The organism is Bacillus sp. FSL R7-0646 (assembly GCF_037969865.1).
GTDB classification, from domain to species: Bacteria; Bacillota; Bacilli; order Bacillales; family Bacillaceae; genus Bacillus; species Bacillus licheniformis.
In genome coordinates this window covers 1,366,068-1,592,657 of the sequence record NZ_CP150217.1, presented here as the reverse complement: position 1 = coordinate 1,592,657, position 226,590 = coordinate 1,366,068, and the positions used below count along the sequence as shown (strand labels likewise).

The following is a 226,590-nucleotide window of genomic DNA, read 5'->3' as shown; positions in this document are numbered from 1 at the left end:
TGAAGGCTTAATATCGTCAAGCGTAATTTTTTCAAGCAGTTTTTTTCTCGATGTCGCCTGCTTCGATTTTGAGGCGTTGGCGCTGAATCTGGCGACGAACTCTTGGAGCTGTTTGATCTGCTCCTCTTTTTTCTTATTGGCTTCCTGAGCCATTTTAAGCGCAAGCTGGCTTGATTCATACCAGAAATCATAGTTTCCGACATAAATTTGAATCTTGTTAAAATCCAGGTCGGCAATATGCGTACATACTTTATTTAAAAAGTGGCGGTCATGCGATACGACGATAACCGTATTCTCAAAATTGATTAAAAACTCTTCTAGCCATTGGATCGCCTGAATATCCAAGTGGTTGGTCGGCTCATCGAGAAGAAGGACGTCGGGTTTTCCGAACAGGGCCTGTGCAAGAAGGACCTTCACCTTTTCAGAGCCGCCCAAATCTGCCATTTTCTTCGTATGAAGTTCTTCAGGAATGCCGAGTCCTTTTAATAAGATCGCGGCTTCCCCTTCGGCTTCCCAGCCGTTCAGCTCGGCGAATTCGCCTTCAAGCTCCGCGGCGCGGATTCCGTCTTCATCTGAAAAATCAGGTTTCATGTAAATCGCGTCTTTTTCCTGCATGACTTCATAAAGTCGTCTATGTCCCATGATCACGACTTTCAACACTTCATGCTCTTCATACTCAAAGTGGTTCTGCTTCAGGACGGCAAGACGTTCGCCAGGACTCATATGGACTTCGCCTGTCTGAGGCTCAATTTCGCCAGACAATATTTTTAAAAAAGTGGACTTTCCGGCGCCGTTTGCTCCGATCAATCCGTAGCAGTTTCCGGGCGCAAACTTAATATTTACATCTTCAAACAGCTTCCGGTCTGCAAACCGCAAGCTGACATTTTGAACAGCTATCATTTAATATCCTCCATCTATACTTCATTAAAATGAGTATAACACGAAAATTCCGCAAGAGAAATGCTTTGCTTTTTTACGATAAAGTTTGAAAGAAAAATATATCAAAAAAACGCTTATTTCCACTTTCTTTGTGACAATATGTTACAATTAATGAAGAATGGGGGAAGGAATAATGAAATTGAAAGATGACCCTGATATCATCAGATGGATTAATTCGAGGCCGCGCCAAGCGCTTTTCGCGTCAGTGGCCATGGTGATTTCTACGATGTCTATCGGGCTTTTCAAAGGGTTTGATATGTGGACCGCTGACTTTTTTATATTTTCCTGTCTGCTGATCGGCTTCGGCCTCCTTGTGGGATGGCTCCAAAAGATATATTATAAAAAGGTGATATTTGAAGAAAACTCGGATCGTTAGACGGAGGAAACCATGAAGCTTATCACTTTGACGGAATACTGCATGTTTATTTTTTTTGCAGGGGTCTATCTTGCCATAACCGGCTTTACAGCACGGGATCTGGGGCTTTACATCGGGATTGCCATGATTTACGTGTTCGTTCATATCGCGGCGAAACGAATGCTGTCAAAACGGGGAAAAGAAGCCGCGGAAATCAGAATCTTGTACAGCGTTCTTCTGATTATGGCCTCTGTGTTCGTTACCGTACTGTTTATCGCAGTGCTGGCATCATTATCCGCATAAATCAAGCAAAAATGCCTGATTGTCCAAATGGACATCAGGCATTTTTCAGTCTGTTTTTCGGATTTCGTTAAACGGGAAAAACACAAATTGCGAAGTTCCGGCCACTCGTTTTTTATCAATCAGTCCGAGGCCGTTCCGGCTGTCCATTGACCTCTGGCGATTGTCTCCCATCACGAAATACTTGCCTTCGGGAACCTTCACAGGGCCAAAGTCGCCCGTCAGCTTGACGCCGACTGCTTCCGCCTCTTTTCTGTTTTCCGAAAGATACGGCTCCGACACCTTCTTCCCGTTTATGTACAGCGTGTCATCTTTCATTTGCACGGTATCTCCCGGCAGGCCGATCAAGCGCTTTACATAATGGACATTCTTTTCGTCGCCGTCGATAATGACGATATCTCCCCGCTTAAATTCGCCTACGTATCTAACCGTTTTATAGACGAACAGCCGCTCTCCGTCGTGCAGCGTCGGGTCCATCGACGTACCTTCCACTAAATACGGTTCGAATAAAAATGCCCTGATCAATAACGCCAGAACGACTGCAATAATAATGGCTTTTACCCATTCAAAGAGAGAGTTTTTCTTATTGGTGGATTTTTCTTCAGTCAAAACGCTTCCTCCTAAAAACAGTCTGTCACAGCATACATGCCAAAATAAAAGCTTTCCTATACTTTATCACAAGTTCCCGCTGAATACATAATCCCCGCGCTCACTTCCGGCAAAAACAGTAAAAAAGAAAGTGCCACGAGAGGGATTACTGTGGCACTTTCAGCACTTATTTTTCAGTTGGAACCGGCTTTTTCAAAACGCCGAGAATCAAAGCTGTCACAACCGCACCGATCAAGATGCTGAGGAGATACAGCAGCGCATGATTCGTCGTAAAGAAGAGAACGAATATTCCGCCATGCGGCGCTTGCAGTGTGACATGGAAAAATTGAGACAGACCGCCGGCAACTGCTGACCCGATGATACAAGCAGGAATGACGCGTGCCGGATCTGCTGCCGCAAAAGGAATCGCACCTTCAGTAATAAATGACAAGCCCATCACGTAGTTGGTAATTCCGGCTTCGCGATCCCGTTTTGAGAATTTATTTTTAAAGAAAGTCGTTGCAAGGGCAATTCCAAGCGGAGGCACCATACCGCCTGCCATGATGGCTGCGTGAGGTCCAAAGTTTCCAGCTTCAATCATTGCGATACCGAATGTAAAGGCCGCTTTGTTGATCGGACCGCCCATATCAATCGCCATCATACCGCCTAAAACAATACCCATTACGACAAGGTTTCCTGTTCCAAGACCTTCAAGCCAATGTGTCATGCCGTCCATAATGTACTTGACAGGCGTATTGACAACATATTGCATAATGATTCCGGTCAAGAATATTCCAAACAGCGGGTAGAGCAGCACAGGTTTTAAACCGTCAAGCACTTGCGGCAGACCAGCGAACACTTTTTTCAACAGGACAACAATATAACCAGCTAAGAAACCGGCAATCAGGCCGCCTAAGAAACCTGCGCCAGCTTGTGTCGCCATGAAACCGCCGACCATACCAGGCGCAAATCCCGGACGATCTGCAATGCTCATCGCGATAAATCCGGCCAATACAGCGACAATTAATCCAAGTGCATTCGTTCCGCCAATATTATTTAATACAGCAGCGAACTCATTATAAGTCGGATCTCCCGGCTTGGTCGCGTTAATTCCCCAGAAGAACGAAATCGCAACTAAGATCCCGCCCCCGACGACGAACGGCAGCATGTTGCTGACACCGCTCATCAAGTGTTTGTAGAAACCGCCGCCTTTTCCTTTGGCAGCTCCGTTTTCAGAAGCGGTTGCACCGCCGCCTTTACCCTGATAGATAGGCGCGTCTTGTTTCAGCGCCTGCTCAATCAGCTCTTGCGGACGTCTGATACCTGCTGTTACAGGTACTTCAATGACATGCTTGCCTTGAAAGCGTTCCATTTCAACCTGCTTGTCGGCGGCGACAATGATCGCAACGGCATCTTCGATTTCCTGGGCCGTCAGACCATTTTTAATACCGCTTGAACCGTTCGTTTCAACTTTGATATCAACCCCAAGCTCTTTCGCTTTTTCTTTCAAAGCATCCGCAGCCATGAACGTGTGGGCGATCCCTGTCGGGCATGCTGTAACCGCAAGGATTTTTCCTTTTGCTGATGGTGCAGGAGCCTCTTCGGCCTGCTCTTCTTCTTCATCATCATCTTTATCATGCTGATTGATGATGTCGATGATTTCGTCTTCAGATGAAGCTTCAAGCAGCTGTTTGCGAATCTCCTCCCTCATAAGCAAAGTCGACAGTCTTGACAATGCTTCGAGGTGAGTGTTATTTGCACCGTCTGTAGCGGCGATCATGAAAACGAGATGGCTTGGCTGGCCGTCAAGGGATTCATAATCGACGCCGCCTTTTGAACGGCCGAACGCGATCGCAGGCTCTTTGACGCTTGCCGTTTTCGCATGCGGGATGGCGATGCCTTCGCCGATACCGGTAGAGCTTTGTTTCTCGCGGTTGATCACAGCTTCTTTGTAGCCTTCTTTATCATTCAACTTGCCAGCCTGATCCAAAACGCTGACGAGTTCTTCGATAACGTTTTCTTTCTGGCTGCTCTCAAGGTTTAACTTGATCGTATGCTTTGTTAGTAGCTCAGTTATTTTCATAACCTTTCCTCCTTTATATCGCTTTGACTTGAACTTCCGGAAGCAGCTTGTGAACGAGCTCTTCCGTTCCCAGCTCCTCTGAAAAGGCAGTTGCGCTTCCTGAAGCGACTCCTAAGCGAAAAGCTTCTTTGATGCCAAGCTGTTTTTCAATGCCTGCGAGAAAGCCTGCAACCACTGAATCCCCCGCACCGACTGAGTTTACGAGCTTTCCTTTAGGTACGTTGGCATGGTAGACACCGTCTTTTGTACATAAAAGTGCGCCTTCTCCAGCCATGGAAACGATCGCGTTTTCAGCCCCGCGTTCAACGAGTTTCTTTCCGTAAGGCACCGCTTCTTCGGCCGAGGTGATAGTTGTTCCAAACATTTCTCCGAGCTCGTGATGGTTCGGTTTCATTAAAAGCGGCTTCATTTCTGCTGCTTTTAAAAGGGCCTCACCCGAAATATCAACGACAACCCGGACATTTTGCTCTTTGCATTTTTCCGCAATCTTTTCATATGTGTCCTGCGGCAATGATGAAGGAATGCTGCCCGCCAGTACAACAATGTCCCCTTCTTTCATCGCTGAAAACTGGTCTAAAAAGGCCGCGAAATCTTCTTCGCTGATGACCGGCCCCTGCCCGTTGATTTCCGTCTCATCCCCGGTCTTCAATTTGACATTGATGCGCGTGTCGCCATTCACCTCATGAAAAGCCGTTTCAAGCTTCTCTTCTTCGAGAAATGATTTGATATATCCCCCGGTAAAACCGCCGATAAAACCGAGAACTTTTGAAGGTACATGGTGTCTGTTCAGTACGCGTGAGACATTGATTCCTTTGCCTCCGGGATATTTCGTGTCATAGACTGAACGATTCAGCCCGCCTACAGAAAATTCTTCAACGTGAACAATATAGTCGACCGATGGGTTGAGAGTTACAGTGTATATCATGTTTTCACTACCTTTACGACAGTTTTTTCTTGATAGTTATCAAATGAATGTTTTGCAGATCCTGCTGTAATGATAGTTGCTTCGTCTAAACCGGCAAAGGCAGAAAATGAAATTTCCCCAAACTTGGAAACGTCAGCTAAAATAAATGCTTTTTTCGCCTGGTTGACAGCTTTTGTTTTCAAAAGCGCTTCTTCAGGATCCGGAGTCGTGAACCCCGCTTCCTTATGAATGCCGTTGACGCCGATGAAGCTTTTGTCAAACCGGTATTGGCTGATGGCTGATAAAGCCGAACCGCCTACGATCGCTCCGGTTTTATACTTCACATACCCGCCTAATAAATAAAAAGTAATGCCTTTTTTACCTAGTGCCTCAATGTGCATGACTCCATTTGTAACCACGATAATATCCATCTCTGGATTGATAAAATCGATCATTTGCAATGTGGTCGTTCCGGCATCAAGGTAAATACAATCGCCTTCTTCAAGAAGTGAGGCCGCTTCTTGAGCGATTTTTCGCTTTTCATGAAGGTTTTTGGATGATTTCTCTAGCATGTCAGGCTCCGTACGAATATCGGAAAGCCTTGATGCCCCTCCATGAACACGCTTTAAATATCCGCGGGCTTCCAGCGTCGACAAATCTCTTCTGATCGTTGACTCAGATGCGTTCGTTAAATTCATTAAGTACTGGATTTTCACGACATCATGCTTTTCAATCTCGTCAATAATCAGCTGATGCCGTTCGGGAGTCAACACATTATCACCCCTTTTGGAAACGCCTTCATTAAGCTTACAATTTCATTGTAAACGCTTTTTCGACATAACTCAACAAAAATCTTTCAAATTCATTCAATAACCATCAAAATCTTTCACATTTTAAAATATTAACGTGATATGTACCGTTTGTAAACTGTATAAACTATAAAAATCCGCAAAAATATGTGACATTATTATTATCTATTCCTTCAAACATCATTCAGGTCACAGGATAAAACCCCATGCTCACCGCATGAGGTTTTACAGCAAATCTGTATCCTGTTTCCGATTACTGAATATTTTCTATAAATTGATATAGTAAGACAGGCCGCAACATGGATATAAATATAATTGAAATGCCGATCCATCGTTCTCCGGCTGCTGATGCATATTCCAAGTAGATTTAATAGAGGCTTCTCGGCCGGAATGTAGCCACCAAGCACCAAGCATCCCTTTATATAGGCATGTTTAACCGGAACATCCATACACCATATGCCTGATCAAATTTGCTTTTCCATAAAAAAACCGCCTGCTCAGGCGGTTTCAATATTGTCGATAGTCTGACGTACTGGCATGGACCATTCGTGCATTTGGGTTTTTCCTGCAACTGCTTCAAGTTTCTCAACCATCTTACTCATACCTCAATGCATCAATCGGATGAAGGCGGGCCGCTTTATTGGCCGGGATGAGTCCAAAGATAATCCCGATCGCCATGCTGAACAGGACGCCTCCGAGGACCACCTGCCAGGAAACGAGCGGCGGCCACCCGGCAAAAAACGATACGAGGGCTGCACCGCCGTATCCAAGGCCGATGCCAAACACCCCGCCGATCAGTGTAATTAAAGACGATTCTATTAAAAATTGCATCAGAATCTGGCCTCTTGTTGCACCAAGCGATTTTCGAATCCCGATTTCCCTCGTCCGTTCAGTGACCGACACCAGCATAATATTCATGACGCCGATCCCCCCAACGAGTAAAGAAATGCCTGCAATTGAACCGATGAACATCGTCATAATTGTTGTAATCTGGCTGATTCCGGCCGCTATGGCCTCCATGTTCATCACTTCGTACGAGTCCGAAGTGCCGTGATTCTTGTTGACGGCCGCTGCAGCCCGCTTCCCGACGGCCTGCAGATCGTCGGCAGACTCAGCTTGAACGGAGACAGAGTCATAGTCGCTGATGCCGAAGGACGATTTTAACATTGAAAATGGAACATACATCTCATTCATCCCCAATGCAAGCAGCCCGGTTTCTTCTTTCAATACGCCGATGATTTCAACAGGCTGGCTATTTATCCATACGACACGGCCGAGAGGCGACTGCTGAGAAAACAGTTCTTCCGCAAGCTTCGGCGAAATAATGGCGACCCTGCTTCCAGCAAGGTAATCCTCTTCTGAAAATTCTCTTCCCTTTTCGATTTCCATCGAATTGATGCTGATATATCCGTCATTAATGCCGTTTACAGCGGCATCCGTATTTTCATCCCGGAAGCGGGCATTCATGGACTCGGTTGTTTTCGCAACGACATGTTTCACGCCTTCGAGTGACTTTAAGCTTCTGATGTCTTCTTCGGTGAAGCCGGCGTCTAAGTAGGCGTTCGGATTGGCGGTTAATTCTTCATTGCTGGGCTGATAATAGATTTCGACCGTGTTGCCGGGTCCGCTGATCGTCTGCTTGAGCATCTGCTCTCCTCCTTGCCCCGCTGCAACAACGACAATAACGGAGCCTACACCAATAATGATTCCAAGCATTGTTAAAATCGATCGCAGTTTATGGGAAAGGATGGAACTTAAAGCCATTCTCAAGTTTTCGATGAGATTCATTGCACCGTCCCCCTCCGCTCTGTTTCCGGCGAGACGATCACACCGTCCCTCACCATGATGGTCCGGCTTGTATAGTCCGCAATTTCAGGTTCGTGTGTGACGAGCACCACCGTCGTTCCTTCCTCATTCAATTCGGTGAATTGCTCCATGATGTCCCGGCTTGTTTTCGTATCGAGCGCTCCGGTCGGTTCATCAGCCAATATCAGTTTAGGTTCATTGACGATCGCTCTAGCGATGGCTACACGCTGTTTTTGCCCGCCGGAAAGCTCGTTCGGCATATGGCGCATTCTGTCCTTGAGCCCGACTTTTTCGAGCGCCCGTTCAGCCCGCTCCCGCCGCTCCTTTCTTGGAACGCCGCCGTAAATCATCGGAAGCTCCACATTTTTTATGGCATTCAAGCGCGGCAGAAGCTGAAACTGCTGAAAAACAAAACCGATTAAACGGTTTCTGACACCGGCAAGCTCCCTTTCGCCGTATGATGAAATATCCTCGCCGTCCAGCCTGTAAATACCCGATGTCGGGCGGTCAAGGCAGCCGATAATGTTCATGATCGTCGATTTTCCCGAACCGGACGGCCCCATGATGGACAGATATTCTCCCGGCTCGATTTTCATATCGATCTCCCTGAGAACATCAATGGTTTCTCCTCCGATTTGGTAGCTTTTTTTCACTTTGGAAAGCTCAATCATTGAAGCTTCACTTCCGTTCCGCTTTTCATATCCTCGGCCGGGTTTGCGATAACCGGGTCCTTGTTTGTCAGACCGCCGGTAATTTCAACGAGGCCGTCTGCTTTCTCACCGGTTTTGACATTGATCCGTTTTGCCTTGCCGTCTCTTACGGCAAACACGTATGATTGATCACCATCCTGCTTGACGGCATCTTCAGGAAGAGCCTGAACGATTCTTTTGTCCGTCTGGATTTTGAGAATCATGTTAAAGCCGGACTTTGCTTTAGGACGCTCCCCTTTTATTTTGACTTCAAACGGATATTGAACAGCTTGCTCCTTTGTTCCCGCAGCACCTGCAGACGCCTCTTCTTTGGGAACCAATCCGACTTGTGATACCCTTCCACGCCACTCTTTATTTTGGATGACATCCGACGTGATGGTCACGTTCTGTCCCTTTTTCACTTTCAATGTGTCATACTCTGAGAGCACGCCTTTAACGACAAGCTTGTCCTCGTTACCTATATGTATAACCGGCTTTTGAATATCCGATTGCTTTGCAGCGGCTTGTTTGTCAACGGTAATAACCGTCCCGTCAATGCCGCTTTTCACTTGCAGCGCTGCCGATTTCTTCTCGAGCGTTTCCTTTTGCAAGTCGGCTTGTTTCAGTTCAAGCTGGAGCGATTTTTCTTCCATTTCAAGCTGTGACCGTTCTTCATCAATTTGCCTCTTGGCTTTTTCCGCTCCGAGCTCAGCCTTCAGCTCGTCTTCCTTGCTTTTTAGGCTGCTGATTTTTCGCTTAACCTGTTCAAGCTGGAGATCCTTCGATTGAATGGATAAAGCGTTTTGCTCCTTTTCCAGGCGAATTTCTTCATTTGTATAGGTGAAAAGCACATCTCCTTTTTTCACCTTATCGCCTTCTTTTACTTTGATGTCGGCAATTTCTCCTTTTTCAGGTTCAAAATATTCGTATTGTTCGTTTGCAAACTGAAGGGTCCCCGGAACCATGACTTCAGAAGAAATCTCTTTTTCTTCCAATTTCACGGTTTGAACCGCTTCTTCAGCCCCTCCGCTCGTTTGAACCGAGCGGTAGAGGTTGAGTCCGATAAAAAGCGCAGCAGCCCCAACAATGACGATGCCGATCCATATTTTTTTCATTTACATTGCTCCTTCAAATGAATCGAAGAAATTGATCGCCATACCGCCTATTAAAGCGAGCAGAATGGAGATCACAAATAAAATGATCACACCGGTCCAAGCCGCTTTTTTGGAGATGCCCCCAACCTTTTGGAGACCCAGGGCAACCAATGAGAGCGACCAGATCGTGAAAATATCAAATACACCCAATACCGATTTGAGCGGCTCGTCTGCCGGGATGATGCCGTTTAAAGACGTGACGACGATCGTGGGATCGATATTTGAATAATAGATCACTAGTCCGCCTATGAATTGTCCGATAGCCGCAATAAAATATGTAAAAACAGACAGCGAAAACATGTGAACAAAATTGGTTGTTCCTCTTCCGATTTTGACAATCAGCCAATAAATTAAAGCGCTGATCAGCAAGGCAATCACAAAGCCGAAGATCCCGCCGATGATGCCGATTCCCTTCATAGCAGCTTGAAATGCTTCAGCATCCGGCATTTCCGACAAATCGGTAGACAACGCCGTTTTTTCGCTGAGCATATACGCTCCCGCAACCGACAAGATTAAAACAATGACAAGCGGAAACCAGAAAGCCGGCTTTTCTCTCATTCTCTCGAACTGTTTACCGGGCCGGGTAATCAATCCGAGCAATGACGGATTCTTTACTTTTTCAGTTTCTAAATTCGTTTCCATATGTATCCCCCTTAAAAAATGAATTACCAGTTTATACGCAGAATGTCCTAAAATGTTTCACAACTGTTCTCAAAAAAACGCCCCGGCCGCATTCTTAGAAGGTGCGGCCGCGGACGGTTTTAGTTTCGCTGAAACATTTGATACTGCAATTTAACCAGCTCATAATACATTCCACGTTTCCCGATCAATTCCTGGTGATTTCCTTCTTCTATTTTCCGGCCGTGGTCAAGAACCAGGATTTTATCCGCATCCCTTATCGTTGAAAGCCTGTGAGCGATCATAATAGCCGTTCTGCCATGGAGCAGTGTTTTCAAGGCAGCCTGGATTTTGACTTCCGTTTCTGTGTCAATGCTTACGGTTGCTTCATCAAGGATTAGAATACGAGGATCTGCCAGAAGCGCCCTCGCAAATGAAATGAGCTGCCGCTCACCTGCCGATAATACATTGCCGCGTTCTTCCACTTCTGTGGCGTATCCATTCGGAAGCGCTGAAATAAACGAATCGGCTCCGACAGCTTTTGCTGCTTCGATCACTTCTTCATCGGCGGCGTTCGGACGGCCAAAACGAATATTTTCCATAATCGTTCCGGAAAAAATAAACGTGTCCTGCAGCACGATGCTGATTTGCGAACGAAGATCGGAAAGCGAGATATCGGTAATCGGTATACCGTCCACTTTGACAGCCCCGCCTGTTGCATCGTAAAACCTGCTGATCAGATTTGCGATCGTCGTCTTCCCTGATCCTGTATGTCCGACAAGCGCAAGCGATGATCCCGCAGGTATCTCAAATGAAATGCTGTGCAGCGCCTTGCGGTTCCCGTCATAAGAAAATTCCACCTGTTCAAATTCGATCCGGCCTTTTAATTCTTTTATTTTGACCGCATCTTCCTTGTCTGCAACGCTCGGCTTTTCATCCAGAAATTCAAAGATCCGCTCTGACGAAGCCATCCCCATCAACAGCTGGTTGTAGACTTGGCCGAGCCTTGAAATCGGCTCCCAGAACATTCCGAGATAGAAGGCGAACGATACAAATACACCGATCGTGATCGTTTCATTGATGATCAAGCTTGAGCCGTACCAGATTAAAATGGCCGTCCCGACAGCGTTTGTCATTTCTACAAGCGGACGGAAAATCGCATTTTTTTTCGTCGCTTCCCGCCAGGCTTCAAAGTTCTCACTGTTGACGCCTTCAAAATACATCATATTCTCTTTTTCCTGAGTAAATGCCTGAGTGACCCGGATGCCTTGAATGCTTTCGTTCAAATGGGAATTCAGCTTGGACTGCTTTAAGCGCACCTTTTGCCAGGATCGCCGGATTTTCCTTCTGAGATTAGTAGAAATGAAGAACATCACAGGCAGCGTCACCATAATGGCGATGGTCAGCTCAGGACTGAGCGAGAACAGAATGACGACAATTCCAAAAAGAAGCAAAATATCCATCAATAAATTGATGACTCCGCTCGTAAACAGTTCCTGCAAAGAATTGATGTCATTCATGATCCGGACAAGGATTGAACCTGCCGAACGCTCGTCGAAAAAGCGGTGCGACAGCCGCTGAACATGCGTAAACAAATGCTGTCTGAGATCATATATGACATGCTGGCCAAGCTTGTTCATCCAGCGGATTCTCAGCACATTGCTAACATAATTGACAAGATACAACCCACTGATGACGGAGATCAGAATCACAAGAAGATTCATATCCCGGCCTGCGATCGCTTGGTCGAGCGCATAGACGCCGATCAAAATCGGCACCGCCAGCCGGATCGCCGCCGAGATCATGACCGTTAAAAACGACAGCGGCAGCAAATTTTTTCGGTAGGGCTTTAAATATTTAAGCAGCCTCCACATCTGCGCCCAGTTAAAAGGCTTTTCAATGATTTGGTCTGAAGTATAAAAAAACCGGTTCATCAACGTTTGTTTTTTCGCCTGGTTTTCCATAGCAAGAGCCTCCTATCCTGCAAAATGCGGCTCATTCAACACATTTTGATCTTTATACTGCAAATCAAAAATCCGTTTGTATAAACCGTTTGCTTCCATTAATTGTTCGTGTGTTCCCCTTTCCTTGACTACGCCTTTATCGAGAACAAGGATTTCGTCGGCATGCTTTAAGGATGAGATTCTGTGAGCGATGATGAAAGTCGTCCGATCCCGCATCACTTCCCGCAATGCAAGTTGAATGCGGTGCTCCGTTTCCATGTCAACGGCACTCGTCGAATCATCCAGGATGAGAATGCCCGGGTTCATACAAATCGCTCTCGCAATCGCAATCCGCTGTTTTTGGCCACCGGACAGCCCGAGCCCCCTCTCGCCGAGCATCGTATCATATTGATTCGGAAGCTCCATGATAAAATCGTGAGCCTGGGCTCTTTTCGCGCTTTCGATAATCTCATCCATCGATGCATCAGGCTTTCCATACGATATATTTGACCTGATCGTTGAGGAAAATAAAAACGATTCCTGCGGAACGACGCCGATATTGGAGCGCAGCATCTTTAATGAGTAGTGTTCAAGCGGTTTGCCGTCGATCGTGATCCGGCCGGATGTCGGTTCATAAAAGCGGCTCAGCAGTTGAATGATGCTGCTCTTGCCTGACCCCGTCGCGCCGATTAACCCAATCGTTTTGCCGCGCTCAGCCTGAAAAGACACCCCATGCAATGCTTCCGCATTTTCTTTTGTATATTGAAGGGAAACATCGCTGAATACGACATCGCCGTTCAGTCTGCCGCTTTTCACCGCCTGTTCGGTATCGGTGATTTCCTCCTCGGCATCAAGAATTTCCAGCAGCCGCTCTCCCGATGCTTTCGCTTGTGAAAACAGGTTGATGACATAACCGAGGTTCATGATCGGCCACATCAAGTAATTGACGAGACTGAAAAAAGCGACAAGCTCACCCGGTTTTAAGCTGTTCTGCATCACGAGCCAGCCGCCGAACGACAGCAGAGCCACGAGGCAGATATTGCCGATAAACTCCATCAGCGGAAAGAACTTCGACATGATAAACGATGCGTTTAAATTTTTAGTTCGAAAATGGTCATTTGAATGAGTAAAGTTTTGAATCTCAAAATCTTCTTTTGATAAAGATTTAACGGTGTTCATGCCGCTGATATTTTCCTGAACCTTCGTATTTAAACGGGCGAATGATTTTCTTATGTTCCGAAAAGCGGGATGCACTTTTTTATCAAACCGGTAGACGGCCGCTCCTAAAAACGGCAGAGAAGCAATCGTAACCAGAGTCAGCGGCACAGAATAAGAAAACATGACAGACAGACTGAAAGTGACAAGCAGGATAAATCGAATCGCCTCAGCAAAGCCGAAAGATAAAAAGAATCTGATGCCTTCGACGTCCGCCGTAAGCCTTGACATTAAATCTCCCGTTTTAGCGCTGTCGTAATATTTGAACGGCAGACGCTGCAATTTCGCATACAGCTCTTTTCTTAACCGGTAGACAGAGCGAATTCCGAACATATCTCCGAGATACTGATGAAAAAAAGTGGCTGCGCCCTTCGCCGCCATGACAGCGATGAACCCGAGGCTGATCCATATGACCAAACCGTATTTTCCGCCGAGAATTACTTCATCAATTGTCATTTGCAGAATAATCGGATAAACAACGGTAATCGCCGTCATTAGAAGCATCGACGCAATCGACCATAAAAACATTTTTTTATAAGGCCAATAAAAATCTTTTAGTTTTTTAAGGGACTCCATTAGCACCAGCACCTTTCCAATTCATGTAAAACAAGGACACATCATCTAATATATCGGTTTACGAAATAAAATTCCACCGTTTTTAAAAAATTCAGTCTTATTATGGAGTTTTCCCCCTTCTTCGGTTTGAAATAAAGCCTGTTTAAAATGTGACAGCCGATAAAAAATAGTTTCTCGATGTCAAAGGAAATTTTTTGATGAATGAAGGAAGATGATGTAAAATAATAGAAAAAGTTATCAAATTATGAATGACGGAGTTGATTGCAATGTCGAAAAGAGAGGCTTTAAAAAAACGGCTTCTCCTCTTAGGTGAATTGGAACAAAAAATCTGGAAGGACTTCCGGAAAGAACGCGAAGGGATTTATGCAAGGTTGGGAGAACTTGACAGACAAATCCAGCGACATAGACGTTCCAATAAAGAGTATTATGCAGCACATTGCGTAGACATTATTAAACAGCAAAAAGGAGAAATTGTAACGACAAAAGAACTGAAAATGAAACTGAAGGAAAGAACCAATTTTAACGTTCACCGTATTAGTGAGCTTTATGACCTGATTCAAAAATTAGAACCAAACATTTCGAAAGAACGGCGCGGCTGTTTTCTTTATATAGAGAACGGTTCTAAAAAAAACGTCGGTCGGTGACAGGCTTATGCCTGAACCGACCGACGTTCTCATCCTCCGCTGACCGGGGGAATAAAAGCAACCGTATCTCCCGACTCGACCTCACTGTTTCCTCTTCTGTACACTTCGTTCACAGCGATCATCGCCCGGTCCGTCCCCTGAAGATTGTACGTTTCTTTTAAAAACTGTCTAATCTCGTCTGTTGTCGTCTTTTCTTCATCTATATCGATACTCTGCGCACCCGCTTGTTCCGCAAGCTGGGCAAACAGCAAAATTTTAATCAATGGTCAGCACCTCTTTCTCTGCCGGAAGCCGCCTCTTCAATATCCGGTTTCCCTTCCGGGTATTCAGTTGTCTCAAGCTGGTCGCCGATCCAAGTCTCGCCGTCCTCCCAATGTTCTTTTTTCCAAATCGGGACGATTTGCTTTATTCTTTCGATCGCATATTCGTTCGCTTCATACGCCGCTTTCCGGTGAGGCGACGACACGGCGATGACAACGGCCGCGTCAGAAATGTCCAGCCTGCCGATGCGATGGGTAATGGCTGCAGCTGTGCCGGGCCATTTTTCATTGATTTCTTTGCCGATCTGAGCGAGCATGCTGACCGCCATTGGAACATAAGCTTCATATTCGAGATAGAGGGTCTTTTTTCCGTTGGTCCATTCTCTCACTGTTCCGATAAACGTCGTGACGGCACCGGCTTCCCTTCTTTCAACTTTTTTGACGACATCTTCGATGACAATCGGGTCTTTTGTTATGATAAATCGTTCAGACAAACGCCTTCCTCCTTTAGATGATTCAGAATAAAAGCCAGGGCACCCGGGTCTTCAATATGAAAGGATGGAACATCTGTTTTCGGCTCGCTCTGCTGGTAAATGACGGCGATGATGCCGTCCAATTCCTTCAGGAGCCGGCAGTCCGCTTCGTTTCTGACCATGACAACTTTTTGATATGGCGCATGTTTAAATCCTTCGATGAGGAGACACTCAACTGCTAAAACGCCGTAAGCGGCAATCAGTTGATCAAGCGTCCACTCGCCGCGCGCCGTAAGCTGAAAAACGCCCGCACCTTCTACGCCGGACGCAGCCGCTCCAGCCCGAAAAAAGCGGTCGGAATCCTTCCCTTCGGCAAAAGCGTCCGGTTCTCCTCCATGTCCGTGGTGTTTCAGACAGCCAACATTGACTCCTAGCTGATCGAGCTTTCCCGCCAATTTTTCAACGAACGTCGTTTTGCCGCTGTTTTGGTACCCTACGATCTGGAGGATTGGAAAATGTGCGGCCACAGCTGTTCACTTCCGTTCTCATCCCGGTATAAAAGAACATGCACTCTTGCCCCGGCTTCAAAGCCTCTCGTTCCGCCCGGCAAAACCATCAGCGCATTGGCATCTGCAAGAGACGTTACGGCGCTCGATTTATCCAGACCGACAGGCTCCGCCTGAAGCGCGCCGTCTTGAATGGATACAAACGAGCGGACAAACCTCGTAAACGGGTTAGGTTTTGGAAAATCCTTGGCTAAAACCGCTTCTGCACATAAAGAATACGGCTTCGGATGATGCAGCCAGGTGCGCAGGGACGGCTTGACGAAAAGCTCAAATCCAACGAAGCAGGCTGACGGGTTCCCGGACAGCCCAAACAGCAATTTGCCGTTTAATTGAGCGACCGTCGTTACACTTCCGGGACGCATCGCCACTTTATTAAACAGGACCTCGGCACCGAGCTTTTCGTAAATTGCCGGCAGAAAATCAAAGTCCCCTACGGATACCCCTCCGGTCGTAATCAGAAAATCCACCTTGTCCAAAGCTTTTTCCACCGCTGCAAAGCTTTCGTCAAATTGATCAGAAATCTTTCCTAAATAAAGGGGTTTTCCGCCTGATTCTTCAACCTGAGCGGCCGCCATGCCTGCATTGCTGTTGCGGATTTTTCCGGGAACAAGAGGATCGCTGACATTCAGAAGCTCCGTCCCGGTGGCAATGATGCCTACCACAGGCTTTTTGACTGCAGGAACCGCTGCATATCCGAATGTTGCAAGCAAAGCGACAACACCCGGCGTTATCCGGGTTCCTTTTTTCACAAGAACTGATCCTTTTCTCGCATCTTCTCCGGTTTTTGATATATTTTCTCCCGGCTGTAGTGAGCGCTTCAACACCATATAGTTTTTGCCGTCTTCCGAGAAGGTTTTTGTCAGCTCAAGCATGACTACCGCATCAGCGCCCTCCGGAATCTGCGCTCCCGTCATAATTCTGACGGCTTGAAAAGAACCCAGCTTTTTATCCGATACGGCCCCGGCTCCAATGTGATCAACCACCTCGAATTGCAGCGGATTTTCCCCCGAAGCACCGGCTGTATCGCATGCTCGGACAGCAAAGCCGTCGTATGGCGAACGGTCAAAAGCGGGTACATCGTGATCAGCCTTGACATCTTCGGCTAAAAATCTATGGAGACTCTCCTCAAGGTGAATCCACTCTGCATCTCCCAGCTTCTGGTGCTGAGAGACACGCGCAGCGGCTTCAAAAACTGGAATGGGCGTTCTTTTTTCAATCATTTAAAAAAACCTCCTGTTGTTACATTCCGATGACTCTCGCCAATATGGAGTTGGCTTCTTTTATATCATTTGTGCCGTGAACAAGGGCTCTTCCATCGTTGAAAATAACGATTCTGAACGCCTCATATTGTACATGCAGCAAATAATCATTCGCATCCACTTTTCCGATGACCGAAAGCTTTTTCATGAGCTCCTCTTTAGGCAGCCGTTTTAACATTTCGCTGCGAATTTGGACGGTCTCTCTTCCGCACAGCACGTCGGCTTTCTTTTGGCTCATGTTGCTGAGGAAAGGATAAACCGGCGTTTCTCCGCACGAAGGACATTTCTCATTGCGGCCGATCTGCATGCGATAATGGGTGTTCGCCCATAAATCAAACGTGACAAAAGCAGTTTGAAGCGCTTCTTGCTGTCCAGTTAAGATTTTTAAAATTTCAGCTTGCTGATAAGCCGACACCATTTGAACGGCCGGCGAAATAATCCCCGACGTATCGCATGTAGCCCCGCCAATCGGAACATCTTCAAACAGGCAGGCAAGGCATGGCGTTTTTTGGGGAATAATCGTCATATACATGCCCTGACTGCTGACACAAGCGCCGTAAACCCACGGAGTACCCGTCTCCTGCGCAAGGTCATTGATGATCATGCGGGTCTCAAAGTTATCCGTTGCATCAATGACGGCATCCGCCTCTTCGATCAGCGGTCTGAGTGTTTCAACTGTGCCGTCTGCAACATATGTACGAAGCTCAACACCGCTGTTGATCTCGGAAAGACGTTCTTTTGCAGCCGCCGCTTTCGGAAGCCTTTCCTCCGCGTCTTTCTCTGTGTAGAGCTGCTGCCTTTGCAAGTTGCTCCATTCCACATAATCGCGGTCTATAATAGACAGTGCGCCGATGCCTGCGCGCACAAGCCCTTCAGCGGCTGACGTGCCAAGCGCCCCGGCCCCGACGATCAAAACATGGCTCTGCCTGATTCTGTCCTGACCCGCCTGTCCGATGTTTTGATATCTGATTTGTCTTGAATACCGTTCATGCATCAGGATGATCCCCTTTACTTCCTTTTCTATATCATACCATTTTTCCGTCTGCTGTTCTTTGAAAAACACCTTCCGAAAAACCCTTGCAATCTATGATAAAATATTTCATCCCGGAAAGAACGGCTCTATTTCTTCTAAATCCGACTTTTTATTGACATTTATAAATTCCCACGGCTCTGCACCAACCGCATCTGCTTCAATGTACTTGACGCGAATGCGGTCGAGAAAACTGCTGATCTTCAGTTCGTTCTGCTGAAGCTGTTCATGGAGGACGGATTTTACCCTTCTGTGGTAGACGGCAACAAGCGGCTGCGCCCTTCCGTCTGCGACAGGCACGACGGCGTCATCCGCCGGGGTCAACTGCCGTTTTAAAGCCGATATGGTCTCCTGCCGGACAAGCGGGGTGTCACAGGCCGAAAAAATATAGCATTCCCCTTCCGCCCGCTCCATGGCTGTGTACATACCGGCAAGCGGCCCTTTCCCTCTGTACGGTTCGATATCTTCCAGCACCGCTTTTTCCCCGAGTTCTATAAACCGCTCCGTCAAGCCCGGACGGCTCAATATCAGGACGTCGTCTCCCAGCGCCTGTTTGCACCATTGATAAAGCGGCTTGCCTTTCCAGCGGGCAAACGCCTTCGGTTCCCCAAAACGGCGCGAAAGCCCCCCTGATAATATGACATGTATTTCTTTCATACGGCTCAACCTTCCTTCGCGTGTTCCTGCCTGCGAACATCATAGCAAAACTTTAGAAATCCGAACAAGTCTGTAAAATCTCTTTTTCAAAAGGCATGGCGGGTTTCATTTATGCATATTGTAGTTGTAACATTTATAGGGGGCTGGTCACCATGAAAAAAACATCGGGTTCGCTGCCTTATTTTCAAGATTTATCACAGGAAAACCTTTTTTTAAAAGCTGAGCTGGCAAGATCACATCAATTGATACACGAGCTTGAAGCAAGCTATTTTCACCAGAAAAATCATAAGCTCAGCCGGGAAAACGCAGCAATGAAACAGCAGCTTCAGCAGCTGTCATTCGAACTGGAGCGGATTTCGGCAAACAAGGAAGACAAGTCGGCCGAAACGCTCAACCGGATAAAAAGCGAATTGCTGAGTAAAATCGTCGTTCTTCAGGAGCTTCTTCAAAAAGAAACCTATGCAAGAAAACAAGAGATAGAAGAAAAGCACCGCCTTCATTTAACAAATGTAAAAGCCGAAGAAGAGAAAAAAAGCTTACATAGCCAAATAGAATACGAAAAGCTTCATGCAGAAAGAGAAAAAACGCTGAGGGAAAAAAAGGAACAGGAGCTCAAAAACGCTGCATACGAAAATGCCCGCCTGAAAGATGAACTTCACGCTAAAAGTCTTCAGCTCAAACAAATCGAAACTGATGTTGCGGTATTAAAAGAGCGGGTGACGGAAACGAAAAGCCGGCTTTTGGAGGCTGAAAAAACAAAAGAAGCGCTGTTTTATGAAGCGATTCTCTCTTATAAAAGGCAACTCGATGAAAGTGATAAGTGGATCGCTTCTCATTTTGCCGATATTGATGCATTTCAGCAGACGGAGAAGGCGCTTGAACAAAACGAGGAGGTTTTTGAACGGTCAGAACAGATCGAGGCGGTGCTTCAAACTGTTACAGAGCAAGTTGATCAGCTCCAACAACAATTGAGCGCCATTCAACAAAATGATACGAAAATGGATCAAAAAATAACAGAGTGGAAAAAACAGGCGAAAGAAGAAACACCCCCGCAAAAATGGGTCTATCAAATTAAACGCAAAGACAAAGAAACAAAACCTTTAAATTAAATACCACTTTAAGGAATAATTTGGTTTTTACAAAAAACCGCTTGAGTAGATTGTCTCAAGCAGTTGATTGGGCGGCGGCGTATAAAGCGGCCGCCTTTATGTTCCCTCAAAATGGAAACGCTATCTGGAAAAGCAAGGGTTTGACCTATTGCTGCTCTGTCTCAGTAGAAATCTCACCCTCTAATATATATTGACCGCGGTATGGTTTTTTGACTTCCGGGTACATTTTAATCAGGCTTTGCATAAAGGTTGTCATATTAGGGATCTCAAGTCCGCTCTCTTTTTCGATTTCTTTTTGAAGTTCGGAGCTTTTGATGGCCGCATTATGGCGTTTTAATGTTTTAATCGCCGCTTCACGCAATTTTGCAGCTTTTGAGCCTGGACGTGCTGTACCCCTTCTGCGCCTTGTCGTTCCATCTGGAATTCCGGCAGGCAGTGAGGAGGTTTGCGGAGAAGTCTGCTGCTGGTTCTTTTGAGATGCTTGCGGCTGCTGTTGCTGCTGTTGCTGGTAGCTCTTCATCTCCTGTGCAGCCAATTCAGCTAAAACAGGGAGAGATTCAGTTTTACGCTCCGGGCGAAAATCTTTTTTTGTATCATTAAAGCTGGATGGACGATCCAATTCACGCAGCTTTGCATATATGTTATCCCGCTCAATTTGATACTCCCTAATCACCTTAACTTCAGCCTCGTTCAGCTGCTCTAATCTTAAACGCAATGCTTCCCTCTCGTTAAACATACCGTTTATACCCTCCTATCAGAATAAATAAACCTTCCAATAAAAATATTAGATTACCAAACTAATTTTATCAACTATTTTTTCGTTTTTCTACTGTTGCTCTCCGTTAAGAAAATAGAACTAAATTTCCGGAAAACTTGAGGCCTGAGGAGTTTTTGAAGCATTTCGGCCTACTCTAAACCCATTGTCGAAAAATGGTAAATAATGAAGGAACCTAGAAAATTACTTTTCAATGAAACATAATTTAGGAATAGAATCCACTGTTTAATTATGATGGAAAGTGTGAGGTATCAATGATTATTCCGGCTTATAAATCCAGAATATTCAAAATTTCCAGATTTCACTTGTCGAATCCACAGTCTTTTATGCACGGGGAAAGTAAGAACTGCTCCCGAACCAAAAATAGGCCAACAGACTCATCAAATGAAATAAACAGTGTCAAATGGCCTATTTGTCGAAAGGGGCGGCTAGAGGAAATTTTTTTTGTTTTTTTGTAATTGGGGAGCCAAATAAATAAAAAACCCCATGAAAACGGGGTTTTTCATCTTTATTCAGCAGACTGTTCTGTTTCGGCAAGAACGCGGTTCACACGTTTTTCGAGCATTTTCATTCCGCTGCCTCCAGCTTGAAAATGGCGAAGCTGGCCTGTTTTGTCAAACACGTAATAAGCAGGGACATATTCATTCTCAAAAGCGTCAGTCAGCTTATGGTCGCTGTCAACAAAAATAGGCTGAGTGATATCATGTTCAGCGGCAACTTCTTTGATTTTATTCAAGTCTAAATCGTCTTCTGAACGCGGCATATGCACGGCCACCACGTTTAGTTTATCGCTGTAGCGGTCGCGGAATTCATTGACCTGGGGCATCGCCTCTTTGCACAAGTGGCAGCTGATGGACCAAAAATGAATTAATGTCGGCTTTTCTCCTATAAGCTGCTCTTTTGTCACTTCTCCGTTTAACCACTCTTTTGCGCCGGTCAGTTCCGGCATCGGCTGACGTAATTTCATGATTTTTCCTCCAATGTCATTTTTGTCGTTTAAAAAGGTCTAACAAATGTTAGACCTTTCCAATCAGATTTCTTATCGAAATTAAAGGGTTGCTTGTCCCGGTTTCCAGTTTGCAGGGCAAAGACCGCCTGTTTGCAGCGCTTGAAGCACGCGCAATGTTTCGTCTACATCACGGCCGATATTGTTATGGAACACTGTTTGATATTGAAGTTCGCCTTCTGGATTAATGATGAACAATCCGCGAAGCGCTACACCTTCTTCTTCAATCAGTACGCCGTATTCACGAGATACTTCATGGTTTGTGTCGGCAGCAAGCGGATATTTCAGCTGGCCGAGACCGTTATCTTTGCGGTCCGTGTTAATCCATGCCAAGTGAGTGTGGATGGTGTCAGTTGATACGCCGATAACTTCTGCATCAAGGTCTTCAAACTCGTCATAGCGGTCAGACATTGCTGTAATTTCTGTCGGACACACGAAAGTGAAGTCCATTGGATAGAAGAATAGAACCGTCCACTTATCATTTTTCATGTTTTCTTCAAGGCTTACTTTTCCGAATTCTTTGTTTGCAAGAACCGCTTCCATTTCAAAGCGCGGCGCTTGTTTACCTACCATGCGTTCTGCCATTTTATGTATCCCTCCAATTGTGATTTTTGGGTTATGCTACCCGTATCTAAATGAGAATTCAAATATTAAATTCTCATTTAGTTAATAATATCACATACATAGTTCATTATAATGCTTACCATATTTTAAGTCAATATTAATTGATAATAAATTTAAATTAGCGGTTGTTCTATTTAAATCCTTTAAAAAAATTGTAACATGCCGCCGGATGAGGAAACAACCGTTTAACACGCAGCAGCTGTTTTTTTTGGAAAACAAGTTAAAACCGAAGCTGGAACTTCGGTTTTATGTCTATTACTGAAGTTTTTGCTCAACCTGCTGACAGATTTCATCGGCAGTTAAACCCGTCGCCTGTATGACAGATGCTCCGGTCATCGTATCTGAAATCCCGAGCATATCAGTGTCCAGACCAGTGACGACGCAGCAGTCGCAGCCTTTTGCATCGTCTTCGGTTTTCATCGTTACAACCTCATACCCTTTTTCCTTCAAAGCAGCCTCGACATCAGAAAGAGATTGTTCGATTCCGATTTTTTTCGACATGAAGAAACACCTCCACCAATTAAGATGCCACGTTTGCCGATTTTTTATACCAGCCGCTTTATCTAATTGGCTTTGGAAGAGAAATAAGCCGTCATGACGCGGACTGCCGTTTCAAGCGCTTCCTCTTTCGGCTGCAGCTTGGCGTGGTGAAGCCCGTAAGGTGAATCGACGCCGAGCCAAAACATGAAGCCCGGATACTTTTTCAGCATATAGCCGAAGTCCTCCCCTGTCATCGCTTCTTTTGAACGGACGACCTCTGCAAGGCCGTTTTCAGAAACGAACTGCATAAAGTCTTCGACTAAATCGCTTGAATTGCAGACCTGATAATATGCTGCAGGATAGCTGACTTTACCGCTGCATTGATAAGCCGTTTCCAGGCCCCGAACCATGGCCTCGATCCTTTTCTTCACCTGTTCCATTGACGCTGGGGACAGCGTCCTGATCGTCCCTTCAAGCCTTGCTTCCTGAGCGATGATGTTTTGTGCCGATCCGCCTGTAATCGTCCCGATGGTAATGACAGCACTGTCCAGCGGATCGACATTCCTGGCTACGATCGACTGCATTTGCGTAACGAGCGAACTGGCCGCGACCACCATATCTTCTGCAAGGTGGGGATATGCGGCATGCCCGCCCTTTCCTTCAAGTTCGATTACGAGCTCCGACGTATTGGCAAAGAGCAGCCCGCTTTTCGTTCCGATCGTTCCGACCGGGAGTTCAGGCGCGATGTGCAGCGCTGTGATCATGCTCGGCTCCCACTTTTTAAACAAGTCGCTTTCAAGCATCGGCTCAGCGCCGCCCGGTCCTTCCTCAGCCGGCTGGAACAAAAACAGCAGATCTTGTTTAACCGGGTGGCGGACGAAATGATCGATGATGCCGAGGGCAATCGTCATGTGGAAATCATGCCCGCACGCATGCATCCTGTCCTGATGAACGGAAGAAAAAGAATATCCGGTATCTTCCCGAATAGAGAGCCCGTCCATATCCGCCCTGTACGCCAAAATCTTTTCAGGGGCCGTCCCTTTAACCTTTACAAACAGTCCGGTTCTCCACTTTTCAATTTCAATCCGTCCTTCCGGATGCTTTGCTAAGTGGTTCAAAAGATAAGCCTGTGTCTTATATTCCTGAAAACCGAGTTCAGGAATTTGGTGCAGATCTCTGCGAATCGCTGCTAATTCGTCCAATTTCATCTTTCTAACCTCCCCGGCGATGCGAAAATGCGTGGATTGTCACATCCACGCACTTTTCGCTGCCGCTTCTAAAGCTGGCGCAATTCCTGTTTGATTTCTGTTTTGCCTTTAGTTTTTTCATCGATGTCTTTGATTTTTTTCGCAGGTGTTCCGGCGACTACTGTGTAAGGCTCAACATCTTCCACAACGATCGCGCCGGCAGCAACAACGGCTCCTTTTCCAACAGTCACGCCTTCAAGTACGACGGCGTTTGCACCGATGACGACATCGTCTTCAATAACGACAGGTTTTGCTGAAGGAGGCTCAATGACACCCGCAAGCACGGATCCCGCTCCGATGTGGCAGTTTTTGCCGACGGTAGCTCGTCCGCCCAGCACGACATTCATATCGATCATCGTTCCTTCTCCGATCACAGAGCCGATGTTGATGGAAGCCCCCATCATGATGACGGCATTATCGCCGATTTCCACTTGATCGCGGATGATCGCACCCGGCTCGATGCGCGCTTTAATATTTTTTAAATCGAGCGTTGGAATCGCCGAATTGCGGCGGTCGTTTTCGATGACATAGTCTTCAATTTTGCCTTTGTTGGCTTCGAGCGCAGCTTGAATCTCCGCCCATTCTCCGAATACAACCCCTGTATTGCCTGTAATAAAAGGCTTGGCTGAAGCGCCGAAGTCAATTCCTTCAAGGTCGCCTTTCACATACACTTTAACAGGTGTCGATTTCTTACTATTTTGAATAAATGAGATAATCTCATTTGCATCCATCATTTTCATTATGTAAGTCCTCCTTCTCTTTTTCTCCTCATTACTGTATCAAAGGAAAGATTTAAAAACAAGAAAAAAAGGAAAGGGATGTCCCGTTTCCTTTTTTATCAAAAGCTATGCCGGCACTTCACATTTCTTTGCAAAATCCCTGCCGAATTGGAGCAGCATGCCTTCTTCTTCATCCTCCGGATTCATTTCGATTTTGACGGACGGAAGCACCACGTTCCCGCCGAGCTCCTTGATTTTATCTTCAAGAATGTCGACGGCACCGCAAAAATGCTCGTAAGAAGTATCTCCGGATCCGAAAACGGCAAACGTCTTGCCTGTGAAATCCATCCCTTCCATATCGTCGTAAATATCCAAAAACTCATCCGGAAGTTCTCCGTCGCCCCAAGTATAGGCGCCAAATATCATGTGCTGATAATCGTTAAAGAGCGCCGCATCTACATCCATCGCTTCATGACGGTCCACTTCGGCCCCGCCCTCAAGAAGGCCCTTCTCGATTAAATCGGCCATCGCCTCTGTATTTCCAGACATGCTTGCATAAACCAGCAAAACTTTCCCCATCATTATTCCTCCTATAAAACGCTATAAAATCAGTGGGCTGCAGCAGGCTGTTCATAAGGCCTGACAAATTTGCATTCATAAAGACCTGCGCAAAAGAAGTTCTCCTTTTGGTTGGCCACCCTGAACCCATGCCCTTTTATCGTGTCAAACCATTTCAGCTCCCTCTCAAAGAAATCAAGCTGATAGATTCTTGAAAAGCCGTCTCGGTCCTGAGCCGATGTGACATAGATGATTCCGTTGTCTTCGGACACATCCAGGAATGATTCTTCATTCTCAACAAGGCCCCGCCTGATTTGTATTTCATCATTTGTGTGAATGTTGACCAAATCGACGGCACCGTGATTCCCTTTTTTGGATCCCATCGCACATACCAGCCATTCGCCTTCAAATGCGATCATCGAGGCGGTCATGCGGCCGGTTTCTTTTTTGATCATAAAAGCCGATTCTGATGCCAAATCGTATGCCCAAACACCGCCGTGCACTTCATGAATCTGCGTCCCGATGTAAAGGCGCTCTTCATGGAGGCACAGAGAGCGGATAACGGGCGGATGACTCAAACCGGAAAACGGCTTGACGACTTTCCATGAGACGCCGAAATCGTCGGATATGTAAATGCAATGCTTCCCATGCGCACACACAAAGCCGTCCGTTCTCCCCGTGATCGACCAAATCGTGGCGTTTGTCGGAAAGCTTGAGATTGACCAGGTTGCCCCTTGGTCAGACGATCTGATAATCGTTCCTCTCTCCCCTGCGCCGAATAAATAATCGCCGATATAGGTGATGGAACAAATTTTGCTTTTTAATTGAAAGAGCCTTTTCCAGCCTTGCTCAAGTGAATAGTGAAAAATGCCTTCCCGCTTGACGGCGACAAAGTAACCGGAATGCTTTGCCGAAGCGACGGCCGTCGCACCTTTATGAAACATGGATCTCAGCCCGCCGTTTTTGCTGTTCTGCCCATCTTATAAAGCCTTCGGCAAATTCCTTGCAGCACTCGGCATCTTCATCTGTTTCAGGAGCAAGCTCTATTTTCAGTGTCTCTTGATAAAGGTCGGCGCCGGTTCGTTCAAGCATGGTGTAAAACGTGTTGACCGCTTCGCAAAATCGGGGGTATGCATAATCGCCGGATCCGAAGCATGCCGCTTTCTTTCCTTTAAGGTCAAGCGAAGAGACCTCTTCGTAAAACGATTCCGCTTCATAAGGAAGATCCCCGTCCCCCCATGTGTAGGTGCCGATTAAAAGAAGATCATATTCAGCCAATGAGTCGGTATCGACATCATCCATTTCCTGAATGGTGACATCAAAACCGTACTCTCGCAATGTATCTTTAATGATCATAGCGATATCCTCCGTGTTGCCGGACATGCTGGCATATGCAATCAATGCTTTAGACAACAGAATCACCTCTATAATTGATAATGATTTTCATTATTGTATAGATACACTTTAAATGATAATGATTATCAATGTCAATAAATCGTACAAAAAAAAGCAGTCCCCTTTTTGGAGTCCTGCCTTTCTAGTGTTTATTCCATTGCCGTACATTCTTTCACAACTTCTACAAACGCCTGTACTTGCTTCAGCTGGAAAGCCGGCTCATAACCGAGCAGCCACGTATCTCTGCCGATTGCTTTTCCTTTAGCATCAAGCAAAGGGATTTGGTGAACATGGCTCCCGCTTCCGTGAAGCGTCACCGATGGAAGGATCGCATAACCGATTCCGTGGAAAGCCATCTGTTTGCATGTTTCAATTTGGTCGACAATAATGGTTTGTTTCGGCGATGTTTTGAACTTTTGGTGCCACCAGTGCTGAATTTCCTGATAGTACGTGCTGTCGCTTTTGAACTGGATGAACGGCCGTTCCGTTTTGGCAATGTCCTCAATGTTTCGGATCTCTGTATCGACGAGGTACAATTCGTCCCGCATCAAGTAGTGCTTAGGGCCTTTCCATTCCGGGTTTCCCCTGATAATGCCAATATGAACATGGTCTTCGTAGAGGCTTTTCAGCATTTCGCTGCTCCAGCCGGTGACGAGGGAGATTTTGACGTTCGGATATTGTTTAACGTAGGTTTTCAGAACGTTCGGAAGCCAATGCTGCCCGATAATCGAAGCGGCCGCCAATTTGAGCGTACCGTGTATCTCGCCCTCCAGCTCATCTATATTCTCTCTCACTTTTTCCTGTTCCAATGTTACATCTTTTGCAAACTGGATAATTTTTTCTCCGGCAGACGTGACAGTCAGCCCTTTTTGCGATCTTAAAAAAATTTTCGTTCCCCATGATTTCTCGATGGTCTGCAGCCGCTGGGATAATGCCGGCTGGGAAACAAACAGACGTTCAGCCGCTTTCCGCATATTTAATTCTTCCGCCAGAACGACAAGCATGTGAAGCTCTTGAAGCTGCATGGACATTCCTCATTCCAATAAGTTTTTCTTATCATACATTTAATCAAACGGCTGTTTTTTAATCAAGCGGGAAGTCGGGCATCGGGGAATGTGCGGAGGATTGGATGGAGCGCTGCAAATAAAAAATAGGCCGCTGCCGCGCCTATTTATTCAACGTCCTCAAATGCTTATTCAGCTGTTTTAATACGACACGCCTTGTAAAAATGCCTTCGAAAACCTGCTCTTCATTTTCGACACATACAAACGCGTTGTTGATGACGAGTCCGAATCCTTTTAAAATCGGATCATCAATTTTTAAGCGGGGGATGTCCGTCAGCATGACTTCTTCAACATGAATCTTATCAAGCTTCTCAAATTCGATTCGTTCCAAGCCGAAGATTTTATCCATGATCATATTCGTTCCGATTAATCCGTGCAAACGGAAAGAAGCATCAAGTACAGGGATCGCGGTATATCCGGTTTTCGTCAAAACGAGAAGGGCATGTTCCAGATTGTTTCCGACTTGAACATGGGCTACTTTATCAGCATCGATCATAAACTGACCTACTGTCGTTTCAAGAAGTTCATCTGATTGCAAACTAATCATGATTTTTCGACTCCTTTTCAGCTTTAATCCATCAACGCATAATTTCCCTATACTACAATAATATAAACAATATCAATATTTGTCGAAAACTTTCCTTTCTCCCAAGGTCAGTTTATCATTCAATATCCTTTTAGGAAACAAAAAAGATACTCTAATGAGTATCAATTGATATAATCTGACCTAATTTTCAGACCGGACACGGTCATATAAGGTAACCAGTTTCTTATATGTCAGGCTATCCACATTTTTTGTACCAGTTTCTATATCATTGATCTCACTGCTTAGTAGCTCTACGGCATACTCATGGTCCAAAAGTACGTTCAGCAACAGTTTTCTCTCTTCTTCTGAAAAGCGTTCCATTCTTAACCAGCCCCCTAATTGATTTAGCTAGAGTCAGAAACAATATGTTCTCTCTAGTTTCTATAGGGCTAGAATATGAAATTGAAAATCAAACGTCAACCGCACATTTCGACATCTGTTCGATTTTCTTTCAAACAATTATTTTGTGTACCGGTTTGCATAGCTTGAAGCTGTATAGGAGTCAGGTTTAATTTTGGCGCAGATCCCCATCGAAATGATTCGTCCTGTCATTTCCTGAATTAAATCCTTTGTCATTCCTTTTTTTCCGATATCCAAATGAACTTCAAGGGTTAAATCTGCTCCCTCGTCTGTAAACGGAAGAAGCAGATCCATGATTTCATTAAAATAATCATTTAAAAGATATGCGGCAATCTCTTGGCTGTAAGCTGTTTCAAGCGATATTTTCTCCCTGAGGCTATGTATCGGTCTGTTGACAACCGTGTTTTTCAGACAGCCCCACGCTCCTTTGCCTTTGCGGTGCAAATGGATAGCTGTGATAAATTTTGTGCAATTCTGATGGATCTGCGAGTCTGTTCCGACGGACAGCAGATAGCTTGCCCTCGGATCTTGGCGTATGAACGACTTTAGTCTCCCGATCACTTCAGGAAATGTCATTTGATCTTCAGAAAGATTGTAAAAAAGAAAAGAATCAGCCATTGGAATGCCCCTTTTCATTTTTGATCTGCACCGAAGATGGAACGATTCGTCTGTCTGCTATCCTTTTTTGGTCGGTATATTTTTCAAGCTGAACCCGCAGCTCTCACATCTGTAAATCACATTCTGATTGGACTGGGCCGTCAGAACTTGATCCATATGCTCGGTTGTTTTGCAATGCGGACAAATAACGCTTGGAAAAGCTTTCATGCCATATCCTCCTATTGCTGAAGCAGTTCAAAGATTTCGATTGAAATCATATCGATGTTGTCAAACGGAAATGTGGTAGGCTTATCTCCTTTTTGATAAACTGTCAGCTCAAACGTTTGGTTTTTTTCAAAATATTTTACGCTGCAAATTTTTTCTCCGTTCACTTCAAAATTGCGCTGCGTCGGTTCTCCGGCAGCCTCCGCAGTCTCTTGCAGGCTCTGCAGTCTCGTGATGATACCCATTAATTGTGACATTCTAAAAAAGACTCCTTTCAAAAAAACAACTTCAGGATCAACAAGTATTAATTATAATACAAGTTCTACAAAGCATCATACCACAAAGTATCAGCCGATGACATTTTTCCTTTTTGATCATGAAAAAGAAAAACCGCTTTTTCATAGTTTGAGTTTTCTTTTTTCATGTCATACATGAAAAATATTTTTTTGACTGCAGAGGAGTCTATTTGAACCACCAATTTAGATTTATGGAGCAAAGGATTGTCTTATTCCTGCGCGCGCCTAATGCCCAAAAATCCCGCAGCTATTTGAAGTGCGGGATTCCATGCAAATAAAAAACTTGGCGGGGGCAGCGCCAAGTTTTTTAAATCTTGATCTGATAGAGGGGTTGGGGAACAGAGAGGTTCATCTCTCTATAATTAAATGATAATGATTATCAGTATCATTGTCAATGATTTTCTTTAAATTCTTTTGCTAGCTGAAAATTCCGGCCAATGTCCAGTTAACATCGGTGGCAAAAAGCGGAGATGCAGCCTGGTCTCCTTCCCCTTTATCCGCAAAATTCGAGCTTGTTTCTTTTTCATCCGGTTGTTTGGACATTATTTCTTCTCCAGCCGGTTTTGTATCAGATTGGCCGATATCCGTTACTTTGAAGCTGCCGCCGGTATTCTTCAGCGTCACCGTCTGATAATTTTTTTGATATGAAACAGGGCCGTCGTTTTGATCTCCAACAAATTCATATACGGTATAGCTTCCGTCTTTCTCAGCCACTTTTGTGTCTTCGTCATAGCTGAAGAAAGGGATTGCAACTTCAGGCGCGTCTGTCCCGTAAAAAATCCACCCCGCTTGTTCAGGAAAGGCGTTCGCCTCTACATACTTCACTGCCATGGCGTGCTCCATATAAGGTTCCAAGAGGGATATCATGTCTGTTTTCGTTCTTTCCTTTTCGGTCAGCTGAAAATGGACGTCCGATACGGATTGAAGGGTCTCAAATAACGATGCTCTTGTCGGTTTTTCTCCGGCTTTGGCAAAATCCGCGCAGAAGAATACAAGAGCCGCAGCCAGAAGCGCGCACAGTAAGGATGACCAAACGTTCTTCATATGATCCACCCCTTTTTAGCATTTATATTTTCACATTTTCCTTTATATACGCGAAACAAACCTCTCGGGATTCATTTTTTCAAAAAGAAAAAGCGGCGAAAGGCCGCCGCTTAAATTAATCCGTCTTGTTCGTATAAATATGAGTAGGACAGGTCAATGAACAGATACAATTCTTCATCCATCGGATAGGAAAACGTTCTGATCATTTCCCCCGTTTCGATATCGCTGTACAAATCGCTGAAAAACCCTTTTCTCATCGTTCTCATCCTCATGATATTCTCGAGAAAATAAGGGCGCCAGCTCCAATTTTTGCCGATGTACTCAGGCTGAAATATCCATGCTCCGTCATGCTTAAACACGTTTTTCGTCAGCTGAATACCGTCTTCATCGCACATGTAAATTCTAAAGCTGCAATCTGTCAGTTCTTTTCCGAGATTGAAGAGAAATTCATCGTCTGACTGAGCCGTTTTCTTTAGCGATGTGACAAGCTGATGAACCCGTTTGTAAAACTGCTCGGAGTGATCGTACAGAATGGTTAGCTTCTTCTTCTCATGCGTGATGAATTGATGAAACTCGGCCTGCAGCCGGTCCTTTAATACATCCCGTTCGATAAATTTATCCTTCGGCAGCTCAAGATACTGCCCCTGGAAATATCGGCCCCCGTTTCTCCATGCGTATTGCAGCTGAAAGCTCGCTTCAATATCTTCATAAAGCAATGCGGCTCCGATTTTTCTGGCAAGGAGAGATATGCTGTAAAGCACATATTCATAGGAAGGCGAAGGAGAAGACAGCTTGAGCGGCTGAAGGTCGATCTTTAACAGATCCGGAGAAAGAAGAGCGATTCTGTCGAGATTGCTGCTTTCCTTACCGATATTATCAACAGCGACTTTAATTCCGTATGTACGGTAATAGGTCAGCAAATGATGAAGCTGTTCAATATCCCCTTCAAACTTTTGCTCCGTGATTTCGATAACGAAACGGCTGAGCTCGAGCCCTTTATCCTGATATTCCATCAACAGGTCGAGGAACGATTCGCCGTGATCCATCATCAGCACATTTGCATCTTGATTGACGAAGATGAGCAGGTCGCGCCCGCTGTCCAGAAAATGATCGAGCGCCTGGCGGATCACCTTGAGATCAACCTCTTTCTTGTATTCTTCCGGAATTGTCGGATCAGAAAAAAACGGCCCGAGGCTCTTCACTTCAGTTTCTACCTTGATGCGCCCCAGCACTTCATAGCCGATCACCTTTTGTTCTTCAGCACTGAAGATCGGCTGATAGTATGGAATGACATCTTCAATGTTCGTTAAAATATCGAGTGGATCCAACATGGCATATCACCTGCTTCTAATCTTTGTCTGATTATACCATACCGGCTCGCACCTTTGAATTTGAAATCTAAAACGGACGGGGATTCAGCCATTGACCTCCGTCCATCGTCACACACTCCCCGTTGACATATCCCGCCTGCTCAGAAAGCAAAAATGCGGCGAGTCCCGCGATTTCTTCAGGGGTGCCCAGCCTTTTGAGCGGAACGCTTTTGATTGTCGCGTGCGCGGCTTCTTCCGATTCAAATAATTTTTCGGCTCCGCCCGTCCTCTCGATCGGACCGGGCGCAATGGCGTTGCACCTAATCCCGTATGCACTTCCCCACTCGACGGCAAGCGTCCTTGTCAGCGACAGAACGCCTGCTTTTGCCGCCGCGGAGTGAACGACACCGGCACCGGCGCCCCATGCATACGTCGCGACCATATTTAAAATCTGGCCGCGTTTCTTTTCCTTGATCCAGTAGCGGCCGGCTGCTTGGCTGCAATAAAATGTGCCGTTCAGCACGATATCGATGACCGCCTTCCAGCCGTTGACCGATAGTTTTTCAGCCGGGCAGATAAAGTTGCCTGCGGCATTGTTAACCAAAGCGTCGATCGTGCCAAACCGTCCTGCCGCCTCTGTGATCATCTGTTCCACATCTTCAACAGACCGGACATCCATCCGGCATACGGCCACCTGCCCGGCAAAAGTTTCAATTTCTTCTTTGGCCGCTTCGAGCGTTTCTTGTGTTCTGCCCGTAATCATCACATTCCATCCTTCTTCAGCCTGCTTTTTGGCGATCGCTTTTCCCATTCCGCTCGACCCGCCGGTCACGATTACAACTTTTCTGTCCATATCCATCCCCCTTGTTATGAATGAGTATTCATTCAATTGATAGTTTATCATATAAATTAAAAAAAATTAACAAAACATGCGGACTGTCCTAAAATGGCTTTTCTGGATGATATAATGTAGAGAATCTATTAAAGGTTGGTTGATTATGAAAAATCCGTCCAGAAGACAATTTTTAAAAGGCTTCTTAGGCCTTGCCGCAGCAGGGCTCTTTACCGCTGCCGGCGGCTTGGGCTATGCGCGCTATCTCGAACCGCACATGCTTGAAACAAACTTTATTCCCATTCGGCATCGGCTCATTCCTAAAGGGTTTGATCAGTTTCGGATCGTTCAGTTCAGCGATACCCACTTAAGCGAATACTTTACAGCAGACGAGCTTTCAAATGTTGTCAGCCAAGTGAACGCCCTCTCCCCGGATCTTATCGTATTCAGCGGGGATTTAATAGATAAACCGCATCGCTACCGGGAACACGAGCGTGCTGTAAGCGCCTTAAAAAAGCTTTCAGCCCCCTATGGAAAGCTTGCTATATTCGGGAACCATGATCACGGAGGCTATGGAACAAAAGTCTATCAGACGCTCATGGCATCGGCCGGTTTTCGGGTGCTGCGAAACGATTTGCTGAAGCTTGAATTGATAGACGGAAGCGTAATTGAGATCGCTTCACTCGATGATTTGATGCTCGGCAGACCTGACTACGAAGGCATCCTGTCAAAGCTGAGCAAAAAAGCCTTTTCGATTTTGCTCGTCCATGAGCCTGATGCCGCTTTAACGGCAAATCAATACCCCGTCAATCTGCAAATATCCGGACACACCCACGGCGGACAAATTCAGATTCCCGTATTCGGTCCTTTGATTACGCCTCCGTACGGAGAAATTTATACGGAAGGAATGTATGAAACAGCCGGAATGAAAATCTATGTCAATCGAGGAATCGGCACGACCAGGCTGCCGCTCCGCTTTCTGTCAAAGCCTGAAATCACCGTGTTCCAGCTTGAATCCATTTAAATCTTGCCCGGTCTTTTGGCTCAAAACAAAAGGCATCTGCATACATTAAGTAAAAACATTCCCGCTCCATTTCATCCAATCCCCATCAAAAAAACGAAACTTCCTCAGCCTCTTTCCGTCTATATATTAGCAGCGGAAAAGGCTCTCTTTTCGTTTTTGAAAAGGAGATGTGCTGATTATTGCTGATGTACCAAGTCAAACCCGGAGAAACCCTGGAAAGCATCGCCGCCGATTTCAGAACGACCCGGCAGGCGTTGCTGCAGGCGAATCCTGGCTTAAACGGCGGCCAAGTGTCCGCGGGCCAGTCGATTATCATTCCCGGCATCAGAAATCCGGACACAATTCCATACCGGATTGCCGTGTCTCTCAACGGAAGAACGCTCAGATTGTATGAGCGAGACAGACTTGTAAAAACATATCCGATTGCCGTCGGAAAAATCCTCACACAGACGCCGAGAGGCGAATTTGTCATCGTCAACCGGCAGCCAAATCCGGGCGGCCCGTTCGGCGCCTACTGGCTGAGCCTGTCAAAACAGCACTACGGCATCCATGGAACGAATAACCCTTCGTCAATTGGCAAAGCTGTTTCAAGGGGATGTATCCGCATGCACAATCGGGATGTTCTGGAACTTGCTTCTATCGTACCCAACGGAACCCGAGTGTCCATTACACCTTAGACGAGTACATTTCCAGACAAATGCAATTTGAACAATACAACATCTTGTATTAAGATATAATGGGACCTTTAGGGTAAGGAGCGTATATATGGATCTTTTTAAAAATCGTAATTTCGTCCGACTTTTTTTCGCAGCTTTCGCTTCTCAAATGGGAACGACAGTCGGAAATATGGCTTTCGCCTTTTTCTTGCTCGACCGGTTCAGCAGCCAGCCGGCCTATACGACAATCGCCGAGCTGATGTATTCCTTGCCGACGGTTTTCGTATTCTTTATCGTCGGGGTGGTCGCTGACCGTTTTGACCGCAAGAAAGTCGCGGAAAACTGTGATTGGATCAGAGCGGGACTGACTGTCGTTCTTTTCTTTGTATTGTATCTTCAAATTATACCGCTTGTGTTTTTAGTCCTATTTATCAGAAGCGCGGTTACAAAATTTTTCTACCCGGCCGAAGCAAGTTTGGTCCAGGCCATTTTAAGAAAGGACCAGTATGCAAAGGCTGCAGGACTGAACCAGATGCTTTTCAGCCTGTTTCTATTGTTCGGCGTAGGAATTGGAGCATTTATGTACAAGACGATCGGCTTGCATGGAGCAATCGCTCTTGATTTTGTGAGCTTTATCGTCTCCGGCTTTTTAATCCGTTCCTGCGATATACCGCTTGCAGCGCGGAAGCCGAACGGAAATAAAGGCTGGAAAAACATGACCGTCAAAGATTCGATGCGCGATTTTAAGGAAGGCATCGTTTATATATTAAAAAATAAATTGCTTGCCTCTCTTGTATTCGGATATTTTATTTTCGGGCTTGTAAGCGGCGGACTTTCGGTTCTGCCGATGTTTAAAATGAAGTATGAGCTGTCCCCTGACAGTTATGAGTGGCATACTTCCCTCTTCACAATCGTACTGGGCATCGGACTTTTGACTGGGATTGCCGTCGCCGCCCTGCTCGAAAAAAAAGTGAAGCCGGCATACATGATGTCAGTCCCGATTTTTATCGCGGGTGCCTTTATCATCCTGCTTGGCTTTACAGATCAATTGCCCGTATACTACTCGGCTGCATTTCTTGCCGGGATATGCATCGGGCCGATCAACACAGCTCTTGGCGGCTGGATTCCCAAAATCGTCCATCCAAGGCTGATGGGAAGGGTCAGCGGGTGGACCGATCCGCTGACAATGCTGGCGCAATCCTCAGCGCTTGGCATGATCGCTGTCCTATTCCCGGGAATCATCGCCGATGTGGATTATATATATTACGGCTTGGCGGGAATTATTCTGCTGGCGGCGCTGTACTACTTTATCGCCCTGCCTAAATTAAGCGCCGAGAGTGCGGAAATCGACGTTCAAGCGGCGCTGAAGAGACAAAAAAATACAAAAGCGAAAATGAACTCTGTTTTATAAAGATGAAAACGCGCGATTCCATAAAAAATCGCGCGTTTTTTCTATGGGATATTTGCATTTTCTGTTCTATTTCGTATAATTTAGACATAAGCCTTGCATCTTTAGGAGGTGATCTAGAAACGAATGGATAGGAGAGAAAAAATGGACGACCATAATCATACGAAAGAATTAAAACCGACAGTTGAAAACCTTTCAAAAGCGATTTATACAGTTAACCGCCATGCGAAAACCGCGACTAATCCCAAATACCTGTATCTTCTGAAAAAGAAAGCTTTGCAAAAGCTGCTTAATGAAGGAAAAGGTAAAAAGGTAGGCCTGCATTTTTCGAAAAATCCAAGATTCAGCCAGCAGCAGTCAGATGTGCTGATATCTCTCGGAGACTACTTTTTTCACATGCCTCCAACAAAAGAAGACTTCGCAAACCTTCCACACTTAGGTACATTAAATCATTCGTATCGGAACCCTAAAGCTCATATGTCCTTGAATATAGCGAAACAGCTTCTTCAAAACTACACGGGAATCAAAGAAAAACCGCTCGTCACAAACCGGAAGCGTCCAGCCTCAAAACCCGTCTTCAAGAAGCTTGGCGAAAGCTATTTTTAATAAAAAAAAAAGCCTCCTTTCGAGGCTTTTTTTAGTTCTTGAAAATATATTTATCAAGCTTTTCGATCAGTTCATTGAGCTCTGGCTTGCTGATTTGTTCATCGGCTCCGACTTGTTCCCCTTTATGGCGAAGATCGTCTGTAATCAAAGAAGAGAAAATCAAGATCGGCAGCTCCGTACTCAGCGGGTTATCTTTTAGCAGCTTTGTGAGCCGGTGTCCATCCATCTGCGGCATTTCAATATCCGTGATCATCAGATCGACTTTTTCGTGAAGAGCTGTGCCGTCTTCCATCAATTGAAGCGCGTGCTCGTAAGCGTCTTTTCCGTTTTCAAAAGACACGATGTTGTTGTATCCCGCTTCATTCAGCTTTTCCACCAATAGCCGCAAGAGGAGCGGAGAGTCCTCGACAATGATCAGCTTTTTGTCAGTCCGTCTCTGATCGAATTTTTCATTTTTCATTTGATAAGGGTCCATACCTGACTCAGACTCAAGATCAAAAATGATTTTTTCGTAATCTGGCAGGAAAATCATGGTGCCGTCGAGCTTAATGATGCCGGTAAGGTGACGGTCCATCCCTTGATTCAAAGCAGTCGGCTTCTCAATTTCTTCCCATGACACCCGGTGAATCTGTGAAACCGCTCCAGTGTGAAAGACGATTTTCCGCTTGTTAAATTCCGTCACAATGTATTTTTCTTGATGCTCGTCATCACCGTGCTCAACGCCAAAGAAAGAGAATAAATCAATGACGGGAAGAATTTCCCCGCGCAATGTAATCATGCCCTCCATATGCTTATGCGAATGAGGCACTTTCGTAATTTCAACCGGCTGAATGATTTCTCTGACTTTCATGACATTTATGCCGAAAATGTTGAGACCAACCTCGAACTTCACGATTTCTAATTCATTGGTTCCCGAACTTAATAAAATTTCCTGTTGGTTTGAAGACACTGATATCCCTCTCTATCCTACTTTGTGTTTACTTTTTATATCGGCGTCTTTTGTTAAAAGTTGATGCTCCGGCTCAAGCTTTTGCCTTAACATTTTGATGAATGATCAGGCCGATCGCCGCCAATAACACTAAAGATCCGAAAGCCATTCGGCTGGCCATGTTCCCGAGATCCCTGAACAGCAAAGTAATCGATCCGTAGAGGACCGGACCGAAAATGGAAGAGATTTTCCCCGACAAAGCAAACAATCCGAAAAATTCGCCTCTTTTATGTTCTGGCGTCAGCTCGATAATCAGTGTCCTTGATGCGACCCATGTGCCTCCAAGCGAAATGCCGAACAAGCTCCCCGCAATCCAAAACAAGAGCGTTGACGTCGTGCATGCTCCAATCGTCAAAGCGGTGATCATAATGGCGGCGACAAGGCTGACCGCGTGCTTGGCGCCGATTCTTTTCGTCACAAAGCCGAGCAGAAATGAACCGATGATGCTTGATACAGTAGAAACAAGGTAAAGCAAAACGAATTGTCCGGTCGTAAAACCGATGACCGTTTTTGAATAAACCGCCATCATGGCTATTGCTGTAGCAAGCGCATCATTCAGGAAAAAGTAGGCGATCATGAATAAGAAGACCGGCTTATATAGACGAATGTCTTTGAATGTCTGCACAATTTCCCAGTATCCGCTGAAAAACGATTTCTTTTCTTTCGGTTCCGGTTTTCTTTTCTCTTTCGTGAAGAGCAGATACGGAAGTGAAAAAAACAGAAACAAGAGAGCCGACGGGATGAATGCGCGGTGAAAATCCTGGTTGCCGACAAGAAGGTATACCGTTAACCCGGCTAAAGTGCCGATATACCCGATTGCAATTCCGAAACCTGATAAGAGCGGGATTTCTTCTTTTGTCCCCAAGTCAGCCAAAATCGTATCATAGAACACCAAGCTTGAATGATAGAAAAACTTTGCGGTCACAAACATGATGACGACAAGGATCAAGGATAGCGGAAGCCCGTATATGTCCTTCTGAAACGAAGCCCCGGCAAAAACCCCCATTAAAATGGTGCATGAAACACAAATCATCGTAAACAGGCCGATGTATTTTTTCTTTCTGCCCGTTCGGTCGATCAGCACTCCGAATAAAGGCGTGAAAATGACAAGCAGAAAGCTTGCGGCTGCGTTCGAATAGGAGATAAAAGTGCTTGCCACCTGATTCATGCTGGCATTTTCGCCGACTGCCTCCTGCAAATAAAAAGGAAAAAAGATCGTCACAATATTTGATGAAAAAATGGTATTTGCAAAATCGTATAACGCCCAAGAAAGAATCGGCAGCGTCAAAAAGAGCTTGATTCCCGTTCTTTGCGCCCGCTTTACAGCTTGTTCACGTTCCGGCTGAGTATCCATCTGGATTGATGCCTCCTTATTTTTATTCCTGCCGTGAAACATTTTCCTGAACAAGACAGCACGCATTCAAGCTGAAAGCGTGCTGTCTTTTGCCCGTTATTTTTTTACGACAATGGTTCCTGCCAACATATCATGAAGCGCCTGGCGCCTTTCTGTAAAAAAGGCCATAATGTAGCCGATCATCAAAATCGGAGATAGAAAGCTTTTGGCCAGAAACCTTCCGGCTGCACGGCCGAATGAGATTCTTCCGCCTTCTGCCTTCGCCACCTGAACGTTCATGATTTTCTTGCCTAGCGTCCCTTGCCATTTGGATGATTCCATCAGCGTGTAATAAAGAAAATACACAATAAAAGTAATACTTCCAACGATCGCTACGGTTTTGAACATACTGATGATAAACGTAAAGACTTCCTGATCGCTCAAATACTCGGGATCAGTCTCCATCATGAGCATGATATCCGAATTTCCCAACATCAACGTCGCTGTTAAAACGTACGTGAAAATATATGCGGGAATCCCGAGAATTAATCCGTCGAGCAGGGAAGCTACAAAACGCGCGCCGATTCCGGCATACTCGCTCCTTTCAGGAGCAGTTTCGTGTTTGTCTAATTCCAATTCCAATGTGCTTTTCCTCCTAACATCTTGACTTCTATATACTACTAAGACTGGCTGAACATTATCAATACGTATCGCATTTTTTTAAAGTTAAATTAATGTACGGATCACAAGTTTTTCATTGACTTTGACATTTATCGTGTTACAATGGTCAAGGATTTTTCAGGAAAGGTGTTTATGATGGGAACAATTGTAGCGATTAAAAATCATGAAATGACCATTTTAGAAGAGGTCAGCCGGGCCGTTTACACAGAAATGCTCAAGGAAGCTTCAGACAGTGAAGAACAAATATATATTTCGTGGAAAGAAGATTTTGACTCCGATTACGGCTACTAAACGGAACATAACGTAAGGCAATCGTTTGATTGTCTTATTTTTCTATCTGCCGCCGTCCGCATGTCCGCATACCTTGCATCGTTTCGCATATACTTGTTACGAGTTTTTATAAAATTGATTGATTAAAAGATGACAATTGGTCTGATGATGGTAAAATAAGATAAACCATAACATTTTTAAGGTGATGCTAAATGGAACATTTGCTTAATCCAAATGTAAAAGAAATCGAAATCTCAGGGATCCGCAAGTTCTCAAACCTTGTATCCCAGTACGAAAACGTAATCTCTTTAACAATCGGCCAGCCTGATTTCTTCACCCCCCACCATGTCAAACAGGCCGCCAAAAAAGCGATAGATGAGAATCAAACATCCTACACTCACAACGCCGGATATCCTGAGCTGAGGCAGGCTGTACAGCTTTATATGAAGAAAAAAGCCGATTTAAATTATGAAGCGGAAAGCGAGATTATTGTGACAACAGGCGCCAGCCAGGCTATCGATTCGGCATTCCGCACGATTTTATCTCCGGGCGATGAAGTCATTCTTCCGGGGCCGGTATACCCCGGCTATGAGCCGATCATCAAAATGTGCGGAGCGTCTCCATTGATCATTGACACCACGTCCCACGGCTTTAAGCTGACAGCAAAATTGATCGAGGAAGCGCTGACGCCGAAGACAAAATGTGTTGTTCTTCCATATCCGTCGAATCCGACGGGAATGACGCTGTCCGAAGAAGAGCTGAAGGACATCGCCTCCCTTTTAAAAGGCCGAAACGTCTTTGTGCTCTCAGATGAAATATACAGCGAACTCACTTTTGACAGACCGCACCACTCGATCGCAACTGTGCTAAGGGACCAGACGATCGTCATCGGCGGGCTTTCCAAATCCCACAGCATGACGGGCTGGAGAATCGGGTTTTTGTTCGCACCGAAGGAAATCGCAAAGCATATTTTAAAAGTCCATCAATACAACGTATCTTGCGCTTCATCGATTTCTCAAAAAGCTGCTCTGGAAGCCGTCACCAACGGGTTTGATGACGCTCTGATCATGCGCGAGCAGTATAAAAAACGGCTGGACTACGTGTACGACAGACTTGTGACGATGGGCCTCGATGTGATTAAACCGTCGGGAGCATTCTACATTTTCCCGTCCATCAAATCGTTTGGAATGTCTTCCTTTGACTTCTGCATGTCGCTTCTTGAAGAAGAGGGGCTTGCGATCGTGCCGGGCAGCTCGTTTTCTGAATACGGGGAAGGCTATGTGAGGATCTCTTACGCATATTCTCCTGATACGCTAAGGGAAGGTCTTGACCGGCTGGAGTCCTTTGTTTTCAATAAGAGGCAATCGATACAGACTACGTAAACAACGGCTTTTACGCCGTTGTTTTTTTATTTTATTTTGGAAATAGAATCTTAAATGTCGTGCCTTTTTCTGCTTTGCTGTCGACTTCGATGGTTCCGTTGTGATTTTCGATGATATTGAAGGTGACCATCAAACCGAGGCCTGTTCCTTTTTCCTTCGTCGTCAAAAACGGCTCGCCGATCCGCTTCAGGACATGTTCAGGTATCCCTTCTCCTTCGTCCTCCACCTCGACGACGACCGAATCGTCGGTTTCTCTGACCGTCAAATGAACCGTCCCGCCGTTTGGCATGGATTCGACGGCGTTTTTGATTAGGTTGATAAACACTTGCTTTAATTGATTTTGATCCCCTTTAATGTAAATTTTGTCGTCTGTGAGGATCGTATTGATCAAAATGCCGTTTAAGTTGGCCTGCGTTTCTAAAAGCGCCGTCACTTCGCGGATCAGCCTGATCAGATCAAGCTTTTCTTTCAATGCGTTTTGCTGCGGCTTTGCCAGCATGAGAAGCTCGCTCAAGATCAATTCGATTCTGCTTAACTCGGAAAAGATAATATTAAAATAATGTTCATTTTCTTCCATTGTCGGCTTCATCAGCTGCAAAAACCCTTTGATCGCGGTGAGCGGATTGCGGATTTCATGGGCGATCCCGGCTGCAAGCTGTCCGGCAATCGACAGCTTTTCCGAACGGACCATCAGCTCTTCGGTCTGCTTGCGTTCAGAAATGTCCCTTAAAATCACCTGAACCGCCGTTTCCCCGAAAAATGTCGTAGGGATGCAAACCATTTCTGTATAGATGAGCCTTTTTTCAAATGTATACCACGTCTGTTTTATGATTTCAGATTCGGATTGGCGGTCTGTGATCCGTTTCAGCCTCGCTTTGACATCTTCGTGATCGCATGGGTGCAGGTGTTCGTAAATATCTTTGCCGATTAAATCCTCATACGTCTTTGCTTCAAACAGACGAATGCCCGATTCATTCATAAAGACCCATCTTCCTTTATGAATCACGGCTATCGTATCGATTGAGTTTTGAATCAAGAGCTGATATCGCTCCCTGCTTTTTTGCAAAATGGTCTGAAATTTTTTTCTCGATGAAATGTCAATGAGAAGAAGCAGCTCCGCTTTCTGGTTTTGATAAATGGTCGGCGCCGCCTTGACTTCGAGGTGAATCTGCGTGCCGTCGAGCTTATGCCACGTTTGCTCGATCATTCCGACATCAAGTCCCTGCTGCATCCGCTTAATGCGGTTTTTGACGATGTCATGGTACTCTTTCTCGATAAAATCGTAGGAATACTTTCCGATAATTTGCCGTTTATGCTCGGCTCCGAGCAGGTTGACCATGGCGTCATTTACGTAGACTATTTCCCCTTGAACGCTGATGCACAGAGGGTTTGGCAAGCCTTCGATCATGGCTTCGAATTCCTCTTTTGCCGGCAGCCTGGAGGCTTCTTCCGGAGCGTCTTCCTCTTTTATGGAGCTGCTTTTCTTAGAGGGACGGTCTTCAAACACTTTCATTTTGAGTACAATTTCGCGTTCTTTTTCTCCAACATGGGTCGTCACGAAATCGATCGATGCTTCGATCCAGATCATCGTGTAGTCTTTTTTCACAAATCTGAAGGTGCAGGGCAGCAAATGATGCTCATTGTAAAAATAGCTTTCTACCAGAAAAAGATCGTCTTCGTGTAAATAGTCCTTCAAATACGTACCGATCAGTTCATTCTGCTCGTAGCTTAAGAGCTCTTTGCAATTTGCAGATATGTATATAAAACGGCCGTTAGCTGACAGGACTGCCTGTAAATTCATATGAGGCTTATATTGCTCAAAACGTTTTGTTTTTTGTTCCATCATATCCCTCCTTTATACCCTATTCATGACCAGCATTCATTAAAACTATTTTGCTTAAAAGGATTCGCTAAAATGCGAGAAATCTCCTTCAAAACTTCTAGCATTCGTCAAATTTTGATAACAAAAAAAGAACCCGGAAAAAATCCGTGTTCTTTTTTGTCTAATCTTTGCTGTATTTTTTTTGCAGATCGACATAGGCTTTGACGATTTTGGCGGCGATGTTTTTGTTCATCTTCGTTTTGTCGTCGACATTCGGGACGACAACGCTGAAGGCGACCTGCGGATTTTCCGACGGGTAATAGCCGGCAAAGGTGATATTGTAAGTCCTAGTCCCCCACCAGTTTCGGTTTGTGCCGTAGTATTGCGTCTGCGCCGTTCCGGTTTTGCCTGATACGTCAAGCGAACCGAATGCGCCGGCTGCAGTTCCCGTCTGGGTTACTCGTTTAAATCCTTGCTTGACGATGGCGATGTCGCTTTGAGAATTGTTGATACGATTCAGCACATTGGCAGAGCGCTCTTCAATGACCGGACCGAGTTTTTCGCTTTCTGGCTGGTGAATGCTTTTCACGACTCTCGGCTGCAACCTGTATCCGCCGTTGGCGATCGTTGAAACATATTGGGCGAGCTGCAAAGGCGTGTACGTGTCAAACTGGCCGATCGCTTCATCGAGGAGGAGACCCCCGACTATTTTTGGGTTTGTCTGCATCCCGGCCGACTCCTGCGGCAAGTCGATGCCTGTTTTTACCCCAAGGCCAAATTGATTGAAGTAATACCTCATTTTCTTTAAGTCCTCTAGGTTCGCCGGAAGCGGGCCGTTCGGTACATACGTAATTCCTGCCATTCTCATTGCCACATAGAACATATAAACGTTTGAACTTTTTTCCAGCGCTCTAACTTCATTAGCCCAACCGATAGTGTTTCCTCTGTAGGAACCTTTTTTAACTCCCCCTGCGAAGCTCAGCTCTTGGTCTAAATAACTCTGCCCATGCGGCATGCCGTCCTGATAGCCGGCCAGCACGGTCGCGCCTTTGACCGCCGATCCCATTTCGTACTGGGTTGTAAACGCGCCGATTGCATAGTCGGTGATTTTGCCGTCGACGATCCGCTTTCCGGCCATGGACAGAATGTCTCCGTTATTCGGGTCCATCATGACGACGAACGCTCTGTCCAGCATGTAGTTTGAGCCGCGGAATTTATTAAGCTCCTCTTCGATAGCCTCTTCGACTTTCTTTTGGAGCTCCATGTCGAACGTCAGCTGCAGATCGTAGCCGCGTCTTCCTTCATCAACCGTTTCCTGGCTGATAACCTTTCCTGAACGGTTTTCGGTATATTGGACTTTCGCTTTTTTCGGATTTAAATATTCTTCATATTGATACTCGAGATAGCTTTTTCCCACTCTGTCATTCCGGGCATATCCCCTTGTCAGGTAAAAGTCTTCCCGGTCCTTGATAAGCCCTTGTTCAGGCGTTGTGACGCCTCCGAAAATGGAGTAGAGCGTTTTTTCATAAGGATATTTCCTGGTCCAGTCCATGATGACGTCGACGCCGGGCAGTTCCTCAAGATGCTCGGAAACGCGTGAGACTTCCTCATACGTCAAATCGTTGGCCGGCATCTGTTTAGAAGCCTTCTCATCAAGGAGCTGCGCATCGTTTTTCCCCGCGGTTTTCGGGCTCATCGCCTTGACGATTTGCGGCTCATACGCATAGCCGCCAGAAAATCTTCTGAAAATCGCTGCGACTTTAAGCTCATCTTTGTCCTTTTCCAGCGCTTTGATCTCTTCCGCCGGAACGCGGTCCACCTGAAGCTTGTATGTTTGATCAGACTTGAGGGTTTTCTCGCTGTCTTTCAGAAGTGCAGCAGCTTTTTTCGGGTGTCTGGCAAGCCAGTAATCTTTCAGATCTCTCTCTTTCAGAAACGAAGTATCGATATCGATCAATTCTGCGAGTTTTTTGGCTGTGCTGATTTTTTCCTCCGTTTTTGTGCTAGTCATCATCGTATATGTGATCGCGGGAACGCTTTGGTTGTCGACAACCACCCGCCCGTATCTGTCATACATTTTACCCCGCGGTGCCGGGTATGACGCAATTTTCGCCTCGGTTTTCGAAGCTTCCTGCTCATACGCCTCTCCATTGACGATTTGCACGAGGCCCAGCTTGACAATCAGCGCAGCGAACAAAGTGAACACCGCAAAGAAGTACAGGTTGATCCGCCATAAACGCGAACGCCTGCTCTTTTTGATTTCAGCCGGATCATGTTGAGATTCTGTCACTGAAACTCTCTCTCCTCTCACAATATTCAATTTTACATTAATTAACTGAGATATATTGTAACACTTTTGTAATGGTTGTTACAATCTAAAGTTTTCAAAAAAGCTGTCAATCTCTTTTTATATTAAAATTTAACTAACAAATTTAAATTTTACCACGTTTATGACAAGACGTGTAAAAGAACGATCTGGTTGCATATTGGCAGCAAAGGGTTTTTCTTTTTTTATGTCAAAATTAACAATAATACCTTGTCAAAGGGAATATATGGATCTATTATTTCAAAAAAGCCATGTTATGATTCTAGTGTACGAAACAACAACTACTACAACATTTAGGAGGATTACTGTTTATGAAAAAAGCTTTTCTTTTATCAGCAGCAGCTGCAGCAACGCTCTTCACATTCAGCGGCGTTCAGCACGCAGACGCTAAAGAGCAGCAGCAAGTACAAGTCAAAACCGTTCATTCCATAAATGTAACTGATCTCGCGGGCAAACTGAATATCCAAAACATGAACCAGCTTTCTAAAGCTGACCAAGAAAAAATTCAGTCCCTGCTTCATTCTTATATGAAACAAGCAACTCAACAGCCTAAAGCTTCTGCACCGAAGGCTTCTGCTCCTAAAGCTTCAAAGCCTGAAAGCACGCAGACTCAAAAACAGGAAGCTTCAAAGCCTGCGGCTTCAAAAGAGCAGACTTCACAGCAAAAGCAAAATACAGCGCCTGCATCTTCTTCTGTAAGCGCGTATGAAAAAGAAGTTGTTGAACTGACGAATGCAGAAAGAAAGAAACAAGGGCTAAAACCTCTTACATTGGATGAAAAGCTGAGCAAGGTTGCCCGCACGAAATCTCAAGATATGAAAGATAACAACTATTTTGATCACAACAGCCCGACTTACGGTTCTCCATTTGACATGATGAAGAAATTCGGCATCACATACCGCACTGCCGGAGAAAACATCGCAAAAGGCCAAAAAACGCCTCAAGAAGTCGTCAAAGCTTGGATGAACAGTGAAGGCCACAGAAAAAACATTATGAATCCTAACTTCACGCATATCGGTGTCGGATATGTGAAGGACGGCAACTACTGGACTCAGCAGTTCATCGGAAAATAAGAACCAGCAAAAAACCACTTGCATGCAGCAAGTGGTTTTTTTCGTTATTTGTATTCTGTCCAAAGCTTGTACAGACTTTGGGTGCCGCTGTTTTCTTCGCCTTTTTCAACAAGGGTGTCGTAAAGGCTTTTCGCAAGCTCGAGCCCCGGCATTTTCTCGCCCATCAGCTCCGCCTCTTCAAGCGCGATGCCCATGTCTTTAACAAAGTGTTTGACGTAAAAACCCGGTTCAAAGTCGCCTTTCAGCATTCTAGGCGCTAGATTTGAGAGCGACCAGCTTCCCGCAGCGCCGGTCGTAATGCTTTTCAGCACGTTGTCGGGATCGAGTCCGGATTTTTCGGCGTAGGCCATCGCTTCTGCGACGCCGATCATCCCTGCGGCAATCGCAATCTGGTTGCACATTTTCGTATGCTGGCCGCTTCCGGCCGGCCCCTGATACTGGATGTTTTCACCCATGATCGAAAAGAGCGGGTAGCATTCATCATAAGCTTTCCGTTCTCCTCCGACCATGATAGCGAGCGTGCCGTTCCTCGCGCCGACGTCCCCGCCTGAAACCGGAGCATCCAAAGCGTAAAGTCCTTTCTCTTTTGCGGCAGTCTCGATTTGTTTGGCAAGCGAAGGTTTGGAAGTCGTCATATCGATAAGGTAGGAACCTTTTTTGGCATTTTCAATAATGCCTTCGCTTCCAAAGTAAACCTCTTCAACGTCTTTTGGGTAGCCGACCATTGTGATGATCACATCAGACGACTGCGCCAGTGCTTTGACGGATGATTTCCATTCCGCCCCTTTTTCCACGAGGCTGTCCGCTTTGTGTTTCGTTCTCGTATAGGCGCTGACGGGATAGCCCGCGGCTAAAATGTGCGAGGCCATGCTGTTTCCCATTACACCGAGTCCGATAAATCCGACCGTTTTTTTCATGGTCTCATCCCCCTTAAATTGCTTTTACCATTCCGCCGTCGATCAGCAGCGTTTGTCCAGTCATATATGTATTGCACTCTGATAAAAGAAAGCTTGCATACTGTGCAAAGTCGTCAGGTTTTCCGTAGGAGCCGAGCGGAATTTCTTTCTCATAGCTTTCTTTCACCTGCTGCTCGGAAAGGCCTGTTTTCTCGGCTTTCAGCCGATCAAGCTCTGCCACGCGGTCCGTCGCGATTCTTCCGGGGGCGAGCGTGTTGATCAAAATGCGGTGTTCGGCCAACTCTTCGGCAATCGATTTTGTCAGACCGACGATTCCCATTCGAAACGTGTTGGAAAGCAGCAAGCCCGGAATCGGCTGTTTGACTGATGATGAAGCGATATTAACGATGCGTCCCCCATCCTTTTTGAGATATGGAAAAGCTTCGCGGATTAAACGGACATAGCTGAGCAGATGCAATTCAAATGATGAGGTCCAGTCATCGTCTGTCAGATCAAGCAGGCTGCCGCCCTTCGGTCCTCCGACATTGTTGACAAGCATATCGATCGTTCCAAATGTGTCAGCGGTCTTTTGAACGAGCGCTTTGATCCCGTCGGCGTCTGCAAGATCGCATACTTGATAAGAGACGGTGCCGCCGCCGAGTCCGTTCAGCTCTTCCGCGGCTTTTTTCAAGTCCGCTTCGTGTCTCCCGGACAGCATGACATTTGCCCCTTCTTTCGCAATGGCTTTGGCGATCGCATTGCCAAGTCCTTTGCTGCTTGCAGCCACAAGCGCTGTTTTGCCATTCATCTTTAAGTCCACAATGATCACTCCCTTCCTTCTTATAGTGTAACACGTATATTCTGAAAATTGGGATTGTGAATGTTGAAAAAGGAGAAGTCCCTCTTTCAACAAGAGGGACCTCTTTATTACACGTTAAACTTATTGATCGCATTTAATAATTCTTGGTTGGCCTCGCTCAGCGCTTCAGCCGATTTTGCGATGCTTTCCAGCGCTGTCAGCTGCTCGTTGGCCGAAGCGCTGACCTCTTCCGCAGCCGCGGCAGACTGCTGGGAAATGGCTGAAATGCTCTGAATCGAATCGGACATTTTTTGCTGCTCTCCGCTCATATCCGAGATTTCAGAATAAATGTGGTCAATTGAGTTGACGAGCGCCTGCATTTCAGCAGTAATTTTGCTGAGCGCTTCACCTGTTTCGTGAATCATTCCATTTTGCACTTCATTCATCTTGCTTGCTTCTGTCATCGCTGAAACGGCTTCTTTCGTTTCCATCTGAATCTGTTTGACCGTTTCACTGATGTGCTGTGAAGAAACCGCCGATTGTTCAGCAAGCTTTCTCACCTCTTCTGCAACTACCGCAAAACCGCGTCCGCTTTCTCCGGCACGGGCCGCTTCAATGCTGGCGTTCAGAGCAAGCAGGTTTGTCTGATCAGAGATCGCCGAGATGGCTGTAACAACGTCTTCAATGTTTTTCGTTTTTTCTTCAAGCTGGAATAGCATATGTTCCACTTTCTTTGTCTCCGAGTTTGCTTCATTTGACTTTGCAAGCAGCTGCCCGAGGGCATCGATTCCTGTATAGCTTGCTTCTTCTGATGTTCTCGAAAGTTTCTTGATGCTGTCGGCATGATGTTCGATTTCTTTAATTTTGACAGACAGCCGTTCGGATTGTTCATTGACATTTTCGACCTCAGCCGCCTGTTCAGTCGCGCCTGTCGCCACTTCTTCGATTGCTTTGGCGATTTCATCGCTCGCAGAAACCGTCTCTTCTGAAACAGCGCTTAATTGATCGGTCGTATCCGATACTTTTCCGGACGATGATCTGACTTGCACAATCATTTCTTTCATATGTTCGACCATCTTGTTAAAGTCTTTTGTCAATATACCGATTTCATCTTTTGAGGCAGCTGCTGTTTGGACCGTCAAATCGCCGCCAGCGACTGCTTTTGTTTTGGCAATCAGCTGCTTAATCGGGCCTGTGATCGTTTTGGCAAGGAAATAGCTTAAAATGATCGCCGCTGCCAGAGCAATGATTGAAACGATAATGACCATTTTGTTCATTTCCTGCGCGACCCACATCAGCTTCGCCGTGTCGAACTGCGTACCGACTTTCCAGCCCGTACCGCCGACAGTCTGATAAGCGATCACAGTATCTTTGCCTACTTTGATTCCGTCTTTTGATGACGGGATGTCCCGATATGTTTTATCATTCGATATATCGTCGCCCTGTTTTGACGGGTGGGCGAGCATTGTCCCGTTTTGGTCCAAAATAAATGCGTAGCCGTCATAAGGCATCTTTTGATTTTCGATAATTTTGTTCAATGAATTCAATGACAAGTCTATACTGACAACGCCTTCAACTTTATTATTGACGACGATGGCTTTTGCCGCAGTAACTGTCATATCTCCGGAAACCGCATCTTTGTAAGGTTCCGTCCAAACGACTTTGTCGGGTGTTTTTGCAGCTGACGTATACCATGGCCTTTCAGCCGGATTATAATCATCATCAAAGGTCGTTTTCGGAAATGTAAACATTTCCTTCTTTTTTGTGCCGATATAAGCTAAATTGACATACTCATTTTTTTCTTTTAATTGTTTTAATTCATCATTGACGATTTTTATAATTTTATTATCCCCGTCTTTTAAGAATGAGTGAGCCATTTCTCCATCACTTATACGATTCAAAGAAATCTCGTAGTGTTCTAATTGAAGCTCAATATTTCTTTTAATTGAACCGAGGAGGCTGGACGTTGATTCTTTTGCCTCATCTTCAAGCATCGATTTCAACAAATGTGTTGTCGAGAACTGTAGGACGATAACCGTCAAAACCAGCAGGACGGCAACAAATCCGGCAATTTTGACATGCAGTTTTTTAAACAAATGAAACCCTCCTTTACATGCACCTTCATATTCTTTTTATCGGCAAAAATTTCGCAAAATTAAGATAGCCTGTTAAAATAACGGTATAATGGAGGAAATAGCAAAAGGAGTGATTGGCGATCTATAAACAGTTTTACGTCGATAACGGCACTTCTTATCAGCAGGTGGACATCCGCAATTACAGCAAAAAAGATATTCCCGGTTTGATTGCTCTCCAAAGAGAATGCTTTCCGCCTCCGTTTCCGGAAGACCTTCTGTGGAATGAAGAGCAGCTCCATTCCCATATTGAACGATTTCCCGATGGAGCGCTTTGCGCAGTTTCCGAAGGCCGCATCATCGGTTCGATGACAGCGCTCATGGCTGATTTTGATCCGCATCATCCGCACCACAGCTGGGATGAAGTGACGGACAACGGGTATATCGGCACACATCAAAACGATGGAAACTCCCTTTATGTCGTCGATATTTCCGTGTCCCCCGACTATCGAAAACTCGGCATCGGAATGCGGCTGATGCAATCCATGTATGAACTGACGGTCTTTAAAGGGCTCAAGCGTCTCATTGGCGGCGGACGGATTCCCCATTATCACAAGTCGGCTGAAGAAATGACGCCCGAACAGTATGTTCAAGCTGTATTGGACGGGGAAAAGCGCGATCCAGTGCTCTCGTTCCTGCTTCATTGCGGACGCTCTCCAGTTTGTGTGATTCCCGGCTACATTGAAGATGAGGAATCGCTTGATTATGCGGTGTTAATGGAGTGGAAAAATCCTTTTTTAACATAATGTTTTCAAAACAAAAAACAGAGCTTTATCAACTAAAGCTCTGTTATGTGAAATATTCGATTTTTGCTTCGGGAAAATAGTTGTCGATATACGATTCAAGGGCGCTGCGAAGCTCTGCTTCTTCATCCTTCTGATAAATGTATTTGCCAATCCCGTATCTGCCCCATTTATAGCGCCGTTTTTCTTCATCCAGTTCGAGCTTTGTCTTTGGATAGTTTTTTTCAATGACTCTCTTTGCCGGCTTCGTGAATCTATGCTGGATCATTTCAAAGGTGATGTCGCGCCTCGCATGCTGCGGCAGCGCACGATCGAGCTTTTCCAGCAGAACTCTGTAGCCTTCCTGCCAGCCGTCATGAATATAAATCGGAGCGATGATAAAACCGAGCGGATAGCCCGCTTCCGCTACTTTCACGGCGGCTTCGATCCGTTTATCCAACGGGGATGTGCCGGGTTCAAAGCTTTTAATGACATATTCGGCATTCACGCTGAAGCGGAAGCGCGTTTTTCCGTTGTGCTTGGCATCGAGCAAATGGTCGACATGATGAAATTTTGTCACGAAACGCAGCTTACCATGGTCGGTTTGACCGAAATGCTCAATGGCGCGTTTTAACGTATGTGTCAAATGGTCAATTCCGACGATATCGGATGTGCAGGAAGCTTCAAACCGCGTATCTTCGGGAGCCCTTTCTTTTATATATTGATCCGCCTGCTCAAGTATTTCCTCCACATTGACGTACGTTCTGATATACGGCTTGCTGCCCATTGTCGTTTGCAGGTAGCAGTAATGACAGTGACCCATACACCCTGTTGCAAACGGGATCGCGTATTCTGCGGACGGTTTTGACGAATCGAACTTCAATGTTTTTCTGACGCCGATCACCAAAGTGGATTTCGCATTTCTGTATTTTTGCAGGTGGCCTTCCCCCGGGATATTCCTCACCTGGTTGTGTGAAGTTGTTTCCCTGATCTCAAGTCCCATGTTTGAAAATTTATCCCTCAGCTCTTTTCCAAGCGGATATTCCAGGGCTCTCGGTTCAATATAGACGAGTTGGGGAACAAACGGTTTTACCATTGGAAACAGACACATCCTTTGCATATTTCCATTACTTTTTGCATTTAGAGGATGTGATATACCGGTAATGTCTTCATATCCCGTCAAATAATTCACGGTAAAGCCGTTCCGCCTCTTCATATGAAGAAAAAACGGCATCATCTTCGGCAAAGGCGTGATATGTATCATACATAAACAATGCCAGTTCGCCTTCGTGAAGCGGATGATCAACGACTTCAGCTTCCTTTATATGCGCCACATTCGCTGCATGCGGATTCCGGTAAATGACATACACCTCATCTCCCAGTTTGAATGGCTGCCTAGGCATATCAGAATCCCCCTTTCTAACAATTGGTCACATGTATTATCTCCGCCGCAGCCGGGATCATTCAGATAAACAAAAAACCCGGACGGGCATTGGTGATGCCGGTCCGGATTTTCAATTGCTTATGCCAGGTTGAAGGTTTCTTTTACGAATTGTACAACCTCTTCTGTTGTGCTCATAGACAGAATTTGCTCTTTGAACGATTCTGTCTCTTTTTTAGAAAGCTTGCTGATTTGCGTTCTTGCCGGCAGGATTGACGTCGCACTCATTGAGAACTCGTCCAATCCAAGACCCAGCAGGATCGGGATCGCAATTTCATCTCCCGCCATTTCGCCGCACATGCCGACCCATTTTCCTTCTTTATGAGCCGCTTCAATGACAAGCGTGATCAGGCGGAGAATCGCAGGATTGTATGGCTGGTAAAGATAAGATACCCGCTCATTCATCCGGTCAGCAGCCATCGTGTATTGAATCAGGTCATTCGTTCCGATGCTGAAGAAATCGACTTCTTTAGCAAATTGATCAGCGATGACCGCTGTTGAAGGGATTTCAACCATCATACCGACTTCAATGTCGTCGGAAACTTGTTGGCCTTCAGCTTTCAGCTTTTCTTTTTCTTCTAAAAGAATCGCTTTCGCTGCTTTAAATTCGTTTACAGTCGCGATCATAGGGAACATAATTTTTAAGTTTCCATATGTACTTGCCCGAAGCAGCGCACGAAGCTGCGTTCTGAAAATCTCTTGCTCATCAAGGCAAAGACGGATCGCTCTGTATCCTAAGAAAGGATTCATTTCTTTTGGCAGTTCTAAATATGGAAGCTCTTTGTCTCCGCCGATATCAAGAGTACGAACGACAACGGATTTGCCTTCCATACGCTCAAGAACGGTTTTATAGGCATCAAATTGCTCCTCTTCTGTCGGAAGCTGGTCTCTGCCCATGTAAAGGAACTCAGTTCGGTAAAGGCCGACTGCTTCTCCTCCATTTTCCAAAACGCCTTTTACATCATCAGGTGTACCGATATTAGCGGCAAGTTCCACGTGATGGCCGTCGCTCGTTACAGTCGGTTCGTTGACAAGCTTTGCCCATTCGGCTTTTTGCGCCAGGAAGGCTTGATGCTTTTCTTCGTATTCGCTGATTGTTTCCTGGGAAGGATCAACGATGACATCGCCATTGATGCCGTCAACGATAACTGTTACGCCGTTTTGGATGCCTTTCGTTGCCGCTTTTGTGCCGACAACGGCCGGAATTTCAAGCGAGCGCGCCATGATGGCAGAGTGGGACGTCCGTCCGCCGATATCTGTTGTAAACCCTTTTACAAAGTTGCGGTTTAATTGCGCTGTATCAGACGGTGTCAAGTCTTCGGCCACGATGATGACTTCTTCGGAAATCAGGCTCGGATTCGGAATCTCAACGCCGAGAAGATGCCCTGTGACACGCTTGGTGACATCGCGGATGTCCGCGGCGCGTTCTTTCATATATTCATTGTCCATCGACTCGAACATGGTGACGAACATGTCGGCCGTTTCTTTTAAAGCGAATTCCGCATTGACAGAATCAGATTTGATTTTGTCTTTAATCGGGTTTAACAGTTCAGGATCGCTTAATACTAACAAATGTGCAGAAAAGATTTCCGCTTTATCTTCGCCAAGCTCTTTCAAAGCATGGTTTTTAATGGTTTCAAGCTCTTTCTTAGAACGCTCGATGGCGTCTTCAAAACGATTTACTTCCGCATCAGAATCAGAGATGTTTTTCTTTTCAACCGTTAGATCAGGCTCCTCAAGCCGATATGCTTTTGCAATCGCAATACCGGCTGAAGCGCCTATTCCTTTTAATTCAAGCATTATTCGCCTAAACCTTCGCTTTTCATTGTTTCTTCAAGTGCGGAAAGAGCATCATTTTCATCAGCGCCGGAAGCAGAAATCGTGATTTCAGCACCTTTGGCAATACCTAGTGACATAACGCCCATAATAGATTTAAGGTTTACTGTTTTTCCGTTATATTCCAAATTAATATCTGCATCATATTTGCTTGCTGTTTGTACAAGAACAGTCGCTGGACGAGCGTGGATTCCAGAATCTGCAGTTACTTTAAACGTTTTTTGTGCCATTTTTTATCAATCTCCTTTTAATTTAAAGCTTTGAGTACATTCACAATATTATATCATACAGCCGTACATGTCATCTGACAAGTACGGCCATTTTGTGAATTTATTTTTCGATGCGGACGATGTCGTCCTGTGTCAGGCTGACATTGCCTTCTGCCTGCAAGCTCACGCTTTCTCCTTCTTGAAGGTTCGTGAACACGATCGGCGTCATCAGGGAAGGTACATTGTCCTTCACTTTTTCAATGTCGACTTCAAGCAGTTTCTGGCCAGGCTCAACCCTGTCACCTTCAGAAACAAATGAAGTGAAGCCTTCTCCTTTCAGACTGACTGTGTCGATTCCAAAGTGGATCAGAATTTCTCTGCCGCCGTCAGACTGCAGACCGATCGCATGCTTTGTCGGGAACACGTTCAGCACTTTCCCTCTTACAGGTGACACAACTGTGCCTTCTGCAGGAAGAATCGCAAATCCGTCACCCATCATTTTTCCGGAGAATACTTGGTCCGGAACATCTGCAATCGGATGAAGTTCACCCGCAAGCGGTGAAACGAATACTTCTTCACCTGATTCGTTTTGAAGAGGCTCAACCATAGCTTCTTCGATTTGCTGCTCCACTTCCTCGGCAGCGTTCGGCGCTTTTTCAGGACGAGGCGTCCGGCCTGACATAATGTCTTGCATTTGTGATTTTAAATTGTCGGATCTTGGTCCGAATATCGCTTGGATGTTATTGCCGACTTCCAGCACGCCGGAAGCGCCGAGTTTTTTCAAGCGCTCTTTGTCAACTTTCTTCTGATCGTTGACTGTTACGCGAAGTCTTGTGATACAAGCGTCAAGGTGCTTGATATTTTCCTGGTCACCCATCGCTTCAAGAATTTGATAAGGAAGATCTCCTGCTGCTTCTTTGCCTTCATCAGCGGGTTCTGCAGCTGCATCTTCGCGTCCAGGCGTTTTCAAGTTGAACTTGCGGATGGCAAATCTGAATCCGAAGTAGTAGATGACAGCCAGGACTAAACCGACAGGAATGACAAGCCACCAAGCTGTACGGTTCGGCAGAATTCCGAACAGGAAGTAGTCGATCAAACCGCCGGAGAACGTCATCCCGATCTTAACATTCAAGATGTCCATCATCATGAATGACAGGCCGGCAAACACACAGTGAATCGCAAACAGAATCGGTGCGACGAACAGGAATGAGAATTCGATCGGCTCAGTGATCCCTGTTAAGAATGATGTTAAGGCTGCTGACCCCATAATACCGGCAACAAGCTTTTTGTTCTGCGGTTTTGCTTCATGATAAATGGCAAGCGCTGCCGCAGGAAGACCGAACATCATGAACGGATACTTACCGGTCATAAATGTACCCGCTGTCAATTCGACGCCGTCTTTGATTTGCGCCATGAAAATTCTTTGGTCACCGCGGACAATTTCTCCCGCCTGGTTCGTATAGCTGAAGAACTCATACCAGAACGGCGAGTAGAAAATATGGTGCAGACCGAACGGAATCAGAGCCCGCTCAATCATTCCGAAGATGAGAGCTGCGACCGCTTCATTGGCTGCAAGCAGGTTCGTTGAAAAGCTGTTCAGTGCGCCTTGAATTGGCGGCCAGATAAACAGCATAACAAGTCCCAGCAGCAATGCACAAATAGATGTAATAATCGGAACAAAGCGCTTTCCGGCAAAGAATCCTAAATATTGCGGAAGCTCGATTGTGTAGAATCGATTGTACATGGCTGCGGCCAGGACACCGACAATAATACCCCCGAATACTCCCGTTGCCAATGTCGGTATCCCGAGCATTGTCGTGTATTCCGGATGGTTTTGAGTAAAGAACTGTGCTCTTTCAACTGCATCGCTTGGAATTGAACCGTTTTGAAGGAGCACTGCACTCATCGTGACATTCATAACAAGATATCCGATAATAGCAGCGATTCCGGCAACGCCGTCGCCGTTAGCCAAACCGATGGCAACCCCGACAGCGAAAAGGAGCGCCAAGTTGGTGAACACAACGTCACCTGAACTTTCCATCACTTTCGCAACAAGCTGAACGGTGCTGTTCGTTAAGAATGGTGCGACTTTTGTCATCTGCGGATTTTGCATGGCATTACCAAGCGCGAGCAGAATCCCTGCAGCCGGCAGGATGGCAACAGGGAGCATCAGCGCTCGTCCAATTTTTTGCAGAACGCCAAATAGCGATTTAAACATTTTTTAACCCCCTCTAAGAATAGTTTGACCTTACAGCAAAAATTCATGACAACTTCGTTCAAAAGACTGCTTTTTCATCTGAATAAACCGTTTACATTTCGCCTTTAGAACGACAAAAAAGGCATGGTGAAAGCGGGTACACTAAGAAACAAAAGACAGCGTCTTCATTTCTCCCCTTTTTTCACTCATGCCTGATCGAATCAGTAACACGTTATAAAGGCGTTATGAAATTTTATTAGTCAAACGGTACAAATGCAATGTCAAATAAACGGCTTCTGCCTCATGAACCGGTTTCTTGAGCGCTTGCTGCAAGATCTTGATCATCTTCCAAGCAGTATTGTAACACAGCGGATATTCCGTTTTCAACAACAACATTAATTTTTCCGGTTCCTGAATCGGCTCGTCCCGTTTTATCCTGTCAATCGTAAAGCGCAAGTGCCTGATCAGCCGCAAATAGTTCACGCTTTCCCTGTTGACTTGCATCTGGAATGAATCTTCGATGACCTGGACAAGCCTGGAGATCAGTTGTGAATGCTGATTGACTTCAGAAAGCGGGCGGTTTGTCATCGCACTGTGGATATGAAGCGCGATGAACCCGATTTCACCTTCAGGCAGCTGAATGTCGGATTTTTCATTAATCATATCGACGGCTTCCTTGGCGACTTCGTATTCCTTCGGATAAAGCGATTCCGTCTCAAGCAAAAACGGATTTTTCATATCAAATCCCTTTTCTAGACGCTTAACTGCAAATGCGATATGGTCCGTCAGGGCGACATGAATGTGTTCGTTCAGCGGCTGGCCGATTTTTTGCGCGATATGGTAGATGACATCATTGGCGATATCAACCATTTTTTCATCGACATAAGTGAGGAGCTTCTTATACTGCGATTGTTCCTTATCATTTTCCAGGATAAACATTTTTTCGTAGTTCTCATGTTCGATAAGATCTCCGCGTTTTTTACCAAAACCGATTCCTTTGCCAATCAAGACAACTTCTCTGTAATCATCATGGAGAGCGATTAAAACGTTGTTGTTGAGTACCTTTTCAACGGTAAAGGATCTGTTCACGATCCTCAGCTCCTTTTTGTCATCAATCTCTCATATCGTACAAAACTCATGAAAGCGCGTCAATTTATTTTGACGTTTTTGATGAAAAATGTCGAATTTTGATCACTGTCTGGAAAAAGATTGATGTTTTGATTACACAGTCGCCCTTTTGATCAGCTTGTAAGGAACAGTCAGTTTTTCCGGCCCGGCGCCGCCGATTCTTTTTTGCAGAAGGCGAAACGCGCGCTTCCCCATTTCCTTTATATTGATTTCAATTGTTGAAATGCCGAGCACTTCGCTGATCGGCTGGTTGTCACAGCTTAAAATAGCGAGGCTTCCGGGAATATCCACTTGATGCCGCTGCGCTTCAAGAAAAATACCGGCTGATACTTGGTCGTTTGCGACAAAAACAGCCGTCGGCTTCTCCTCCATCCCTTTCCATTCGGAGAACAGTTTTTGCCCGTCGGTAATTGTCAGCGACCGCTCAAATACCCACTCTTCCCGGTAAGGCTCCCCGATCGCGGCCAAAGCTTCCTTGTATGCCTTGAGGCGAAAATGGCTGTTCATGCCGTTTTTCCTTGCCAAACCAATCGCGATCTTTGTGTGCCCTTTTTCAATTAAAAAATCCAATCCAAGTCTGAATGCTTCTTTATGCGGAATGCTGACCGTTGCAAAGTGCTGCTCGCCTGAGTCCTGGCACAGGATGAACGGGCCGGTTTCACGCCAGTCCAAAAGCGCTTCATCGGACATCGCTTTTGAACAGAAAATCAGGCCGTCCACCTGTCTTTGTTTCAGCTGCTCCAATGCAAAAATTTCTTTTTCCAATTGATAATTTGTTTGGTAAAGCGAAAAGTGAACGCCTTCCTTCGCAGCTTCTTCAGCGATTCCTTCCAGCAGCTCGCCGAAATAAGGAAGGCTGATGGTCGGCAGCACAACGCCTATCATGTTGGAAAAGCCTTTGGATAAATGAACGGCATGCATATTCCTTGCATATTCGAGGCGTTCAATCGTCTCAAGAACTTTTTGACGCTTTTCTTCTTTGACATACGGGTGGCCGTTGAGAACCCTCGAAACAGTGGTGATGGAAACCCCTGCCGCTTCAGCTATTTCCCTGATATTTGCCATTCGTTTCCCTTCTTTCATTCAAATCTTTTCGCACATCCGGATCATTTCATCATAAAGAAATTATATCGCTTTGAGCCGTAGATTTTGATCCTTTTGGCCATTTTTTCGGGATTCTATTGATATGAAGAAAACAGCGAAGAAGATTTCGGAGGAGGTACAAGGCGGCGAAAAAAATCGGCTGATATGAAAATATTTCACAATCAGCCGGATACTCGAAATATTTTTTATCTAAACCATGCTTTTCCTAGGTTATTCGTGAAATTGTGATCATTGAAAGGAACGTTTGCGCTTCCGAAATCCGTTGTGTTCAATGCGTTTCTTGCGGCAGGCGTCAAATCTTCCCACCCGATGAGAGGCTGGGTGCCGCCCTTTGCACTGTCCACATATAGGCTGTGGTTGATCGGCGGTTGAGGAGCATCATAGCGGATCTTCGGATGATCGCCTTCCATAATATTGTTGTTTGGCGCTGTTTTTTGAAATTTACCGTGTTGAGAATAAGCGATGGAAAGCACTTTTGGATTTTGATTTGCCGGATTGTCGATCCATACGACGATACCTTCCCAATCATGTCGATGGCCGAATGCTTTTAAAGGCAGAGGTGAATCTTTAGGAAAATACCATGCATACATAATCGCCCAAACTCCATTATACCATGCGGATCGTGAGTACACTTGTCCCACGCTTTTGCTGCAGTGGCCTTCGGGCGCTCCGGTAGGCTCCAGACCTCCGCTTGTGTTGCCTTGTGCGTCAACTGCCGGAAAAGGCACGCAGCCGCTCGCAACCTTCAAATAAGGCTGAAAACGTTTGGCCGCTTTTTGGGAAACCGTCACAGGGGTCACTTCGCTGAAGCCTTGCACTTTGTCATGATCAATGACTTTCGCCTCAGCTGCCGGTACTACACTGACAAAAGCAAACATCGACATAAACAGTACAAACCCTAATTTTTTCACTCTTTCTAGCTTCCTTTCAGAGGTAATGGATGGCTTCAAATCATTAGAAAAATCCTTAATGCTTATTTGTTTTAGGGGTGATTCCGCAATCGTTGCGGAGACTGAAATATCTGGATGCGAGATGAAAAGATTTTGTCTAAAACAGTAATTTATCAGTGTTTTTCCCGTGTAATCCCCCCTTTCTTCTGAGCTAAGTATACAAATTTTTCACATGAGAATAATGATGCAATCCGATTATCTTTTGATCAAACTAAATCACCAAAACAAAAGCAAAAAGGCGTCATAGATTCATTCATCAAACGATCATCACAGGACTTTTTTGGCAGCATGCAGCCCCAATAAACTCAAGCGATGGTCCAAAATATTCCAGAACCCTTTGGCATCAGAAGTTTCTTTTATTGATTTAGGGCTTGATATGGAAAGCGTTTCATAATTTAGAATGAAGACAGCACCGGTGCTGAACACGTTTACATTCCAGAAAGGAGAAGGAAAATGGGCATCTTCATTCTGATCCTATTATGTATCGTTATCGTGCTGTCTTCAAAAGCAGCGATGAAACCCCTCAAAGAAAAACACGAAATCAAACCATTCCGTTCCTTTGACGATTTCTTCATTTCAAAGGATTGACGGTGAGATGAAAAGATTCACTTCCGTAATAAAATAGAACCCGCGCACGGCGGGTTCCATTTTTTTATGAAATGACAGTCAGCTCTTTTGGATACTTTGTCAGCGCTTCTGCTCCATCGGCTGTAACAAGTACATCATCCTCGATGCGAACGCCTCCGATTTCCGGCACATAGATGCCGGGTTCAATCGTGTATACCATGCCTTGTTTCAAAAGTTCGTCATTATTATGGCTCATGGACGGGTATTCATGAGGCGAAATCCCGAGCCCGTGCCCGAGGCGGTGCGGAAAGTAATCGCCGTAGCCCGCTTTTTCGATGATGCCGCGCGCTTTTAAATCAAGATCGCCGATTCTCACACCGGGTTTGCTCATCTTAAGCGCCTCCGTTTCGGCTTGAAGCACCGTATTATATATTTCTTTTTGTTTTTCGCTCACATTTTGATACACGAGCGTCCTTGTAATATCAGAGCAGTATCCGTCAATGATTACACCTAAATCAAAGAGGACGAAATCGCCCGGCTTGAGCGTCCGGCTGCCGGGGTTTCCGTGCGGCTGTCCCGATTTTTCTCCAAAAAGGACCATTGTGGAAAACGACATCCCCTGGACTCCTTTTTTCTTCAGCTCATACTCGATTTTAGCGACGACATCGATTTCCGCTATCCCCTCTTTTAATGCGGCGGCTCCTGCTTCGACCCCGTAATCGGCAAGCTTGGCCGCTTCGCGGAGGATGCTGATTTCTTTTTCGTCTTTGATGACGCGGATTTGGTTCAGCCTTTCTTCTGCAGAGACAAGCTCCGCACCGTTTGTGACCGCCTGCAGCATTTCGGCGCGCGAAAGAGCAAGCGTTTCTTTTTCAACCGCCACTTTTAAACATTGGCCGTTTCGCTTTTGAAGCGCTGAGGATATGAGTTCCCAAGGGTTTTGATGATCCCCGTATCCGATGATCTCATACGCCCAGCCGGCTGCTCTCGCCTGACCGGCCTCCATTTGCGGACAAACAAAAAACGGCTCTTCATCTTGAAAAATAAAAACGCCCATCAGCCGTTCATGCGGTTCTGTATAAAAGCCGGTAAGATAAAATACGTTTTCTTTTGAATGAATAAAAGCCGAAGATATGTTTTTTTCTTTCAGCCAGGAAGAGATTTGTTCAATTCTTTCCATGCTCTGTTCACTCCTTGAGACAGTTTCCGTACCATACATGTAAAATGTAAAAGCATCACATCCATTGTATCAGTTTTTCCCGTCTCTTGCTCACCGCTTATGTATTGTGGGGGTGCCGCCCGCTTCTATTATTGCCGCCTCTTCCTCAAACTGCCCTCTGATGTGAAAAACGGCTGCCGTTAGCATGCAGCCGTTTCTTTGCTTAGGATTTCAGCAGTCTGAGACCGTTTAAAATCACAAGCAGCGTGCTGCCTTCATGCCCGATGACACCGAGCGGCAGATCAAGAATTTGAAGAAAGTTGCTGCAGATTAAAAGACAGATCACAGCAAGCGAGAAAATGACGTTTTGTTTAATGATCGTATTCATTTTCCGGGAGAGCCGAATCATTTTGGTCAGTCCTGTCAATTCGTTTTTCATTAAAACGACGTCAGCCGTTTCCAGTGCGACATCTGTTCCTCCCCCCATTGCGATCCCCACATCAGCGGCGGCTAGGGCCGGTGCATCATTGATTCCGTCTCCCACCATAACGATTGTTCCGTATGTTTTTTTCAGCTTTTTCGCTTCCTCTACTTTTCTGTCAGGAAGGCATTCTGAAACGACGATTTTCAAGCCCGCTTCTCGTGCGATGGCCGCTGCGGTTTCAGGCTGGTCCCCTGTCAGCATCGCCGTCTGAACGCCAAGCGCGTTCAGCTCTTCGACCACCGCTTTTGCTTCCGGTCTGATTTGGTCTTTTAATGCAAAACACCCCGCGATTTTTTCGCCTTTTTTCATGAACACAATTGTTTTTCCCTGCTTGGCAAGCTCCTGAACAGCCGCCGTGAGAAATTGCCCGGCTGCCTCTTCCCCGACAAATCCGGCTTTGCCGATCAGCCATGTCTCTCCATTGTATCGAGCCTGAACGCCAAACCCTGACGTCTCCTCAATCGACACATTCGCGGCCGGCTTGATGCCTTTTGCTTCTGCATACTCGACAATCGCTTTGGCAAGCGGATGGCCTGACTGCTTCTCAATCGCAGCAGCAGCCTCCAAGCATTCGCGCTCCTCGATATCTGCAGCTAAAAGCATATCCTCCACGCCGGGCTTTCCGTTCGTAATCGTTCCCGTTTTATCCAATGCAACGATTTTGCTGTTGCCAAGCTTTTCAAGAAAGACGCTGCCTTTGACAAGCAGGCCGTTTCTTGCGCCATTTGATATCAGCGACAGCGCGGCAGGCATGATTGAAGCGACAAGGGCGCACGGCGAAGCGACGACCATGAACACCATCGCTCTGTAAAATGTCTCGCTCCAGCTCCAGCCAAGCAAAAAATGCGGCAGAAAGAGCAGCAGTCCGACAGCAAGCAAAACCCCTTTAACGTAAATATTTTCAAATCGCTCAATGAACGCCTGCGACGGTGAAACGCTGTTTTGCGCAGACTCAACGAGCCGAATGATCTTTTTGAACAACGAATCTTCATTTGCCTTTGTGACACGGACCGTGAGCGATCCGCTCAAATTGACCGTACCCGCAAAAACCGCGTCTCCGAGTGTTTTTTCGGCTGGGATGGATTCGCCCGTTAGAGCCGATTCGTCGATACTCGTTTTTCCGGTTTCGATTTCTCCGTCTGCCGCAATGCGTTCTCCAGGCTTCACAAGAATGAGGTCGCCCGCCTGAAGATCGGCTGCCGCCACGGTTCTTGTTCCTTCTTTTTCAAGCAAAACGGCTTCCTCCGGCTCCAATTTCATCAGTGAAGTCAAATCGCGTTTGCTTTTATTTAATGTATACGTTTCAAGCGCTCCGCTGAGAGAAAAGATAAAAATTAACACGGCCCCTTCAGCCCAGTAGCCGATCAGCGCAGACCCGACCGCCGCAAAAATCATCAAGAGTTCAACATTCAGCGTTTTTTCCGACAGCGTTTCTTGTATACCTTCTTTCGCTTTAGCAAAGCCGCCGATACAAAAAGCTAAAATAAACAGAACAACGGACAATGTTTCATTGCCGGACAACAGCCAGCCTGCAAGAATCAACAAACCCGACAAAAGCGCAGCTATCAATTCCCCGTGCTGCCTCCAATTTTCAAATTGCAACGTGTGACGGTTTTGCTGCGATTGCTTCCCGATCTCTAATTGCATCTCCAATATCCTCCCTAATTGAGAATGTAATTCATCGTCAATTTCCTTCTTAAAAAACAAATTGCCGCCTCATCGGCAGCATAAACATTAAGTATTTTATTTATATAAAGGGTATGACTGCTACTTGTCCATTGGACACACCCTTTTCTATTTCTCATTATAGCACGACATCCTACGTTTTCAAATAATAATTATTATAATTTCTTTATGATATTAATTATCATTTACATTTTAAAAAAAGCTGAACTCCCGGCTCAGCTTTTCCCTGCCCATTCCTTCATCTGTTCTACAGTAATGGGGCCGACAAACGTTTTCTCCAGCTCTCCTTTTTCATTAAAGAAAAAAGTCGTAGGAATTGTCATGACTTTATATGCTTTCATCATCTCACCCTTTTTGTCAAAAACGATCGGAAATGTCAGCTTGTTTGCTTTAATAAACTGTTTTACCTTCTGTTCGTTCTTTTCGGCATTCAGTAAATTAACGGTCACGAGCTTGACGCCGGATTGCTTGCTTTCATAGTAGGATTGGAATCGCGGAAGCTCTTCACGGCATGGCGGGCACCAGGTCGTCCAAAAATGAACGATCGTCTTCTGGCCTTCGGCGGGAATGACGACGCGCTGACCTTCGACCGTGTTCATCTGCATGACTGCCGGCGAAGCTTGTTTTGCAGATGCCTGCGGCTGAAATACGAATAACCCGGTAAAAAACAGCAGGATGAGCGGGTAAATGAGACTGATTCTTCGCATGGGAACTCCCCTTCTTTTTTAATATTAGCTTCCCCGCAAAAGCTAAAACTATGAAGAGGATCCATCAGCGGCTTTCAATTCTCGGAGATCGGGATTTGTTTGTCAAAAAAAGCGTGACGCCCAGCTCCTTGCAAATCGTCACATAATGCAGCGCCGTCAGCAAAATCATACCGGTATTCATCGCAAGAATGATCCCCGTCATCTGCAAAGTCTGCATGGACCCGAGAACATACATCATCAAAAACGATAAGACACTGGCCCAAACGTTATGATAAAAAGCATCTTTGGCCAACCCCATTCCGATTAAACAGGCCTGAAAAGGCATCGCAAAAAAGTGGAATAAAAAATACGGCCACAACATTTTAAGGTAAAACGACGCCTTGACCGAATCGAAAAATAAATGGGTCAGCGGCTCTGCAAAGTGATACATCACCATGACGGACGGTATGCCGTAAAACAGCGTAATAAAGATCGCCTGTTTAATCCGTTTGATCACTCTTTCGTATTGCCCGTAAGCGTAGCTTTCAGAAATGCTCGGGATCATGACGACCATCAGTGAATGGGCGATAAAAGCCGGAAAAAAGCCGATTGTCATCGCAACTCCCGAAAGCATGCCGAACTGGTCGATGGCCGATGTTCTTGATACGCCAGCGGCAAGCAGCGTCCCCTTCACCAAAAAAGGTTCGACGGCATTTGTCACAGCATGAAACACGCGCAGCCCCGTCGTCGGGATCGAAACAGTGAGCAGGCGTTTTAAAACATCGTTTCTCCGCAAGTGGATCTGCTGCCCTTTTTGAGCGGCACGCCTGACCAAAACAAACTGCGAAAACAAATAAACAAACACGACCACTTCACTTGCAACGAGGACAAACAATGAAATGAGAAGAGAAGTATCCAATTCAAAGGAATACCATTGAAAAAATAAAAACAAGCCGATGAGCTGAAAGATTTTTTTCAAGGCATTCGCCGTTGCGATTTTACCCATTTGCTGAACGCCCATGAAGTAGCCTCTCGCGATCGATGTGAATGCAACCGTAGGAATCATCCCGATCACAAGTCCTCTGATTAGAGGGTGGTAAGAATCAAAAACCGGAATAAATGGAAGAATGATCACTGCGGCTGCCGTGGAGAAAACCGTGCAGACCGCAGTCATCCGCAATGCATGTTTCAGCATGCTTTCGTGCAGCTTCGGGTTGGACTCGGCGATAAACTTCGATATTGATACGGGCAGCTCAAGGCTCGCAATCACCACGACCAAAAAAATGGAAGGCAAAACACTCATGTAGAGCCCCATGCCATGCTCGCCAAGCTCCCGTGCAAGAATCATGTTGATGACGAATTCAAGACATTCTGCAAAAAAAGCAGCTAGCGAAAGAAGAACGATTCCTTTTACAAAACGGTTCATGAGGTCTCTCCTTGTCTCACGGGTTTATCCCATCATATGAGACAAGTCTAAAAATTATTTTCTTTTTAATTGAAAATTGATTTTCATAAAGTATCAAAAATAAATTTTTTCTTGGGCTGTGAAAGATGATAATGCGTAAGAAAGAATCGCACAAAAAAAGCAGCCAAGGCGAATGGCCCTGACTGCTTTCTAGATCGCAAAGACATGATTGCCGATGCGCTTCACGACTTTTCTCGTTTTAATCCAGTCATCAGAAGCGATGTCGGGATTATAGAAAAATAAAGCTTCTGTTTCTTTTTTATTTTGATCTACCGCTTCTTCCACAGCTTCCACTGATTCGCGGTCTGCTTTTTTCTCGATGCTGCCGTTTAGAACGGGCTCAAAAGCGTTTCTTTGATAGATCACGCTTTTTACGCTGTCAGGAAATCGGCTGTCTTTCACCCGATTCAGGACGACATTGGCGACAGCCACTTTTCCTTCAAATGACTCGCCTTTCGCTTCGGCGTGTACAAGCCTTGATAAAAGATCTTTTTCTTTATGTGTAAGATCAGTCGTCTCTTCTTCAGCTTCTTCTATTTCCTCCTCCTCTTCAGCTGACAGATGCGCGGCTTCAATGAAGCTTTTCTCATCTGTCAATTGGGAAAAAGCAGGATTTTCTTCTTGTTTAAGGCTTTCCATCAGCCGTTCCATTTCCTGTTTATCTTTTTTCGAGAACAACATGACAGCTTGAGCATGCTCGATTCTTGCCGCCGGCAGCATGCAGATTAAAAACGCAGCTAGAGCAGCAAATTTCGATTTCATTTCCTTCCTCCTTGTCAAATCTTCATCGAAAAAAACATATGTTTTACAGTAACAAGACGATTCGCCGATTTCATTGCCAAAATGTTGGCATGACTTCCATCAAACCGTTCGGCTGTCACATTATTGCAGACAGCCGGCGGATTTCATGCAAAAAACACCAAAATCTCCAGAAACATATGGCTTCACACAAATAAAAAAAGCTTTCTCAGCCTGTCTGAGAAAGCTTTTTTCAGCTTCTTGCCTCTTTCATATATTGAAATATAATATCTCCGCCATGCTGGGCAATGCCGCGAAAATGCTTAAAATCTTCCTGCTTTGTTAAGATGGCTCTGAAAGAAAGAAAATCCTCTTTTTTCACACGGAGCTCATGAATGCTCCCTGACCTTAATTGCTCGATCTGATCGATGGCATTTTGCTCTGTCAACTTTTCTCTCCCCTTTTCTCTCATCATCTTTAACTAATTAACTATATCATTAAGTCACACCGGGTACAACAATAGTGATGCCGCTTCCCAAATCGCTTTACTTCTCCAAGAAAATATTGCAAAATACTTTCAATAGGTTAATTTACTTTAAAGGAGAGGAAGTCACTTGAAAATTGCAAAAGTCGGGAACGTCATCGAATTTAAAAACGGACTCACCGGAATCGTAGAAAAAGTAAACGAAAACTCTGTGATCGTCGATGTCACGATTATGGAAAACTACAGAGACTTGGAACTGGACTCCTTAACCGTCGTCAATCATAAAAACTATAAAATTATTAAAGACTCCCTGCATTAATCAGCCGCCCTTCACAGCAAAAAATTCACGATTTCCACGAAGCTTTATTTCCACAAGTTTTTCTACAAAAGGAAAACCGCCTGCCACCTTGGTCCGGCGGTTTTTTCCTCTGTCCCCTGCATCATCCCGAAGAAGTTTGATATGTTCAGGATGTCTTTTGAAGCATCGCACAGCGCCTTAATCGATTTTTGATTGGACAGCTGAAAAAACGGCGACTGTGCGAAATGAAACACCCGAACGGTTCCCCAGGACATTATTTTTCAAAATAGATGATGAAATCTCCACTTTTTCTTTCCCGCTCATATCCATACAGAAAATTGATCGGTTTCCAATCTCTTTATCGGTTAGGAAGACCTTATCGGCCAAGCGTGCTTTTTCTTGAATTATATCCTAGGTTTTTGTTGATTCTATTGTCACTCAAGTAAATGGTGTAAGTCCCCGGGGCCAGCTCTTCCATGTCCTCGATATCCTGGACAACTTGATTATAAATGCGCTCGTCCGGTCTTGTATTTGGTTTATTCATATATAACCGTATATTGATATCACATGATTTTGGGGTGATTTCTTCATCTTCCAATTTCTCTTGCCAGTCTTTTTTGCTTCTTTTTGGGTTTTCTAAATAGGCTGAATAAAGGTCATCCTTCCAATCAGCATTTAAAGAAACAGCATAATAAGGCGTCTGATATCCCATACCGCTTGTGTTATCAACGGCTGCCTGCGTTTTACCTACAACCGGCTCTTCTTCTGCCAGCTTCTCTAAATAGTAATCTAGAGCGGCAAATTCGTCTTCAAAAGCCAACGCATATATCGCGCTTGTAATCGAGTCTTTTACGTCCCACTCCGATGAGCTGATCGCGTCAGCCTGCACCTCTTTCTTGTCCAAATCAATTTCAATTTTTGCGCTTGTGTAGAAATGCAAGTTTCCGACTGATTCGGCATACACAGTAACAAACCCATGCCCTCCGACAATGTTATGGACTTTTACCTTCGTTCTATATTGATCCAAAAAATAATCTTTTACCGTTTTTTCAACTTCATCTCGATGCGCTTCTGCGATCTCAGCGGTTTCCTTCTGATAACCTCTACTATGAATATGAAAATCCTGTCCTGTGTAATCTTGGACGCTGATTTCAGCTTCCCCGCTCTTCTGACATCCGCCTATAAATAAAAGTAAACCAATTCCAAGTGCTGCTGCTTTTTTATATTTCAAAAATGTATCCTCCAGTTCATACTGCATGCCCTTATACGATTTTATTGCATTCCGCTCCATGTTTGCTGATTGTTAGGCCCGCTTCATTATAAAACATATGGAGTGCATTTTTGGTACTCAATATATAAAACAGGACAATAGAACTAATAAAATTCGCATCATTAAGTTCTTTCGTTCTAGGTGAAAAAAATGCCCTTAAAAGGAATAGGCGTGCAACGATGCACGCCTGCTCAATACGAATATCTTTTTATTATTATGAACTTGGACGGTTTTGAAGGCAATTTCCCGATAACCAACTATGCATATTAAAGCTTAAGCCATATAGCCTGAAAATGGATTCACCTTTCGTTTATTACACATCACACTATAAGTATGTAACAAATTATTATAAATCAAAAATTTCGTTGTTTTACAGCTTATCCTATTTCCGCATGCAAGTTATCTTCCCATCTTAAAAATGCCCAAAACTGCAATTTATCCATTTTAGAGGATTAAACGTGCCTACTGAAGAACTATTTTATGTTGAGGAGGCCTAAAAGGGGTAATAAAAACCGATTAGTTAAACAAACGAGAGATGAAAATAGAAAAAAGCCCGCTCAATCGAGTCGGGCCTTTTATTAATAATCGCAAATTTTATCTTTATATTCGGGCTTTCTTTCAGCATCGACTGTGAAGGACCCAACTTCGTCATTTGCCTTATCGTAAATACCCCATATTTTCTTTTTCTTATCATCATTTAGATACCCTTTAATATCAATTCCGCCCATTGGATTCACTTCGTAGTCATCATAATAATCAATTGACTTAATGTCCTTATAATTCGTTTTAATAAAGTCTGTCATTCTTTCCTTAGCTAAATTATAAAGCTCTTCTTTTTCTCTGTTATTATTTTGTTGCTTCATAAATATTCCTCCAGATGTTATAATGACCAGAGCAAGAAGGATAATTATGTATTTTTTCATAAAACCATCCTTTCCACGTTACATTTTACATAGTTTGCGGGGTTATGTACCTGAATAAAAAGAGCGATATTCCTAAATTAACAGATAAAGAGTATTATTTTCTTAGCCAAAACACATATAGTACCGATAAAATGAAAGAAGCATTCAAGGAAAGAACACCTATAGAGAGTAAATGGAGAGACCCAAATAAATGAGACAAGGAAAAAACACCCCCTGAATCGTATTAATACAATATGATTCTTAGGAGGGTGTTTTTCTATGGGCACAAGAGTACATTACGCAGAAGAAGTAAAATGGGAAGTAATTAAAATGAAACAAGCTGGAATGACAAACAAAGAAATAATGGAACAACTGGGGATAAAAAATAAGACTCAAATTAAAACATGGATGCGATGGTACAAAACAGGCCAAACCTATCGATTTTCGCAACAAGTTGGAAAACAATATTCCTACGGTAAAGAATCGGAGGAAATGAGTGAGCTAGAAGAATTAAAACTAAAGAATAAACAGCTAGAGGCTCAATTGGCAATTATAAAAAAGTACCAGGAGATCGAAAGGAGTTGGAGCCACGAGTCATTGTCCAAGTTGTAGAAGAACTCTCAGCCACTTTTAAAATAATTGATATTCTTGGAGTATTAGGCATACCTAAGTCAACATATTACCGTTGGAAAAAGAAGTATAAAAAAGTTGAGCTAACTTCATTAGAAGAGCTAGTAATCAAGCTGTGTAAGAAAAACTTCTATCACTATGGTCATCGTAAAATTAAATCCATCTTAAACAGAAAGTATGGGATAAATGTAAACCGCAAAACTGTACAAAAAATTATGCAAAAGTTTGAGATTCAGTGTCAAGTTAAGAAGAAGCGACAAAAGTACATTTGTGGTGAGAGTAATATTATTGTGCCGAACACTCTCAATCGTAATTTTAAAGCAAGCCGATTAAATGAAAAATGGGTAACCGACATTACCTACTTACCTTATGGCTCGACTATGTTATATTTATCAACGATTATGGACTTATATAACAACGAAATAGTGGCTTACAAAATAGGTACGAGCCAAGATATTAACCTAGTATTAGACATATTGAGGGAAGCTGTAGAATTACGTAAACCAGTAGGGTTACTTCTTCATAGCGACCAGGGATCTGTCTATACTTCACATGCATATCAGAATTTGGCCAAAGAAAAAGGCATTACCACAAGCATGTCTCGAAAAGGAAACTGCCATGATAATGCCGTCATTGAATCCTTTCACTCCTCGCTAAAGTCGGAAGGATTTAACGCTCAAAGTAGAGCATCTATATCCAATTCTAAAGTAGTACAAATTGTAAATCAATACATGTATCGATATAATCATGTACGAATTCAGGCAAAATTAAACTACCTGTCCCCACTGGAATACAGGGGACAGGCAGCATAGGTGTTTTTTCTAAGTCTCATTTTAACGGGTCAGTTCATAAATCAAATAAGGCTTTTTTTGTTGATAAAATTAAAAGGGACTCTGACACTGGACTTGATGCGTATGTTTTTGTTCAAGCAAAGAAAAAGGACGGTAAATGGGTTAAACCTAACGCACCAGAAAACGTCGTCGTGGCCTTCGCTGGAACAAATCCTAAAGAACAGTTTTTTCAAGATGTTATTGATGCAGACGGCGGTAACGTTGTTATGGGTCTTGATCCGAAAAAGAAATCGCAATACATAATCGAAAAAGATGCGAAGGATACATCAAAAACAATAGGAAAATACAACGCAACCCCCTCACAAGACGCGATGCTTAGCACCGGTAAATACAAATTAATTACGAAAACGTCCCAAATCGGGCAAGCTGATGATCTGGTACGGGAAGTTAAACAAAAGTATAAAGGCACCTCGACGGTTATTTCAACCACCGGACACTCTCTTGGCGGCGCAGAGGCTGAATACAGCGCTGTGAACAATGATATATACGCAGTCGCATTCAACAATCCTTCCGTCGTTAAATTGCATTCTGAAGAAAAGCAAAAGGAGATCCGAAGCGGCAAATATGACTCGTCTGTAAAAGCGATTGTCAATCCGGATGATATGACTGGTTCCGGCTGGTGGAATGAGTACGAACGACACGCAGGCAGAACAATATATACCAAAGACCCCTCTACTTCGCGTGTGGAACGACAAATACGACTAGATCCGAAGTATAGCGGCGGTATATTTGGCACAGTGTTTAATGTCGCTGTAGACTACATTGCTACCACAGCAATGGGAATGCCGGATACACACGGCCTCAACAAAGGCAACTTTACCTTCGACGAAAACGGCAACGTTCAAAATATAGAGGGCGATGAACTCGTTTATGACAAAAATTTAAAAGCGATGCTCCCACCGGAAGTTGCCTCCGGAAGTGGCGCAATTAAAGTAACACCCGAAGTTGCCAAGCAGCTCGCGCAAAAAGTAAATGCGATCATCGATGACTTGCGGACGATGAAACGGGAAGCCGAAAACGCTTATCAGGAACACGACGCCGAGATCAACGACCTGAAGCACGATACCTACCGTCAGGTCGGCCACGGTTTATACGACAAGCTGACACTCGAGGATGTAAACAATACGCTGAAAAACCTGGCGCAGTCGTTTGACAAAAAAGGCAATCCGCTATTTTACGATGTTCATGCCGAAAAAGCGTACATCGCCTCATTAAAAAATACGATTTCAGATTTAGAAGACATCAGCGGGTACCTGGCGCAGATTGCAAAAGATTTTAAATCGAAAGATAAAATGCTGGCAAATTGGCTTAAACTTTAGGAGATGAAACAATGGAAAATTTCAACAAACTGGCTTCACTCAACAACTTAAACGGAGATCAAGAAGATACCCTCTTCATACGGCGCAACCAGCTTCAAATGCTGAAAACGGGCATGAGAGTAACGGCCGCAACTAAGCTTGAAGGCATTAAAACGACACTAAGACCGAAGTTTAAAATAGGCGATATACAAAAAGAAATGAACAGCGTTTATTCATCGCTTCTCTACAGCTTCGAAGGAAAAGCGCAAGAGGCGCTTGCTCAACGAATCAGCCAAAGCGCCCAGCAGCTTATTAACACGGAGAAAGACGGAGAGAGCTTTGTGAACGGATTTAAGACGAGATAGAGGCGCCAGTCTAAGGCGCTTTTTTTTCGTTCATCTACGGCTTATTAACGTTAAACATCGCAAGTAGCGTCTTATCCGGCGCCTTTGACTGACGATAAAACACGTTAGGATTAAACGTATATCGTTCCGGTTCGCTGCCGACCTTTCTTCACAAAAACCTCCGCAAATTCTCGGCCACTTCATTCTTATCTAAATATAAATATTTAGTCGTTACCGAAAGATCACTATGTCCCAGCGCTCTTGAAATGTCAGTTAAATTTGCGCCTTTTTCAAGCAAGGATTTCGCAAAGCCCCTTCTTAATGCGTGCGGATTTATATTCTTTAATCCGTACTCGCGCGCATACCTGTTCAACCGTTTTTGAATATTGTTATTCGACGGCCCTGTTGCTATTTGATTGCCGTACTTTGTTAAAAAACAAATTTATTGTCCTTCTTATATGCTCGGCGGATTTCGGCGTTTTTATTCACCAGTACAGAGAGAAGTTGAGCGAGAGTCTCATCAAAGGGCAGTAGTAAAGGTTCTCGATTTTTAACGATTTCACCACTTAACCGAAGTAATTCTCCATTAAAATCGACATGTTCTTCTTTTAAGTTTGCGAGCGTCCCTACACGCATACCTGTTTTATACATAAGAAGTAATGCTGTCGCATCACGTAGCTGTACAAAGTCGGTTAAATCTAATAACGAAAGTAAGATTTTGATTTCCTGATCCGTCGCCCCCTCTTTAACTTTATTGTCGACCTTCACCTTTACGTTCTTCCAAAACTTCGATTCGAACCATCCATTATCGAAACAACGCGATAAAAATGCTTTGAGACATTTCAAACGCGTGAGCCTTGTTTGTGCACTGACATCCATGTTTCCAAGCCATGAATGAATCGACTTATATGTAATTTCATGTAGATATGTTAATTCTTCTGATTCCTTAAAATGTGATACATGAAGATGGTAATCGCTAATTGTCCGCTCCCTATTCCCGCTTACTTCCATCTGTCGGAGAATAATTGTAAGTGCTTTTTCAATTGTAATTTGCTTTGGGTTTGGCGATGCCGAGATATTATTAAACATTCCAGAGAGATCAGGAAGACTTTCTTCTACCGAGAAAATTTTTTTCTTTTGAGTCACGATATTTCCTACCTTCCGTATTTTCTTTTTGTCTTCCTTGGCTTATTTAACCCATCTACCACTTGGTTTATTAGCGAATATTCACTCTGTTGCCTTGCGAGGGATTCTAATGACAGATGAGTATATCGTAATACCATACGTAAATCTTTATGGCCGATGATCGTCTGGAGGTGCCTAAGATCCCCTCCTGCCTGCAAAAACATGCTCGCCGCGGTGTGTCTAAATAAATGCGGATGGACTCTTTTATTTATTCCTGCCTGATGAGCGTAATCCGCAAGCCGTTTTCTAAAATTGTCGGTCGTTAATCTTGTCCCTTCCTCCGTAATGAAGACATACTTGCTAGGCTTAAATCGCGTATTTCTTAACAATAACTTTTTAAGCAGCTGCATTGTATTTTTATCTAATGGAATCATACGGCCTTTTCTCGTTTTTGTTTTTTGAGCTTCAAGAATAATGTAGCTCAACTCAAAATTTATATTTTCGATCTCTAAAGTGACGATTTCTCCGATTCTACACATAGAGTTAATTAAACACATCATAACCACGTAATCTCTAAACTCAGAGAACTTTCGCTTATTCGGTGTTTTTAAAAGCTGCTTCATCTCCTCTACAGATAATATTTGAATTATAGGTTCCGGCTGCTTGACTTTATTTATTTTTTGAAATGGATTTTCCGAAATCATATTTTCCTTTATACAGAAAGTAAAAACTGCTCTCATAGTTTTCAGGTGGTCATTTGCATATTTCGGAGAACACCCTGGAGTTTTCACACTTTCCGGTTTATAACGGTGTCCCTTAAACGTTTTCTTCTCGTGCAGTATATAGGTCATGTACTGCCTCGCAAACTCGACATCTATAGATTCAACATTGGTGGACAGTCCTTTAATTTCCGCGAATTCTTCCACACTCTCACAAACCCGGCGATAGCGATCAATTGTTTCTTTCGTAAGTCCTTCAGACATTTTTACGTTACAAATTTGTTTACACACATCAGACAGAGTCTTACTTTCGTATGTATTTTTCTCACTATGTTTAATCGCCGGTCTTCGTCTCCCCCGCATATACATCTCATCCCCTCCTCATTGTCAGAATAACTGAATTATTTAGTCACTTCAAGTGAAAACCGAAAAATAACTCTTTTAAAACGAGAATAAAGCAGTATTTTTCACGAATAAACGAACGAAACAAGACGAATAACTGGCGAAAATTAACGAAACCCGAACGAAAGAGATCGCGAAGTTGGCGACGAACTAGCGAACGAAGACGTTAACGAGGCGAATGGCGAAGTTATCCCTTTCACCCTTCGATTAACGAATTAAAACGCGTTTCATATAGGCGATCTAATATCCGATCAAGCACGCCGTTATAATAGCCGGCCAGATTCCGAATATGCTTTCGTTTCGTTGCAATGAACGTTTGACGTACCGCAACTATAGGCCGATTTCTTCGAGTGTTCCGGAATCATATACGCCTTTTAAATACCGCGTATGCGCGAGATAAATACCGTAGGAACGTTCTACATGAAAAAAAAATAGACGTGCGTAATTGCACGTCTAGGTCACAAACATTTCTATCCCCTCGACCATTATTTCTATACAAAATACCGTATTTTCACGGGTCACACTTCGGTCACACATCGATCACAAACCTTCGCTTCATCTGCCCGCATCATCACCGATTATCAATCGTCTCCGGATACAGATCATGGTTCATCATCCGATACTCGGCCATTTTTTCATACTTTGTGCCGGGCTTGCCGTAGTTGGTGTACGGATCGATCGAGATTCCGCCCCTCGGCGTGAATTTGCCCCAGACTTCGATATAGCGCGGGTCCATCAGCTCAATTAAATCGTTCATGATGATGTTCATGCAGTCTTCGTGAAAATCGCCGTGGTTTCGGAAACTGAAGAGATACAGTTTCAAAGACTTGCTTTCTACCATTTTTTTATCAGGGATGTAGCTGATGTAGATCGTGGCAAAATCGGGCTGTCCGGTTTTCGGGCACAGCGATGTGAATTCAGGGCAGTTGAATTTCACGAAATAGTCCCTGTTTTCGTGTTTATTCGGGAAAGACTCAAGCACTTCCGGAGAATAGTCAAACAAATAATTGGTGCCTTGATTTCCAAGAAGGGTTACGCCTTCCAGTTCTGAATCTTTTCTTGTCGTCATCATTCATCTTCCTTTCTTAAATCAAACACCCCGTTTGTTTCCCCAGATCAGGGTGTGGAGCTGCGGGAGAACGCGGACGCGGTTCAATTCAGGGTCGCGCGTGACCGCTTCTACCAGCTGTTCATATTTTTGGAGCAGCCGTTCGACGAGCCGCTCTTGGTCTTCTGTATGAACGTCATCATTTCCGACCTGAAGAAAAAACGGGATATCGGGATAACGCTGGTGAACTTGTTTTGCAAATTGAAGGTCGTCCGCCGTGAAAATGACGACCTTCAAACTTGCCGCAGCCGCCCGGCCGTGTTCCTTCAGCCTGTCAACAATATGATCAAGCCTGTTAAAATCGGTTTTCATATTGGAGCTCGGCGGCTTTGGCGAAATTGTTAAATCATCGATTCCGGTAAACCAGTCTTGATAAAACGTTCCTTGCGTCTCAAGCGCTGTCCGTATACCGTTTTCTTTTAAAAGGGAAATCAGTCCGTCCAGCTGTTTTAAAAGCGCCGGGTTGCCTCCTGAAATCGTAACGTGCGAGAATGCGTTTCCGCCGATGTCTTTAAGAGATTCGTACACTTCTTCCGCGGTCATCCATTTGATGTCTTTTTTCGCCGAACCGTCCCAGGTAAAAGCTGAATCGCACCAGCTGCACGAATAGTCACAGCCGGCTGTTCTGACAAACATCGTCTTTTGGCCGATGACCATCCCCTCTCCCTGAACCGTCGGACCGAAAATTTCAAGTACGGGAATCGGCTTAGCCATGCTGAACACCCGGTTTCGGACGGTACACGACATAGCTTGTCGGCGTTTCCCTGACAAACACCTGGACGCAATGCGGACGGTTGTTGAGATCTTTCAAATAAGCCTCTACTTTATCGTAAATCGTTTTGGCCACGACTTCTGTCGAAGGGATCCGATCCGCGCTTTCACCTGAAAATTCCTGATGATCATTTAAAAGCGTATGATCGTATTCTCCGTGGATCAATTTTTTAATGGTGCTGAAGTTGACAAGGAAACCTGATGCATTCAACTCATCCCCGGCAATCGTAATATTGATTGTATACGTATGCCCATGGACTCTGCTGCATGCGCCTGCATCCTCTCTCGGAATAAAATGTGCAGCTGACATTTGCATATCTTTATTTAATTCAAAAGAGTAAGGATGGCTTGGTTGCGGATAAATTTGTGTAAGCACTGTTAAGCTCGCTCCTTTTTCATTTTCATATATTCATTGTAGCCGTTTGCGCGAAGCTTGCAGGCCGGGCATTCGCCGCAGCCGTCGGCAATGATTCCGTTGTAGCACGTCAGCGTCTCGTTTTTCACGAAATCAAGCGCATCAAGCTCATCGGCGAGCTCCCACGTTTCCGCCTTGTTCAGCCACATAAGCGGCGTATGGATGACAAACGGGCGCTCCATCGCCAAGTTGACAGTGACATTGCAGGATTTGACGAACTCATCACGGCAATCCGGATACCCGCTGAAGTCTGTCTCGCATACGCCTGTAATGATGTGCCGCGCGCCGACCTGGTAGGCCAGGATCGAAGCGAACGATAAAAACACGAGGTTGCGTCCCGGAACAAAAGTGGACGGAAGCTCGCCTTCTTTCGCCTCAATCTCGATATCATCCCTTGTCAAAGCATTCGGCGCGAGCTGATTTAACAGTTCCATATCAAGAAGGTGATGCTTGACGCCAAGCTTTGCAGCGATCTTTTTCGCGACTTCGATTTCCTGCTTGTGCCGCTGATTATATTGAAACGTGACCGCCTCCACCTCCTGAAATTGCCGAAGCGCCCACAATAGGCAAGTCGTACTGTCCTGACCGCCGCTGAATACGACGATCGCTTTTTCCTGTTTCATAGTTCCTCCTTCTCCGCTTTTCGTCACCATTTCATAAAAGAAGAGATTCAATGATATCTAAACGAAAAAACACCTTTCTCTGTGAGAAAGGTGCTCTAGCAAAAAAACAATAAAAAAGGCCATACCCCAAGGATACAGCTTTCCTTAGTTTTTTATAGAGGGTTTTGCTAGAACCTCTCCCGCAGTTTCAAGCGGATTTTATTTCAATTTTCCTTCGCCATCTTATCACAAATCGCACGTTTCGCCAAGTGCAATGCCTGCCAGTCATCGCTCAGGCACCCTTTTGACGATCAGAAAGAAAATAAAGACGAGGCTCAGCTGGCCGAACAAAGGATAAATGGTCGATATCAGCTTTCCGTAGCCGATTTGTCCCGTCAAGTAGATTGTCAGCAGGATGAAGATAAACACATACAGGCTTTTTATATGAATATATTCATTAATCTGCTTTTCAAGACCGTATAAATTGCCGATGACTGATGTGAAGACTTCCCCGAAAATGATAAACAGATAGATGATATGGACAGAATGCTGGACTATGAATACGACCTGTGCCATCGGGACTTCATATAAAAGGGCATCAGGCAATGTTGAAAGAGACAGAAAGCTTGCGACCAACACAAGGGTAAGCAGAACCCCTCCGATTAATGCTCCTTTTATAATCAGGCGTTCGGATTTCAGTTCAGAAGCGATCGGCACGAGAACAGCCTGTGCGAGCGACAAATTAAAAGCGCCGTACGAGACAGCGGATAAAATCCAATCGGGGTTTGCCGAAAATGCCGCCAAATTGTGTATCTCCGGCCCTCTGAAAATAAACGAGTCAAACAGGACGACAACTGTGAACAGAAGCAGCAGCGGAACGACAATGACATTGACGCCGAATATCCCTTTAACGCCCTTCATCATGACAAACAGACTCAAGGCAATCGTCGCAATCATCCCCGCTTGGTTTGAAAAGCCGAGCTGTTCTTCAAATATCGCCCCCGCTCCGGACAGCATGACGGACGTCACGCCGAGCAAAACCACGAGCATGAAGACATTGACAAATTTCCCAAGCGTATGGCCGAATAAATATTTATTCAGCTCCTGATAAGACTTGGCATTGATTCTGACCGCAATCAGCATCATTTTTGCACCGAGAAACGTAAACATCAGTCCGCTGATCAAAATTCCGGCCAATCCCGGCCAGCCGAATCTTAAAAAAAACTCGACGATTTCTCTTCCAGTTGCAAATCCGGCTCCGACAACCGTTCCTACATAAACAAATGCCAGCTGAAAGGCTGATCCTTGTGATTGACTCATACGACTCCTCCGTAAGCGAATTCCCTTTCTACACCATATGATCCATGTCCTTCAAAAAGAAGGACAACTTCTCATCCAGGTCATCCAGGAACAAAAAGGAAAAAGCATAGAACTTGAAAGTCAAAGAAGGTCAATGTATACTAATAGTCAGAAATGGTCAAACTGCAGACCATTTTTTCTAAGTCAATTGGTCAAAAAAGGTCAAATTCAATAAAGGGGGTTTTGGCAAATGCGTTGTCAACATTGTCAAAAAAATGAGGCGACGATTCGCCTAAACATGCAAATCAACTTTACAAAAAAACAAATGGATTTATGTGAAGACTGCTATAAAGAGCTGACTCAGCCTTCTATGTTTTCAGGAAATCACTTTTTTGGCGGCGGAGGTTCTTTCTTCAGCCAGCCATCACAAGCGCAGACGCAAACCGCTGCCAAAAAAGGCTTGCTCGATGAACTTGCCGTCAATTTAACAAATGCAGCAAAGACCGGCTTGATCGATCCGGTGATCGGCCGCGATGATGAAGTAGCCCGTGTGATCGAGATCTTAAACCGCAGAAATAAAAACAATCCGGTCTTAATCGGTGAACCGGGCGTCGGTAAAACAGCCGTCGCTGAAGGACTTGCTCTCAAAATCGCCGAAGGCGATGTTCCAAATAAATTGAAAAACAAAGAGCTCTACCTGCTTGATGTCGCTTCCCTCGTGGCAAACACCGGCATCAGAGGGCAATTTGAAGAAAGAATGAAACAGCTGATGAAAGAGCTGAAAGAACGCAAAAACGCAATCTTGTTTATTGACGAAATTCACCTTCTTGTCGGGGCCGGCTCTGCAGAAGGCTCCATGGATGCGGGCAACATTTTAAAACCTGCACTTGCCAGAGGCGAGCTGCAAGTTATCGGCGCTACGACGTTGAAGGAATATCGCCAAATTGAAAAAGATGCGGCGTTAGAGCGGCGCTTCCAGCCGATCATGGTGCACGAACCGACAATTGAGCAGGCCGCAGCGATTTTAAACGGTCTCAAGGAAAAATACGAAGCATATCACGATGTGACTTACTCGGATGAAGCGATCAAAGCCTGCGTTATTCTGTCAAGCCGCTATATTCAGGACCGCCATCTTCCCGATAAGGCGATCGACCTTTTGGATGAAGCCGGTTCAAAAGCGAACTTGAAAATCGACACGGTCAGCGGTGAACAAGCTTCCCAACGCCTGCAAGAAATCGAAGCGGAAAAAGCCAAAGCGCTTCAAGAAGAAAACTACGAGCTTGCAGCAAAACTCCGCGACGAAGAAGAAGCGCTGCATAAAAAAATGGAAAGCCATGAGGAAGAAAAACGGGCAACAGTTGAAGCGGAAGACATTCAAGCGATCATCGAACAAAAAACCGGCATTCCGGTCGGCAAGCTTCAGCACGACGATCAGAAGAAAATGAAAGAGCTTGAAGCAAACCTTTCAAGCCGCGTGATCGGTCAAAAAGAAGCGGTGAAAAAAGTGGCAAAAGCCGTCAGAAGAAGCCGCGCCGGCCTGAAATCAAAAAACAGGCCTGTCGGTTCATTCCTGTTCGTCGGCCCGACAGGTGTCGGTAAAACAGAACTTTCTAAAAGGCTTGCGGAAGAACTGTTCGGCACGAAGGATGCCATCATCCGCCTCGATATGAGCGAATACATGGAAAAACACGCCGTATCAAAGCTGATCGGTTCACCTCCTGGATATGTCGGCCACGAAGAAGCCGGACAGCTTACCGAAAAAGTCCGGAGGAACCCGTACAGCATCGTTTTGCTCGATGAAATCGAAAAAGCCCATCCCGATGTCCAGCACATGTTCCTGCAAATCATGGAAGACGGACGTCTGACAGACAGCCAAGGGCGGACGGTCAGCTTTAAAGATACCGTCATTATTATGACAAGCAATGCCGGTGTATCTGAAAAGCGGACAACCGTCGGTTTTAACCGGGAAGAGCAAGTAATGGGCGAACAATCAATGATCGATTCATTAAGCGGCTACTTTAAGCCGGAATTCCTGAACAGATTTGACAGCATCATCGAATTCCAGCCGCTCGAAAAAGAAGATCTGGTCAAGATCGCCGCCCTCTTGCTGAAAGAGCTTGAAGAAACGTTAAAAGAGCAAAACATGACGCTCGAAGTTTCAGATGAGGCAAAAGAAAAAATCGCTGAAATCGGATACCATCCGGCCTTTGGCGCCCGCCCATTAAGAAGAACCATTCAAACAGCGGTCGAAGATCAAATGACCGATCTGCTGCTTGAAGAAGAACACATCAAAGGTTTTGCGGTTATCGTTGAAAACGATGAAATCCGGGTGAAAACAACCAGATAACACACACAACGGCCTCCGATCGCGGAGGTCGTTTTACATACAACATAAGAATCACAAAAGTTCTATTTTTTAACATTAAATAACCCTAAAGTCCCTTTTCACCATGATTTTGCAACAATTTAAGAAACAGCCTAAAGTTCCTATCACGCAACACCGATATTAACGATAGAAAAGTTAGTTAAAGGAATTGGTGAAAAAATGGACAAAACATCGTTAATTGGAATCATCTTAGCTATCATCGGAGTAGGTGTCGGCATGGTCATGAAAGGTGTCAGCCCTTCCGTTCTCGTCAATCCCGCGGCATGGCTGATCATCCTTGTCGGGACAATCGCAGCAGTTGTGATCGCTTTTCCAATCCGCGAGCTCAAAAAGGTTCCCAAACTCTTCGGCATCTTGTTCAAAGAGAAGAAGATGATCGAAATCAACGAACTGATCCCGATGTTTTCCGAGTGGGCGCAAATCGCAAGACGCGAAGGACTTCTCGCTTTGGAAGCAAATTTGAATGAGATCGATGATGAATTTTTGAAAAACGGCATGAGCATGGCGGTTGACGGTCAAAGTGCCGATTTTATCAGGGACGTTTTAACTGAAGAAGTTGAAGCAATGGAAGAAAGGCATCAAGTCGGAGCGGGTATTTTTACCCAGGCAGGCACATATGCGCCGACACTCGGCGTTTTGGGCGCTGTTGTCGGACTGATCGCCGCACTTGCGGATATGAGCGACACAGAAGCGCTTGGACATGCGATCAGCGCCGCCTTTGTCGCCACCCTTCTCGGGATCTTCACCGGATATGTACTATGGCATCCTTTTGCCAATAAATTAAAGCGGAAATCCAAACAGGAAGTCAAAGTCCGCGAAGTTATGATTGAAGGCATCCTTTCGATCTTGGAAGGCCAGGCTCCAAAAGTCATTGAACAAAAGCTTTTGATGTACGTTTCTCCAAGCGAACGCTCCAGCATCGTCATCCCAGATGGAGACAAAGGGGACAGCAGCAATGGCTAGAAAAAAGAAGCACAAAAAAGACCATGAAGAACACGTGGATGAGTCTTGGCTCATCCCATATGCAGACTTGCTGACACTGCTTTTGGCCCTGTTCATCGTACTGTTTGCCATGAGCTCGATCGACGCCAAGAAGTTCGATATGCTGTCAAAATCATTTAATGCCGTATTTACCGGCGGAACAGGAATGATGGATTATTCCAGCTTCACCGAGCCGAAAACGAGCACAACCGAAGATGGAAAAAGCCCTGACCAGGCAAAAGATCTCTCCGAAGCTCAAAAAGAAAAAGACAAGCAGTCGCTGAAAAAAATTCAGGAGCAGGTCAACCGGTTTATTAAAGAGAAGAATCTTCAAAAACAGGTCAATACGAAGCTGACAGACGAGGGCCTCCTCCTTTCCATCGAGGATAATATCTTTTTCGATTCCGGAAAAGCGGAGATCCGCCAGCAGGACATTCCGCTGGCCAAGGAAGTATCCGACCTTCTCGTATTGAACCCGCCCCGCAATATCGTAATCAGCGGGCATACGGACAATGTGCCGATTCGAAATTCTCAATTTAAATCAAATTGGCATTTAAGCGTGATGCGGGCTGTCAATTTCATGGGGCTTTTAATCGAAAATCCAAAGCTTGACGCCAAGATCTTCAGCGCGAAAGGCTACGGGGAATTTAAACCGATCGCTTCAAATGACACCGAAGAAGGAAGAAGAAAAAACAGACGCGTTGAAATCCTTATCCTGCCGATCGGCCAGGAAAATCTGAATAAAAAAGAATAAGGAAGCTGTCTTTTGGCAGCTTCCTTACTCTTTGCCCTTATAAATATTTCTTGCATTCAGTCCGACTTTTTTCAGCATTTCGATGCAGGCTTCTTTCTCCTCATCGCTTAATACGCTGATCATGTTGTGCAGCTCTTCTGCATGACCTGGAAAAATCTTCTCGAGGAGCTCGGTGCCTTTATCTGTAATTTGCGCATAGGTCACCCTGCGGTCTGTCGTACAGGCTCTTCTCGTGATCAGCTGCTTTTGCTCAAGCTTGTCAACCACATATGTAATACTCCCGCTCGCCAGAAGAATCTTATCCCCTATTTGCTGAAGGGGCTGATCCCCTTTATGATAGAGGAGTTCTAAAACGGCAAACTCGGTTGGATTCAGACCATGATGATGAATATGTTTATTCATATGATCATTAATGGATCTGTACGCTCGAGATAATACAATAAATAACTTCAAGGACTGTTCCTGTTCTCTATTACTCATATCACTCATCTCCAAAGAAACAACTACAGGAAAACATTAATAAACTATGAGGAAAATGTCAACTGTTAACATTCAAACCATGTTATGATGAGTAGGAATTGAACAGCAAATAGATATATCCGGAAATTCCCCGGCATTGTGTCCTATTTTCACGGTATTGGTTATCTTTTCTATAAATCGGCTCTCACTAGTGATATAATACCTCTATTCCTGTATCGATTGGGAGAGAGTAAAAACATGCGCAATTTGAAAAGTATATGGAAGAAAATCAGGCTTTATTTGATCTTGGTGATGATCCCCGCCTTCATTATAAGCTTTTTTGTATACGAACAAGAACGAGAAAATATCACTGAAAAGCACCGTCAGACTGCGACTCTCATGCTCAATATTCACCGCAACCAAATCAATTACCTGATCGGCGAAACAGAAGCAAGGCTCAGCTCCCTTGCCACGGCCCTCAACCACCCTGTTAATGAGCAGCATATCAAACGAATCCTGACGGAAACGTATAAAAAAGAACCGCGTTTTTCGGCTTTATACCTTTTAAATGAAGACGGCGATGTCATGGTGAGCACGTCTCCCGCCAAAGAAAAAAAGGCGCTTTCTTACAAGAGCATTCTGCAAAAAGCGGAAAAATCAAAGAAATCCGTGATCACAGACGATATACATACAGTGTCGGACGGGCTGGAGCTGAATATTTTTACTCCGGTCTTTGACAGCGAAGGGAGAACAACAAATTTTCTGCTCGCTTCGATCCGCGTCGATTATCTGAAAAATATCATGAACGTCTTGAGCCCTGAGCTTTATATCAAAATTCTCAATCAGAAGAATCAGATCGTCTTTACGGCAGGCCATTCTCCTCCTGAGAAGCCGGACGGCGGTACCGTCGACGCTTTTTTGGACCAGATCGACTGGAAGCTTGAAGTCTATCCGGAACCGGTCCAGCTTGATGAAATCGTTCACAGTCTTCTGCTGTCATTTTTGAGTATTTTCATTCTGCTGAATATTATGTTCCTCCTGCTCCAGTATGTCCTGCTGAAGCGGCGGACCAAGCAGGAGCGCGCCCAAAATGAAGCGCAGAAGCTCGAATTAATCGGCACCTTGGCGGCGAGCACCGCTCATGAAATCAGAAACCCGCTGACAGGCATCAGCGGCTTTATCCAGCTCCTTCAAAAAAAATATCAATCAAAAGAAGATCAAATGTATTTCTCAATCATCGACCAGGAAATCCGGAGGATCAACCAGATTGTCAGCGAGTTTCTCGTGCTCGGAAAGCCGACGGCAGAGCAGTGGCAGCTCAACTCCATGAATGAAATGATTGACGAGATCATGCCGATTATTCATTCTGAGGCAAATTTATATAATGTGGAAGTGGAATTTCAAGACTGCGGAGAAGATCCGGCTTATGTGTATTGTAAAAAGGATCATATTAAGCAGGTTGTCTTGAACGTCGCCAAAAATGCTCTTGAATCGATGAAAAACGGCGGAAAGCTGGTCATTCAAATCGAACATGATCAAGAGAAGGCGCAAATTATTGTGAAGGATATCGGAGAAGGCATTCCACAAGAAATGATGGAAAGTATTTTCCAGCCTTTTGTTACATCAAAAGAAAAAGGAACCGGACTCGGCCTTGTCGTGTGCAAGCGCATCATTTCCATGTACGGGGGAACCATTCATATCGAAAGCGAACGGCATAAAGGAACGACTGTAACGATTACGCTGCCGACTTCAAAGGAACAGGACGACTGAGGTTTCCCCGTTCCTGTAAAAGAGCCTGCCTTCCTTACGGCAGCTCTTTTTCGTTCATCCGCTATGCCGTATATTTTTCAACGGGCAGACAGTCGATGCAGCCTAAAAAATCTTGCAGCAGATTGTCTGGCGCGTTTTCATTCATAGACAATTTTTGATATTCATAAATTAATTGATCCAGCTCCTGGCTCCGCCTGATCGTTTCATCCCCTGTATATCCATAGATTTCAGCGGCTTCAACCATCATTTGCCGCTTCTTGCTGATGGAAACGAGCAATGCTTCTTTTTCAATATACCTTTGCATACGCTTCACCCCTTACCAACATATCGTTTCTTAAAACCATCCAGATTTTGCGTACTTGAGCATTATTACAGATTATACTTATTTTGTAAACCTATTTCCGAAAAAAATATTTTGAAATCGAGTATAATAGATTTGTGGAATTAATGGTGTTATACCCATCGATGAAATATGGTAAACCACCTTTAAAAGAGTTCATACGGATAGAAGGAGGTCCAATGATGCGCCAAATGATGAAAAAACCAGTTTCAAAGCTCCGAACCGTCTTTGCCGTGAAAGAAGCATATTCAGGCCTCTTATTGTTTTTCAGGGCATTTAGAGCCTGGAGAAAGGGAGACTACCCCTTATTCCCGAAAAAAACAATTTTGCTGGCCGCGCTGGCATTTATCTATGTGCTGTCACCGATCGATTTGATCCCCGATGTTCTCGCAGGCGTCGGCTGGCTTGATGATGCGGCTGTGCTCGCTTTTCTCTTCAGGCAAATCACCAAAGAGCTGGACGGGTTTGAAACACATCTAACAGGGAGAGTAAATTACAATGGAAAACAATAAAATCCTCGGCATCAATCATCTCTTGTTTTCGGTCTCTGACCTGTCCGTCTCTATTTCATTCTATGAAAAGGTGTTTGATGCCAAGTGGCTCGTAAAAGCCGAGAAAACCGCTTATTTTGACCTGAACGGCATCTGGCTCGCATTCAACGAAGAGAAAGACATTAAAAGACAGGAAATCCACGACTCTTACACCCATATCGCGTTTTCGATCCAACAGGAAGATTTGCCGTTCTGGGAAAAGAAATTACACGATTTAGGCATTAATGTGCTGAAGGGCAGAAAACGGCATGAAGGAGACAGAGATTCAATTTATTTCTCAGATCCAGACGGCCATAAGTTCGAGCTTCACACAGGCTCTGTATTTGACCGTCTTCAATACTATCAAAATGAAAAACCGCATCTTTCATTTCATGAAGGCCACATCAAGGCTCTTTATGACAGAAACAAATAAAAAGCGTCCCCGGGGACGCTTTTTTTATGACTGGTTCACATTCTCTTTTTCATAAATCGGCACCCAGCCCTCTGTCGTCACAAAGATTCTGACAGCCACGACTTTCCGGTCTTCCTGAAGCGTGAAATAATGGCGGGTGTTTTCAGGAACAGAGATCAAATCCCCCGGATTTAAAAGGACATCAAAAAATGTGCCGTCTTTTCCTTCTATCGCAAAGATGCCGTGGCCGCTGACGATAAACCTGACTTCATCGTCTGTATGATGATGCTCCTGTTTGAAGTTTTTCAAAAGCTCATCGAGTTTCGGATTTTGGTCGGAAAGCGAGATGACATCGCTCGCTTTATAGCCGCGGCGTTCTGAAATGTCTTTGATTTCAGCGGCAAAGACGTCTAAAATCTCCTGTTTCTCTTCATCGGTCAAATCGTATTTTTCCTTTAAACCGGCCGGCAGTTTTGTGATATCCCACTTTTCATAAATGACCTCCTGCCGCTTTAGAAATTGTTCTACTTCTTCCTGGTTTTCAATGCTCGTGTTTTGTTCATCATGGATCCGAATTGTCGCCATGCTTTCTCCCCCTTTTTTAGTTAAACGTGATAAGCCTGCAAAGCTTTCAGCTTTAAATGCCAGCTGAACAAGAATTCATATGCTTCAAGCATCCGCTTTGCCTCAAATGCCGTTTTTCCCCAGACAGTAATGCCGTGGCTGCGAATCAGCACTGCGCCTGAATCGCCTGAAAGGTGCCCGGCAAAATCCGCCGCCAAATCAGGAATATGAGCGCTGTTTTCGATAATCGGGACCGTGACCTCCGCGTGCTCCTCCCAAAGTCCGAGCGCCTTTATGATTTCCTGGCCCCTGAATGTCACTTGCTTTTCTTTTGCATAAAGCTCTGAGATGACATTGTTGTCAACCGTGTGGACGTGAAGACAGCAGCCGGCGTTTGTGTGTTGATAGACATAGGTGTGCAGCAGCGTCTCCGCCGACGGCTTCAGCGCGTGTCCGGTCTCCGCCGGCCTCCCCTCTTCGTCCGCCAGGAGAAAATCCTCCTCGGTCTCTTTTCTTTTATCTTTTCCGCTTGCTGTGATGAGAAACCGCAGCGGGTCTTCTGATACTTTGATTGACAGATTACCGCTTGTCGCCGGGAACCAATCCCTTTCCGCAAGCTCTTTTTTTACCTCGGCTAGTTCCTGCCGTTTTTGCTCAGACATCCATTCTTTCACCTCCGCGGTCTCTTCGAGTATTCGCCTTACATCGCGGAAATCGCCGAATGCCGCATGCTTCAAGCCGAGCTCTTCACATTCCCGCAGCAAATAGTCGCGCGCGATGCATAAATCGGAACATTTGGCAGCTTCAACATCTGTAACAGAGTCCCCGATCATGACAACGAAATCGTCCCGGCCTTTCAGCCGGCGGATGATGGAAGGCTTGCAGCAGCCGCAGTCATTTCCGCAGCCGCCGTCACACGGATACGGCCAGCGGATCTCGATATTGCGGCTGGTGAAAGCGGCCTCGTTGCAATAAATGCGGTCCTTTCCGACAATTCCTTCAAGCAGAGGATAGACGAAAAAATCCATCCCTCCGCTCACAACGTAAAACGGAAGACCCTTCTCATCCAGGAAAGAAACAAATTCTTTAAATCCGGGGCGGGTCTCGGCTTGTTTCAGTACATATGCCGTAATGTCTTCTTTCAGGCTGGCCGGAAGCAAATTAAACATTCTGCCGACTCCGTCCCGAATCGATATGTCCTTGGACAGAACCCCGTCTTTTAGAGCGGTCCATTCTTCTGGAGCAAATTGTTTCATAATGCTGATGATGTTGTCGTTTGTTGTGATCGTTCCGTCAAAATCGCAAATGATAAGCGGCTTTCTCATACAGAGACCTCAACCCTTCCCCATTTTTCAAGGGCGAGCTTCAAATCGGGAGAGCGCTTTGCTTTCTCTTCGACAGGCTCCGCTTCTAAGACGGCATCAATGACCGCCCGAAACGCTCTTCCTCCGCCTGCCGCCCCGTTTGGATGGCCGTGAATCCCCCCGCCTGCATTGATGATGTGGTCAATGCCAAAGTCTTTCATCAAGAGCGGGACCATGCCGGGGTGAATGCCGGCCGACGGCACCGCGAATGTCGGTTTAAAGACGTCTTCCTTCGTGCATTCATCGTATATGGCAAGCGCATCTCGCTTCGGCAGAGCGACGCTTCCGTACGGAGAAGGGAACAGGCTGAAATCGGCACCCGCATACCGGTTCAGTTTGCCGAGCAAGAGCGAATGGGAAAAACCGTAATGCGGCGATGAAGTAAGTGCGCCGCTTACTGCCGGGTGCGCCATAATCGGCAGCGGGATGTCATCGTCTTCTGCAAAGCTTTGCAAAACATCGAGCCCGTAGGCAAACACATTAAGCAGCAAAACATCAGCTCCGAGCTCGGCTGCTTTTCTCGCTTTCGCTTTCAGCTCCATTGTCCTGCCCGTCAGGTTGACGGCATACAGCGTTTTGCGCCCTGTTTCTTCAAAGGCTTCCTCAAGCACTTTTTTTCCTTCCGTGATTCGTTTTTCAAAGGGGGCACTGCCTGTTTCGAATAGGATTTCATCGTCCTTGATCAAATCCACTCCGCCAAGAGCCTGCTGCCTCAGCTGTTCCTTCAAGTCTTCCATATCGCGGCCGATGACGCCTTTAAAAATGCTCATCAACAGCGGCCTTTCAAATTCGCCGATTTTTTTCCGGATCCCGTATACGCCGAATTTTGGACCCGGCAAAGATTGCTTAAAAGACCGCGAAAACTCCAAATCCGCCAATTTGATTTTTCCGTCGAGAGACAGCTTTCCAAAAACGGTCGTCAGCACAGCGGGAATGTCGTTTGTAAAATTGGCTTCCGGATAGGCGATGGTGACCGTTGCCTGTTTTTCCCCCAGCTCGCTTTCTGTTTCTTCGACGTTGACGACGCGTCCTTTATGCTTTTTCAGCTGCTCCTGCTTTAAGAGCGGCAGATCTGTCCACGATCCGACCGTCAGCCCGATCGCGATTTGCTCGGCCCGCTTTTCTGCGTCACAGCCTGGATCGGCCAAGATATATGTTGCCAAAAGTTCACTCATTCTGTAGCTCCTTCCTGCTTCATGCATATAAAAAAACCTCTTTTGCTGCTTTAGCTAAAAGAGGTTTCGCTTTTCAGGTTCGAATCCTTATCTCTCAGCGTCAGCTGCAAGAATTAGCACCGTGCTTAAAAAGTCGGTTGCCGGGCTTCATCGGGCTTGTCCCTCTGCCTGCTCTTGATAAGAATATTGATTTTATAAATTATTTTGAATTATCCCATCGTTTCTCCCGGTTGTCAATGACTGTGGCCGGTCTTTTTGAATATATTCAGCTCGGCAATACGCGAAGCCGCTTCCCGGAGCCGCTCTTCGCTTGTCAAGAGGCCGACTCTCACATAGCCTTCCCCGTGTTTGCCGAAGCCGATGCCGGGCGCGGTGACGACATTCGCTTTTTCGAGAAGCAGATCGGAAAAAGCCTCAGATGTATAGCCGTCGGGAACAGGCATCCAGGCGAAAAAAGATCCTTGCGGAGCATCCGCATGCCAGCCGATATCGCGGACCGCGCGGATCCATGCATTCCGCCTTTTTTCGTAGCGCTCATTTTGCTCCTGGACACACGCTTGATCTGATAGGAGCGCGGCCGCCGCGGCGTCTTGGACTGCTTTAAAGAGGCTGACATACATATGGTCCTGGTAAAGGTTCAGCGCTTCGATCACAGAGGCGTTGCCGACTGCAAACCCGACCCGCCATCCAGCCATATTATACGTTTTGGAAAGCGTGTAAATTTCGATTCCTGCGTCTTTTGCTCCCGCCGTTTCGAGAAAGCTGACAGGCCTCTTGCCGTCGTAGCCGATCGCGCCGTAGGCAAAATCATGGACGACGCAAATTCCGTTCGACTTGGCAAACCGGACGGTCTCTTCGAAAAAAGCAGATGTGGCTTGGGCACCGGTCGGGTTGTTCGGATAATTTAAATACATGAGCTTCGCTTTTTCTTTCACTTCCTTGGGAATCCGGCTGTAGTCAGGCAGAAACTGATTGTCCGCTGTAAGCGGCATCGTTTCCATGTTCGCTCTTGCCAGTTCAACGCCCGACCAGTAGTCGGGATAGCCGGGATCGGGAACGAGCACTGTATCCCCCGGATTTAACAAACATTGCGGAAGTTCGACAAGACCGGCTTTTCCGCCGAACAATACAGCGACTTCGCGTTCAGGATCGAGCTCTACGCCGTATTCCCTTTGATAGAACGCGGCCGCCGCCTCCTTGAGTGAACGGCTGCCGCGAAAGGAAGAATACCGGTGGTTTTCAGGGTTGCGGACGGCTTGCGCCATTGTATCAACGATATGTTCCGGTGTCGGCTGATCCGGATTCCCCTGACCGAGATTGATGACATCATGGCCGGCGGCAATTTTTTCATTCACCTTTTTGACCAAGGAAGCGAAAAACTGCTCCGGCAGCTGCTTCAGTACATCTGAATGCTCAAATTTCATACGATTCACCCGCTTTTGAAAAATTCTTGAAATGATAGTCCATCATCATATATTGTTAAATGTAAAATGTAAAGAAAAAAATGAGGTGATCCAGAGTGAAGCTGACAATTTCATGCCTGCAATTCGATATCGCGTACGGCAATCCTTCTGAAAATTTCAAAAAAGCGGAGCAGCTGATCGAGCAGGAAAGCCGGAAGGCGGATATCCTTCTCCTTCCTGAGCTGTGGACGACGGGTTATGATTTAAAAAATCTCGGCTCCATCGCGGATGAAGAAGGCAGGCAAACGAAGAGATGGCTGCAGGAAACGGCAAAAGCAAACCGCATCCATATCGTATGCGGCTCAGTCGCAGTCAAGAAAAAAAGCGGTGTGTACAATATCATGTACATCGCAGACAAAAACGGACATTTGATCAAAGAATACAGCAAAGCTCACCTTTTTCAGCTGATGGACGAACACCTCTATTTGTCAGCGGGCTCAGGCGACGGGCGCTTCGAGCTTGAAGGGATGCCGGCTGCGGGGTTCATCTGCTACGACATCCGTTTCCCGGAATGGATCAGAAAACATACGAGCGAAGGTGCGGGCATCATCTTTGTATCGGCGGAGTGGCCGCTCGCCCGCCTCGATCACTGGCAAAGCCTTTTAAAAGCCAGAGCGATTGAAAATCAGTGCTTTGTCGCAGCCTGCAATCGTTCGGGAAAAGACCCGGCAAACGAATTTGCGGGCCACAGCACAGTCATTGATCCGCTCGGCCGCACCCTTGCTGAAGCAGGACGCGGAGAAGCGGTCATCAGGGCCGAAATCGACCTAAGGGACATTGAAAAAGCGCGGGGGCAAATTCCGGTTTTTGAGGACATTCGCAAAGATTTATATTAAAAAAATGTTGACAAGAAAACGGAGATGCTGGTAACATGTTCAGCAACTGACCGAACTGAAATTTCAAAATTTTATATTGATTTCTCTTATCGAGAGTTGGGTGAAGGACTGGCCTAATGATCCCAACAGCAACCGACCGTAATACCATTGTGAAATGGGGCGCGAATCTCTGCGCCGCTAGGGCACGGTGCTAATTCCATCAGACTTTGAATTCTGAGAGATAAGAGAGGCGTACGCGACAAATCAGCCTCTTTCTCTCGACGAGAAAGAGGTTTTTTTATTTGTTAACGACATTTTAGGGGGAATCACACATGACCGTAACAAAAACCGCAGCATACGAAACTTTGACTGAAAGCTCCGCGGCCGCGCTTGCCGTCCGTCTCGGGCTTTTTCCAAGCAAAAGCACCCTGACATGCCGAGAGATCGGGGACGGAAACCTGAATCTGGTCTTCCGCGTTTATGACAAAGAGCAGCAAAGAGGATTGGTCATCAAGCAGGCGGTGCCTTATGCAAAAGTCGTCGGCGAAAGCTGGCCGCTGACGCTTGACAGGGCAAGAATCGAAAGCAGTGCGCTGATCCGCCAGGCTGAGCACGTTCCGCACCTTGTTCCGAAAGTGTACTATTCTGACACCGAGCTTGCCGTCACCGTATTGGAAGACCTTTCTCACTTGGAAATCGCCAGAAACGGACTGATTGACGGGAAGGATTACCCGCATCTGTCGGAAGATATCGGAGAATTCCTTGGAAAAACGCATTTTTACTCATCAGAATATGCGCTTGACCCAACGGTTAAAGAGCGGCTTGTGAAGCAGTTTACGAATCCGGATCTGTGCGATATTACAGAAAGCCTTGTGTTCACAGACCCTTTCTTTGACCATGAGACGAACGATTTCGAAGAAGAGCTTCGCGATGAAGCAGAAGTTCTTTGGGGCAATGAAGCGCTAAAAATTGAAGCGGCAAAACTGAAGCAGCGCTTTTTATCAGCGGAGGAAACGCTGATCCACGGAGACCTGCATACAGGCAGCATTTTCGCCGGTGAAGATGGCGAAACGAAAATCATCGACCCTGAGTTTGCGTTTTTCGGCCCGATCGGGTTTGACATCGGACAGTTTATCGCCAACCTGCTGTTAAACGCGCTTTCTCGCGAAGAAAACAGGCGGGCTCCTTTATACCGCCATGTCGAGACCGTCTGGAATACGTTCAGCCGGACATTCAGCGAAGCATGGGAAAACGATGCTGTTGAGACTTGCAAACATGAGAATGGGCGCCTTGAGTCAGTCCTGAGACAGGCGTTTGAAGACGCAGCAGGCTTCGCCGGCTGCGAAATGATCCGCCGGACGATCGGCCTCGCCCATGTTGCGGACCTTGATACAATCGTTCCATTTTCCCGGAGAATCAGCCAAAAAAAGCTCGCCCTTAAAATAGGCGCAGCATTCATAGAAAAACGCAGCGGTTTCCGGACGCCAAAAGACATGATTGAAGCGTTTCGAAACGCGCTTAAGGAGTGAATGACATGCCGGAACAATTTGCGGTGCCCCGTTCTGTCGAATGGGAAGAAACATCGGTAAAAATCCTGAACCAGCAAAAGCTTCCCGAAAAGACGGAGTACCTGTATCTCACAACTAAAGAAGACATCTATGATGCGATCCAAACGCTAAAAGTGAGGGGAGCGCCTGCCATCGGCATAACAGCCGCCTTCGGACTCGCCCTTTGCGCACAAAGCATCGATACATCTGATGTTTCCGCTTTTCTGCGGGAGCTCCGCAAAATCAAAGATGAACTCAATCAGGCAAGGCCGACAGCCGTCAATTTATCCTGGGCCCTCAATCGACTGTTAAAAAGCGCAGAGGGCGCAAAATCGGTCAATGAGGCAAAAACAAACCTCGTCCACGAAGCGATTCAGATCCAGGTTGAAGACGAAGAAACATGCCGGCAGATCGGACAGAATGCTCTGCATTTGTTCAAATCGGGCGACAGCATCATGACCATCTGCAACGCCGGCTCGATCGCGACAAGCAGGTACGGAACGGCCCTTTCCCCGTTTTACCTTGCCAAAACAAAGGATCTCGACCTTCATATTTACGCCTGTGAAACAAGGCCTGTTCTTCAGGGGGCGCGCCTGACGGCGTGGGAGCTTATGCAGGGGGGGATTGACGTGACGCTGATTACAGACAGCATGGCTGCCCATACGATGAAGGAAAAGAACATTTCAGCCGTCATTGTCGGAGCGGACAGGATCGCAAGAAACGGAGATACAGCCAATAAAATCGGAACGTTCGGCTTGGCAATCCTCGCCAAAGCCTTTCAAATCCCGTTTTTTATCGCTGCTCCCCTGTCAACTTTTGATGTCTCGATTTCATGCGGCGACGACATTCCGATTGAAGAACGCGATCCGGATGAAGTCAGACGGATAAACGGAACGCAAATAGCGCCGCAAGAGGTGCCTGTGTTCAATCCTGCTTTTGATATCACGCCGCACGATTTAATCTCTGGAATCATCACGGAAAAAGGGATTATCACAGATAGATTTGAAGAAGAAATCGAAGCGCTGTTTTCCGCTGAAGCCCTTACTTAGGCCGCTTTAGCGGATTTTAATCGATTTGATGATGTCTTTCTTTTGCTCTTCGGTCAAAACGTGCAGCTTGACGAACAATTCCGCGTATCCTGCTATTTTTTTCGGGCGGTTTGTTTTCACTTATTCGTCCTCCTTTTTTACCAAGGCCAACATTTTTAACTTAATAAAATTATATGTCGCGGACGAAAAAAAGAAACGGCGTGCTCGTATATTATTTTCCTTTATACGCAATATTTTCGATGTCGAGCAGCACCGCTTTTTTATCCGTTTCATTTCCGGAATACCCCGTCAATGAACGATTTTTGCCGATGACACGGTGGCACGGGATCAAAATCGGCAGCGCATTTCTTTTATTGGCTTGGCCGATTGCGCGCACCGCTTTCGGATTCCCGACGGCGCATGCGATGTCTAAATAGCTCCGTGATTCACCGTACGGGATCGACTGCAGCGCCTCCCACACCTTTTTCTGAAACGGGGTTCCATCCTGGCGGAGAGGAAGGGTGAACGTTTTCCGCTCCCCCTGGAAATATTCTTCGAGCTGGCGCTTTGCCTCCTTCAACAATTCCGTTTCGGCCGGGCGAAGCTCCAGGCCGTCTTGTTGAAGCTGTTTTAGTTCTTCTTTTTCAAATAGCAAATGTGTAATATGGTTATTTTCCTCGACGATGTAGGCTTGTCCAAAAGGCGAGGTCATTTCAATATAAAAGCCCACGATGCGATTAAGCCTCCTCCTCATGCTGCTGTCTGATCGGGAGAGTCAGGTGGAATGTCGTGCCTCTCCCTTCTTCACTTTCAACTTCGATTTTTCCTTTATGTTCTTCAATAATTTTATAACTGACCATCAGCCCGAGTCCAGTGCCCCGTTCTTTTGTCGTGTAAAAAGGTTCGCCGAGCCTCTTCAATTTGTCTTCTGTCATGCCGATTCCTTCGTCAGCAAGCGAGACAATGATATGGTCGTCTCCTTTCGGTTTGATCGACACATATACATTGCCTCCGTCGGGCATTACTTCGATCGCATTTTTCAAAATGTTGATAAATACCTGCTTCAGCTGATTCGGCTCGCAGTAGATCAGCGGAATGCCGTCTTCGCACTTCAGATGCATCTGGACGTTGTCAAGGTTTGCCTGCGCATGCAGCAGATCCATTGTGTCCTGCATGATTTTGACGATGTTTTTTTCTTCATACATAATCGCCTGCGGTTTTGCAAGGATGAGAAACTCCGTAATAATGGATTCAATCCTTTTGAGCTCTGATGTGATGACATTAAAGTAAAGCGCGTGATCCTCATTTTGGATGCTGCCTTTCAGCAGCTGGATAAATCCTTTTAATGCCGTCATCGGGTTGCGGATTTCATGAGCAATTCCGGCTGCGAGTTCTCCGACGACATGGAGGGTATCAGACTTGCGGAGCCGCTCTTCAAGCTCTTTTCGTTCCGTCACGTCTCTGAGCATCGCCAGATTCATATTTTGAATGATGTTTCGCTTAAATGAAAATTCAAGTATCCGTTTTTGGTCGCTCAGCAGGAATGGGATATCATTGTCCATTTCTTCAAAGGAAATCGTTTTAGCGGGAGAAGCCGCGTTTTCGATGTGATAGCCGGAGATGACATCAAGAAGATTGGACGTTTTCAGCTGTTCAAGAGGGATGCTGAGAATTTTTCCGGCAAGGGGGTTCGCATCGATAATATCGTACTGGTTGTTGAAAAGAACGATTCCGTCCATTGATCCGTTGAATACTTTTCTGAACTTCAATTCGCTTTCCCGCAATTCTTGTTCCATTCGTTTTCTGTCGCTGACATTTCTCAAAATGGTTAAGTCCTGGCTGTCGAACATAATCCGTTTTGATGTGAACTCAAGCTCCTTATATTGTCCGTTTGCCATACGAAACAGCAGTTCCGCCCGGATTTCCCCTTTTTGATCGTACTGCTTTTGAATGGCATGATACCGCTGATCGGTTCGATCTATAAAATCAGTCATCTTCTTGTTGAGCAGCTGGTCCATCGGCAGTTCGAAGATTTTGCAGGCCGACTGGTTCGCTTTGACGATGCGGCCGTCGTTATTCATCAGAATGATGGCATCCATCGCATTTTCAAAGACTTCCCTAAAGCGTTCTTCGCTCTTAAACAGCTGTTTTTCCATTGAGCGCTTTTCGGTAATATCCCTCATAATCGACATGTAAAAGCCATTTAAAATATTCGAGGTTATCGTCAGCTCAAACAGCCTGTCTTCTCCTGATCTGAGGCGGACAGGAAGCTCCCCTTTTGCCTTCCCTCTTCTGAAAAGAGCGTTCCAGATTTTATCGAGCCGCCCCTTGTTTTCAGGCGATACGAATTGAGACAGCTTCAGTTTTGAGAGCTCTGATTTTTCAATTTCGAAGCTCTGGCAAAACGAATGGTTTGCATCGATGAAACAGCCTTGTTTATCAAAGATGACGATTCCTTCAACCGCGCGGTGAAACAAATCTTTAAACAGCTTTTCATTGATGGTGCGCTCCCGCTCCAATATTTTTTTAGACGAAATGTCTCTCATGACGACAAAAAAGCAGTCCTCACCGATTCCTTTGCTTGCGGTAAATTCGATATATTTGACAGATCCGTTGTCAAGCCTGATGGCCACTTCTTTTTTCGCATATCCCCGCTCCAAGAAGCGGTGAATGTTCTGGTTTAGTTCATCCGGCGGAACGGCGTGAAGGAAGTCGAGCGCCGACCGGTTCAGCAAATTCTTTTTTTGGCTTTGCAGGATCTTGCAGGCGGCATCATTCGCCTTAATGATGTTCATCTGTTTATCCAATATAAAAATAGCGTCCAGCGTCCCGTTAAACAGCAGCTCATACTGATACAAATCCGCTTTCAGCTTGGCGTTTTCTTTCTTCAGTCTGTTCAGCTGGTTTTGCAGATTTAAGGATTCATTCAAATCAAGAGTTTCCTCCATTTATTACACTCCTTCTTGAAAACCTGTCCTCCAATTATTCTACAAACCGGAAAATCTTCCTTCATTTGTTTCAAACTTTTACAACCTTTCCGCCTATTTTACATGAAGATGACGATATAAAAGTTCCTTACTGTTCAATTACATCGGCCTAACAATAAGACTTAATGCATAGGAAAACACATGCTTTCTATTTTAAAATTTTAAAATGAGGCAAGACTGGTTGAAGACGTCATTCCGGAAAGAATGTAGCCGGGTTCAGAATCTTCCCGCACCGGCGCCTCCTGAAATTGTTTGCGAAAGGGTGATGTTATGGCGAATTCACGCGACAGCTATTTCGACAACGCAAAATTCCTATTGATTTTTCTCGTCGTCTTCGGACATATAATCAGGTCCTATATTCATGACAATGATGCACTGCTTCATATTTATAAATTTATTTACACGTTTCATATGCCTGCTTTTATTCTCATATCAGGCTATTTTGCAAAAGGGTTCAATCGGCCCGGATATGTCAAAAAAATCGCCTGGAAGCTGATCGTTCCCTATTTGATTTTCCAGGGAATCTATACGCTGTTTTATTCCTTTATCGATGATCAAAGCTTAACTGCCGCAAATCCGTTTGAACCGCAATGGTCGCTTTGGTTTTTGCTGAGCTTGTTTTTTTGGAATCTCCTGTTGTTTCCGTTCACAAAACTGCCGGCGAAATGGGCGTTTGCCGCAAGCTTTGCGATTGCCGTTCTTGTCGGGTATATCGACATGATCAGCAACACGCTCAGCCTGTCCCGCACGTTTGTTTTCTTTCCGGTCTTTTTGGCGGGCTATTATTTGCAAAAAGACCATTTTAAAATGCTGAAAGGCTGGAAAGGAAAGCAAGCGGCTCTAGCCGTTTTAGCAGCAACGTTCGTTTTCTACTTTTTTGCAGACTTCGATTACTCCTGGCTGTTCGGTTCCAAGCCTTATTCGGAATTCGGCGATGTCGGGATAAAAAGCGGGTTAAACCGGGTGGCGCTTCTCGTTATAACATTTGCCTCAACCTTCGCGTTCATGGCGCTGGTGCCTGAAAGGCGGTATTTCTTTACCCTCTGGGGAACGCGCACATTCTATGTCTACCTGCTGCACGGCTTTATCATCAAGTCGTTCAGAAAGACGGGCGCGGAAGAATGGCTTGCCGATTATCAGAGTCTGACGCTATTGTTCATCGCCACGGCAATTTTAACCTTCTGCTTATCAAGCGGATTTGTGAAAACGGTCGCCCAGCCGTTCATCGAATTAAAAATGACGAATTTAATAAGGCTGTTGAAAAAAGACAACGGATATAACCCTTATTTAAAATAAATGAAGGTCCAAATCGTTTCCGATTTGGACCTTTCTCGTTTGCTCTGCAGTTTCATTCTTTATCTTTATCCCGCTTCTGTCCGTCCGCCTTTTTGTTCTTCTTTTTATTGTTCTCGATCACATCGATAAATTTAAAGGCGTTGACATCGCCCAGTTCGTTCGAAAATTCCTCCTGAAGCACATCGGGATTCATCGGTTTTTTATGGTTTTGCATATCCTTGCTTTTTTGGTGTTTTTTCATTGGTGCGATTCTCCCTGCTTCCCGTGTTTCGAGTTGCGGTTGGCTCCCCTGTCTCCGTTTTCGGCGTCATATTGGGTCATGTATTGATGATCATGCATGCTTTCAGCAGGCGTTTTATTGTTAAGAGCCGCTTCATTCCTGGCAACTTTTCTTTTCATAATGACATTCCTTTCTTTAGTCGTTTCATCCATATCCTTTCCGCTTCGGCACATTCCACACATCCAGTTTTCGGCAAAAAAATAAGCACCCTGAAGGGTGCTTATTTAAACACTTTTTTCACTTTATTAACGACGTATGAGCTGCCGCCGCGGTCTGAAACATCCTCGATCATCATCGTGATTAAAAGGTTTTTGTTTTTGTAATCATAGGCGGTGAACCAGCCGTTTTCTTTGCCTTTTTCGTCTTTTTTCGTTTTCAGTTCGGCCGTTCCCGTTTTCCCTGCGATCGTAAGCCCTTTGACAACCGGCTTGTAAGCCGAGCCGCGCGGGTCTTCTACAACGCCTTTTAACCCTTTTGTAATCGCTTCTGCTCCGCCTGTGGGCAGTACGTTTTTATGCCATATTTCTTTCTCTTCGCCGTCCTTTTTGATCAGGTGCGGCTTGATCAGATTACCGTCATTCAAGAAAGGCGTATAGCTTGCCGCAAGGTGTATCGGCGACATCAGCATTTGCCCCTGTCCGTATCCTGAATCGGCAAGGAGAATATCCGAGTCGATTCCTTCGTTTGATATGGAGGAAGACTTCGTCGGGAATTCATAATCAAGCTTTTCCTCAAAGCCGAATGATTTCAGGCCTTCGACAAATTGATCCTTGCCTGTATCAAGGGCAGTCTGGGCGAAATAAATGTTGTCGGATGTGATCAGCGCGTTTTCCAAGTTGACGTCGCTTAGTCGATCGGAAACCCGTGTGACTTTATATCCGCCCCATGACGAATCTTTCTGCCATTCCTTCCCTTCGATCTTCTTAGGTTCATCCGCTTTGATCGCATCATTTTTCAGACCGATTGAAGCGGTGATCGGTTTGATCGTTGAACCCGGAGCATAAGTTTTATTAAATTTAGAGGTGAATGGCGCAGACGCATCTTTGTTGAGCTTTTCCCATTCTCCTTTTTTCCAGCCGAACAAAAACCCGTTCGGATCATATGAAGGCGCGCTGACAAGCGCCAGCGTTTCTCCAGTCTGCGGTTCTAAAGCAACGGCAGCGCCGGAGTCATCTTTTAACTGGCTGTACAGTTCTTCCTGTTTCTTAATGTCGATCGTGGTGTGGATGTCTTTTCCGTCTTTTGCATCCTTTGACGCAACCGTCGCGCCTGATTCAGGGATCGAAATCGTCCAGCCGATTTCTCCTCTGAGCTCTTTTTCATAAATATGTTCGAGACCGACGATTCCGAGCAGTGAATGCTCGCTGTAGCCTTCTTTATTCTGTTTTAATTCCTCTTCGGTAATCGGCCGTATGTAACCGGTAAGATGTGCGGCTTTTTCACCGTAAGGATAGTATCTTGACTGCGTATCCTGCTTCAAAACCCCGGGGAGAGAGGTCGCTTTTTTGAGAAGCTCGGTGCTGCCAGGCTTCACTTTTTTCAGGGGAACGAATGAATCGTCCGTCACCCAGCTTGCGGACAGCTGTTTTTCTATGTCTTCTTTTTCCATATCAAGCATGTTCGCGAGCTTTTTGATGACACCGTCTTTATCATCTCCGAGCTGCCCCGGAACGACGCCGATTTCAGGCACTGTCGCATTCGTAGCGAGCGCCTTTCCGTTTCTGTCATAAATGATGCCTCTAGTTGGCTCCTTGGCGGTAATCCGGATGGTCTCCCCTTTCTTCAGCTGTGAAAAAATAAAGGATGGGTTCCAGTTGACCTTCCATGAAGTGTCTCCGTCTTTTTTTTCTTTGACAAGCTTTGCCTTGCCTTGAAAAGAAACCGGACCGGCCAATGTCTTCATGCTGACTTTATACGGTATCGTCACCGAATCATTTTTCTCTTTATTTTTTTCATCTTCATCGTTGTCGACGGTTGAAACCTTCAAATCGGAAACTCCAATCTGTTCATAAATAGATTGATTACGCTTGATGAAATCGTCTTTTGAAATCGATTTTTGCGCTTCAGCCGACAGCTGTTCATACATTTCTTCAAATTTTTGCTCGTTCCATTTGTCTACATATTGGTCCATGCTTTCTTTTGCTGTCGGCTCGTTAGAACAGGCTCCGGCGAGCAATAGAAATCCGGCGGCTATAAACAAATGGATGACTCTCTTTTTCATCGTTGTTTCCCCCTTTTTTTCAAGTCCGCCATTTAAGCATTATATCATACAAATAAATACAGCGACCGACTTTATGATCATAAAAAAAGACAGTTTGACTAAACTGTCTTTCTTATCCGATAATGATCCTTTCCTTCGGGTAATGGTAATTCGCTTCGATTTCTTTTCTGCCGAATAAATAAAGCAGCGTGACAATGCCGATTCGGCCAATGAACATCAGAAGGATGATGACGCTTTTGCCAATCGTGCTCAAATCTGGGGTGATGCCCATCGACAAGCCCGTCGTACCGAAGGCCGAACACACTTCAAACAGCAGTTCAAGCAAAGAATGCTTTTCTGTCACTGTCAAAATGAGTGTCGAGACGAAAACAAGAATAACCGCCATCAGCGTTACAATCAATGATTTCATCAAGTCCGCTTGGTGCAGTTCCCTTTTGAAAACCTTCACCGATTTATTTCCCCTCGCGAAGTGGAACAGGGCCAACAGGTTTAAGGCAAAGGTCGTTGTCCGGATGCCCCCTCCGACAGAGCTTGGCGAAGCGCCGATAAACATAAGCATACACATAAACAAAATGGTCGTATGCGTGAATTGGCTGATATCGATCGTCGCGAGTCCGCCGCTCCTGGTCGTCGTCGACTGAAACAGAGAAAAGAAAAATACCTCGTGCCACGATTTCCCTGAAAAAGCAAAGCGCGCTTCCATGGCAAATATGCCGATCGCACCTCCAATTACTAAAAGGAAAAAAGTTACTGATGTCAATTTAGTAAACAGGCTGAAAGAGAATTTACGCTCTTTGCTGAGCAGAAAATCCTTTACCTCGATGAGGACCGGAAAACCGATCGCTCCAAGAATGATCAGCATCATCACGATAAACTGAACGAAATAATCATGCTGAAACGGAATCAGCGAGTTGCCTGTAATGTCGAAACCTCCGTTGGTCGTTGCACTGATGCTTGTAAAAAATCCGTGCATAAAGGCTTCTCCAGGTGTCTCAAAGTACTTTAAGAAATAAGTGCCGAGAATCAGCCCGCCAAACAGCTCGATCAGCAGGATTAAGCCGAGCACGTGCTTCATCAGCTTGACGAGGCCCGATAGGTTGGATTGATTTTGATCGGTCATAATCAGACGGCGCTCTTTCAAACCGATCCGCTTGCCGAAAATCAGCCAGACGAATGTACCCAAAGCCATCACGCCGATCCCGCCAAATTGCAGAACAAACGCCAAAATCCAAATTCCGGCCGTGCTGAATGTATCGGCTGTATCAACAACCGTCAAACCGGTTACACTCACTGCGCTCACCGCGGTAAAAAGGGCGTCGATAAAAGACCATTCAACATTATTTTTGTGTGCAACGGGCAGACTCAATAAAACAACCGAAACTGTCACCGCTAAAAAATAATAGAGCGCGATCAGCTGTACAGGAGACAGCACGCGCAGTAGTTTTCTCAATAAAACCTTCATAATCGTTCCTTCTTTTCAATATTCAAAAGTTGCATCTTGTGTATAACGTGTTCCATTTTAAAGGAAACATGCTATTATGTACAGCCGCTTTTCGATTTTTAAATTTAAAAAGCAAACCCCCTTGAAAAAGGGGGTTTGCATCTTTATTATTTTGCTTCCAGACGGCGGATTCTGTCGCTTAAATCAGGGTGTGTTGAGAAAAGCGATGTATGCTTTTTCCCGTTGATTTTTAAAGTTGCAACAGATGCCTGTTCTTCTTTGACTCTTGAAGTGTACTGCTCAAGCGAGCGGAGCGCGTGAATCATCTTATCCTTGCCTGCAAGGTCTGCTCCTCCTCTATCCGCATGATATTCGCGGTGGCGGGAGTACGCAAACACGACAAGGCTTCCGAGAATAGAGAACACAATTTGGAATACGATGACCGCGATAAAGTGAACGATCGGCGCCAGCTCTTCACGGACAACGCGTGAAACAGCCCATGCCGCAATCCTTGCGAAGAAAACAACGAACGTATTGACGATTCCTTGAAGGAGCGTCATCGTCACCATATCGCCGTTTGCAATATGCGCCACTTCGTGGGCAAGTACGCCTTCCACTGCGTCGTCATCCATTTCCTGAAGAAGGCCCGTCGATACAGCGACAAGCGAGCGGTTTTTAGACGGCCCGGTCGCAAAGGCATTCACTTCGCGTGAATTGTAGATGCCGACTTCAGGCATCTTTGTCAGTCCGGCAGCGCGGGACAGCTTATATACCCGGTCAACGAGCTGCTGTTCTTCATAGCTGAGCGTTTGCTTATCAGGATTCAGCACCTGAACGCCCATCGCCATTTTCGCCATCCATCTTGACATCAAGAGCGACATAAAGGAGCCGACAAAACCGACAACTGCACTAAATACGAGAAGCGCAACAATATCGATGCCGCCGTTAGCCGTGAAATACGTGCCTACCCCTGTCAGCGAACCGATAATCGAAAGCACGATACCGATCGTCGTAATGACTAAGATGTTCGATAAAAGAAAGAGAAAGATTCTTTTTCCCATGATTACCTCCATGTTATAATAAGATCAAATGAACTCGTATAATAAAATTATACGGCATAGAATTGAAAATGCAAGTGATAAGACGTAAGATAATGTTTATATTGTTTGCTATTTCATTTTAATACATAATGAGGTGGAATGATGAAACCTTTTAAACTGACTCGCCTGGAAATGGCCAAACTGATGTACGCTTTAAAAGGGCAGCTGGATGTCAGTCCGCTAGCGATTCTTTTGAGATCGGCCGATTTGGCGCCCGATGAGCCGGAAGACAATTTGGACATCCCCGAATTCATTGCCCGGTACGAACGGAAAAAACAAAAAACGGAACAGGGACTTTCCACAAATGAAATTGTTGAACTTGGAAATTTGTGCGAACTGACATCCTTAAAATCGACAGCCATCCAAAACTGGATCAAACGCGATATAAAAGATTTGATGGGGCATCCGGAACTCGGCAAAAAATATTCCATCGACCAAGCCGTCATCCTTCTCATTGTACGAGACTTAAAATCGGTTTATGACTTCGAAACGATCCGTCCGATCTTAACAACGATTTTTAATACGATTACAGACCGCTCCGATGATGTAGTGAGTCCGCTGCGCTTTTATGAAGGGTATGCGCGGGTCCTTGATCATGTGTACCAGATCAAAGACTATACGCTCAATAAATCGGCGCTTGAAAAAATCGTCATTGAGCAGACTGGACAGCTCCGCGATTTTTATAAAGATCTGGCCGATCCCGAATGGAACAAAGCGAGAGACATCACCGCAGTCACTGTGCTGTCCGTCATCGCTTCGCACATTCAGGCGACCGCACATTCCATGATTGACAGCGTCTTCTTAAAATATGAAATGAAATAATCGCCGACCGGCGCGCCTGGCTTGCCAATTGCCAGGCGTTTTTTTGCCCTTCAACAATTGCCAGCATAAAAAGCCTCAGTCCAAATCAAACTAAACAAGCAGTACCAATTGAAAAAGGAGTTGAGAATGCATGGCAAGAACGAATAAGCTCCTCGTTCCCGGGGCAGAGCAGGTTTTAGACCAGTTCAAATACGAAATCGCCCAAGAGTTCGGCGTCCAGCTCGGCTCGGACTCGGTCGCTCGCTCAAACGGATCTGTAGGCGGGGAAATGACAAAACGACTTGTACAGCAGGCACAAGCTCAATTGAATGGGCATAATGACAAATAAATACCCTATGGATTATTCGCCGGGCCCGCTCGGCGGATATTCTTGTTTATTCGTTTGGTCAGAAGGCTTTTTCTCCTTTTGGTAAGGAGGTGATTTAGAGCTCTCTTGATTTGAACCGGAACCGCTTTTTGGCGTTCCTTCCTCCGTCTGCTGACCGTCTTTGTCATTATGGTTATGTTCCTGAGGGTTTTTGGTATTAGGGGAATTTGACTCCTTTTCTTTTTCCATTTCTTGATCAGGTTGAGACTGATCTTCATCTGAAGGTTTTTCGCCGTCCGGATGATCTTCCGTATCTGCTTCTTTATCATCCGTATGCTGTTCCGGCTGATCTTCTTCTTTCACAGCTTTCTCCTTTTCTCCTGTGTTTTCTTCCTGATTTTGATCATCTTTTTTATTTTCATTGTCATCATCTTTGTTTTTGTCTTCTAATTCATCTTTGTGGGAACGGATATAACGGCCTGTTGAGATGCCTTCTTTTTGGGCTTTTGCACGCGTATCAAGGTCTGATTCCACCGCTTCCATCTTATAATTCTGCTGCTCGTATTTTTTCGCTACATCATCGATTTCGCTTTTTACCGTCGCCTTATACGTGTCATCTTCATTGTTTTCGTATACTGTGGCGATAAGCACTTCTTTTGATTCGGTGACATAACCGCTCTTATCGCTGTCTTCGACAATTTCACTGATCACTTCTTTAAAGTCAGACTTTTCCCAATTTTTTATACTATCCATTAAGGCCTTCCCATCCTCGTTCAGCGGCACCAAATCGATAACTTCACAGTTTTTGTTGAGCGTCAATTCAAAGCTTGGGTTGATATCGATCGTCATGTAGGCGTATGCTTTATTGTTTAAAACATCAGGGATGATCATGAAAGCGAGCAGCATGATCGCGGCGATTGAAAAAACGCCGGCTTTCAGCGGACGGAGCGAAAGCAGATCAAAAAAGCCCGCACGCCTTCTCGACATTCTCGTCTCCGCGGGAAAAGCAATTTCCTGACCGATTTCATAATCTTCCTCTGTGCTCTTTGCTTTTAAAAATTGTCCGTCAGGGGTTAGCAATGTGACGAATTTTTTATTTTTTTCTACAATAATTCCTCTTCTCATGAATTGAGCACCCCTTTTAGATAATCTTTAAGGTAAACATAATCGCCCGTTATAATGATCGCCATAGCGATGATATATTTGCGGTTTCTCTCTACGGTTTTTCTGCTGACAGCCACAAGCTTTTCAAGCTGTTTGACGGGAAGCTGCTTCTTTTCAAACAAGATCTTTTTTAATTCTTCATGTTCGACAAGCGTATATGCCACTTTGATGGCGTTTTGCCTTGCATCCGTATGTTTCGGGGAATGCTCCAGCAAATCGGAAAAAGACAGGCCAAAACTTTTAAGCCTTTCTTTAAAATGGAGAATCTCCTCCCGCCTTTGCTCCTGTTCGAGCATGCGGTTGAATTCATGAATGGAAAGCTCCGCTTCAATCATGCTTTGGGAGGATTCCTGTTCTTCTCCTTCTTGCATGTCCATATTGATGTTCTGGGCATTTCTCGCTTCTTTTCTGATATAATCAATGACTTTGCGCTTAATGATCAGCTCTGCAAATGCAAGCAGAGAATTTCCTTTATCTGAAGAATATTTTTCAATGGCTTCATTGAATGCAATCAAGCCGATGCTGAATTCATCATCTTTTTCATCTATATATCGTTTGCACACGGATGAAACCGTTTTAGCCACAAAAGGCTTATATTGATCGATAAGCTCGTTTTGCAACTGCTGATTTCCTTTTTGTATGCTTATTACAGACTCTTCTAATGATTGTTTCCTTTTTCCTGTCTTAAACAAAAGGCTAAGCACTGGTTTCACCTCAGTTCCTCCCTATACTACTCATTAATGATAGCTAATTTGATAGGGATTCGCAAAGGAGAAAACGCGGTATTCATTTCTAATTTTTCAATTGTGACAGTCATTTGTTTGATCTCCTAGAACAATTCGTGATCTGTTTGACGATTAAGGGGGTTTTCCCGCCGTTTTTGTAACATGGCTGTTAATAAAATGAAATCTTATTTCGATTGATCTAGGGCCATCTTCCCCGGCTCTTCCTCGTGCGGGCAAAAAAAGACCGCCGGTGAAAGACCGGCAGTCTGGGAAAAGCTGTTTACTCCTCAGCAGCTTTATTCTCGTGTTTGTTCGGATTTGTCATAAACCATCCCCCGAGCGCAATGGCGATCAGCACCGCCCAGAAGATGAACTTCCAAGTACCTGAATGAATAAAATGTTCAGAGACGATATTGATTTGCGGGTGTGCGAGCGTATAGAGCGTCAGTTTCACACCAACCCAGCCGACAATCAGAAAAGCAGCCGTTTCCAGGCTCGGACGTTTCTTTAACAAGTTCACAAATTGACTTGCAGCAAAGCGCATAATAATCAATCCGATGATCCCGCCGGCTAAAATTACCATGAACTGTCCGCCGTCAAGCCCGCCGATTTGCGGCAGGTTTGTCGCCGGAAGTGTGACAGCCAGCGCAACCGCAGCTAAAATCGAGTCGACGGCAAAAGCGATGTCTGCCAGTTCAACTTTGATAACCGTCGGCCAAAAACCGCTTTGCTTCGTCTCCTTCACTTTTTCGTCCTTTTTGAAAACGTGGGTTTTCAAAATATGATGGACGGAAATGTAAAGCAGATAAACGGCGCCGATCGCCTGCAACTGCCAGACATTGACAAGGAAAGAGATCGCAAACAAAGCGCCGAACCTCATCACAAACGCGCCGGCCAACCCGTAGAAGAGCGCTTTTTTTCTGTCTTTTTCAGGCAAGTGTTTAACCATGACCGCCATGACGAGGGCATTGTCCGCGGCCAAAATGCCTTCCAGCCCGACTAGGATGAGAAGAACCCAACCATATTCAAGTAATAATGCTGCATCCATTTTGTAATTCCTCCTAAGTGATTGTCTCTTTCTCTTATTCCCGCTAATGCGGCAGGGTATTTTCAGAAAACAAAAAAGACCTCTGCCAACATTAGGCAAAGGTCTTGCTAGACATGGTTATCATTATTTAAAACATGCCAACAAAGCCGATGGATGAAGATCCATGAACTGACGACTTTGTTTCCGGTTAAACATCCGGACGCTACTCCCCTTTGGGATAAAAGAAAATATTGAATTATAAGATAATATTAACCTCATATGCGCACGGCTGTCAATCCTTATTTTTATTTATAAAGGCTGAAACGCTTTGCGATTTGATTTTGTTCCGCCTGCCCTTCAACCAAAGGTAAAGAACGAACAAAACGATGAACCCGATGCCGACCGGAAGAAGGTATCCGTCCAATAGGCTGCCGACCTTGCTCCAGTTTTCGCCGAGGTAAAAGCCTAAATAGACATAGACGAACGTAATCGGCGTGATCGCGAGGAATGTATAAATACAAAATACCCACACATTCATTTTCGCGAGTCCGCACGGAATGGAAATCAGCGTTCTGATTCCAGGTATAAAACGGCCGCTGAATGCGACAAACCCGCCGTGCTTTTCAAAAAACCTGTCCGATTTTTCAAGCGCTTCAGGCTTGATAAAGAAGTATTTGCCGTAGCGTTCCAAAAACGGCCGCCCCCCGTACCTCCCGAGCCAGTAAAGCGTCAGAGGGCCTGCGACACCTCCCAGTGAACCTGCTGCAACGACCCCGAACATCGACATATCTCCTTGATACACCCAGTATCCGGCAAGCGGCAGAACGATCTCAGCCGGCACGAATTCGATGCACAGCGCCAGGAAAATGCCTAAATACGAGAGGCTTTTAAATGCCTCAGCCATTGATAAAATAAACTCTTCGATATCGACCACAACCTTTGACGATTGATAATTTCAAGTTCTAAAGAACGTACAAAAATGATTTTAACACAATTCGAGAAAATTGAAGAGCAAAATGGGAAGTCCTCCTTAAAAAGAACAGGAGGATATCATTTTTTATTGGCGAATTTCATTATATATAGTATAATTCACGAATTATACCGGAATTAGCGCTATTGCCGCTTTTTTATGTCAACGGTTAAGAGTACGGCAGTCTAGCCTTTCACAATACAGTATAGTTATTTAGACTTTTCATCATAAGTACAAAAAGGCGGAGAAAAAAGTGACAGAAGTTCTTGGTGAATATAATGGATGGCTCGTCCTATTATCCTATTTCACTGCAGTTTTGGCAGCTTATACAGCCCTTGATTTATCTGAACGGGTCGTACATACAAAAGGCAGGAAAAATATCGGATGGCTTTTGGCCGGTTCCCTCACGATGGGGCTTGGCATCTGGTCTATGCACTTTATCGGGATGGTGTCATTTCAGACAGCAGAAGAAATGAAATACGATTTGAAATTCGTCTTGTTGTCGATTGTTGCCGCTTTCGCAGGCTCGCTCATCTCATTTTATGTGGTGAATGAAAAAAAACCGACGAATGGAAGACTGGCGGCCGGGTCCCTTGCAATGGGATGCGCAATTGCCTCCATGCATTTTATCGGGATGGAAGCAATGGAAAATATGACAATCGTCTATCATCCCGTTCTTTATGCCGCCTCTTTTGCAATCGCCATTTTTGCCTCCTTCGCTGCCTTAAAACTGTCAGTTGTATTCGCCAAAAAAACCGGTTCTTTTCGGATATTGTTCATTAAAATCGGAAGCGCGCTTTTAATGGGCGGAGCGATTTCCGGCATGCACTATACAGGAATGTCAGCAGCTACGCTTTTCATGGCTGACAGCGTTGACACAGGCTATGAAGGAATCGATACCGTTGAACTGGGCATTATGATCGTGCTTGTCAGCCTGATGCTTCAATGCTTCTTGATTTTCGGCGCCTTCAATGACAAACGCCTGCTGCTTCATATCGAAAAAGTCAAAGATAACGAGGAGCGGTTCCAGTCCTTGATCAACCACAACATTGATCCGATCTATGTTTTTTCGCTTGAAGGCAAGCTGCTTTCCGCCAATTCATCGGGATACAGCCTTCTTGAAAAAATGGGAATTGAACCCGAGCGCCTGTCTTCCGTTTTTCGGCAGGAGGATCATGACAGGCTGCTCGGCTGGTTCCTTCAAGTCCAAAATGAAAAACAGGCCATCAACCGCGATACGGCAATCGCGATAGCTGAAAAGCGCTTTGATTTAAATGTGACGCTGATACCGGTGTATGTCAGAAAGCAGCTTGACAGCATTTATGTCATATGCAAAGATATGACAAACCAGCGTGAAGCAGAACGCAAAATCCATAGAATGGCCCACTATGACGCGTTGACGGATTTGCCAAACAGAAGGTATGCAGTCGACCGTCTGGCAAATGTTCTAAAGCGGCAGGAGACAGGGACGGCCGTGTTGTTTTTGGATTTAAACCGTTTCAAAGTGTTTAATGACGCCCTAGGCCACGACGTCGGGGACCTGCTGCTGGTGGCTGCTGCACAGCGTTTGGCGCACTGTGTGCCCAATGAAGGCTTTATCGCCCGGCTGGGCGGCGATGAATTTATCATTGTCGCTCCTTTACAAGGGATCGATCAGCTGACCAGGCAATTGATCAGTCAGTTTGAAACGCCTTTTCGCATTAAAGAGCATCGCCTCAAAACATCCGTCAGCATCGGAATCGCCGTTTCTCCGGACGATGGAACAGACGGCGATGAGCTGATGAGAAAAGCCGACATGGCTATGTACGCCGCAAAGTACAAGAGCGTAAGCAGATATCGGTACTTCTCGTCTTCCCTCGCCAGAAAGAACAGACCGTCTTTCCAGAAGGAAATCGAGCTGAACTAAGGCTTCCTTCAAGAAGAACGGCTCCAAACTTGTACCGCCGCAAGCATCCGGGCTTCAGCCCGGATGCTTTTTTCCTCTGTCATCCATAAGTTGCTATTCATGAAACAATCTGCAGAGAGGCATCAATAAAAGAAAAGGAGTTGAACCGAACCGATGCATACGATGTGGAAAGGCTCTATCAGCTTTGGCCTTGTCAATATCCCCATTAAACTGTTTGCAGCGACAGAGGATAAGGATATTAAATTAAGGTCGCTTCATAAAGAATGCCGCGCCCCGATTCAGTATGAAAAAAAGTGCACAAACTGCCATCAGGAAATCGCGCCCGACGACATCGTCAAGGGCTACGAATATGTTAAAGGCAAATACGTCGTCTTATCGGACGATGAGCTGAAGCAGCTCAAAGAAGAGCAGGAAGACAAGGCCGTCGAAATTGTTGATTTTGTGCAGCTAAAGGAAATCGATCCCATCTATTTCAACCGTTCATATTTCGTCGGACCGGGAGATAACGGTGTAAAAGCGTACTCACTTTTGCGCGAAGCGCTCAGAAAAACAGAAAAGATCGGGATCGCCCATATGACCATCCGCTCAAAAAAACAGCTCGCCATTCTTCGCGTCTACGAAAACTGCATTTTAATGGAGTCCATCCACTACCCTGATGAGGTCCGAAACGCAGCCCACGTACCCGGTGTTCCGGAAGAAACCGCAGTCAACGAAAAAGAGCTGCAAACCGCGATTTCATTAATAGACGAGCTGACAACGACATTTGCGCCTGAACAATATGAAGATACGTACAGAATCGCGCTGATGGATAAAATCAAAGAGAAAATCGACCATAATGAAGGTGTCACGCCAAATGCCGGGGCCGCCGCTCCGCGCGAGGATGTAATCGATCTCGTGAGCGCTCTCCAAGCCAGCATCGAACGGACAAAAGGGCCTGACCGGGAAGCGGCGAAAGCGCCTGCAGCAAAAGGAACAGCTGAGAAAAAGAAAAAAACGTCGCGCAAAAAAGCTTCAGAGGCAAAATAAAAAATGGGAATTACGATGCAGCCTGTATTGACTACATCAGCTCCCTCAGGCGGCAATTGGCGGTATGAAGTCAAATATGACGGGTATCGGGGTCTTTTAAAGATTGCTGCGACCGGCGAAGTTTCGCTCATCAGCAGAAACTCACAGCCGCTCGAAAACACATTTCCGGAAATTTCGGAATTTGCAAAAAGCATGATCGAAACTCTCAAAGAACACTTGCCGATCACGATTGACGGGGAAATTGTGTCGTTGACAAACCGTTTTCGTTCCCGATTTGAATATGTCCAAAAAAGGGGTTTGAGCAAAAAGGCCGAGTTGATTGCACAAGCAGCCGCAAAGAAACCGTGCCAGTACTTGGCTTTTGATTTACTGGTTTTTAACGGAGAAAGTTTAACCTCGCTCCCCTATACCGAACGAAAACGCATGCTTTTCGACCTGATGAAAGAGCTCGGCCTGCCGATGGCTCCCGATCCGATGGCTCACGCTCGAATTCAATACATCCCTGACACTTCTGATTTCCACGACCTTTGGAAGGCTGTTAAAAGGTTTGACGGCGAGGGAATTGTCGCGAAGAAAAAAGACAGCCGCTGGGCTGAAAATAAAAAAACGGCCGAATGGCTCAAACTCAAAAACTACAAAAAAGCTGCTGTATTTATGACAGGCTACAACATGGCAAACCGTTATTTGACAATCGCCGTCTATGACCGCGGTCAAATCAAGGAAGTCGGTTCGGTTTCCCACGGACTCGGAGAACAGGAAAGAAACGCCATTCTTTCGATCGTCAAGCAATACGGAACCGAAACAAAACCCGGTGAATATACCATTGATCCGTCGATTTGCATGACGGTCCATTACTTAACGATTCATTACGGGACATTGCGCGAGGTGTCGTTTGTTTCATTTGAATTTGACATGGCATGGGAAAATTGCACTTACAACCGCCTGCTGCTTCATTCAAGAAACGTCCATCCCGATTTGCAGCTGACAAGCCTTGATAAAGTCATCTTTCCTAAAAGCGATAAAACAAAAGCGGATTACATCGGATACCTTAATGAAATCGGCGATTTTCTGCTTCCGTTTCTCGACAATCGGGCGCTTACCGTTATCCGTTATCCGCACGGTTCCGGCGGAGAGTCTTTTTTTCAAAAAAACAAGCCCGACTACGCACCCGAATTTATCACGTCCATTCGGGATGACGAGCACGAGCATATCATCTGCAGCGATTATTCGGTTCTGCTGTGGCTTGCCAATCAGCTTGCGTTGGAGTTCCATATCCCTTTTCAAACGGTGGATACGGCCCATCCGACCGAAATCGTTTTCGATCTTGATCCGCCTTCAAAGTCGGAGTTTCCGCTGGCCGTCAGAGCCGCGAAAGAGCTGCACCGTTTATTTGATCAGCTCGGCCTCTTATCTTTTCCAAAGCTGTCGGGAAATAAAGGGATACAAATCTATATTCCGATTTCAAAAAACGCCTTTACTTATGAAGAAACCCGCCTTTTCACAAGCTTTGCGGCTTCTTATTGCGTCTCGCTTTTTCCCGATCTGTTCACAACCGAACGCCTGATCAAAAACAGGGGCGGAAAGCTCTATATTGACTATGTGCAGCATGCCCCGGGAAAAACGATCATCTGCCCGTATTCCACAAGAGGCAATGAGCTTGGCACAGTGGCCGCACCGCTGTTTTGGGATGAAGTCCATTCAGACTTGTCACCCTTAAATTTTACGATGGAGGCTGTCGTCAAACGCACAAAGGAACTCGGATGCCCTTTCGAAAGCTTCTTCAGACAGCCCCAGGACAAACAGATCAAAGCTATTCTCGATCACTTAAAAGAAAACAACCGTTCGGAAAACTGACTTTTTCAGCGAAACAATAGGTGCTGGCTGTGGATTCCGGCTTTTTTCAGAAGGACCATCAGCTGCTCCTGTTCCTCCTTTGTCAAGCCTGAAAAAGCCCTCGCAATTCTCAGGGAGTGGATCGGATAAATCTCATCGAGATATGCCTTTCCCTTCTCCGTCAAATTCGCATAGACAGACCGTTTATCTTTCGGGTCCTGCTCTCGTTTGATGAAACCGTTTTTTTCCAGTTTGTCGATCACATAGGTTACGTTCCCGCTTACAAGGAGCAGCCTCGAGCCGATTTGCTGCAGCTTTTGGGCTCCCCTCGTATACAAAAGCTCCAATACAGCAAATTCTGTAGGATTAAAGCCGTGTTCCTTGCTGTCCCGAATACTATGTTCTGAAACGCTTTTAAAAGCCCTGGCAAAAACCTTGTACAGCGACATAGCACGGTGAACTTCTTCCTCATTAAACGAAAGTCTCATATCATCTACCTCTTATACTATTTTCTTAAAATGAACCCGGGAAATGAAAACCCTTACAAATGTAGAAAAAGAAAGGGTCATGCTTTTCCCATATTCTATATGTATATATTTTCGTTATCCGAAAGAAAACTCCTGCTTATTTTTTTTTAGATATTAAAAAGAAGCCCGTTTTTTCAAAATGGCCGATTTTGAACACGGGCTTTATTTTTCCGGAAAAAATAAAAATATTCATTTCTGAGCTCCGTAATCGTCATCCTCTGCAAAACTTCCCGATTATGCTCACCGAGTGAGATCAGTTTTTTCAAGTAATGGTTTCTTTCCTTTTCCAAAGCGTTTTTTAACAATCTGCTCATGATCTTCTCCTTTCATTTTCGCGTATTGTATACTATAAGAATAGACCTTATTTATTAACCAAGCTTTAAGGCCGTGTAAAGTTCGCTTTTACTCCCCTTCCGGAATTTAAGAGGACTTTTGATAAAAGCCGTTCTGCACCGCCCTCAGCAGCGGAAACGCATCCTTGCCGGCAAGGTTCATCAATGTCTCGAGCAATTCGTCTCTCTTATTGTCTAAGGCAACGATTTCTTTGGCGAGTAAGACTGCTTTGTGTTCCTTCATCCAACGATTCCCCCCTCAAAAGTCTGTACCTACAGCATACAAAACACTTTTACCCCTTGCATGGTTCCTGTAAACTTTTCTTCCGTGATTTTTTAAAAATTTTTTCAACAATGTTAGATTTTCTGACAGATGTCAGGTTTTTTCGCGCGTTTTCTTATATAATACAAAAAAAGTCATCTTAGGGGTGGGAAAATGACAGTCGAAGATCTTTCTTATAAAGATAAAAAAGTGATTTCAATTGGCATTGTCAGCGAGCTGACGGGTCTGTCGGTCAGGCAGATCCGCTATTACGAAGAACGCAAGCTGATCTATCCGCAGCGCTCTACAAGAGGCACGCGCAAATATTCCTTTGCTGACGTCGAACGGCTGATGGAAATCGCAAACAAGCGGGAAGACGGTGTTCAGACCGCAGAAATCCTCAAAGATATGCGCAAAAAAGAACAAAGGCTAAAAAACGACCAGCAGCTCAGAAAGAAAATGCTCGAAGGCCAGCTTAACGCTCATTTTAAATACAAAAACCGTTAAAAAAACGAATCATTCCCTCCGTTTCATACCCTTTAAATCACCCGGAATTCGTCATGATCTCAACCAGATTTATTTCTTGGTTTATTCGGTGATTAAATCTCAGGCAATCAGAAAAGATACTATAAAGAAGGTCAAAAAGTGGTCAAAGATTAATTTAAGAGGTCATTCAACTTTGCCCGCGTCTTCGGCCCGTAAATACCATTGGCGGTCAAACCGTTCATCACCTAGAATCGTTTGACCGCAACAAAGTCGCGGACTGGAAATCGGGGAGACTGCTCAAATAGAGGGCCATATCCATTACATAAATCAGATCCGCAAGATGTTTCTTGTCGTGGATTCAAAAGGAGACACGACTCTTATTAAATTTGAGGCTATTGTTGGGGTGGAATTGAAATAAGCCCTTCGGAAAATGTGAAGGGCTTTTCTTCTTTTACCATTGATATGATGAAATGTGTACTGAATGTATATCAAATTAATTATTCATTCAATAGTTAATTAATGTTTATTTGTTATTAGGATGCTAACCTCTCCGAAACTTTATAAGAAGCATTTTCAGCTTGGATGTATGAGGAACCAATCACGCCAACTGCACTTAATAAAAGAACAGCACAAATCAATACCTTAGATTTCATCTACAATCCCACTCCTTTGAATTTGTCTTCTTCCGTCGTATGCAATTCGGTAGAACTCACAGGCATCGCGAACTTTTTCTTTACCCTCTAAAACTTCTGCAGCGATGACACCATAGTCTTCCATATCAGCATACAGACCATTGTCTTTGAAGAACTTAAAGGACTCCCTGATTAAGTCTACATCATGAATCAAATAAAGCCCCTTTAGCATTTCAAGTTTTGCAAGATCGTATGTGTTGCGATTTTTTTCAGCCAATTCTTTCCCCTCAAAATAAAGGTCATCGACTGCTCTCCATTCAGCCTGCTTTGCTTTAACATGGGCAAGGTTAAACAAAGTTTTCGGTATAAAGCTGTGATTTCCCTCTTTATACACTTCCAGGGCTTTTTTGAGATGATTGGATGACTTTTCAAGTTCTTCAAGCTGATTATAACATATTCCAAGATTCAAATGCGATGAGCCAATTAAATGATCAGCACCGATATCATTTGATTCCTCAAGCGCTTTATGTAAATTGATTAATGCTTTTTCTGGATACATTTTGTCAATTAAATTCCCCGTTAAAATGAACTGACATTGGACTCTACGTTCTCCGTATGTGTCATATTTTTTGTATATATTATATGCACGGGTGGCATAATTCATCGAAAAAAACGTTTGTTTCATATGATAATACACTTCTGATGCTTTGAAATAAAATTCGGCTTTCTCCAATTCGTCGCACTCAAAAGTATCAAGTTGTTTCTCAGCATTTCTATAAAAATTCAGTGCTAGTATCAATTCCTTTTGTCTAAAATGGTACATCCCTGCAAAGAATTGATAATAATACTCCAACATTCCTTCTAGATTATTCTGATCCCTAATTTTCTTAAATTCATCAAAGCGTGCATCTAAATTCGCACCTGGATCAGAGTACATGTAATCAAACTGAAGATTATGCCGAAACTTCAATAAGTTATAATAGACAAGCACGTCTTGGTTCTCTTCCATTTGAGCTATTTCTTTTTCAACTTCTTTTCTAGTATCTTCTGCCTGACCAGGCCAATTGTTTTTTAAAGCGGTGTACCAAAAATTCATTTTTGTCGCAACTAAATCATAAGGTATGACGCTCACATATCCTCTTCCTTTCTCTCAAGATTGTAATTTTTCAGAAAAATCAATCAAAGTTATTTCCTTTTTCTTCATGGTAATCATTTTACAGAAAACATCAATTCTTGACAACAACAATCTAACGACACTATCTTTTGGGTTTTTTGACCTAATCATTATGATTCATTTTCAGAGATCCACAGGATTTTTTCCCCAATTGGTTTCCGTATAGTGGTAAACTTTATACTGATTTAACGAAAAGGATTAGAGGAGAATGCCATGAAGACGCTGGATGTTCAAGCGCTGCACAATGCAATTGATCAAACGCTCGAACAATTAAAACAACAATCAGACGAATTCGCCAAAGTCAAAAAGGCCGTTGAAGGGATCACATCACTTGATGATGCTTTAAAAGGAAAAGGCGGCGACGCGATCCGCGCCTTTTACGAGGAATGTCACACCCCTTTTCTACAGTTCTATGATGCTTTCATAGAGGAATACAGTTCCACGCTGAAGAAAATGAAAAGCGCGCTAAATTCTCTGGAACCCAACCATAACGGATTTATTTCACAGTCCTTTCTCGAACACGAGTTGGAGAATGGCTTAAATGCCGCTGATCGAACAACAAAAAATTTGGTTTCTAAGACCAACGCCACGATCGCAAAAGTCAGTCATATCGTTGATTTACCGGATTTGAATGATAGCGGTTTTCATGAGCAAAATCAGAAAGCGTTAAAGGAAATCAGCACAACACTTGAAAAGCTGCATGCTTTTGACCGCGAGCAAACCAACGCCCTCAAAACGGCTGAAAACGACCTTGAGACGATGCAGAGATACATGGCGCGGCTCGAAAAGATGTATACCGGCCCTAAAATTGAAATCACCGGTTATCAAAAAGGCGCGATTTTAAAGCCGGATGAGATGGATACCTTGAGTGGAAATCAAGAAACAGCGATGGGTGCCATGCTGAAAAAAGTCGGAGACAAAGAAGATGCGGACGTAAACACTCTCGCCGATCCAGATCGATTAAAAAAATTGGCGACACAAAAGGTTTCCAAGAAAGAGTACACCCAAGAGGAATTGAATGAACTGAAAAAAGATTATAGAGTATTTAACGATACGCTTTACCGGGCATACATAGATGGTGATACAATCGTCAAGATAGAACCCGCCTACACCCTTCCAGAGAATGTGGAAAAAAGCGACTTTGCTAAATATTTCGATACAGCGATGGAATTTACAGGTGTGTATGATGCAGTAAGAGCAGCGTTTGGATACGACCTTGCGACAGGCGAAATCGTTAAAGATAATGGTGATCGTTTGATGGCCGGATTGAGTGTCACACCTTTCGGAAAGGCATTTAAGTACGGAAAGCGCGGCTTCAAGTTATTTAAAGGTGAAGAAGCTGGAAAGAAAGTTGCGAAGGTAGATAAAACCCCTTCCTACGGCAAACAATCCGTTCCAAAAGGTCCGTACCGTGAAGTAAATGGTTTCCCTGCAAAAGTTAAACCAGGAGCTCAAGAAAAACATATTCCTGGAACACCAAATTATAAACAAGAAATTGCAAATGGCAGAACCAAGAGTATCTTCTATGGGGATAATAAAAAAGCTCAAGAGTTGCTTGATAAATATGCTGGCACGGGAGAATTCCCAAGGAAGGGAAGGGAAGTTGTTGACTTCGGCCAAAAAATAGGTAAAGCATATGACATGAAAACTGGTAAATATATTGAAACTACCAGGGGAACAATACATTATTCAAAAGACGGTGCTCATATAGTTCCTGCAAAACCATTAGAACCATAAGAAAAGGATTGATACTCATGGAATATAACTCTTTAATAAAAACATTAGATGAATATGGTGGTAAAGAACTGCGATTAGAATGGAAAAATGGATTAAAAATTATCGGAAATCCAGACACACTTTACGAAACAGATAATGGATTAGAAGATGACGATATCAATTACACAGAATATTATGCAGTTGCGTTTAGAGTGAATAACATTATATCCCACCCTACTAATAACGAAGGCAGTGTATATGATTGGTTAAGGCAAGGGGAAAGCTCCTTGGTTGAAATCTCCCTTTATGATGATCCTCCAAATAAAATTTTAGTAGATGGTCAGACAGTATGGGAATTGGACAGTAACGAATAACAGTTAGCCCTCTTTTTATAGAGGGCCTTTTTATATTACTTCAACAACGCTTCAAGTTTCGCCTTCGTTTTGGCCCGCAAATTCCATCGGCAGACAGCCCGTGCATCAGCTGGCGTTTGACCGCAATAAAGTCGCGGCCCTGGAATAGTGGAGACCGTTCAAATAGAGGGTCATATTCATTACATAAATCAGCAACAGAAAACTTTCCATGTCGTGGATTCAAAGGAGACACCAATTTCATTAAATTTGAGGATGTCGTAGGGATTGAACAGATCTAACTTTTTCCTGTAATGTGGCATGACATTAAAGTCTCTTTAGCTCATAATCAATATATGGCATATATACCAAATAATGATGTTTCTTCTAATAAGTCCTTTTAGGTTTGCCCCATTGCATTTATAATGATATTGATAGCGAATGATGAGGAGGTATCTAGCTTGAAAGATTTTTGGATGTACGAGGATGAGGATCCATACACTTTGAAGAAAGTAACAGAGAAGGATATTCTGAAAGCTGAAAAAAAGTTAGGTGTAATACTCCCGAAGGAGTATAAAGAGCTTATTCTTCAACAAAATGGTGGATACATCAATTATAATGCTTTCCCTACTGATCGGCCTACTTCCTGGGCAAAGGATCATATTGAATTTGACTATTTATTAGGCTTAGGAAAAAAAGAAGGAATTCTTGAAAGCCAGTATTTAATTAAAGAATGGGGATTGCCTGACAACCTTATTCTAATTCATGGGGATGGCCATACTTGGGTTGCTTTAGACTATAGAGATACAAAAGAAAATCCACCTGTTCATTACTTTGATTCAGAGCTACAAGAAAATTTTAGATTAGCAGATTCATTCGGGGAATTTCTCTCTAAACTATACACAGATGATTCGGTTGATATTGATGATATTGAAAACTTACAGGGAATTAATCCTGAGGACTATGAACTTTCTTATATTACACCTGATCATCCAGATGCAATTACAAAAGAAGAAGCTGAAAACATCCTAAATAAAAATATAGATATAGAGCTACACAGGGTTACTTTATACCCTATTCAAAGTTTTGAAGATCTAAAATGGCTGCTTACCAAAATAAAAGAAAGTTCGGCAAATGCCAATCGTGCAACTGCAATAGAACTAGCCAGTGCTTTAGAAACAATCATTTCTTACCATAAAAATTTAACATTTGATAATGAAGAAACAAGTCTATTGGTTAAGGAAATCGTGGCTACGCTTGAAAAACTGAATGACTCAATTTTAGATATACTCCTTTCACAAATAAAAGATTTTTTTTAAAAAACAACATTCGTGTTGTTTTTTTCTATTTTTATAGTATTATGGTTATGTTACCAAATAATACTATAAAGGAGTAATTATGAAGAAAACGAGACAATTTTTATGCGCTGTTGTCCCCCTTCTGCTTTTGGTTTCATTTATTTTACCGGAATTCGCTAAAGCTGAATCCCCTCATCAAGTCTACTCCACAGAACAAACATCACAGACTTCAAACGAAGACACTTCCCTTCCTGAAGATGAGGAATACAATAACTACATAGAGTCTACATATGAAGATTATTCTGACTTTGAGGAATCTAAGTATTATGAGGGCTGGGAAAACTACCCTGTATACCAGGGTGAACTTGAAGACGATATCACAGATGAAGAGTTAGAAACAGTTTCTGATGACATTTTTCATGATGAAAGCAATGAAATTATTGAAACAGAACATTCACCAATTCCAGACGACATAGGGAAAAATGAAGACATTGCTCAAGTTCAATATGTATGGCTGATCCCTCCCGCAACTGCGATTGTTTCAAGGATTGGCGGTAAACTTTTTGTTAAACAATATTTGAAAAAGACAACCAAAAACATAAGAGTTAAAAACGGAAAATTGGCCAATAAAAAACACCCTAAAACCGGTATATTTTTCAATCCAAAGGGCTTTCCAGTCTTCAATTCAAAGTACACTTATACGCTTCCGAAACTTTTAATAAAATCAAGCAACAAAACTCAATTTAAATACGCAAATGAATCTTTAAGAATTGCAATTAGGTCACCGAAACACGCTAAAAAATTTAATTCAGCACAAAGAGGAGATATTATGATGGGCAAGACACCTAGAGGTTATGTTTGGCATCATCACCAAGACACTGGAAAGCTTCAGCTAGTAAATAAAACTATCCATCAAAAAACCGGACATACTGGTGGAAAATCTATATGGGGAAAACTCTAATAAAAACCGGCCCTTTTCTAAAGGGCTGGTTTTTTTGAATCAAAATGATTCCAATTTCGCTTTCGTTTTCGGTCCGTAAATTCCATCAGCAGACAGCCCGTTCATAAGCTGGAACCGTTTGACTGCGTTCGCCGTTTTCGGCCCGTAATAACCATCTATGCCGTTATTCTTCGCTCCTTTGTCTGGATAGAAATAGAGGGCAGCTAGAGCCTCTTGAATCTGTCGGACGCCTGTCCCTTTCATCAGTGGGCTTTTTACCTTATAGATGCCAGACGGCAGCGGGTAGGATGATTTTTTGCTGCTTGAGGACGACTTTTTCTTTTTCGCTTCAATACCTGCGAGAGCCTTTTCTGTAGCCGGTCCGTAAATTCCATCCACCGCGATACCCGCTTTCTTTTGCAGAGCTTTGACGGCCTGCACCGTCTCATTGCCATACGAGCCATCGGCCCCATACTTCGGTAGAGAGAAACCAGCGGCAATCAATCGTTTCTGCAGCGACTTGACTTTGGAACCGGACGATCCTTTTTTCAGGATAGTCCCTGTGGATTTGCTTGACTGGCTCGTGGGTGATGTTGTCTTTGACACAGTTTTATTTCCAAGCAGAGCATCAACTTTTTTCCTGAATGCCGCCAACTGGCTGGAATCGCTCACCCACGGTGCCGGACAAATTTTGTTTGTTACATCGTAATGGCGGACGATTTTGTTCGTAGAAAGACCGTAACGCTTGCACAGGTCGGCAACCAATTCAGCGGCATTCTGAACCGTTTCACTGTGAATCCTGCCGTCTTTTTCGACACACATTTCAACGCTGATTGATTTTGTGTTGGCGTTCGGTTGAAGAAAACTCACATAACAGCGGTTTTTATCATGTGCATGGTACGCGACTTCATTTTCAGGAATGATGTGCTGCGCTTCTTTACGGTCCACAAAATAATGAGCTGAAGCTTTGCGTTTAATGGCTATACATGTGCCATTGAAGTAATCCCTCTCATTCAATGCAGAAGCGCCCGGCGTCGCCGTATAGTGCATAACAATCCCTTTCACTCCCGCCAACTTCAGCCCTGGCCGGGTATATTGATTGACTTTCACAAAGTTTTTCACGACTTTAACCATTTGAACCCCTCCTATTTTGTTTTAAATAAAAAAGGCTGCCAGACGGCAACCTCATTTTGTTAATCCTTTTTGTTTTAACACTTCTTTTTGCTGTTTACCTTTACCGGTGACATAGTTGTTTTTAAACCAAGCGACCAACGTCGTGACGATTGTAAAAATCGTAGAGCAAGTTAAATACAAAGCGTCGGCCAGCGTATTGACCTGGTCCTCACTGACCGGCAAAGCTGCCTTTCCAAACATGATCAATGTCTGGTTTACCAATGCAATAAAAAGAAGCACCGTCCGGACGACCGTGCCTTTATCAAAGTTTTTCATATTGTGTTTTCCTCCTTATTTCTGCAGTAGATTATAAAAAACAGCGATTGCGCCGCCAATGATGCCGGTGCTAACCGCTGTAATGATCGCGCCGGTGATGCTGCGCTTGATCCAAGTTGTGTTTTCCTCGATCTTGTTCAGCTTTTCATTGATAGAGATAATCTGCTGGTCATGTCTGTCAGTCGTTCTTTCGAGAGTAGTGATCCGCTGATCTTGTGTTTTTTGATCTGCTTTGATCTCTGCGATTTCTTTTTGTAAAACATCATAATCATTCGGTTGTGTCATGTCCTGAAATCCTCCTGTCTCACATCGTTTTCACCTCCTTTGAGGCAAAATAAAAACACCGTTTTTTTACGGCGCGAACTTACAAGAAATGAGTAACCACAAGGTTTTTAATTTTCACGTCTATTTCTCCATTATTGGTCAACATAAGCCGCGGAGAGGCAGCTAATAGATCAACCTTCTGAGCGTCCCGGTCATTATTTTCTAACACAATGACATCTTCATAACCCTTCAGTGTATAGTTGCTTGTTCCCGGGATAATGTAAGTCATTCGAACACTCAGATTCGTCTTTTCATAAAGATAAATCGCGAGTCCAAGCTGATGACCTGCCGCATCAATATTTAGATAGATAGACTCTCCTGCTTTGATGACCTGCTCTTCTAAAAAGCTTTCTGAAGTAATAGTTTTCAGTGCTTTTACAGGGAGACCATCAGCTGGAATGTCTAAAGAAGGAGCCTCGAATCCTCCTGAAACCCGGACATCCTGTTCACCGGATCCAAGGGATTGATATAGGGCAAAATCAGACTGTTCCAAGTTGCCGTTGACATATCGGAAACGATAATACCTTTTGGATAAATAAACCCATCCTGTGTCACCCAAAGCATGTTCTGCTACATCGATAGATTCCACTGTGGACCAAGAATTCCCGTCGTCACTTTCTTCAACATATAATGACCCGGCTTTATCCGCAAAAGCATAGCCCCTCACTTTAGAAATAAGTACATCTCCCAGCCGGTCTTGGCCATATTGGTTATAAACCTCTGTAGCTTTAAGAGGCAGATTGGTAAGCAGCTCTGCGCCGCCGCTGACATCCATATTAGGAACTGTAAAATCCGTATCCCCCTCCCGAAATGGTTTCACCGCACCTGGTCTTGAATCAGCATCCAACGGAAACAAAAAATTGTGTTTAGCCAATGTTCATCCTCCTCTGTTTTTGTATATCTCTTTAATCTGGCTAATCAAACGGATGAAGCACGCGCCCATAGATCACCCCCTAAAAGGCAAAATAAAAAAGCCTATATGACGGCTTCCGGCGGGTATTCTTCATTAAAGATTTCTTTGTACTGCTCAGGAGACACAAGCCTATTATCTACCCCATCTTTGAAGTCTTCTGAGGTACAGTCTTTATAATAGAGTGCTTGTTTCACCATGTCTGTTGTGGCCCAATTATAGTAAAGTGCCAACACCCAAAAGTTCATTGCTGCTCCTCCCCTTTCAATTGAAGCGATTGAATCTTAAGCTTTGCCAGTTCCTGCCCCATAAGTTTGTATGACTCCTCGAGGGCTTTTCGAGCCAGCCTCTCCTCTGTCAGCTGGCGGCCAAGTGACTCTGTTAAGCTTGGCGGCGTATAGAGCTGACTCTTTTTTGATTCTTCCCACCACAACTGCAACTCCTCTTCCGACGGAATAGGCGTCCTTAAATTCCATTCTTCAATATAAGACCCATTTCCATCGTTTCTCAACACAAAATCCTTTTTGGGGATGGCCTCAGGATACTTGTACATGATGGCATCATATAAGATCATAAGCTCGCCTCCTAAATGTTTCGGTAATTCCGACCGCCTAATTCCAAGATATCGAAATAATTAAGAACCCCATTGCTGTCCATGATATAACGGGTCTTGGATCCGGAATAACCCGCATACACGTAAATCTCGATATAATCTCCTTCATCAAGTGGAACGTTTACTGTGCCTGTCACCGTCGCGTGAAATTCTGTTGAATCGCTGTTATCTTTTGGAGATGGAATGATGAAGCGATTCATCAATTTATATTTAGCTCCGTTCTTATAAAGATAAAGCTCAAAGTTTGAATATTGGAGTGAGTTTTCAATATACAAACTTGCGCCTACCAGGTACATACCGGAATGACTGGCCTTAAATCTGTTGGTTTTCGTATCAAACAATTTATGGCTGTCCTTGATGATTCGGTTGAATTTGATTTTCTGGAGTTCCCCTCTTATCAAAGCTTGTCTGCCCGTTGTCCCTATGTTCGCATGGGCAAAACCAGATATTTTTTCCCATTGGGTCCAGCCAGACTCATTCCACCAGTGCCGAATCCATGTCCCCGTATTATAGTAATAATCACCGGTTTCATTTGCAGTCCCATAAAAGTATTGAGTAAAACGATAGTTCGAACGCTTTTCGTTTTTCACAAATCCATAGCTGAGTGGATAACCAGTTTTATTGCCCTGGCCAATATCCATTAGTGTAATGCCGAGAGGATATTCACTTCCTGCAGTTCGGGCATCTTGTATCGCCTCTGAATCTGGTAAGACAGTCAATTTCTCATTGGTAAACGTTTGATCCGCGTATGTTTTCGCATTCTCTTCGGCGCGATCTGCTTTTTCTTGGGCAGCACTCGGCGTTTCCTTGGCATTCCATTCTGCTCTTTCTTCTGCTGTAATATGGATCGTTTCATCGCCAACATGCCGATTAAATTCAGCTTTTGAAGCTTGCTGCACATTCTCTACATTCCCAAGCCCAATTTGAGCCTTTGTCGTGCCGTGCGGATTATTCAGATCATTTTTATGGGCAGCCAAATCGGTATGCGCCTCTTTGATGCCTTTTTCCCAGCGGTTCACGTCATCTTCAGTTATCGGATCATCCGGGAGCCAGTCCGTCTTTTCTTTATAAGCCATTTATTCCACCACCTCAAATGTAAATCGGAAATCGAGCGTGCGGTTGGTACTGACATCCAGGTCAGGACTTCGTTCTGTAATCACGTGATCTTGATCATCAATGATTTTGACACTTTCAATGTGACTGACATCTTCCTCACGTTTAGTCAGTACAATGACAGTCGTGCCATTGATCGTGATGTCGGCAATCTCAGTTTCTTTCCCATTCAACAATACCTTTTTGATTCTGCTTTTCAGGTCGGTCGCCACGCGCTCCCTGTAGTGTTTTGTGATCATGTTAAAACCACCTCATTATTATCAAGTGTGACAGAATAGCCGACCCGGAGCTCCTTTATTTTTCGATATCTTCGATGATTCATAATGAACGTATCCTTAATCTTCAGCTGTTCATTAAAGCCCGGCCGAAATGTATATGCGAGGTGAGCCGGCTTTATATTTTCAAGTGTTTCAATAAGCTCTCTGACATTCTGCAGGTCGTCAATGTTGATATCTACATTAAAGCGGTACTCCTTTGGAAGCAGCCGAACTTGAGCCGAAGGATTCTTTAAAAATCGGTTTAAAGCTTGTTCGATAGCCTGATAAGTAGCCGGCGGAATATTAGATGTCTTCGATATCAGCCGTAGTCGCCTTATCTCTATAGAATCTCCAGATTCTCTGGCCACATTTAATAGAGCTTCCCACCGATCAAGGCCCCATGTCGCTGTTGTAATGAACAGCTGATCTGTCAGATCAAAAATATCATTGTTCTGCTGCTCAAACTCCGGAGCCTCCGCTTGTAGAATCTCACTCATTTCTCTGACTTTTGTGAGGAACGGCGGCAAATAGTTCTCCATTTCTTCAATCTTGCTCAAGGATCGTCACCGTCCCAAGCTTTGGAATGTCTTCATCCTTCAGTTCCAAGTTTTTCGTATCCCCGTTGATTTTCACATCAGCATAATCGCTGACAGACTCCGCGTTAAACACAATGTTATTGATTTTGGATAGTCGGACAATGCTTTCTGTAAATGCAATTTCTTTAAAAAAGCTTTTCACTTTATTTTCGATTTCTTTTTGAACATCCTCAATTGAGTAATCAGGTTCGGGAACAACGGCGACTTCAATATCAACTTTTTTATATACCGCGCTTTCGACGGTGACCGTCGCCCCAATCGGGGCCTGTCCCTCCCCTTTGCCTGGTTCAGGATCAATATAGTCTTTTACCTTATGGACCAAGGTTTCCGATGCAGGTTCCATTTTGGCATTCGTAATCACGATTTTAACCGTTCCATCTCCATCCCAAAGAGGAAATACCTTCGCCCGGCCAACTCCGTCTACCTCTTCCGCCCATTGCTTATAATGCATTTTATTTGCGCTTACGGCTTCCCGCCGGACCCGGACGGAATACCGCGCATACAATTCTTCGTCTGTTTCCTCTTCTTTTCCTGGAACTAGGAGTTTCCCCATGACAGCTGAATCAAGTCCTGGAATTGTATCGAGAGAAAGGAGAGGACGCCCGTCTAAATTTGCGTTTCCGGCTTCTCCGGCGGTTTCGCATTCCAAATATCCATCCCTCGTATATTTGAAATACAGATTGTCAATAAAGAAGCGGGAGCCTACGGGAATGTTAACACCTTTTGTAAATTTTGCGTCCCTGACTGCTTTTGTTGCTGGCTGCCTTTCCAAACCGGCTTCAGTGGCCCGCCTGTCTAAAAATTCACCTTGGGCAGTGTCGGCGAAGACCAATTCCAACACCGTGTCCAGCCAGATATAGGATTGAGCGAGTTCTGCAGCCGCTGGCGCCAGCGCATTCCAAATCACACTGTTTTCCCGTTTATCAATATCAGCTGGGACACGATCAAGCATGCGCTCCATAATCTCATCAAACGTCTGATCTTCAAACATCTTCGCCAATCACCTCCTCAATCTCCAAGGTTCCTTCATCCGTTTCAACCGTAAATGATACATGAAAGGCGTCCTCTATTTTATGAATTTCAAAATCTTTGACGGCCGTGATTCTTTCATCAAAAATCAGAGCCTCCTCGATCAGTCGCGGGATCTCCATTTCCTTATAAGCATCGGTCGTTTCATTGTCAGAAAGAACCTCCTGCAGTTCATTTCCGATATCATGGCTATAGATCGGATAACCATAACGTTCCGTTCGAAGGGCCATATAAACCATTTGTTTAATGGCATCAAGTCCTGATATGATTTCATTCGTTATACGGCCGGAATCAAAATCAATTTTATATGTTTTTGAAGTCTCAATGACGTCACTGTCATCCTCGATATCTTCAAATTCCACTTCCGGGGAAAGCGCCATGTCAGACACCTCCTATATCTTGTCGATCACAAAAAAAGATTGCCCGCCTGGCATGGCTGCAATCATCACATGGTCACCTGTATTCAATTGATTGTATAAACGGATGGTTTTTTTCTCACCGTCAAGCTCTATTTCCCTTGTATGTTCTCTTAAATGTTCAGCCACAACCAACAAATCAGAGGGAATCACCAATTTGTCATTGTCTCGAATTTTAATGCTGAGAGGTGAGACCGATACGATTTCCGCGGGCATCACATCGACAGGAGACTCTGCATTCACGGCTCCGAGAGCCAATTCCTTTATGGCATCACTTAATCTCATGATGCCGACGCTCCACTTGGCATATGGTTTTTAGGGACAACATCAATCGTCATCGTGTGTTTGGAGCCCTTGAATTCATGCTTGTCTGTATCGACCCAATACTTTTGTTTAATGCCGACCTCCGGGATCGAGATGTACACCGGCATGCCGCTTTGAAGATCCGGAATCCCAAGCGCCTGAATGCTTTTCAGCTCCTTTTTAACACCCTTTTTCTGTGACTGTCTAACTTTGGCCCGCTCTTGAAGCTGCGCCTGGTTGATGTTATCCGATACCGTTTCAACATACTGCAAAACACCATATTTTTTTATGCCGGTGCTGTCGCTTGCAGCGGCCGTATAAGTTTTGTTGTCTTTCTGTCGGCGTATTTTAACGCGTGTCGCCGTATCATTTATGGATGTACTGTACTGATAGTCCATAATGTTGACGCCAGTTTCTAATACCCAAATTTCCGATGGGTCCGGCCATGCCCGCAAACCAAGTTTTCCTTTGGATGAGTAGAGCTGAAAGTTTTTCCCCGTTTGCTTTTTGGTCTCTTTTAGAGCCTTCAAAATGATGTCATAAAGCGATGTGTCGTCTTTAATGACTAGAGATTTAATTGTATACCCTGTATTGGCGATCGATGTCTTTGGGATTTGAAAATCATTGGCGATCCGGTGGACAATTTGATCTGCGCGCTTGTTTGAAAAAACATAGACATCTTTATTTTTCACAAGATACTGCAGCATATCATAAGCAGTGAACACTAACGTATGTTCATCAGGTATCCCGGAAAACACAATGCCACGGAACAGCTCTTTGCCTTTCCACTTGAATAAAACCGTGTCGCCTTCCTGTACACTGTAATATTTTTGATCGCCTTGTTTGACCACGATCGTCGCTTGAATAGAACGAGGAGCCTGGTACCGCTGCCCCTCAAGGGAAATACTTTCTGTCACCAGCTCCCGCCATTCCGTTTCTTTTACTACGAATAGTTCAATCATATTCGTTCACCCCACCTGTTTTCATTGAGGTATCTTTAGTTTCTGGCCGGGAAAAATCCAATGACCAGGCTGCCTTATGTTTCGTTTACTCCGCTTGATCATTGCCGTTTTATTCGCATTCCAGATTTTCCGCCACTGCAGGCTGTTTCCATAAAATCGGCCAGCAATATGCCAGAGGGTATCCCCCTTTTTTACGGTGTATACTTTCGGCGCTGCCTTTGACGGCCTTTTCTTTTTCGTCTTCTTTTTTTGTTTGATCTTTCGCGGAGACGCTGTTTTATATTCCTTTAAGGTGATATCGAAATCACGATCCCCAATGTCTTTTTGGCCTTCATGGTGAGTAAAGGCATCGATGCTGCAGTTTAAATTGATCTTTGTTCCGGTAACGAGAAAACGAACCGGCTTTTTATTTTTCATCCACCGTTCGATCGTGGCAATTGCATTTTCCGGTGAAGGGAATCCCTTATATTCAGCCAAAGGTGAATACTTCTTTGGAAAATAAGAGGAGAACGAAATGGTTTTGGCATTCGGATCGTTAATGAATGTGAGCTCGCCAAATTTGGCCACTTGAACGGTTTCATTTGCCGTGTTGTTGGTTACGTCTATTTTTTCAGGAAGCACGGGGAAGCGCAGCTTTTCCTTCCCCTGGGATAGCCAAAATTCATAAACAGATTTAGTCAAAAGCTACACTTCCCTTCGTTCCAATGTTAATGTCTTCTTCTAACTCATCAACTAAGGCCTGTTTGATTTTATCAATTAAGCGTTCCACATCTTGATCATTGTGGAAATGCTGATCGCCATTAAAATGGATGTTGATTTCTTTGGTTCCAGACGGGACGACCGTGGCAGCACCAGTTTGGCCAGATGTGGCAATATCCACTTGATCAGATGACATGCCAGATTGTTGAGACGATGGATCGACCACATCAAGACCAAGAGCCTGTGCTGCCTGGGAAAGCAGATAACGGCCGCGGATGCCGCGCTCTTCTGGAATAATCCATTCCCGTTTTCCACCTTCACCGACACGAGCAATTTGTTCATTTGTGATTAACCCTCCGTTTGCGTAACCCTTATAGCCGCCGCCATTTCGCTTGCTTCTCATTCCCGGCGTATTAAAAACAGAACCGTACCGAGCTTTGATGTAATTGATAGCAGCCACCGCATTATGAATCGGGTTCCAAATATCATTTAACCCTTTCATCTTATAGGCATTAAAGGTTGGATCAATGGTTTGCATTAACCCTTTTGATGGCGTGCCGCGTTTCGCGTTGCTGTCCCACAGGTTAATGGCCTGCGGGTTCCCGCCTGATTCATGCATGGCCATTTGAGATAGAGGTCCAAGCCAATTCATCGACGTGCCTGTGATCATAAGAGCCTTCTGCAGCCAGTCTTTTATGTTGCCGCCGACTGCCCCCATTCCTGCAAAAGCTCCAGCAAGAGATCCGGCTTGTTTTTCAGCGAAGCTCTTCACATCGACTGAGCTTAAACCTTTCACGATACCAACAGACGCAAAACGCCCGAGACTCATCATGACTCGGGAGGGGGAGTGAATATCTAACTCATCGCGGAAAGCTTGTTCCACTTTCTTGGCCAATTCCTTGGCAGCTTCTTTTACTTCATTCTCTTTTGAATTCATGCCGGATACAAAATTACTAATCATGCCAGATCCCCAGCCTCTTGATGACTGTTTCGAATCAAGAAACGGCTTATTGATATGGGTGCTGACATATTGGTTTGTACCTGTAGGCGTAGCATTCTGGCCAGCCGCAAATCCTCTGACCGTATTCACACCCCATGAAGAAGCTGTATTCACTGTGTTTTGAAATGGCGTCTTCACTTTTGACTGTAGGAATCCATCTGTTCCGGTAGCTGTTGCATTCTGCCCTGAAGCATATCCGGTTACAACATTTTTCCCGAAGGATGGGGAGCTGGTGATCAGGTTATTAAAAGGCGTTTGAATGTTTTTCTTCTTCCAGTCTTCTATAGAAACAACGTTTGAATTGAGACCTGCGTCAAAGCCTTCTGTAAATTGCTGACCAAAAGACGATGCTTGATCCGTCATGTTTCCTGCATTCATTGATGGCAATACTGAAGCAGAATAGGAAGCAACACTCGAAATAGGTGCGACAGTTCCGGCATCTGTAGAAACAGAGTCGATATCATCAACAACCCGCATACCGAGTTGAGTTGCCGCTTGTGAGAGCAGCATCTTTCCGCGGCCCCGGTTGTTTTGAGTCGGGATGACAAATTCATTCCCGGCTTCTCCAATCCATGAAATAGTTGGTTTTGTGATGTAGCCACCTGTAGCCTTTTTATCAGGTATTTCTTTTGGCTTCCAGCCTGTCTTTTCTTCACCAATTTTTTCAAAGGTTGTTTTGTTTTTACCCTGCCACAGATCGTCCCAGCCTTGTTTTATACCGCCTCCAAAATCCTTTGCCTTATCCCAGACTTTTCCGACCCAGCCAAACGCTTTTTCAAACGCTTTTGATATGTCATTTGCGACCCCGACTATTGGTTTTTTAACATGTTCATCAAACCAAGCAGAAATATCGGTCCAGTATTTGATCACTTTATTTTTTGCCATCCAAAAATGACCGTAAATTTGGATAGCTGCTATAATAAGATTTTTAATGATCGGATCCCAGACGTTCTCAGTGAACCATTTCGAAACAGTGTCCCATGTTTCTTTGATCCAATTCCATGCTTGGACAAGCCAGTTCCAGATATCTGTTGCGGTCTGAATCGCAGGCTCCAAAATCGGATCCCAAACATTTTCAACGAACCAAGTTGAAACGGTTTCCCACGTTTCAGAAATCCAATTCCACGCCTGAACGAACCAATTCCACACATCTAATGCAAATTGAACAACGTGGGATAATACTGGATCCCAAACATTTTCGACAAACCAAGTTGAGACGGTTTCCCACGTTTCAGAAATCCAGTTCCATGCCTGAACGAGCCAGTTCCACACGTCTATTGCGAATTGAACAACATGGGATAATATTGGGTCCCAAACATATTCCATGAACCATGATGAAGCAATTCCCCATACCAACTGGATAGAATACCAGGCTACCGCAAAGAAGCCTACAACATTGTTTATAATTCTTACTCCAATATTGTATATAGGCGTCCAAACGTTATCTTGAAACCACGTCTTTACAGTTTTCCAAGTGTCTTGGATCCATGACCACGCTTGTTCTAACCAGCCCCAGACTTGAATAGCAAAATCGACGACAGGTTTCAGAAAAGGATTCCAAACATTTTCTTCGAACCACGTTGTGACGGTTGACCACGTATTCTTAATCCAGGTGAGCGCATCATCAAACGTTTTAGAGACAGGGTCGGATACATTTTCCTCAAACCAATCAGACACCTTTTCCCAGGTCTTTTGAATGTTGGCCCAAGCTTCTGACGATTTTTTCACAATGGTATCCCATGTTTTCATGATGCCGCCATCATCAATCCACTTTCCAATGGATTGTCCAAAGTCTGAACCGCCAATGCCGCCGGCGACACCACCAATAACACCACCGACTGCGGTTCCGACTCCTGGTGCAATTAAGGTTCCAACGGCAGCCCCTGCACTTGCTCCTGCAGCTGATCCTGCCAAGCCACCACCAAAACCGCCTAATTTTTCACCAGCATTGTCTTTATTCATGCCAATGAGTTCGGTCGCAGCAAGCGCGGTTCCTAAGATCGGAACGCGTTTACCGACTGATTTGGCCCCTTTTCCTGCTCTGCTCCAGAACCCGCCACCTCTCGTTTGATTTGGATTTGACGGAGAAACCCTTTCACCTTGACCAAACCAAGGGTTGCGATATTCCGGTCCTCGACGGCCTCCGCCAGCTCTTTTATTCTTACCACCTGGGGTGAGAGGGCCTCCTGTTCTTCCACCGGAACCCGGTCTGTTTTTTAGCCACTTGTAGCCTGCGAAAACACCAGAAATAAGCTTTCCAACTGGCTTGAGAAGACGTCCCACCTTACCGATAAAGGCTAAAGCGAACGCATCAGCAAGAAGGGCACCACCAACAGAACCTTGACCGGTGACCGCATCCCAATTTAATTTTGCGAGCTTCTTCGCAATCCGCATCGACAGCTCAACCGGATCCAAGGCATCCACAAAGCTGACAACAAATGTCCGGCCGGCTTTTGTTCCGGCATTGACGAATCCATTTTCGGATGATTTATCATCAATTCCAAGCAAACCATTGATAACCCCATTAATGATGCCGCCGTAAGTGCTGCCGAGATTGCCTGCCATTTTAATTAAGCCGGGTTCTCCCGTCTTTTTCCACCATTCTCCGAAAACATCCTTCGTATTGTCGAGAACAATATGCCAGCGGGTTTCAAAATCCATATCCCTGTATTTCTGCAGCTGATCAAACCGTTTTTTCAGCTTAGGATCCTCTTTAAATTTAAGCTCCAGCTCTTTCTTTTGTTTTTTCGTGAGCTCTCCAGGAAAAAGGATTTTAAACTGTTCACCGATGAAGCCAAATACATTTTTCGTCGGATTCAAGAAGCTTTCCGCAAAGGCCTTTCCTGCCTTCTGAGCTTTATTTGTAAGGTCCGTCAGGACAAACGAGTATTCACCGCGCCATTCTCTAAACGCTTCAAGAGCCGGCTGAAACGCCTCCGCCAGCCCTTTTCCCCATGGCATGAGAATGGAGTTATTGATAAATGACTTAACCCCTAAAAATAAGTTTGCGAGGTTGTCAGACATCTTGACCATCATGTCATTGTATTTGCTGAATTCTTTTGTGACCAGCGGCCAAGTTTTAGAAATGTCCTGCCCACTCTCCGCTAATTTCTCAAGTTTGCCGCGGGCCTCACCTGAGATCGCCCCCATTTCTTGCAGGGCTGCCGTCGCATCCCCGATCGGACGGCCAGACTTGATCCCATCATAGAGGCGTCCCATCCAAAGAGCGACTTCCGAGAATGGCCGCTGCACACCTGCAGCCACGTCCCCGACAAGCTTCATCCCTTCAGCAGTAGAAAGGGCATTCCCTGTAAAGACCTGCAGCACCCGGCTTGATTCAAATATTTCATCCCGGGTAAATGGAGTTTGACCAGCGAATGTTGTTAATTCGTCCAGCCTTTGATTGGCTTTAGCTTGGCTCCCAAGTAGGGTTTCAAATGCAGTCGTCATATTCTGACGATCGGCGACCATCTTCAATGGAACAACAACCCCTCCGGTTGCCCCAGCTCCTACACCGAGAATTCCGAGTGTTGAAGTTGCCGCGGAAGCGATCGCCTTCAAAGGCTTAGTTGCAAGGTCTAACACTTTGACAGTGGCGGTCCATGTCCGGTTCAAGTGTTGGTTCGCAAAAGACGTAACCCGACGGGCAGGTGCTGTAAACCGATCAATTGCTTGAATACTTGATTTGTAGTATTCCGGAATTTCACGCCTGGCACTTGAGACAATTCGATTTACGGTTTTCGTCACCATATCTACCGCCCGAACTGTCACATGATAACCTTTTCCCAGCTGATCTTTGGCATACCTGGAAATACGGCGAATGACGGCTGTCGCTCGATCATTTGCCTCAATGAGGATTCTGCGAGGACCAGATAAGTGACGATCCAAATAACGTCTCAGGCGCTGGATCTGCGGTGTTGCCCGGTCTACCGCTTTCATCATGATTTCATGGGTACGCGGCATCCGCCGCGCGATAAACCGATTCATTTTTTGCATGGATCGGGTGGCCAAATCTTTCACAGACATAACAAGCTGGTGAGACTTTCCAATATCCCGAAGGATGAACATATGAATTCTTTTCAATGTTTGGCTGGCCCTATCTCTTACCCGAATGACAAAAGGACGCTGTTCAGTCCTTTGTCTGAGTCTATCAATACGAACCATCTCACCCCGAATCGCACGTAGACGGGAGGTCATGCGATCCTGCAAATCAAAGCGTGCAGTTAATTTGGCCATAATCTATTTACCTCCCTTCTTTGCCTCTTTCTCTAAAACTTCAAGCTTGTGACCGATAAGCCCAAATAAAAATGCCTTAAAATGTCGAGGCGCTTCATAGACTTCTAATAGTTGGGATGGAGAATAATGAAGCTCATGCATGCAGTAATACAAATACACGGCCTCCTTATTCCCATCCTTGATTAGTTTTTTACAGCGGCTTCTAAATCTTCTGGATCGTCTTCAAAGCCGTTGATTTCGATTGCTTTGTTGAGCCAGTTCGCGTATTCACCGCCGACAGACAGCACGCGCTTGGCGACTTCTACTGGATCAGGCGTTTTATATGCCTCTCGCAACTCTTTTGAACGGAAATCCGGGTAAACAGTAGACTCAACCGCAATTCGGGCATAGAAACGTTGAGTGTCGAGGTCTTTCACGCGACCCCGGCCTTTCACATTTTTATAAGTTGTGTTCTCTTTTTCTAACTCATCGATGCGCTCTGTCGTGATGGCTTTGAACACAAAAGGAATGACGTTCCCCTCTTTATCTTTAAAACGCTTTGAGATAGGCACCTTTACTTCTTCAGCTTCCTCTGTTTGTCCTGGCATAAAGAAGGAAAGATCATACACTTTTTCGTTTTGTTTTTCGCTCATGTTTATTAGCTCCTTTTCATTTTGTCTTTAGGCAATAAAAAAACACTCTCGGTGTATGAGAGTGTTATGGTAAAATATTCTTTGTGCAAAGTTTTCGGCTCACTCAAGGGAAGTTGGCTCATCCCCTATGGAAGGGGGTGATGCTTATGACAACATACGAAACAATCTCATTAATGATTGCTTTTGGCATGTTAATTGCCGTGTTGTCTAAAAAAGAAAAATAGACTTCCCTTGAGCCCGCAAAGTTCGTAGGGAAAGTCTATTTACAAAAAGACACTTTGAGCCAGCCCCTTGAGGGGCCACTTTGTACACCTGACTCGACTGTTGCCCGCAGTCGGGTCTTTTTTAGTATATGCATTTTCTAAAGAAGTAATACCTCAATCATGTTGTAGTCATTTCATAGTCTTATACTATAATATAGCATATTTTATACCTAAAAGCGTATTTTTGAAAAGAAAATTGCCCCAAAAGTTCTCTTTAAGCAAACAAATTAGAAATTTTCATTCAGCTTCTCAGGCAAATCAAAGTCCTCAAAAGTGAACGGCACTTCCTCCTCAAGCGCCTCTGAGTCTACATCGAGCCCCGCGATTTTGGCGGAGTCAAAGTTCACATCAAACAGTGTGACTCGTTCTGTTCCGCGGCCGGAAGACTGGTCATCGAGAACGGCTTGCAATGTGAAATACGGATCTTCTCCCTTTTTCACATAGTTCAGCATGAGCTGCACAAACCTTGAAGTAACTTTGTAGAACGTGGCTGTTCCTGTTCCATTTGCTCCCGTTGTCTTATGCCCTGTCATACGGCGGCCCATGACATTGACCTCTGCTTTATTTTTCTCCACGTTTGCTTCAAATGTTTTAATAAAGGCCAGTTCTTCCCCATCCAAAAACAGACGGCCCTCTTTTCCTGAAATCGTGTTTTGAGCTTTAAAAGCCATCTTACTTCACCTCCACATTGAAGTAGAATTTTTCAGCTGCGTCAACCGGCTGAACGGCCAAGTCAATTAAGAATCCGTCACGGTCCTCATTCAGCTTGATGGTCAGATCATTTTCTGAATCAAAGCCTATAATTCCGTCTCCGTCTTCAAGTGTCGTCAGGTATTGAATGATGAGCGTTTTGACATACTGGAGACCGTCATCAGAAGCCGGGATGTCACTGCCGGTTCCTTTCCTAGATTTAATGAGCGCTTTAAGTTCCCGCGTAAGATCGTTGTTGATCGCATCCAGAACCCGGATGATTTTGTTTTTTGAGAACTTCTTATTTTTCTCGGCAGTAAAGGTCGTGAGAGAATTAATATCCTTTTCAACGCTGACAGATTTATCGCGGGCGTCAAACGTGAATAAAAACTCTCCGTTGTTCAGCTTCTCAATGACTGTGTCATCGTCAAGGCGGTTCAGGACATCCACCGCGCCTTCGTATTCAACAAAGGTCAAAGATTGATTGAAAGAAGCTCCCGCGCTGGCCCCGGCAACCCATGCTGTAGCCTGATGCGGCGCAATCTCTGTACCGTCTTCCAGCAGCACACCTTCTGTCACATTGATAATGCCTTCATAATCGCCTTTATAACCGGAAAGAACACCTTGAACCTTGCGCCCTTGCTTATCCCGTAAACGCTGAATAAAGGATACGAATGTGGCTTTCAGCTGCTCACTGTTTTTCACCGGTAATGCGATGGTATCGAAGTATTCTGTTTCGGCTGCCTCCAAGAAGTCCATATAGTCTTCATTCGATACACTTTTGTCTGTGCCGCCAGACAACCGGGCTCCGGCAGAAGGGTTTAATTTTCCTTCTTCCTTGTCACCTTCAGCCCCTGAAAGCGGAATTGTAATGGTCAGTTCTCCCTTTCCAGTGAAGGTGACATATTGGTTTGACTCGAGTTCCTCCGCCTTAGAAACCGTTTGTTTATCGACTTCAGACTGATTAAAGAAGGTGGTGACATCATATTTAGAAGAATCCAGGACATTTTCGCTGACTTGAATAATAATGTCATTGCCCTTTGAGCCGCCATAATTGGCCGTAGCTTTTACACCTTCACCAATATCACCCGTAGCCCGGTTTCCTTCATTCAGGCGATATAAGAGAACAGTCTGCGCTTTTTTCTTGGCTTCTCTGAAAAGGAGGAGGGTTGGATCATCAATTGGCAGACCAACTTTCTTATTCAAGTCCTCAATGCTTGAAATTGAAATGAACTTTTTCGCTTCTCCCCAACTTGTTTTAACAGGAATAGCCGCAATCCCACGCTCACCAAGAGAAACGCGTTCCTGGGCTGTCGTTTTGAAATTAAAATAAATGCCGGCACGTTCCTTTTCCTTGCCGGGCGTAAATGTTCCGCCATTCATTTAGTTAGCCTCCTTCCGAAGAAATTCGCGAATGCGTTTCTTCGTCTCTGTTTTTGTCACTTGCTTCTGATCTAAACCAAAAAGAGCACCGTCCAGAACTTCAGGTTTAACCCCGAATAGCTCTTTACTGTGCTCCCGTAAGTCTTGAATATGAAAAAGAGATTCAGGGCGGCGCGTGGCAGTCAGTCCCTCAACCTCTTCATTTTTTGCTTTCTTTGTATCCACTTATTTCACCCCGCTTGTAAAATCGAAATCTTGCAGAGACGGCTTTTCATCTCTTTTGTACCAATATCGGCTGTTCCATTGAACAACCAATACAGCAACTCCTTTATCAGATATTCGTGATTCTATCCGATTGATTCGCAAGGATTCTCCCGTCTCCGTTCCTTCAGTATCAACAAGAGGAATCGTGCTGCGCCTTTCCCGTACAGCCTCAGCGATCTTCTCAGCTTCATCGTGGGCCTGTTGTGAATCCTTATGAAACAGCTTCACATTGAGGCTGTACGTTTTCATATACGTTGACACTGTGTCATTCCCATCCGCTACGGAAGGCGGCGGGAAATAGAGAGACGGGGTTTTAATTTGAATAGGAATCTCCCGGTCATATATTTGGACGGGAAATACTCGATAAAAGAAGTTCATAATGGACCCAACTTCATCGTTCAAGCCATCACCACCTTTAGAATTCATCCAGCCACTCCTGAAGCTTGCGGTCTAAACTTTTTTCAAACATTCGCTCAAAGATCGCCAGGGCATTGTCCCAGAACCCGGATCCGTCGATCCATTGAAACTTCAGCAGCATTCCGGTTTCCGCAGCGGGATCATATTCAAAGCGGTCACCTTTCCATCGCCCAGGAACCCACCGGCGGTCGAGATTCTTTGATGGATCAATTGTAAAGTGCCCGTCGTTTACAAAAGAAGCATATTCCAAGTTGGTCCCTACATCCAATGTCAGATTGCCGGCTGTCGTAGAGAAAATATTGTCTGCGTCACCCTTCTCAAAGGAGTTTAACAGGCGCCGCGTTTCGACGGTTTCAGTTTTCATAATTTCATCTTGCACAATATCCAAAAACTCATAACCCATCGCCTCAAGCCAAAGCTCATATTGACTTTGAAGCCCTCCGTCAATTGCTTCATCAAGTGCTTGTATAAATTCATCTAAGCCGTCAATTCTCATAGATTGCCACTCCTGACTGCTGTCACTTCAATGTGATGATTTTTAATTTTTCTTGGCATCTGCAGCTTATAAGAAGTTCCTTCCCAAATCACTTTGTCATTCAGTCGAATATCCGCTGAGGCTGGAAAATGAACCAGAAAGGAGTGAACGATCAATGTATTCGGCTCCTGCTGCACAACGGATTGATTTTTCTCCGTAAAGTAACAAGCTTGATCTAAAATATCCGGTTCATCGGGATACGAGAATTCTGGCTGGCCATCCTGAACCGGAACACCATATCGGGATTCCGCCGGCTGTTCCTCTTTTAAATGGTAGATGTCACAGCGGTGTGTTAAGAGCCGGCTGTAACTCATAGTGCCCTCACCCTAAGGAGAGCAGATCCTTTACCATCAGGTGGGACATTTGGATCCTCAACAAAATCTTTTAATAGATTTGTGACATCTGGCTTTTGAATGGTCTGACCATCTCCAAGCGTATAGGAATAGTCGCCGATTTTTTCAGATTTATAGCCCTTGACGATAGATTCATCAGAATTAATCAAAGCGAAATATTGCGCCAGCTTTAATAAGGCCAGCTTGACCTTTTCTGGCAGCGGCTGATATTTCTCACCAGAGAAATCATGGCCGACGATGCTTTGAATTTCGGTTTCTGCCTCCAAAATATCGTGCTGAAGCAGGTCCTCAGGCCGAGACTTTACCGCTTCGAAAACAGAATAAGCAATCACTTCCTCAGGAGTGATCAGCATGCCGCGTCACTCCCCTTGTTTCTGCAGGATGAAAGCAATCCTTTCATCTGCGTTTTTGAACGCAGCAGGATCGCCGCCAAGATCAGAGATAATGTCCTCTTGTCCCGCCTTCGTCATGCCTCGCAATTCTGATTCTGTGTATGTTTTTGAAGCAGAGGACGTCGCTGATGTTTTAGCGGCCGTTTCCTCTTCCTTCGATTCGCCGCTGTCTTCTGCGCCATCATCCTTGGACTTGCCATCAGTCTCGGGGTCTTCTTTCTCTTCTTTTTCTTTGATCAATTTGCAATCAAACTGTTCATTGTCTTTAAGATAGAGATACACCGATTTCTTGACGTCTCGCTCTGCACCCAGGGTAAAAACATAGTCCATGACATCGTAAGTTTTCCCTTTGATCAGCTGCGCTTTATAGGTATCTGCCATACGTCTTCACCTACTCTTTGACCTTGATGATTTTGGCTACCGCGTCCTCTTCCTCAAACACACTATCCAGTTTTGCAGTCAAAACAATAATGAATTTTCGGCGGCGGATATCTTTATCGACTTCAATTCGGATATTACGGGAGAAGCCGAGCACGATGTTTTTCGGATGAGTCAAAATGACGTCTGATACATCGATCGCTTTTTCTCCTTCGCCGGTGGAATATGGCTGCATGTTTGCAATTCCCTTGATCGGCACACCAAAAGCAGAAGAAAGCCCGCCTTGAACAGCAGCATCCCCTAAGTTGGTTTGACGATCGGCCACCTTATCCTTCCATTCAACTTCGATACCTGGTGAAGTATAGAAACGGAATTGCTGCGGCACGCGCAAATATTTAGGCGGTACAGCCTTATAACCCCGTTTGAAAATTTGCCGTGACAACTCTCCCCCCGCAGCATCCACAATGTGAGATTGGGCTTGCTTACGGATTCCATCAATTTGTGCAAGGAATGAATCATCTGATTTTGAATCACCGTTAATGATCAATTCCTCGATATCCACTGCTACGCGCTCAGCCAGCATCTGCATGATGGTGTTTTGCAGGCCATCTTTTTCGATGTTGTTTTCGAGAGTGTCATACGTGATGTGGACTTCTGCGATGACTTCTTTTGCGTTCAGACCGATCGTACTTGTAGTTGGAACAGCTCTTTCATCAGAAGAAAGTGACTTTCCTTCCTCTGCTGCCCTCAAAATACGCTGGCCAAAACCGATCTTCTCAAATTTCTGTGCATCGTGGTCCATCGGAATGACGCGGGCATCATTTAAAATTGTTGGCGTGTCTTGCACCATACGGATAAACGTTGACGCTTGAGTTGGATTCATCAGCCCGCCGCTTTTCAGTGAAGCGAGCGTCATTTCTGCCTTGTTGATAATCTCCTGGTTTCTCATCGTTTTCCTCCTTTAAAGTAAGCCGTCCCAAACGGACTTTTTGACTTCTTCTTGGTCTAATACTTGGTCATCCCCGACTTGTTTTGAAAGACTGCGGCTCTTTTCAACAGCTTCCAACCGCTCTTGAATAGGTGAGAGCTTTTGTTCAAGCAGCTCATCCATTTGTTTGATGACGGACTGTTCTTGTTCTTCACCCTCTCCGTCGTCCTCTGCAGATTCCGCTTCCTTTTCAATTTCATCAAGTCGCTTAGTGATCGGGTTTAATTTGTCATCAAGCAATTTCTCAATATCTTCTTTTTTCAACTCGTCTTCCTCCTCTTCGACTTCTGCCTGACTCAGCAAATTGCCAAGTGCAGTATGAGCGCTTTTAATTTCCTGTAGGTTAGCAGCCGAGATTTTACGGCCAGCCTTTTGGAGTTCTTCCGGTTTTGGCCCGATCGCCTTCTGAATATCATCAGCAATCAATATCTCCTGGGCGATATTCACAAAGTCTTGCAGGGCTTCTCTGATTTTTTCAGGATCGTTTTCCATCTCCTCATTAGGAGAACCCCAATTAATTAGAACTGAGTTCAACGCATCTTGAGCAGCCCAAAATTCGCGGCCGCTCCGTCCGTAGTTAAATCGATCCTGAACTTCTCCCTTTGTAAAGAAGTTTTTCAGCAAATTAAAAAGCCCTTTCTCTTCATTGGCAGAATGAGAAAAAGGCTTCTCTTTTTGTTTTTCGATTGTTTCGGCGGTCCCAGCCATTGAATATCCGGTGATGTCGCCTTTTTTGATCTGTTCCCAAACCTCATCCGAAGCTTTTGTGACAAGCACCCAGGATCCTTTTTTTATGGTTTCACCATTGACCTCAAAGTCCGCCGGCGCGACATAGGATTCCACCACTTCACCGACACCGCCTTGAAAATCATGCTGATTATCAATCTCCCTGGCATCCTTCAGGAATCCATGGGCTGCTTTCTCGATTTCGACAGCGGTCATGAAGTCACCGTGTGCGTCGGGCGTATCTGGTTCATATACGATGCCGTATACAAGCTTTTTTTCATCCTCCGCTTTTGTCAGGACTTTGATTTCTTTCTGAAAATCAGGCTGTTTTTCTGACTTCATAAAAAAGAACTGCTTTTGATTAGCAGCCTTGTCTACGTAGGAAACATGTGTGATTTTAGCGTTTACCAATTCTCGTGGCAATGTTGTTCACCTCCTTTCAAAATAAAAAGACCTTCATGTTTGAAGATCTTTTAATTAACATGTATATTTTGGAGTCTCTTAATTAATTTTTTAGTTAACCTATTGTACTTAATAGCATCCGTATAACTTAGTTTTTGGGCTTCAACAGGATTATGTACCGCATAGTTCCTTAAGCTATTTAATTCTCTAAAACCCTCATAATAATTTTGGTCCAAATAACCTTTATTAACAAGTTGTTTCATTATACCAACAGCGTGATATTTTACGTTTTTTGAATCTATATTTAATTTTTTTATGACAGAGTTTAATTCTTGTTCAAGTAACTGAAAGGACATAATGATTGCTAGATAGGGAGCTTCACTGGCTATGTTATAAAAGTTAGCATTTGAACCATCATTATTTATTACTAAAGAACCTTTCAAATCAGCATTTGAACTTTTTGGCGATTGCTTTTCATTTGTTTGAGAAGCATCTGACTCAGATTGATCCGTATCAGGACCCTCCAACTCTAATGCAGCTTTTTGGAGTCCTTGACTAAAATTAGAAGTAGCTTCAAAACCTCTAAATTTAAGACTAAAGTTAGCTACTTTTTCGATTAACTCAGTCACAGGCTTTTTGAATATCAACATTGTTGTCAAAACAACAATCGGCCAGGTAATAGATTTAATAACAGATGACCAAAACTCTAATTGATTCATACTTCCCCTCATTCCCAAAAAGTTATGAGGATATTATACTACTTTATTCCATATTTGCTAAGGCTTCTCTTCGAATCTCTTCCTTTTTTGCAGACAACTCTAAAATTTAATTCTCGGGGCACTATTGTTCACCTCTTTTCTTTAGAAACTATCTTGTTTTTTATTCTTAAAGTGATCTTTTTTCATTTTATCTGTCTTCTTTTTCACTTTTCTTCTTTTAAGTCTTTCTTCATCATTTAAGAACCCCCATATTCTTGGAAATTTCCCTCTTAAAAACTTAGAAATTTTATTTTCCTCTTGAGTTAGTAAGTGATGGTAACTAAATAAACATAAGTAATTAAGCATGAATAAAACAATACACCAATAAAGAAAGTAAACAACTACACGAAGATACTCTTTTAACTGCTTATCACTAAAGAAAGCATCATAAAGAATTAGATATAAAGCTACAGTCCCCAGAATTATCAAGACAATTAAAAGCTGATGAGATACTCTAAGGATTTGAAGTATAACACTTAATAAAGGATTTTTAATCCTCTTAATAAATCTATGCCACATAGTGTCCTTATATAGAGCATGGAAATTCTCCCAATATTCATTATGAATCTCCAACCTTAATATCAAAAACTGTTCCCAAAAATCACTCCAATCTTTTGCTTTTCCAGTTTTCTTGTATTTGTAATAATACTTCTCGACTCTGAAAATACGTTCAATAATAGCTCTATTAGCTAATTTAACAAGAGAGAATTCTCCGTTTGTTATTTTCGTGAAAAAATTATTTAATCTTTCTTCCCTCTCTTTATAGTCTAAGGTTTTAAAAACCTTTTCCAATTCTGTATGCAAAGGCTCACATACTTCATTTAAACTTACATTTAATTGCTCCTGAACTTGTTCAGATTTTTTATTCAACCTTCCAAAATAACTTATCAATAATGCTGAAGCTATTGCTCCAATAAGCGGAGCAAAATCTTTGAAAAATTGGGCAAGCATAAAAAAAACTCCTTTTATATTCCATATCTCTACTGGATATTATAAAAGAAGTTTAAAAAGTTTTATACTCTACTGAAGTATTTGATCGAATAGCCTCTTTTTCCTCAGCTGACAACCCTAAAATTTTGTGATCAACCACAGGTGTTAGAACGCAATGACAATGAACCCGCTCTGCAGCTGAGAGTTTTGAATCCCTCGGATGCATGCAAGTCTCACCGCTGCCCGGGATCGTGAATTCTTCGTCTACACCAACAACAGTTCCATCGAGTGCCATATGATTTTCACGAGGATTGTTTTTCTTTCCTCCGCTGTGCCTCCACTTTTTCCCGATGACAGCCGGCGATTGAGAATAAGCCTCCTGCTGCGCTGCAGAGGAAGCGGCAAGCACTTCCGTTATGGCTGTTGTCCGCGCTCGAGGTCTATCAAACTGCGGCAAGTCCCGGAGAGTCAATTCAATGTCCTGAATAGAAGAACCGTTCTCAATGGCTTCTGTCAGCACATTTTCTACCGCCTCATGGGTATTTAATTTCATAATCTCGGCCAGCTCTTCAGACCAGCCTTTGATCCAATTAGTTGAACGACTCGAAAGAATTTTAAACGGGACTTCCGGATCCAATGAATCCATGATGACAGAAGCCAGCTCCTCAATGGTCTGCTGAAGGAAACCTTCTGTCAGCTCTTGAAATTGCTCCTCGAAGTCGTCCCCTGCAAATAGATTCTGCGTAAAATACACCAGAATGGCTTCTAACGTCTCTTTTGAGTCTTTGCTTACAAAATCATTCAGACCACTTAAAAACTTCTTACGCTGGCGCCTGAGCAATCTGGCGACCTTTTTTTCATATTCCTGAACATAACCGGGTATTTTAGAAAGGCCGGGGAAATCAGGTATAACCTCCACGAGTGATTTTTCATCATCTTCCTCGGCCTTTCGAATAAAGACGTTCAGAATGTTTAAAAGCTGATCGGTCTTATTCATTTTGCTTCAGCTCCTCGAGGACATCCCTCATATCTTTCAGCAACATGATCAAATCCTCTGAACGATTGTCTTTTGATTTTTGAAAAAGAGCCTGCAGCGGATCAGAAGAATTGTTTTGAGCTTTACCAAGCGGCCGGCTGTATTCATCCTCCGGCCATTCTTCAAGTGTTTTCCCAAGCACGCGGCCAGCCAGATCCCGTAGATCGTTGGGAGATACAGCGCCGGCATTAATAAAAGGCCCTAACACTTTGGCAATCTCCATCGGATCACGGAAGTCTGGACCTTTTAAAGTAAGCTGAGCATGATAAATATTCAAATCAGACAGAAACAAATTATTCAGTTTGCCGGTTATGATCTTCCTTTCTGGCTGAAAGACTTGTTCTTCTGTGATTTTTCGAGCGGTATCCGCCGTCGCCTTGTTATACTCGTGTGCTTCCCCTGTATAAAGCGGTGGCAAGCGGAAGGCAGAACGCAGCTTGCTTCTGCTTTTCTCGTCATATTCAAGGAATAGGGCATCTTGCTGCAGAATTTCGCCCAGGGACTTAATATCAACTTTGACGGAGGACACATCCTCTTCGCCGGTAATGCCCTTTTCAGTTGGTATTCCCTCTACTTCAAGCAGGAGGAATTTATGAGCGTTTTCTGTGCCTTCAAGGTCATTCATGTACTCCTGAAGCTGTTGATAAGAGGATTCAGAAAGCATCCCGTTTTCGACTGTGATGGCTGCCGGGATATGGCGCCCTTGCTTAAAATACATGTAATTCAGTTCTTCCGCTTTTCTGGCCCCGTATAGATTTACAATATGTCCAATCCAACGGGGAACGCCATAAGCACCGCTGCCGAGCTTGAAGTGAATGACTTCGTTAGCTTGAAGCTCCTCTGGAGTGTTGGCTTCATATTTGCCAGTCCGCAAATTCATAATTCGCGGATCCCCGTATTCCTTGAAGAAGACCTGTTTTCCATCTACCATCTGAACGTACTTCCGGAATCTTTTCTTCCGCTTCATCGTTTTGATTTCATTGTGCTCCCGAAATGTGAATTCTACTTCGATCGGCTCCGTATAGTGACACACCCTCATGCTTTTAACGTCCAGGTATTCAACTCCCGCTGGTTTCCCGGCCCCGTTGCGGAGGACTTCTAGAAATCCGTTTCCGGTTTTCTCCCGGTCTTCTATAGCATACCCGACAATAATTTCGGCCGATTCGTCAAAATGAAGGTAGCGGATAAATTCCTCAAGCCGTGTCCAGTCATTTTCCGCAGCCTGCTTTTTTTCAGACTGTACATCATCCCCATTGATATCAAAGGTGTATTCCACATCAAAGCCAAAGCCGAGAATATTTGTCTTATAGGCATGAATGCATTGCTGCAGAATCGTCGAATATTCTGCGATACTTTTCAGTTCCTTCAAATTGTAAGGCGGCGCAATGATGTCATTTTCTTGATAGGTGAACTGATCTTCATAAATCTGTTTAGTCGTTTCGCTCGACGCATTCGCTTTGAACACGGTGGCTTTCACAGATTGTTGAGCCATGCTTTACCTCCTCTCTCTATTTGGCCGCGGCCGGATTTTTGGTTTCTCCTTCAGATCGGTGACCTCGTAATCATCTAGGGCGTACCAGATGGCTGAAAGAGTGTGAGGATCAATCTTGAATTCATCTTCAATGATGTTACCCAGCTTGTCCTTTTTATAGGTCAGCGGCTTAAGTTCAAAAATAGTGTTTTTACACTGATCGGAACAAATGATTTTTTTGAACCGCTTGATCTTTTTCGTATACTGCAGGCGCGAACCTTGGAACTTATGTGCTCCCGCCATATTGAAACCCTGCTGCCGGAAATACTGAATCGTTTTAGGTTCTGCTGAATCAGCTTTGATAAGCTCCTGGGTTTTCTTGAATTCTTGGAGTTCCTCTGCAGTTCGGTCATCCGTCATTCCTCGCTTGTAATACTCCCAGTAGACATAGAGATATTTTTTCTTATGGTCCACCGCAAGCCGGACTACAGCGTTATAGGATTCTTCAAAACCAAAGTCCATGCCTACCCGCTTGATGGGACGGTCAATGTTCGAGATGGCCTGCATAACTTCATCGTGTGGCCACTCCTCAAACTGAGGAAAAACCCGAACCCCATTCACGCCAAAATGACCTTTCCGGGCGATGCGGTATAGGTCTGGATCGTGAGTTTTCAAGTCTTCCAGCTGCTCGATATAGCTTTTAGGCAGAAATAAATTATCATCGGCTGTCGAGTGATGATAATAGGTGTTATTTTTTATGATTGTTTTCTTTTTGTACAGCTCTTCGTCATCCAAGACAAAGAACTGATTTACGTCATCTTTGAAAAAGTGTTTATACGACCAGTTCCCTTTGCTTACAGGGTTTGTTGATAGGATCATATGAAGCTTTAAATTCGGGTGCCGCAAACGCCCCAACAGCTCTTTAAATCCGTCATATTTAACTTCTGAACACTCTTCAACCCATACAATTGATACGTTATTGATCGATTTCAGCTTTGCTGGCTTATCCATCCCTTTAAAAATGATCTTGCTGCCATTTGGGAATCGTATTTGCATCGGTGAGCTGACGCACCGGATTTTGTTTTCAAGCCCTAAGTCTGTGATGATCTCTTCAATCAGGGAAAAAGTCGAATCCCTGTGCGTATCATAAACTTCCCGGACGACTAAGGCTGTCCGCTTTTCCTGCAGTAGCTTCAAAATCAATTTCAGGGCTACATGATAGCTTTTGGATGATCCGTAACCACCGACGAGAAAATAAAATTTCTGCGACCAATCAAAAAGAAAGTCCCTGAAACGGGGGTTCACTTCTTTTTCCATCATCGCTCACCTTTATCCTTGATGATAATTTCAAATGTTGAGTCATTTTCATTGTCGTTCAGTCGCTCGACTTCGGCTTTCGTTTTCTCGATGTTCAAACGCATTTGATCAAGTTTAAGCCGCCGCTCATCTTCTTCATGCGCTAGCTGATCAAATTGCTTTATCAAGCTCCGTAGCTCACCCATAGCCCGCGATTGAGCATTCAGGAAGGTTGCGTGACGGTCCCAAGCGAATTGTACTTCGTACTGCTTTTCTTCGGCGTACTTGATGTCGTCGCCGACGATCAGACCTTTCACTTTTGACAGCTCCTTGGCTGTGTCATCCTTATCCTTTACAAACATGATCCGTTGCGCCCGGATAATGGCCGCGTATTGGATCTGGATTTGATCCCATATCATATCGGCAGGGCTGCGTTCCTGAATCTCTTCCATGATCTCAAGCGTTTCCTCCGGAAGAAACTTGGAGAAAAAGCCATGAGTCACAGCATTCTGATTTCCCTTTGGTGCTGCGCCACCTTTGTTCCCCAAAGCATTCATATTGCCGGGTGGCGCACCTACCTTTTTTGTGTGCACACTTTTTTCAGAGGGTGCACCCTTTTTTCTTTCCCAACCGTGCCGCCTTTTCCATGACTTAATGGTGTTCACTGACACCCCGTACTTTTCGGCGAGGTCCTTGTATTTCATTCCTTTGACGTAATCTTTCTGTGCTTGAATGTGCTTTTCGGCCATCTACATTCACCCGCCGCCCCCTTCTCGGTTGTGTTTGTTTTGTAATTATCCAAGAGCTAAACTTGCTGGGTTGATTCTCAATTCCTTGAACAACTCTTTTTGGAGTTGTTCTCTCCGTCTAACCTCATCTATAATTAATTTAGGTCTGCAAATAGGCAACACAATTCCTTCCTGTAAAAAAATATTGTGATGCCGGAAATAAATAAGAGGTGATGAAATTGTTGATACGTAAATATGAGAATAAATGTTTATGCGGGCAACCGTACACAATGGAGTATGAAGGTGAATATCCATTCGCTGAAAGATTTAACACCACTTGCCCTAACTGCAATCGAAAAATTTCCCAAAAAGCATCTGTTCTTTCAATAAATTTTGTCTTTGATAAAGACTGGAAAGGTAATAAATGAAGCACTCTTTGGAGTGTTTTTTATTCTCTCTAAACCGCGCCCACACTCAGGGGCCTTCTTTAGCCGCCGATTGTCTATCCTGAGATTCACTGGACACGGTTTACAGAGAACATAAAAAAGCACCCCGCAGGATGCTTTAAATTTACAAAACAAACTCGACAGAGTACAGTTCATCATATTTTCTAACTATACTCTCATTTAGTGTAATAGTTGCATTATTCTTTTTTCCGTTAAGAATCGTTTTTATAAAATCCCCTTCAGTACCATCAATCTCTGATTTAAAAATCATACCGTCCTTAAATTTAAGCACTACTTGTAACTTCATTTCATTCACCTCCCGCCTTGATATCGGAAAAGAGATGGAAAAATAAACACTTTGCAAAATTTGTCGAACGAAAACACATTCCCTCAATATTTTGTATTGTGGTTAACCAGGGGAACCTGCCTCCCCGTCCTGCCTTCCATTTTACACAACGGATTTTTCAGGATTCAACAACTGCACAAAGCGGCAATCTTGGCACAATTGGTTGATTATTTCATCTTTCATTCTCCGTACAGTTTCGCGCGAAATACCTAGATGGAGACCAATGGCTCGATAGCTCATTCCTTCCATCATGCAATCATAAATCACTTTGTGCTGTTCTCCTGCGATTTTCGAGGCTGCCACTTCTATCGCATATACGCGGTCCTCAAAGTATTCAAGGCGTTTAAAAAGCCGTTCTTCTCTCAAATCCATATCCCTCAGCTCTGCCTGACTCTTGCCAGGGCTTCCCTTTGGCATAGCTGCCTCCAAACCGTATTGAGCAACGCCCCAGCTCCGCATAGGGATATCAGAACCGTAAAGCACCCTTTGCAACCTCCGGACCTCTTTTGCCATCCAATGATAGCTACTAATCAACTTTTCGATCTCTTTCTTATTCATGATCAATCCCCCTCATCGTTGTCTGAATGCCCCGCCTTTGGCTCTTTTGTAGATAGGCTTGTTTGTATCCATCAGGTTCCTTAAATCCCGTTCAGTGAATTTCTCCGGCTTTCTTTGTGTGTTCTTTTTTAACTTTTTCATATTTTCAGCCTCCTTTTGATACCCTAGTGATCGCGGGGTGTGACTGAAAAGTTGCGATAATAAAAAACGGACACCAAACAAACAGCGTAAATGCTGTAAGTTCAGTGTCCGCAGGCTTTCCGTCTTGGACTATATTCGATTATAGAGTGATATTTTTAAAATCCATCCTACTCCTCCGGCTGTTTATAATCAGTTAATTCGTACTTTATTTTCGTTGTATCCTCTACTAAGTCTTTTATTATTTCTTTTCTAACTGTCGCTTTTATAACACTTGGTACTCGGAATTGTATGTTTCTATTTTTCAAGTCCGCAAATAATTCTGGTGCTATTTTCCCTTTAATGTCACCAATTGAGGTTGTGGAAACTCTGAACTGATTATAAGCAGTGTTTACACTTGTTAGTTCACCTTCCACTTCAATATCCTCATAAGTAATTTCACTATTCTCTTTAAGAATATTCATTAAAATATCTAATTTTTCATATGAATTTTCTCCAAAAGTAACTACTTTAGATTCACCATTAGATTTTGTATTCCCTTCCAACTTAAACGTGTATTTATTTTCAGATACCTTTGCAAGCATATTTTTTAAACTCTTTATGCTTTCAAATGAATAAGACTCATCAAGAAAAATCTGTTCTTCGATTTCTTTTTTACTTTTTGTTGTAATATCCTGTATAATTTCAAAAAGATGGCTTAACGATTTTTCTGGAACCTCGAATATGTCATCAGACTCCATTTTTATCCAAACTCCAAATGATGACGGTTGTAATGAGTCAACTCTAAGTTTAATCTCTTCAGAAAAGCCTTCGCCTACTAACTTCTTTCCAACATCTTTTGCAATATCATTCATTGTTTTTTTGAAGTTCCCGAAAATATCCAAGAGAAAATCCAAACCTATGTCATGGCTATTTTGAAAATCCTTAAGAACCAGTTTAAATTTGCTGTCTATAATTTCTTCTTGAACTTTTGTTAATTTCTGATTTGTAACATAATCATACTCTACATAAAAATCTTCTTCTGGAAAACTTTCAGAATCAAAATTATTTGCGTCAACAACTTCAATATTTAGTTCTGTATTAGGTTCAGTTATAGAGGGATCTATAAAAAGATGATGTAAACGCCTTTTTTGGTACAGTTTGTTTAATAATTCTAAAACCGAAATTCTTTGTTCCAATAAACTTTTGCACTCAATAACAGAAATTCTGCAAAATAGCCATTTATCTATATTATCTTCAGTTTCTTCGATATAATAATTTAGATAATATTCATTAGAAGGAGATTTCGAAATGAAAAATAAAGGAAAATCATAGTATTCGAAAATATGGATGATTTTCAGGTCTTTGAAGTCCGAATACATTTGTATTTTCATTTTAAACCTCCTCTCATTCCACCGGGAAAACATTCAACATATTAACATCTTGGAATAGCCATAAATTAAGATGATAATTTTCTGTTTTATGTATTCCACATTCTTCGGTTATTTTTCCTTTAATTAAAACTTTCTTCTTGAAATTTTTGAACTTTTTACGCAACCCTTCAGCAGCTTGTTCGGTAGTATAAAATGAGATAGCAGCTGCTTCGCATTCTTTCTCTGGGTGTTTATAAGGTAATTTTCTTTCTCTGTGACTGAGAAAGTCAATCTCTTGTAGAGTATCATTTTCAATGAATCTGTATACTGGTTCAACATCCCTTTGAACTGCATCTGCAGGTGGACATTGTGGCGGCAAATTTTTTTCTTTGAAGACCATTCTACTCTATCCTTTCCTTATTTGTTCAGTTAATACCCAAATTCAATAATTATTTGTGTAATTAGATCTAAATCAACTATAGCAGTGATTTTAAATTTGAGTACATATTCGACAAATAAAGACAATGATCTACATTTCTAGTCCAAAATTTTTTTATCGGAGTCTTTCAAACGCATCCCCCTGTTTATTTTGACTCTTGCTCCGCCACATGCAGGAACATTGCTGATACCATTGGCAAAGAGACTAACAGCATTACAAGCAATTGTTTGAAGCTATCCAGATACATATATCCATAAAGGCCGAGAGCAAAGCCGCTGATAAGCACGAAGAGTAATCCGAAAAACAAGTTCCTAATCTCCGTCGCAAACACTAATCCCAGGGTGAAAACGACGATTGTCACCGTTTCCCCAAACATCGGTCGGTAAGTCCACAAGTAACTGATCCAAAGGCGCCACCGAGTAAAATCAAAACCCCTTTTATAATGTTCAGACCTTTAATTTCCATCACTCCGCATCTGTAACTTACACCATTACAATTCATTTAATATAAATCTGTTTGGATTCGAAAGTGCCGATGTATTTGTTTTTGGCTGGGTCCGTGTAACAATCAAGCTGAATGACATATGACCCTTTACCGGTGCGCTTTCGAATCTCGCTGACACTGAAAGACTTTAACGGCGTTGAGTGCTTGAAGTATCCCCGCTGCACCAGATTTGTATCAGTTAAGCCGCCGCCAGAACGTTTTTTATAGACGCCTGCTGTGTAGTAAAGTGTGCTTGATCCTTTCTTTTCGGCTCGCCAGTCAACTGTTTTTGCTCCCGAATAGTAATTCGTGTCGTCTGTGAAAATCCTCGCAGTATGGCCGAATGCTTCCTTTTGCCACGGCGACCAGACAGCCGCCGCAGATTGTGAGAATAAAAGCGTTCCAGAAATCAAAAGTGACAGCGTAACAATAATTTTAAATAGGTTTTTCATCGATTTTTCCTCCTAATGTTATTTATCAAAGCACAATAAACGCGACAACAAGACTAAACATGGAGGCTATGCAGATAGCCGTCATATTATCTCGTTTTGCTTGTTCTTCCTCAGCAATCGCAGACAAAAATGATATCATTATGATCATTAACAAGATGATTTTGAATGCTGTGATCATGCCTTACTCATCCTATTTAAGATCCAAGCAAGTATGCGCCCGATGACACACCCCATTCCGAACCAAGCAAAAAAATCTAATATCATGCCAGACCTCTACTGAACAATAAATAAGTGTTTTCTCTATCGTCAAAGTCCCTCACAAACTCCGCGACACTCAATTCAGGCTTAGATTGAAAAACCGAATCCCCAACAAGCCCAAGCGCATATTGCCGACTAACTTCTTTGATGTTGTATTTCAATGTCCCATCATCAGCAGCAACCCACTTGACATACACCTCAGCCGCTTTCTTTTCGTCCTCTGCCGCAAGCAATGCATAATATGGTTCATGGATTTCGTAGTATTTCATTGATTTCTCCCCCTTTAGTTTTCTTCCACAATCACAACAGCATTATTGATCATGATTCGCTTGCCGTTCAGATCGAATTTGACTTTATTTCCATAGTTGTTGATCTCGACATCAAACTTCCCTTTATAAGTTTTGATCTTATTCCCGCTCTGATCGTAGACGGTTGCTGTCCGCTCCAAACCGTTATGTGATGAATCAATATCTTTCACCATTCTGTCCCAGGACTCACAGCCAGCAATAATTGCGACAAGTAGTAAAATGACGATAGTTGCAATGAATTTTTTCATATTGGTTCCCCCTCCCGGCCTGCGGCCGCTTTTTTATTGCTCACAAAATTCCTCTTCTGCACTCATCGGCTGCCCACAGACGGGGCAACAGGCATTCGGGCGGATTTCTATATCTAACTCGGTGTAATCACATTCACTGCAGCTGTATTCGATCACAGACACCGCCTCCTTAATTGATCTTTCTTACTATTTGATCATATTGTCAATTAATCATATTAGGGAGATTCATACTTCCTTAACAATCCTTTCATCCCGCTATTAACTGAGGGAGAACTGCCACAGTAACGAACAACCCGACAGCCCCTATCGCCGGTAGCAGGAAGGATTGTTTCGGAGCATAAACCACATTACCCTTAATCGCCAGCCCGTCCGTTCGTTCAATGATCGATTTCACATAATCCGGGTGAAGTGCGTACATATTGGCCAGCTCGTCAATGGTCATCATGTTATCCCGCTGAGCCTTGATTGTATGGAGTAATGAAGATTGTAAAAGTGTCATTCCGCCGCCTCCATCCATTCTCGCAAACTATAAGGATAATCAGTTGTTGCAATAAATCCTATTTCTTTTGCCTTTTGACGAATTTTCATACAGCCTTCCTTACTGTAGGCCCATATTTCTTTATAATCCCTTAAATCGCCTGGCTTTCCGGTAATAATGAAGCACCTAAAACTATTGATCAGCTCCCACATATTGCCGCCATACGAAAAACCTTTTGCTTCATAGCCTAATTGATACGGGTAAACATCGTCCCCCGTGTTTCCATCCACGAAAAACAGCTTTGTTCTAAATCTGAAATGCGCTATCCGATCCTTTGACTTACAATAGAAAATACGTCTATCAATGCTTGCGATAAACTTTATCAAATCATTAATATCAACCATTCGTTTTATTTGCTCTGTACTTGGCATTATTCCGCCGCCTCCAATAGATCAGGATTTTCATAAATGCTTCCGATCCGGGTGTTTCTATGGTCTGCTTTGTGGCGAACCTCCCAAAACTTCCCTTTACCGTCGGTTAATTCGATTGTTCCCCGTTTATGCCTTACAAATATCCCTTTTTTCGTCGGGTTTTTCTCACCGGCCCAACCATTTTCGATGATGTCCCCGAATTTAAACCTAACTTGTTTCATTCCCCTTACCTCCCGTCATCTTGTAACCATTGTTCGATCTGTTTTTCCCTGTATCCGGCCAGCAGCAGGATGGACAGCAGCGCTTTGACTTCCTTCATTTCGCCGATCCCCACGCCTGCAAAATTGCATCTTTTACACCCCACGGCCGTGTTTCTGTCACCGATCTAACCGGGATACCCGCGATATAAGTCGTGTTTGTTTCTTGGATCAATTCGCGGTCGTTTTCCTTAACCTTTTCTTGAATAAACACCTTTTTGAATAGTCCGCCGTACTGTGAATTGACTTCTTTTTTGATGATTCTCATATCAGCTTCCACCACTCAAAACTTTTTTCTGTTCCTTCTTTTTCCGCCCGATTAGCCGGACGATGAGTCTTTTGATATTTTTCATTAGTCATCAGTCCCCCAATCATTCCGCTTTTTAATGACGTTGAATTGCGCTTCTGTCAGATCGATATGATCAGGGTCATAATGTTCTTTGATGCCCATAGCATCTACCCAATCCAAAAACTGAAGCTTATGAAAAAAGCTATCGACGTCATCATCTGTCAGCCTTTCTTTGTCTTTTCTCACTAAGCACAAGGCGTCCTCTATGTTTGTAACGTCCAAGTTTTCATCTGACCAATCGCCACAATCTGGCCCATCACACAAATACCTGTTCCGCTTATTCTTTGCTTTAAATGCTATTGCTGGAATTGTTTTCATTATGTTCCTCCCCCGCAGGGATACCCTGCTATTTATTTAAAATAAACTCAACTGCTCCCACTGCTCCTGTGGTAATTCTGTGATTTCTTGAGATGTTGATTTCCGCTCTACCTCTTTAAAATTTACAAACCAATGCAATGGGAAAATGCCCTCACACTGTTTTAACTCTATGTCTTTAAAAAAGGCGCAGTGGGTACGTCTAGGTTCAATAAAATATGTCCCTAACGGGGCGGACGAAGCATACCCCTTTGTTCTCCAAATCAATTCAGCCTGGTAAACTTTCGATCTATCCAAATGTGCATAATCACCTTTTGGTGGTTCCGGCGGATACTCTTCTGAAAGCACTCTGAAATGTTCTTTTTGATAGGCTCCCCTATGTGAATTGATAGAATCAAAAATTGATACATAGTAATGAGTCTCACCCAAAGGGAACAGGAAGTAATTCTCCCCCTCCACAAGCGTTGAAAATTCAGAGGTGAGACAGGTTCCTTTTAATGTCAAGGTCGATCCTCCCTTGCAGGGAAAGCCCCTGCATCTATTCAGCTTTAAAGCCTAATTCATGATCTACACGCTTAAAACTACCGTCTATCGTTTGAATAATAGATTTACCATGCTCCGGGGCATCCATGATGTGCGCCGTGCCGTTTTTCCCATCTAACACGATGACGCGGACTTTCCCCGACTCAATAGATTTTGTGAAGCTTAAATCATTGTTCAAATTTATTCGCTCTGGTTTGTACATTTGGCAGCCCCCTTGTGCTATGATAGAAGTACCAGTTCATATCAGGGCACTGAGGCCGCGCGCTTCGGTGCTTTTTTAATACTGTTCAGGTTGCCATTTTTCCGTTGATTTTCGGTATTTCAGAGCCGCCGAGCCTCTTACAATCCGCTCCTAAGCGGCTGGCGCACCTCTTAAACTTGGAACAACGCGTCATGCAAACCATGATTCTATCTTCCTCTCGAACCCACAACGGCCGATCGTCGGCGATAATTACGTTTTGCAGTGGTTTTCTCCGCCTTTCCTTTGATTTTTTTCAGCTTGTCTATTTCTATAAAGCCAAACGAATCATCATGGGCTAAGACTTTTAGAGGTGTGTCATATCGTCGTTCATATAGCTTGCGTTTAATTTTGAAGCCCTCTGTCTCAACGCCTTTGATGTCGATAATCTCGGTGCTGCCGTCCAAGTTATGGACCTCAAAATCTGCGACATACTCAATCTTCCGAATAGTTTTTCCGTTCTTTTTGAATGCTTCTTGCAGCAGAAACCGAGGCTGGACCTTAAAGTCTTTGATCTGCCTTGCCTGCTTGAGCCATTTAAGCTGTAAGTAGTATTGGGCTTCGGCCTTGCTATCAAATTTGATACCGTCAATCTGTGTTTTCTTGGCGTTGAATTTATTCGCTCGCATCGTAACCTCCCGTTAATCTCTCCACTGGAAACCGATATTTAAATTAACTTGTTTTGGGCTTAAAATTTTCATGTCGCTCTGGCTATTAATTAAATCCTCTAAATCAGCTTTTGATCTAAGGTATAGTTGAAAAGTACCTAATTCGATTAAAGTAAAATCACAAGGATGTTTTTTAATCACCCACACCGCATTACCTCTAACAAGAAAGTACCCATCCTGTATATCATCTACAGAAAGCCCTTTCGGCTTCTCCTGTATCACTTTTAAATTGATTGTCATCCCTCTACCTCCTGAATGGATTTTTTGATAGAACGTAGAGCTTCATTTGCAATTTTTTTGACATCCACTTTCCGGTAACAATCCCGTTCCTCCGTATCGCACAACGGGATTTTTATATTCATGTTTGCTTGCTCATACGTTTTATAGGTTCCTGTCTTTCGATTACACATGACACATGGTCTACTATCAGATGACGTACAATGCCATACTTTCATTCCTCTACCTCCCGTCATTTTCGATCCATTGTATAATTTGTCTTTCTCTGTATCCGGCAAGCAGCAGGATCGACAACAGCGCCAGCAGTGCTTTAAGCACTCTGAATCAACTCCATTTGTTTGATTTTGTCTTCCAACACTCGGATAACCGGGGTTAAGTCCTGCCCGTTTCCCTGCTGCCGCGTTACCTCAAACACTCCCGGCATTAATCGATTGATTTGAACTTTTTTCATCACTAGTCTCCCAATCTATAGTTTAATTTCATCCTATCGCCCTTGATGATTACCGTATATTCACGGCACATTTGATGGATTCGGGAACCGAGAGCCTCATCAATGTCCAACAGTTCGTCCGTTGTCAGCTCTGAAGAGACAAGCAAAGGCAGATGATTCAGATAACGATAATTCACGACTGATTGAATTTGTTCGATCTGCCATTCAGTTGCACGTGGCTTTCCTTGAGCCGGCTTAAACAAGTCATCAATGAAAAGAACATCGACTTTCCGCATTGCGTCGAGCTTGGTTTCTAATTGGTCAAAATCCTTTCTCAAATCGCCTGTGCCCTCTACGTAGGGAAAATACAAGCAGTTTACGAATTTCTTTTTAATGAGGTTGTTCATGATGGCTATGAGCAGATGTGTTTTTCCGCTTCCAGGCTGACCAAGTAGAGCGATGCTATTTGAACGCTCCCCACGGATCTTTTCAAAGTCCTTAAAGTATTCCACTGCACAATCGTAGGCTTCCTTGATCAGATCCGGTCTTCCCTCTGTTCTAAAATTGCCGAAAACAAGCTTTTCAAATTCTTCTGTGATGCCGCTGGCTGCCATGAGCCGGGCTAATTTCTTTCGACGCACACAGTCGCATTGTTTGGAATAGGTATCTTTCCATTCCCGAGCCTTGTCGGGTGGACAAACCTTGCCAGAAAGGAAATCATCTTCCGGCACCATTTCCCCCGGCACAAGTTGCTTTAACCGTTCGTCATAATTCCATTTCGTGTCTTTGTGAACCCGATAAAACACAATGCCATGATCTTTACAGGTTTCACATTCGTACTCAGCCTTTTCTCCCGATACGTCCGGGGCCGAAAATTGGGCTGACCTTTCCCGAAGACTCTGCATCATTTTTTGGAATGCCATGTCTATACTGACCGCCTTGGTTTCCTGCTTTTTTTGCTGCTGGATAGCCATTTCCCCACTCCTTGCTCTTAATTTCATTTGACTGTAGGATGCGCTGGACATAGGCCATATTACGGGCGTTTCGCTTAACAGCCTCTTTCATTGCATCAAGCACCTTTTCCTCGCCGTAATCGTCTATCAAGCCTTTAAGCATGTCCGCTAAAAATGAAGAAAGTAAGCCGAACCCTTCATCCTCAAAAAATTGAAATGGGTTTGTCTCCATGTCTTTGTCGTCCCCCTTTTCATCTGTTGGTGCTGGCGCCGAGACTTTTTTCTTGTTGTAATTGCCAAGCTGTATGAGTTCGGAGTAATTGACCACCGTTACAATAAAACCACGTTTCTGAGGCAACCGATCCAACTTTATATATCCCTGTTTAACCATCCGATCCAAGGAATATTTGATCTGATCCGATGACCAATTGAAACGTTTTGCAAGATCGACCAGCTTGATGATCGTCTGACCGGGATCTAATTCTTTATCAAGCCGATACTCCGCCTTTTTGAACAAATAATCGTAAATTGTTTCATCGCGTCCATCTTTAAAGGGTAGCCGGGGCAGGATTACATACCCCAAACCTTGCATATCGATCCTGCTCACCTACTTCCTTTTACAAAGTGCTGTCATTCCACTGATGCGGACTAGGCGTAAACCTGGTTCGCTTGTCTTCAAATAGCTTTCAACATAAGCACGGAACAGCTTTGCGCGATTCGGTGCCCCTTCTGACATCCACTTGTAGCAGAAGGGGATCGGAACCTTAATCAGTTCTCTTTCCATCAGCTGACCAATTCCGAAAAATGAATGATGCCGTTTAATTGCTTTGTAGCCCGGCAATACCTGCATTTTCCGCACCGTTCTGGTTTTTCCCCACCGTACTTCACTTGGATAATTCGATCCATCTTTTTTTCAATATCTTCAAGCTCAATTTCCATGCGGACTTGATCAATATTGATTACCGCTTTATCAGGTGGATCTTCCTTTGATATCCCTACGATTAGAGGTTCCAGCCATTCATTTCGTCCGGTCATCCGCTTTTCTATCTCGGCATATAGTGCCATCTGTGCAATATAACCGTATGCTTCAACAAAAGAGCAGTAACCTATTTCCGGATCCCAAACCTTTTCACGCAAGGATCGGGCTGTTTTCAGGTCTGCGAAACGGCCTGCAGCTGGGTTGTAAACGTCCAGTTTCCCTTTCCACGGGACGCCGAATAATTCGGCCGTTATGATAACCTCCTTTTCACCTTGCAAAGCGAACATACATAGATCGTCATTCTGAATTGATTCAATCATTAGGTCGGCTAATTGATACTGTTTGTACAAGTGGCCTTTTTGAGTAAACAAGGATGGGGTGTTCTTCTTAAATTCATTAAAAGCCTGTTCCCCTTCTAACCAGGCGTGAACATATTGGCCAAAGAGAAGGGCCTCGGACGTGGAGGGCATCCATTCTCCATTTATCTCAGCCATCGTCGCAGCCTCGCATATGAGAAATTTTTTATACTGAGAATTTGACATATAATGCTTGTCTATTTCGTTAGAGTAATAGTTCTCCTTGTTCAGCTTTGGTATTCTCATCAGCAGGGTCACCCGCCTTTTCCTTACTTTCTGAAACCTTTTTCTCTTGCTGTTTTTTAAAATCTTCCTCCGCTTTTGATTTTGTGGCGCTTGTCACTTTGATATTGAAATAGTCCTCTTTTTTTGCCATTCCATCACGTAGAGCTGTATAAATCCTGCCTATTTTCAAATAGTCTTGTTCAGTGAAGGCATCTAAATTACTGCCGATGCATTCTTGTATCATTTCTTTTGTCACACCGAATTCTTTCTTAAAGAGCATCAAAGCATGTCGTAGGCGATCTTCCAAAGGTTCTTTATGGCCATTGATTAATGTTTGCTGGCACATGTCTACAGCAGCATCCACAATGTCACCTGGTATTACACCAAGAATGCAGGCACGTAAACGCCGCGCTCCCAGATTGGCCACTAATTCATAAATATCCCGCGGATCATCTAGCTTTGTAATCTTCCCCTTTGCCTTTCGCTCATGTTTAACAGTGAAAATCTTTGTTTGGCGGGTATTTGTTTCAAGATCCCAGGCATAAGCCATTACAGAGGACTCCCCAGCCTTTTGCTCAAGTTCCATAATTCCATAATCGATATTTCCCCAGTTCTGGGCCAAAGCCTCAGCGAGTCGAATAGAAGGCCCAGATACTTTTGTTCCGCCGCGTGGATATTCATAAACCGCATTTTCAGCTAGTAATCTTCTTTCACAGGCTTTTTTGATACGTTCGAAAGACGCGTAAACATCCCGGGGGAATTTCTTTGCAATAACCATAGCCGCTTGTACTTCCTGAGCCTGCCGGCTTACCATTGCCTCCGTGGTAACGTTCATTGTCTGCTGACTTTCTGGCATGTAATCTGAATAATCTACTTTAGACAGTCCATTCATTGTGCTGCCGCCACCTTTCTTTTATATTCTTCTGTCCCGAGCCGCTGCCACTCTCGATACTTGTCCATTGAAGGGAAACTGAAAACCGTCCTGCCCTGTTTATCGATTACAATAGACCCGCCGACCTTATAAAGCCTCTGCTGATCTTCACGTCTGTTACTAAATGGTGCTGTAATTGCTTTTGGCATATTTAAACCTCCATTGTTTTTTATGGGGCGATTTGGTACAATTAGATAAATGATTCTTTACTAATCATCCGGAGTCCACTCTGCCAAGTGGGCTCTTTTTTATTCCTCATCATCTTCCTGCTCTTCCTCGTCCTCATGCCATAAATACTCTTTTGGATATCCGTAACGATTAATTTCCGTAATCATTGGGTGTTCGATATTCAATGAAATGCCCTCCCTATTACAGTTACGCTAACTTCGCGCTGTTGCATTTTTAAAGCTGCTTCATATAATCGTGCTTTGTTTGCCATTCTGCTTAAATCCTCAGCTAAAACCTTGATGGTTCCCGCCATACTAATGGCCTCATCAAAATCACCATCTTGTAATGCTTCTGAAAGCATGTCCGACAAATCTTCCACTGATTCCATTTTTCTTTTTGCCGCCTCAATATCTGTTTTGAGAAATTGATTGATCTTCATTTCATACCGCCTGCCTTTCTTCTTTTCTGGCCATTGCCACATGATCCACTAACGCCTTCCGCGTCCATCTATCGGCCAGTTCTTTAATATTCAAGCCATGATTCCGGGACAATGAATAAATCAGTGTTTTATTTGCAGGGATAAGGTCGAAAATTTGCTTAATCTCATTCATTGGTAATTCCGCCGATCGACCGGGCCGGTCCCGTGCTATCCATTTTGCAAGTTGCTTTATTGCTTGAAGCGCTTCTTCCAGCTGATGAGTCATGTTTATTACTGCTGTACTGGTGCTTTCGTTCAATGCTGGATCGATCGGAGCCGCCGCTGTCGGGTGTAGGTGGAAAAGGTAATGAATAAGGTCAATATGTTCATAGGCTCCACATGCCTCAAACCACTTAATGCAAAACTGTGGTGTCAACTTGATTAATCCATTTTCAACATCTGAAATATACTGTTGCTCCTTCCCCCCAAGTAACCTTCCTAACTGAAATTGATTTAGTCCGTATCTTTTTCGAACTTCACGCATAATTGCAGGTAAATTATCCAGATTATACGGGTTGTTCTCCATATGTTCGCCTCCTGTTTTACGGTGTTTCGTTTGGTAAAATTCATTAAAGAGGGTGCTCGTTAGGCTATGAAACCTTTCGAGGAACCCAATTTTCAATATAGTTGATCGCGGTTAACAGCTCCTTACGCTTCACATCTTTATAGCTTGTGACCCCAAATCGATCTTTGATTTCACGGTATAATTCCTTGAAAAGCCTTGCGGCTTCTTTCTTGTCATCCGTGAATTGATAGACCCGACGAGCTACGCCCTTTTGAAGCCGGCGCTGTTCTCCGTGATCAAGCGTGATCTGTTCGTCCACTTTTTCGCTAAGTTCGAGCAACTTATTTTCATGTTTGTTCAGGGCTTTTTGCATTTCGTCCTGACGCTGTGAGGTTTCTAATAAGAGTTTGAGAGATTCGATGCGCTGCTCTCTCTCGGTTAACACCTTGGGAACATACTGACCTGTTTTTCTGATTGTTGGGATGACATCGATTGCCAACCAGTCCTGAAACTGTTCAGCGACTTCGTTCGAGGCTTTGAAAGCCAGCTTGTAAACCAGTGGTTCGGGAATAAAATCGCCTTTCCCAACATCTTGGGAAAGATATTTGCTTAAATATCTGTTTACTGTTCCCCACCTGATGTACTCTTTGTTATTTTTGATTTGTTTGAAGCCTAGACTTTTTGCAACATGCTCGACATCGAATAAGATTTGATCATTTTCAATTTTTGCGGATACTTCAAAGAGTTCATTTTTGAATGTTTGTAATTGATTCACGCTGATGCCTCCTTTTTGATGTAATTCGTGTTCTCTTCAACCCATGTTGAGTTGTGTTTGATCCATTCAAAAACGAGATCGCGCGGGTATCTAGCTTGAATTGTTTTCAATTTCGGAAAGGAATCGATTCCGGTTAGTCTTGTCACCGCTGCCGATTTGATTTGGAAAATCTCTTGCAAATGAGTGTTTTTTAATATTGGAGGATACGAATATTTTTTTACGCCGTCCTCCACGCCTTGTTGATAAGCTTTTTCGCAAAGCGCTTTAACAATCTCGAAAACCGTTTCGTTCGGTAAGTTATCAAGTGAGATACCGAGATTAGCCAAAATGTTCGCCTCCTATACTGTGGTTTGTAATCTGCCAACCTTTCTCATGTGGTAAAATCTTCTGAGAAAGGTGGTGATCAATATGGCAACAAGAGCAGATGTTAAATGCCACAACTGTGAAAATACTTTTCAAGTTTTTTGGCATTCTTTTGAAAAACAATTACCTATAATGTGTCCATATTGCAGTAAAGAACTAGATGAAGCTATGACAGAGAAACTTAAGAATGCACTAGGGACTGTTTGGAATTTGAATTATCATTTTCGTAAAAATCATGAAGAGAGGAAAAATGAGCCTCTTTTCACTGTTGATTTTGTTCATGTACATGTGCCAATCGAAAAGTTCGACCTAGATAATTAAAAAAGTCGATTATGAGATGCGGCGGCAGGTCTCTTTTTTGAATCTCTGCTACCAACAGATCTGATAATTCATCAAAGTTCTGCTTGCCCATCTCGACCATTAGAGTGGCTTTTCGACGTTCGAGTAACTCAATTTCACTTTTCAAGTTTTCAAGCATTTGGTCAGCCTCCTATGCTGTGTTTTTGTCACTACTCAAAACGCGTACTTGATCATCAAAAAAAATAGTCCAATCAAAATCGAGAATCTCAGCTATTGCTTTCGCTGTCGGGACGGATGCATTACGTTCCCCTTGTTCAATAGAGGCGTAGGTCGTCCGTGCGATTTTCGCTTTATAAGCTACATCTTTTTGAGTTAATCCTTTTGTTAAGCGCTGATGTTTTAGCCATGTTCTTTGTTTGGTTTTAGTGACCATTTTTTCACCTCCGATACGCAATTTGTGTCGTTGGTTATAATATACTACGCATTTCGAGTCTTGTAAACCCCTTTTTTAAAAAAATTACTCTTTTCGAGTCATCGCTTACGCTACGCTAAATGTGTAGTTATAATGGTGTGGAGTGTTACAATTTCTGTGAGGCGATAAATTATGAATTTTCCAACCAAATTAAAAAAATTACGCGAAGAAAAAAAATTAAAGCAACAAGATGTTGCTGATAAATTAGGTATAGCTCGCACCACATACGCATCATATGAGCAAGGGAAAAGGGAACCTGATCATGAAACGTTGGTGAAAATAGCCGACTTTTTCGGAGTCTCATTGGATTTCCTTTTGAGAGATGCAAGCGAAGATTTTCAAGATAAATTTTTTAAGGATGAAGCAAAAAAAATCTTAAATGATCCGAAAACATTCCTTGCCGCCCGTGATGGAGAAGTTACACAGGAGATTTTAGATGCTGCCCTCGAAATCATTACGGAGCAACTAAAAGAAGGGCGCAAAAAGAAATCTGATTAAACAAAAGTATTGCAATTCTGAAATAAAGAAATACCGCTAAGCAAAAGTTTTGCAGTGGCGGTCACGTATATATCTATATCTATTGTTTATTATGTTTAAATTCTGTTTACTAATAAGATCCGAATTATCTTCTGGATTGGATCGGGATTCTCTTCCGGAAAGTAAAATTTTACAAGCGCATAAACCCTTGATACGTAAGGATTTATGCGCTTGCTCTCATCCGGATTCTCTTCCGGATTGGATCGGGATCCTCTTCCGAAAAAAATACCCCATCCAAAGAGGAAATTATCAAAGCATGAGTGAGAAAGTCTATTATCAGCAAAATGAGACATTTGTCAAAACTGGTAAAATCCTCTTGAATTATTACGCATTTTTTCCTATCACAAATTAATGTGTATACTTATGAACTGGAGGGTTTTAATTGAAGAAATTTATAATTCTATCCCTTACCCTATGTTTAGGGATTATTTTAGGGGCTTGTAGTTCATCTGAAACTGCAAAAGATAAAGAAGATAGTAATAAAACAAGTACAAATGAAGACAAAGATTCTAACAGTAAAACAGAGAACGAAGATGTCCAGAAAAACGAAAATACTCAAGGAAATGAAATCATTAAAGACGATGAGAACATGAGAGTAAAAAATATCTTCAGCGATGAAAAATTAAATATAAAAGGGACTACTGGCCCTATGAAATATGAGATTAACGGCATTGACTTAGCAGAAGTAGAACCGAAAAATGAAAAGTCCGCTTCTTTCTTTAACGCTAAGGTTGGCGAAAAAGTCAACACAATAATAATTAAAATGTCAGCCGAAAACACATCAGAAAAAGATGTTGATTTCTTTTTGGGAATGTCTAAGATAATCACAAATACCAAAGAGCAATTGGAACCTGAAACGTTATCGTCTGATGCCGTTGAAGCTGAATACTTAGGCAAAGTAAAGAGCGAGGGATACAGTACATATATTTTGAAAAAGTCCTCTCTTAAGGATTTAAAAACAATCGAAATACGCATTGAAGCTCCACAGGATAGCAATTTCGATTCTATCGGAAAGGACGTCAAGCATACCATAAAAGTTAATAATTAAAAAAGTGCCCTTTTTAGGGCTTTTCTTTTAATTAAAAAGACGAACATTCGTTCCGTATAGAGTAGTTTTTAAGGAGGAACCTCATCTTGATGTACACAAACAGTCATTTGGAAGATTGGATTGAAAGCTTGTACAGAAGCATTAACATCATTACACCTGATCAAATTAATTTCGAGCGTATAGCCGAGATGTTAGGCATAAGAGTTTATTTCAAGCCTATCCCGAGTTGTTCTTTCAAGTATAATGACGTGTATACAATTTTATTAGATAGCCGGAAAACCCGCTGCGAACAGTGGGGCGACTTTGCTCACGAACTATGCCATCTTTACAGACATGAAGGAGATAAAAAAATAATGCCAAGATTTTGGTCAGATTATCAGGAAAGACAAGCTAATTACTTCTCATATCACTTTTGCATCCCTACTTTTATGCTTCATGGAATGAAAATGCCACAAGACTATTTTTTTGACGCGCACCTCATCGCCAAAACATTTAAAGTCACTGAACAATTTGCGAAGGTACGCATTAATATGTACTTTAACAAAATTCATCTTATTGTTAGTTAAAAGAAACTTTAAATAGGATTGGGGGATAATATGGCTTCATTTCAACAGTACAAAACCAAAACGGGCTATAAATGGCTTTTTAAAATGGGAGTTGGTATCGATCCCAAAACAGGCAATAGGAAAACAACAACACGCCGAGGCTTTAAGACCAAAAAAGAAGCTGTCGCAGCCGCTGCGGAATTCCAGAAGAAAATTGATAATAATGCTCTTATCCGAAATGACATCACTTTTGAGGATGTTTTTAAAGAATGGTGGGAGGTTCATTCCAAAACGATAAAGCGCAGCACCAGATATAGAAAGCTATCGAATTTCAAAAAGCATATCCTGCCGCACTTCGGGAAATTAAAAATAAAAGACATCACAAGAGCATATTGTCAAAAGGTGATAAATCTGATAGCTCAGGATATTGATTCTGTTCAAAATGTAAAAATTCAAGCTAACCTTGTATTTAAATATGCTCTAAGGATGGAATACATCACAAAAAATCCAATGGAATTCGTTGTGATCCCCAAAAAAGAAGAGAATTTTTTATCGCAGGAAGAAGAGAAACGGAACTTTTGGGAAAAGGACGAAATCAAAACCTTTCTCGAAAAAGCGCATTCTCAACTCGCCCCACAAGATTATGTCATGTTTTATGTTCTTATTTTCACTGGTATGCGCAAAGGGGAACTTATTGCCTTGGAATGGAAAGACGTTGATTTAAAAGAGAAAACAATAAACATCAAACAAACAATGTTTTTTGAAAACGGTAAAGAAGTCATCCAAACAACGAAAAAATATCATTCCAAGCGAATTATCACAATTGATGATCAAACAGCCCAAATACTTAAAAAATGGCGCACACAACAAAAAGAAATGCTCTTGTCTAATGGAATCACCTCAGAAGCTAAATATGTCCTTATACGGGGCGATATGCGTCCTCTAAGGCTTGCATATCCAAACGACCTTTTAAACCGTATGATCATTAAAAATAAGCTTCACAGAATCACAATTCACGGTTTTAGGCATTCTCACGCATCAATCCTTTTTGAAGCAGGCGCATCCATAAAAGAAGTACAAGCCCGTTTAGGTCACAAAGAAATTCAAACGACTATGAACATCTATACACATGTCACGAAAACCGCAAAAGAAAAAACGGCCGAAACATTTAAAAAGTACATGGAATTATGAGAAATTCATTTAAACGTGGTCAAAATGTGGTCAAAAATCAATTTTAAACAAAAAACAAGCCCTCTTCCGAGCGACCGGATGAGGGCTTGAACATTGGTATATTAACGTTTTGAGAACTGAGGTGCACGTCATGCGCCTTTAAGTCCGTATTTTTCCCTCCGGATGATTCGTCACCTGTTTTCCTGCTTTTTCGCTTCCTTTATGTATCCAATGAAATCAATCATAACGCCTTTATCGGGATCATTGCGTATCCGAAACGCAATCGTTCCGGGCTGACCGGTATTTTCCATCTTGTAAGCGGCATGAAACACATGGATGCTCGCTTCAGAAATTTGAAAATCATCAGCATGAAGCCCGGAAATTCCCCATTTCTGCTTGTCTTTCAAGATTGTTTCCGGAGAAGGGTTTGCGCCCTCCACGTACAAGCGCTTCATCTTTGATAAATCATCGTCCAATATCGCCTCAAGCATATCCTCAACTGCGACGAGCCGCCTGTCTTTTCCTTCATCTTCATTCTGACAGCCGGCAACAATCAATGCAACGGCTAAACAAATCAGCACAGCTGCAATCCTTCTCATACCAATCCCCCCCCTGATCTCTGCCTAAAATATAAAGGCTTTTACGAATTCTGGCAAGCAAAAAACCCTCCGGATAAGGAGGGCTTTTCTGCTTACAGCGAATGAATGAATGCAGTTGCAATACCGAAGTAGATCAACAGCGACAAAATGTCATTTAATGTTGTAATCAGCGGACCCGATGCAATCGCAGGGTCGACATTGCACTTGTGAAGGATGATCGGGACGATCGTTCCCGCCATCGTTCCGATGATCAGAGTGGCAAAAAGCGAAGTCCCTACCACAAATCCGAGCAGCAGATTCCCCTGCCATACTATCGCGATTCCCGTAATCACGATCGCACACACGACGCCAATAATAATCCCGGCTCTAAGCTCCCGGAAAATCAAGCGGAAAATCGTTTTTTTATTGAGCTCTTCTTTTGACAGCCCTCTGATGACGACAGCGAGGGACTGTGTTCCAGTGTTACCCGTCATTCCCGCGATCATCGGCATAAAAAAGGCCAATGCGACAACCTGCTGCAGCGTGTCTTCAAAATAGCTCATAATGCTGCCAGAGATCAAACCGATGAACAAAAGCAAGATCAGCCACGGCAGACGGCGGTATGCGGCGACATACGATTTTGTATCAAACGTGATCGCCTTACCTGATGCTGCGAATTTTTCATAGTCTTCATTCGCTTCCTGGATGACGATGTCGATAATGTCATCAACCGTTACGATCCCGACAAGCTCATGATTTTTTTCTACAACGGGAATCGCCAGAAAGTCGTACCGCTCGATGAGCCTTGCGACTTCTTCCTGATCTTGAAGAGCGTCCGCCGATATGACCCTTGTAAACATTAATTCCTGAACCTTCTCATCGGGTTCTGCCAAAATGAGATCACGGTATGAGATAACCCCGACAAGCTGTTTTTGTTCGTTGATGACGTATAAATAGTTGATGGACTCCGCGATTTCCGCAAAGCTTTTCAGCTTGACGACCGCTTCTTTTACCGTGTAATGCTGCGGAATCCAGACATAGCGGTTTGTCATAATTCTTCCCGCTGTTTCAGGCGGGTAGTTCATCAAAACGCGGACCGCTTCGGATTCTTCCGCTTCCATGCTGGATAGAAGCTGGTCTTTCAGCTCAGGGTCCATTTCCTCGAAGAGCGCGGCAAGGTCGTCGTTGTCCATTTTATTCATCACATGGATCGCCTTTTCTTTGCCGACCTTGTTCAGAACGACTAGCTGCTCTTCTCTGTCAAGTTCGCCCATGAGATCGGTGATGTCTTCTACCGTTAAAAAAGACAGATACCGGCCGCGGTGCTTTTCGGGCATTTCCTTAAACAGAATCGCCATATCATAAGGCTGCAGTTCTTCTAAAACGCTTTGGAACTCTTTTCGTTTTCCGTCTCTCAGCAAAATAATAATGCGTAAAATCAGTTCATCATATGTCATGTTTTTTACCATGGCAATCTGTCCCTCCCTTTTCAGGAGATCCTTATATCACCATAGCAAAAGGGGTGAAGTATAAGGATCTCCTCATCAATCAATGTGTGATGCTGCAAAATATTTCTCGTATGTTTAAACCGCCTCGAATGGGGAGAATCCATACTACCACCTCCTTGATTAATACGGAAAGTTCATTTTCCTCAAAAAATAAAAAAACACCTATTCATCGAAATGAAGGTGTTAAAAGCCATACAAAATAAAACCCTAACGCCTTCCATCGTAGAGCTTTAGCACTGTATGGCATAGGCAGCATGCCAGCTGCATTAAAAATCACCTTAGATCGATGATTTCTGTTGACCCATTGGCGTCTTTGGACATTTTTGGGCAGCAGCGTATCTCCATACAGGAGCCTCACCTAACGAAGAGCTGTATTTACCGGACACAATGAGATTACAGAAAAAAAGGGTAACTGTCAATAAGAAAAGCAACTTTCATGCTCTCTATTATGTGTTGATTCCCGTTTTCGTCAAAATTAAACCAGCTCTTTCGCCCAGGTGCCGAGCTCCGTTCTTATTTTTCGCTTTCCTGCTCAAGGTCGTCCTTTGACAGCAGGTGATAGTTTTCGTGCAGTAAAAGCGCGTATTCTCCTTCATATTTTGGATGCGGCACAAACTCCGCCTGCTCGATTGATAATTCGTCTCTTTTTTCGTCTTCTTGTTCTTTCACCCTGTATCCACTCCTTTTTTTAATAGGATATCCTTTTGCCGGGATAATATGTTGAAGCGAAATCTCATATATCTAGTGACTCTCTCGCCCTTCCACCGATTTCACAGGTCTTTTCGCTTACAATTCCAGCATTGTTCGCAATTATTCGACTTATATCCTCTATTATCTATATTTTTTAACTTTTCATAAAATTCATACAAATGAACCTTTTTTTAACAAAGTGAATGTTTTACAATAGAATCACGCACCTTGTAACCCATCTAAAGCAGCATATAACAGGGAGGGCTTTGAAATGCAAATGCGATTAATTCCTTATGTCACTGACACAAAGCTGATGGACGTGAATGAACTGCCGGAAGGAATCGATGCGATTAAGGCACCGGAGCTGTGGTCACAAGGTTTTAAAGGAAAAGATATCACTGTCGCAGTGCTTGATACAGGCTGTGACGCAACCCATCCAGATTTGGCGGACCGAATCATCGGAGGCAGAAACTTCACTGATGATGACAACGGAAAAGAAGATCAGTTTCATGATTATAATGGACATGGCACCCATGTGGCGGGTACGATTGCCGCAAACGATCAAAACGGAGGCATTTCCGGCGTAGCACCCGAAGCGAACCTATTAATCGTCAAGGTGCTCGGCGGTGAAGACGGCAGCGGAGATTATGAATGGATCATCAACGGGATCAACTACGCCGTTGAGCAAAAAGCCGACATTATTTCAATGTCGCTCGGCGGTCCTGCCGACGTTCCGGAGTTGAAGGAAGCGGTGACAAACGCCGTAAAGAGCGGAGTGCTCGTCGTCTGCGCCGCAGGAAACGAAGGCGACGGCAATGACCGTACAGAGGAGTACTCATACCCTGCTGCATACAACGAAGTCATCGCCGTCGGATCCGTGTCATTGACGCGTGAGTCTTCCGAATTTTCAAATGCGAACAAAGAAATTGACCTTGTTGCACCTGGAGAAGAAATCCTCTCTACATTGCCCGACCATCAATACGGAAAGCTGACGGGAACATCGATGGCTACACCGCACGTCAGCGGAGCGCTCGCTCTCATCAAGTCAGCTGAAGAAGAGGCGTTTAAACGGAAACTGACAGAACCCGAACTGTATGCTCAGTTAATCCGCCGCACGCTCCCTCTTGATTACTCAAAAGCGCTGATCGGCAACGGATTCTTATATTTGTCAGCGCCGGAGGTACTGGCGGAAAAAGCCGGCGAAGCAAAACTTCTTTCCCTTTAACAGCCTAAAGAAGGCTGCCGACAATGTCGGCGGCCTTTTTCATGGCCATGTATAAAGCTGAATCTTTTTAATTGCAAGAATTCAAAAATTATTTTGACTAAAAGATCGCGGCGGTATATAATCTACTAAACAATTTCATCGCCGGGAACATGGTAATCTAACGAGGTTAGATTTTAAAAGGGAAGTTTGGTGAAAATCCAACGCGGTCCCGCCACTGTGAATGAGGAGGTTATTTCATAAAACCCACTGTTTCTATATGGGAAGGGGGAAATAACCGTCGATTCATGAGCCAGGAGACCTGCCTGTTCTGACGCACCATAAACCTACGGTCGATAGGAGGTGTTCGAGTTGACGTAACAATCGCTACGTTTATTTCTCGTTCGCAAAATGCTGTTTTCAGGCATTCACCTTCTCATTGTCCGAAGTGTGAGTGTCTTTTTTTATTGAACACTAAAAGGAGGAGACCAGACATGACTAATGTAAAAACGAGCAGCTTGGGCTTTCCAAGAATCGGCTTGAACAGAGAATGGAAAAAATCGCTTGAGGCTTATTGGAAAGGAAACACGGACCGCGAGACCTTTTTGAAAGAAATGGATGAACAATTTTTAGCAGCGCTCCAGACTCAGCTTGATCAGCAAATCGATATCATACCGGTTTCCGACTTTACAATGTACGACCATGTTCTTGACACGGCGGTGATGTTCAACTGGATTCCAGATCGATTCAAGGATATAAACGATCCGTTAGATACTTATTTCGCAATGGCGAGAGGCACGAAAGATGCTGTATCGAGTGAAATGACAAAATGGTTTAATACAAACTACCATTATATTGTGCCTGAATATGAAAAAGGTGCACAATACCGCGTGACGAGAAACAAACCGCTTCAAGATTACAAAAGAGCAAAAGCAGCATTGGGAACAGAAACGAAGCCCGTCCTACTCGGCCTTTACACTTTCGTAGCCCTTGCAAAAGGCTATGAACAACAGGATATCAAAGATATTTATAATCAAATGACACCTCTTTATATCCAGGTTTTGAAAGAGCTTGAGCAGGAAGGCGTCAAATGGGTGCAAATCGACGAGCCTGCTCTTGTGACGGCTTCACATGAAGAAGCGGCTGCTGTCAAAGAAATCTATCAGACGATTACAGAGGAAGTCTCTGAACTGAACATCCTTCTGCAAACCTACTTTGACTCGGTTGATGCTTATGAAGAGCTGATATCGTTTCCTGTCGCAGGAATTGGTCTTGATTTTGTTCATGATAAAGGGAAAAACTTCGAACACCTGAAAGCGCACGGTTTTCCTAAAGACAAAGTCCTTGCCGCCGGCATTTTAGACGGACGCAACATTTGGAAAGCCAATCTCGAAGAGCGCCTCGACCTGACGCTTGAACTGATCCAGAGAGCGGGTGTTGACGAAGTCTGGATTCAGCCTTCAAACAGCCTGCTTCATGTCCCTGTCGCAAAACACCCGGGCGAACATCTTGCCGACGATCTCTTGAACGGTTTATCTTTCGCAAAAGAGAAACTTCTGGAGCTTACACTGCTGAAGAACGGACTTGTTTCCGGAAAAGCGGCCATCCAAGCGGAAATCGATGAAGCGCACGGACACCTTCAAGATCTCAAACAGTACGGTGCAGCGACAAATTCAGCCTTTGCCGAAGAAAGAGGCAAGCTGACCGAGGAAGACTTTAAACGCCCGACAGCTTTTGAAGAAAGGCTGCGGATTCAAAATGACTCTCTCGGACTTCCCCTATTGCCGACAACAACGATCGGCAGCTTCCCGCAGACGGCGGATGTGCGGAGCGCGCGGCAAAAATGGCGGAAAAAAGAATGGTCCGACGAGCAGTATGAAGCATTTATTCAGGAAGAAACAAAGAAATGGATTGATATTCAGGAAGATCTCGGACTTGACGTTCTCGTTCACGGAGAATTCGAACGTACAGACATGGTTGAGTATTTCGGCGAAAAGCTCGGAGGATTCGCCTTTACTAAATACGCCTGGGTTCAGTCATACGGTTCCCGCTGCGTCCGGCCGCCGGTCATCTACGGAGATGTCGAGTTTAAAGAGCCGATGACAGTAAAAGAAACGGTTTACGCCCAATCCTTGACCTCGAAGAAAGTCAAGGGCATGCTGACAGGGCCTGTTACCATTTTAAACTGGTCCTTTGCCCGCTATGACCTGCCGAGAAAAGAGATCGCCTTCCAAATCGCCTGCGCCCTCCGCAAAGAGGTTGAAGCGCTTGAAAAAGCAGGAATTCAAATCATTCAGGTCGATGAACCTGCCTTGAGAGAAGGCCTGCCGCTTAAAGAACGGGATTGGGACGAGTATCTCAAATGGGCTGCCGAAGCGTTCAGACTGTCCACTTCATCTGTGGAAGATACGACGCAAATCCATACGCATATGTGCTACAGCAACTTTGAAGAAATCGTAGACGCGATCGAAGATCTTGACGCAGACGTCATTACGATCGAGCACAGCAGAAGCCACGGCGGATTTCTTGATTATCTGGAACAGCACCCTTACCTGAAAGGGCTTGGTCTTGGCGTATATGATATTCACAGCCCTCGCGTCCCTTCCAGCGATGAAATGCTCACGATCATAGAAGACGCGCTGAAAGTCTGCCCGGCTGATCGCTTCTGGGTAAACCCTGACTGCGGTTTAAAAACGAGACAGCCAGAGGAAACGATCGCAGCGCTTAAGAATATGGTTGAAGCAGCCAAACAAGCAAGAGGCAAACTGGCTCAGACTGTTTAATTTCACAAAAAATCCACTACAAACGCCGCCTGTTCACACGGGCGGCTCTTTTCATGGCTCCAGCCCTTTTTAGGCCAAAAGAACCGTTATACAAGGTATGTCCGCCCAAAAAACATTAAGACTTTTGATTCATTCGTACGATTTCCTTCCGTATCCTTTTCTTTTAACATATTTGTAGTAGATGATGGAAGGGAAGGAAAATATGTAGTGATTGACGATGGAATAGCGTTAGAACGAAAAATCAAGCGAAAAATATATCAGGAAGACATTCACTCTCTTCAGCTATACGTAAAAGATGTGAATGCCGCCATTGATGAGCTGAGGCAGGAAAGTTCTTCTATTTTAAAAGCACACCAAACGTATATCAACGGATGGCGCGGACAGGCGCGCGAAATGTATGACGCGCTTTTGGACGATCTCGACCGGGCGGAATCGCGCGTGTATGACAAGCTGAGGACCATTAAAGAGCAGGCGGACGAAGAAATTGAACGGCTTCAGCTGAAAGCCGAGGAGCTGATATGACGATCCGGCTGAACATCAATGATCTGCACGCCCTCGCCCGCCAATTTCGCTATTCCCACCAGCGAATCAGCGATTTAATACGCCTTTTGAACCGTCATTTTCATGTTCTTTTCTCCAGCGTGAAAACAGCAAGAACATGCGGCATCGATCAGGCGCAATCCGAAATGGAACATGAACTCAAAGGATTTTTACACACGCTCGATGATTTGCAGCATCTCCTGCACTTTACAGAAATCCGCATGAAAAAGACCGATCAGATGCTTGCGGAGAAGCTCTTTCACAGCGGCGGGCATTTGGCCGGCTACCTGCCGATCATGTCTTCTTTGGCAGCCAAATGTTCCCCTGGCAGCTATAAACTGACCGCACCGCCGCTGTCTGAACCGCTCGCTCTCATGAAGCAGATCAAACAAAACGGTCTGTCAGGACTCATTACAAAAAAACGAGCCGCAGCATATATTCAGTTTGATGAAGAGGGACAGCAGCAGCTGTGGTCGGCGCGCCGCATGATCAGCCGCACAATCGCCGACAACCTTTGCATTCTGGCATATCAGCAAATCGCAAAAGGCCCGCTTTCTCTTACAGTCTTACTTTTCGGAAAAAAAGCGGAAGCAGATGCGGCAGATGTCAAAACCGTTTGTCTTTCAAAAAACAAAACGATTACCGCCGACACGCTTCACAGCTTCAGTGCCAAAATATATTCCGGCTAGGAGCCTCGGAGCCTGATTCCAACATCAGGCTTTTTGGCATGCCTACCAGGTGGCATTCTTTGCTTCTACTCTATGTTCACCGTCTCCTTCTCTTTCAATCGCGGCGCTTCCATCCTCGGAAACCGTTACAACCGCAAGAGCTGTGTCATGAACATAGCTTGAGTTCCATAGTTCACCGACCGGCCTCTTTTTTATAAGATTCAAGAGCATCAATATAAACACGGAATGGCTGACAATGAGGACATTGCCTTCCCGATGGCGGCGGAGAATGAATTGATACGCCTGACTGACCCGCCTTTCAAAATCGTAAAAGCTCTCGCTTTCATCGGGCATATATGTTTCAGGCGTATTAAAATACGCTTCCAGCAAGTCAGGATCACTTTGTTTGATCTCATCATACGTTTTCCCTTCCCAGCGGCCGATCGAGATTTCTTTTAATCTGTCGTCTGTTATAAAGGGAATGCTGCGGTTCTGCAGCATAGCCCGCGCAGAATCAACGGCCCGGCCGCTTGGACTGGAATATGCGGCTTGGAATTGAACATCTTTCAGCCGTTCGCCGAGGGCATTTGCGTTTGCCAGTCCCAAAGCCGTTAAATTGGAGTCTTCCCAGCCTTGCATTCTTTTTTCAATATTCCATTCCGTCTGACCGTGTCTTGCAATATACAATGTAAGCAAAACATCATCCCCCGTTCATTATTCTAGCATTCATTGTATGCGATGTGCGGTTTGAAATCAAATATGCTGAATATTCTGACATGTGTTTATTTTGCCGGGTCCATCAGCTATAATAAGAAGGCAAGACAACCAAGGAGGATACAGAAATGAATCATGAAGCATTTTTGCAGCGCGCCATCGACCTTGCGGTGGAGAGCGTGAAAAGCGGCACAGGCGGACCTTTTGGCGCTGTGATAGTCAAAGACGGCCAAATTATCGCCGAGGGAAAAAACAATGTCACAACAAGCAATGATCCAACCGCGCACGCGGAAGTAACGGCTATTCGGCTCGCCTGTGAAGCACTTGGCGATTATCAGCTGAACGACTGCATTCTTTATACAAGCTGTGAACCGTGCCCCATGTGCCTGGGAGCCATCTACTGGGCGAGACCGAAGGAAGTTTACTTCGCCGCTCAGCATTCGGATGCCGCATCGGCCGGTTTTGACGACTCTTTTATTTATGAAGAAATCACCAAAACGAAAAGCGAACGGAAAATTCCTTTTTATAAAATGGACCTTCAAGCAAAGCTTGAACCTTTTCTCACATGGGAAAAGACCGATCAAAAAGTGGAATATTAAAAAAAGCTTCCTTCATCAGGAAGCTTTTTTTATTTTGAAGCAGACGGCTCATACCATTCAAGCTTTTGATCTTCCGATTCCAAATCAAGGCTTTCTGCTTTTCCATCCTTTTCAATTTCAAGCCTGACAATTTTCCCTTTCAGTTTTTCAGGTGCTTCGGCGACATCCCTCTCAAAATCGGCTGTTTTCTGATAAGTTTTTTCCCCTGCTTTTGTTTTGATTGTAATGTTTTGCTCCGACTCGCTGACAAACGTGGCGATGATTTTTCGGCTGCCGTCTTTCTCCTCCTCATATACGCCATTTTGGTCGGCTTTTGACTGCGGCATAAGCTCGGCTTCTTCCGCTTCTTGCGTTTTTCCATCCACCTCTACCTTCACAAGCTTCCCGATTAAGTCATCATGGTCTTCTTCGCTGTGAAAGCGGCTGCTTTTCGGAACAATCAGTTCCTTATCCTTTATTTCGAGCGTGATTTGGTCATCTTCAGCATGAACATACTTGCCTATCAAATCAAAATCTTCTTCAGACCGGATATTTTTGTCAAGGGAATATGTTTTCAAATCAGGTGCTTTCTGCTTGGCCGTATCAGCCGGGGATTGATTGCCGTTGTTCTTCTCCGCCGCTCCGGTTCCGCATCCTGCAAGGACAATAGCGAGAGAAAGCACGGAGAACACAAGCGCTTTTTTAAGATATGCCATATGCTGCTCCTTTCTAAAAAAGAAAGCAAACAAGCTTTGTTTGCTTTCTCGTTTTCATCTTTCCCGTTTATTTATTTTACTTCAAGATTGACGTCGATATTTCCTCTCGTCGCTTTTGAATAAGGGCAAAAGTCATGAGCGGCTTCGACCAGCTCTTTCGCTTTTTCTTTTTCTACCCCGCCTGCTGTGACGATCAGCTTGACGCCGATTTTAAAACCGCCGTCACTCTCATCCTTCAGCAAGCTCACATGGCCTTCGACCTCAGAATCGATGTCAATGCCTTTTTGTTTTGCGACATGTTCCAATGCGCCGCCGAAGCACGCCGCGTATCCCGCCGCAAAGAGCTGTTCAGGATTTGTCCCTGATTCGCCTTCTTTTTTTTCATTTGGCATGACAATGTTATGGTCCAAAACCCCGTCATCTGATTTGACATGTCCGGATCTTCCGCCTTTTGCCGTGACTTTTGCTGTAAACAATGCAGTCATCCTGATTCCTCCTTACGTTTTTTCCTCTACTCTTTATATTTCACAAAATGAGTTTTTTAAACATCCGTTTTTGTTTTTTCGGGTTTTCAGCCGATCAATGGGAAAAGAACGCAAAATCTTATACAATAAAAAGGAACATAAAAAAGAGTTGGTGAAACGATGGCAAACGAATTTGAACATATGAGGCTTGACAGACAGCTTTGCTTTCTCCTTTATGCAAGCTCGCGTGAAATGACGAAGCTTTACAAGCCTCTGCTTGATGAACTCAATATTACGTATCCGCAGTACCTCGCGCTCCTTTTATTATGGGAACACGGGGAATTAAGCGTCAAAACAATGGGCAAGCTCCTTTATCTCGATTCCGGCACACTGACGCCGATGCTGAAGAGAATGGAGCAGCACGGGCTTTTAACAAGAGAGCGGTCACCTGAAGATGAACGGTCTGTAATTGTCAGACTGACAGCAGGCGGCCAGGCACTCCAAGAAAAAGCAAGCAGCATTCCGCAGCACATGATCGCCCAGACCGATCTGTCGGCTGGCGAACTGAAAAACTTGAAGCAAACGCTTGAATCCCTTCTTGCTTCATTGACGAAAAAAACAGATGTGCTGTAAAGACAGCAAAAAGGCGCCTTCATATCGAAGGCGCCTCTTTTTTAAGAAATCACTTCAAGGTTGACATCAACATTTCCGGAAATTGCTTTTGAATACGGGCAAACGGTATGAGCTTGATGGACGAGTTTTTCGAGCTCCCTCTGTTCAACGCCGGTTCCTTTTACTTGCAGTGTGACACTGAGCTTATAGCCTCCATCTGCTTCATCTTTCAGAAGGCTGACGTTCGCCGTCACCTCTGTCTCCATTCGAAGACGCGCCTTTTGGGCGGTCAATTGCAATGCGCTGTCAAAGCATGCCGCGTATCCGGCGGCAAACAGCTGCTCCGGGTTGGTGGCATTTTCGTTTTCCTTGGCTTTTGGCGTTCCCGGCATGGCCAGCTCCAGCTCAAGGACGCGGTCAGATGAGGTGACTTGTCCGTCTCTGCCACCATTGGCAGTGGCTTGCGAGGTAAATAGCGGTTTCATGATTTATCGTCTCCTTTAATTTATATTGTGAACAATTTAATTTTATAAAATTAAAAGTGATAACACAACAAAAAACATCCTGTCTTCATTCGAGACAGGATGCCACACTTTCATATCCGGATTTGTCCGTTTCCTTTAATGATATATTTAGAAGAAGTCAGCGCTTTAAGGCCCATCGGCCCCCGTGCGTGAAGCTTTTGCGTGCTGATGCCGATTTCGGCGCCGTAGCCGAATTCAAAGCCGTCTGTAAAACGTGTTGAAGCATTGTGGTAAACAGCTGCAGCGTCAACAGACGTTAAGAAATACCGGGCGTTTTCCTGATTTTCAGTCAGAATCGCTTCCGAATGACGTGTGCCGTACTGTCTGATGTGCCGGATGGCTTCATCGATTCCGGCAACGGTTTTGATGCTGACAACCGGCGCAAGAAACTCGGTTCCCCAGTCGGTCTCGCGAGCTGGAACCGCAGAAGGCAGCATCGTGCATACGGCTTCGTCTCCCCTGATTTCAACGCCCGCTTCTTCAAGCTTTTGAAGAAGCGCTTTCGTATGCTCTTCCGCCCAGCCTTTATGGATGAGCACCGTTTCAATCGCATTGCAGACAGAAGGGCGCTGCGTTTTGGCATTGATTACAACCTGCTCAGCCATGTCTGGCTGAGCCGATTCATCAATGAATATGTGGCAGTTCCCCGCGCCTGTTTCAAGCACAGGCACTGTGGATTCCCGCACCACCATATCGATGAGGTTTTTCCCTCCTCTCGGGATGAGCACATCCAAGCCGTCGTTTAAAGTGAACAGCTGTTTTGCCGTTTCTTTGCTTGTATCTTCAATGAGCTGAACGGCATCCTCTGGAAGCGCCGAGCGTTCGAGCGCTTCCCTGATCACGCGGACGAGCGCTTTATTGCTGTTGATGGCTGACGAACTGCCCCGCAGGATGACGGCATTTCCCGTTTTCAAACAAAGGGTTGCGGCGTCGACCGTTACATTCGGACGAGCCTCATAGATCATTCCGACGACTCCGAGCGGGACCCTGACATTTTCAATGAAAAGCCCGTTGTCTTTGCGGATCGTTTCAAGCGTTTCCCCCACAGGGTCTTCAAGCTTTGTGAGCAGCATGACGGCGTCTGCTATATCATTCAGCCTCTCCGGCGTTAAGGCAAGGCGGTCAAGCAGCGCAGGCGAAAAGCCTTTTTCTTTGCCGCGGACGATATCTTTCTCGTTTTCTGCCAATATCTCATCCTGCTTAAAGCGGATGGCCTCGGCGATAAAGGAAAGCGCCTCATTTTTCCTTTCAGTCGGCTGATGAACCAGTTCTTCCTTTGCGACTTTGGCCTTTTTTGCTTTTTCAATCACTTCGCTCATTCTTTCATCCCCTTATTCTTTAATGCTTACCCAATCATTTCGATGGATGACTTCTATCCCTTCTTCATGATGGAACTCATCGCTTCGCTTCCCTTTTACCTCTTCAAGCTCTGCGGCGGAGTACAGCGTTTGGCCTTTCCCGGCCAAGCCGTTCGGTCCGTAAACTTCGACAACCGCCCCTTTCGGAAAATCTCCGGATATCGCTGTTACGCCGGCCGGCAGCAGGCTCCCGCCGTTTTCGGTAATCGCCAGCTCAGCCCCTTCATCAACGGTAATCTTCCCTGAAACAGGTGAATGAAAGGCGATCCACTGCCTATGATTGTTGACGGAAGACAGGTCGGATTGGCCGATATAGGTGCCGTCCCCGTTTCCTTTTAAAATCTGGATCAGCTTATCATCTCCCTCTCCGGCGCCTATGAAAACATTGACGCCGAGTGAAAGAGCGGTTTTTGCCGCCAAAAGCTTCGACTTCATCCCGCCCGTCCCGACTTTTGATCCGGCGGAAGCGGCGCAGCCCAAAAGTTCGTCCGTAATTTCGGGAATGTAATCAAAACGGCGGGCATCGGGATGTTCAGCCGGATTCGAGTCATAGAGGCCGTTAATATCCGTTAAAATGATGAGTTTGTCGGCATGAATCAGTCCGCTTACAAGGGCGGAAAGCATGTCGTTGTCCCCAAACGTCAATTCTTCAACAGATACCGAATCATTTTCATTAATAATCGGGACAAGCCCCCGTTCAATCAGTTCCATAACGGTCGCATATGCATTTCGATAGCGCTCCCGTTTGGCAAAATCGTTTCTCGTCAATAAGATCTGCGCAGGCTTGATATCGTGGTCTGCAAAATGCTCGATGTATGTTTGCATTAACAAGCTCTGGCCGACGGCCGCTGCAGCCTGTTTTCCCTTTAGCGTCACAGGCCTTGCGGGATAGCCGAGCTGTAAAAATCCCGCAGCGACAGCCCCCGACGAAATGAAGATGACTTCATGGCCTTCTTTTTTCAGAGCAGCTATCGCCCGAACATGGTCATTGATCTTCTCCTCATCGATGCTGCCCTTCGAGTTGGTTAATGAACTGCTTCCGATTTTAATGACAATCCGTTGTTTTTTCACGTTTTTTCCCTCCGAGATGATCTGGCAGAAGGCCAATAAAAAAAGCCCTTTTCGTCCAAGTAAAAAAGGACGAAAAGAGCTTTCCGCGGTACCACCTTCATTGAATGCGCGAGAAAATAAAGCGCACTCCTCTTTCCCCTTTAACGCCAGGGTATGCGCCCAGGTTTTCCCCCTGGGACTCCGAGGCAGGTTCGGCAGGTTTCATGTGGTGAAATGTTTCAGCATGCCATTTCACTCTCTTTCACAGAAAGAACTGCTTACTGGCCCTCTTCAACGCTCGTGATTTTTTATTATTATGCCTAGGAAAAACGCCTCTGTCAAGAGGCAGATCAAACAATTTAATTAAAGACGATCGTCTTGTTTCCATGCACGATAATCCGGTCTTCCAAGTGCCATTTGACCGCTCTTGCCAAAACGCTTCTCTCAATCGTTCGGCCGATGTTTTTCAATGCTTCCACATTGTCTCTGTGGTCGACCCGTTCGATATCCTGTTCGATGATCGGCCCTTCATCCAATTCGTTTGTCACATAATGCGATGTTGCTCCGATCAGTTTAACGCCTCTTTCATATGCCCGTTTATACGGATTCGCCCCGATAAAAGCCGGCAGGAAGGAGTGGTGAATATTTATGATTTTGTTCGGATGAGCCGAGACAAAATCAGGCGTTAAAATCTGCATATATCGGGCGAGAACGATGACATCCGCACGATACTCTTCAAGCCATTTCAGCTGCTGTTTTTCCACTTCCTGACGAATGTCTTTGTTCGCTTTCATGTAAAGGAACGGAATATTCAGGGATTCAACAGTTTCTCTTGCATCTTCATGATTGCTGATAACCGCTGCAATCTCCGCCATCAAATTGCCGCTCTGCCATTCCCATAGCAGTTCATGCAGGCAGTGAAGCTCTTTTGAAACGAAGATAGCGACGCGTTTCAGTTCGCTCGCCAAATTCATGCTCCACGTCATTTGGAAGGACTCCGCCACAGAGGCGAATGCCGCTTTCATCTGTTCGATCTTTTCGCGGATGCCTTGAACTTCAAACTCAATCCGCAGAAAGAACCGGCCTCCTTCAGGGTCTGTCGTATACTGGTTCGATTCAATAATATTCGCACCGTTCTCAAATAAAAATGAAGAAACGGCGGCGACGATTCCAGGCTGATCCGGACAGCTGACCAGAAGGCGGGCCTTATCGTTATTGATTTCCTGATATTGCGATAACTGCTGTTTCATATATGCGTTCATTTTCGTAAAAACCCTCTTTGCTTGTAATTCGTAAACTATCTTTTCATTATACTGGAGTTTATTGAAAAATCAATTTACGAACGCCTATTTGCATCAACCCGACTCTAGCTAATAAGTTTCAGCCCGACGGCAGATCCCAAAATGAGCGCGATGAAAAAGATGCGTTTTCCGTCTTTCGGCTCTCCGTAAAACAGGATGCCGACAAGCGCACCTCCGACCGTGCCGATCCCTGTCCACACTGCGTACGCGGTTCCCATCGGCAGCGTCTCCATCGCAAGGGAAAGCAAGAAAAAAGAAGCGGCAAACCCGATGATCAACAAAAAGATCCATCTCACCCGCTTGTCTTTATGAAACTGGTTCATCATCGTCACGCCAAGCATTTCCAGTATACCGGCGGCGATGAGGCAGATCCATTCCATTATGACGCCTCCCCTTTCTCTTCATTTGTTACAAGCTTCAAACCGATCACGCCGCATAGCAAAACACCGATCAGAGCAAGCTTGGCGATATTTGCCGGCTCATTGAACAAGGCGATTTCGCAGACGACCGTTCCCGCCGTCCCGAGACCGGTAAATACGGCATACACGGTTCCGACCGGCAGCTTCTCCCCCGCTTTCACCAGTATATAGAAGCTCATCACGACGGCGGCCGCCGTGCAGATCCATTCAAGTGCCGAATCGGCGTGTTTCAGCCCCATGACCCAGCCAATTTCAAACAAGGCTGCAAGTATGACACTGCCCCATCTCATCACAATCCCTCCAATTTCATTTTCAGCAAAAGAAAAAACCCGGGCTATCGATGGAAACGATACTCCCGGGCTTTTATCCCTCCGTGTGCATATGAACAAATCATATGTGTTTTCTCTCGGACCAGGCCACATACGAATGTGCGGAACCCTAGAAAACTTTAACGTTATGAAGTTTGCTAATTAGCATCATACCAAATCATACGAAAAAATCAACTGTTTTGCATGCGGAACTCTTTTAAGCAAGCCTGAATATGCGCCTGGTGATAGCGGTTATGATCAGACATATGCCAGATCCCCCAGCGGATCGTCGAAAACCCTCCCTCATACGGAACCTTCTTCAGCAAGTCTTTTTCCGAAAAGCCTTTAGCGGTGTGTTTCAACATCTCCAGCACCTCTTCATGCCACTCGATTAACACGGTCAAAGGGACGCCTGTCACCTCCGGCAAACGTCCGTTTTCATCCGTCATCGGTCCGTATTTCTCTTCCAGCTCTCTTGGAATTTCGCTTTCCTTCAGCCTGTAAACCCAGCGGACATCGACATTGATTAAATGATAGATCAGCTGGGCGATGCTGTTTTTGTCGCCATGCTCACCCTTATATTCCAGCTCTTCCCGGCTGATGCCGGAGACGATTGATTTCAGCCGTTCGATGTTTTCATTGACCGCCGAAAAAAGCAGCCCGACTGTCGGCGCCATCTCTTCATCTGGAGATAAATCTTTCAAAAACGGCATATCTTCACTCCTCCTGTTTAAAGATATTTTTCAGCAGCCCTTCATTTTCAGGAGCGAGGAAACTGAAACCATAGTAGGCAGCGACAGCCGACGCCGTTGTCCATACTGCGAGACTCCCCGTCATCCACAGCGCCGTTTGTCTGCGCTTGGCCCCAAAGCCCATGCACATAAACGCGGTTAAGTGGGAGCCGATAAAGAAAGGCCCGACGAAAGAAAGGCCCGGAATGCCGTAGGTCAGCCATATTTTTTTCGCCCTGCTTTTCCTTTTTGAGAACTTATCCGTCTCCGCTCTCCGCTCCCCGCGTCTTCTTTCTAGCCATACCTTCACTTTGTCAATTAAAAAAATAAGCAGCAGTACGGTTAATAGATTTCCGAATAGCGCGATAATAGCGGACGGAACAGGTTTAAGCCCGGCAATGATCGCTAGCGGCACGACACCGATCACTTCAAACCACGGAATCGCAGCCAAAATAAAGACGAGTACATAGCCCCACATCATATCCATATATCGGCCACCTTTCATGCTCTGATCATAAACGTTGTGATCGCCAAAAGGCAAGAGTCTTCACCTTAAAAAATATAATGCTCTTCTGTATTTCATTCATATTGAGCCGTATTTCTGGCACGCTTTGTTTCAATAAACATGACGAGAAGCAGCCCGATATAGGGAATATAAGTTTCTGCCATCATGGCTCCTGCTGAATCCCAGTTCATATACTGAAACAAAAAATGCGTTCCGGCTAAAAGCAGCGGCAATATGGACAAGGCTCCGGCTTTCAACCTGAAAGACAAACATACGATCACAAGAAACGACAGGGCCATAATCAGCCAGCGGCTTCCCCCATCAAACGAAAAAACCGGTGTCCCGAATTGCCGGTCAATAAAAATAATGGCCAAAATCGGAAAAAACGTCAAAGCGGCGTACACCATCGTATACATGAAGGCCGTATTCTTCCCTTTAAATGCTGTAATCCGGCCCAAAAGCGGCAACATAGCCGCTGCCAGCAAAATATAAAGCGGATAGCCTGCCAGCGTATAGACAGAATAATCGAGGCTGTCGTTCACGGCATCGCTGAATATAAAATAGGATATTGCGCCGATTAAAATGGCAAAGAACAACTTGGCGATCTCCCCTGGCCTTGATGAAAGCTCTTTTGACAGCGCTTGAACATATGACTTGGGAGAATCCCCAAAAATTTGCCGGACGGTTTTTCCGTCCTTTTCTCCTTCCCAGGCATGAACGGTTAGCTCATTCATGATTCCTTCGATTTCTTTGTCGCTTTTTCCTGAAGACATTAAGTAGATTCTCATCTCGTCCAATACGTTTTGCATGTCCTTTGATAGCACAGTTTCACTTCTCCTTCAGTTTTTTTTCGAGCAGTGCATTGACGTTCCCGGATAATGCTTTCCAACGGTCGATGAACGATTGAAGCTCCGCTTCTCCAAGGGGTGTAAGTCTGTAATATTTTCTCTTCGGGCCGCTCGCCGACCGTTTTAGTTCGGTCTCCACCCATTTTTCCTTTTGCATGCGGAGGAGAATCGGATAGATGCTTCCTTCGCTGATATCCGAAAAACCGTATCCCGCAAGCACCTTTGTCATTTCATAGCCGTATATCTCCCCTTCTGATATAACGGCAAGCAGACATCCTTCTAAAATCCCTTTCAGCATTTGCGTTGAACTCATAAGCCACCTCTTTTATGTATCTTGCAATACAAGATACACGAATGATAACATACACTATTTTGCATTGCAAGATACCTGAACAAAAAAGCGGACATCATCTGCATGTCCGCTTTGCTTGATTACTCCAGTTTTCCTGCGCCTGCGTGCGCTTCAACGATTGCCGGCACATCTTCTGCGTCGTCGATTTTTTCAAACAGCGTCGGCTTCCAGCCGGCCGATTTTTTAATAGACGCATTGTTTGCTTTGTTGTATGTGCTGACAACATCAATTTTTGCGACGCTTTTTTGGTTGTTTACGATCGTATCTTTTTCATATAAAGCGTCACCTTTAAAGACCTTCATCAGTTTTTGAGGCTTCGTTCCTTCCGGCAGGTCAAAGTAGTTGTCCTCAGCATAAATTTTTGAAGAATAGCCTACGCCCCATGAATAATTGTAGCTGTCTTTCGTGCTTTTAAAATAGTTGTTGTAAATGTGCACTTTTCCGTAGCGGACGCGCGGTGCCCGCTCTTTTATATTTTCGTAGAGATTGTGGTGGAATGTCACCCTTAAATGCCCGTTGTCTGCTTTGTAGCTGTCGCTTGATCCGATAATCGTGTTTTTAGAATGTCCTGAAAATATGCTGTATGACACCGTAATGAAATCCGACTGCTTTTTGATATCAAGCAGTCCGTCGTGATGCTGGAATTCGCGCCCGAAATGCGTTTCAGTCAGCTCATCAGGCTGATCTCCGTCATTGAATGAGCAGTGGTCGATCCAAATATTTTTGGACATTTCGATCAGCAGGTTGTCATATTCTGAATTCCAGTTACCGCTGCTCCCATCCGTCGGATCCCAGCCAGGGAAGAAATCGTACGCGTTTTCGAATTCGATATTGCGGATAATGACGTTTTCCGCGTTTTTGACATAAAGGCCTCCGCCGACGATTTTCGCATCATCTCCGAGCCCGATAATCGTTGTGTTCGAACCGACTCTGATCAAGACCCGTTCCTTTTGATTATCTTTCGAGCGGAGCCTTGCCTCTTCAAGCTTTCCTGTCGGCTCCTTTTTCCCCCATTTCTTCGGATCATAAGCTTTGAGATACGCTTCGATCGAATATTCGGGGTCTTTATAATCTTCATAGCCTAAAGGATTGTTGTCATCATCAACACTAAGATTGATTGTTCCCTTCACATAGATGATCTTCGGCGTATCATTTTCGCTGTTCTTTTTATTGTCTCCCCCTAATGCCTCAACAAGCTGCTTGCGGTTTTTGACCGTATATACCTGATCAGAAGAAGCGTCAGCGCCTCCGGTCGTTCCTTTTCCATAAGCGCCCCAGCCGTCTTTTGAGCCGAGGACGTCGCGTCCGTAGTCTGCCGCTTCGATTGGCGCAGATGTCCCGAGCAGCAGCAGGGCGCCCAAAATTATTACACTAAAAAACCTTTTCATCAATTGCACCTACCATCAAAATTTTTTCACAAAAACTAATATATGCTATAAAAATACAGAAAACAACATATTTTCCTCCTGTTTTTTGTGACACCATTTTCAAATTTTATGACAAATGCCCTGTTCATTTTTATCAACGAATAAAAAAACAGACTCTTAATATTTTTCTGAAATAGCAGGAAATAAAAAAATCGCCTATTCGGCGAAAATTAATGGTCTTGCCCCGGTTTATAGAGATACGGGTCATGGGTTAACGGGCTGCCGGGATCTTCCGTATCAATTATAATTTCATTTTTTTCGTTCAAGGTGCCGAGCGTAATGGTTGGCAGCATCGCTTGCTCAATCCCTTTATCCTCTAATTTTTGAAACAGCCATTCTTTCGTTTTTTTCAAGTATTTTAAATTGTGTTCGATAATTTCGCCGTCTAAAATGAGCGGAATCGGCACGAAATTCCGCTTCGTCTCCAAGTTGAGGTCCCGCGGCTGTACAGGCCTTGCTTCCGATTTGGGAATCACGCTGATCTGGCCCGATTCTTCAATCAGGGCGAGGTCGATATCTTTTGGGTCGGCATAGCCTTTTTCGCGCAATTTGCCGAGCAGTTCATTGACAGTCAGCCGCTCTCTTTTTAATCCTCCTTTATCAATATTGCCATTGCCGTTTCGGATCAGCACGGTCGGACTGACGACAAGAAACCATCGCCATTTATTGTGTAATGACAGCTTTTCAATCAACAAATAGAAGATCAGAAAGGTAAGCGCGTAATAAATGGACATTGAAATTTTAGAAGTAAGAATCGGTTCGCTGATGATCGTTCCAATCGCAAATGTCAGCAAAAGGTCGAAGTTCGTCATTTGCGAAACGGCTTTCTTCCCTGCGATTCGGAAAAGAATATAAGCTATAGAGAACACTAAAGCTGGCTTGGCTAAAAAAGTCCATACAAATTCAAGCATTTCACCCAAAACTTCTTTCCGTTTTTTGTAATTTATTTTGAACAAATATTGGGTAGTGTATTCATTGCACAGCAAAACCCCGGCAAACTGATGCTTGAGCCGGGGTTTTGTTCGTATGTTTACCAAGGTTTGTCAACAGCCAGCGCCTGGGCCAGCGCTTTGCTGTGTTTGCGATGGTTTTTCCGTTCTTCGGCGCGCTGCCGGGCGGTCTCGTGCAGCATGATTTCTTCTTCAGACTGCGGTACAACTTGGGGAACGGCCTGAGGATTGCCGTCCTGATCAAGCGCCACAAAGGTTAAAAAGGATGTCGCCGCAAGCTTTCGTTCGCCTGTCAGCAAATGCTCTTTAATGACTTTGACGAATACCTCCATTGACGTTCTGCCGACCCATGTCACATAAGATTCAAGGCAGACTGAATCCTCCTGGCGGATCGGTTCGAGAAAATCGACGGAATCCATTGAAGCTGTCACGGTTTCACACCTCGAGTGTCTCGCTGCCGAAATCGAAGCGATATCGTCGATATAGCTCATCAGCTTGCCACCGAACAAGGTGTTGTGATTGTTCGTATCAAGCGGAAATACCCTGCTTGTTTTGACAACTTTTGATTCTTTGCAGTATCTCTTTTCAGGTCCATTCATCATCCATTACTCCTTTGATGTCTACTAAGATGCGTTTGTAAAGTGGATTTTTTCTATATTAAACACTATTAGAATTCATTTGTCTAAACTTTTTTATCCGGCTGACTGTCAGATTTTCTGGCTAAAAGGTTTATTTCCCGCTGCGGGTAGGGAATAATGAAATGACTAAAGAGAGGACGGGGGAATCAAAATGGACTCAGCATTATCGAAAAAAAACCGCGGGGCGGGCTGTACAAGCGAATACGACGTCTTAAAAAAAGTGGTGTTATGCAGACCGGAGTATATGGAGATTGCAGAAGTGATCAATGAAACACAGAAGTATTTTCAAAAGGATAATATCGATAAAACGCTGGCCGTCCGCCAGCATAATACATTGATAAAAGAATTGGAGAGCCGGGGTATTGAAGTCGTGATTCTGCCTGCTTTAAGCCAATTTCCGGAACAGGTTTTCACGCGCGATATCGGGTTTACGATCGGAGGCACTGTGTTTTCCGCGCAGCTTTCAGCCGACATCCGCCAGGGCGAAGAAAATGTCCTGCAGGAATGGCTGGCAAAAGAACAAATCTCCTGGACCGCATTTAATGAAGGCTATCAAATCGAAGGCGGCGACATCCTCGTCGACCAAAATACCATATATGCCGGCATCAGCCACAGAACGACGTTCTCGGCCGTCCAAGAGCTGAAGCGCAGGCTTCCCTCTTATGAAGTCATACCGGTTCCGTTTGAAGAAACGTTCCTTCATCTGGATTGCGTCTTCAACATTCTTTCGCCGACAGAAGCGCTTGTCTATCCAAAAGCCTTAGGAGAAAGAGAATACGACGTCTTGAAAAAGCGCTATGAGATGATCGAAATTACGGATGATGAACAGTTCCAACTCGGTACAAACGTTCTGTCCATCGGCAATAAAACCGTGATCAGCCTGCCTGTTAACCGCCACGTGAATCAGGAGCTCAGAAAAAGGGGCTATACGGTCATCGAAATCGACTTATCCGAGATCATAAAATCAGGCGGATCATTCAGATGCTGTACTCTGCCGATTGAGCGTACTTCCACTGAATGTTACAAAGGCGGCGCCTGATCCTTATTCCATTTCGAATCGGCGACTTAACAAATGTGGAAAAGCTGCCGGCACGCTGAGGAGCCCTGTAAATAGGGCTCCTTTTTTCTATAATCACCTCGCCTGCAGCGTCACCTTCAAGCCGGCCTCCTCTTTCCTTGCGTCTCCGTCATACAGATGGCAGGCGACAAAATGACCGTCGTCGGCTTCTTTTAACATCGGCTTTTTGGCGGCGCAAATGTCCATCGCGGCAGGACACCTCGTTCTGAAAACGCAGCCGCTCGGCGGATCGATCGGACTTGGCAGCTCGCCTTTCAGTATGATTCGTCTCCGCTTGTCTTCCACATCCGGATCGGGAATCGGGATAGCTGATAAAAGCGCCTGGGTGTAAGGATGCAGAGGTTCTTGATAAAGCCGGCCGCTGTCGGTGATCTCGACCATGTGCCCGAGATACATGACGCCGATCCGGTCGCTGATGTGCTTCACCATGGAAAGATCGTGGGCGATAAATAAAAACGTGAGCCCTTTTTCCTTTTGCAGCTTTTTTAAAAGGTTGACGACCTGCGCTTGCACGGAGACGTCAAGTGCCGATATCGGCTCATCGGCGACGATGAATTCAGGTTCAAGCGCAAGCGCTCTGGCGATGCCGATTCTTTGCCTCTGTCCGCCGCTGAATTCATGAGGATAGCGATTGGCAAAGCTTTTGTGCAGACCGACTGCTTCCAGAAGCTCGTCCGCCTTTTCAAGACGCGCCTTTTTCCCTCCGTAGAGGCCGTGGATTTCCATAGGTTCTGTCATAATCTCCCTGACGGTTAACCTCGGATTTAATGAAGCATACGGGTCTTGAAAAATCATTTGAATTTTGCGGTTGTACTGGAATGATTCATCATCGCTCAAATGGTGGATGTTTTTCCCCCGATATGTAACCTCGCCTTCTGTCGGCTGATAAAGACGCATCAGCACTCTTCCGGATGTCGACTTGCCGCAGCCCGATTCTCCGACGAGCCCGAACGTCTCTCCTTCTTTAATATCAAATGAAATGCCGTCGACCGCTTTGACCGTTTTGCCCCTTCCGGCGTCAAAGTGCATTTTCAGACGGCTGACTTTCAATAAAGCGCCGGTTTGCATGCCAATCCCCCCGTTTTATTTAAAAATAGCGCCTGATGGCACACAGCTCTTTTTCATAAATTGTACCTTTAAGAGATATGACCTCGATCGATTTGCCCGTTTTTGGAGAGTGAAGCATCTCTCCGTTTCCGCAGTAAATGCCGACGTGGTGAACCCGTCCTCTGCCTTCTTCATATGCGAAAAACAGTAAATCGCCCCGCTTCGGGCTGCTGAAGGATACCTCTTTTCCGCCTTTCGCCTGGTCGCCGGCATCGCGCGGCGCGGAGCGGCCGTTCGCCTTCAGCATATTGAAGACAAATCCTGAGCAGTCGTAGCCAAACCCGCTCATCCCTCCCCAAAGATAGGGCAGGTTCAAAAACGCCTGACCGGTTTGAACGATATCGTCTCCGCTGCCTTTTACAGGTGTTTCGAGATCCGCATCTTCTTTTTTCAGCCATTTGCGGCCAAGCGGTGTATCGACCTCAAACCAGACGCCGCCGGAAGACAAGACGGGCAGCTTGGTGAGAAAGCTCAGCTCAATAACTTTCGTTTTCTTGTCATCATATAAGAAAGCCGTCGGTTTTTGAATAACGGCGCTTGTCTCAGACTTCGCCGGGCTTTTTTCGACCAGGCAGTCCTTTGGAATCCAGCCCGGGTAGCCGCGTTTGTCTTTTGCAGACGGCTGTCCCGGAATGATGACGAACGCCCAGTCTCCCCGCTCCTTTATAAGTTGGACATCTTCGCCGAAAAGCACTTGCGTTTGAACAAGGTTTGCCGTACATAGCTCAAGGCGCTCCTCGTAGGACAATTCGTCAAGCCAGCTTCTCACATGTACAGGGTTTGACAGCATCATCCGGTCAATTGTGCGCGGCGCTTCCGGACTGGTCCAGACATTGGCGACTGAGACGGCTGTCGTATAAAGGCTCATTTGTCCTCTCCCCCCTCATGGCAGACTTTCGTGATTCCGAGTCCGGGAGCATCCGGTATCGTGATCGTTCCTGCATGATAGCGGATGCCGCCTTCAACGATATCCTCCTTCAGCATGAGCGGCGCATCAAAATCGAATTTTGTCACATTTTTCTGGCTTGCTGCGAAGTGGACGGCCGCTGTGATGCCGAGCCTTGTCTCGATCATGCTTCCGGCCATGCATTCCACTCCGCACGCTTCTGCCATGGCGTTGATTTTCAGCGCCTGGCGGATGCCGCCTGCCTTCATCAGTTTAATATTGATGAGATCGGCGCTTCTCGTTTTCAGCACGTGAAAAGCATCCCTTGGGGTAAACACGCTTTCGTCCGCCATAATCGGCGTATCGACGGCATCTGTCACCTGTTTCAAGCCTTCGAGATCGAGCCGGTGGACCGGCTGTTCGACAAGCTCGATCGAAAGCCCCTCATCCTCCATTTTCCGAATGGCTTTGACCGCCTGTTTCGCCGTCCAGCCTTGATTGGCGTCCACGCGGATTCGGACAGCGGGACCCGCTTGTTTGCGGATTTCCCTGATCCGTTCGAGGTCTGTTGCCATGTCGTTTTTTCCAACCTTAATTTTGAGCGTGCGAAACCCTTCCTGTACATAGCGGGCCGCGTCTTTCCCCATTTCTTCCGGGTCATTGACGCTGACGGTAAAATCCGTCTCGATCTCCCGTCTGTATCCGCCCAGCAATTGATACAGGGGAAGACCGCAAAGCTGCGCCAAGCAATCGTAGACGGCTGTTTCTACAGCGGCCTTTGCGCTTGTATTTCCAACAATCAGCTTGTCGATATCATGAAATATCGCCTCAGCCATTCGCAAGTTGCACCCGGTGAGGGCGGGTGCGAGAATCGTGTTGACTGCCCCCTCAATACTGTCAAGCGTCTCACCGGTAATAACAGCAGTCGGAGGCGCTTCTCCCCAGCCTGTCATCCCGTTTTCAGCCGTTACTTTGACAATGACGGCTTCTGCGGTGCGGACGGTTCGAAGCGCTGTTTTAAAAGGTTTTTTCAGCGGAACGGCGATGCGGTTTGTCGTAATCTCGGCAATCTTCATGGCGGCCTCCTTTCCCATTAAGAAATTCCCGGTTCGATGGTGAGCCGTTTTTTGCCGGCGTCAAGGACGGCTTTCACCCCTACCGGTACGGCGATATTCGGTGAACAATGGCCGATTTTAAAGCCGGACAGCGCCGGTTTTCCTTCAGAGGCGATATAATCTTGGAAAACCTCTTTTAATGTGAGCGACTTATCGCGTTTTTTCGGGATGCAGTTATGAAAATCGCACAGCAGGATGCCGGCGGCGTCCGATAATTTCCCGGCCATTTTTAATTGATTCAGCATCCGGTCGATTCGATAAGGCTCTTCATCGACATCCTCGATAAACAAAAGCTTTCCTTTCGTATCAATTTCATAAGGCGTACCGAGCGTCGTCACCAGAAGAGCGAGGTTTCCGCCGACGAGCTCCCCTTCCGCCGCGCCGTGTACGAGCGTTTCCAAAGGCGACAGTTCCTCTGTATAAGAGAGCGTCATTTTTTGAAACAGCTGCTGAAAGGAGCGGCGGGTAAGCGGATGCACGTCATCTTTGCCGATGTCAGAACTGAGCATCGGTCCGTGAAATGTAATAAGTCCGGTATTTTGCCTGATCGCTGTATGTAAAAAAGTGATATCTGAATAGCCCCAAAAAATTTTCGGGCGGCTTTTGATGAGCCGGTAGTCAATTTTCCCGGCAATCCGTGCCGTTCCGTAACCTCCGCAGGCACAGATGACAGCCTTAACCGAACGGTCTTCAAACATGTCGTGCAGATCCCCCAGACGCTCTTCATCGCTCCCCGCCAAATAGCCGTGTCTTTCGGCGGCTGAGCGTCCCACTTTGACTTCAAGTCCAAGCTCTTTTAAAAACCGGACGGCCCGGTCAAGCTTTTCAGGAACGGGCGGACTGGCCGGCGCAATCACACCAACCGTATCTCCCTTCATTAATCTTTGAGGCGCAATATTCAACAGAGACATCCCCCTTTATGAAAAGTCCGTCCGCTCCTGTGCGGCAGTATGCACAAAGAAAATAGCAGACGGACAATTTTGGTCATGACGTTTTTTCGGCCCATTTCAGTTCAATGTAGCCGACAGGATGACGGACGATGCCTTTCACATTCTCCTTTTCCAAATGGACTTGATTATAGAAGTGGATCGGTATGATCGGCATCCCTTCAAACAGCAGTTCTTCAGCCTGATGCAGCAGCTCAGTGCGCTTTTCTTCATCAGCTTCATTTTTCGCCGCCTTGATCAGCTCGTCATACTCTGAATTGCCCCAGCCGGTTCTGTTCATTGCGTTACCCGTTTGAAAGCTTTCCAGGAAGTTGATAGGATCCGCATAATCAGCCAGAAAAGAGCTTTGGGAAAACTGGAACTTGAGCGCCTTCTGTTCTTCAAGGAATGTGTTCCATTCCATATTGGCGAGCTTCACATCGACGCCGAGCGTACTTTTCAGTTTTTGCTGAACCGCTTCCGCCATTTTTTTATGCTCCGGTTTTGTGCTGTATGTCAAGGTAACGGCGGGCAGCTTTTCGTAGTTTTCCTCCTTCATGCCTTTTTCGAGCAGCTGTTTCGCTTCATCGGCGTTATATTTGAGCAAATCGCCGCCTTCCTCGCGAAAATCCTTGCCGTTCGGCCCTTTGATTCCCGGAGACACAAATCCGCGTGCCGGTTTTTCACCGTTTTTCGTGACGTAATCGACGATTTCCTGCTGATCGACGGCCATCGCAAACGCTTTTCTGATTTTTTCATTCTGGAACGGCTCTTTATTGACATTGAACCTGTAAAAATAAAGACCCGCCTGATCAAACACCTTCACCTCATCAGAGCCCATCAGCTTCTCGCTCATTTCAGCCGGGACATAAGCCGTATCAAGTTCATTCGACTCGAACATTTGGTAGTCGGTATTTCGGTCATCGACCATCGCCCATGTCACTTTATCAAGCTTCACAGTATCCCGGTCCCAATACGTATCGCTCTTTACCATCGTAAAGCTTTCATCGTGCTTCCATTCTGCCAGCTTAAACGGACCGTTGCCGACGAATGTGGCTGCTTCTTCATGCCATTTCGGATTGTCTTCGGCGATTTTCTGAGGAACCGGGAAAAAGGCCGGATTGGCTACAATGCTTAAAAACGACTGCTGCGGACTTTCAAGCGTCACCTTAAGCGTCTTTTCATCCACCGCTTTGACTTTGACATCATCTTTTGAACCTTTTCCGCTGTTAAAGGCCTCACCGCCTTCGATAAAGTAGCCTAAAAACGCGGCAGAGGAGCCCGTTTTCGGATCGAGCAGACGCTTCCACGCATATTCAAAATCCCCGGCGGTTAAAGGGTCTCCGTTTGACCATTTGGCATCATCACGGATTGTAAAAGTATATGTCTTCCCGTCGTCGGAAATGTTCCACTTTTCGGCGGACGCCGCTTCGGGCTCATGGTCTGCGCCAAGTCTTGTCAAACCTTCCATCAGATTGTTCAGCGCCTGCCATGAGACATTATTAAAGCCGATCGGCGGATCAAAAGATGTCGGTTCATTTTCGTTGTTCAGCCTCAGAACCTGTTCTCCAGCCGTTTCTTTCGCTTTCTTCTTCGTTTCCTGCCCCGCCTGTTCATTTGCCGTACATCCGAACAGCAGGATGACCGCAAATGCGGAAGCCAACACGCTCGTCAGCCTTTTCATCAAATCCCCCCATTTGAAAAATCGATTTTATGATTATGTTGTCAGCAGAGCCCTTTTTGCCCTTTCATCCTGAAGCCAGCAGCACACTCGATGACCCGCCGAGACTTCTGTAACGGCAGGATGGATTTTGCCGCACACTTCCATTGCGCGGGAACAGCGCGCCGTAAACGGACATCCTTCAGGCGGAGAAAACAAATCCGGCGGTGTTCCGTCAATCGGAACGAGGTCTGCATCTTCAAGGTCAAGCCTCGGAACGGAGTGCAGCAAGCCTTTTGTATACGGGTGCTGCGGACGGTAAAAAATATCCCTCCTCGCTCCCGTTTCAGCTATTTTCCCTGCGTACATCACGGCGATTCTGTCTGCCGTCTGTGCGACTACGCCCAAATCATGGGTGATTAAAATGATGGATACCCCGGTTTTCCGCTGAATGTCTTTAAAAAGCTCAAGAATTTGCGCCTGAATGGTGACATCAAGCGCGGTCGTCGGTTCATCCGCAATCAAAATCTCCGGTTCGCAGATGAGCGCCATGGCGATTACGATCCGCTGCCTCATCCCTCCGCTGAATTGGTGCGGATACTGCCTCAAACGCTCTTTCGGATTCGGGATCCCGACGAGCTCAAGCATCGAAATGACTGCTTTTCGAGCGTCTGTTTTAGACACGGGCCGATGTTCCAACAGCGCTTCTGCCAGCTGGTCTCCGACGGTCAAGGTCGGATTCAGGGCCGTCATCGGATCCTGGAAGATCATTGAGATTTCGGCTCCTCTGATCTTTCTCATCTCTTTTTCGGACAGGTGGCGCAAGTCTTTTCCCTTAAAGCGGATCGCACCGTCTGTGACCGTTGCCGAAAACTTCGGCAAAAGCCGCATGATGCTTTGCGATGTCACGCTTTTTCCGCATCCCGACTCGCCGACAATCGCAAACGTCTCCCCCTCATATAACTCAAAGCTCACGCCGCGGACGGCTTTGACCGTTCCGCCGTATGTCGTAAATGAAACATGCAAATTCTCGACTTCCAATACTTTTTTCCGCAAAAATACATTACCTCCTCAGCTTCGGATCTAACGCATCCTGCAGTCCGTCTCCAACAACATTAAAGGCGAACATAGTTAATGAAATAAAGAAAGCGGGAAAAAACAGCCGCCACCAGTGTCCCGACAAGATCACCGGAAGGCCGTCGTTCGCCATGACACCCCAGCTCGCAAACGGGGCTTGAATGCCCAAACCGAGGAAACTGAGAAATGCCTCGGCAAAAATGGCCGACGGCACCGTCAAGGTCATCTGGACGATGATCGCTCCCATCATGTTAGGAAGCAGATTCCGCCTGATGATCCTTACCGTTTTCGCTCCGAAGGTTTTGGATGCGAGAACATGCTCATCATGCTTCACCTTCAAAACCTGCCCCCTGACGATCCGCGCCATGCCGACCCAGCCGGTGACAGTCAGCGCGACGAGGATCGTCCCGAGTCCAGGCCCCATCATGACCATGAGAAGAATGACGACCAATAAATAAGGCAGTCCGTGCAGCACTTCGATGACCCGCATCATGGCGTGGTCTGTTTTGCCGCCTTTATAGCCGGCGATGCCGCCGTAGATGACGCCGATTGCAAAATCGATCAAAGCCGCCATAACACCGACAAACAGAGAAATCCTCGCTCCGTACCACGTTCTTGTAAACACATCGCGTCCGAGCTCATCAGTTCCGAACCAATGCTCCGTCGACGGAGGCAGGTTTTGCTCGGATAGCGTCTGCTGGGTGACGCTGTGCGGAGAAAGAACCGGTCCGAGAGCAGCCATGAAGAACAGGAAGATTAACACGCCCAATCCCGCCATCGCCAGCTTGTTTTTCCTTAAAATCCGCCAGGCGTTCTGCCAATATGACAGACTCGGCCTTGCGACGGATTCACGCTCATCCTGCTTCTGTTTCAGCGGGGCAAACCATTCAACAGGGATATCACTGCCTGAAGACGCTTCTTTTTCTGTGCGGACTGGAAGGCTCATAAGCTCACCCTTTCTTATGCAGTTTAATACGCGGATCCAGTATTCCGTAGGCCATGTCAACGAGAAACAACATGATGATGAGGATGATGCTGTAAAAAACGGTGGTGCCCATAATCACGGGGTAATCGCGGGAGTTGATGCTTTCAACAAAATATTTTCCCATGCCCGGAATCGCAAAGATTTTTTCGATGACGAAGCTCCCCGTTAAAATCGCAGCGGTAAGCGTCCCGAGAATCGTTACAACAGGCATAAGGGCGTTTTTCAGGGCGTGCTTCATGACAATTTTAAAAGGGGAAAGCCCTTTAGCCCGGGCTGTTCGGATATAATCCTGCGTCAGCACTTCGATCATGCTGGATCGGGTCAGCCTTGCGATAATCGCCAGCGGCCCCATCGCCAAAGCCGCAGTCGGAAGCACCATATGAAGCGGGCTCGTCCATGTCGACGGAGGGAATATGTTCCAATTAACGGCAAATTGCTGTATCAGCAAGGTTGCCATAATAAAGTTGGGAACCGAAATGCCGAGTACGGCAATGGTCATCGCTATATAGTCGATGATGCCGTTTTGCCGCAGCGCAGCAAAGATTCCGAGTGCGATTCCGGAAATGACCGCCACAATAAGCGCCGTCATCCCCAGCTCAAACGAAACGGGAAATCCTCTTGACAGCAAGTCGTTCACGCTTTGCGAAGGCTGCTTGATCGACGGCCCGAAATCAAAGGTAACGATCGACTTTACATAGTACAAATATTGAACAAAGAGAGGCTCATCCAGCTGATAGTAAGCCTCAAGGTTGCGCTGAACCGCTTCGTTCGTATTTCTTTCTTCATTGAAGGGAGAGCCCGGAATCACTTTCATCATCACAAAGGTCAATGTCGTGATCACCAAAATGGTTGCCAGCATCCACAGCAGCCGCTTCATGATGTAACCCGCCATTTTCATCCCACCTTCCTAGGAGAATGTCGTTCTCATCGCAAGCTCGGTCATGACAAGCATCGCTTGATAGGCTTCAAGAATGTCTTTCGCTTGATAGCGGACAGTCGTCGTTTGCGGTTCGATTTCAGCACCCGGCATCAGACTGGCCCACTCGGCTTGGCCGTAATTGGCAAATTCTATCCGCAGCACCGGCCTGTCCGGAGGTGTGAGCGGCTTGACTTGACCGCGGTTTTGAATCGCATATGCCATCCGTTCTCTTAATAGCCGCCCCGCTTTCTCCGGCGTCAGACATTTGACCGCCGAACGGGAGACCGTTTCTTTGACGGCTGCTGTCGTTACGTTCGGAATCAGCTCCTCCGCCTCAGCTGCCGCCTCGCTGTCACCGGCAGCCATGATGACCGGGACGCCGTAATAACCGGCAACATAGGCGTTGAACCCCAGCTCGCCGACCGCCTGATCGTTGATGTAAAAATGTCTGACGCCGAAAATCATGCTGTGCGACATCACGCCTCTCATCGACGCTCTCGCATGGTAGCCGACGAACACGGCTCCGTCGTATGTATCATCAAGCCCCTGAACCATCGAAAACGGCTTGACATCTCCCGAAATAAGCCGCGCTTCAGGATGGAGCCTCTCAATTAACAGGTTGTTCATTTTAGAGTGGCTGTCATTAACAATCACCTCTCTGCATCCATTTTTGAACGCTTCGTCAATCACATGATTGGCCTCGTCCGTCATGATCTTCCGGCCTCTCTCATAGTTCGGCTTGCTTGAATCGACGAACGTATCATCCGGAAGCCCGGAAATCCCCTCCATATCAACAGACATATACAGCTTCACAAAAAACCACCCCTTAAAAACGTCTCAAATTTTTTATTATTTTGGGAATATTCTAACAAATTATATTAGAATTTTAATAGAAATGCAATAACAATTGGTAATTTTAGAAATTTAATATAAAATTGGAATTTTGATGAATGTTGTCGAATGCAAATAAAAAAGCTGCCTGGTCAGGCAGCTTGCGGATATCCGGATATGTCGATGAATGCCGCGGTTCACTGCCGGCGGACAGCGTCTTTGATGACTTCATATTTCTTCATCGTTCTGGCAAACAGCTCGTCAAAGACTTCCGGCATGGCATCTTGAATGACTTCCGCACCTTCTGCGGTTATGCCGCCTTTTGTCGCCACCCGATCAAGCGTTTGAGCAAACGTCATGTCTTTTTCCATTAACAGCTTGCCTGTTCCCAGCAATGAATGAATCAGAAATTGAAACGCTTCTTCTTTCGTGAGGCTGCTGTTTCTGACGGCGGCTTGAGCAAATTCTTCAAAAATCGAAGCGATGAACCCCGGTGAAGAGCTTGTTAAATTGCTCGCAGCGTCAATATCTCTCTCATTGATCTGTTTGACTGTGCTGAAGGCGGAAAGATATTCTTCCAGCCGGCTTTTGTCCGCCTCAGCGACCCGCTCGCCGTGGACAACAAGCGAAACGCCGATCCCGGCTTCAGATGTGAGTGTCGGAATGTATCTCGTCACCTGTCCGCTTGTCCAGTCGTGAAGCCGGTCAAGCTCGACCCCCGCGGCAATCGAAACGATGTGGACATCCTCCTGAAGAAACGGCTGTATTTTTTCAAGCGTTTCTTTTACCGCCATCGGCGGTACACAGATGAAGATCAGGCCGCACTGTTTGGCGAGCTCATCAGCTGATTGACAGGCGACATTCGGATAAAGCTTTTTCAGCTCCTCTGTTTTCCCGTCATTCCTTGAGCTGACGACCACCATGTCATCCCTGATTTTCCCCTGATCTAGCAGTTTCACCGCAATCATCCGGGCCATGCTTCCGTATCCGATAAATCCAATCTTGTTCAACGTTTAGAACACCTCTGACATGTCATATTATAAATAGCACCCTATATATTCTATCCTTTTTCTTTGACAATTTCCCACAATGTTTTCATGTTTATCCCACAGTCTTTGTTTATGATTAAGGCATCAAAGGATATGATAGCAATAGGAGCGTGAAAATGATGGAATATAATAGAGAAGATCAGCTTGAAACAAAAAACGAACTCATCGTCTCCGATCAAAAGCCCGACCAGGCGATAAAAAAAGCAGAACAGCAAAAGCGGAGACTCTCGTGGATGACGCCGATTCTCAGCGGCATCATCGGAGGAAGCCTCGTTCTCGGCGTCACGACATACCAGCATAGCAAAGACGAAACGGCCAATACATCCGTCCAGACGCAAACAAACGAGACGTCGAACTCATCGGCTTCTTCCACTAAAGCGAATACCGAAAAATTGTCCAGCACCAATTCGTCCGACATTTCTACAATGGTTGAAAATGTATCTCCCGCCATCGTCGGTATTTCAAACTATCAAAAACAAACAGAGAGCGGTATGTTCGGTTTTGAAAGCAACAGCAGCAGCTCAAGCGAACAAGAAACAGGCACAGGCTCAGGTGTCATCTATAAAAAAGCAAACGGCAAAGCATACATTATTACAAATAACCACGTTGTCGAAGGCGCGTCTAAACTGACGGTTTCCCTGTCCAACGGCAAAGAAGTGGAAGGTAAATTGCTGGGCAGCGATTCGTTGACAGACCTTGCCGTTGTTGAAATTTCCGCTGATCACGTGGAAAAAGTCGCCTCTTTCGGCGATTCGTCAAGCTTGAAAGCAGGCGAATCGGTGATCGCTATTGGAAACCCGCTCGGCAAAGATCTGTCCCGCACGGTGACACAAGGCATCATCAGCGGTGTTGATCGGACCGTTTCCGTAGATACATCCGCAGGCCAAACCGAGATGAACGTCATTCAAACCGACGCGGCCATCAACCCCGGCAACAGCGGAGGCGCCCTTTTGAATACAAAGGGTGAAGTGATCGGCATCAACAGCATGAAAATCAGTGAAAGCGGAGTAGAAGGCATCGGATTTGCGATTCCAAGCAATGATGTCAAACCGATTGCAGAAGAGCTGATGTCTAAAGGAAAAATTGAGCGCCCGTTCATCGGAATCGGCATGATGGATCTTGAGCAGGTGCCGGAAAACTATCAAACAGGCACCCTCGGATTAAGCGGCAGCCAGTTAAACAAAGGCGTCTACATCCGCCAGGTCGCTTCAGGCTCCCCAGCTGAAAAAGCGGGCCTTAAAGAGAACGATGTCATCGTCAGCTTTAACGGAAAAGAAACCGATACAGGAAGCGCGCTGCGCAACCTTCTTTACAACGATGCAAAAATCGGGGATACGGTAAAGGTTACCCTCATTCGAAACGGCAAAACCATGACAAAACAAATCACCCTTGACCAGAAAGAATCCGCATCATCTTAACAGCATGCCCCCCTTTACGGGGCCGCCGGCTGTGCCGGATGCCTTTTATATAAAGACTCTGTTAGATTTGGATGTTGTTAAATACGCAAAAATAAAGGGAAGCCGTAGTAAAAACGGTTTCCTTCAATCTTGTTATGTAACTCACACGATTCTGAAACAATTTAAGAACCGTCTTATATAAGACGGTTCTCCAAAGATTCGATTGCCAGTTTTAGTGCAGTCAGGCGACGCTCATTTAATGTTTTTTGAGGACTGCCTTCTTTTGCTTTTGCTATTTGTTTTTCAATAGATGGAATGATACCTTTTAAAACTTTTTTAGTAGTCAATATGATTTCTTCGTTATAGCCGAAATCTTCTCCATACCAAGTACCTTTTAGGCTTTCTAAACCAATTTTCACTGCGTTTAGTCTCTTTTTGACAAGAGTTGTGTTTGAACCTTTTTCTGTCGTGCTTTTATAAGCATTTGTTAGTTTATTAAAAGTTGATTCCAAAGATTTAATGGACAAATCTTGGATTTCTTGGCTGACAGTATTCATATACAAACCTCACTTTTCATTTTTAATAACCCAACATTTTATAAATTTCTATTCAGCGCTTTCTAACAATCCTACTGAATGGTTGAATTAGGACTGCACATTCATTTTTGCGAGTCGCAAACTGTCATATGTCTCTGTTATAATCGAACACCAACAATGGAAGAAGGTTCAGCATAGCGTTTAACCCATTGGTACACTTGTTCTTTTTCAGCTCGTGGTAATTTGCCGATATACTTTAACAAGTTGCAAACGCTTCGCTCACCTTGATAGCCTCTCATCGAATGTTTGTTCTCATCTGATTATACCAATATTATGGAAAGTTATCAAATATCAACATTTACGTTTAACAGAGCCTATATAAAAAACGAGGTCCTTTTCGGGACCTCGTTTTTTTATCGGATCGGTTTCAGCCGCGCTTCAATCTCTTTCCGCCGATGCTCGAGATACGGCGGAAGGGCAAGGCTTTGGCCGAGCTCATCAATTGATTCATCAACGGCAAAGCCAGGACCGTCAGTCGACAGTTCAAAAAGTATGCCGTTCGGTTCTCTGAAATACAGCGCCTTAAAATAATAGCGTTCCACAATCCCTGAATTCGAAAAGCCGTTCTCACTGATTATCTCATGCCACTGCTTAAGTTCTTCTTCATCTTTGACGCGGAAAGCGACATGATGGACGCTTCCTCTTCCGGGACGCTCTCTTCTGCCGTCATCTGACTGTTGCACATGCACCTCCGTGCCTGCTCCTCCTTCACCCGATTCAAATATGTGAAGCGTTTGGCCGGATTCGTCAGCCTGTTCCTCACCGATTTTATGAAAGCCGAGAATATCGGTCAGCACCGCCGCCGTCGGACCGGCGTCCCTGACAGTCAGTTCGACCGGGCCGAGCCCCCTGATTGCAGCATCCTCAGGAATGACGCCGTTTTTCACAGGCACTCCATGGTCTTTTCCCTTTTCATCAGCTACAAACATCATGTTCTGTCCTTCATGATCTAAAAAGCGGAGAATGCTCCGCCCCGCACGCGTCTCGATGCCGCAAATCTCTGTGCCGAGCTCATGAAGCCGCTTCTCCCAAAATTCGAGTGCTTGTTCACCGGGAACCCGAAGTGATACGGCCGAAATACAGTTCGTCCCTTCCCGTCTCCGGGCAAGCATCGGAATCTCGAAAAATGTCAAATCCGAACCCGGAGACGCGACTTCATCCCCGTAAAACAAGTGGTACATGGTCGGATCGTCCTGATTGACCGATTTCTTTATCAGTTTCATGCCAAGCCCTTTGACATAGAAATCCAGGTTATGCTGGGCGTTTGCTGTTAAAGCAGATACGTGGTGAATGCCATTTACGTTCATTCTATCATCTCCCAATTAAATATCTCGAATTCGAGATTTCTTCTTTCTTCAAAATAGGCGATTTGATTTGAAAAGTCAACCAAACCGTCTTCCCGGTCGGGCCTCCCTCCCTCTCCTATAAAAACTAACAATATATCAAAAATCATATATTAAAGTTCGGTTATTGATGGTTATCCCGGGGTTTACGACCTTGAAATGTTTAACATATACAAGAAATACGAAAATCAGAAAATTTATTTAATTTTTCTTTTTTAAAAAAGGTATTACAATATAAAAATAGTTTTCTATGAAAGAGATCACATCAATGGGAGGCATAGCAATGAATGCAGAAGCAAACGGACTAAAAAAAGAGATAGGCTTGTTATTTGCGCTATCTCTTGTGATTGGAACGATCATCGGTTCCGGCGTGTTTATGAAGCCCGGCAGCGTGCTTTCCTATTCCGGAAACGCACAAATCGCTCTTTTCGCCTGGCTTCTCGGCGGAATCTTGACGCTTGCCGGCGGGCTGACCATCGCTGAACTGGGCGCACAGATTCCGAAAACAGGCGGTCTTTACACATATCTTGAAGAAATTTACGGCGAGTTCTGGGGCTTCTTATGCGGCTGGGTGCAGATCATCATCTACGGACCGGCCATCATCGGCGCACTTGGATTATATTTCGGCTCGCTTGTGGCCAACTTGTTTTCCTGGGATAAATCCTGGACTGCACTCATCGGCATCATCACCGTCGCCTTTTTATGCATCGTCAACATCGTCGGAACAAAATACGGCGGAGCGGTTCAGACGATCACAACGATCGGAAAGCTGATTCCCATTGTATGTATCATTGTGTTCGGTCTATGGCAGGGCGATGAATATATTTTCAGTTCGGTCACGGAGAGCATCGCCAGCCAAAACTTCGGGGCGGCGGTATTGGCGACGCTATTCGCGTATGACGGCTGGATCCTTCTTGCAGCACTCGGCGGAGAAATGAAGAATCCGGAAAAAGTGCTTCCGAAAGCGATGACAGGCGGCATACTGATCGTCACTGCCTGCTATCTGTTCATTAACTTGGCGCTGCTTCACATTCTTCCTGCCGATCAGATTGTCAAGCTCGGCGAAAATGCGACAAGCACAGCCGCGACCATGCTGTTCGGGCCGCTCGGCGGCAAGCTGATATCCATCGGAATTATCGTCAGCATCTTCGGCTGCTTAAACGGAAAGGTTCTGTCTTTTCCGCGCGTGATCTTTGCGATGGCTGAGAAAAAACAGCTGCCTTTCTCCCGCTGGATCTCGCATGTTCATCCGGCATTCCATACGCCTTGGATCGCAGTCATCGTCCAGATGATTATCGCTGTCATTTTAATGATCATCAGCAATCCTGAAAAGCTGTCAGAGGTTTCGATTTTTATGATTTACATCTTCTATGTCATGGCGTTTTTCGCGGTATTTATTTTGCGGAGACGGAAGAACGGCCAAGGAAGATCTTACAGCGTGCCGCTCTATCCTTACCTGCCTGTAGCGGCGATTCTCGGGTCATTGTTTGTCCTTGTCAGCACGCTCATCACAGACTTCTACAGCTGCCTGTGGTCGATCTTGATCGGTCTCGTCGGTCTCCCGGTTTATTTTTGGATGAAAAAAAGAAATAAAAACGGCTCAGCTGCCTGAGCCGAAGCCGCCGGCACATGAGCCCGGCGGTTTTTTTTTATCCCTTCACAGACCCGATCAGAATGCCTTTGGCAAAATGCTTCTGCAAAAACGGGTACACGGCTAAAATCGGAAGCGTCGCAATGACGATGACGGCCAGTTTGATCGATTGTTCAGGCGGCACCGTTTCCATCATATCATTCGTCGTCCCCGTCAGATCCGAAAGAATCGTCACTTGGCGCAGCACCATTTGCAGCGGCCATTTCGCACTGTCATTGATGTACAGCAAAGCATGGAAAAAGTCGTTCCAAATGCCGACCGCATAAAACAGCGCAAAAGTCGCAATAATCGGCTTAGACAGCGGCAGTGCGATCCTTAAGAACACGCCGATTTCTGAACAGCCGTCAATCTTGGCCGACTCCTCAAGCTCTTTCGGAAGCTGCTGAAAAAAGTTTTTAATAATAATGAGATTGAACGGGTTGATCGCCATCGGCAAAATCAGCGCCCAATAGGAATCGAGCAGTCCCAGTGATTTGACGACGATATACGTCGGAATCATTCCTCCGCTGAAAAGCATCGCAAAAATGACGAGATTCAAAAGCAGATTCCTTCCCTTGATGTGCCGTTTTGCAAGAGGATAGGCCATCGTAAATGTAAAAAAGAGCTGGACGATCGTTCCCACGACCGTTATAAGCACAGACACCCCCATGCTCCTGATAAATGTCGGCGTTGAAAAAATATAGCGGTACGCGTCAAGCGAGAACGTCTCGGGAAAGATAAAGAAGCTCCTTTCCGCCAGCTCGGCCTCCGTCGCAAATGACCCCGCGATAATATACAGAAAAGGCAAGACGGTTATCAGTCCGCAGCAGCCGAGAAAGATCACATTAAACCAATCGAACACCCGGCCCGCTTTTGTGTTATGGATCGTTTCCGCACCGGACATCCCTTTCACCTCCATTCATTAAAACAGACCGTCCTGGTCAAACTTTTTCGCGATATAGTTGGCGCAGAATATCAGGATGATCCCGACAACCGATTTGAAAAGACCGACTGCCGTACTGTAGCTGTATGCGCCCTGCGTGATTCCGACAACATAGACATATGTGTCGAAGATTTCAGCTACGCTCCGGTTTAAGGAATTGGTCATTAAAAAAATCTGTTCGAAGCCGATGTTCAAAAAGCTGCCGATTCTTAAGATGAGAAGCACGACGATCGTGCTTCTGATGGCCGGAAGGGTAATGTGCCACATTCTCCTCAACCTTCCTGCACCGTCCATCACTGCCGCTTCATACTGCTCTTGGTCAACCGAAGCGAGCGCCGCCAGAAACAGGATCGTTCCCCAGCCCGTCTCCTTCCATATGCTTTGCAGCACAATCATCGGCCTGAACCATTCGGGATCTGAGAGAAACGCAATCTCTCGGCCCGTTATGCTTTGCAGCACTTTATTCATCACGCCCGTATCAACCGTGAAAAAGACAAACGTTATGCTGACGACGATCGTCCATGAGACGAAATGCGGAACATATATAAACGTCTGAATGCACCGTTTATAGATGGCGTGCCGCAGTTCATTCAGTAAAAGAGCGACAATGAGCGGGGCCGGAAATGCAAAGATCAAATCGAGAGCGGCCAGCATAAGCGTGTTTCGGAGCAGACGGAAGAAGTCAGGATTCATAAAGAAATCTTTAAAATACTCGAATCCGACCCATTCGCTCTGCCAAAATCCGAGATAAGGCGAATAATCCTTGAAGGCGATTAATACGCCCCACATCGGCCAATATTTAAATATGAGAAAATATAAAACACCGGGAACAAGCAGAAGATAAAGCCATTTATCCCGTTTTACGGCCTCTAGCCCAGTCGGTTTCTTTTCTGTCTTAACAGCGGGCTTCCCTGTTTTTGCGGTGATTTCCATGTGCCGCATCCCCCCTTTCGTGTGCTGTTTAAAGACCTGAGCTATTTAGTCTCCTTGTAGCGTTTGTTCAGTTCTTTCATCAAATCTTCGCCCCCGCTTTTATACCAAAGCTCAACGGCGTCTTGAAAGCCTTTTTCATCGATGTCGCCGATGATAAACTGTGTTTTGGCATCGAGGATGATGTTGTCAAGCTGTGCCCCTTTTTGGGTGTATACATCTGAAACGAGCGATTCTGCCGGGTTGAATACGGCGATTTTCTCCCCTTCTTTGCGAATCTGTTCACGGTGTTTAAACAGCTTTGATTCTTGCTTTTCCACATAGTATCTTTGTTCCGGAATGCCCATGCTGAACTGCGCAAGACCCTCGTGCTCGTAAAGCAGTTTTTTGTTGTTTTTTTCAAGGGACGTGTACGCACCGTTTTCAAGCTTATAGTTGCGCCCTTTTACGCCGTTATTGGCAATGATCTGTGCCTCTTCATCGTTCATTTTGTCCAAGAAGCCGAGCACTTCTTTTAGTTCTTTTTCCGTTTTGACGCTCGCTTTCGGGATGGCAATCATTCCGGCGTATCCTGATGTCGGGAATGTATACGTTCCTTTCGGGCCTTTGACCGTTCCGATGACATCGATCACATCCTTGTTTCCGGGATCGGCTTCCTCCATTGCGCTTTGTATCTGCGATGCCCGCGAACCGGTATCGACGATCACACCAGCTTTCCCTTTGACGACCGGATCGTTCCACTTCGCTGAATCCATTACGGCGAAGTCTTTATTGATCAGCCCCTCATCATACAGCTTTTTGAAAAAACGCAGCGCTTCCATATATTCTTCTGTTGTGAAGTCCGGAATGAGTTCCCCTTTTTCGTCTACTCCGTAGCGGTTTGGAGCACCGAACCATGTCTGCATAATATCCCATGGGCTCCCGTTGCCTAGCCCCATCCATTTCGGGACTACCATGCCGTACGTATCGTCCTTTCCGTTTCCGTCGGGGTCTTTTTCTTTAAACGCTTTCAGTACGTCGTAAAATTCGTCGATTGTTTTCGGCATCTCCAGGCCGACATTTTCGAGCCAGTCCGTTCTGATGATAATCGAAGCGCGGATGAGGTCCCTCGCCCTGTAAATGCCGTAAATCTCGCCGTTAATGGAACTGTTCTTCATCACTTTCTCATCGGCCTTTCCAAGGTTCGGGTAGTCTTTTAAATAAGGTGAAAGCTCCCAGAACGCGCCTGATTTGACAGACTTGATAAAACCCGGCGACTTGTCCGTGACGACAATGGCTTGCGGCAAATCCCCCGAGGCCATGACGATGTTGAATTTATCATTATAGGAAGAGTTCGGAACCCATGTCACTTTAATTTGTTTTTTCGTGTATTTTTCGAGCGCTTTTAAAGACGGACTGTTTTCTCCCGGACTTTCCGGCGAGAGGAGCGGAGCCATAATATGAATGGCATCCTTCTCTTTTCCTTTCCCGTCTTGATTCGACGTCTCATTTGCACTGCACCCGATAAGGAGCAAAAAGACAGCGGGTGCAGCGAGCCACTTGTTTCCCTTCAGCTTCAGTCTTGCCATTTTACAATTCCCCCTTTTGATCGTTTCATTGTTCCACTCGAATTTAAAACGCTTACATTTTTCCGGCAACCTTCATTTTTTGCCCTCACACGCGAGCGGGATGATCTTTCATTGCTTTGATGATCTTTTCTTGCATGTCCTGATCAGGCGGCATATCCTTGAGCAGCTCCAGCACGGCTATTGTGTTGAGGCACCATTGTGAGACGCAGTTTGTCGTGACCCAAGGGATTTCCGTGATCGTGTTCCACGCATGGACTTGTTTTGGAGCGATCGGCAGCGGTGTATGGCTTTGTTTTTCGTCCAGCAACAGCCGCCATGCTTTTTCGGCAAGCTTCCGGTCTTGGTGAAGCCTCGCAGCATAAGCGGCCATGGCAGCGGAGAACATCGGCCAGTGAAATAAATCATCGTGAAGCTTCCCGCCGCTCCTCTTGCGCTTTTCTTCATCAGCCAGCAAATAAAATTCGCCGAATTCGCCGAGCATCTCCTTCCATTCGTTATCCTCCAGCAGTTCTGCAAGCTCCATCCATGTTTGCGGGGCGCCAAAGGCGATGACCATATGATAGCCGCCATGATTCCCGTCACCCATATGAAGCAGATCTGAAGCTTTAGGATCGTATCCGAAAGTCGGCCCGGACAGCAGACGAAGAGGCAGCGCTTTGAGCCGGCCGATTCCCCGGTTGATTTTATCAAGGTACGCTTCATCACCGGTCCGCTCCCATTCCGTCAGCCAATTGGAACAGAACGCCGCCCAGTCGGGGCCAACTCTCGCGTGGGCAGGGAACTCTTTTTCCGGATAATAGGCTCTCATCGGATCAAGCATCTCAAGCGCTCGATCGGCATCTTTCACCTCGGTTAACACTTCCCCCGTTCTCTCATCCGCCGTCAAAAAATAATAAGGCTTGTGGAGGCCGGCCATGCTGATTCTCGCTTCCTTGCAGCCGCAGCCCCAATGGAGGACATTGTGCCTTGAACCGAGGCCTTTATAATCCCCGAAATGGTAGCAGTCGATTTCGCTAGTGTGACGAGTCATCGCTTCTGCCATTCTGAAGATGTCTTCCCTCCCGGATCTAAAAAAAGACTGCCAAAGCCAGAGGTTCGGTACGAGTTCCGTGTTTTGCCATGCATAGCCGCCCAGGTCATACCGCCATACATGCCGGACGGCATCGTACGTATGCATCACATCACCGTAATGCCAATAGCCGTACCAGCCCCGCTGTTCGACTTCGTTCATGTAAAACTTGAGAGCCTCGTCCAGCTGATCTTCAAGCGCAGCTGAGAGCGGGCGCCGTTTATCTTTCAGGCTCCAAACACCCAAAGCGCGGGTGTCATAATAATAGTCAGGCTCACAAATAAGCAATGGGGGATTTTGCCATTCGTCCGCCGCTCTGTTCAGCTCTTCATTACTCGGCGGATTTGAAAAACAGGCGAGGTTGACTTCGCTCGTATTGGCAATGCCGACAGCCGTCGACCTCATTTCGGCAAACCCTTCATATGCGCTTTCAACGTGAGTGCCTTTTGAATAATGGCGGAAGTCCATCGCTTCAGCTTCAGGGGGCCAGAACCATGCCGTCAATTTTGTTTCGCCGCCGGCAAGACCTTGCGCTTCAAGCGATGATGGATATTTTTCAAAGAAGTTTCTGAGGCCGAGCGCGATGCCGCCATTTTCCCCGCCTGCATACATCAGCCCTTTCGCTCTCCCCCCATGAATCGCGTCCACCCAGGCGCAGTCTTTGCCGGTTCGCTTTTTTAAGCGCCAGTGAACAGGGGAATCCTGAATGAGCTTGAAATCGTTCCAGACGGCGTTTTTCTCTGCATCACGCACGACTTCCGACTCTTCCGGGACAGGCTGTCCGGCTATCTGTCGTTCATAGAACCCGTTTGTTTCATTAAATCTTCTCGTCACAAGCAGCTGAGAAGCCTCTCCGTAAATTCCTCCGTCGGCTGCATAGCGAATATGCCTGTTTCTTGGCGCTCCGCTCAAAACCGCGCTCATCTCTAAACCGAGTCCTTTGATCCATTCCGTTTCTGCGTTACAGTCGATGAAGATCGTGTGCACGATCCGGATGGACGGGACACCGGCATAGAAAGAAAGCCTGACGGTAAAAGGGAGCCAAACATCGATGCCTCCGCCGCGGTGGACGCCTTCAATCTTGATGACTGTCTTGACCGGACCGTTTTGTTCGATTGCCGCACGTTTGACCAAGCTCTCAAACCGTTCAATATAATACATGCTTTGTGTATCTGAACCGCTTCTTTTTTCTTTTAAAGCGATGAGCCGTCCTTCTTTCGCCATCATTTCCCCGGAAATGGAAATCGAACGGATCAGTGCCGGCCCCGACTTTCCGAGCTTGCAGACTATCGCGCCCGTATTCACCGTGATTTCGTCTTTCTGCTCGCTGACACGGACGACGGTTTTCGGCGCGCCGGGCTTTCCTTTTTGCAATGTAAATCGGCGTCCGCTTTCTTCTGGGAATACTGCGGCATGGCCCGTCCATTTAATCGAGCCGTCAGGCCAATATGCAAGCGGCCATGTTTGCAAATACGGGGCGTTTTCCGAAGCGATGACGGCCGTCTCCCCTTTTTGCAGCACTCCTTTTGCCCAAGGCACTCCCCAAGTCACCCCGCCGAACGAAGCAGGCGCTCTATTCAGCCATTTTAGTTCAGCCTGTGCTTTCACAAGCGTTCCTCCTTTCTGTTCAACCGATTGGTCAGTGAATATTTTCCTGTTTAGCCTATTGACCGTCAATATTCCTTTTTTGCTTATGATAGCGGGATGCCAACTCCTTTTTTGCAGGAATCATCGTTTTTTGCAAAACAAACCAAAAAAGCCGCGGGCAAGAGCCTGCGGCGATTCATTTATTCTCTGATAACAAAATCACGCGGTAGTCGTGCGGGCCGAGTGTTACGCGTCCGGTTACGGGCCTGCCGGATAAAAGATCGGTTCCGTTGCCGTCAAGTGTCACTGCGCCTCCTTTGCCGTCCATATTGATCACGACCCAGACAAGACCGTCTGCTCCTTTCCGGGGCGCGACGACTGTTCCGGGAGTGACATCGGTTTTCTGCTCAACGCCCGCTTCTTCGGCATAATGGCTGATCAGCTTTTTCATCATGATGTCCCCCGCTTCGCCTGCCGGCATCGACCCGAGCATGACGATTTTGCCTTTTCCGCATTTGTGTTCCGTGATGAACGCTTTGCCTGACGCCGGGCCTTTCTCAATCATCCCGACAGCCTTGGTGCCGCCGGCTTCAAAAACAGCGCTCCACAAGCTCAGCGGCGCCTTTGCGCCAAACGCCGTTCCGCTTGAGTTCCGCTCATCCATCGGGAATGTAAACAGCGTTTTAACACCAGAACATTTTTCTAAAGGCCCCAATCCGCAATCAGTGTGAATCGTATGGTGCTCTGTTCTTCCGCCCGTCAGCGGACCCGCAATCCAAATGCCGCCGCTTTGTGCAAATGCTTCGGCTTTTTTGATAAAAGCAGGGGGAAGATAATGAATAAACGGCGTAAACAGCAGTTTGTAGCCGTCCAGCGGGCTCCCTTCAAGAATGACATCCCTGTGAATGCCCATCTTTAATAATCGGTCATAAAACTCGGTGATCAGCGTTCTGTAATGAAGACCCCGATGAGGCTCCGTTTTCAAAAACACCTTCGCACGGTCCGAATAGACGACAGCTGTTTCAGCCTGCAAAGGAGCCGTAGCCAGCATGATGTGTTCAACCTCTCGTCTTGCCCGCTCGGCTTCGAGCACATTTTCATATCCCACATCAGGCTCCCCCCATGCGCTGAGCACTGATCCGTGCGGCTGTTCAGACCCGGCTCTCTGCTGGCGCCACAGCCAATAGCAGAACGCGGCTCCGCCAAGAGCATAAGAAGAAACCGCTTCAGCTTTCAAATAGCCGTTTTGATGAGGCGCCGCATAGCTTTCAAGCGAAGCGCTGTAGGAAGGGCTCGTCTCCATAATCCAAAACGGCCGTCCTTTTTTGATGTTTCTCCATAAATCACAATTAAACAAAAAGGCTTGACTGTTTTCCTGGCTGGCGTACGTATCAAACGAGGCAAAATCAAGGCTCTTGAAAAGGTCTTCATGATCAACGCCGAACATGACGCTGCTATTATGGGTGATCGGGGCATCGGAGTATGCTCTGATCACCTCAGCCTGTTCACGCGCAAATTCAGAAATCTTGTCCATCGAAAACAGCTGATACATTGTCCTTAAAGAAGAATTATGCAAAAACGGGGTCGGTCCGGGCTGCGGGACTTGCTCGAAGCACTGATACGTTTCGCTCCATACGCCCGTACCCCATGCCTCATTCAGACGGTCAATCGTCTGATAGCGGTCTTCCAGCCATTTGTGCCATAATGTGCGGCACGTTTCACATATGCATTCTGCGACATGGCATTTGAATTCATTGTCAAGCTGCCATCCGATCAATCCCGGCAGTTCTCCGATCTCTTTGGCGATATGTTTGATGATCAGCCGGGCCCGCTCTCTGAAATAGGGATGGTTTGTGCAGGCATGCTGCCTCGAACCGTGTCCCATCGTCTCCCCTTTTTCATTCACATGCATTCTTTCCGGGTGCCCGTGGGTCAGCCAGATCGGCGGCGTCGCAGTCGGCGTGCACATGACCGTTTCAATTTTGTTGTCGCGGAGCTTTCGGATGACGTCTGCAAAAAATCCGACATCGATCCTTCCTTTTTCAGGCTCCATCCTTGACCAGGCAAACTCCCCGATTCTGACAACATTGATCCCGATTCGCTCCATCATCCTGATATCTTCATCCAGCACATCCTCATCCCACAATTCGGGATAAAAGCAAGCGCCATGGTACAGCTTTCCGTTCATCTTCATACCGTCTCTTTGACAAACGGCAGCCCAAGCTCTCGAATGCCCTCCGAGACGAGCTTCGCCATTTCCCGGGCCCCTTTTTTCGTAAAATGTGTATAGTCGTTGACATTTTCCGAGATCATAAAATATTTAAATACTTCGCTGTATCCTTTTTCCGCAAAATGCTGAAGGCTTTTGTCCATTAAATCGATCAAGCGGACGTTTTCTTCGCTTGCGACCTGCTTCATCGCAATGCAGTAGTCCGGGAAATCGTTTAAAAAGACGCCGTCTTTGTAATGGAGCCTTGCGACAGGTGTGATGAGAAGCGGCGATGCCCCTTTTTGACGCGCGCCGTCAACGTACATTTTCAAGTATTGTTTATACGTCGTATACGGCTCTGTATAGCGTTCTGGTTTGTCTTTCGACGCATCATTGTGCCCCATCTGAACGAACAGCCAATCATCCTGTTTGATCACATCCAAAATAGATGCAAGTCTTCCTTCTTCAACGAACGTTTTTGAACTCCGGCCCCCGATTGCCCGGTTGATCACCTGTACATTTCCGGATAAATAAGACTGGAGAAATTCGCCCCAGCCTCCCTGAGGCGAATCAGCCTTATAATGCTGCACGGTCGAATCGCCGGCCAAATAGATGCTGATTGTCATCACGACCACTCCTTATTTATGAAAGAATTTTATCAATTGTGTCGAGTTCTTCAGCTGAGAATCGAGCGGACTTAAGCGCCGCGGCATTTTCTTCGATCTGTTCGGTTTTGCTCGCGCCGATCAGCACCGAGGTGACGCGCGGGTCTTTTAATAGCCAGGCTATCGCCATTTGCGGAAGAGACTGGCCGCGTTCGGCAGCCACTTGATTCAGCTTGCGGACCTTGCCGAGCACGTCTTCTGTGATGCCCTCGGCCTGCAAAAACGGACTGTTCGCATCAGCGGCTCTTGACCCGGCGGGAATCCCTGTCAAATATTTCGTTGTTAAAAGCCCTTGGGCAAGAGGTGTAAACGCGATCGCCCCGGCTTCTTTTTTCTGCAGCACTTGCAGCAGGCCTTTTTCCGGTTCTCTGTGGAACATTGAATATTTGGGCTGATGGATGAGGAGCGGAATCCCGTATTCTTGCAAAATATCAGCCGCCTTTTCGGTCTGTTCAGCACTGTAGTTCGACAAACCGACATATAAAGCTTTTCCTTGCCTGACGATGTGGGCGAGCGCTCCCATCGTCTCTTCCAGCGGTGTATGGGGGTCAGGGCGGTGTGAATAAAATATATCGACATAATCGATGCCCATTCGTTTTAAACTTTGATCAAGGCTCGCCACGAGATACTTTTTTGATCCCCAATCGCCGTATGGTCCGGGCCACATCGTATAGCCGGCTTTCGTGCTGATGACCATTTCATCGCGGTAGCCGGCAAAATCGGTTTTCAGCGCTTTTCCGAATGTTTCTTCGGCAGAACCGGGCGGCGGACCGTAATTATTCGCCAAGTCAAAGTGGGTGATACCCAGGTCAAATGCTTTTCTTAACAGCGCTTTGGCATTTTGCAAGGAAGCCGCTTCTCCGAAATTGTGCCAAAGCCCTAAAGACAAAGCAGGCAGTTTTAATCCTGAATGCCCGCAGAGGTTGTATTTCATATTTTCATAGCGTACATCACTCGCCTGATACCCCATATGGATCCCCCTTTTCATTTTGTAATGAAAATGCTTACCAATCATTTTATGGAACAGGCTGTAAGATTACAATCATACTTTTTTGTAAGTTGAATATTTCTGCCGGTGCCCCGGGCCCAGCGCATGCTGAACCGCCGTTCTCTTTCATTCTTCATTTCTCTTACAAGGAACGGTATAAATATTCGGCCGGGGCGGCTTGTCCATTCCGGTTCCCACATAAAACCCGGGATGAGGCGGCTGATTGTAAGCGACATTTTGCCAGGCTACCCCCAGGCGGTAGACGGGATCGTGCATGAACGTATAGAAACGGTGTTCAGTCGGCTCGGTCGTTGTGTAAATTCGCAGAGCATCGCTTCGGACTGTGCGGAACACGACATCTTCGCGCCAATCGCCGAACAAATTGGCCTGAAGCACTGGCGTCCCTTTCGTCCAATTGTTAGACAGCGTTCCGTCAGCGGTGAGCAGATTGACCAGCCTGCCGCTGTGATAGTCCCATTTATCAATTTTGGGGATGCCTGCGGGTTCTTTCCAATCGTGGTCAAGCAGCTCGCGGAGAAGATCGCCGTCCCACCAAATCGCAAAATTGGCCGAAGCCGGAGCGGCATCGCTGAGCTTTTCTCCCTTACTCGTATAGAGGCCGTACGATTTTCCTTCATTGCCCGGTGGATCGATCGCCCAGACAAGCGCTCCTTTATAGCGGGGATCGATATGCGCGGCTATTCCCCGCCCAACATCTGTATCGGCCGGCACTCCCCAGAGAATTTCCCCTGTACCCGCATCGCGAAATGAGAGGCCGTACGGAAGGCGCGGATCTTCATGCACCTGAAAGACTTCCAGCCCCGGCCGGTCCGGGTCAAGATCGCTCACGTGCATGGCATCACCGTGTCCAAGCCCTGTCGTATAAAGCCCTGTTCCGTCATGATCAACGGCCATCGCGCCGTAGATGATCTCATCTTTCCCGTCACCGTCGACATCAGCGACGCTCAGACTATGGTTTCCCTGCCCGGCATAGCCTTCATTTCCGGGCTTGTCGCTGTCAAACGTCCACAGCTTGGTCAGCTTGCCGTCTCGGAAGTTGTAAGCGACTAGCACCGTTCTTGTGTAATAGCCGCGGGCCATGACAAGGCTCGGCCTTTCGCCGTCCAAATAGGCGATGCCTGCCAAAAACCGATCCATGCGGTTGCCGTATCCATCTCCCCAGTCCTCAAGCCTTCCGCGCGGCGGATCGTAATCCACGGTTGCCAATTCCCTTCCCGTTTCCCCGTGAAAAATCGACAAATATTCAGGGCCGGCCAGAATTCGCCCATCTTCATTTCTGTAATCGGCAGCCTGATCGCCGATCACCCGGCCGGTTCCGTCAACTGTTCCGTCAGCCGTCTTCATAGCAATTTCCGCTTTCCCGTCGCCGTCAAGATCATAGACCATCAATTGGGTATAATGGGCGCCCGCGCGGATGTTCTTCCCGAGATGAACCCTCCACATGAATGTCCCGTCAAGCTTATAGGCATCGATGATGACTTCTCCGGTATAGCCGTTGTGCGCGTTATCTTTCGAATTTGACGGGTCCCATTTGAGCACAATTTCGTATTCTCCATCGCCGTCGAGATCTCCGATGCTCGCGTCATTTGCACTGTACGTATACGGTGCGCCGTCAGGAGTTGTCCCGCCGTCAGGCTTGTTTAACGGAACTTCCAAGTAAGGCTTCTGCCAGACAGCTGTTTTGGGCGACGTCTCGACTTCCTTATCTCCGAGAACCTTGGACACATAATAAAGCGATTTTCCATTTCCGTGTTTATCAAGAAAGTTGGTCGATGATGAAATGGGTGTTGAATTGATTCTTTGTCCGTTGCGGTATAGATTAAAAGCGGTTTCTTCCGGATCGGTTCCTAAGAGCCGCCAGCTGAGAAAAACCCCCTTTTTTGTTTTTACCGCCACAAGGCCGCGGTTTAAGTGTTCCATTTGCTTCGGTTTTGCCGCCGTTTTCACCGGACGAACGCGATCAGCTGCTGCATGTCTGTCCTTTTCTCCCATAGTCCTCTCTCCCCCTTTGCGGTTTGGAATGGCGAACGGGAGAGCCGGAGACCGGATCTCCCGACACCTTATTTCTTGAGCGAGTGTTTCAGCGGATATATATTCAAATCGGAGATTTCTCCTGTGACGAGCCTTGCCAATTGGTTGGCGCCGAACTCGTGAAAATGCACCCTGTCCTGGATGCCTTCCGGATAATTCGGGCTTTCTCCCGGTTCCAGAAACATAAATACGTTTTTAGTCGCTTCAACGCCGATCTCGTTGTAATATTCAATGCTTTTTTTGTTTAAATCGATCACCGGAACGTTCATTTCCCGTCCCAGCTGTCTCATTGCGTTCGGATATTCTCCGATGCTGTTGTAGAAAACGCCCTTTTCATCATAGGTACGTTTGCTTTGAGAAGTGACGAGCACATGACGTCCTCCTTTTTCGCGGGCTTTGTTAATATATGTTCTCAAGTATTCCTGAAATGTCGTATACGGATCTGTATGGCGGGCAGGATCTTGCCCTGCGTCATTGATGCCGAACTGAATCAACAAATAGTCGCCCCGTTTCATCCGGTTCAAAATCGTAGCCAGCGACCGTTCATCCACAAAACTTTTCGCGCTTCTCGCGCGTTTCGCCTGGTTGTCGATGACGATTTCATCCGAGAAATAGCCGCCTAAAAATTGCCCCCAGCCTGCCATCGGCGCATAGCCGGGCTCATAATCGGAGACCGTGGAATCGCCCGCCAGAAAGACCGTCGTGTTGTCATCCGTCACATGATAAGCCGTCTTCGTAATGACCAACGCATTAAGGCGCGGCATTGTTCTCGCCGTTAAGGCTTGGATCGAAAGACGGCCGCCGGAAATATGAATCGGAAACGTTTTTTCGTTGTATCCGCCCGCTTCCGCTCCAAACGAATACAGCTGGAGCATGCCGTTTGCCCGTACGTCCATGTTCGTCTTTGCCCGCGCATCTCCGGTTATGATTTGGACTTGATATTGACCGTCAGGCAAATCGACAGTAAACGCCGTCCCATCCGGAATGCAGAAGTCTGAACGAAGCGGGTCGGCCGTACCTCGGTCCGTGCAGGACACCTTTGCCGCGTCGTCAAATCCGTAGCCTTTTAGAGGGGTATAGGCCGAAGCAGCGCCTACCGGAATAAAACCCGAAGCAAGAGGCCCGTCACCGAAATCGAACTGATACACCTCGAAATTTCGATGGCATACACCTTTGGCTGAGGCCCCTTCACTCCAGATCGAGGCGCCCGTCTTCCACCGAAACGGTGAACGCTTTTTCGGCTGAGCTTCCCTTTGCTCCGGCCGGGATCGTCCCCATTTTTTCTCCTTCGGCATAAAGCTTCAATTCACCGCTGGATGATGCAAAAACGGTCACGCGGTATTTGCCGGGGGAGAGATCTGCCAGAAAAGCCGTCCGGTTCACGATACAATAGTCTTTTTTGAGCGCTTCTTTTTTTTGCGTCTTTTTGCACACAGCGCTTCCTGCCTGAGAAAATCCGTAGCCAGCACCATTTTGATACACGGAGGACTCGTTCACTTTCACATAATCCTTCTCAGCGGGACCTTTTCCAAAATCGAACAGAAAAAGATCCTGACTGTGATGCGCGGCAGCGGCTTTCGGCTGCGCAGGTCCCCCCATTCCCATGATGAAAAAGAAAAGGAGGGGGATGACCCATAAGCAGCGAACATATCGCTTCATTATGCAGCTCCCCTTTATCATCAGCGTGTATAAATGTTCGGCTTCTCCGGTGTCTGCATGCCTTCGCCTAAATAAAAGCCGGTGTGCGGAGGCTGGTTGTAGCCGACATTCTGCCAGGCGATACCGAGGCGATAGACTGCATCATGCATCAGCGTATACATGCGGTGCTCCGTCACGTCTGTCGTCGTGTAGATGCGCAGTTCGCTGCTGTCCTCCGCTCGCCAGACCACTTCTTCGCGCCAGTCTCCGAGAATGTCCGCCTGCAGGGACGGCGTCGCTTTTGTTCCGTTATTTGCCGAAGCTCCGGACGCTGTCAGCAAGTTGACGGTTCGCGAATTTTGATAATCCCATTTATCAATTCTGTTGCTGTCCAGAAGCTCTCTTTGGAGATCGCCGTCCCACCAGATGCCGAAGTTCGTTGATGAAGGCAATGTGTTTCCGATTTTTACGCCTTTTGCCGTATAAAGACTGCCGTTCGCCCATACTTCCGCTCCTTCGTAGCGCGGATCGATATCAGCGGCCATTCCGCGTCCGACATCTTTACCTGCGTGAACTCCCCAGATGATCTTTCCTGTTTTCGCATCGCGGAAGGACAAGCCATAAGGAGAATTGCTGTTTTCATGGACTTGGAAGACTTCCAGTCCAGGCCTTGACGGGTCCAGGTTCCCTGTATGCATGGCATCCCCATGTCCCCAGCCGGTTGAGTAGAGGCCTTTTCCGTCATGATCGACAGCCATCGCTCCGTATATGATCTCGTCCTTTCCATCTCCGTCAACGTCGGCGACGCTCAAACTGTGGTTGCCTTGACCGGCATAGGCGCCATTTCCGGGAGCATCCGAATCGAACGTCCACAGCTTGGTCAGCTTTCCGCCTCTGAAGTTGTAAGCGACTAGCACTGTTCTCGTGTAATAACCGCGTGCCATGACAAAACTCGGCCGCTCCCCGTCAAGGTATGCGACACCGGCCAGAAAGCGGTCAACCCTGTTGCCGTAGCTGTCTCCCCAATCGGCTACATTTCCCCGGGCAGGTTCGTAGTTGACCGTTGTAAGCTCAGCGCCTGTATCGCCTTTAAAAACCGTCAAATACTCAGGCCCTGACAAAATTCGGCCTTGGGCATTGCGGTAATCGGCGTTTGCATTGCCGATCACCTTCCCTTTGCCGTCCTTCGTCCCGTCTGCCGTCTTCATGGCGATTTCCGCTTTTCCATCGCCGTCAAAGTCATAGACGAGAAACTGCGTATAATGGGCGCCGGCGCGAATATTTTTGCCAAGGTTGATTCTCCACATCATGATGCCGTCAAGCTTGTATGCGTCAATCAGCACATCTCCCGTGTATCCGTCCTGTGAATTATCCTTTGAATTGGAAGGATCCCACTTGAGAATGATTTCATATTGGCCGTCTCCATCAAGGTCGCCTACGCTCGCATCATTGGCGCTGTATGTGTATGACACCCCATCAGGCGTTTTTCCTCCGGCCGGTTTTTGCAGCGGAACAGATTTATATTGTTTATTCCATACGCCGACGGATTCAGAAGGAGCCTGCTCCCTGCCGTTCAAAACGGCGCGCACCTGGTAAACGGCATTCAAATCCCCGCCTGCATCCTGATAGTTTGTGCTCGATGTAATCGGAGAACCGTTCAGCTTCTTTCCGTTTCGATACACATTAAATGAAACAGAAGACGGCTCGGTTCCCAGAAGCCGCCAGCTGACAAAGACACCGTTCCCCGTTTTAACAGCGACAAGCCCCCTGTTAAGCGATTCCATTTGCCTTGCCTGCGCAGCCGTCCGCCCGTCTGCCTCAGCTTGCTCCGAGAAGCCGGTCACTAGCGTGATTAATAAAAGAGATGACGCGGCCAACAGGTTCTTCCACCTTTTCTTTCCTTTTTTCATCATCTTCTCCCTTCACCATTTTTGTAAGCGCTTACTCAAAAGGGATTCTATTACGGCTTCCATTTTTATTCAATTGCACTTTTTTGCCGAAGGGAAAAGATGTGTTCAAGTCCGGTCTTAAGCGGTTCAGCCTTTCCAATTGATATTTTTTTGCCCGATTTTCTCATTTTTGCACAGTTCAGCTAGCCTTCCAGACGCAAAAAACAGCGATGTGCGATAAACATCGATACAAGAGCAAACAAACTGACACCATAAAATGGGATCAGACCCGGAACCGTCAACAGCACATACACGACCAAGCAACCAGCAGCAGCCATTCCGGCCGTCGTCAAAGGGCGAACGAGACCGATCAGCGCAGCCTGTGAAAAATAGCGGACAAACGGCAGCTGAACATGAACGTAAAGCGGAAAAATATAAATGAAAACCACGAGATAGATGAGCCCGGCCACCAGTGTGGCATAGCTGATCATGATCGAAAATAAATCCGCACGGACGCGGAAAAATTGATAGTTTACGAATAAAATTGTTCCGGCGGTAATGAGGATGAGCCCAAGTCCGTTTGCTTTGAAAAACTCTTTTTTATACGTTTGATAAAACGTTTTGAACAGCGGTGCGTCCGTCCGGCCGAGCAGCCACTTGCGCACGACCGTGAACATCGCAGCCGTGCTCGGCGCCCAGCCGAAAACAATGCCTCCTCCCAGCGTGAATAAAACCCAGATCCCGTTCAGCCAGGCGATTTTCATGATCGCTTCACACGCGCCGTACATCATCGCCATTACGCCTTTATCCCGCATGTCCGCTCCTCCTTTCAGCCGCGCAGCAGCCTGCGCACTTCAAAGTTGGCGTAGGCTGCTTCCAGCGGAGCCATTTGTCTGAAGCCGATCTTTCCTGCGCCGTAAACAGGGCCGAAACGCCTGCCGTCATCCGTCCATTCCAAAATGGGCAGCTCGTTGATTGAAAAACGAACGTATGCCCCGTCCTTTATGAGCTTCATCCGGTAGGGAGGCAAAGCGTCTGCAGCGGGCGGAAGCGGATCGGCTCCTTCACAGACGAGGTGAAAGCCGCGGCTTTTCCTGAGGTTGCATGTTCGGAATGCTCTTTCATCAGCATGCTTATGTCTGAAATACGACAGGTGCAATGTGTTGATGTCCCCGGAATGATATTGCGGATATTTCCCCGTCCTCTCCGCCAGCCGCCCGTCAAATAAATCTTCGCCATTCATGCCGGCGGCTGCAAAAAATATCATGCATAAGCCAGGCTCCCGCACAGGGTAGAAATCCCACTTCACAACAATTCCATCAGGGAATGTCTCAGGGCACCAGTAAACAAAATGAGCATCGTCCCCATATTGCTCAGCGTCAAGTTCGTTCTCCATATGCAGGCGGCCGTTCTGAAAACGAACGATTCCTTTCCCTTCCATCACCCAGCCGCGGAGATCTTCAGGAGAAGATAAAGGGTTTTGATAAATCAGGCTTCCTTCTCTTCCATTACACTCCGGCACGGAAATCGCTCCTTTCACAAAGCAGATAAGCCGATAGAGGCAGACCAAGCTCTCTGATTCCTTCTGTCACCAGCCTGGCGACTTGACGGGCCCCTGCTTCGGAAAAATGGGTATTGTCTTCGATTCCATTTGGATAATGAGGGTGCTCATGAGGCTGAAAGTGGACAAACAGCCGTTTTGAACCTTCGATTCCGAGAGATTCATAGAGCGCTTTTGTTTTGGACCATAAATCGATCAGCGGAACGTCGAAGCTGTCAGCGAGCGCCTTCATCGCTTTCGGAAAATCCCCGAGTGTGTCGGCGGGCTTTCCGTTTTGATCAAAACGTCTGCGCTCTGCGGAAGTGATCAAAACCGGTGTCGCTTGTTTTTCGCGAACCGCTTCCACATAGCGGACAAGATGCTCCTGATAGGTTGTATAAGGGTCTGTTCCGTACGGTTTTTGATCGTTGTGGCCGAACTGGATCAACACATAATCACCAGGCGCAAGCCGCTCCGTAATGTCATCGAGCCGGCCTTCATCAATGAAGCTGTTCGAACTGGCCCCGCCTTTTGCCATATTCACGACCGCAGCCTCATCTGAGAAAAACAGCGGAAGCATCTGCCCCCAGCCGGCCATCGGCGCTTCATGCGGGGGACAGTCTGCGACGGTCGAGTCCCCGGCCAAATATACTGTCACTTTCGGTTTTTTGTCTGTTCGTTTCATAGCACTCTCCCTTTCACGAAGATTCCTGATGAATCTGCCTGTAGCGGCTCGGCGGAATGCCGACCTGCTTCTTGAAAATCCGGTTGAAATAGCTGTGTCTGTAGCCGACCTCTTCAGAAACGTCATGGATTTTTTTATTCGTCTCAAGAAGCAGCTCTTTCGCTTTTTCGATTCTGAGCCGGGTAACATAGTCGATAAAATTGATGCCGGTTACTTGTTTGAAAGCTTTGCTCAGGGTATACGAATTCGTCCCGGCCCGATCAGCGCAGCTTTCAAGCGAGATATCGTTCATATAATCCTGATGAATCATCTCAAGCACCTGTTCGACAAGCCGTTTTTGCTGTCTGTTTTTCCTTCCTTCCATCTCTTTAAGATAAGGGCTTATGCAACGCTCCATCATCCAGCCGACAGCCCTTTCCGGCTCCCTCAGCTCCGAAAGCTCCTGAAGCAGGTTTTTTCGGCTGAACAATTCATAGGGGTGAAGGCCGGAATGAAAGATCTCTTCTTGGATCTTTGCGAACAGCTGCATCATGCCCGGCTGGATGCGGATTTCCGTTTTTCCTTTTTCGGACAGCTCCCGGATAAACAGCCTGATCCTTCTTTCGACTTCATCCCTTTCTTCAAGCCGCAACGCCCTGACTACCTCTTTTTCAAGAGCGAACGGATAGTATGATTCAGCGGGAGGCATGTCTTCCCGCCGGCTTAAATCGATCACCTGGCTGGCGTTTTCGAACTGTCTGTAATGCCTGCCTTCTTTCACCTCTTCATAAATGCCGGGAATGTCTTTTAACTTGTCAGCGGTTTTTGATACCGTCACTGTGACGTGCAGTTTGGATATGCTGTAGATCACATCTGTCAGCTCACGCACAAATTGGGCGATTTCTTCCTTGAAGGCTGTATTCCGGCCGCTCGCCAGCAGCACCGCAAGCGATAGCGAACGGACATCTGTCATATAAATATGGTTGAATGTCCTTCCAGCCAGTTCGCGCGTAATGTTTCCCAACAGAAAGCCCGCCAGACTTTCATCCTTTTTTGTAAAAGATCCGTTTCCTTCGTAGAGTCCCGTCAGCTGGACATCGATGATGGTAAACACATTGTCTTTTGCTTCCCAGCCCCACCTTTTCAGACGATCTCTCAAATTCCTCTCTGATTCATCTGCAAAGTATCCGCTCAGAAGGCGCTGAAAAAAAACGTTTGCAGCATGGGGCAGTTCCTTTTTCAGTCTGCCGCTTTCCTCAGATAGGTCTTCCCAGCGCTTCTCGAGCCAATGAAATTCATCCGGAAAATAGGCCGCCTTTCCCTCTCCGGAGCAGAGCTTGATCAGCCTTGCGACAGGTGAATAAATTTTGTGTGACGCATACCATGCCAGAATGAAGGCAAGAACGATCCCGGCGATGCTGACCGACGCGATGAGCTTCGATAAAAACAGCACCGGAGCCGTAATGGCCGACATCGGTGAAGCCGAAACATAGGTCCATTCCTGGTTCAATCTGTCCATTCGTCCGTATGAAACGGAATACGCACCTCCGCTCCAATCCATAACAAAGGAGCCCTGTGGATTTTTTTGTTTCTCAAGCCTTTCTTTTAAGGCGCTTTCAAAGTTGGTTTTGCCGCGATTGCTCCAAGAAACAGGCTTCTGATTATGATGAAAAAGGAGCGCTGTTCCCTTTGAATACGGCGAAAGGCTCTCAAGCAACCGGCCCAATTCTCTTTCGTCAAGCGTCAAAATCAGCGCGCCGAACGGTTCTGAGATGCCTCCCGGAATTTTATGGACAAGGGCCATTCCGGATGAAGCGCCGCTCATGTCTTTCCAATAGACGTTTTGACCGCCTTCAAGCAGCGAATGATAAGCCTTCAAGATTTTCCGGTCGGTCAGTCCGCTGTATTCTGGATTTAAGAGAATCGGCTCCTTCCCTTGAATGAACAGTTCAACCTTGTGAATGAGCGGATTTTGATCCTGAAGCAAAAACAGCGATTTTGAGAGCTTGTACGTCGTTTGAAAATCCGTTTGCAGATCGGCATCGGCCAGACCGTTCATCAGGCGCGGATCATATGCAAGCTGGGAGAGCATGATCTCAAGCCCTTCCAGCTTGTCATCGATTTGGCTGATTTGGCGTTTCACCTGGTTCTCGTGCAGATGTTGGAGCTCTTTTTCAATTTTCGCAGCCGAAAACAAATAGACTCCTGCACCCGTCAATAAGCCGGGAATACACGCAATCAGCAGGATCATCACAAAGCTTTTTTTAAAAAACCTCCCTTTACGCCGTGAAACATATCTTTGATGCAGCTTTTTCATCCCTTTTCCCCCCACTGCAATGAAAAGAATGTTTCTTTTTTCAATTTCTATTGGAACGCGCGCGACTTGGAGCGGACGACATCTGCCAAAAAGGTCAGGGCAAGCCCCTGTCCCCAGCCTTGAATCCGTTTATACGGAACGTCTTTGTAACCCTGCGCATCCCGCATCACTGCTGTACCCGCAGAAACGCGCTCCACCCTTCCGTCAGGCGCGACCGCATCCGTAATGGCTGAGAGCGCCTTCTGAACGGATTTGTGGTATAGCGAGCCTCTTGACAGCAAACCGGATGCAATCCCGGCAGAGCCTGACACTTCAAGGTATGAATCCGGGTCCGTCAGTACGGTGTGCCA

248 protein-coding genes, 8 pseudogenes, 6 riboswitches and 1 other annotated feature (2 of these 263 running past the window's edge) are annotated in these 226,590 nt (G+C 45.3%); of the genes and pseudogenes, 54 read left to right on the top strand and 202 right to left on the bottom strand.

The genetic code is table 11. The features are described 5' to 3' along the window. On the bottom strand, positions 1–900 hold the 5' portion of the coding sequence (locus tag MKY62_RS08180; protein WP_003181369.1) for an ATP-binding cassette domain-containing protein. The gene continues 720 nt to the left of window position 1, outside the view; only the first 900 of its 1,620 coding nucleotides appear in the window; its start codon is at positions 898–900; its stop codon lies off the left edge, out of view. A 172-nt stretch (positions 901–1,072) separates the two neighbouring features. Between MKY62_RS08180 and MKY62_RS08175 the strand changes: the two genes are divergently transcribed. Both MKY62_RS08175 and MKY62_RS08170 read left to right on the top strand, forming a co-directional pair. Continuing rightward, on the top strand, positions 1,073–1,315 hold the full coding sequence (locus MKY62_RS08175; RefSeq protein ID WP_003181367.1) for a hypothetical protein: 243 nt from the start codon (positions 1,073–1,075) through the stop codon (positions 1,313–1,315). Positions 1,316–1,327: 12 nt separating this feature from the next. Next, on the top strand, positions 1,328–1,597 hold the full coding sequence (locus MKY62_RS08170) for a hypothetical protein (protein WP_003181365.1): 270 nt from the start codon (positions 1,328–1,330) through the stop codon (positions 1,595–1,597). A 45-nt stretch (positions 1,598–1,642) separates the two neighbouring features. Here the strand turns inward: MKY62_RS08170 and lepB are convergent, their stop codons facing one another. From lepB to MKY62_RS08120, 10 genes are all read right to left on the bottom strand, one after another. Then, positions 1,643–2,203, bottom strand: a complete 561-nt coding sequence (gene lepB, locus MKY62_RS08165) for a signal peptidase I (protein ID WP_003181363.1) — start codon at positions 2,201–2,203, stop codon at positions 1,643–1,645. 166 nt (positions 2,204–2,369) lie between these two features. After that, positions 2,370–4,265 (bottom strand): PTS fructose transporter subunit IIABC, encoded by a 1,896-nt coding sequence (locus tag MKY62_RS08160; protein WP_003181361.1) that lies wholly within the window; start codon positions 4,263–4,265, stop codon positions 2,370–2,372. A 13-nt stretch (positions 4,266–4,278) separates the two neighbouring features. Next, positions 4,279–5,190, bottom strand: a complete 912-nt coding sequence (gene pfkB / locus MKY62_RS08155) for a 1-phosphofructokinase (protein ID WP_003181358.1) — start codon at positions 5,188–5,190, stop codon at positions 4,279–4,281. After that, positions 5,187–5,942: a DeoR/GlpR family DNA-binding transcription regulator gene (locus MKY62_RS08150; protein WP_003181356.1), complete on the bottom strand. Its 756-nt coding sequence runs from the start codon at positions 5,940–5,942 to the stop codon at positions 5,187–5,189. The genes pfkB and MKY62_RS08150 overlap by 4 nt, the downstream gene beginning before the upstream one ends. Positions 5,943–6,572: 630 nt before the next feature. Beyond that, entirely contained in the window at positions 6,573–7,766 is a 1,194-nt protein-coding gene (locus MKY62_RS08145) for an ABC transporter permease (protein WP_003181354.1), read from the bottom strand. Next, entirely contained in the window at positions 7,763–8,455 is a 693-nt protein-coding gene (locus MKY62_RS08140; protein ID WP_003181352.1) for an ABC transporter ATP-binding protein, read from the bottom strand. The genes MKY62_RS08145 and MKY62_RS08140 overlap by 4 nt, the downstream gene beginning before the upstream one ends. Then, positions 8,452–9,588 (bottom strand): efflux RND transporter periplasmic adaptor subunit, encoded by a 1,137-nt coding sequence (locus MKY62_RS08135; protein ID WP_003181350.1) that lies wholly within the window; start codon positions 9,586–9,588, stop codon positions 8,452–8,454. Before MKY62_RS08135 ends, MKY62_RS08140 begins: the two co-directional genes overlap by 4 nt. Continuing rightward, on the bottom strand, positions 9,589–10,269 hold the full coding sequence (locus MKY62_RS08130) for a Yip1 family protein (protein WP_003181348.1): 681 nt from the start codon (positions 10,267–10,269) through the stop codon (positions 9,589–9,591). A 119-nt stretch (positions 10,270–10,388) separates the two neighbouring features. After that, positions 10,389–12,209, bottom strand: a complete 1,821-nt coding sequence (locus tag MKY62_RS08125) for an ABC transporter ATP-binding protein (RefSeq protein ID WP_003181346.1) — start codon at positions 12,207–12,209, stop codon at positions 10,389–10,391. 12 nt (positions 12,210–12,221) lie between these two features. Next, the gene (locus MKY62_RS08120; protein WP_003181344.1) at positions 12,222–13,979 is read right to left on the bottom strand and encodes an ABC transporter ATP-binding protein; all 1,758 of its coding nucleotides are present in this window, start codon (positions 13,977–13,979) and stop codon (positions 12,222–12,224) included. Between the two features lie 266 nt (positions 13,980–14,245). On the opposite strand from MKY62_RS08120, the gene MKY62_RS08115 reads away from it, so the two are divergent. Then, a complete protein-coding gene (locus tag MKY62_RS08115; protein WP_003181342.1) occupies positions 14,246–14,623 on the top strand; it encodes a hypothetical protein in 378 nt (125 codons plus the stop codon). A 29-nt stretch (positions 14,624–14,652) separates the two neighbouring features. Here the strand turns inward: MKY62_RS08115 and moaD are convergent, their stop codons facing one another. From moaD to MKY62_RS08085, 6 genes are all read right to left on the bottom strand, one after another. Then, complete coding sequence (moaD, locus tag MKY62_RS08110) at positions 14,653–14,886, bottom strand: molybdopterin converting factor subunit 1 (RefSeq protein WP_003181340.1); 234 nt, start codon at positions 14,884–14,886, stop codon at positions 14,653–14,655. Continuing rightward, positions 14,883–15,377 carry a molybdenum cofactor biosynthesis protein MoaE gene (locus MKY62_RS08105; protein ID WP_003181338.1) on the bottom strand — a complete coding sequence of 165 codons (495 nt, stop codon included), beginning with the start codon at positions 15,375–15,377 and terminating at the stop codon, positions 14,883–14,885. Before MKY62_RS08105 ends, moaD begins: the two co-directional genes overlap by 4 nt. Then, entirely contained in the window at positions 15,356–15,883 is a 528-nt protein-coding gene (gene mobB, locus MKY62_RS08100) for a molybdopterin-guanine dinucleotide biosynthesis protein B (protein ID WP_003181336.1), read from the bottom strand. Before mobB ends, MKY62_RS08105 begins: the two co-directional genes overlap by 22 nt. After that, the gene (glp, locus tag MKY62_RS08095; RefSeq protein ID WP_003181335.1) at positions 15,850–17,142 is read right to left on the bottom strand and encodes a gephyrin-like molybdotransferase Glp; all 1,293 of its coding nucleotides are present in this window, start codon (positions 17,140–17,142) and stop codon (positions 15,850–15,852) included. The genes mobB and glp overlap by 34 nt, the downstream gene beginning before the upstream one ends. Positions 17,143–17,161: 19 nt before the next feature. Next, complete coding sequence (locus MKY62_RS08090; RefSeq protein ID WP_011197943.1) at positions 17,162–18,175, bottom strand: molybdopterin-synthase adenylyltransferase MoeB; 1,014 nt, start codon at positions 18,173–18,175, stop codon at positions 17,162–17,164. A 105-nt stretch (positions 18,176–18,280) separates the two neighbouring features. Then, a complete protein-coding gene (locus MKY62_RS08085; RefSeq protein ID WP_003181331.1) occupies positions 18,281–18,868 on the bottom strand; it encodes a molybdenum cofactor guanylyltransferase in 588 nt (195 codons plus the stop codon). Positions 18,869–19,020: 152 nt separating this feature from the next. Here MKY62_RS08085 and MKY62_RS08080 point away from each other — a divergent pair, with 152 nt between their 5' ends. Next, positions 19,021–19,977: a hypothetical protein gene (locus tag MKY62_RS08080; protein WP_003181329.1), complete on the top strand. Its 957-nt coding sequence runs from the start codon at positions 19,021–19,023 to the stop codon at positions 19,975–19,977. 145 nt (positions 19,978–20,122) lie between these two features. On the opposite strand, the gene rok is transcribed toward MKY62_RS08080, so the two are convergent. The 18 genes from rok to fadH all read right to left on the bottom strand — a co-directional run bounded on the left by rok (position 20,123) and on the right by fadH (position 33,116). Beyond that, positions 20,123–20,713: a transcriptional regulator Rok gene (rok, locus tag MKY62_RS08075; protein ID WP_003181328.1), complete on the bottom strand. Its 591-nt coding sequence runs from the start codon at positions 20,711–20,713 to the stop codon at positions 20,123–20,125. A gap of 547 nt (positions 20,714–21,260) precedes the next feature. Beyond that, positions 21,261–21,719, bottom strand: coding sequence for a redoxin domain-containing protein (locus MKY62_RS08070; RefSeq protein WP_003181327.1), 459 nt, complete (start codon positions 21,717–21,719; stop codon positions 21,261–21,263). 81 nt (positions 21,720–21,800) lie between these two features. Then, positions 21,801–22,343, bottom strand: a complete 543-nt coding sequence (gene ahpA, locus MKY62_RS08065; RefSeq protein WP_003181325.1) for a biofilm-specific peroxidase AhpA — start codon at positions 22,341–22,343, stop codon at positions 21,801–21,803. A 294-nt stretch (positions 22,344–22,637) separates the two neighbouring features. Then, complete coding sequence (locus MKY62_RS08060) at positions 22,638–22,883, bottom strand: YkuS family protein (RefSeq protein ID WP_003181323.1); 246 nt, start codon at positions 22,881–22,883, stop codon at positions 22,638–22,640. Positions 22,884–22,945: 62 nt separating this feature from the next. Continuing rightward, entirely contained in the window at positions 22,946–24,070 is a 1,125-nt protein-coding gene (locus MKY62_RS08055) for an N-acetyldiaminopimelate deacetylase (RefSeq protein ID WP_003181321.1), read from the bottom strand. Positions 24,071–24,138: 68 nt separating this feature from the next. Next, the gene (gene dapD, locus MKY62_RS08050) at positions 24,139–24,849 is read right to left on the bottom strand and encodes a 2,3,4,5-tetrahydropyridine-2,6-dicarboxylate N-acetyltransferase (protein ID WP_003181319.1); all 711 of its coding nucleotides are present in this window, start codon (positions 24,847–24,849) and stop codon (positions 24,139–24,141) included. Between the two features lie 105 nt (positions 24,850–24,954). Further along, on the bottom strand, positions 24,955–25,410 hold the full coding sequence (locus tag MKY62_RS08045) for a flavodoxin (protein WP_003181317.1): 456 nt from the start codon (positions 25,408–25,410) through the stop codon (positions 24,955–24,957). Positions 25,411–25,436: 26 nt separating this feature from the next. Then, a complete protein-coding gene (locus MKY62_RS08040; RefSeq protein WP_003181315.1) occupies positions 25,437–26,330 on the bottom strand; it encodes a hypothetical protein in 894 nt (297 codons plus the stop codon). Then, positions 26,320–26,799, bottom strand: a complete 480-nt coding sequence (locus tag MKY62_RS08035) for a flavodoxin (RefSeq protein ID WP_011197941.1) — start codon at positions 26,797–26,799, stop codon at positions 26,320–26,322. Before MKY62_RS08035 ends, MKY62_RS08040 begins: the two co-directional genes overlap by 11 nt. Positions 26,800–26,930: 131 nt before the next feature. Beyond that, positions 26,931–27,806, bottom strand: coding sequence for a LysR family transcriptional regulator (locus tag MKY62_RS08030; protein WP_003181309.1), 876 nt, complete (start codon positions 27,804–27,806; stop codon positions 26,931–26,933). A 142-nt stretch (positions 27,807–27,948) separates the two neighbouring features. Then, positions 27,949–28,392, bottom strand: a complete 444-nt coding sequence (gene cbpB / locus MKY62_RS08025; protein WP_003181307.1) for a cyclic-di-AMP-binding protein CbpB — start codon at positions 28,390–28,392, stop codon at positions 27,949–27,951. Between the two features lie 180 nt (positions 28,393–28,572). After that, complete coding sequence (abbA, locus tag MKY62_RS08020) at positions 28,573–28,752, bottom strand: antirepressor AbbA (protein ID WP_003181305.1); 180 nt, start codon at positions 28,750–28,752, stop codon at positions 28,573–28,575. Between the two features lie 138 nt (positions 28,753–28,890). Next, positions 28,891–29,409: a ribonuclease H-like YkuK family protein gene (locus tag MKY62_RS08015; RefSeq protein WP_339614055.1), complete on the bottom strand. Its 519-nt coding sequence runs from the start codon at positions 29,407–29,409 to the stop codon at positions 28,891–28,893. Between the two features lie 57 nt (positions 29,410–29,466). Beyond that, on the bottom strand, positions 29,467–29,616 hold the full coding sequence (locus tag MKY62_RS08010; protein WP_003181301.1) for a hypothetical protein: 150 nt from the start codon (positions 29,614–29,616) through the stop codon (positions 29,467–29,469). 11 nt (positions 29,617–29,627) lie between these two features. Next, positions 29,628–29,870: a DUF1797 family protein gene (locus MKY62_RS08005; RefSeq protein WP_003181299.1), complete on the bottom strand. Its 243-nt coding sequence runs from the start codon at positions 29,868–29,870 to the stop codon at positions 29,628–29,630. 456 nt (positions 29,871–30,326) lie between these two features. Then, positions 30,327–30,953, bottom strand: coding sequence for a DUF3993 domain-containing protein (locus tag MKY62_RS08000; protein ID WP_003181298.1), 627 nt, complete (start codon positions 30,951–30,953; stop codon positions 30,327–30,329). A gap of 110 nt (positions 30,954–31,063) precedes the next feature. Beyond that, positions 31,064–32,284, bottom strand: a complete 1,221-nt coding sequence (locus MKY62_RS07995; protein WP_003181297.1) for an EAL-associated domain-containing protein — start codon at positions 32,282–32,284, stop codon at positions 31,064–31,066. 67 nt (positions 32,285–32,351) lie between these two features. After that, on the bottom strand, positions 32,352–33,116 hold the full coding sequence (fadH, locus tag MKY62_RS07990; protein ID WP_003181295.1) for a 2,4-dienoyl-CoA reductase: 765 nt from the start codon (positions 33,114–33,116) through the stop codon (positions 32,352–32,354). A gap of 145 nt (positions 33,117–33,261) precedes the next feature. On the opposite strand from fadH, the gene MKY62_RS07985 reads away from it, so the two are divergent. From MKY62_RS07985 to MKY62_RS07970, 4 genes are all read left to right on the top strand, one after another. Then, a complete protein-coding gene (locus tag MKY62_RS07985; RefSeq protein WP_003181293.1) occupies positions 33,262–34,119 on the top strand; it encodes a metallophosphoesterase in 858 nt (285 codons plus the stop codon). A gap of 179 nt (positions 34,120–34,298) precedes the next feature. Further along, a complete protein-coding gene (locus tag MKY62_RS07980; protein ID WP_003181289.1) occupies positions 34,299–34,796 on the top strand; it encodes a L,D-transpeptidase family protein in 498 nt (165 codons plus the stop codon). An 88-nt stretch (positions 34,797–34,884) separates the two neighbouring features. Next, a complete protein-coding gene (locus MKY62_RS07975) occupies positions 34,885–36,186 on the top strand; it encodes an MFS transporter (protein WP_003181287.1) in 1,302 nt (433 codons plus the stop codon). 141 nt (positions 36,187–36,327) lie between these two features. Beyond that, positions 36,328–36,789, top strand: coding sequence for a YkyB family protein (locus tag MKY62_RS07970; RefSeq protein ID WP_003181285.1), 462 nt, complete (start codon positions 36,328–36,330; stop codon positions 36,787–36,789). 31 nt (positions 36,790–36,820) lie between these two features. Here MKY62_RS07970 and MKY62_RS07965 read toward each other — a convergent pair whose 3' ends face one another. The 3 genes from MKY62_RS07965 to MKY62_RS07955 all read right to left on the bottom strand — a co-directional run bounded on the left by MKY62_RS07965 (position 36,821) and on the right by MKY62_RS07955 (position 39,752). Next, positions 36,821–37,738 carry a chemotaxis protein gene (locus MKY62_RS07965; RefSeq protein ID WP_003181284.1) on the bottom strand — a complete coding sequence of 306 codons (918 nt, stop codon included), beginning with the start codon at positions 37,736–37,738 and terminating at the stop codon, positions 36,821–36,823. Positions 37,739–37,811: 73 nt separating this feature from the next. After that, positions 37,812–39,131 (bottom strand): MFS transporter, encoded by a 1,320-nt coding sequence (locus MKY62_RS07960; RefSeq protein ID WP_003181282.1) that lies wholly within the window; start codon positions 39,129–39,131, stop codon positions 37,812–37,814. Positions 39,132–39,227: 96 nt separating this feature from the next. After that, a complete protein-coding gene (locus tag MKY62_RS07955) occupies positions 39,228–39,752 on the bottom strand; it encodes an RDD family protein (protein ID WP_003181280.1) in 525 nt (174 codons plus the stop codon). A 174-nt stretch (positions 39,753–39,926) separates the two neighbouring features. Here MKY62_RS07955 and MKY62_RS07950 point away from each other — a divergent pair, with 174 nt between their 5' ends. Together MKY62_RS07950 and MKY62_RS07945 are read left to right on the top strand one after the other, a co-directional pair. After that, positions 39,927–40,082 (top strand): hypothetical protein, encoded by a 156-nt coding sequence (locus tag MKY62_RS07950; RefSeq protein ID WP_011197938.1) that lies wholly within the window; start codon positions 39,927–39,929, stop codon positions 40,080–40,082. A gap of 191 nt (positions 40,083–40,273) precedes the next feature. Beyond that, on the top strand, positions 40,274–41,443 hold the full coding sequence (locus tag MKY62_RS07945) for an aminotransferase A (protein WP_003181276.1): 1,170 nt from the start codon (positions 40,274–40,276) through the stop codon (positions 41,441–41,443). Between the two features lie 31 nt (positions 41,444–41,474). Here the strand turns inward: MKY62_RS07945 and MKY62_RS07940 are convergent, their stop codons facing one another. Beyond that, positions 41,475–43,286, bottom strand: a complete 1,812-nt coding sequence (locus tag MKY62_RS07940) for a PAS domain-containing protein (RefSeq protein WP_003181274.1) — start codon at positions 43,284–43,286, stop codon at positions 41,475–41,477. Between the two features lie 160 nt (positions 43,287–43,446). After that, positions 43,447–45,555 (bottom strand): penicillin-binding protein 2, encoded by a 2,109-nt coding sequence (locus MKY62_RS07935; RefSeq protein WP_003181272.1) that lies wholly within the window; start codon positions 45,553–45,555, stop codon positions 43,447–43,449. A 347-nt stretch (positions 45,556–45,902) separates the two neighbouring features. Here MKY62_RS07935 and MKY62_RS07930 point away from each other — a divergent pair, with 347 nt between their 5' ends. Next, complete coding sequence (locus tag MKY62_RS07930; RefSeq protein ID WP_003181269.1) at positions 45,903–46,664, top strand: CAP domain-containing protein; 762 nt, start codon at positions 45,903–45,905, stop codon at positions 46,662–46,664. A 44-nt stretch (positions 46,665–46,708) separates the two neighbouring features. Here the strand turns inward: MKY62_RS07930 and MKY62_RS07925 are convergent, their stop codons facing one another. The 3 genes from MKY62_RS07925 to MKY62_RS07915 all read right to left on the bottom strand — a co-directional run bounded on the left by MKY62_RS07925 (position 46,709) and on the right by MKY62_RS07915 (position 50,455). Then, positions 46,709–47,581 carry an NAD(P)-dependent oxidoreductase gene (locus MKY62_RS07925; RefSeq protein WP_003181267.1) on the bottom strand — a complete coding sequence of 291 codons (873 nt, stop codon included), beginning with the start codon at positions 47,579–47,581 and terminating at the stop codon, positions 46,709–46,711. 13 nt (positions 47,582–47,594) lie between these two features. Beyond that, the gene (locus MKY62_RS07920; RefSeq protein ID WP_011197937.1) at positions 47,595–48,380 is read right to left on the bottom strand and encodes an SDR family oxidoreductase; all 786 of its coding nucleotides are present in this window, start codon (positions 48,378–48,380) and stop codon (positions 47,595–47,597) included. A gap of 107 nt (positions 48,381–48,487) precedes the next feature. Next, the gene (locus MKY62_RS07915; protein WP_009328596.1) at positions 48,488–50,455 is read right to left on the bottom strand and encodes a methyl-accepting chemotaxis protein; all 1,968 of its coding nucleotides are present in this window, start codon (positions 50,453–50,455) and stop codon (positions 48,488–48,490) included. A 113-nt stretch (positions 50,456–50,568) separates the two neighbouring features. On the opposite strand from MKY62_RS07915, the gene MKY62_RS07910 reads away from it, so the two are divergent. Further along, positions 50,569–51,237, top strand: coding sequence for a GNAT family N-acetyltransferase (locus tag MKY62_RS07910; protein WP_003181256.1), 669 nt, complete (start codon positions 50,569–50,571; stop codon positions 51,235–51,237). Between the two features lie 43 nt (positions 51,238–51,280). Here the strand turns inward: MKY62_RS07910 and splB are convergent, their stop codons facing one another. From splB to MKY62_RS07870, 8 genes are all read right to left on the bottom strand, one after another. Further along, on the bottom strand, positions 51,281–52,309 hold the full coding sequence (splB, locus tag MKY62_RS07905; RefSeq protein ID WP_009328597.1) for a spore photoproduct lyase: 1,029 nt from the start codon (positions 52,307–52,309) through the stop codon (positions 51,281–51,283). Between the two features lie 73 nt (positions 52,310–52,382). Next, positions 52,383–52,616 (bottom strand): transcriptional regulator SplA domain-containing protein, encoded by a 234-nt coding sequence (locus MKY62_RS07900; RefSeq protein ID WP_003181251.1) that lies wholly within the window; start codon positions 52,614–52,616, stop codon positions 52,383–52,385. 119 nt (positions 52,617–52,735) lie between these two features. Further along, positions 52,736–54,454: a phosphoenolpyruvate--protein phosphotransferase gene (ptsP, locus tag MKY62_RS07895; RefSeq protein ID WP_003181250.1), complete on the bottom strand. Its 1,719-nt coding sequence runs from the start codon at positions 54,452–54,454 to the stop codon at positions 52,736–52,738. After that, positions 54,454–54,720 (bottom strand): phosphocarrier protein HPr, encoded by a 267-nt coding sequence (locus tag MKY62_RS07890; RefSeq protein ID WP_003181247.1) that lies wholly within the window; start codon positions 54,718–54,720, stop codon positions 54,454–54,456. The genes ptsP and MKY62_RS07890 overlap by 1 nt, the downstream gene beginning before the upstream one ends. Before the next feature lie 100 nt (positions 54,721–54,820). Continuing rightward, positions 54,821–56,917, bottom strand: coding sequence for a glucose-specific PTS transporter subunit IIBC (gene ptsG, locus MKY62_RS07885; RefSeq protein ID WP_003181245.1), 2,097 nt, complete (start codon positions 56,915–56,917; stop codon positions 54,821–54,823). A gap of 222 nt (positions 56,918–57,139) precedes the next feature. Further along, positions 57,140–57,985, bottom strand: coding sequence for a transcription antiterminator (locus MKY62_RS07880; RefSeq protein WP_003181243.1), 846 nt, complete (start codon positions 57,983–57,985; stop codon positions 57,140–57,142). Positions 57,986–58,117: 132 nt separating this feature from the next. Then, positions 58,118–59,089: a LacI family DNA-binding transcriptional regulator gene (locus MKY62_RS07875; protein ID WP_011197935.1), complete on the bottom strand. Its 972-nt coding sequence runs from the start codon at positions 59,087–59,089 to the stop codon at positions 58,118–58,120. A gap of 224 nt (positions 59,090–59,313) precedes the next feature. Beyond that, positions 59,314–60,039 carry an NPP1 family protein gene (locus MKY62_RS07870; RefSeq protein ID WP_009328598.1) on the bottom strand — a complete coding sequence of 242 codons (726 nt, stop codon included), beginning with the start codon at positions 60,037–60,039 and terminating at the stop codon, positions 59,314–59,316. A gap of 492 nt (positions 60,040–60,531) precedes the next feature. Between MKY62_RS07870 and MKY62_RS07865 the strand changes: the two genes are divergently transcribed. Continuing rightward, positions 60,532–60,666, top strand: a complete 135-nt coding sequence (locus MKY62_RS07865; protein WP_003181237.1) for a hypothetical protein — start codon at positions 60,532–60,534, stop codon at positions 60,664–60,666. Positions 60,667–60,730: 64 nt separating this feature from the next. Here MKY62_RS07865 and MKY62_RS07860 read toward each other — a convergent pair whose 3' ends face one another. From MKY62_RS07860 to MKY62_RS07835, 6 genes are all read right to left on the bottom strand, one after another. Next, positions 60,731–61,825 carry a Xaa-Pro peptidase family protein gene (locus tag MKY62_RS07860; RefSeq protein WP_003181235.1) on the bottom strand — a complete coding sequence of 365 codons (1,095 nt, stop codon included), beginning with the start codon at positions 61,823–61,825 and terminating at the stop codon, positions 60,731–60,733. A gap of 202 nt (positions 61,826–62,027) precedes the next feature. Beyond that, complete coding sequence (locus MKY62_RS07855) at positions 62,028–63,935, bottom strand: heavy metal translocating P-type ATPase (RefSeq protein WP_009328599.1); 1,908 nt, start codon at positions 63,933–63,935, stop codon at positions 62,028–62,030. Positions 63,936–64,189: 254 nt separating this feature from the next. Further along, the gene (stoA, locus tag MKY62_RS07850) at positions 64,190–64,681 is read right to left on the bottom strand and encodes an endospore biogenesis thiol-disulfide oxidoreductase StoA (RefSeq protein ID WP_009328600.1); all 492 of its coding nucleotides are present in this window, start codon (positions 64,679–64,681) and stop codon (positions 64,190–64,192) included. 64 nt (positions 64,682–64,745) lie between these two features. After that, complete coding sequence (locus MKY62_RS07845) at positions 64,746–66,086, bottom strand: polysaccharide biosynthesis protein (RefSeq protein WP_003181231.1); 1,341 nt, start codon at positions 66,084–66,086, stop codon at positions 64,746–64,748. A gap of 189 nt (positions 66,087–66,275) precedes the next feature. Continuing rightward, positions 66,276–66,887, bottom strand: coding sequence for a cell wall hydrolase (locus MKY62_RS07840; protein WP_003181229.1), 612 nt, complete (start codon positions 66,885–66,887; stop codon positions 66,276–66,278). Between the two features lie 229 nt (positions 66,888–67,116). Continuing rightward, the gene (locus MKY62_RS07835; protein WP_223307092.1) at positions 67,117–67,335 is read right to left on the bottom strand and encodes a hypothetical protein; all 219 of its coding nucleotides are present in this window, start codon (positions 67,333–67,335) and stop codon (positions 67,117–67,119) included. 142 nt (positions 67,336–67,477) lie between these two features. Between MKY62_RS07835 and MKY62_RS07830 the strand changes: the two genes are divergently transcribed. Then, on the top strand, positions 67,478–67,666 hold the full coding sequence (locus tag MKY62_RS07830) for a DUF2187 family protein (protein WP_003181225.1): 189 nt from the start codon (positions 67,478–67,480) through the stop codon (positions 67,664–67,666). A 62-nt stretch (positions 67,667–67,728) separates the two neighbouring features. Here MKY62_RS07830 and MKY62_RS07825 read toward each other — a convergent pair whose 3' ends face one another. From MKY62_RS07825 to MKY62_RS07815, 3 genes are all read right to left on the bottom strand, one after another. Beyond that, positions 67,729–67,899, bottom strand: coding sequence for a hypothetical protein (locus tag MKY62_RS07825; RefSeq protein WP_003181224.1), 171 nt, complete (start codon positions 67,897–67,899; stop codon positions 67,729–67,731). 122 nt (positions 67,900–68,021) lie between these two features. Continuing rightward, positions 68,022–68,876 carry a DUF1672 family protein gene (locus MKY62_RS07820; RefSeq protein ID WP_016886584.1) on the bottom strand — a complete coding sequence of 285 codons (855 nt, stop codon included), beginning with the start codon at positions 68,874–68,876 and terminating at the stop codon, positions 68,022–68,024. A 617-nt stretch (positions 68,877–69,493) separates the two neighbouring features. Further along, positions 69,494–69,838, bottom strand: a complete 345-nt coding sequence (locus MKY62_RS07815) for a DUF1433 domain-containing protein (protein WP_003181219.1) — start codon at positions 69,836–69,838, stop codon at positions 69,494–69,496. A gap of 258 nt (positions 69,839–70,096) precedes the next feature. Between MKY62_RS07815 and MKY62_RS07810 the strand changes: the two genes are divergently transcribed. From MKY62_RS07810 to MKY62_RS07800, 3 genes are all read left to right on the top strand, one after another. Further along, a protein-coding gene (locus MKY62_RS07810) for an IS3 family transposase (RefSeq protein ID WP_144620601.1) occupies positions 70,097–71,259 on the top strand; the annotation gives its coding sequence in 2 pieces (ribosomal slippage) (positions 70,097–70,373 and positions 70,373–71,259; 1,164 coding nt in all). Further along, positions 71,256–72,617 carry a lipase gene (locus MKY62_RS07805; RefSeq protein ID WP_339614137.1) on the top strand — a complete coding sequence of 454 codons (1,362 nt, stop codon included), beginning with the start codon at positions 71,256–71,258 and terminating at the stop codon, positions 72,615–72,617. Before MKY62_RS07810 ends, MKY62_RS07805 begins: the two co-directional genes overlap by 4 nt. An 11-nt stretch (positions 72,618–72,628) precedes the next feature. Beyond that, positions 72,629–72,961: a hypothetical protein gene (locus tag MKY62_RS07800; protein WP_011197895.1), complete on the top strand. Its 333-nt coding sequence runs from the start codon at positions 72,629–72,631 to the stop codon at positions 72,959–72,961. 148 nt (positions 72,962–73,109) lie between these two features. Here MKY62_RS07800 and MKY62_RS07795 read toward each other — a convergent pair whose 3' ends face one another. The 9 genes and pseudogenes from MKY62_RS07795 to MKY62_RS07755 form a co-directional block, all read right to left on the bottom strand. Further along, positions 73,110–73,313: a tyrosine-type recombinase/integrase gene (locus tag MKY62_RS07795; protein WP_021837412.1), complete on the bottom strand. Its 204-nt coding sequence runs from the start codon at positions 73,311–73,313 to the stop codon at positions 73,110–73,112. A 56-nt stretch (positions 73,314–73,369) separates the two neighbouring features. Next, a complete protein-coding gene (locus tag MKY62_RS07790) occupies positions 73,370–74,086 on the bottom strand; it encodes a site-specific integrase (protein ID WP_003181109.1) in 717 nt (238 codons plus the stop codon). An 8-nt stretch (positions 74,087–74,094) separates the two neighbouring features. After that, the gene (locus MKY62_RS07785; protein ID WP_003181108.1) at positions 74,095–75,153 is read right to left on the bottom strand and encodes a tyrosine-type recombinase/integrase; all 1,059 of its coding nucleotides are present in this window, start codon (positions 75,151–75,153) and stop codon (positions 74,095–74,097) included. Between the two features lie 229 nt (positions 75,154–75,382). After that, a pseudogene (locus tag MKY62_RS07780) lies at positions 75,383–75,594 on the bottom strand (helix-turn-helix domain-containing protein); the annotation flags it as partial. 163 nt (positions 75,595–75,757) lie between these two features. After that, on the bottom strand, positions 75,758–76,255 hold the full coding sequence (queF, locus tag MKY62_RS07775) for a preQ(1) synthase (protein ID WP_009328607.1): 498 nt from the start codon (positions 76,253–76,255) through the stop codon (positions 75,758–75,760). 21 nt (positions 76,256–76,276) lie between these two features. Then, the gene (gene queE / locus MKY62_RS07770; RefSeq protein WP_003181103.1) at positions 76,277–77,008 is read right to left on the bottom strand and encodes a 7-carboxy-7-deazaguanine synthase QueE; all 732 of its coding nucleotides are present in this window, start codon (positions 77,006–77,008) and stop codon (positions 76,277–76,279) included. After that, complete coding sequence (gene queD, locus MKY62_RS07765; RefSeq protein ID WP_003181100.1) at positions 77,001–77,441, bottom strand: 6-carboxytetrahydropterin synthase QueD; 441 nt, start codon at positions 77,439–77,441, stop codon at positions 77,001–77,003. Before queD ends, queE begins: the two co-directional genes overlap by 8 nt. A 2-nt stretch (positions 77,442–77,443) precedes the next feature. After that, positions 77,444–78,103, bottom strand: a complete 660-nt coding sequence (queC, locus tag MKY62_RS07760) for a 7-cyano-7-deazaguanine synthase QueC (RefSeq protein WP_003181098.1) — start codon at positions 78,101–78,103, stop codon at positions 77,444–77,446. Between the two features lie 138 nt (positions 78,104–78,241). Further along, positions 78,242–78,286: riboswitch (PreQ1 riboswitch) on the bottom strand. An 81-nt stretch (positions 78,287–78,367) separates the two neighbouring features. Continuing rightward, positions 78,368–79,402, bottom strand: a complete 1,035-nt coding sequence (locus MKY62_RS07755; protein WP_003181096.1) for a hypothetical protein — start codon at positions 79,400–79,402, stop codon at positions 78,368–78,370. A gap of 229 nt (positions 79,403–79,631) precedes the next feature. Here MKY62_RS07755 and clpE point away from each other — a divergent pair, with 229 nt between their 5' ends. The 3 genes from clpE to motB all read left to right on the top strand — a co-directional run bounded on the left by clpE (position 79,632) and on the right by motB (position 83,502). Further along, positions 79,632–81,728 carry an ATP-dependent protease ATP-binding subunit ClpE gene (clpE, locus tag MKY62_RS07750; RefSeq protein ID WP_016885804.1) on the top strand — a complete coding sequence of 699 codons (2,097 nt, stop codon included), beginning with the start codon at positions 79,632–79,634 and terminating at the stop codon, positions 81,726–81,728. A gap of 198 nt (positions 81,729–81,926) precedes the next feature. Further along, positions 81,927–82,730 (top strand): flagellar motor stator protein MotA, encoded by an 804-nt coding sequence (gene motA, locus MKY62_RS07745; RefSeq protein WP_003181093.1) that lies wholly within the window; start codon positions 81,927–81,929, stop codon positions 82,728–82,730. Continuing rightward, on the top strand, positions 82,723–83,502 hold the full coding sequence (motB, locus tag MKY62_RS07740) for a flagellar motor protein MotB (protein ID WP_003181091.1): 780 nt from the start codon (positions 82,723–82,725) through the stop codon (positions 83,500–83,502). The genes motA and motB overlap by 8 nt, the downstream gene beginning before the upstream one ends. 24 nt (positions 83,503–83,526) lie before the next feature. On the opposite strand, the gene MKY62_RS07735 is transcribed toward motB, so the two are convergent. Beyond that, positions 83,527–83,982 (bottom strand): MarR family transcriptional regulator, encoded by a 456-nt coding sequence (locus MKY62_RS07735; protein ID WP_003181089.1) that lies wholly within the window; start codon positions 83,980–83,982, stop codon positions 83,527–83,529. 237 nt (positions 83,983–84,219) lie between these two features. Here MKY62_RS07735 and MKY62_RS07730 point away from each other — a divergent pair, with 237 nt between their 5' ends. Then, a complete protein-coding gene (locus tag MKY62_RS07730) occupies positions 84,220–85,731 on the top strand; it encodes a PAS domain-containing sensor histidine kinase (RefSeq protein ID WP_003181087.1) in 1,512 nt (503 codons plus the stop codon). 61 nt (positions 85,732–85,792) lie between these two features. Here the strand turns inward: MKY62_RS07730 and MKY62_RS07725 are convergent, their stop codons facing one another. Further along, positions 85,793–86,035 carry an aspartyl-phosphate phosphatase Spo0E family protein gene (locus MKY62_RS07725; protein WP_003181085.1) on the bottom strand — a complete coding sequence of 81 codons (243 nt, stop codon included), beginning with the start codon at positions 86,033–86,035 and terminating at the stop codon, positions 85,793–85,795. A gap of 218 nt (positions 86,036–86,253) precedes the next feature. On the opposite strand from MKY62_RS07725, the gene MKY62_RS07720 reads away from it, so the two are divergent. Together MKY62_RS07720 and fosB are read left to right on the top strand one after the other, a co-directional pair. Then, entirely contained in the window at positions 86,254–86,583 is a 330-nt protein-coding gene (locus MKY62_RS07720) for a YkvA family protein (RefSeq protein WP_011197892.1), read from the top strand. Then, positions 86,570–87,034 (top strand): metallothiol transferase FosB, encoded by a 465-nt coding sequence (gene fosB / locus MKY62_RS07715; RefSeq protein WP_339614041.1) that lies wholly within the window; start codon positions 86,570–86,572, stop codon positions 87,032–87,034. The genes MKY62_RS07720 and fosB overlap by 14 nt, the downstream gene beginning before the upstream one ends. Positions 87,035–87,058: 24 nt before the next feature. Here fosB and MKY62_RS07710 read toward each other — a convergent pair whose 3' ends face one another. From MKY62_RS07710 to MKY62_RS07690, 5 genes and pseudogenes are all read right to left on the bottom strand, one after another. Beyond that, positions 87,059–87,598: a cupin domain-containing protein gene (locus MKY62_RS07710; protein WP_011197890.1), complete on the bottom strand. Its 540-nt coding sequence runs from the start codon at positions 87,596–87,598 to the stop codon at positions 87,059–87,061. A gap of 20 nt (positions 87,599–87,618) precedes the next feature. Next, on the bottom strand, positions 87,619–88,239 hold the full coding sequence (locus MKY62_RS07705; RefSeq protein WP_025805738.1) for a methylthioribulose 1-phosphate dehydratase: 621 nt from the start codon (positions 88,237–88,239) through the stop codon (positions 87,619–87,621). Continuing rightward, positions 88,237–88,902, bottom strand: a pseudogene (gene mtnX, locus MKY62_RS07700) (2-hydroxy-3-keto-5-methylthiopentenyl-1-phosphate phosphatase); the annotation flags it as partial. The gene MKY62_RS07705 and the pseudogene mtnX, both read right to left, overlap by 3 nt. After that, positions 88,899–90,116 (bottom strand): 2,3-diketo-5-methylthiopentyl-1-phosphate enolase, encoded by a 1,218-nt coding sequence (gene mtnW / locus MKY62_RS07695; protein ID WP_003181075.1) that lies wholly within the window; start codon positions 90,114–90,116, stop codon positions 88,899–88,901. The pseudogene mtnX and the gene mtnW, both read right to left, overlap by 4 nt. Positions 90,117–90,200: 84 nt before the next feature. After that, positions 90,201–90,300: riboswitch (SAM riboswitch) on the bottom strand. A gap of 49 nt (positions 90,301–90,349) precedes the next feature. After that, a complete protein-coding gene (locus tag MKY62_RS07690) occupies positions 90,350–91,540 on the bottom strand; it encodes a pyridoxal phosphate-dependent aminotransferase (protein ID WP_003181072.1) in 1,191 nt (396 codons plus the stop codon). A gap of 95 nt (positions 91,541–91,635) precedes the next feature. Between MKY62_RS07690 and MKY62_RS07685 the strand changes: the two genes are divergently transcribed. The 3 genes from MKY62_RS07685 (at position 91,636) to mtnA (ending at position 94,990) form a co-directional block, all read left to right on the top strand. Beyond that, positions 91,636–92,415 carry a carbon-nitrogen family hydrolase gene (locus tag MKY62_RS07685; RefSeq protein ID WP_003181070.1) on the top strand — a complete coding sequence of 260 codons (780 nt, stop codon included), beginning with the start codon at positions 91,636–91,638 and terminating at the stop codon, positions 92,413–92,415. Positions 92,416–92,498: 83 nt separating this feature from the next. Next, positions 92,499–92,642: riboswitch (SAM riboswitch) on the top strand. 84 nt (positions 92,643–92,726) lie between these two features. Further along, positions 92,727–93,923, top strand: a complete 1,197-nt coding sequence (gene mtnK / locus MKY62_RS07680) for an S-methyl-5-thioribose kinase (RefSeq protein WP_003181068.1) — start codon at positions 92,727–92,729, stop codon at positions 93,921–93,923. 5 nt (positions 93,924–93,928) lie between these two features. Beyond that, positions 93,929–94,990, top strand: coding sequence for an S-methyl-5-thioribose-1-phosphate isomerase (gene mtnA / locus MKY62_RS07675; RefSeq protein WP_003181065.1), 1,062 nt, complete (start codon positions 93,929–93,931; stop codon positions 94,988–94,990). Positions 94,991–94,996: 6 nt separating this feature from the next. Here the strand turns inward: mtnA and MKY62_RS07670 are convergent, their stop codons facing one another. From MKY62_RS07670 to MKY62_RS07660, 3 genes are all read right to left on the bottom strand, one after another. Beyond that, the gene (locus MKY62_RS07670) at positions 94,997–95,110 is read right to left on the bottom strand and encodes a hypothetical protein (protein WP_003181063.1); all 114 of its coding nucleotides are present in this window, start codon (positions 95,108–95,110) and stop codon (positions 94,997–94,999) included. A gap of 91 nt (positions 95,111–95,201) precedes the next feature. After that, positions 95,202–95,699, bottom strand: coding sequence for a methylated-DNA--[protein]-cysteine S-methyltransferase (locus tag MKY62_RS07665; protein WP_003181061.1), 498 nt, complete (start codon positions 95,697–95,699; stop codon positions 95,202–95,204). Positions 95,700–95,706: 7 nt separating this feature from the next. Further along, on the bottom strand, positions 95,707–97,917 hold the full coding sequence (locus MKY62_RS07660; protein WP_003181060.1) for a PAS domain-containing sensor histidine kinase: 2,211 nt from the start codon (positions 97,915–97,917) through the stop codon (positions 95,707–95,709). A 309-nt stretch (positions 97,918–98,226) separates the two neighbouring features. On the opposite strand from MKY62_RS07660, the gene MKY62_RS07655 reads away from it, so the two are divergent. Next, the gene (locus tag MKY62_RS07655) at positions 98,227–99,252 is read left to right on the top strand and encodes an acyltransferase family protein (protein ID WP_003181058.1); all 1,026 of its coding nucleotides are present in this window, start codon (positions 98,227–98,229) and stop codon (positions 99,250–99,252) included. Between the two features lie 52 nt (positions 99,253–99,304). Here MKY62_RS07655 and MKY62_RS07650 read toward each other — a convergent pair whose 3' ends face one another. The 5 genes from MKY62_RS07650 to htpX all read right to left on the bottom strand — a co-directional run bounded on the left by MKY62_RS07650 (position 99,305) and on the right by htpX (position 104,255). Further along, positions 99,305–99,493 (bottom strand): hypothetical protein, encoded by a 189-nt coding sequence (locus MKY62_RS07650; RefSeq protein WP_003181056.1) that lies wholly within the window; start codon positions 99,491–99,493, stop codon positions 99,305–99,307. Then, positions 99,490–99,684, bottom strand: coding sequence for a hypothetical protein (locus MKY62_RS07645; protein ID WP_234112950.1), 195 nt, complete (start codon positions 99,682–99,684; stop codon positions 99,490–99,492). The genes MKY62_RS07650 and MKY62_RS07645 overlap by 4 nt, the downstream gene beginning before the upstream one ends. A gap of 68 nt (positions 99,685–99,752) precedes the next feature. Beyond that, complete coding sequence (locus MKY62_RS07640; RefSeq protein WP_003181052.1) at positions 99,753–101,753, bottom strand: penicillin-binding transpeptidase domain-containing protein; 2,001 nt, start codon at positions 101,751–101,753, stop codon at positions 99,753–99,755. A 112-nt stretch (positions 101,754–101,865) separates the two neighbouring features. Continuing rightward, complete coding sequence (locus MKY62_RS07635) at positions 101,866–103,215, bottom strand: TrkH family potassium uptake protein (RefSeq protein ID WP_003181050.1); 1,350 nt, start codon at positions 103,213–103,215, stop codon at positions 101,866–101,868. 146 nt (positions 103,216–103,361) lie between these two features. Next, complete coding sequence (htpX, locus tag MKY62_RS07630) at positions 103,362–104,255, bottom strand: protease HtpX (RefSeq protein ID WP_003181048.1); 894 nt, start codon at positions 104,253–104,255, stop codon at positions 103,362–103,364. Positions 104,256–104,396: 141 nt separating this feature from the next. Between htpX and MKY62_RS07625 the strand changes: the two genes are divergently transcribed. Continuing rightward, the gene (locus tag MKY62_RS07625) at positions 104,397–105,116 is read left to right on the top strand and encodes a DUF1836 domain-containing protein (RefSeq protein WP_003181046.1); all 720 of its coding nucleotides are present in this window, start codon (positions 104,397–104,399) and stop codon (positions 105,114–105,116) included. A gap of 130 nt (positions 105,117–105,246) precedes the next feature. After that, a complete protein-coding gene (locus MKY62_RS07620) occupies positions 105,247–105,444 on the top strand; it encodes an alpha/beta-type small acid-soluble spore protein (protein ID WP_003181044.1) in 198 nt (65 codons plus the stop codon). Between the two features lie 12 nt (positions 105,445–105,456). On the opposite strand, the gene MKY62_RS07615 is transcribed toward MKY62_RS07620, so the two are convergent. From MKY62_RS07615 to MKY62_RS07600, 4 genes and pseudogenes are all read right to left on the bottom strand, one after another. Further along, complete coding sequence (locus MKY62_RS07615) at positions 105,457–106,548, bottom strand: anti-sigma factor domain-containing protein (protein ID WP_003181042.1); 1,092 nt, start codon at positions 106,546–106,548, stop codon at positions 105,457–105,459. Then, positions 106,545–107,300, bottom strand: a complete 756-nt coding sequence (gene sigI, locus MKY62_RS07610) for an RNA polymerase sigma factor SigI (protein WP_009328616.1) — start codon at positions 107,298–107,300, stop codon at positions 106,545–106,547. The genes MKY62_RS07615 and sigI overlap by 4 nt, the downstream gene beginning before the upstream one ends. Before the next feature lie 292 nt (positions 107,301–107,592). Next, positions 107,593–108,484 (bottom strand): annotated as a pseudogene (locus MKY62_RS07605) (TerC family protein). Between the two features lie 147 nt (positions 108,485–108,631). Continuing rightward, positions 108,632–109,273 carry a DedA family protein gene (locus MKY62_RS07600; RefSeq protein WP_003181037.1) on the bottom strand — a complete coding sequence of 214 codons (642 nt, stop codon included), beginning with the start codon at positions 109,271–109,273 and terminating at the stop codon, positions 108,632–108,634. Positions 109,274–109,562: 289 nt separating this feature from the next. Here MKY62_RS07600 and MKY62_RS07595 point away from each other — a divergent pair, with 289 nt between their 5' ends. The 3 genes from MKY62_RS07595 (at position 109,563) to MKY62_RS07585 (ending at position 114,095) form a co-directional block, all read left to right on the top strand. Then, complete coding sequence (locus MKY62_RS07595; RefSeq protein WP_003181035.1) at positions 109,563–111,215, top strand: diguanylate cyclase; 1,653 nt, start codon at positions 109,563–109,565, stop codon at positions 111,213–111,215. 153 nt (positions 111,216–111,368) lie between these two features. Continuing rightward, a complete protein-coding gene (locus tag MKY62_RS07590; protein WP_003181033.1) occupies positions 111,369–112,241 on the top strand; it encodes a Ku protein in 873 nt (290 codons plus the stop codon). 3 nt (positions 112,242–112,244) lie between these two features. Beyond that, complete coding sequence (locus tag MKY62_RS07585) at positions 112,245–114,095, top strand: DNA ligase D (protein ID WP_003181029.1); 1,851 nt, start codon at positions 112,245–112,247, stop codon at positions 114,093–114,095. A gap of 5 nt (positions 114,096–114,100) precedes the next feature. Here MKY62_RS07585 and MKY62_RS07580 read toward each other — a convergent pair whose 3' ends face one another. The 3 genes from MKY62_RS07580 to MKY62_RS07570 all read right to left on the bottom strand — a co-directional run bounded on the left by MKY62_RS07580 (position 114,101) and on the right by MKY62_RS07570 (position 115,177). Continuing rightward, positions 114,101–114,562: a MarR family transcriptional regulator gene (locus MKY62_RS07580; RefSeq protein WP_003181027.1), complete on the bottom strand. Its 462-nt coding sequence runs from the start codon at positions 114,560–114,562 to the stop codon at positions 114,101–114,103. Between the two features lie 173 nt (positions 114,563–114,735). Beyond that, complete coding sequence (locus tag MKY62_RS07575; RefSeq protein ID WP_003181025.1) at positions 114,736–114,915, bottom strand: hypothetical protein; 180 nt, start codon at positions 114,913–114,915, stop codon at positions 114,736–114,738. 106 nt (positions 114,916–115,021) lie between these two features. After that, complete coding sequence (locus tag MKY62_RS07570; protein WP_003181024.1) at positions 115,022–115,177, bottom strand: hypothetical protein; 156 nt, start codon at positions 115,175–115,177, stop codon at positions 115,022–115,024. A gap of 192 nt (positions 115,178–115,369) precedes the next feature. Between MKY62_RS07570 and MKY62_RS07565 the strand changes: the two genes are divergently transcribed. Then, entirely contained in the window at positions 115,370–115,702 is a 333-nt protein-coding gene (locus MKY62_RS07565; protein WP_003181020.1) for a MerR family transcriptional regulator, read from the top strand. A 149-nt stretch (positions 115,703–115,851) separates the two neighbouring features. Here the strand turns inward: MKY62_RS07565 and MKY62_RS07560 are convergent. After that, positions 115,852–115,944 (bottom strand): annotated as a pseudogene (locus tag MKY62_RS07560) (N-acetylmuramoyl-L-alanine amidase); the annotation flags it as partial. A gap of 11 nt (positions 115,945–115,955) precedes the next feature. Between MKY62_RS07560 and MKY62_RS07555 the strand changes: the two are divergent. Next, positions 115,956–116,099 (top strand): annotated as a pseudogene (locus MKY62_RS07555) (YolD-like family protein); the annotation flags it as partial. Between the two features lie 224 nt (positions 116,100–116,323). On the opposite strand, the gene MKY62_RS07550 reads toward MKY62_RS07555, so the two are convergent. After that, positions 116,324–117,445: a Rap family tetratricopeptide repeat protein gene (locus MKY62_RS07550; protein ID WP_016886586.1), complete on the bottom strand. Its 1,122-nt coding sequence runs from the start codon at positions 117,443–117,445 to the stop codon at positions 116,324–116,326. A 255-nt stretch (positions 117,446–117,700) separates the two neighbouring features. On the opposite strand from MKY62_RS07550, the gene MKY62_RS07545 reads away from it, so the two are divergent. The 5 genes and pseudogenes from MKY62_RS07545 (at position 117,701) to MKY62_RS07525 (ending at position 121,812) form a co-directional block, all read left to right on the top strand. After that, on the top strand, positions 117,701–119,224 hold the full coding sequence (locus MKY62_RS07545) for a T7SS effector LXG polymorphic toxin (RefSeq protein ID WP_016886587.1): 1,524 nt from the start codon (positions 117,701–117,703) through the stop codon (positions 119,222–119,224). 17 nt (positions 119,225–119,241) lie between these two features. After that, on the top strand, positions 119,242–119,577 hold the full coding sequence (locus MKY62_RS07540; protein ID WP_016886588.1) for a hypothetical protein: 336 nt from the start codon (positions 119,242–119,244) through the stop codon (positions 119,575–119,577). A 150-nt stretch (positions 119,578–119,727) separates the two neighbouring features. Further along, positions 119,728–119,855, top strand: a pseudogene (locus tag MKY62_RS07535) (YolD-like family protein); the annotation flags it as partial. 159 nt (positions 119,856–120,014) lie between these two features. After that, positions 120,015–120,872, top strand: a complete 858-nt coding sequence (locus MKY62_RS07530; protein WP_016886589.1) for an SMI1/KNR4 family protein — start codon at positions 120,015–120,017, stop codon at positions 120,870–120,872. 79 nt (positions 120,873–120,951) lie between these two features. Continuing rightward, a complete protein-coding gene (locus tag MKY62_RS07525; protein ID WP_016886590.1) occupies positions 120,952–121,812 on the top strand; it encodes an HNH endonuclease in 861 nt (286 codons plus the stop codon). 39 nt (positions 121,813–121,851) lie between these two features. On the opposite strand, the pseudogene MKY62_RS07520 reads toward MKY62_RS07525, so the two are convergent. The 18 genes and pseudogenes from MKY62_RS07520 to MKY62_RS07435 all read right to left on the bottom strand — a co-directional run. Next, positions 121,852–122,100: pseudogene (locus MKY62_RS07520) on the bottom strand (peptidoglycan-binding domain-containing protein); the annotation flags it as partial. A gap of 111 nt (positions 122,101–122,211) precedes the next feature. Further along, positions 122,212–122,841: pseudogene (locus tag MKY62_RS07515) on the bottom strand (N-acetylmuramoyl-L-alanine amidase); the annotation flags it as partial. A gap of 135 nt (positions 122,842–122,976) precedes the next feature. Next, on the bottom strand, positions 122,977–123,240 hold the full coding sequence (locus MKY62_RS07510) for a phage holin (protein WP_016886592.1): 264 nt from the start codon (positions 123,238–123,240) through the stop codon (positions 122,977–122,979). A 15-nt stretch (positions 123,241–123,255) separates the two neighbouring features. Continuing rightward, a complete protein-coding gene (locus MKY62_RS07505) occupies positions 123,256–123,525 on the bottom strand; it encodes a hemolysin XhlA family protein (protein ID WP_003185322.1) in 270 nt (89 codons plus the stop codon). 79 nt (positions 123,526–123,604) lie between these two features. Further along, entirely contained in the window at positions 123,605–124,438 is an 834-nt protein-coding gene (locus tag MKY62_RS07500) for a hypothetical protein (RefSeq protein WP_016886593.1), read from the bottom strand. Between the two features lie 101 nt (positions 124,439–124,539). Beyond that, the gene (locus MKY62_RS07495; RefSeq protein WP_016886594.1) at positions 124,540–124,722 is read right to left on the bottom strand and encodes an XkdX family protein; all 183 of its coding nucleotides are present in this window, start codon (positions 124,720–124,722) and stop codon (positions 124,540–124,542) included. Further along, on the bottom strand, positions 124,719–125,048 hold the full coding sequence (locus MKY62_RS07490; protein ID WP_016886595.1) for an XkdW family protein: 330 nt from the start codon (positions 125,046–125,048) through the stop codon (positions 124,719–124,721). Before MKY62_RS07490 ends, MKY62_RS07495 begins: the two co-directional genes overlap by 4 nt. Positions 125,049–125,059: 11 nt before the next feature. After that, complete coding sequence (locus MKY62_RS07485; RefSeq protein WP_016886596.1) at positions 125,060–126,163, bottom strand: hypothetical protein; 1,104 nt, start codon at positions 126,161–126,163, stop codon at positions 125,060–125,062. Continuing rightward, positions 126,164–126,439 (bottom strand): hypothetical protein, encoded by a 276-nt coding sequence (locus tag MKY62_RS07480; RefSeq protein WP_016886597.1) that lies wholly within the window; start codon positions 126,437–126,439, stop codon positions 126,164–126,166. Further along, positions 126,436–127,014, bottom strand: coding sequence for a YmfQ family protein (locus MKY62_RS07475; protein WP_016886598.1), 579 nt, complete (start codon positions 127,012–127,014; stop codon positions 126,436–126,438). The genes MKY62_RS07480 and MKY62_RS07475 overlap by 4 nt, the downstream gene beginning before the upstream one ends. Further along, positions 127,001–128,044 carry a baseplate J/gp47 family protein gene (locus MKY62_RS07470; RefSeq protein WP_016886599.1) on the bottom strand — a complete coding sequence of 348 codons (1,044 nt, stop codon included), beginning with the start codon at positions 128,042–128,044 and terminating at the stop codon, positions 127,001–127,003. The genes MKY62_RS07475 and MKY62_RS07470 overlap by 14 nt, the downstream gene beginning before the upstream one ends. Then, positions 128,037–128,462, bottom strand: a complete 426-nt coding sequence (locus tag MKY62_RS07465) for a DUF2634 domain-containing protein (RefSeq protein WP_016886600.1) — start codon at positions 128,460–128,462, stop codon at positions 128,037–128,039. Before MKY62_RS07465 ends, MKY62_RS07470 begins: the two co-directional genes overlap by 8 nt. Positions 128,463–128,474: 12 nt before the next feature. Then, a complete protein-coding gene (locus MKY62_RS07460) occupies positions 128,475–128,783 on the bottom strand; it encodes a DUF2577 domain-containing protein (RefSeq protein ID WP_016886601.1) in 309 nt (102 codons plus the stop codon). Next, positions 128,780–129,763 carry a hypothetical protein gene (locus MKY62_RS07455; RefSeq protein ID WP_016886602.1) on the bottom strand — a complete coding sequence of 328 codons (984 nt, stop codon included), beginning with the start codon at positions 129,761–129,763 and terminating at the stop codon, positions 128,780–128,782. The genes MKY62_RS07460 and MKY62_RS07455 overlap by 4 nt, the downstream gene beginning before the upstream one ends. 21 nt (positions 129,764–129,784) lie before the next feature. Beyond that, positions 129,785–130,444: a LysM peptidoglycan-binding domain-containing protein gene (locus MKY62_RS07450; protein ID WP_016886603.1), complete on the bottom strand. Its 660-nt coding sequence runs from the start codon at positions 130,442–130,444 to the stop codon at positions 129,785–129,787. Further along, positions 130,437–135,698, bottom strand: coding sequence for a transglycosylase SLT domain-containing protein (locus MKY62_RS07445; protein WP_339614032.1), 5,262 nt, complete (start codon positions 135,696–135,698; stop codon positions 130,437–130,439). The genes MKY62_RS07450 and MKY62_RS07445 overlap by 8 nt, the downstream gene beginning before the upstream one ends. Before the next feature lie 3 nt (positions 135,699–135,701). Then, on the bottom strand, positions 135,702–135,851 hold the full coding sequence (locus tag MKY62_RS07440; RefSeq protein WP_085959894.1) for a hypothetical protein: 150 nt from the start codon (positions 135,849–135,851) through the stop codon (positions 135,702–135,704). 29 nt (positions 135,852–135,880) lie between these two features. Continuing rightward, positions 135,881–136,330, bottom strand: coding sequence for a phage portal protein (locus MKY62_RS07435; RefSeq protein WP_016886606.1), 450 nt, complete (start codon positions 136,328–136,330; stop codon positions 135,881–135,883). A 140-nt stretch (positions 136,331–136,470) separates the two neighbouring features. Here MKY62_RS07435 and MKY62_RS07430 point away from each other — a divergent pair, with 140 nt between their 5' ends. Beyond that, positions 136,471–136,554, top strand: a complete 84-nt coding sequence (locus MKY62_RS07430) for a putative holin-like toxin (RefSeq protein WP_016886607.1) — start codon at positions 136,471–136,473, stop codon at positions 136,552–136,554. Positions 136,555–136,820: 266 nt separating this feature from the next. On the opposite strand, the gene MKY62_RS07425 is transcribed toward MKY62_RS07430, so the two are convergent. The 43 genes from MKY62_RS07425 to MKY62_RS07215 form a co-directional block, all read right to left on the bottom strand. After that, the gene (locus MKY62_RS07425) at positions 136,821–137,264 is read right to left on the bottom strand and encodes a phage tail tube protein (RefSeq protein WP_016886608.1); all 444 of its coding nucleotides are present in this window, start codon (positions 137,262–137,264) and stop codon (positions 136,821–136,823) included. 1 nt (position 137,265) lies between these two features. Then, complete coding sequence (locus tag MKY62_RS07420; RefSeq protein WP_016886609.1) at positions 137,266–138,666, bottom strand: phage tail sheath family protein; 1,401 nt, start codon at positions 138,664–138,666, stop codon at positions 137,266–137,268. Further along, complete coding sequence (locus tag MKY62_RS07415; protein ID WP_016886610.1) at positions 138,667–138,891, bottom strand: hypothetical protein; 225 nt, start codon at positions 138,889–138,891, stop codon at positions 138,667–138,669. Continuing rightward, positions 138,892–139,332 (bottom strand): DUF6838 family protein, encoded by a 441-nt coding sequence (locus tag MKY62_RS07410; RefSeq protein WP_026080870.1) that lies wholly within the window; start codon positions 139,330–139,332, stop codon positions 138,892–138,894. A 13-nt stretch (positions 139,333–139,345) separates the two neighbouring features. Continuing rightward, entirely contained in the window at positions 139,346–139,843 is a 498-nt protein-coding gene (locus tag MKY62_RS07405; RefSeq protein ID WP_016886612.1) for an HK97 gp10 family phage protein, read from the bottom strand. Next, positions 139,840–140,196: a YqbH/XkdH family protein gene (locus MKY62_RS07400; RefSeq protein WP_016886613.1), complete on the bottom strand. Its 357-nt coding sequence runs from the start codon at positions 140,194–140,196 to the stop codon at positions 139,840–139,842. The genes MKY62_RS07405 and MKY62_RS07400 overlap by 4 nt, the downstream gene beginning before the upstream one ends. After that, positions 140,193–140,588, bottom strand: coding sequence for a DUF3199 family protein (locus MKY62_RS07395; RefSeq protein ID WP_016886614.1), 396 nt, complete (start codon positions 140,586–140,588; stop codon positions 140,193–140,195). The genes MKY62_RS07400 and MKY62_RS07395 overlap by 4 nt, the downstream gene beginning before the upstream one ends. Positions 140,589–140,594: 6 nt before the next feature. Then, complete coding sequence (locus tag MKY62_RS07390) at positions 140,595–141,008, bottom strand: YqbF domain-containing protein (protein ID WP_016886615.1); 414 nt, start codon at positions 141,006–141,008, stop codon at positions 140,595–140,597. Positions 141,009–141,018: 10 nt separating this feature from the next. Next, positions 141,019–141,954 (bottom strand): phage major capsid protein, encoded by a 936-nt coding sequence (locus tag MKY62_RS07385; protein ID WP_016886616.1) that lies wholly within the window; start codon positions 141,952–141,954, stop codon positions 141,019–141,021. Positions 141,955–141,966: 12 nt separating this feature from the next. After that, positions 141,967–143,142 carry an XkdF-like putative serine protease domain-containing protein gene (locus MKY62_RS07380; RefSeq protein WP_016886617.1) on the bottom strand — a complete coding sequence of 392 codons (1,176 nt, stop codon included), beginning with the start codon at positions 143,140–143,142 and terminating at the stop codon, positions 141,967–141,969. A 50-nt stretch (positions 143,143–143,192) separates the two neighbouring features. Beyond that, positions 143,193–143,840 (bottom strand): HepT-like ribonuclease domain-containing protein, encoded by a 648-nt coding sequence (locus tag MKY62_RS07375; RefSeq protein ID WP_016886618.1) that lies wholly within the window; start codon positions 143,838–143,840, stop codon positions 143,193–143,195. Positions 143,841–143,981: 141 nt separating this feature from the next. Further along, on the bottom strand, positions 143,982–144,830 hold the full coding sequence (locus MKY62_RS07370; protein ID WP_016886619.1) for a hypothetical protein: 849 nt from the start codon (positions 144,828–144,830) through the stop codon (positions 143,982–143,984). 52 nt (positions 144,831–144,882) lie between these two features. Beyond that, positions 144,883–145,806 carry a phage minor head protein gene (locus tag MKY62_RS07365; RefSeq protein WP_016886620.1) on the bottom strand — a complete coding sequence of 308 codons (924 nt, stop codon included), beginning with the start codon at positions 145,804–145,806 and terminating at the stop codon, positions 144,883–144,885. Continuing rightward, complete coding sequence (locus MKY62_RS07360) at positions 145,799–147,337, bottom strand: phage portal protein (protein WP_016886621.1); 1,539 nt, start codon at positions 147,335–147,337, stop codon at positions 145,799–145,801. Before MKY62_RS07360 ends, MKY62_RS07365 begins: the two co-directional genes overlap by 8 nt. Before the next feature lie 3 nt (positions 147,338–147,340). Next, positions 147,341–148,633: a PBSX family phage terminase large subunit gene (locus MKY62_RS07355; RefSeq protein ID WP_146335247.1), complete on the bottom strand. Its 1,293-nt coding sequence runs from the start codon at positions 148,631–148,633 to the stop codon at positions 147,341–147,343. Further along, positions 148,633–149,361 carry a phage terminase small subunit gene (terS, locus tag MKY62_RS07350; RefSeq protein ID WP_016886623.1) on the bottom strand — a complete coding sequence of 243 codons (729 nt, stop codon included), beginning with the start codon at positions 149,359–149,361 and terminating at the stop codon, positions 148,633–148,635. Before terS ends, MKY62_RS07355 begins: the two co-directional genes overlap by 1 nt. 549 nt (positions 149,362–149,910) lie before the next feature. Further along, positions 149,911–150,093 carry a hypothetical protein gene (locus tag MKY62_RS07345; protein WP_016886624.1) on the bottom strand — a complete coding sequence of 61 codons (183 nt, stop codon included), beginning with the start codon at positions 150,091–150,093 and terminating at the stop codon, positions 149,911–149,913. A gap of 141 nt (positions 150,094–150,234) precedes the next feature. After that, complete coding sequence (locus MKY62_RS07340; RefSeq protein ID WP_016886625.1) at positions 150,235–150,690, bottom strand: sigma factor-like helix-turn-helix DNA-binding protein; 456 nt, start codon at positions 150,688–150,690, stop codon at positions 150,235–150,237. A 12-nt stretch (positions 150,691–150,702) separates the two neighbouring features. Then, complete coding sequence (locus tag MKY62_RS07335) at positions 150,703–150,831, bottom strand: hypothetical protein (protein WP_016886626.1); 129 nt, start codon at positions 150,829–150,831, stop codon at positions 150,703–150,705. 167 nt (positions 150,832–150,998) lie between these two features. Then, a complete protein-coding gene (locus MKY62_RS07330) occupies positions 150,999–152,201 on the bottom strand; it encodes a DUF6575 domain-containing protein (protein WP_016886627.1) in 1,203 nt (400 codons plus the stop codon). A 13-nt stretch (positions 152,202–152,214) separates the two neighbouring features. Then, on the bottom strand, positions 152,215–152,580 hold the full coding sequence (locus MKY62_RS07325) for a hypothetical protein (RefSeq protein WP_016886628.1): 366 nt from the start codon (positions 152,578–152,580) through the stop codon (positions 152,215–152,217). 536 nt (positions 152,581–153,116) lie between these two features. Beyond that, the gene (locus MKY62_RS07320; protein WP_016886630.1) at positions 153,117–153,554 is read right to left on the bottom strand and encodes a hypothetical protein; all 438 of its coding nucleotides are present in this window, start codon (positions 153,552–153,554) and stop codon (positions 153,117–153,119) included. 260 nt (positions 153,555–153,814) lie between these two features. Then, positions 153,815–154,081 carry a hypothetical protein gene (locus MKY62_RS07315; protein ID WP_016886633.1) on the bottom strand — a complete coding sequence of 89 codons (267 nt, stop codon included), beginning with the start codon at positions 154,079–154,081 and terminating at the stop codon, positions 153,815–153,817. 14 nt (positions 154,082–154,095) lie between these two features. Next, complete coding sequence (locus MKY62_RS07310; protein WP_016886634.1) at positions 154,096–154,368, bottom strand: DUF5052 family protein; 273 nt, start codon at positions 154,366–154,368, stop codon at positions 154,096–154,098. Between the two features lie 247 nt (positions 154,369–154,615). Then, positions 154,616–154,867 carry a hypothetical protein gene (locus MKY62_RS07305; RefSeq protein WP_016886635.1) on the bottom strand — a complete coding sequence of 84 codons (252 nt, stop codon included), beginning with the start codon at positions 154,865–154,867 and terminating at the stop codon, positions 154,616–154,618. After that, on the bottom strand, positions 154,864–155,277 hold the full coding sequence (locus MKY62_RS07300; RefSeq protein WP_339614021.1) for a hypothetical protein: 414 nt from the start codon (positions 155,275–155,277) through the stop codon (positions 154,864–154,866). Before MKY62_RS07300 ends, MKY62_RS07305 begins: the two co-directional genes overlap by 4 nt. Then, positions 155,277–155,498, bottom strand: a complete 222-nt coding sequence (locus MKY62_RS07295) for a hypothetical protein (protein ID WP_016886637.1) — start codon at positions 155,496–155,498, stop codon at positions 155,277–155,279. The genes MKY62_RS07300 and MKY62_RS07295 overlap by 1 nt, the downstream gene beginning before the upstream one ends. Positions 155,499–155,592: 94 nt before the next feature. Continuing rightward, positions 155,593–155,802: a hypothetical protein gene (locus MKY62_RS07290; protein ID WP_016886640.1), complete on the bottom strand. Its 210-nt coding sequence runs from the start codon at positions 155,800–155,802 to the stop codon at positions 155,593–155,595. Positions 155,803–155,886: 84 nt separating this feature from the next. Continuing rightward, positions 155,887–156,201, bottom strand: coding sequence for a hypothetical protein (locus MKY62_RS07285; protein WP_016886641.1), 315 nt, complete (start codon positions 156,199–156,201; stop codon positions 155,887–155,889). A 36-nt stretch (positions 156,202–156,237) separates the two neighbouring features. Beyond that, entirely contained in the window at positions 156,238–156,702 is a 465-nt protein-coding gene (locus MKY62_RS07280) for a hypothetical protein (RefSeq protein WP_016886642.1), read from the bottom strand. A gap of 34 nt (positions 156,703–156,736) precedes the next feature. Then, on the bottom strand, positions 156,737–156,943 hold the full coding sequence (locus MKY62_RS07275; RefSeq protein WP_016886643.1) for an XtrA/YqaO family protein: 207 nt from the start codon (positions 156,941–156,943) through the stop codon (positions 156,737–156,739). A 206-nt stretch (positions 156,944–157,149) separates the two neighbouring features. Beyond that, the gene (locus MKY62_RS07270; protein WP_016886644.1) at positions 157,150–157,608 is read right to left on the bottom strand and encodes a DUF1064 domain-containing protein; all 459 of its coding nucleotides are present in this window, start codon (positions 157,606–157,608) and stop codon (positions 157,150–157,152) included. Positions 157,609–157,620: 12 nt separating this feature from the next. Beyond that, complete coding sequence (locus MKY62_RS07265) at positions 157,621–157,887, bottom strand: hypothetical protein (protein WP_016886645.1); 267 nt, start codon at positions 157,885–157,887, stop codon at positions 157,621–157,623. A 307-nt stretch (positions 157,888–158,194) separates the two neighbouring features. Further along, positions 158,195–158,335, bottom strand: coding sequence for a hypothetical protein (locus tag MKY62_RS07260; protein ID WP_016886648.1), 141 nt, complete (start codon positions 158,333–158,335; stop codon positions 158,195–158,197). A 2-nt stretch (positions 158,336–158,337) separates the two neighbouring features. Then, positions 158,338–159,237, bottom strand: a complete 900-nt coding sequence (locus MKY62_RS07255; protein WP_085960461.1) for an ATP-binding protein — start codon at positions 159,235–159,237, stop codon at positions 158,338–158,340. Beyond that, a complete protein-coding gene (locus MKY62_RS07250) occupies positions 159,155–159,865 on the bottom strand; it encodes a DnaD domain protein (RefSeq protein WP_029326538.1) in 711 nt (236 codons plus the stop codon). The genes MKY62_RS07255 and MKY62_RS07250 overlap by 83 nt, the downstream gene beginning before the upstream one ends. Positions 159,866–160,050: 185 nt before the next feature. Continuing rightward, positions 160,051–160,848: a PD-(D/E)XK nuclease-like domain-containing protein gene (locus tag MKY62_RS07245; RefSeq protein ID WP_016886651.1), complete on the bottom strand. Its 798-nt coding sequence runs from the start codon at positions 160,846–160,848 to the stop codon at positions 160,051–160,053. Continuing rightward, positions 160,808–161,719, bottom strand: coding sequence for a hypothetical protein (locus MKY62_RS07240; protein WP_016886652.1), 912 nt, complete (start codon positions 161,717–161,719; stop codon positions 160,808–160,810). The genes MKY62_RS07245 and MKY62_RS07240 overlap by 41 nt, the downstream gene beginning before the upstream one ends. Next, positions 161,716–161,907: a hypothetical protein gene (locus MKY62_RS07235; protein WP_016886653.1), complete on the bottom strand. Its 192-nt coding sequence runs from the start codon at positions 161,905–161,907 to the stop codon at positions 161,716–161,718. Before MKY62_RS07235 ends, MKY62_RS07240 begins: the two co-directional genes overlap by 4 nt. Positions 161,908–162,107: 200 nt before the next feature. Next, a complete protein-coding gene (locus MKY62_RS07230) occupies positions 162,108–162,365 on the bottom strand; it encodes a YqaH family protein (RefSeq protein WP_016886655.1) in 258 nt (85 codons plus the stop codon). Between the two features lies 1 nt (position 162,366). After that, positions 162,367–162,930: a helix-turn-helix transcriptional regulator gene (locus tag MKY62_RS07225; RefSeq protein WP_016886656.1), complete on the bottom strand. Its 564-nt coding sequence runs from the start codon at positions 162,928–162,930 to the stop codon at positions 162,367–162,369. A gap of 64 nt (positions 162,931–162,994) precedes the next feature. Further along, complete coding sequence (locus MKY62_RS07220; RefSeq protein ID WP_016886657.1) at positions 162,995–163,684, bottom strand: ORF6C domain-containing protein; 690 nt, start codon at positions 163,682–163,684, stop codon at positions 162,995–162,997. Beyond that, a complete protein-coding gene (locus MKY62_RS07215; protein WP_016886658.1) occupies positions 163,681–164,010 on the bottom strand; it encodes a hypothetical protein in 330 nt (109 codons plus the stop codon). Before MKY62_RS07215 ends, MKY62_RS07220 begins: the two co-directional genes overlap by 4 nt. An 82-nt stretch (positions 164,011–164,092) precedes the next feature. Here MKY62_RS07215 and MKY62_RS07210 point away from each other — a divergent pair, with 82 nt between their 5' ends. Next, complete coding sequence (locus MKY62_RS07210) at positions 164,093–164,368, top strand: hypothetical protein (protein WP_141533819.1); 276 nt, start codon at positions 164,093–164,095, stop codon at positions 164,366–164,368. A 169-nt stretch (positions 164,369–164,537) separates the two neighbouring features. On the opposite strand, the gene MKY62_RS07205 is transcribed toward MKY62_RS07210, so the two are convergent. Continuing rightward, the gene (locus MKY62_RS07205; protein ID WP_016886660.1) at positions 164,538–164,780 is read right to left on the bottom strand and encodes a helix-turn-helix transcriptional regulator; all 243 of its coding nucleotides are present in this window, start codon (positions 164,778–164,780) and stop codon (positions 164,538–164,540) included. Between the two features lie 171 nt (positions 164,781–164,951). On the opposite strand from MKY62_RS07205, the gene MKY62_RS07200 reads away from it, so the two are divergent. The 4 genes from MKY62_RS07200 (at position 164,952) to MKY62_RS07185 (ending at position 168,140) form a co-directional block, all read left to right on the top strand. Continuing rightward, positions 164,952–165,317, top strand: coding sequence for a helix-turn-helix domain-containing protein (locus tag MKY62_RS07200; RefSeq protein WP_016886661.1), 366 nt, complete (start codon positions 164,952–164,954; stop codon positions 165,315–165,317). Positions 165,318–165,738: 421 nt separating this feature from the next. Continuing rightward, the gene (locus tag MKY62_RS07195; protein ID WP_016886662.1) at positions 165,739–166,404 is read left to right on the top strand and encodes a hypothetical protein; all 666 of its coding nucleotides are present in this window, start codon (positions 165,739–165,741) and stop codon (positions 166,402–166,404) included. A gap of 86 nt (positions 166,405–166,490) precedes the next feature. Next, positions 166,491–166,970, top strand: a complete 480-nt coding sequence (locus MKY62_RS07190; protein ID WP_016886663.1) for an ImmA/IrrE family metallo-endopeptidase — start codon at positions 166,491–166,493, stop codon at positions 166,968–166,970. Between the two features lie 30 nt (positions 166,971–167,000). After that, positions 167,001–168,140, top strand: a complete 1,140-nt coding sequence (locus MKY62_RS07185; RefSeq protein WP_016886664.1) for a site-specific integrase — start codon at positions 167,001–167,003, stop codon at positions 168,138–168,140. 170 nt (positions 168,141–168,310) lie between these two features. On the opposite strand, the gene MKY62_RS07180 is transcribed toward MKY62_RS07185, so the two are convergent. The 3 genes from MKY62_RS07180 to MKY62_RS07170 all read right to left on the bottom strand — a co-directional run bounded on the left by MKY62_RS07180 (position 168,311) and on the right by MKY62_RS07170 (position 170,874). Beyond that, complete coding sequence (locus MKY62_RS07180) at positions 168,311–168,718, bottom strand: hypothetical protein (protein WP_003181017.1); 408 nt, start codon at positions 168,716–168,718, stop codon at positions 168,311–168,313. Between the two features lie 92 nt (positions 168,719–168,810). Next, positions 168,811–170,166, bottom strand: coding sequence for a magnesium transporter (gene mgtE / locus MKY62_RS07175; protein ID WP_003181016.1), 1,356 nt, complete (start codon positions 170,164–170,166; stop codon positions 168,811–168,813). Between the two features lie 247 nt (positions 170,167–170,413). Next, positions 170,414–170,578, bottom strand: a riboswitch (M-box (ykoK) riboswitch). A 140-nt stretch (positions 170,579–170,718) separates the two neighbouring features. Then, positions 170,719–170,874: a transcriptional regulator SplA domain-containing protein gene (locus MKY62_RS07170; RefSeq protein WP_003181012.1), complete on the bottom strand. Its 156-nt coding sequence runs from the start codon at positions 170,872–170,874 to the stop codon at positions 170,719–170,721. A gap of 292 nt (positions 170,875–171,166) precedes the next feature. Here MKY62_RS07170 and MKY62_RS07165 point away from each other — a divergent pair, with 292 nt between their 5' ends. The 4 genes from MKY62_RS07165 (at position 171,167) to MKY62_RS07150 (ending at position 176,108) form a co-directional block, all read left to right on the top strand. Then, positions 171,167–172,120: a S8 family peptidase gene (locus MKY62_RS07165; protein ID WP_003181011.1), complete on the top strand. Its 954-nt coding sequence runs from the start codon at positions 171,167–171,169 to the stop codon at positions 172,118–172,120. A gap of 133 nt (positions 172,121–172,253) precedes the next feature. Then, positions 172,254–172,441, top strand: a riboswitch (cobalamin riboswitch). 149 nt (positions 172,442–172,590) lie between these two features. Further along, the gene (metE, locus tag MKY62_RS07160; protein ID WP_003181009.1) at positions 172,591–174,879 is read left to right on the top strand and encodes a 5-methyltetrahydropteroyltriglutamate--homocysteine S-methyltransferase; all 2,289 of its coding nucleotides are present in this window, start codon (positions 172,591–172,593) and stop codon (positions 174,877–174,879) included. Positions 174,880–175,086: 207 nt separating this feature from the next. Continuing rightward, positions 175,087–175,401 (top strand): WXG100 family type VII secretion target, encoded by a 315-nt coding sequence (locus tag MKY62_RS07155; RefSeq protein ID WP_003181007.1) that lies wholly within the window; start codon positions 175,087–175,089, stop codon positions 175,399–175,401. Then, a complete protein-coding gene (locus MKY62_RS07150; RefSeq protein WP_339614017.1) occupies positions 175,398–176,108 on the top strand; it encodes a hypothetical protein in 711 nt (236 codons plus the stop codon). The genes MKY62_RS07155 and MKY62_RS07150 overlap by 4 nt, the downstream gene beginning before the upstream one ends. A 42-nt stretch (positions 176,109–176,150) precedes the next feature. Here MKY62_RS07150 and MKY62_RS07145 read toward each other — a convergent pair whose 3' ends face one another. Then, positions 176,151–176,783: a histidine phosphatase family protein gene (locus MKY62_RS07145; RefSeq protein ID WP_003181002.1), complete on the bottom strand. Its 633-nt coding sequence runs from the start codon at positions 176,781–176,783 to the stop codon at positions 176,151–176,153. 146 nt (positions 176,784–176,929) lie between these two features. On the opposite strand from MKY62_RS07145, the gene MKY62_RS07140 reads away from it, so the two are divergent. After that, on the top strand, positions 176,930–177,400 hold the full coding sequence (locus MKY62_RS07140; RefSeq protein WP_003181000.1) for a nucleoside deaminase: 471 nt from the start codon (positions 176,930–176,932) through the stop codon (positions 177,398–177,400). Positions 177,401–177,429: 29 nt separating this feature from the next. Here the strand turns inward: MKY62_RS07140 and MKY62_RS07135 are convergent, their stop codons facing one another. Both MKY62_RS07135 and MKY62_RS07130 read right to left on the bottom strand, forming a co-directional pair. Next, complete coding sequence (locus MKY62_RS07135; protein WP_003180997.1) at positions 177,430–178,095, bottom strand: hypothetical protein; 666 nt, start codon at positions 178,093–178,095, stop codon at positions 177,430–177,432. A 71-nt stretch (positions 178,096–178,166) separates the two neighbouring features. Continuing rightward, positions 178,167–178,580 carry an organic hydroperoxide resistance protein gene (locus MKY62_RS07130; RefSeq protein WP_003180995.1) on the bottom strand — a complete coding sequence of 138 codons (414 nt, stop codon included), beginning with the start codon at positions 178,578–178,580 and terminating at the stop codon, positions 178,167–178,169. Between the two features lie 159 nt (positions 178,581–178,739). Here MKY62_RS07130 and MKY62_RS07125 point away from each other — a divergent pair, with 159 nt between their 5' ends. Continuing rightward, positions 178,740–179,192, top strand: a complete 453-nt coding sequence (locus tag MKY62_RS07125) for a MarR family transcriptional regulator (RefSeq protein ID WP_003180993.1) — start codon at positions 178,740–178,742, stop codon at positions 179,190–179,192. Positions 179,193–179,233: 41 nt separating this feature from the next. Here MKY62_RS07125 and MKY62_RS07120 read toward each other — a convergent pair whose 3' ends face one another. From MKY62_RS07120 to MKY62_RS07060, 13 genes are all read right to left on the bottom strand, one after another. Further along, entirely contained in the window at positions 179,234–179,659 is a 426-nt protein-coding gene (locus tag MKY62_RS07120) for an organic hydroperoxide resistance protein (RefSeq protein ID WP_025805700.1), read from the bottom strand. A gap of 107 nt (positions 179,660–179,766) precedes the next feature. After that, positions 179,767–181,014 carry a glutamate-5-semialdehyde dehydrogenase gene (locus tag MKY62_RS07115; RefSeq protein WP_003180990.1) on the bottom strand — a complete coding sequence of 416 codons (1,248 nt, stop codon included), beginning with the start codon at positions 181,012–181,014 and terminating at the stop codon, positions 179,767–179,769. Between the two features lie 12 nt (positions 181,015–181,026). Next, positions 181,027–182,124: a glutamate 5-kinase gene (proB, locus tag MKY62_RS07110; RefSeq protein ID WP_003180987.1), complete on the bottom strand. Its 1,098-nt coding sequence runs from the start codon at positions 182,122–182,124 to the stop codon at positions 181,027–181,029. Between the two features lie 62 nt (positions 182,125–182,186). Beyond that, positions 182,187–182,407, bottom strand: a binding site (T-box leader). Positions 182,408–182,462: 55 nt separating this feature from the next. Then, positions 182,463–183,365, bottom strand: coding sequence for a formyltetrahydrofolate deformylase (gene purU, locus MKY62_RS07105; protein ID WP_003180984.1), 903 nt, complete (start codon positions 183,363–183,365; stop codon positions 182,463–182,465). A gap of 104 nt (positions 183,366–183,469) precedes the next feature. Beyond that, positions 183,470–183,784, bottom strand: coding sequence for a multidrug efflux SMR transporter (locus MKY62_RS07100; protein WP_003180981.1), 315 nt, complete (start codon positions 183,782–183,784; stop codon positions 183,470–183,472). Then, positions 183,784–184,113: a multidrug efflux SMR transporter gene (locus tag MKY62_RS07095; protein ID WP_003180979.1), complete on the bottom strand. Its 330-nt coding sequence runs from the start codon at positions 184,111–184,113 to the stop codon at positions 183,784–183,786. Before MKY62_RS07095 ends, MKY62_RS07100 begins: the two co-directional genes overlap by 1 nt. A 60-nt stretch (positions 184,114–184,173) precedes the next feature. Next, positions 184,174–184,276: riboswitch (guanidine-I (ykkC/yxkD leader) on the bottom strand. A 46-nt stretch (positions 184,277–184,322) separates the two neighbouring features. Continuing rightward, positions 184,323–184,844 (bottom strand): DinB family protein, encoded by a 522-nt coding sequence (locus tag MKY62_RS07090; protein WP_003180977.1) that lies wholly within the window; start codon positions 184,842–184,844, stop codon positions 184,323–184,325. A gap of 4 nt (positions 184,845–184,848) precedes the next feature. Next, positions 184,849–185,349: a small multi-drug export protein gene (locus MKY62_RS07085; RefSeq protein WP_009328688.1), complete on the bottom strand. Its 501-nt coding sequence runs from the start codon at positions 185,347–185,349 to the stop codon at positions 184,849–184,851. Positions 185,350–185,441: 92 nt separating this feature from the next. Beyond that, positions 185,442–186,191, bottom strand: a complete 750-nt coding sequence (locus tag MKY62_RS07080; protein WP_009328689.1) for a DUF1129 domain-containing protein — start codon at positions 186,189–186,191, stop codon at positions 185,442–185,444. A 4-nt stretch (positions 186,192–186,195) separates the two neighbouring features. Next, on the bottom strand, positions 186,196–186,528 hold the full coding sequence (locus tag MKY62_RS07075) for a PadR family transcriptional regulator (RefSeq protein WP_003180971.1): 333 nt from the start codon (positions 186,526–186,528) through the stop codon (positions 186,196–186,198). Between the two features lie 119 nt (positions 186,529–186,647). Then, positions 186,648–187,955 carry a pectate lyase gene (locus MKY62_RS07070; protein WP_016886666.1) on the bottom strand — a complete coding sequence of 436 codons (1,308 nt, stop codon included), beginning with the start codon at positions 187,953–187,955 and terminating at the stop codon, positions 186,648–186,650. Positions 187,956–188,164: 209 nt separating this feature from the next. Next, complete coding sequence (locus MKY62_RS07065) at positions 188,165–188,905, bottom strand: DUF421 domain-containing protein (RefSeq protein ID WP_029326542.1); 741 nt, start codon at positions 188,903–188,905, stop codon at positions 188,165–188,167. Positions 188,906–189,024: 119 nt separating this feature from the next. Next, entirely contained in the window at positions 189,025–189,543 is a 519-nt protein-coding gene (locus MKY62_RS07060) for an acyl-CoA thioesterase (protein ID WP_011197830.1), read from the bottom strand. A gap of 190 nt (positions 189,544–189,733) precedes the next feature. Between MKY62_RS07060 and MKY62_RS07055 the strand changes: the two genes are divergently transcribed. Then, entirely contained in the window at positions 189,734–190,621 is an 888-nt protein-coding gene (locus tag MKY62_RS07055) for a dimethylarginine dimethylaminohydrolase family protein (RefSeq protein ID WP_009328693.1), read from the top strand. A gap of 93 nt (positions 190,622–190,714) precedes the next feature. Here the strand turns inward: MKY62_RS07055 and MKY62_RS07050 are convergent, their stop codons facing one another. The 10 genes from MKY62_RS07050 to proG form a co-directional block, all read right to left on the bottom strand. Beyond that, positions 190,715–191,728: an oligopeptide/dipeptide ABC transporter ATP-binding protein gene (locus MKY62_RS07050; protein WP_009328694.1), complete on the bottom strand. Its 1,014-nt coding sequence runs from the start codon at positions 191,726–191,728 to the stop codon at positions 190,715–190,717. A 19-nt stretch (positions 191,729–191,747) separates the two neighbouring features. After that, positions 191,748–192,635: a C40 family peptidase gene (locus MKY62_RS07045; RefSeq protein WP_009328695.1), complete on the bottom strand. Its 888-nt coding sequence runs from the start codon at positions 192,633–192,635 to the stop codon at positions 191,748–191,750. Further along, positions 192,632–193,729, bottom strand: a complete 1,098-nt coding sequence (locus MKY62_RS07040) for a dipeptide epimerase (protein ID WP_009328696.1) — start codon at positions 193,727–193,729, stop codon at positions 192,632–192,634. The genes MKY62_RS07045 and MKY62_RS07040 overlap by 4 nt, the downstream gene beginning before the upstream one ends. A gap of 17 nt (positions 193,730–193,746) precedes the next feature. Further along, entirely contained in the window at positions 193,747–194,679 is a 933-nt protein-coding gene (locus MKY62_RS07035; protein ID WP_009328697.1) for an LD-carboxypeptidase, read from the bottom strand. A 73-nt stretch (positions 194,680–194,752) separates the two neighbouring features. Beyond that, positions 194,753–196,378, bottom strand: a complete 1,626-nt coding sequence (locus tag MKY62_RS07030; protein ID WP_009328698.1) for a peptide ABC transporter substrate-binding protein — start codon at positions 196,376–196,378, stop codon at positions 194,753–194,755. A 33-nt stretch (positions 196,379–196,411) separates the two neighbouring features. After that, positions 196,412–197,410, bottom strand: a complete 999-nt coding sequence (locus tag MKY62_RS07025) for an ABC transporter ATP-binding protein (RefSeq protein ID WP_009328699.1) — start codon at positions 197,408–197,410, stop codon at positions 196,412–196,414. Between the two features lie 7 nt (positions 197,411–197,417). Further along, the gene (locus MKY62_RS07020; RefSeq protein ID WP_009328700.1) at positions 197,418–198,377 is read right to left on the bottom strand and encodes an ABC transporter permease; all 960 of its coding nucleotides are present in this window, start codon (positions 198,375–198,377) and stop codon (positions 197,418–197,420) included. A gap of 4 nt (positions 198,378–198,381) precedes the next feature. Continuing rightward, positions 198,382–199,308: an ABC transporter permease gene (locus MKY62_RS07015; protein WP_009328701.1), complete on the bottom strand. Its 927-nt coding sequence runs from the start codon at positions 199,306–199,308 to the stop codon at positions 198,382–198,384. Positions 199,309–199,323: 15 nt separating this feature from the next. Continuing rightward, a complete protein-coding gene (locus MKY62_RS07010) occupies positions 199,324–200,148 on the bottom strand; it encodes a M55 family metallopeptidase (protein WP_009328702.1) in 825 nt (274 codons plus the stop codon). A 215-nt stretch (positions 200,149–200,363) separates the two neighbouring features. Further along, entirely contained in the window at positions 200,364–201,176 is an 813-nt protein-coding gene (gene proG / locus MKY62_RS07005; RefSeq protein ID WP_009328703.1) for a pyrroline-5-carboxylate reductase ProG, read from the bottom strand. Between the two features lie 155 nt (positions 201,177–201,331). On the opposite strand from proG, the gene MKY62_RS07000 reads away from it, so the two are divergent. Then, on the top strand, positions 201,332–202,633 hold the full coding sequence (locus MKY62_RS07000; RefSeq protein ID WP_011201620.1) for a trypsin-like peptidase domain-containing protein: 1,302 nt from the start codon (positions 201,332–201,334) through the stop codon (positions 202,631–202,633). Between the two features lie 173 nt (positions 202,634–202,806). Here MKY62_RS07000 and MKY62_RS06995 read toward each other — a convergent pair whose 3' ends face one another. Next, positions 202,807–203,169: a hypothetical protein gene (locus MKY62_RS06995; protein WP_003180937.1), complete on the bottom strand. Its 363-nt coding sequence runs from the start codon at positions 203,167–203,169 to the stop codon at positions 202,807–202,809. Positions 203,170–203,561: 392 nt separating this feature from the next. Then, on the bottom strand, positions 203,562–204,515 hold the full coding sequence (locus MKY62_RS06990) for a ring-cleaving dioxygenase (RefSeq protein WP_009328705.1): 954 nt from the start codon (positions 204,513–204,515) through the stop codon (positions 203,562–203,564). 319 nt (positions 204,516–204,834) lie between these two features. Between MKY62_RS06990 and MKY62_RS06985 the strand changes: the two genes are divergently transcribed. After that, a complete protein-coding gene (locus MKY62_RS06985; RefSeq protein ID WP_009328706.1) occupies positions 204,835–206,163 on the top strand; it encodes an amino acid permease in 1,329 nt (442 codons plus the stop codon). Positions 206,164–206,200: 37 nt separating this feature from the next. On the opposite strand, the gene MKY62_RS06980 is transcribed toward MKY62_RS06985, so the two are convergent. The 16 genes from MKY62_RS06980 to MKY62_RS06905 form a co-directional block, all read right to left on the bottom strand. Then, positions 206,201–207,085, bottom strand: coding sequence for a carbohydrate ABC transporter permease (locus MKY62_RS06980; RefSeq protein ID WP_003180929.1), 885 nt, complete (start codon positions 207,083–207,085; stop codon positions 206,201–206,203). A gap of 18 nt (positions 207,086–207,103) precedes the next feature. Continuing rightward, entirely contained in the window at positions 207,104–208,057 is a 954-nt protein-coding gene (locus MKY62_RS06975; protein ID WP_003180927.1) for a sugar ABC transporter permease, read from the bottom strand. Between the two features lie 41 nt (positions 208,058–208,098). Beyond that, on the bottom strand, positions 208,099–209,613 hold the full coding sequence (locus MKY62_RS06970) for an extracellular solute-binding protein (RefSeq protein ID WP_025805688.1): 1,515 nt from the start codon (positions 209,611–209,613) through the stop codon (positions 208,099–208,101). A gap of 94 nt (positions 209,614–209,707) precedes the next feature. After that, complete coding sequence (locus MKY62_RS06965; RefSeq protein ID WP_009328707.1) at positions 209,708–212,299, bottom strand: hypothetical protein; 2,592 nt, start codon at positions 212,297–212,299, stop codon at positions 209,708–209,710. 175 nt (positions 212,300–212,474) lie between these two features. Next, positions 212,475–214,472 carry a beta-galactosidase gene (locus MKY62_RS06960; RefSeq protein ID WP_009328708.1) on the bottom strand — a complete coding sequence of 666 codons (1,998 nt, stop codon included), beginning with the start codon at positions 214,470–214,472 and terminating at the stop codon, positions 212,475–212,477. Next, entirely contained in the window at positions 214,469–215,113 is a 645-nt protein-coding gene (locus tag MKY62_RS06955; protein WP_011197824.1) for a rhamnogalacturonan acetylesterase, read from the bottom strand. Before MKY62_RS06955 ends, MKY62_RS06960 begins: the two co-directional genes overlap by 4 nt. A gap of 16 nt (positions 215,114–215,129) precedes the next feature. Next, on the bottom strand, positions 215,130–216,122 hold the full coding sequence (gene mgrA, locus MKY62_RS06950) for an L-glyceraldehyde 3-phosphate reductase (protein ID WP_016885881.1): 993 nt from the start codon (positions 216,120–216,122) through the stop codon (positions 215,130–215,132). A gap of 144 nt (positions 216,123–216,266) precedes the next feature. Further along, on the bottom strand, positions 216,267–218,153 hold the full coding sequence (locus MKY62_RS06945; RefSeq protein ID WP_003180917.1) for a rhamnogalacturonan lyase: 1,887 nt from the start codon (positions 218,151–218,153) through the stop codon (positions 216,267–216,269). 68 nt (positions 218,154–218,221) lie between these two features. Beyond that, positions 218,222–219,340: a rhamnogalacturonan acetylesterase gene (locus MKY62_RS06940; protein ID WP_003180915.1), complete on the bottom strand. Its 1,119-nt coding sequence runs from the start codon at positions 219,338–219,340 to the stop codon at positions 218,222–218,224. Positions 219,341–219,380: 40 nt separating this feature from the next. Beyond that, positions 219,381–219,851 carry a hypothetical protein gene (locus tag MKY62_RS06935; protein WP_003180913.1) on the bottom strand — a complete coding sequence of 157 codons (471 nt, stop codon included), beginning with the start codon at positions 219,849–219,851 and terminating at the stop codon, positions 219,381–219,383. Between the two features lie 20 nt (positions 219,852–219,871). Beyond that, a complete protein-coding gene (locus MKY62_RS06930; protein WP_016886669.1) occupies positions 219,872–221,740 on the bottom strand; it encodes a rhamnogalacturonan lyase in 1,869 nt (622 codons plus the stop codon). A 182-nt stretch (positions 221,741–221,922) separates the two neighbouring features. Further along, positions 221,923–222,534 carry a YesL family protein gene (locus tag MKY62_RS06925; protein ID WP_003180908.1) on the bottom strand — a complete coding sequence of 204 codons (612 nt, stop codon included), beginning with the start codon at positions 222,532–222,534 and terminating at the stop codon, positions 221,923–221,925. Between the two features lie 14 nt (positions 222,535–222,548). Further along, positions 222,549–223,241, bottom strand: coding sequence for a YesU family protein (locus tag MKY62_RS06920; RefSeq protein ID WP_003180906.1), 693 nt, complete (start codon positions 223,239–223,241; stop codon positions 222,549–222,551). Beyond that, positions 223,228–223,944, bottom strand: coding sequence for a rhamnogalacturonan acetylesterase (locus MKY62_RS06915; protein WP_003180904.1), 717 nt, complete (start codon positions 223,942–223,944; stop codon positions 223,228–223,230). The genes MKY62_RS06920 and MKY62_RS06915 overlap by 14 nt, the downstream gene beginning before the upstream one ends. A 13-nt stretch (positions 223,945–223,957) precedes the next feature. Continuing rightward, the gene (locus MKY62_RS06910) at positions 223,958–226,240 is read right to left on the bottom strand and encodes a helix-turn-helix domain-containing protein (RefSeq protein WP_016886670.1); all 2,283 of its coding nucleotides are present in this window, start codon (positions 226,238–226,240) and stop codon (positions 223,958–223,960) included. Between the two features lie 47 nt (positions 226,241–226,287). Further along, a protein-coding gene (locus tag MKY62_RS06905; RefSeq protein WP_011197819.1) for a glycoside hydrolase family 105 protein crosses the window boundary here: on the bottom strand, positions 226,288–226,590 show its 3' end. Its footprint extends 732 nt past the window's final position; only the last 303 of its 1,035 coding nucleotides appear in the window; its start codon lies beyond the right edge, outside the window; its stop codon occupies positions 226,288–226,290.

What these genes read in the sequence shown, in the direction of transcription:
- MKY62_RS08175 (WP_003181367.1), top strand. Translation starts at nt 1,073, where the DNA reads ATGAAATTGAAAGATGACCCTGATATCATCAGATGGATTAATTCGAGG.
- MKY62_RS08170 (WP_003181365.1), top strand. Translation starts at nt 1,328, where the DNA reads ATGAAGCTTATCACTTTGACGGAATACTGCATGTTTATTTTTTTTGCA.
- MKY62_RS08160 (WP_003181361.1), bottom strand. Translation starts at nt 4,265, where the DNA reads ATGAAAATAACTGAGCTACTAACAAAGCATACGATCAAGTTAAACCTT.
- pfkB (WP_003181358.1), bottom strand. Translation starts at nt 5,190, where the DNA reads ATGATATACACTGTAACTCTCAACCCATCGGTCGACTATATTGTTCAC.
- MKY62_RS08145 (WP_003181354.1), bottom strand. Translation starts at nt 7,766, where the DNA reads ATGAATCTCATCGAAAACTTGAGAATGGCTTTAAGTTCCATCCTTTCC.
- MKY62_RS08140 (WP_003181352.1), bottom strand. Translation starts at nt 8,455, where the DNA reads ATGATTGAGCTTTCCAAAGTGAAAAAAAGCTACCAAATCGGAGGAGAA.
- MKY62_RS08135 (WP_003181350.1), bottom strand. Translation starts at nt 9,588, where the DNA reads ATGAAAAAAATATGGATCGGCATCGTCATTGTTGGGGCTGCTGCGCTT.
- MKY62_RS08130 (WP_003181348.1), bottom strand. Translation starts at nt 10,269, where the DNA reads ATGGAAACGAATTTAGAAACTGAAAAAGTAAAGAATCCGTCATTGCTC.
- MKY62_RS08125 (WP_003181346.1), bottom strand. Translation starts at nt 12,209, where the DNA reads ATGGAAAACCAGGCGAAAAAACAAACGTTGATGAACCGGTTTTTTTAT.
- MKY62_RS08120 (WP_003181344.1), bottom strand. Translation starts at nt 13,979, where the DNA reads ATGGAGTCCCTTAAAAAACTAAAAGATTTTTATTGGCCTTATAAAAAA.
- MKY62_RS08115 (WP_003181342.1), top strand. Translation starts at nt 14,246, where the DNA reads ATGTCGAAAAGAGAGGCTTTAAAAAAACGGCTTCTCCTCTTAGGTGAA.
- glp (WP_003181335.1), bottom strand. Translation starts at nt 17,142, where the DNA reads ATGATTGAAAAAAGAACGCCCATTCCAGTTTTTGAAGCCGCTGCGCGT.
- MKY62_RS08090 (WP_011197943.1), bottom strand. Translation starts at nt 18,175, where the DNA reads ATGCATGAACGGTATTCAAGACAAATCAGATATCAAAACATCGGACAG.
- MKY62_RS08085 (WP_003181331.1), bottom strand. Translation starts at nt 18,868, where the DNA reads ATGAAAGAAATACATGTCATATTATCAGGGGGGCTTTCGCGCCGTTTT.
- MKY62_RS08080 (WP_003181329.1), top strand. Translation starts at nt 19,021, where the DNA reads ATGAAAAAAACATCGGGTTCGCTGCCTTATTTTCAAGATTTATCACAG.
- rok (WP_003181328.1), bottom strand. Translation starts at nt 20,713, where the DNA reads ATGTTTAACGAGAGGGAAGCATTGCGTTTAAGATTAGAGCAGCTGAAC.
- MKY62_RS08070 (WP_003181327.1), bottom strand. Translation starts at nt 21,719, where the DNA reads ATGAAATTACGTCAGCCGATGCCGGAACTGACCGGCGCAAAAGAGTGG.
- ahpA (WP_003181325.1), bottom strand. Translation starts at nt 22,343, where the DNA reads ATGGCAGAACGCATGGTAGGTAAACAAGCGCCGCGCTTTGAAATGGAA.
- MKY62_RS08060 (WP_003181323.1), bottom strand. Translation starts at nt 22,883, where the DNA reads ATGTCGAAAAAAATCGGAATCGAACAATCTCTTTCTGATGTCGAGGCT.
- MKY62_RS08055 (WP_003181321.1), bottom strand. Translation starts at nt 24,070, where the DNA reads ATGAAATTGGACGAATTAGCAGCGATTCGCAGAGATCTGCACCAAATT.
- dapD (WP_003181319.1), bottom strand. Translation starts at nt 24,849, where the DNA reads ATGAAAATGATGGATGCAAATGAGATTATCTCATTTATTCAAAATAGT.
- MKY62_RS08045 (WP_003181317.1), bottom strand. Translation starts at nt 25,410, where the DNA reads ATGATGGGGAAAGTTTTGCTGGTTTATGCAAGCATGTCTGGAAATACA.
- MKY62_RS08040 (WP_003181315.1), bottom strand. Translation starts at nt 26,330, where the DNA reads ATGTTTCATAAAGGTGCGACGGCCGTCGCTTCGGCAAAGCATTCCGGT.
- MKY62_RS08030 (WP_003181309.1), bottom strand. Translation starts at nt 27,806, where the DNA reads ATGCAGCTTCAAGAGCTTCACATGCTTGTCGTTCTGGCGGAAGAATTA.
- cbpB (WP_003181307.1), bottom strand. Translation starts at nt 28,392, where the DNA reads ATGATTAGTTTGCAATCAGATGAACTTCTTGAAACGACAGTAGGTCAG.
- abbA (WP_003181305.1), bottom strand. Translation starts at nt 28,752, where the DNA reads ATGGAACGCTTTTCAGAAGAAGAGAGAAAACTGTTGCTGAACGTACTT.
- MKY62_RS08015 (WP_339614055.1), bottom strand. Translation starts at nt 29,409, where the DNA reads ATGGCTGATTCTTTTCTTTTTTACAATCTTTCTGAAGATCAAATGACA.
- MKY62_RS08010 (WP_003181301.1), bottom strand. Translation starts at nt 29,616, where the DNA reads ATGAAAGCTTTTCCAAGCGTTATTTGTCCGCATTGCAAAACAACCGAG.
- MKY62_RS08005 (WP_003181299.1), bottom strand. Translation starts at nt 29,870, where the DNA reads ATGTCACAATTAATGGGTATCATCACGAGACTGCAGAGCCTGCAAGAG.
- MKY62_RS08000 (WP_003181298.1), bottom strand. Translation starts at nt 30,953, where the DNA reads ATGAAGAACGTTTGGTCATCCTTACTGTGCGCGCTTCTGGCTGCGGCT.
- MKY62_RS07995 (WP_003181297.1), bottom strand. Translation starts at nt 32,284, where the DNA reads ATGTTGGATCCACTCGATATTTTAACGAACATTGAAGATGTCATTCCA.
- fadH (WP_003181295.1), bottom strand. Translation starts at nt 33,116, where the DNA reads ATGGACAGAAAAGTTGTAATCGTGACCGGCGGGTCGAGCGGAATGGGA.
- MKY62_RS07985 (WP_003181293.1), top strand. Translation starts at nt 33,262, where the DNA reads ATGAAAAATCCGTCCAGAAGACAATTTTTAAAAGGCTTCTTAGGCCTT.
- MKY62_RS07975 (WP_003181287.1), top strand. Translation starts at nt 34,885, where the DNA reads ATGGATCTTTTTAAAAATCGTAATTTCGTCCGACTTTTTTTCGCAGCT.
- MKY62_RS07970 (WP_003181285.1), top strand. Translation starts at nt 36,328, where the DNA reads ATGGACGACCATAATCATACGAAAGAATTAAAACCGACAGTTGAAAAC.
- MKY62_RS07960 (WP_003181282.1), bottom strand. Translation starts at nt 39,131, where the DNA reads ATGGATACTCAGCCGGAACGTGAACAAGCTGTAAAGCGGGCGCAAAGA.
- MKY62_RS07950 (WP_011197938.1), top strand. Translation starts at nt 39,927, where the DNA reads ATGGGAACAATTGTAGCGATTAAAAATCATGAAATGACCATTTTAGAA.
- MKY62_RS07945 (WP_003181276.1), top strand. Translation starts at nt 40,274, where the DNA reads ATGGAACATTTGCTTAATCCAAATGTAAAAGAAATCGAAATCTCAGGG.
- MKY62_RS07940 (WP_003181274.1), bottom strand. Translation starts at nt 43,286, where the DNA reads ATGGAACAAAAAACAAAACGTTTTGAGCAATATAAGCCTCATATGAAT.
- MKY62_RS07930 (WP_003181269.1), top strand. Translation starts at nt 45,903, where the DNA reads ATGAAAAAAGCTTTTCTTTTATCAGCAGCAGCTGCAGCAACGCTCTTC.
- MKY62_RS07925 (WP_003181267.1), bottom strand. Translation starts at nt 47,581, where the DNA reads ATGAAAAAAACGGTCGGATTTATCGGACTCGGTGTAATGGGAAACAGC.
- splB (WP_009328597.1), bottom strand. Translation starts at nt 52,309, where the DNA reads ATGGTAAAACCGTTTGTTCCCCAACTCGTCTATATTGAACCGAGAGCC.
- MKY62_RS07900 (WP_003181251.1), bottom strand. Translation starts at nt 52,616, where the DNA reads ATGCCTAGGCAGCCATTCAAACTGGGAGATGAGGTGTATGTCATTTAC.
- ptsP (WP_003181250.1), bottom strand. Translation starts at nt 54,454, where the DNA reads ATGCTTGAATTAAAAGGAATAGGCGCTTCAGCCGGTATTGCGATTGCA.
- MKY62_RS07890 (WP_003181247.1), bottom strand. Translation starts at nt 54,720, where the DNA reads ATGGCACAAAAAACGTTTAAAGTAACTGCAGATTCTGGAATCCACGCT.
- ptsG (WP_003181245.1), bottom strand. Translation starts at nt 56,917, where the DNA reads ATGTTTAAATCGCTATTTGGCGTTCTGCAAAAAATTGGACGAGCGCTG.
- MKY62_RS07875 (WP_011197935.1), bottom strand. Translation starts at nt 59,089, where the DNA reads ATGGCAAATATCAGGGAAATAGCTGAAGCGGCAGGGGTTTCCATCACC.
- MKY62_RS07865 (WP_003181237.1), top strand. Translation starts at nt 60,532, where the DNA reads ATGGGCATCTTCATTCTGATCCTATTATGTATCGTTATCGTGCTGTCT.
- MKY62_RS07860 (WP_003181235.1), bottom strand. Translation starts at nt 61,825, where the DNA reads ATGGAAAGAATTGAACAAATCTCTTCCTGGCTGAAAGAAAAAAACATA.
- MKY62_RS07855 (WP_009328599.1), bottom strand. Translation starts at nt 63,935, where the DNA reads ATGCAATTAGAGATCGGGAAGCAATCGCAGCAAAACCGTCACACGTTG.
- stoA (WP_009328600.1), bottom strand. Translation starts at nt 64,681, where the DNA reads ATGCGAAGAATCAGTCTCATTTACCCGCTCATCCTGCTGTTTTTTACC.
- MKY62_RS07845 (WP_003181231.1), bottom strand. Translation starts at nt 66,086, where the DNA reads ATGAACCGTTTTGTAAAAGGAATCGTTCTTCTTTCGCTAGCTGCTTTT.
- MKY62_RS07840 (WP_003181229.1), bottom strand. Translation starts at nt 66,887, where the DNA reads ATGAAATCGAAATTTGCTGCTCTAGCTGCGTTTTTAATCTGCATGCTG.
- MKY62_RS07835 (WP_223307092.1), bottom strand. Translation starts at nt 67,335, where the DNA reads ATGAGAGAAAAGGGGAGAGAAAAGTTGACAGAGCAAAATGCCATCGAT.
- MKY62_RS07815 (WP_003181219.1), bottom strand. Translation starts at nt 69,838, where the DNA reads ATGAAAAAATACATAATTATCCTTCTTGCTCTGGTCATTATAACATCT.
- MKY62_RS07800 (WP_011197895.1), top strand. Translation starts at nt 72,629, where the DNA reads ATGGAAAATTTCAACAAACTGGCTTCACTCAACAACTTAAACGGAGAT.
- MKY62_RS07785 (WP_003181108.1), bottom strand. Translation starts at nt 75,153, where the DNA reads ATGTATATGCGGGGGAGACGAAGACCGGCGATTAAACATAGTGAGAAA.
- queF (WP_009328607.1), bottom strand. Translation starts at nt 76,255, where the DNA reads ATGACGACAAGAAAAGATTCAGAACTGGAAGGCGTAACCCTTCTTGGA.
- queE (WP_003181103.1), bottom strand. Translation starts at nt 77,008, where the DNA reads ATGGCTAAGCCGATTCCCGTACTTGAAATTTTCGGTCCGACGGTTCAG.
- queC (WP_003181098.1), bottom strand. Translation starts at nt 78,103, where the DNA reads ATGAAACAGGAAAAAGCGATCGTCGTATTCAGCGGCGGTCAGGACAGT.
- MKY62_RS07755 (WP_003181096.1), bottom strand. Translation starts at nt 79,402, where the DNA reads ATGAGTCAATCACAAGGATCAGCCTTTCAGCTGGCATTTGTTTATGTA.
- clpE (WP_016885804.1), top strand. Translation starts at nt 79,632, where the DNA reads ATGCGTTGTCAACATTGTCAAAAAAATGAGGCGACGATTCGCCTAAAC.
- motA (WP_003181093.1), top strand. Translation starts at nt 81,927, where the DNA reads ATGGACAAAACATCGTTAATTGGAATCATCTTAGCTATCATCGGAGTA.
- motB (WP_003181091.1), top strand. Translation starts at nt 82,723, where the DNA reads ATGGCTAGAAAAAAGAAGCACAAAAAAGACCATGAAGAACACGTGGAT.
- MKY62_RS07735 (WP_003181089.1), bottom strand. Translation starts at nt 83,982, where the DNA reads ATGAGTAATAGAGAACAGGAACAGTCCTTGAAGTTATTTATTGTATTA.
- MKY62_RS07730 (WP_003181087.1), top strand. Translation starts at nt 84,220, where the DNA reads ATGCGCAATTTGAAAAGTATATGGAAGAAAATCAGGCTTTATTTGATC.
- MKY62_RS07725 (WP_003181085.1), bottom strand. Translation starts at nt 86,035, where the DNA reads ATGCAAAGGTATATTGAAAAAGAAGCATTGCTCGTTTCCATCAGCAAG.
- MKY62_RS07720 (WP_011197892.1), top strand. Translation starts at nt 86,254, where the DNA reads ATGCGCCAAATGATGAAAAAACCAGTTTCAAAGCTCCGAACCGTCTTT.
- fosB (WP_339614041.1), top strand. Translation starts at nt 86,570, where the DNA reads ATGGAAAACAATAAAATCCTCGGCATCAATCATCTCTTGTTTTCGGTC.
- MKY62_RS07710 (WP_011197890.1), bottom strand. Translation starts at nt 87,598, where the DNA reads ATGGCGACAATTCGGATCCATGATGAACAAAACACGAGCATTGAAAAC.
- MKY62_RS07705 (WP_025805738.1), bottom strand. Translation starts at nt 88,239, where the DNA reads ATGTCTGAGCAAAAACGGCAGGAACTAGCCGAGGTAAAAAAAGAGCTT.
- mtnW (WP_003181075.1), bottom strand. Translation starts at nt 90,116, where the DNA reads ATGAGTGAACTTTTGGCAACATATATCTTGGCCGATCCAGGCTGTGAC.
- MKY62_RS07690 (WP_003181072.1), bottom strand. Translation starts at nt 91,540, where the DNA reads ATGAAATTTGAGCATTCAGATGTACTGAAGCAGCTGCCGGAGCAGTTT.
- mtnK (WP_003181068.1), top strand. Translation starts at nt 92,727, where the DNA reads ATGACCGTAACAAAAACCGCAGCATACGAAACTTTGACTGAAAGCTCC.
- mtnA (WP_003181065.1), top strand. Translation starts at nt 93,929, where the DNA reads ATGCCGGAACAATTTGCGGTGCCCCGTTCTGTCGAATGGGAAGAAACA.
- MKY62_RS07660 (WP_003181060.1), bottom strand. Translation starts at nt 97,917, where the DNA reads ATGGAGGAAACTCTTGATTTGAATGAATCCTTAAATCTGCAAAACCAG.
- MKY62_RS07655 (WP_003181058.1), top strand. Translation starts at nt 98,227, where the DNA reads ATGGCGAATTCACGCGACAGCTATTTCGACAACGCAAAATTCCTATTG.
- MKY62_RS07650 (WP_003181056.1), bottom strand. Translation starts at nt 99,493, where the DNA reads ATGAAAAAACACCAAAAAAGCAAGGATATGCAAAACCATAAAAAACCG.
- MKY62_RS07645 (WP_234112950.1), bottom strand. Translation starts at nt 99,684, where the DNA reads ATGGATGAAACGACTAAAGAAAGGAATGTCATTATGAAAAGAAAAGTT.
- MKY62_RS07640 (WP_003181052.1), bottom strand. Translation starts at nt 101,753, where the DNA reads ATGAAAAAGAGAGTCATCCATTTGTTTATAGCCGCCGGATTTCTATTG.
- MKY62_RS07635 (WP_003181050.1), bottom strand. Translation starts at nt 103,215, where the DNA reads ATGAAGGTTTTATTGAGAAAACTACTGCGCGTGCTGTCTCCTGTACAG.
- htpX (WP_003181048.1), bottom strand. Translation starts at nt 104,255, where the DNA reads ATGGGAAAAAGAATCTTTCTCTTTCTTTTATCGAACATCTTAGTCATT.
- MKY62_RS07625 (WP_003181046.1), top strand. Translation starts at nt 104,397, where the DNA reads ATGAAACCTTTTAAACTGACTCGCCTGGAAATGGCCAAACTGATGTAC.
- MKY62_RS07620 (WP_003181044.1), top strand. Translation starts at nt 105,247, where the DNA reads ATGGCAAGAACGAATAAGCTCCTCGTTCCCGGGGCAGAGCAGGTTTTA.
- MKY62_RS07615 (WP_003181042.1), bottom strand. Translation starts at nt 106,548, where the DNA reads ATGAGAAGAGGAATTATTGTAGAAAAAAATAAAAAATTCGTCACATTG.
- MKY62_RS07590 (WP_003181033.1), top strand. Translation starts at nt 111,369, where the DNA reads ATGCATACGATGTGGAAAGGCTCTATCAGCTTTGGCCTTGTCAATATC.
- MKY62_RS07585 (WP_003181029.1), top strand. Translation starts at nt 112,245, where the DNA reads ATGGGAATTACGATGCAGCCTGTATTGACTACATCAGCTCCCTCAGGC.
- MKY62_RS07580 (WP_003181027.1), bottom strand. Translation starts at nt 114,562, where the DNA reads ATGAGACTTTCGTTTAATGAGGAAGAAGTTCACCGTGCTATGTCGCTG.
- MKY62_RS07575 (WP_003181025.1), bottom strand. Translation starts at nt 114,915, where the DNA reads ATGAGCAGATTGTTAAAAAACGCTTTGGAAAAGGAAAGAAACCATTAC.
- MKY62_RS07570 (WP_003181024.1), bottom strand. Translation starts at nt 115,177, where the DNA reads ATGAAGGAACACAAAGCAGTCTTACTCGCCAAAGAAATCGTTGCCTTA.
- MKY62_RS07565 (WP_003181020.1), top strand. Translation starts at nt 115,370, where the DNA reads ATGACAGTCGAAGATCTTTCTTATAAAGATAAAAAAGTGATTTCAATT.
- MKY62_RS07545 (WP_016886587.1), top strand. Translation starts at nt 117,701, where the DNA reads ATGAAGACGCTGGATGTTCAAGCGCTGCACAATGCAATTGATCAAACG.
- MKY62_RS07540 (WP_016886588.1), top strand. Translation starts at nt 119,242, where the DNA reads ATGGAATATAACTCTTTAATAAAAACATTAGATGAATATGGTGGTAAA.
- MKY62_RS07525 (WP_016886590.1), top strand. Translation starts at nt 120,952, where the DNA reads ATGAAGAAAACGAGACAATTTTTATGCGCTGTTGTCCCCCTTCTGCTT.
- MKY62_RS07510 (WP_016886592.1), bottom strand. Translation starts at nt 123,240, where the DNA reads ATGAAAAACTTTGATAAAGGCACGGTCGTCCGGACGGTGCTTCTTTTT.
- MKY62_RS07505 (WP_003185322.1), bottom strand. Translation starts at nt 123,525, where the DNA reads ATGACACAACCGAATGATTATGATGTTTTACAAAAAGAAATCGCAGAG.
- MKY62_RS07495 (WP_016886594.1), bottom strand. Translation starts at nt 124,722, where the DNA reads ATGAACTTTTGGGTGTTGGCACTTTACTATAATTGGGCCACAACAGAC.
- MKY62_RS07490 (WP_016886595.1), bottom strand. Translation starts at nt 125,048, where the DNA reads ATGATCTTATATGATGCCATCATGTACAAGTATCCTGAGGCCATCCCC.
- MKY62_RS07485 (WP_016886596.1), bottom strand. Translation starts at nt 126,163, where the DNA reads ATGGCTTATAAAGAAAAGACGGACTGGCTCCCGGATGATCCGATAACT.
- MKY62_RS07480 (WP_016886597.1), bottom strand. Translation starts at nt 126,439, where the DNA reads ATGATCACAAAACACTACAGGGAGCGCGTGGCGACCGACCTGAAAAGC.
- MKY62_RS07470 (WP_016886599.1), bottom strand. Translation starts at nt 128,044, where the DNA reads ATGTTTGAAGATCAGACGTTTGATGAGATTATGGAGCGCATGCTTGAT.
- MKY62_RS07465 (WP_016886600.1), bottom strand. Translation starts at nt 128,462, where the DNA reads ATGGCGCTTTCCCCGGAAGTGGAATTTGAAGATATCGAGGATGACAGT.
- MKY62_RS07460 (WP_016886601.1), bottom strand. Translation starts at nt 128,783, where the DNA reads ATGAGATTAAGTGATGCCATAAAGGAATTGGCTCTCGGAGCCGTGAAT.
- MKY62_RS07455 (WP_016886602.1), bottom strand. Translation starts at nt 129,763, where the DNA reads ATGATTGAACTATTCGTAGTAAAAGAAACGGAATGGCGGGAGCTGGTG.
- MKY62_RS07445 (WP_339614032.1), bottom strand. Translation starts at nt 135,698, where the DNA reads ATGGCCAAATTAACTGCACGCTTTGATTTGCAGGATCGCATGACCTCC.
- MKY62_RS07435 (WP_016886606.1), bottom strand. Translation starts at nt 136,330, where the DNA reads ATGAGCGAAAAACAAAACGAAAAAGTGTATGATCTTTCCTTCTTTATG.
- MKY62_RS07430 (WP_016886607.1), top strand. Translation starts at nt 136,471, where the DNA reads ATGCTTATGACAACATACGAAACAATCTCATTAATGATTGCTTTTGGC.
- MKY62_RS07425 (WP_016886608.1), bottom strand. Translation starts at nt 137,264, where the DNA reads ATGGCTTTTAAAGCTCAAAACACGATTTCAGGAAAAGAGGGCCGTCTG.
- MKY62_RS07420 (WP_016886609.1), bottom strand. Translation starts at nt 138,666, where the DNA reads ATGAATGGCGGAACATTTACGCCCGGCAAGGAAAAGGAACGTGCCGGC.
- MKY62_RS07405 (WP_016886612.1), bottom strand. Translation starts at nt 139,843, where the DNA reads ATGAGAATTGACGGCTTAGATGAATTTATACAAGCACTTGATGAAGCA.
- MKY62_RS07400 (WP_016886613.1), bottom strand. Translation starts at nt 140,196, where the DNA reads ATGAGTTACAGCCGGCTCTTAACACACCGCTGTGACATCTACCATTTA.
- MKY62_RS07395 (WP_016886614.1), bottom strand. Translation starts at nt 140,588, where the DNA reads ATGCTGATCACTCCTGAGGAAGTGATTGCTTATTCTGTTTTCGAAGCG.
- MKY62_RS07390 (WP_016886615.1), bottom strand. Translation starts at nt 141,008, where the DNA reads ATGGCAGATACCTATAAAGCGCAGCTGATCAAAGGGAAAACTTACGAT.
- MKY62_RS07385 (WP_016886616.1), bottom strand. Translation starts at nt 141,954, where the DNA reads ATGAGAAACCAGGAGATTATCAACAAGGCAGAAATGACGCTCGCTTCA.
- MKY62_RS07375 (WP_016886618.1), bottom strand. Translation starts at nt 143,840, where the DNA reads ATGAATCAATTAGAGTTTTGGTCATCTGTTATTAAATCTATTACCTGG.
- MKY62_RS07370 (WP_016886619.1), bottom strand. Translation starts at nt 144,830, where the DNA reads ATGCTTGCCCAATTTTTCAAAGATTTTGCTCCGCTTATTGGAGCAATA.
- MKY62_RS07365 (WP_016886620.1), bottom strand. Translation starts at nt 145,806, where the DNA reads ATGAATAAGACCGATCAGCTTTTAAACATTCTGAACGTCTTTATTCGA.
- MKY62_RS07360 (WP_016886621.1), bottom strand. Translation starts at nt 147,337, where the DNA reads ATGGCTCAACAATCTGTGAAAGCCACCGTGTTCAAAGCGAATGCGTCG.
- MKY62_RS07355 (WP_146335247.1), bottom strand. Translation starts at nt 148,633, where the DNA reads ATGGAAAAAGAAGTGAACCCCCGTTTCAGGGACTTTCTTTTTGATTGG.
- terS (WP_016886623.1), bottom strand. Translation starts at nt 149,361, where the DNA reads ATGGCCGAAAAGCACATTCAAGCACAGAAAGATTACGTCAAAGGAATG.
- MKY62_RS07345 (WP_016886624.1), bottom strand. Translation starts at nt 150,093, where the DNA reads ATGAAGTTACAAGTAGTGCTTAAATTTAAGGACGGTATGATTTTTAAA.
- MKY62_RS07340 (WP_016886625.1), bottom strand. Translation starts at nt 150,690, where the DNA reads ATGAATAAGAAAGAGATCGAAAAGTTGATTAGTAGCTATCATTGGATG.
- MKY62_RS07335 (WP_016886626.1), bottom strand. Translation starts at nt 150,831, where the DNA reads ATGAAAAAGTTAAAAAAGAACACACAAAGAAAGCCGGAGAAATTCACT.
- MKY62_RS07330 (WP_016886627.1), bottom strand. Translation starts at nt 152,201, where the DNA reads ATGAAAATACAAATGTATTCGGACTTCAAAGACCTGAAAATCATCCAT.
- MKY62_RS07325 (WP_016886628.1), bottom strand. Translation starts at nt 152,580, where the DNA reads ATGGTCTTCAAAGAAAAAAATTTGCCGCCACAATGTCCACCTGCAGAT.
- MKY62_RS07320 (WP_016886630.1), bottom strand. Translation starts at nt 153,554, where the DNA reads ATGAAAAACCTATTTAAAATTATTGTTACGCTGTCACTTTTGATTTCT.
- MKY62_RS07315 (WP_016886633.1), bottom strand. Translation starts at nt 154,081, where the DNA reads ATGAAATACTACGAAATCCATGAACCATATTATGCATTGCTTGCGGCA.
- MKY62_RS07310 (WP_016886634.1), bottom strand. Translation starts at nt 154,368, where the DNA reads ATGAAAAAATTCATTGCAACTATCGTCATTTTACTACTTGTCGCAATT.
- MKY62_RS07305 (WP_016886635.1), bottom strand. Translation starts at nt 154,867, where the DNA reads ATGACACTTTTACAATCTTCATTACTCCATACAATCAAGGCTCAGCGG.
- MKY62_RS07300 (WP_339614021.1), bottom strand. Translation starts at nt 155,277, where the DNA reads ATGCCAAGTACAGAGCAAATAAAACGAATGGTTGATATTAATGATTTG.
- MKY62_RS07295 (WP_016886637.1), bottom strand. Translation starts at nt 155,498, where the DNA reads ATGAAACAAGTTAGGTTTAAATTCGGGGACATCATCGAAAATGGTTGG.
- MKY62_RS07290 (WP_016886640.1), bottom strand. Translation starts at nt 155,802, where the DNA reads ATGAGAATCATCAAAAAAGAAGTCAATTCACAGTACGGCGGACTATTC.
- MKY62_RS07285 (WP_016886641.1), bottom strand. Translation starts at nt 156,201, where the DNA reads ATGAAAACAATTCCAGCAATAGCATTTAAAGCAAAGAATAAGCGGAAC.
- MKY62_RS07275 (WP_016886643.1), bottom strand. Translation starts at nt 156,943, where the DNA reads ATGTACAAACCAGAGCGAATAAATTTGAACAATGATTTAAGCTTCACA.
- MKY62_RS07270 (WP_016886644.1), bottom strand. Translation starts at nt 157,608, where the DNA reads ATGCGAGCGAATAAATTCAACGCCAAGAAAACACAGATTGACGGTATC.
- MKY62_RS07265 (WP_016886645.1), bottom strand. Translation starts at nt 157,887, where the DNA reads ATGACAATCAATTTAAAAGTGATACAGGAGAAGCCGAAAGGGCTTTCT.
- MKY62_RS07260 (WP_016886648.1), bottom strand. Translation starts at nt 158,335, where the DNA reads ATGAAAAAAGTTCAAATCAATCGATTAATGCCGGGAGTGTTTGAGGTA.
- MKY62_RS07255 (WP_085960461.1), bottom strand. Translation starts at nt 159,237, where the DNA reads ATGGCATTCCAAAAAATGATGCAGAGTCTTCGGGAAAGGTCAGCCCAA.
- MKY62_RS07245 (WP_016886651.1), bottom strand. Translation starts at nt 160,848, where the DNA reads ATGAGAATACCAAAGCTGAACAAGGAGAACTATTACTCTAACGAAATA.
- MKY62_RS07240 (WP_016886652.1), bottom strand. Translation starts at nt 161,719, where the DNA reads ATGAATGGACTGTCTAAAGTAGATTATTCAGATTACATGCCAGAAAGT.
- MKY62_RS07235 (WP_016886653.1), bottom strand. Translation starts at nt 161,907, where the DNA reads ATGCCAAAAGCAATTACAGCACCATTTAGTAACAGACGTGAAGATCAG.
- MKY62_RS07230 (WP_016886655.1), bottom strand. Translation starts at nt 162,365, where the DNA reads ATGAAGATCAATCAATTTCTCAAAACAGATATTGAGGCGGCAAAAAGA.
- MKY62_RS07225 (WP_016886656.1), bottom strand. Translation starts at nt 162,930, where the DNA reads ATGGAGAACAACCCGTATAATCTGGATAATTTACCTGCAATTATGCGT.
- MKY62_RS07210 (WP_141533819.1), top strand. Translation starts at nt 164,093, where the DNA reads ATGGCAACAAGAGCAGATGTTAAATGCCACAACTGTGAAAATACTTTT.
- MKY62_RS07205 (WP_016886660.1), bottom strand. Translation starts at nt 164,780, where the DNA reads ATGGTCACTAAAACCAAACAAAGAACATGGCTAAAACATCAGCGCTTA.
- MKY62_RS07200 (WP_016886661.1), top strand. Translation starts at nt 164,952, where the DNA reads ATGAATTTTCCAACCAAATTAAAAAAATTACGCGAAGAAAAAAAATTA.
- MKY62_RS07185 (WP_016886664.1), top strand. Translation starts at nt 167,001, where the DNA reads ATGGCTTCATTTCAACAGTACAAAACCAAAACGGGCTATAAATGGCTT.
- MKY62_RS07180 (WP_003181017.1), bottom strand. Translation starts at nt 168,718, where the DNA reads ATGAGAAGGATTGCAGCTGTGCTGATTTGTTTAGCCGTTGCATTGATT.
- mgtE (WP_003181016.1), bottom strand. Translation starts at nt 170,166, where the DNA reads ATGGTAAAAAACATGACATATGATGAACTGATTTTACGCATTATTATT.
- MKY62_RS07165 (WP_003181011.1), top strand. Translation starts at nt 171,167, where the DNA reads ATGCAAATGCGATTAATTCCTTATGTCACTGACACAAAGCTGATGGAC.
- metE (WP_003181009.1), top strand. Translation starts at nt 172,591, where the DNA reads ATGACTAATGTAAAAACGAGCAGCTTGGGCTTTCCAAGAATCGGCTTG.
- MKY62_RS07150 (WP_339614017.1), top strand. Translation starts at nt 175,398, where the DNA reads ATGACGATCCGGCTGAACATCAATGATCTGCACGCCCTCGCCCGCCAA.
- MKY62_RS07140 (WP_003181000.1), top strand. Translation starts at nt 176,930, where the DNA reads ATGAATCATGAAGCATTTTTGCAGCGCGCCATCGACCTTGCGGTGGAG.
- MKY62_RS07135 (WP_003180997.1), bottom strand. Translation starts at nt 178,095, where the DNA reads ATGGCATATCTTAAAAAAGCGCTTGTGTTCTCCGTGCTTTCTCTCGCT.
- MKY62_RS07130 (WP_003180995.1), bottom strand. Translation starts at nt 178,580, where the DNA reads ATGACTGCATTGTTTACAGCAAAAGTCACGGCAAAAGGCGGAAGATCC.
- MKY62_RS07125 (WP_003180993.1), top strand. Translation starts at nt 178,740, where the DNA reads ATGGCAAACGAATTTGAACATATGAGGCTTGACAGACAGCTTTGCTTT.
- MKY62_RS07115 (WP_003180990.1), bottom strand. Translation starts at nt 181,014, where the DNA reads ATGAGCGAAGTGATTGAAAAAGCAAAAAAGGCCAAAGTCGCAAAGGAA.
- purU (WP_003180984.1), bottom strand. Translation starts at nt 183,365, where the DNA reads ATGAACGCATATATGAAACAGCAGTTATCGCAATATCAGGAAATCAAT.
- MKY62_RS07100 (WP_003180981.1), bottom strand. Translation starts at nt 183,784, where the DNA reads ATGGAATGGATCTGCCTCATCGCCGCCGGTATACTGGAAATGCTTGGC.
- MKY62_RS07095 (WP_003180979.1), bottom strand. Translation starts at nt 184,113, where the DNA reads ATGAGATGGGGCAGTGTCATACTTGCAGCCTTGTTTGAAATTGGCTGG.
- MKY62_RS07090 (WP_003180977.1), bottom strand. Translation starts at nt 184,844, where the DNA reads ATGCCGTTTTTGAAAGATTTATCTCCAGATGAAGAGATGGCGCCGACA.
- MKY62_RS07085 (WP_009328688.1), bottom strand. Translation starts at nt 185,349, where the DNA reads ATGGATATGATGTGGGGCTATGTACTCGTCTTTATTTTGGCTGCGATT.
- MKY62_RS07075 (WP_003180971.1), bottom strand. Translation starts at nt 186,528, where the DNA reads ATGAGTTCAACGCAAATGCTGAAAGGGATTTTAGAAGGATGTCTGCTT.
- MKY62_RS07070 (WP_016886666.1), bottom strand. Translation starts at nt 187,955, where the DNA reads ATGAAAAGGTTTTTTAGTGTAATAATTTTGGGCGCCCTGCTGCTGCTC.
- MKY62_RS07065 (WP_029326542.1), bottom strand. Translation starts at nt 188,905, where the DNA reads ATGCTTGAATTTGTATGGACTTTTTTAGCCAAGCCAGCTTTAGTGTTC.
- MKY62_RS07060 (WP_011197830.1), bottom strand. Translation starts at nt 189,543, where the DNA reads ATGAATGGACCTGAAAAGAGATACTGCAAAGAATCAAAAGTTGTCAAA.
- MKY62_RS07055 (WP_009328693.1), top strand. Translation starts at nt 189,734, where the DNA reads ATGGACTCAGCATTATCGAAAAAAAACCGCGGGGCGGGCTGTACAAGC.
- MKY62_RS07050 (WP_009328694.1), bottom strand. Translation starts at nt 191,728, where the DNA reads ATGCAAACCGGCGCTTTATTGAAAGTCAGCCGTCTGAAAATGCACTTT.
- MKY62_RS07045 (WP_009328695.1), bottom strand. Translation starts at nt 192,635, where the DNA reads ATGAGCCTTTATACGACAGCCGTCTCAGTCGCCAATGTCTGGACCAGT.
- MKY62_RS07040 (WP_009328696.1), bottom strand. Translation starts at nt 193,729, where the DNA reads ATGAAGATTGCCGAGATTACGACAAACCGCATCGCCGTTCCGCTGAAA.
- MKY62_RS07035 (WP_009328697.1), bottom strand. Translation starts at nt 194,679, where the DNA reads ATGTCTCTGTTGAATATTGCGCCTCAAAGATTAATGAAGGGAGATACG.
- MKY62_RS07030 (WP_009328698.1), bottom strand. Translation starts at nt 196,378, where the DNA reads ATGAAAAGGCTGACGAGCGTGTTGGCTTCCGCATTTGCGGTCATCCTG.
- MKY62_RS07020 (WP_009328700.1), bottom strand. Translation starts at nt 198,377, where the DNA reads ATGAGCCTTCCAGTCCGCACAGAAAAAGAAGCGTCTTCAGGCAGTGAT.
- MKY62_RS07015 (WP_009328701.1), bottom strand. Translation starts at nt 199,308, where the DNA reads ATGGCGGGTTACATCATGAAGCGGCTGCTGTGGATGCTGGCAACCATT.
- MKY62_RS07000 (WP_011201620.1), top strand. Translation starts at nt 201,332, where the DNA reads ATGATGGAATATAATAGAGAAGATCAGCTTGAAACAAAAAACGAACTC.
- MKY62_RS06995 (WP_003180937.1), bottom strand. Translation starts at nt 203,169, where the DNA reads ATGAATACTGTCAGCCAAGAAATCCAAGATTTGTCCATTAAATCTTTG.
- MKY62_RS06990 (WP_009328705.1), bottom strand. Translation starts at nt 204,515, where the DNA reads ATGAACGTAAATGGCATTCACCACGTATCTGCTTTAACAGCAAACGCC.
- MKY62_RS06985 (WP_009328706.1), top strand. Translation starts at nt 204,835, where the DNA reads ATGAATGCAGAAGCAAACGGACTAAAAAAAGAGATAGGCTTGTTATTT.
- MKY62_RS06980 (WP_003180929.1), bottom strand. Translation starts at nt 207,085, where the DNA reads ATGTCCGGTGCGGAAACGATCCATAACACAAAAGCGGGCCGGGTGTTC.
- MKY62_RS06975 (WP_003180927.1), bottom strand. Translation starts at nt 208,057, where the DNA reads ATGGAAATCACCGCAAAAACAGGGAAGCCCGCTGTTAAGACAGAAAAG.
- MKY62_RS06960 (WP_009328708.1), bottom strand. Translation starts at nt 214,472, where the DNA reads ATGAAGATGAACGGAAAGCTGTACCATGGCGCTTGCTTTTATCCCGAA.
- MKY62_RS06955 (WP_011197824.1), bottom strand. Translation starts at nt 215,113, where the DNA reads ATGACAATCAGCATCTATTTGGCCGGCGATTCGACCGTGCAGCATTAT.
- mgrA (WP_016885881.1), bottom strand. Translation starts at nt 216,122, where the DNA reads ATGGGGTATCAGGCGAGTGATGTACGCTATGAAAATATGAAATACAAC.
- MKY62_RS06945 (WP_003180917.1), bottom strand. Translation starts at nt 218,153, where the DNA reads ATGGGAGAAAAGGACAGACATGCAGCAGCTGATCGCGTTCGTCCGGTG.
- MKY62_RS06935 (WP_003180913.1), bottom strand. Translation starts at nt 219,851, where the DNA reads ATGAAGCGATATGTTCGCTGCTTATGGGTCATCCCCCTCCTTTTCTTT.
- MKY62_RS06930 (WP_016886669.1), bottom strand. Translation starts at nt 221,740, where the DNA reads ATGAAAAAAGGAAAGAAAAGGTGGAAGAACCTGTTGGCCGCGTCATCT.
- MKY62_RS06925 (WP_003180908.1), bottom strand. Translation starts at nt 222,534, where the DNA reads ATGCGGGATAAAGGCGTAATGGCGATGATGTACGGCGCGTGTGAAGCG.
- MKY62_RS06915 (WP_003180904.1), bottom strand. Translation starts at nt 223,944, where the DNA reads ATGAAACGAACAGACAAAAAACCGAAAGTGACAGTATATTTGGCCGGG.
- MKY62_RS06910 (WP_016886670.1), bottom strand. Translation starts at nt 226,240, where the DNA reads ATGAAAAAGCTGCATCAAAGATATGTTTCACGGCGTAAAGGGAGGTTT.